We start from the raw sequence: 230,686 nt of genomic DNA, 5'->3' as shown, positions 1-230,686 counted from the left end.
CAAGTTTTGAAGACATCTCCCGGCCGATAAAGAGATTTTCCAACACGGTCATCTCAGGCCAAATATTCAGCTCCTGATAGATGAAGGCAATTCCGTTTTGTTCAGCTTCTTTCGGTCCGGAAAAATACATTTCCCGTCCGTCGATTTTTATGATTCCGCTGTCAAGTTTATAAAGGCCGGTTAATAGATTCATTAAGGTCGATTTACCAGCGCCGTTTTCTCCCATCAGGGCATGAACTTCGCCTTCTTTAAGCTCGAAAGAAACACCGGATAACACCCGATTTTGACCAAATGCCTTATAGATGTCTTTCATTTCAATATGCATAGGCTGCACCTTCTTTCCAGATGAACATTTAAAAAATCACCCCGGCATGCAATATACAGTTTGCAAAAGGCGTCGCTTCACCGGTGCGAATCACCGTTTTTGCCCGCTTTGCTGCTTCTTTAAATGCTTCGTGCGGGATATATTCAATGGGCTGTTTGGAAAATAGCTTCCTTAAAAACTCGGCTTGCTCCGGGTTGCCTGTATGAATTTCTGTGGCGGCGGTTACCTTTTCAACGACCATCTCTTCGGCGATCAGCTTTGTGATGTCTTTAAAGCCGGGCGTTCCCAATGTCAAAGCCAAATCGATTTTCGGAACCCCTGGCGGCACGGGCAGCCCGGCGTCTGCGATGACGATCGTGTCGGTATGCCCGAGGTCGGCCAGCACTTTAGCGATATGGCTGTTTAATATGCCGTGTTTTTTCATGAGAGCGCACGCTCCACTTCCGCCCGTTTCGGCATGCCGCCTTGTGCGCCGAATTTCAGCACTGAAAGTGAGGCTGCCCGGTTGGCAAAGCGCAGGGCCGATTCAATATCCCCGCCTTCTGAAAGAGCAACAGCCAATCCGGCATTAAAGGTGTCCCCGGCTCCTGTCGTGTCGACTGCTTTTACCGGAAAAGAAGGGATGAGCCTTTCTTCTGTCCCGTTATGGAAGCGGACGCCGTTTTTGCCTTCTGTGATAAACAGCTTTTCCGGGAACCGTTGTAACGCTTCTTCACGGGAAAGGCCTTGAAACAAAACGGAGGCTTCGTGTTCATTCGGCGTAATGTAAGCCGCGTTTTCGATTGTTGCTTTGCTAAGCGGCCGGGCTGGAGCCGGATTCAGCAGCAGGGGGGTGCCGAGCGTTTTGCACAGCCTGCTTACGTAATCGACTGTGTCTTCGGGAATTTCCTGTTGAATCATCACGATATCCGCCCGCTCAATGGCTGGCAGCGCCCGTTCGACATATTCAGGCGTTACATGGTCGTTTGCACCTTTGACGACGATGATACTGTTGTCTCCGTCGGCCAGCACGATGTGAGCTGTCCCGCTTTCTGTATCTGTAACCGGTTCCACATAGTCTGTCAAAACATCGTTCGCTTTCAAATTGGCGAGAATGGCTTTTCCGTAATGATCATCACCTACACAGCCGATCATGTGCACTTCCGCGCCAAGCCTTGCCGCCGCGACGGCTTGGTTTGCCCCCTTTCCGCCCGGCACGGTTTTAAAGGAATCTCCAAGCACCGTTTCTCCGGCTTTCGGCCGTTTTTGCGATGTGACGACCAAATCCATTGAAGAGCTGCCGATCACGCATATGTTACTCATTGTCATCAACCTTTCTTGTCGTTTGTCTTTCAATAAAGGTCACCGGCATTTGCACCGCCGATTGTTCAATATTTTCGTTTTTCATTAATGCCAGCAGCAATTTTGCCGCTTCTTTTCCCATTTCATAAGCGGGCTGCCTGATTGTCGACAGGGAAGGGAACAGCAATTCGCTTTGCGGAATATCGTCAAAACCGATAATTTGCAAATCGTCCGGAACGTTGATCTTCCGTTTTAACGCTTCATGCAAAACGGCTGTTGCCACAATATCATTGCTTGCGATAACGCCGTCAGTCTCTGGGTACAAAGAAAATAACTCCTCAGCCCGCTTTTGCGCCTCCCGAAAAGAAAACGTCTCGGTCGACATGACATGAAAGTCAACATCAGCTCCGCTTAAAATCTCAAGAGCCCCGTTAAACCGGTCTCTTGCCGTCTGCAAGTGGCCAGGTCCTTTCATAAGCGTGATTCTCTTTGAGTTTCTTTGGATGATTTCTAAAGCGGCAATCCGGCCGCCTTCTCTGCCGTCCGCAAAAACAGATGGCGCATGTTCTCCGGTTCTGTCAAGGAAGACAATCGGCATTGATAAATGTTTGTAATTCGCAGAACCTGGATCATTTGTGGCCGAAATCACTCCGACGACGTGATTTTGTTTAAATGTTTGCAGATAGTCAAGTTCTTTATCAAGATTTTCATCACTGTTGCCGAATATAAGACGAAAGCCGTTCTGATGGATTTCATCTTCGACGCCTCTGGCCAGCTGCGGGAAAAATGGGTTTGTAATATCAGGCAGCAGCAGTCCGATCAGCCGCGACTCTCTCTTATAGAGAGATCTGGCTACTTCATTCGGGTGGTAATTCAGCTGTTCCATCGCTTTTAGCACGCGGGTCTTCGTATCCTCATGTACATATCCCGTTTTGTTTAAAACGCGGGAAACCGTGGCGACGGATACTTTGGCAGCGAGCGCGACGTCCTTGATCGTGACCAACGAAGAATTCCCCCTCCTGTGTGTAACCGTTTACATAAAGAGTATCATGGCCCTGCATAATTGACAATAAAAAAATTTCTACATGTGCAGCTTTACCGGTAACAGATAAAAAAACGCAAGGGAACCTGCATGTCCGGGAAAATACATACGAAGGGTTATATAGAAGAAACAGATCACTAATAATCTCATGTAATTGGATATTATGAAGAAATGCTTATGCAATAATCAACATTTATTTGAACTTATAAACAAAATGAATAGTAAGAAAAATTAAAAATGTTAAAGTTTGATGAATTATAGATAATAAAATTTAATGCCCATTTAAATCTTAGGATTATAACCTAAAAACCGATAAAACGAGATGAATCGATCGCCTCAAAAATTGCTTGGATTTGTTAATGAATCCCGCTCATTGGAGAAAGGGATTTTGCGTTTTTGAGATATAGTCTCAATGTCATGGGACGACTTTATTTTTATTCTCCATAATGGATGACTTTTTAACCCGTCCGAACAATTTGAAAAACACCAATCATAAGCGCGAGCACCAGATATTTTCCCGTCTGTTGGGGAAATACCGGGGATATAAAGATTGATGACCGATGTATCTTTACACCTTTCATCAAATATAGGCAGAAAAGTACAAAATGAAATGTGCGTATTTTTGAAAACGGTTTCTTTAAAATGTGTTGAAAAATAAGTGAGAGATAAGAACTGTCGATTTCCAAAATTATCAACACGATGATAGGTATTAGTATCTTAGATGAGATGATCTTTGTCACAGAAAATAAAGTCGCTTTCTGTTACATAATGCCGATTGTGATTTCATATTGAACCTATATACTGATGAATGAATTTACATATCAGATTCCAAGAAGGAGATGTAGACAAACAATGTGGGTAATGCTATTAGCCTGTGTGGTCGTTGTTGGGATCGGCATTTATGAAAAGAGGCGCCATCAGCAAAACATCGATGCGCTTCCGGTCCGAGTGAACATCAACGGGATACGCGGAAAGTCCACGGTGACAAGACTGACAACAGGGATATTAATTGAAGCAGGGTACAAAACAGTAGGAAAGACCACCGGGACTGATGCAAGGATGATTTATTGGGACACACCGGAGGAAAAGCCGATTAAAAGAAAGCCTCAAGGGCCGAACATCGGAGAGCAAAAGGAAGTCATGAAAGAGACGGTGGAAAGAGGAGCCAATGCGATCGTCAGTGAGTGTATGGCCGTTAATCCTGATTACCAAATCATCTTTCAGGAAGAATTACTTCAGGCTAATATCGGCGTGATCGTAAATGTGCTTGAAGATCACATGGATGTCATGGGGCCGACTTTGGATGAAATCGCTGAAGCTTTCACGGCAACGATTCCTTATAACGGCCACCTGGTCATTACGGATAGCGAGTATACAGATTTCTTTAAACAAGTTGCCAAAGAACGGAACACCAAAGTCATTATTGCGGATAACTCCAAAATATCTGATGAATACCTCCGCCAGTTTGAGTATATGGTGTTTCCGGACAATGCGTCGCTCGCCCTCGGCGTTGCGCAGGCCTTGGGAATTGATGAAGAAACCGCTTTTAAAGGCATGCTGAATGCGCCGCCAGATCCAGGAGCAATGAGGGTTCTGCCGCTGATGAACGCCAAAAATCCGGGCCATTTTGTTAACGGTTTTGCGGCAAATGACGCAGCTTCTACGTTAAACATATGGAAACGCGTGAAAGAAATGGGCTATCCGACAGATCAGCCGATCATTATTATGAACTGCCGCGCCGACAGGGTGGACAGGACACAGCAGTTTGCAAACGATGTCCTTCCTTATATTGAAGCAAGTGAACTTGTGCTGATTGGAGAAACGACAGAGCCAATCGTCAAAGCATATGAAGCAGGCAAAATTCCTGCGGACAAGCTGTTTGATTTTGAGCACAAAACGACGGAAGAAATTATGTTCATGCTGAAAAACAAATTAGAGGGCCGTGTGGTATACGGAATCGGAAATATCCACGGAGCAGCGGAGCCTCTCATCGAAAAAATACAAGATTACAAGATTAAACAGCTCGTTAGCTAGGAGGAAGAAAACACAATGTTTGGATCAGATTTATATATCGCCCTCATTTTAGGTGTCTTACTCAGTTTGATTTTCGCGGAAAAAACGGGGATTGTACCGGCGGGACTTGTCGTACCGGGCTATTTGGGACTTGTATTTAACCAGCCGATTTTCATGCTGTTGGTCCTTTTTGTCAGCCTGTTGACTTATGTGATTGTAAAATACGGACTGTCAAAAATCATGATTCTTTACGGACGCAGAAAATTCGCAGCTATGCTGATCACGGGGATTCTCCTGAAAATCGGGTTCGATTTCATCTATCCGGTGATGCCGTTTGAGATTGCGGAATTCAGGGGAATCGGTATCATCGTACCGGGTCTGATCGCCAATACCATCCAACGTCAAGGATTAACCATTACGCTCGGAAGTACGCTTTTATTAAGCGGAGCAACATTCGTGATTATGTATGCTTACTATCTAATCTAAAGTTAGGTGTGTCTAAAACGATGAAAAAACAACTGAACTTTCAGGAAAAGCTGCTGAAACTGACAAAGCAGGAGAAAAAGAAAACGCATAAACATGTTCTCATCGCATTGCCTGTTATATTTTGTTTAATGTTTGTCTTTACTTGGTTCGGAAGCGCCAAGACTCCTTCACAAATCACAAAGCAAAAGGATGCCAAACTGACAGCCACCTTTGTCGGCGATATCATGATGGGCAGAAATGTAGAAAAAGTGACGAAACTGCATGGTCCGGAAAGTGTTTTCAAAAATGTGAAGCCATATTTTGATGTGTCAGATTTTATAACAGGGAACTTCGAAAACCCTGCAACAAAAGAAAAAGACTATCAGCCTGCAGAAAAGAATATTCATCTGCAAACCAATCTAGAGTCTGTCGAAACCTTGAAAAATATGAACTTCAGTGTGATGAACTTCGCCAACAACCATGCGATGGACTACGGCCAGGACGGTTTGAATGATACGCTTAACAAGTTTACAGAAGAGAATCTGGACATTGTGGGCGCAGGCAAAAATCTGGATGAAGCCAAGCAGCACGTATCTTATCAAAATGTTAACGGCGTAAAAATCGCCACGCTTGGATTTACAGATACCTACACGAAAAATTTCACAGCCAAAAAGAACAGGGGCGGGGTATTGCCGCTAAGCCCGAAAGTCTTTATTCCGATGATTGCGGAAGCCTCCAAAAAAGCGGATCTTGTCGTCGTACACGTTCACTGGGGACAGGAGTATGACAATGAACCGAACGACAGACAAAGAGATTTGGCAAAAGCGATCGCCGATGCGGGTGCAGACGTTATCCTCGGCGCACATCCCCATGTTCTTGAACCGATTGAAGTATATAATGGCACAGCGATTTTCTACAGCCTTGGAAACTTCGTATTTGACCAAGGATGGTCAAGAACCCGCGACAGCGCGCTTGTTCAGTATCATTTAATGAACGATGGTAAAGGCCGCTTTGAGGTGACGCCTCTTAATATTCGCGAAGCCACGCCATCGCCTTTGGGCAAGAGCGATTTCATTAAGCGGGAAGCGATTTTCCGCCAATTAACCAAAGGAACAGGCCTTGACTGGAAAGAGGAAAACGGAAAGCTAACATTTGAAGTTGATCATACGGACAAACTGAAAAATAATGAAAACGGAGTGACAAACAAATGAAAATTGTGAAAGCGATATGGCCGTTTGTTGGATTGATTCTGATCATGTCATTCATGTCCGCTTTTAAATACTCTGATGAACTGTCAAGCGATGAAAAAGCAAAAATTTCAGCAGAAATCGAAAAAGTGCATCAGCAAGATAATGCGACAGGCGGAAAGTAATAAAATAGAATCTGTAGAATCATGATTAGACTGCCCGGGACCTATCCCGGCAGTCTTTATTTTTTTGAGCAAGAAACGACTAATTCCTTAGCTAATCAGGGAAAAAAGTTTTATAAAAATTCAGGAGGATTTTGCTGTTGGTCAAAGAGGATGTTTATTGTATTCTTTTAAAGGGGTAAAAAACAAACATATATACATCCAAATCAAAGAAGAAAATGCGGCAGCAGCTTCATATCCAAATCCGGCTTTTTTGCGAGCACTCATGTTGTACAAATCGGGATGGAAACGAACACCTCATGTATATCACCTTCTGCAGCGAATGTCCCTCTGAATATGATTTTTCCTGAATGTTAATAAAAGCTGATGATTCGAGTGTCTGCATTTCTTCTCACTGCTTCGCATTGCATGCCGAAAAAGTCAGAACTTAAATATCCCAGTAAAACGCCGATGATAGAGAAAAAGAGGAGGAACAGGTCATTTGAAGAAAAAAACAGCACACAAACAGTTGCTCATGTTTATTGGAATGGCGGTGTTTTTGATGTTTTCATTTTTGCCTGGCGAAAAGGCCGCTAAGCCACAGACGAAAGGCGAATCAATTGCCGAAACGGCCAAGAAGCTGGAAGGCAAAAAATACACGTATGGCGGAGCCTCGCCAAAAGAGGGGTTTGATCCGTCAGGCTTTGTTCAGTACGTTTTTCAGGAGGCGCTTGACATCCCGCTTCCCAGAACGGTAAAGGAGCAGGCAAAGATCGGAACAAAGGTGAACCGCCAGGACCTTGAACAGGGCGATATTGTCTTTTTTAAAAACGGAGCGCTTGAATCAGACGGCCCGACACATGTTGCCATTTATTTAGGAGAGGATCAAATCATCCACAGCACGAAATCGAACGGGGTCGCCATTACAAAGCTTGAAGGCAGCGCTTATTGGAGTTCGTCCTATGATCAGGCGAGACGAATAACAGAAGAACCGGAAATTTCAAAAGATCCTGTTGTTCAAAAAGCGCTGAATTATGTTGGGGTTCCTTATGTGTTTGGAAGTGCTTCACCTGATGTCGGCTTTGATTGCTCAGGTCTGACCCAATATGTCTTTAGAGAGGCGCTCGGTGTATATTTGCCGAGGTCGGCGGAACAGCAATGGGCAGTCGGCAAAAAAGTTAAGTTGGAGGATATCCAGCCCGGAGATGTCATCTTCTTCAGCAACACCTATAAGCCGGGCATCTCGCATAACGGCATTTACGCCGGCGGAGGCAGGTTCATTCATGCGAGCCGCTCAGATAAAGTGACGATTTCCTACTTGTCGGCATCATACTGGCAAAAGAAATTCACGGGTATCCGCCGCTTTGACAATCTCTCGCTGCCGGACAATCCGATTGTTTCCGAAGCCATTCAATATATTGGCGAAGTCGGCTACAAAAAGGGCGGCACAACCCCTCAGGAAGGCTTTGACACATCAGGCTTTATCCAGTATGTGTACAAAACGGCGGCCGGCATCGAGCTGCCGCGCTACGCCGATAAGCAGTACAAAGCAGGCACAAAGATCACGAAGCAGGAGCTTGAACCGGGAGATCTCGTTTTCTTCCAAGGAACGACCGTCCTCCATCCCGCCATTTATATCGGCAACGGCCAGGTCGTTCTCGTCACCCTTTCCTCTGGTGTGACGACCGCCGACATGGAGACAAGCGCGTATTGGAAAGATAAATATGTCGGAAGCGTCAGAATTCAATAGCTTAAAAAAGGAAACCGCCCTGAGGTGATCAGGCGGTTTCTTTTTTATTGATACTCGTTTTCAAGCAGCTTGTTGATAAAATAAGCCACACCATTTTCATCATTGCTTTTCGTGATAAACGTGCTCATATGTTTTAGCTCATCGATCGCATTTCCCATCGCGATTCGATGGTCCGCTTCTTCAAACATTGATAAATCGTTCGGACTGTCGCCGATTGCGTAGATATCCTTTTTCTCAATTCCGTAATGTCTCGCAAATTCTCTCAAGGCCCTGCCTTTACCTGAGTCGGCAGGCAGAATTTCAATAATGTGCTTTCCGGACGAAGTGAGTCCGAGTTTTGTATATGCCGACAGATCGGTTTTTGCTTTTTTCAGCTTCTCCATATCAAATGAAAAGCAAAGCAGCTTATAAATATTTTCGTTTCCGTTAAACACTTCGCGAATATCGGGAACAGGCTTAATGCCGAATTGTTTAAACTGTGTCAGCGCCCCCTGCCAAAGCGTCTCCCTGTCTTCGTCCGGATTGGCGCTCGTGACGATATCAAGCTCGGCCTGGAGTTTTTGTTTTCCGTCATATGGCGATAAAAGGGCATCATCCGTATATACTTCAAAGTAAATATCATGCTCTGTCAAATATTGAGCTGCTTTTTGCCCGGCTTCCCGATCCATCAAGGTTCTGCTCAGCAGTTTATAGTTGAAATCGTGAACCGTTCCCCCGTTTGCGGCGATAATCGGAATGTCTAAATCATTGAGAAGCGCTTTTACGTCAAAGGTTGCCCTTCCCGTGCAAATCGCCACGATGCAGTCCGAGACAAGCGCCTTTTTGATGGCGGCCCGATTTTCTGCAGAAATTTTGCTTTCGGTATTTAAAAGGGTTCCATCCAAATCGATTGCAATTAATCTCATTATGTAAATATGACCTCCTATTAGAGCGGTTTTAAGTGTTCAGAGGCAAAAAACAGCTTTCCCAGAGTATTCCCTAAATGATATAAAACTGTTATGTAAAAGGCTAAACCTAAATTTAAATTTTTTCAATAGTAAATCGTGTTTAAATTAAACAGAAAAAAGGATGATCTAAGATCATCCTTATTCATATTACATGCCCAATTGCTGCTTTAATATTTGCTTTGTTTCAGCGAGATTTTCTTCATCAAGCTTGAAATAGTAGACATTGCTGGGCTGGTAATCGGTCCCTTTCAGCTGAAGGGTGTCGACCGAAGTGATTGAAGAAACGAATGGAAGCAGTCCGATCGCTTCGTTTAATGACAGATTCATCGAAACATTTTTTCCGAGGGTGTCAAGAATATCGTCATACGCCGGTATGGAGGTAACCGATTTGGATTTGTCGATGACCGCTTTCAGCACTTCCATCTGCCGCTGTCCGCGCATTAAGTCGGTATCGGCTTTTCTCGTCCTGACGTAAGCCAGTGCTTCTTCACCGTTCAGCGTCTGAGAACCGGTCTTTAGATTCACTTTTCCTTTTGTATCTTTTGTGATTTGCTTGACGACATAATCGTTCTTAATGGTAACCGGAACGCCGCCGAGTTCGTCGACGATTTCTCTGAAAGCCGTAAAGTTGGCATCAATTACATAATCGACCGGTATATCAAGCAGATTTTCGACGGCTTCAACGCTTAGATCCCGGCCGCCAAGGGAATGGGCATGGGTGATTTTATCAAATCCCCGCCCTGGGATGTTGACATAAGAATCCCGGGGAATGCTCAGAAGCTTTACGGATTTGTCCTTCCTGTTGAATGTGGCAAGGACCATTGCGTCGCTTCGTTCCTTGTTCATATCCTGTCCCGGACGTGCGTCAATCCCCATCATCAGGATCGAAAAGTTATCCTTGCTCGGATTGAATTCTTGAATCCGCTTGACGGACTGGCTTCCCCTTGCAAGGCTGATTTGCGCCTCTTTTGATGCGCTGGCGACTTTAAAGTAGGCATAGCCGCCTGCGGCCGCTGTAGCCGTTATAAGCAAAACAATCAAGAATAATGAGTATTTTACCCATTTTCTCAGCTTTCGTTTTTTCGTTCGTTGCGATCGTGACATCGTGTAAGCTCCTCTTCTATTTATTGAAACATATCATTTCTGTTGAATAAGTGCAAATTTATATAGATTTCAAGATTTTGAATTTACAAAACAGACAGCATTCAGCTATGTGGGGAGATGTAGGCTGGACTGCTATTTATTTTTCGCCACCTATAATAGGACGATAAAAACAAAAAAATGTTTCATTTATTCGGATTCCTTTTAATGGGAGTAACTTTGATGTTTGAAGAATGAGAGATGAGGTAAAAGATTCATAACAGATAACCGCATCCCTGTTTAATAGAGGAGGACGTATTAATGCAGAAAAAAAGATCGAATCTCTGGCTTTATTTTTTTGGAGCCTTAGGGGGGATGCTCTATGGTTATGACACCGGCGTCATCTCCGGAGCGATCCTGTTTATGAAAGAAGAGCTCGGTTTGAATGCTTTTACAGAAGGGCTTGTTGTCAGTGCGATTTTAATCGGGGCGATCTTCGGGTCCGGCTTTTCAGGAAAGCTGACAGACCGGTTCGGCAGGAGGAAGACGATCATGTCGGCGGCCGTGCTGTATTGCATCGGCGGACTTGGTACGGCGATGGCGCCGACTGCGGAATATATGGTGGCCTTTAGAATCGTGCTCGGTCTTGCGGTGGGCTGTTCAACAACGATCGTTCCCCTTTATCTCTCAGAGCTTGCGCCGAAGGAGTCGCGGGGCGCCCTTTCCTCATTAAATCAGCTGATGATTACGATCGGGATTCTTGTTTCTTATCTGATCAATTACGCTTTTAGCGATGCTGGTGCATGGCGCTGGATGCTCGGCTTGGCGATTGTGCCGTCAACCGCTCTTCTGATCGGTATCTTTTTTATGCCTGAGAGCCCGCGCTGGCTGTTGGCGAATGGAAGAGATGGAAAAGCGAGAGCGGTTTTGGCCAAGATGAGAGGCCGAAACAGAGTCGATCAGGAAGTACATGAGATCAAAGAAACGGAAAAGCGGGATAATGGAGGTTTGAAAGAGCTTTTTGAACCGTGGGTGCGCCCGGCATTGATTGCCGGACTTGGTCTAGCCTTTCTCCAGCAATTTATCGGAACAAATACCATCATTTATTATGCGCCGAAAACGTTTACGAATGTGGGATTTGAAAATTCAGCCGCCATCTTGGGCACAGTCGGCATCGGAACGGTAAACGTGCTCATGACGCTGGTGGCCATCCGGATGATCGACAGGCTCGGCCGAAAGCCGCTTCTGCTGTTCGGAAATGCGGGGATGGTCATCAGCCTGATCGTGCTTGCCCTGACCAATCTCTTTTTTGGCAATACCGCTGGTGCAGCATGGACGACGGTTATTTGCTTAGGCGTGTTTATCGTCGTATTTGCGGTCAGCTGGGGCCCGATCGTCTGGGTGATGCTTCCTGAGCTGTTTCCGCTTCACATCAGGGGGATTGGGACAGGAGTATCGACATTAATGCTTCACGCCGGAAATCTTATCGTGACAATCACCTTTCCCGCTTTGCTTGAGGCGATGGGAATCAGTTATTTGTTCCTTTGCTATGCGGGCATCGGGATCGCTGCATTCCTGTTTGTCTTTTTCAAAGTAAAGGAAACCAAGGGAAAGAGCCTTGAAGAAATTGAACACGAGTTAAAGAATGGCGGCGAACGGAAAGCCGGCGGCCGGGCGGCTGACCAGTAGAAAAAAACAGAGGATGGGTGTCAGCTTATCCTCTGTTTTGCCGGACAAATTTCTCCTTTATAATCGTTCATCTTTATGCTCTTTAGCGGCATCTTCATCACCTGCCTGGTCATGGCGGGGCAAATGGCCTGATTTAATCCCGCGGAAAATCAGAAAGAAAACAATGAAAACAAAAAGCCCTCCGACCAGTATTTGCAGCAGCATTACAACACCCCCCAGCAGGAACATCCGTTTATTTTATGTATGAACGAATCCTTTCGATGATTCAGCTTTTTTGAAGGAGGGGCCGATAAGCAAACGTTTGTTTAAAATCTGAATAAGATCACCGGTTTATCCAACACTAAAATGACATGAAAATAATGGGAGTGTGGACAAGTGAAAGCAGTAACGTTTCAAGGGCCTCAGCATATTGAGGTCAATCAAGTGGAGGACGCCAAGATCGAGAAAAAGGACGATATTGTCGTCAGGATCACCTCAACGGCGATTTGCGGCTCTGATCTTCATCTTTATCAAGGGAACTTCCCCCTTCCAAAAGGGTTTCAGCTTGGCCATGAGCCGATGGGAATCGTAGAAGAAACCGGTCCTGACGTGACAAAGGTGAAAAAAGGCGACAGGGTCGTCATCCCCTTCACTGTCGCCTGCGGACATTGCTACTATTGCGAAAACAAGCTGGAGAGCCAATGCGACAATTCGAATCCGCATTATGATTCAGGCGGATATTTCGGCTACTCGGAGAAGTTCGGCAACCATCCCGGCGGACAAGCTGAATATTTGAAAGTGCCGTTTGGCAACTTTACGCCGTTTGTCATTCCGGAATCATGCGAGCTTGAAGACGAATCTCTCTTATTTTTATCAGATGTGTTGCCCACCGCTTATTGGAGCGTGCTTCATGCGGGCGTCAAAAAGGGGGATACCGTGATCGTGCTCGGCTGCGGACCGGTCGGATTAATGGCGCAGAAATTCGCCTGGATGGAGGGGGCGAAACGGGTCATCGCTGTTGACTATTTGGACTATCGTTTAAAACAAGCGAAAGCACTGAACAAAGTGGAGGTGTTTGATTTTACGGAATATCCCGACATGGGAGAGCACTTAAAGGAAATAACGAAAGGCGGCGCAGATGTCGTCATCGACTGTGTCGGAATGGATGGGAAGAAATCGCCGCTTGAGTTTCTTGAGCAAAAATTAAAGCTTCAGGGCGGGACGCTCGGTCCGATTCAGATTTCAACGAAGGCGGTCAGAAAATGCGGTACTGTCCAAATCACCGGAGTCTATGGAAGCAATTATAATATGTTTCCGCTCGGAGCTTTTTTTGCCCGGAATGTGACGCTGAAAATGGGGCAGGCGCCCGTCATCCATTTGATGCCGGAGATTTTTCGGAAAATCGAACGGGGAGCGTTTGACCCGAAAGAAATCATTACGCACCGGCTTCCGCTTGAAGAAGCCGGCCGCGCCTATCAATTGTTCAACGATCATGAGGATGGTTGCATCAAGGTGATCTTAAAACCATCGTTTTGATCTGACGTGCCTGAAGGCTGCCAAAGTTCCGGCAGCCTTCATATATTCTCTTTATCTCGCGAGCCATCCGCCGTCGACAGCCAAAACATGTCCGTTCACATAATCTGAAGCAGGAGATGAAAGGAATACCGCCGCGCCGGCGATGTCGGCGGGCTCTCCCCAGCGCTCCGCCGGAATCCGTTTTAAAATCTCGGTATTCCGGTTCTTGTCCTCGCGGATTTGTTTTGTGTTGTTTGTCGTAATGTATCCCGGTGCGATGGCATTCACCTGGACATTGTATGCGGCCCATTCGTTGGCAAATGACTTGGTCAATCCGGCCACGGCATGCTTGCTCGCCGTATAAGCTGGAACGAGGATTCCGCCCTGAAACGACAGAAGGGAAGCGATATTGATAATTTTCCCATGCCTTCTCTCAATCATGTGTCTGCCGACCGCCTGTGTCAGGATGAAGAGGCTGTTCAAATTGACATTCATGACGGTCTCCCAGTTTTCGCGGGAAAACTCGGCCGCTTTTTCTCTGCGGATCGTACCGGCGTTGTTTACCAAAATATCGATTTGATGACGGTCAAGCACTTCTTTTGTGAAAGCCTCGACTTCATCGGGATTTCCCATGTCGAGTTGATAGGAAGTGAACGTTTTGCCTGTTCCTTCAATCAGCCGTTTTGTTTCATCAAGCCCGCTCGTGTGGGCGGTGCCGACAATATCGGCGCCCGCTTTTGCGAGGGCTTCGGCGATACCTTGGCCGATCCCTGTGCCGGGGCCTGTAACAAGAGCGGTTTTTCCTTCAAGAGAAAAATATGATTCCAGATATCCCATTTGATTCACGTCCTTACCGTATGACATTCATCGGGACGGCATCCATGTCTTTGAATGTATAATTTTCGCCGGCCATCGCCCATATAAAACAGTAATTGGATGTCCCGGAACCTGAATGAATCGACCAGGCAGGCGAAATCACAGCCTGTTCATTCCCGACAACGAGATGGCGCGTTTCAGTCGGTTCACCCATGAAATGGAACACTTTCTCTTCCTCGTGAAGGTCAAGATAGAGATAGACCTCCATCCGGCGGTCATGCACATGGGCCGGCATTGTATTCCACGTGTTGTTGGACTCAAGGAAAGTAATTCCCATCATGAGCTGGCAGCTTTTAATGCCGTCTTCATGGATCACTTTATAAAGGTTGCGGACATTAGAAGACGCTTCATCCCCCAAGTGGTCGTATGGAAGCTCGGAAAGCGCGGCTTTTTGCACAGGATAATGTTTATGGGCTGTCGCGGAAATAAAATAAAACTTGGCAGCGCCTTCATTCAAGCTTGAAAAATAAACGTCTTTGCTCCCCAGACCGATATACAGAAAATCCTTATGCCCTAAAACGTGCTCTTCACCGTCAACCTTTACGGTTCCCGCCTGTCCGACATTCACGATCCCGACCTCGCGCCGTTCAAGGAAATAATCGGTTTTTAAAAAGTCGCCCGCATCAAGCTTAATCGGCTCTTTCACCGGCACGGCTCCGCCGATTACCACCCTGTCCTCATGTGAATAAAACATGTTCAGCTGATTTTCAACAAACAATGAGTCTATTAAAAAATGTTCGCGAAGCTCTGCGGTCGTGAATCGTTTCGCTTGTTCAGGATGAACGGAATAGCGATTTTCCATACTTTCTCCTCCTTGGATTGGACGTTTTCGCTTTGACTTGAATGAAGCATGAAAATGCAAAGTTTTTGGTAACGGTTTCAAACATGAATTGTAAAGCAGATAATGGAAATCGTCAACAGCCTTTTCGATTTTTTCTGAAGATTGTCAATGTAAATCTTCAAATTTAAAAAAACCATTCCAAACTTTTGCGGATGTGGTATGCTGAATGTATAAAGTTTTTGAGATCGGTTTCAAATTTAAGGCGTATAGGAGTACTTGAATGAAGGATAAAAAAGTAACCATCAACGAAGTAGCAGCACATGCGGGCGTATCAAAATCAACGGTTTCCCGGTATATCAACGGGAAAATCGATGCCATATCGCCCAAAAAAGTCAAAAGCATCAAAAAAGCGATCGAGGCGCTAAATTATCGGCCCAGCCAGATGGCGCAGGGACTGAAAGTGAAAAAGAGCAAACTCATCGGTTTTTTAGTAGCCGATATTACAAACCCGTTTTCTGTAGCAACCTTGAGGGGAGTCGAAGAGGTTTGTGATCAGTACGGGTACAGCATCATGGTCTGCAACACGGATAACAGCCCTGAGAAGGAAAGGGAAATGCTGCACAAGCTGAACGCCCATTACATTGAGGGGCTGATTATCAATACAACCGGACAAAACAACGATGTGCTGATGGATCTGATCAGCCAGGACGTCTCCATTGTGCTCGTCGACCGGAAAGTGCCCGGATTGAAGCTTGATGCGGTCACGACAAATAACCGCGAAGTCACAAGCCAAATCGTCCATTACATGTATGACAAAGGCTACCGCCATGTCGGTCTGTTCACAGAGCCGATGGCTGGGATCAGCCCGAGGGAAGAAAGGGCTTCGGCTTACACCGAAATCGCTCTTGAACGCAATGCGGGCCGCATTCCCCAGATATATGAAGTCGATGTGAAAGATAAAGCGGCTCTCATGCAGGCTGTCAAAAGCTTTTTGGCATCCGGTGATGATCAAGGCAAAAAAGCCATACTTGGGAACAACGGGCTCCTGATGCTGAAAATCATCAGCTGCCTTTATGAGATGGGCGCAGCGATTCCGGAGGATGTCGGAATTGCGGGATTTGACGACACCGAATGGTATAAATTAATCGGTCCGGGGATTACAACCATTGCCCAGCCGTCGCACGAAATGGGCAGAGTTGCAATGGAAAGGATTATCAAACGCCTTGAAGGAGATGACAGCGCTCCGCAAACTATCCAGCTTGAGGCGGAATTGATCCTTAGGTCTTCACTATAGCTGAATCTCATCATCAAAAAGAGCACTCATGCCGCCCGTAATCTGGGGGAGAGTGTTTTTCTGGCAATATTTTTGAAACCGGTACCATTTTTCGAAGGAGGAGTGGAAGAATGACACTCGACATCATCACGTTCGGTGAATCCATGACGATGTTCTATGCAAACGAAGCGGGGGAGCTTCATGAAGCTTCTTCGTTTTCCAAGGCGCTTGCCGGAGCCGAGACAAATGTCGCCGTCGGGCTGGCCCGTTTAGGTTTTCGGGTGGGCTGGATGAGCAAGGTCGGCGATGATTCGCTCGGAACCTTTATCTTAAATGAACTGAAAAAAGAACGGGTGGATATTTCTGAAGTCAAACGCACGGCAGGAAGACAAACGGGAATATTGCTCAAATCAAAGGTGGAAAGCGGAGATCCTGATGTAACATATTATCGAAAAGGATCCGCCGCCAGCACAATGGGCGTACACGACTACCCGGGGGATTATTTCAAGCAGGCGAAGCATATGCACATGACAGGCATACCGCCCGCATTATCAAAAAACATGAAAGAATTTGTGCATCATGCCGTCGACCACATGAAAAAACAGGGGAAAACCATTTCGTTTGATCCGAATCTACGTTTCCAGCTTTGGCCTGACGAGCAGACAATGATACACACGATCAACGAGATCGCAGCCCGGGCTGATTGGTTTCTTCCGGGAATCAACGAGGGGAAGCTCTTGACCGGCCTGGACGCACCTGAAGACATTGCGGAATTTTATTTAAACAGGGGAGTCGGGCTAATCGTCGTCAAACTGGGAAAAGAAGGAGCCTACTTCCGGACGGCGGAAAAAACCGGCTATATACCGGGATATGCGGTTGATAGAGTGGTCGACACCGTTGGAGCGGGTGATGGCTTTGCTGTCGGCATCATCAGCGGGCTTTTGGACCGGCTGCCGCTGGAGGAAGCGGTGCAGAGAGCGAATGCCATCGGAGCACTGGCGGTCATGGCTCCGGGGGATATGGACGGCCTTCCGTCAAGAGAAAAATTAACAGAGTTTTTAAGAGTGATGGAAAATCAAAAAATAGGAGGTTCACTATGATGGAAATGTCCATGATCGAAAAAACACAGGAACAGCTTGCAAACGCCGGCCTGATCGCAGTCGTCCGCGCCAAAGGCATGGAGGCGGCGGATGATGCCATTCATCGTCTCATCGATAAAGGAATCACCGCGATTGAAATCACTTACACCACTCCTGGAGCGTCTGAGTTGATTGCAAAATTCGCGAAGATGGACGGTCTTCTTGTCGGCGCGGGTACGGTCACCGAGGGTCTGCAGGCGCGGGAAGCCGCCGATGCGGGGGCGAAATTTATCGTCAGCCCCGGGTTTTCAGGGGAGCTGGCTGATGAAGCCGCATCATTGGATGCATTTTTTATTCCGGGTGTCATAACGCCGAGCGAAATTATGGAAGCGGTGTCAAAGGGGTTTCGCATTCTTAAATTATTTCCAGGCGGAACATCAGGCATTTCCTATATGAAAAATTTGGCGGGTCCATTCCCGGACATCCGCTTTATTCCGACCGGGGGAATTCATCCCGGCGATGTGGAAAAATGGCTTGACGCCGGAGCGCTGGCCGTAGGAGTGGGAAGCCAGCTTGATAAAGTGTCGGCAGAAGACCTTCAGCGGATTTTCCAAAGACGGATATAAACAAAAATAAAGCATGCCGCAGCATCGTCACGATTTTAGGCTTTTCAGATCAATAGCTTTGTTTTGTCATTAACTGAGATGGGAGAAAAAATGATGAAAATTAAAGCAACGATTGAACGTGTGCCTGGGGGCATGATGATTATTCCGCTGTTTTTGGGAGCGGCGCTGAATACGTTTGCTCCCGGAACGGCCGACTTTTTTGGTGGATTTACAGGAGCCTTGATTACAGGAACGCTGCCGATTTTAGGGGTATTTATCTTTTGTGTTGGGGCCACCATCGATTTTCGCTCTTCAGGCTATATCGCCAGAAAAGGCTTGACACTGCTGATTGGAAAAGTAGGCTTTGCTGCTTTATTGGGCTTGATCGCTTCACAGTTTATTCCTGACGAAGGAATTCAATCGGGATTTTTTGCGGGCTTGTCCGTTCTTGCCATTGTAGCGGTCTTGAATGAAACGAACGGCGGACTCTATTTGGCATTGATGAACCATATGGGACGGAAGGAAGACGCAGGGGCTTTCGCTTTTATCAGTACGGAGTCCGGGCCGTTTATGACTATGGTGACGTTTGGTGTGACAGGATTGGCGGCATTTCCGTGGGAGACGCTCGCTGCAACCGTCATTCCGTTTTTGCTCGGCTGCATACTCGGAAATCTTGACCATGAACTGCGTGACTTATTCAGTAAAGTCGTCCCGGCGATCATTCCGTTTTTCGCATTTTCATTAGGGAATACGCTCGATTTTAGAATGCTCGTCAAATCCGGCCTTTTAGGGATTTTTGTCGGTGTGTCGGTCGTCATTCTGTCGGGAGCCTCTTTATACTTGCTCGATCGTCTGATTGCGAGGGGGGACGGTGTGGCCGGAGTGGCGGCATCATCTACGGCCGGCGCGGCGGTAGCCGTTCCATATGCACTGGCGGATGCAAACCCGGTGTTTGCCCCGGTGGCTGAGTCGGCTACGGCCATCATCGCAACTAGCGTCATCGTCACCTCGCTTCTGACGCCGCTTGCAACCATTTGGATAGAAAAACGGGTCAAACATAGGAAACCTCCAAAACAGATCACCATAGACTATAAATAAATGAAGGCTATAGGCGCCGCGGAATATTCCATTCTGCGGCGCTTTTTATGATGCCTTTTCCGAGAAAGTCACGAAATTGCTAAAATTATAGAATAAAAACTGTGCTAATATCAATATGTAGTGTTTTTTAAAAAATGAAAACACAATATATGCCATTGATAGGAGAGTTAAGGATGAAACCTGGCGTTAAAGAGCAGGGATTACTGCAATTAACAGAGACATTTCACGACATTGTAGGATATGGAAACCACGATATAATGCAGGAAAACGCAAATGTAGACGGACGTTCGCCGATGGGGCAAATGAGCCGGTTTGCATCTGAGAGCGCGAGACATTATGCGCTTCATTATTTAATGTCGCCGGAAATTAAAAAAGCGGTCGATGACAATTTTCTATACCCGCACGATCTGGATTTTATGGCCAGCGGTACAACAACCTGCTGTCAGATTCCTTTGGGGCAGCTGCTGCAGGATGGATTTCACACAGGACACGGGTCCCTCAGAGAACCGAAAGACATCATGAGCGCGCTGTCTTTAGCGTCGATTATTTTCCAGTCCAATCAAAACATGCAGCACGGGGGCCAGTCATTTCCGATGTTTGACTACGACCTTGCCCCTTACGTCCGCAAAACATTTGAAAAACACGTGAAGAGGATCAAAGAATATCCGACAACATTAACTGAAGAAGAAATAGCTGAAAAAGCTTGGCAAGAGACCGACAATACCACTTATCAAGCCTGTGAAGCATTCATACATAATGCCAACAGCATGCATTCCAGAGGAGGCGGACAAGTTCCCTTCGTCTCCATTAATTACGGAACTGACACATCAAGGGAAGGCCGGATGCTGATCAAAAACATTCTCAAGGCGACAAAAGCCGGTTTAGGCAAGGGAGAAACACCCATCTTTCCGATTCAAATTTTTAAGATGAAAGAAGGGGTCAATGTCCACAAGACGGATCAAAACTACGACTTATATCAGCTGGCATTAGAAACAAGCGCCGAAAGGCTGTTTCCCAACTTTAGCTTTATCGATTCACCCGTGAACAAGCCATTTTATGATGGAACGCCTGAAAGCGAAATTGCCTATATGGGATGCAGAACCCGCGTGATGTCCAACATAAATGGGAAAGAAAACAGCATCGGCAGGGGAAATTTATCTTTTACCTCAATCAACATTGTGAAAATCGCCCTGCTGAGCGAAAACACTGAACAGTTTTTCACATCGTTAAGCCATTATATTGATTTAACCATTCAGCAGCTGTTGGAAAGGTACGCTTTTCAATGCAAAAAAAGAGCGAAAGACTTTAAATTTTTATATTCCCAAGGAATCTGGCACGGAAGCGAGCAATTGGGTCCTGATGACACGCTTGAAGACGTGCTCAAGCACGGCACCTTGAGCATCGGCTTTATCGGATTGGCTGAAGCCTTGACCGCTTTGACGGGAAAACATCACGGAGAAAGCGATGAGGCCTTTGAATTGGGTAAACGAATCGTCCAATTTATGCGGGACAAGGCAGATGAAGCTACGGAAAAACACAAGCTCAATTTTTCATTGATCGCCACCCCTGCCGAAGGGTTGTCAGGAAAGTTCGTCAAAAAAGACAGAATCCAATTCGGCGCTATCAAAAATGTCACGGATCGGATTTATTATACGAACTCGTTTCATATTCCCGTCCATTATAAGCTGACGGCGATAGAAAAGATCAGAAAAGAAGCGCCCTTCCACATGATGTGCAACGGCGGACACATCAGCTATATCGAGCTTGACGGGGATCCGAAGAAAAACATACAAGCGATGGATACAATCGTTAATGCCATGCGCAGGGAAGGCATGGGCTACGCCTCTATCAATCATCCGGTCGATCATTGCAAAGCGTGCGGATTCACCGGCATTATTGATAACGAATGCCCGCAATGCAAAAACAGCGATGAAGCTTTAATTGAACGAATCAGACGGATTACCGGATATTTGGTCGGTGACATGTCGAAATGGAATTCCGCTAAAAGACAAGAAGAAAAGGACAGAGTGAAGCACCAATGAAAGTGATGAATATAATCCATGACAGCATAGTAGACGGAGAAGGTTTGAGAACCGTTGTTTTTTTGGCGGGCTGCCCGCATATGTGCGAAGGCTGCCACAACAAACAGAGCTGGAACATCAATAACGGCTTTGACATGAGCATTGATGAAGTCTATGAGGAAATCATGAAGAATCCCCTGACAAATGTAACCTATTCCGGAGGAGAGCCGCTCCTGCATACCGGTGAACTGATTGAACTCTCCAAGAGGATTAAGCAGGATTCTGAAAAGGATATATGGCTGTACAGCGGATATACGTATGAACAGATTTTAAACAATGACAAACACAGCGCCCTGCTGGAATATTGCGATGTATTGGTGGACGGTCCGTTTGAACTCAATAAAAGGGATCTGACATTGCTCTACAGGGGAAGCTCAAATCAAAGAATCATCAAACTGACATGAAGAAGAAGCCCGCGGGCTTCTTCTTGTTTTTGGTAAACACATAGGGCGCCCGGGATTGACTTCCTGCCATATAGCGTCATAATAAATATGAAAAGGTATAGAAGTAAAATGAAAAAGAAAGCGTTTTATTTCTGTGTTTTGCCTGGTTGTATAAGAGACGACAAAGGGAGGAGATGGCTGCATGACGCAATCACCGATATTTCTACAGCCTCAATTCAAAGAAAGAATATGGGGAGGGACCGCTTTAAGAGATCGATTCGGCTATGATATCCCCTCTGACCTGACAGGTGAGTGCTGGGCCATATCCGCCCACCCGAACGGACCGAATGTAGTGGCCGGAGGGCCTTATCGAGGAAAAACGCTTGCCCAGCTTTGGGACGAGCATCGCGAACTGTTCGGCGGGACGGAAGGGGACCGTTTTCCGCTGCTGACGAAAATTCTTGATGCCAACAAAGATTTATCTGTCCAGGTTCATCCGGACGACTATTATGCCGGTGAACATGAAAACGGTGAACTTGGCAAGACGGAATGCTGGTATATCATCGATTGCAAAGAGGATGCCGAAATTGTATACGGACACATGGCAAGGACGCGGACGGAGCTTGTCACGATGATCAACAGCGGGGATTGGGAAAACCTGTTGAGGCGGATCAAGATCAAACCGGGCGACTTTTATTATGTGCCAAGCGGTACAATCCACGCTCTTTGCGAAGGCACACTTGTGCTTGAAACCCAACAAAGCTCTGATACGACATACCGTGTATATGACTATGACCGGACAGATCAAAATGGCGAAAAGCGCGAGCTTCATCTCGAACAGGCCATCCATGTCACCACCGTCCCGCATGTTGACGGATATACTGATGAATCAACGGAAACGAATAAAGGGATCACGATTAAAACATTTGTGGAAGCAGAGTATTTTTCAGTATACAAGTGGGATGTCGACGGCCGCGCCGAAATGACCCAGGACCAGCCTTTCCTGCTCTGCAGCGTCATTAAAGGTGAAGCGGAACTGATGCAGGGAGGCGATGTATACCATATCCAAACAGGGACGAATTTGATCCTGCCGGCGGAAACCGGCGATTTTACCATTGACGGGACATGCGAGCTGATCGTTTCACATATATAAAAAAAGCCTGACGACCTAAAAAGGGGCCGTTAGGCTTTTTTTATTATGAAACATTATATGCAAGGTGACGATAAAAAGAGAAAGCGAGTTTCATAAGAAAAGAGACTCGGGTGGGGGGAAACAAAAACGTGAACAAGTACATCAGGAAAGCCACTTTTTTCGCTGCGGGCCTGCTTTTCATCCAGGCGGCTTTTACAGCGAGCCCTGCATTTGCAGCATATACGGATACGTCCGTATACAAGATTGAAACGACGAAAGAGTTCAGCAGCCAAACCGAAGCTGAAAAAGCAGCCGAACGCCTAAAAAAAGATACGGGGTGGAAAGCTGATGTTCAAACATCGGGAAGAAACGGCACGACATATGAACTGGCAACGGGCGGCATTGATGGGGAAAACAAAACCAAAAGCCTGCTTCTTCAATTCGGAAAAGAAACCGGCCTGAAAGGAACATACGCCCCCATTGGCAAGCGGGAGCCTTTAGCAAAAGCCGTCTCAAAAGAATTTCCGGGAGAAGCGAAAGCGAAAGAACTCGCTCTCCAATTCAAAAAAGAAACCGGTTTGCAAGCGTCCTACGTGAAAACGGGGAAACAGGAATCTTATGTTAAGGTCATCTCTGATCCAGTAAAAGGAGAACAACAAGCAAAAGCCCTGCTGGCGCGCTTTGAAAAAGAGACGGGCCTACAAGGAACCTACGGCCCATACGGAGCGGGACAGGGCACGGTAAAGCTGATCTCCGGGGAAATAGAGGGAGAAAGCAAAGCGAAACGCCTGCTCCCGCAATTCAAAAAAGAAACCGGTTTGAAAGGATCGCTTGAGCTTGTCAAAAAACAGGAAGCGCAATATCAAGTCATAACAGGCGCCATACAGGGGGAGACAAACGCCAAAAACCTGCTGAAACAGTTTGAAAATCAGGTGAAGATCAAAGGCGCCTATGAAGCGGCAGGTCGCCCTGAACAGCTGTACAATGCAGTATCAGGATACTTCAGCGATGAAAAAACCGCTCAAAACGCCGCCGCTCAGATTAAAAAAGCTGCGGGTGTTTCCTCAAGCGTTGAAAGAGTGAAAAAAACGCGGTACTGGGTCGTCAACATGAAGAATCTTGACAGTCAAAAATTGAGCAAAGTCAGCGCTTTTTTCAAAAAGAAAACATGGCGCTATACGTCCTCAAAGGCGGGGAAAAAGCAAACGGCCTTCCGGATTGTCTCTTCCCAGACTGCAAATCAAAATAAAGCGGCCGTAGGAGTCAATTTTTTTAAAAGCAAAAAGGTGAAGGCGTCGTCTGTGCAAAAGAAAGGAAGCACAACAAGCAGCCGCTACCGGATTGTCTCCGCTGAAACAGCAGCGCAAAGCCAGATCACAAAGGCGCTTCAGTTCTACAGCAAAAATGGGGCCCCGGGAACAGCGGCCCAAACGGGAAAGAAAATATACAGCCAATACAGACTGGCATCTGAAGCTGTTTTCAACCAGGGAAACATCACAAAAGCGCTCCGCTTCTTCCAAACAAACGGCATCAAAGCGGCCGCACAAAAAACAGGACAATTACACAGCCAATACAAACTGACGTCTGAAGCGGTGATCGGCCAGGAAAAGCTGGCCAAAGCCCTCAAGTTCTACAGCAAACAGAAGATCGCGGGTACAGTTCAGCCGACCGGGAAATACGGCTACAGGCAATACAAGATCACATCAGCCCCAGTTTCAAGCAAATCAAGTCTTGATAAGGGCGTGGCGTTTTTCGGGAAACACCATATCAGTGTTTCTTATCGCACAAAAACGACCAGCCTGTACACAGTGGTGATAAACGAACAATTCACAGGAAAAGACCGCGCCGAAGCGGCTGCCAATGTGATCAAAAAGAACTACGGATGGCCGGTCAATATCATGAAAATCAAAGACGGCCCGCAAATCATGACGACCGACTACGGGATCACGCTGAACCAGATGATTGACAAACAGATGAAGGCCAGCCCGCAAACCGATGCTGCGGCATATGTTTCTTTAACCTATATCAATACGGCAAATCAAACCGTAACAGCGGATGTCCTGAACGTCAGATCAAGCCCCCGTGCGGCGGGCGGAAATATCATCGGCCAGCTGAAAAAGGGCGATAAGGTCAACATCATCTCCCATGAGTCGGGCTGGGCGAAGATCAGAATGAACTGGAGAAATGCCAGCAGAGAAGAAGTCGAGAAATATGTCAACCCTGAAAAGTTCACACAAGACAGTTCATCATATTTTCAATTTTTAAAGCTATCAAAAACGGCCGGTTTGAATGCCGCGGAAGTCAATGCGAAAATCCTTTATAACAAAGGGATTTTGACCGGAAAGGGCCAGGCATTTATAGATGCCGCGAGAAAATACAGCATCAACGAACTCTATCTCATATCCCACTCCCTTCTCGAAACAGGGAACGGCACCTCGGCATTGGCAAGAGGAACGAGCTTCAACGGCAAAACGGTTTACAATATGTACGGAGTCGGAGCATATGACAGCAACCCGCTCTACTACGGTGCAAAATACGCCTATGAACAAGGCTGGTTCACACCAGAAGCCGCCATTGTGGGCGGAGCCAAATTTATCGGCGAAAAATACATTCACAACCAGACCTACAACCAAGACACGCTCTATAAAATGAGATGGTCGCCAAACGCCCTCCATCAGTATGCGACTGATGTCGGCTGGGCCGCCAAGCAAGTCGGAAGAATGTACAGTCTGTATACATTGCTTGATCAATATACGCTGTATTATGATGTGCCGGTGTATCGGTGACCTATAGGAAGAAGGGACTTGCTTCCTATTTATTTTTCGGTTTTGTACATCCATTTTCCTAAAAAAGCAAATGAGAATTATGTCGAAATTCGTAAAACCCCGTTGCAATTGTCGTTTTGTAAATATTATAATCTAGATAGACTTACAAAATTATATGAATCTGCTTCATTTGGTATGTCTACCATACATTTGTTATTTTTTAGGTGGTTGATAATCGATTTAAAAATAAAAATTTATATTTAATTTTTTGTGGAAGTGCGGGGAGTTTTATTTGAAAGTTAAAATTTTAATGATTACACAGAATTTTTATCCTGAAATCGGCAGTGCGGGTAACCGTATGAAGAACATGTTCCTCATGCTTAAACAAAAAGGATATCATGTAGAAGTTTTAACTACTGAGCCGACCTATCCTTCCAGAGAAATTTATTCTCAAGACTGTTTTTGGAATGAACAAGAGATCGATTCGGATCAAAACATTACTCGATTGTCGGTACAAAACAAACGATATTCTTCCAGCCTTTTCAGCCGTCTTTTCTATTATCTGGAGATTATGTTGAAGATGTTTTTTTATGTCACAAAGGATAAAAATAAATATGACATTGTGTTTGTTACTTCTCCGCCTATTTTTGTAGCTTTTGTCGGACTAGTGGCGAAATACCGTTATAAGGCGAAACTGCTGCTGGATATTAGGGATTTATGGCCAGAATCCTTAAAAGGTGTGGGTGTATTTCATCATTCTTGGGTCATTTGGCTTTTTGAAAAAATGGAGTCTGCTTTATATAGGAAGGCAGATCATATCATCATCAACAGTGAAGGATTTAGAAATCATTTTAAAAAAAAATCAGAGGATTTAATGAAAAAATTGATGTTTCTTCCGAATGCGGCTAGAAAAAATGAGATGGTGTTAAGGGAGGGGCGTCAAGACACTCTTAAATTTCACGTGGTGTATGCAGGCAATATCGGTCTAGCTCAAGATGTCACAATCTTGAAGCAGCTTGCTGAAAAACTTGATCTTCATAATATTTCTTTAACCGTTATCAGCTATGGGGTTCACAAGCAGAACTTTGCGGACTTTGTTCATCGCCATGATCTTAAAAATGTAAATCTTTTAAAACCGATGGGGAGGCAAGACTGTTTAAATCGGATGGCTCTCTGTGATGTCGGAATAGCCACATTAAATAATTCCAATGTGTTTGAAACCGTTTTGCCTGGAAAAATTATTGACTATTTAACATGCAGACTTCCTGTTGTGGCTTCATTATCAGGTTATCCTAAAAACATGATTGAGAATGAAAAAATCGGTTTTGTAACAAACAGTCAATCAGTAGATGAAATGGTAGATTATATTTTAAAGCTTCATCATAACCCTGAACTGTTGCGGGTGATGAAGTCGAATTGCGGGAAATTTATCGAAAAAAATTTCTTGTGGGAAAATAATATTAACAAGTTAACAAATTTGATAGATAAACTTGCCAAAGGTTGATTATGATGATGAGAACGAAAGTTTGTATGTTTGTCTGGAATCATTTCACAAATGACGCTAGGGTGATGAGAGAATGTACGGCTTTGTCTGAAGATATCTACGATGTAGACTTGATTTGTATAGACGATCCGAAAAACCCTGATCTTAAAACCTTTGAAGAATACAATCAACATTTTCGGGTTCACCGTGTAAAAAGATACCCTGATAGCATGATGTTTCTACAAAAAGTCTACAAAAGCTTAAGGCAATCCAAACCTCTGCTGCTCTTGGCTTGTCTTTTATGGTTGTTAGGGATTTATTTTCTGCCGATTCCTGTCATCCTTTGTACTTTTTTTGCTTTTGTTGTTCTCAAAACGAAACTTAACACAGCTATTGTTAGAGGAAGTATCATCTTAAGAATGATTTTAAAAGGTGTAAATAAAAAATATGATATATATCATTCAAATGATTTAAATACGCTTCCGCAAGGCTACATTTGTTCAAAGTTCCGCCTAAAGAAAAAAAAGCTGATTTATGATTCTCATGAAGTTCAGACAAGCAGAACAGGATATGACAGCAGCTTTTACGGAAAAATGGAAGCTTTTTTGATTAAAAAAATAGATGCCATGATTGTCGAAAACCATACAAGAGCGAAGTATAATGAGGAGCTTTACGGTTTTTATCCGTATGTCGTTCATAACTATCCATTTAAGCAAACAGAGTCTATTGAAAAAGTGGACCTCCGCAAATTATTGAACCTCTCCGAAAATGAAAAAATACTGTTGTATCAGGGAGGCATACAAACGGGGAGAGGGCTTGAAAACCTTGTTAAAGCGGCCCCGAAGTTTAATGAAGGAACCCTTGTGTTCATTGGAGACGGCCGAATAAAGCCTGATTTAGAAAAAATGGTTGGGGAATTGGGTATCGGAGACAGAGTGAAATTTCTGCCCAAAGTTCCATTGGCTGACCTTCCTAAATATACACGAAATGCATATTTAGGCTTTCAAGTTTTAAATAATGTTTGTTTTAATCACTATTCTGCATCTTCTAACAAGCTATTCGAGTATATGATGGCCGGAGTTCCGGTTGTCGCTTGTAACTTTCCTGAAATCAAGAGGGTGGTAGAGGGGGAGGGAACCGGTGTAATAGTAGATTCCCATGACTCGGATTCTATTGCTGAAGGGGTTAACAAGCTGTTGAGCGACCCTGGTTTAAGAGAAGAGTTAAGTAAAAACAGTCTAAGAGCAAGAGATTTATATAACTGGGAGCAAGAGAAAACCGCTTTTTTAACAGTTTATAGTAAATTTAATACGGATCATTTGATGTGCGAATAGGTATTATTCACTAGAGCCAATGAATTATTTGCGAAAAGGAGCGTATAAAATATGAAAATCTGCACCATAGGTCTTGGTTATATCGGACTGCCCACATCTATTATGTTCGCAAAGCACAATGTTGAAGTCGTAGGTGTTGATGTGAAGCAGGAAGTAATCGATTCTTTGAATGCTGGCATCATCCATATTGAAGAGCCGGGGCTTCAGGAAGCCTTGAATGAAGTGGTTCAAGCAGGCAATTTTAGGGCCTCTTTAGAGCCGGAAGAAGCCAACGCGTTTATTATCTCTGTGCCGACCCCCAATCGAAATGATGAACATAAATCCTGTGATTTAACATATGTGCTTGACGCGGTTAAGACGATTCTTCCTTTTATTAAAAAAGGAAATGTCATTATTGTTGAATCAACGATCGGACCGAGAAGCATGGATGACTATGTAAAACCTCTTGTGGAGGAAGCAGGCTTCGTCATCGGCGAAGATGTGTACTTAGTTCACTGTCCTGAAAGGGTACTTCCTGGTCAGATTCTTCACGAATTGGTATATAATAATCGTATTGTGGGTGGAATTACTCCGGCCTGCACGGAAGCGGGAGCAAGAGTTTACAGCGCATTTGTCAAAGGTGAAATGATTAAAACAAATGCTAAAACGGCGGAAATGTCAAAGTTGATGGAAAATACGTTTAGAGATGTAAATATCGCTTTGGCAAATGAACTTGCAAAAGTGTGCAATGAACTTGAAATCGATGCCCTTGATGTCATTGAAATGGCCAATAAACACCCCAGAGTCAATTTACATCAGCCTGGACCGGGTGTAGGCGGACATTGTTTAGCAGTCGATCCGTACTTTATCGTGGCCAAAGCGCCTGAAACTGCTAAGCTGATCGACCTTTCCCGTTCCATTAATACATCAATGCCGTATTATGTGGCGGACAACGTAAATGCGTTATTAGAGAAAACAAATGGAAAAACGATCACTGTATTTGGCCTTACATATAAAGGGAATGTGGATGATATAAGAGAAAGCCCTGCGATGGAAATCTATGAAATATTAAAAGAACAGGGAAGATATGAAGTAAGGGCATATGATCCACATGTAAAAAAAGACTTTGTAATAAACGATATTGAAGAAGCCGTGGAAGAGTCTGATTTAATTTTAATTTTAGCCGATCATAATGAATTTAAAGAATTAAACTGGGCTCAGCTATCAAACATGTCGACTAAGCAAATATTTGATACAAAGAACATCGTGAAAAACCGTTCAAACGATTTTAAATATATCAATTTTGGAAGTCTGCATGAATCCGTTCAAAAAGAAACGGTCTTGGCTTAATCGTTAATGCTCCTAATTCATTTTTCAGCCAGCTGCTGTGAGATTGAATAGCTCTTTAAGATACAATGACAAGCGGAGGTAAAGCATTGAAAAAAATAAAAGTTATGACCATATTCGGGACTCGTCCGGAGGCGATTAAAATGGCTCCTCTTGTCCTTGAACTTAAAAAATATCCTGATCATATCGAATCTTTGGTCACCGTTACGGCACAACATAGGCAGATGCTTGACCAGGTTCTGAATGCTTTTGGTATTCAGCCGGACTTTGATCTGAATATTATGAAGGACCGGCAGACATTAGCAGATATCACCACGCGGGCACTGTCAAAATTAAATGAATTATTAATTGAGGAAAAACCTGATATTGTTCTTGTACACGGAGATACAACAACTACTTTTGTCGGCAGCCTTGCTGCGTTTTATAATCAAATCTCTGTAGGACATGTAGAGGCAGGACTGAGAACCAGAAATAAGTACTCTCCTTTTCCTGAAGAAATCAACCGTCAGATTACGGGCGTCATTGCAGATTTGCATTTTGCGCCTACAGAAAAGTCTAAACAAAACCTTTTAGAGGAAAACAAAGATCCTGAACAAATCTATGTGACGGGAAACACTGCGATAGATGCCTTAAAAACGACTGTCCGGGATGATTATCATCATGAAGTACTTGATCAGCTAGGTGATGACCGGATGATCCTTTTGACCGCTCACCGAAGAGAAAACATAGGTAAACCTATGGAAAATATGTTTCGGGCTATCAAAAGAATTGTTGAAGAGCATGATGACGTTCAAGTTGTGTACCCCGTCCATTTAAATCCAGTTGTCAGGGAAACAGCAGAGCAAATCTTGGGAAGCCTTGATCGCGTTCATTTAATTGAACCTTTGGAAGTCATCGATTTCCACAACTTCGCTTCAAAATCATATTTGATTTTAACCGATTCAGGAGGAGTGCAGGAAGAAGCTCCTTCATTAGGAAAGCCCGTGCTTGTTTTGCGGGATACGACAGAAAGACCTGAAGGAATCGAAGCAGGGACATTAAAGCTTGCAGGTATAGAAGAAGAAGTCATTTACAAGTTGACTAAACAGCTATTAACAGATGAGGAAGAATATAAAAAAATGTCTAAGGCTTCTAATCCTTATGGAGATGGACATGCATCCAAGCGCATTGTCGAAGCTCTTCTCCAATATTTTTCATGAAATAATCGATAGTCTGCCGGATGGCAGACTATCATCAATTGTGTGGAATTTATTTTATATTCCCTCACTTATGCAGAAAGGGAGGAAGATGTTTTGAAACCTGTTTTCTCAGAAACAGCTCCGACAGAAGACGAAAAAACGATCGAGTTTTTACAATTGGACGATAACAATCCAATAAAATGGGAATATACATCAGCTGTGGGGGACCGCGTTTTAATTGCAGTGAGGTCAAGTAATCTTGGCGACGAATATTTGTCCGCTATTGGAAAAAAAGTGATGTATTTAAGAAATGACCTTGAAGAAGAGGAAGAAGCAGGTCTTGAAACATTCGACACCATTCTATTGGGAGATCTTCCAAAGATGGTATTTGATTCAGACAGATATATTGAACGGCTTACTCCATATTTATCACCGAACGGAAGCTTCGTGCTATGGACTTTTATAAAAGATCTAAATCTAGATCATCTCCTTAACTTAGTTATAAAATCCTACCATCTCGGGTTGCGCGTTAAAGTTCACAGGGGGAACAAATGGCTGGGATTGAAATTAGAGCATTCAAAAGATACGGCCGTTAACGATATATCAGAGGCAATCCGCTATGTAATCGATGCTCTTAATCTTCATGACAAGAAACAGATTCAGCCATACGAAAAACAAATATCTGCGCTTTTAAGCGAAGTAATGGCTCTGAAGAAAGAGCTTGTTGATTCATATAAAAAAGAAGAAAAATTGCTGCAGCAGCAAAAAAAGATGGACAAGCAAACAAAGTATCTTGAGAAGCGCTATCAAGCACTCTCTTCTTCAAAATTAGGACGCTTAACCCTTTTTTATTGGAAATTTAGAAAAAGAAGAGGTAATCGTTGATGTCGAATATTGACCAACGTCTTATGACCATAAAACAAAAAATAAATAGATTGACAAAAGAAATTGCGGTTGATAATGCTGCTCTAAAGGAGTTTAACAATAAAAAGAGCTTAGATGTATTAAATGCGAGAAAAAATAAGCTATCAAGCTTAAGAAACAGTCAAGCGGCAAAAAGCGCGCCGTCTTCTCCTCAAAACAGCATAATGACGCCGGCGGAAAAGGAAGCCTATTTGAAGTTTTTGAAGAAAAATCATAAAAAAGGATATTATGATGAAATTCAGGAACAAATCAAACAGCTGCCTGACAGCAATGGTTCAAGGTATTATAAAAAGCTCGATCTTCAAATCGGTATTATTGCAGACGAATTTTTGTTTAAAAGCTTGGAAGACGCTGCCGGTTTTCATTATATTACCTATGAAAACTACAAAAATTTCGGCGATAAAATTGACGTTTTTGTTCTGGCCACCGCCTGGAGAGGGCTGGACGGAACATGGAAGGGTTTGGGGAATCCAAAAATAAAAAAAATACGCGATCGAATTCGCAGTATTATTGAATTTTATAGAAGCAAGCATATTCCTATCGTCTTCTATTCAAAAGAAGACCCTGTTAACTATGAATTTTATATAGACCTGGCTCAGCAGGCGGATCATATTTTTACGACATGCCAAGAAGTCCTTGATGATTATCGAAGGGATTGTCCTTCTGCAAAAACATTTGATGTACTGGAGTTTGGCGTTAATCCAATCTACCATAACCCGATCGGAACAAGAATGTTCAGAAGGCAGGATATATTATTTGCAGGGTCGTGGTACCATAAATATCCGACCAGACAGCATGACAGCCGCATCCTTTTTGACGGAGTATTAAATGCGGGCCGTGAATTAACCATCATTGACCGCAATTTTTCATTGCAGCTCCCGGCTCATTTTTATCCGAAGGAATATGTTCCTTATGTAGTCCCGTCAACAGACCATAAAACACTGCAAAAAATTCATAAAATGTATGACTTTACATTAAATTTAAATTCTGTAAAAGACAGCAATACAATGTTTGCCAACCGGGTGTACGAACTGCAGGCAATGGGTACGGTTGTGCTGTCCAACTACAGCATCGGAATAAACAGTAAATATCCAAACGTTTTTCTTGCTCCTTCAAAAGAAGAATTGACGGATTACTTGAATTCATTATCTGCGAAGGAAGTATATGAACTGCAGATGCATGGCGTCAGAAAGGTATTGAATGGCGAAACGGCATTTGACAGAGTAAATCAAATAGCGGAAATCGCAGGGCTTGAAAAACATGACTTCGCGAAAAAGGTGCTGGTCGTAGCAAAAGAAGATACACCTGAAATGAGAGAGCAGTTTAATCGCCAGTCTTATAAATACAAGACATTTATATTGGAAAAAGATGTGACTGAACAGATTTATGCAGAACATGATATGGTTGCATTTTTCAGCGAAGATTATAATTATGGGGAATATTATCTCGAAGACATGGTCAACGGTTTTAAATACACGGCTTCGGATTATATTACAAAAGATGCTTACTATTGTTCTCCTGAGGAGTATGTATCTGGAGTTGAACACCACTACGTAAATGAAATGAAAGACCGTTACCGCACATTGTTCTGGAGAGATTCTTTTGATTGGCAAGTTTTAAAAAATATACAGCCGGGCGAGCTTTCTAACGGGTACAGCGTCGATCCTTTAGAGCTTTTGACTGCTCCGGAGCGTGGACAAAAGAAAAGCGGCAAGTCATATCAGCTTTCTGTTATTGTTCCAACTTATAATAATGGTGAGCATCTAAGATATAAATGTTTCCAGAGCCTTTCCAGAAGCAGCATTTTTGAGGATATGGAAATTATCATCGTTGATGACGGTTCAACAGACGACTATACCCCTTATGTCGTAAAACGGCTGGAAGAAAGATATCCTAATGTCAAAACGTATCTTTATCCGCAGGGGGGCAGCGGAAGTGCTTCAAGGCCGAGAAATAAAGGGCTCGAACTGTCAACGTCTGAATGGGTAACATATCTTGATCCTGATAATGAAGCCATAAATGACGGATATGCCGCCCTTCTAAAGGAAGCTGAAACATTTTCCTATGACATGGTCATCGGCGATATGATGCGGTTGTCAGATCAAGAGCAGCTGTTCTCTTACTATAAAACGATGATGGGCTTTAATAATGGCAAGGCATCCCGTAAAGCGCCCCATGACGATTTTCTTAAGAAAACCTACTTTAAGGCGATGAGCATTCAGGCGCTTGTAGCCAATAGAAAATGGCTGGAAGGCTCCGGAATTAAAATGGTAGAAGGAGCAATCGGCGAGGACACACTTGTTTTCCATGAAATGGTTCTTTCTTCAAAGGCGTTTAAAGTCATTGATCTGCCTATTCATATTTATTATGCAATGGTAGAAAATTCTTCAGTCAACAATATCAATAAGAGATTTTTTGAACGGTATATTCTCCTTGAAAAAGGACGGATCGCTTGGCTGAAGGAACAAGGTCTATTGGAAGACTACCAGGACATCAGATTGGAAAACTACGTTAAAAATTGGTATATGGCTAAATTATCTCTGGTAAGTGAAGAGGAAAAAGACGAAGCAAGAGATCTTTTGCTTCAAATACTGAAGCTATATGAGGGCATGAATTGGAAAGATGAAGAGATTTTAAATTTTCTGAAGTCAGAAGCTTAAGATAAGGGGGATTTCCCCCTTACCCTTCATTTGAAAAAATGCTCTAGTGCATTCTTCCGTTTAAAATAGCCAAGGTTTCTTCTTTGCCAAGAGGATTATGTCCTTGTACCTTGTCATAATAAAAGTGACATTCAATTTTTTTTATGAAAGGTTCTTGTTTGGTCAGCTCAAATAACTCATTGATAAAAGGATGAAAATGCCGCTCATAATCGTGCTCACAGGCTAAATTTTGATAGTAAATGATATTGGGAATGTAATTTATTTTTTTATAAAAATCTGGAATGCTCAATCTGTACATAAGATGCTGAGGAAACTCTTCCATTCCCTTTTTTTTATAAGATACTTCGAGCATTTTCTGAACATGGGTCTGATAGTAGTTGAAAACTACCGTTTGCGGATTATTGACCAAAGCAGTAGATCCTTTTATAAGTCCGCTGAGGAACAAAGAGGAGAATCCGCCGGCTGAGCTTCCATAAAAAGTGATGTTCTCCGGTTTTATATTTAATATTTCAGTCATTTTTTCAATAATTGCTGAAATCGACTCCAGATAAAAATGATTCTCATTTCCCTGACCCCAGCCGATATTGATATTTCCTAAATAAAGAGTCGGGTCATTATAAAATATAGTTGAACTCGCAATTTCATCTGCCCATGAATGCCGCTGAAAAACAGGGAGGGAATGCTTTTGGGGATCTATTGCCCCGGAACCGAGAATCAGCAATGCATTGTAAGATGATTTCAGGTTTAGAAAAAATTCAAAATTGACTTGTTTATGTTCAACGATTAATATGAATGTTTCATTGAAGGTAAAACATTCCTTTGATAAACTTTCTAATGAAGTGAATGTCTTTTTTATGTTCATAAAGTCCCCTTGTCATTGCTTTTAATTAAAGATATCCGTATTCTTTAATATTTGTCAAGATCGTTTTTTTGAACATTAGAATGCTTATTTCTGGGGCGATTGTCATGGCTTTCTTCCTGTTTTTTTAATTTTTCAAAAAAATAATAGTCTGTGATTAAAATTTTGATATACTCGTAAATGTCGGTTAAATAAATACTTTTTTGTTGCCGATAAAAGAAAGTGAGAGATTAGAATAATCAAAGAAGAAAGGGGGGGGAGTTAAGTGAGAAAAGTATCTTTGAAATTTGCTGTTGTTATACTTTTTATTGGGATGATCAGTACGATTTTTGTCAACAAGTCTTCAGGGTATACAGATACTTCTACATATAAAGTAGAAACGACGGCTGCGTTTCTTGGACTGGAAGATGCACAAAAAAATCTGCAAAAGCTTAAAACAAATACCGGTTGGGATGCAACATATCAAAAAACCAGTGATTATAAAAATGTTTATAACTTGTTTTCCGGCGGATTTCCGACTGAATCCCGAGTTAAGGACAGCCTGGCTGAGTTTGAAAAGGGAACAGGCTTAAATGCCGACTACGTTCCAATCGGAACGAAAGATTATTATTACTACGTATCAAGCGGCGGTTTTTCAAGCAAATCCAAAACGGAATCAGTCGCTCAGTCTTTTACAAAGGAGACCGGCATTTCTGCATCGGTTGAACCGGTAGACACGACCAAGGACTACTATTATCAATTGATCAGCGGCGGATTCGCCGGCAAGTCAAAGGTAAAGTCTATCTTAAGTGATTTCCAAAAAGAAACTGGAATCGCGGGAACATATAAACCGACAGGAGATCCCGAGAAGTATTACACTTTGACAAGCGGCGCGTTCAACGGCGAATCAAAAGTGAAGAACATTTTAAGCGATTTCCAAAAAGAAACTGGAATCGCGGGAACATATAAGCCTGTCGGCGATCCTGAAAAGTATTATATTTTGACAAGCGGTGGCTTCAACAGCGAGTCTGCCGCAAAAGCCAATCTTGAAAAATTCGAGAGTGAGACGGGTATAAAAGGAAACGTGCAGCCTGTCGGCGATCCTGTCGAATACTTCAATATCAGAACCGGCGGGTTTGGCAGCGAGTCTGTCGTGAAAAAATATATTCAAGAAATCAAGGACGCTACCAATCTAACTGCGAAATACGAACAAGTGCCGAATTCAACATCCTATAGAATTGTATTTAATGACCTTAAATCTACAGATGCGGAAAAGGCTGAGCAGTATTTGACAAAAAGAAACTGGTGGTTCTCAACGCAAAAAAGCGATAAACAGACATACGAGCGCTACAAAATTATTTCCGAGCCAGTACTGGGAATGGATGCCGTCAACAAAGGGCTGGAATTCTTTAAGAAGAACTCCTGGTATGTGTCATATAAAGAAAATGGAGAAGAGGCATATCAAAAATTTAAAATATACTCTGATCCGATTCTTGGAAAAGCACTGCTTGATAAAGGTTTAGCATTTTTTAAATCACATAATTGGTATGTGGGCTATCAAGATACAGGAAAAGAAGGCTACACCCGCTTTAAAATCTATTCCAATCCGGTTCTAGGCATGGATCAAGTCAATAAAGGGCTGGAGTACTTCAAAAAGAATTCTTGGTATGTAAGTTATCAAAAAACCGGTGAAACCGGATATTCTTCATATCGGGTAGTATCTCATCAGGTATTAGGAAAAACTCAAGCTCAAAAAGGTCTGGAATTCTTCCAGAAAAACGATTGGTGGGCTAAAATCGTTAACACCGGGAAAACAGGATATTCAAGCTATAGAATTGAAACCGGAATGACTTTGCTGTATGACGACCTGCTTAAAGCTCAGGCTTTCTTTAAGGAAAAAGGCTGGTGGAGCAGCTATACGAGCGAGCGCCAGCACCTTTATAAAATCGTGGTTGATGATATCCAGGGGTACAACAATGCTTCTGCAACAGCCGATAAAATCAAAAAAGATTTTGGATGGTCTGCGAGCATCGTCAAAACAAAAGAAGGTCCTCAAATCATGTATACGGATTACGGTCTCACGCTCAATGAAATGCTGAAAAAGCAAATGAGCGTCAACCCGCAGACAGACTCTCCGGGTTATGTATCACTTACTTATATCAATACTGCAAACAGTACTGTGACGGCAGACTTTCTAAATGTGCGATCTTCTCCAGAAGTGTCGGCAAACAACATTGTAGGGGTTCTTGAAAAAGGCGATAAAGTCAGTGTGCTCGGCACAGAAGGAAATTGGGCAAAAATCAACCTCGGCTGGAGAAATGCAAGTGAAGATGAGACCGCATATTATATTAATCCGAACAACTTTTCAATGGACAGCAAATATTACTTCCAGTTTTTGAAACTGTCGCAATATGCAGGTCTATCAGCCAGTGAAATCAACAGCAAGATTTTAAAAGGCAAGGGAATTCTTGAAGGAAAAGGAGCAGCATTTGTTGAGGCATCCAAAACATACAGCATTAATGAATTGTATTTGATCTCTCATGCCCTTTTGGAAACCGGAAATGGAACTTCCCAATTAGCTAAAGGCGTCAAATATAACGGAAAAACGGTTTACAATATGTACGGATATGGTGCATATGATTCTTGTCCGTTGGAATGCGGCTCGAAAACAGCCTATGAGCAGGGGTGGGATACTCCTGAAAAGGCGATCATCGGGGGAGCCGAATTGATCGGCAAAAACTATATCCACAGAAGCGGTTTTCAGCAGGATACACTCTTTAAAATGAGATGGGCTCCAACGGCCAGCCACCAATATGCAACAGATATCGGCTGGGCTTATAAACAAGTGAACCGGATGTACAGCCTGTACACTCTGCTGGATGATTATACGTTGTATTATGACATTCCTAAATATAAATAAGCCAAAAAGATCAGACACAGAAAAATGTGTGTCTGATCTTTTTTGTATATGTAAAAGCCATTGTGATTGATTCTGCTATCATCACAATGGCTCACATGGTCATTTTTTATCTTTTATCATTAACGAATGTTCTTCATTATCGACTACAAAAAGCTGTTTATCTGTTTTGAAAAAGAATCGTTTACGGCTTTTGTCAAAAGTGACTTTATCATCAGATAGAGATATGGAAGCCGGTTCAACAACTTGAATGTCATGAAATACGATTGCTGAAGTTTTTTGGTTTTCTATCACATAATCGACTTTTTCATAATCGAGGTGAATACCGGATCTTCCGTCATCGTATTTTACTTCTTTAGTTCCTCGCAGGCTTTGCTGTACATTCTGCTCGTCCTCTCCCAAAAATGAAAGGAAGTATTGATAAGATGTCTTTGCCTTTTCTGAAAAGTAAGGCGAAAAGGCATTTGCAGCCAATGAAACACTTGCCTGGTCTTCAGCCGGTGAAACACTGCCTTTTTTCACGAAATAACTTTTACCGTTAAATTTAATCTTTGCAACTTTAGAATTTTGGGATACAAGCGTAACTTCAGTTCCAAAAGTCAAAGAAACGGACATTTTTTGTTTTAATTCTTTATCACTGTAAGTTGAAAGCCGATTTGCTTTTATATATGCCGGCTGGTTCACCTTTTTCAAGACTTCGGATTTTGATTCAATATGGCGTTCCTCTGCTTTTTTGTCATTTCCAGGTATTGCTCCAAAGGATGCGATTGTCCGCAGAGGAGTGCTGATAAACATAGTTGCTGCAAATGCAATTAGCAGCATTGAAAGAAAAGCAATTTGAACGGCATTAGCAATTGTTTGTGATTTGTTACTTTTTTTCAAATAACGTCTTGTCCGTTCATCTTCTTTTTCTTTTTTACGCTGTTCGATGTGTTCCTGTTGATACTTTTTCTTTTCTTTTTTGGAGAGCTTATTGAACCAGTCAACAAACTCTTTATATTCCTTTACAACCTTTGGGGTTTCGTCAAACATGCGCATTTCGCCATAATGCATCCAGGCAACGCGGTCACATAGCTTTTCAATTTGACCGATGGAATGGCTGACAAAGAAAATGGTTTTCCCGCTTTTTTTAAATTCAGTAATCCGGTCAATACATTTTTTGTAGAACGTTTGATCCCCGACAGATAAAGCTTCATCAATAATTAAAATATCCGGATCAATGTGGGCGGATATGGCGAAGCCAAGACGGGATTTCATCCCGCTTGAATAGCTTTTGACAGGCTGATTGATGAAATCTCCTATATCGGCAAACTCAACGATCTTATCATAAAGCTCATCAATCTCATTATTGGTCAGCCCCATCATCAAGCATTTGAGCCGGATATTGTCTTTCCCGCTCAACTGGTTGTTCAACCCGGCCGAAATCGCGATCAGGGAAGGCTGTCCATTCATCTCGATTTCACCGGTTGTCGGAGGAATGACCTTTGCCAGCAGATTCGACATCGTCGATTTTCCGGAGCCGTTGATTCCGACAAACCCGATCGTCTCTCCTTCGTATACATCAAAGGAGACATCGCGTACGGCAAAAAAGCCTTTATCATTTTTGTTCGGTAAGAACAGCGCTTTTATCTTTTCAGACTGTTTCTCATACAGATGATACTGTTTTGAAACATTTCGAAACGAAACTTTTAGTTTCATCGTATAATCTCCTTACTTTATTAAAGAAAGTCAACAAACTTGTCCCTGAATTTCATATGCAGGATGGACCCTAACGTTAACAACAGCAATGTGAATGTCCAGAAATACAAGGTGTATTTTATATCTTCAAAAAACCAATTTCCGTTCAAAAAACTGTTCCGAAAGCCGTCAATAATATAAAACAGCGGATTTAGTTTAATAAGAGTCAAAAGATGCGGTCTGTTGGCGAGGCTGTGATGCACATTCCAAAAAATCGGCAACAGGAAAAACAGCAGCCTTGTCCCCGCTTGAAGCAAAAATTGATAATCTCTTACCAACACACTGATCGTCGAATTAAACAAACTGAATGAAAACATGAACGCAAGCATACAGAACAAATAATAAAAGTATTGCAGCCAATGCAGCGTCGGAAAATGTCCGCTTCCCATAAGTACCAAAACATAGATGATTGTCATCACAAAGTAGCTGAATAAATTGGAAACGATCACGACGGCTGGAAGCGAGCTGACCGGAAAATTCATTTTTGAAACTAAATTGATTCTTCTAAACACACTATTTGATCCATCAAGAATCGTCGGGCTAATAAAGAACCAAGGGATGATCCCGGCAAGCATCCAAATAATAAACGGGTAGTTGTCTATATCTCCTTTGGCGCCTTTAATTCCGGTTCCAAACACAAACCAATAGGCCAAAATCTGGATGAGCGGGTTTAGAAACTGCCAAACAATCCCCAAATAATTCATTTGATACTTTGACTTTGTTTCATAAACCGCAAGCCGCATAATCAGCGGAAGCGAAGAAAATACTTCTTTCAGAACTTTTACCATAGCATTCATTCGAATCTTCCTTAGAGTTAAAGTTTTTAGGTCTTTATTTTCAGAACGTTATTTAAAGCACCGCACTATATTGTATCAGATTTCGCTATTTTTTTCACTTTTAAACCGCTGTATGATTTTTACATATTGGAGCTGAATTATATTACTCTCATACGATATAGCAAAAGCCAATGCAACCAGTCAAAGGTATGCAATGGCTTTTGCTACAACTATTATTCAAATACCGTTTTCACAACTTTTTCAGACGAATGTCCCGTCTCCAGATAACAGAACTTCTCATAGAATGGCTCGAATATATCCGGCAGGCGGTAGTCCGGCGCTTCCGTTTCCCTGATTTTTCCGATGACGGCATCGGTCGTTTTGACGAGCGGGCCGGGCGCTTCTTTTTCAAAGTCAAAGTAGAAGCCGCGCAGCTTGTCGCGGTACGTTTCGATGTCGGGAACAAAGAAAATCATCGGACGTTTCAAATTCGCAAAGTCAAAGAAGACGGAAGAGTAGTCCGTGATCAGCAAGTCGGACACCATATACAGCTCGCGGATATCTTCATATGAAGAGAAATCGTATGCAAATCCTTGGTATGGCCCAAGATCAAAGTTTTCCGCCACCAAATAGTGCATTCGTAAGATGATCACGTATTCGTCGCCGATTTCCTCTCTCATCTTTGCCAAATCCAAATCAAGGTCAAATTTGTATTTCCCCTTTTTATAGAATTGATCATCCCGCCATGTCGGCGCATAAATGATCACTTTTTTGCCGGCCGGGAGCTGCATTTTTTCTTTTAATGCGCGAACCGTTTCGGGATTGTTGTCCGTATGAAGAAAATCATTTCTCGGATAGCCGGATTCGATCATCGTTTTATTAAATTGGAATGCACGGGCAAAGATCTCGGTTGAGTATGCGTTCGGGGAGATCAGATAATCCCATTTTGATGCTTCCATTGTGAAATTCTTTTTGTATTTTTCCGTGTTGGTGCCGGGCATGTGCACTTCATCCATATCGACGGCAAGCCTTTTTAACGGCGTTCCGTGCCATGTCTGAAGATATGTGGTGTGCTCCGGCTTTGGAATCCATAACGGCATTCGGCTGTTTACCACCCAATATTCGGCTCTTGCCATGGCGAACAGCCACTTCAGGGTAAACCTTTTAATATAAGGAATGCCTTTTTCCTCAAAGATATCCGTATATTCCGGATTTACGCTCCAGTACAGGCTGTACTCCGGATTGTTCTCTTTCATATATTCATAAATCGCCCGCGGATTACAGCTGTACTGCTTTCCGGCAAAGCTTTCAAAAATGACGGTCTTCTTTTTGACGGGCAGCTTTGCGGCAAGTCCAAAGGTGAAATAATATGCTTTTTTCACACCTCTGTCTATCTTTTTCTTCAGTTTATTTTTTCTCCTGCGGAAAAAGGAAACGGCCCGGTTTTTTTTGCCAACGACAAAATAAACAGCTCTTGTTTTAAATGTATAATCATTCATTCTTAAACGCATGTTTCTTTTTTTCTTTTGCGGATAGACATGAAAACGCGCAGGGCCTTTTTCTGTTTCAAGAACCGTAAACTGGTTTGTTTTCGGATTTGCTTTATTTTTTAGCATTAACGCCTTGCTGCGCTTGACGACTTCTTCGCCTGTTTCAGGGTCCTCGCCGCAAAATTCGATATGAAATTGGAACATCGCCGGCATGATGTTTTCTTCGTAAAGCTTTTTGAGATCAATCTGCACCTCAAAGCTTACAGCTTCATCATGTGCATCTTCCCTGAAACTTTTCTCAAGAGGAAATTGAAACAGCCTTTTTTCCTCGGCATCCGTGATTTCATTTAATACAAGCCTTCTCTGCTTCACAGGGAAGCTTTCTTCTCCTTGCAGCAAAAAAGCGAATCCTTTAAGCGTCAATTGAGCTTCAGGAGTTAATTCGACATGATTAACTTCCGCAACGGCTTTTTTTGCAAGAATCTTCAAAGAAAAGTTTCCTTTTTTCGTTGTATAAGGAAGGAAGAAAATGCCCTTTTGTTCATCTTTCTGCCAGGAAAGTTCAATCGGCTGAAACTCCGTTTTCATTCTTTTCTTCAGAAGCTCAGCTTCATCCATATCTTCCATTGTCCGGTATGTCGCATAGAAGTCGACACATCCTGTATCCCTGACATGGTTTGAAAGCTCATCCAAATGGATCACTGCCTTGTACAGCCGGGCTTCCGGTTCATCTGTTTTTTCGCAGGAGAACGACAGCTCTTCCTTTGATTTCCGATTGACTGCCAGCAGACCGATTTCTTCAGCAGGCAATGAGCTTTCAAAAGAGAAAACAAGATGAAGATGCCAATCTTTTATTTTTAGATCGATTAAATTGCAAGTTATTGCAGCTGCCTTAACCATAAAATAAGTCTACTCCTCTTTTATCAAATCCAAATCATAAAAAGCAGAACGATTTTTTATTTTATTTTTAAAGAAATGTTGCCTTTTACAGTCTTATAAAAGGTGTATGATTTTTGGTTGATGTCCTTTTCAGATTTAACGTCTGACTGCTTAATGATATTAATTCTTTCATAATCATTATACACAAGATACATGACATATCCACCTGAGCGCAGTTCCGCCAGCTCATCAAGGGTCAGCTTCAAGCGATAGGAACCGTCAGCCTCAGCAGTCACGTTAAAGTCATGAGTGATTTTGGCTGTTTCCCTGTGCTGAAACTGTATGCCGTTTATGTGTTCCCTCTGTTTTCCATAAGCCGCGAAATTCAGGACAAAAACATCATCGTGAAATTCATGGCTGTTCACCTCTGCATGCAGGGGAATTTCGATCAGTTTGTATTTTTCGTCTTTTAAAGGACCTTCATAGTAAGCTGTATCGCCTTTAATGACGATTTTTTTATCAGCCTGCTTTTTGGACCAGCGAAATAACTGCTCAACTTCTTCATAGCGCTTTTCTTTCAATAAATCAAATGCAATCTTGTGCAGCGGTTTGAAAAACGTTTCGGAAATATCATATTTCGTCTTCTTTAATATTCCTAGAATCTCTCGGAATTTTTCAAAATACTCTTCTTTGTTTTCGCTCTTTAAGAAATGGTGCCTGTCAAACAGACGGGTAATCGAATCAAACTCAATCAGGCGGTTGATCGCCATTTTCTCTATATTCTGATCAAGCTTTTTGCGCAGGACATATTTCATGACGGCTATGTTGGAATCTGTTTTTTCGATAATATTTGTCTGCTTCGTCAATGATTCGTTATTATCGTCCATCCGGTTCAGATAGTAGATCGGATCTGTTGTTGTTGAAATTTCTTCGCATTTAAACAACACATCCATGAAAAACTGCTTGTCTTCCGCAAACTTCATTTCAGGGAACCTGATCTTGTGATCCCTTATAAAATCAAGGCGCATCATTCTCGCACGCGGCCCCAAATGATAAAAAATATGCGGAATCGAAAGCGGAGATATATTCAGCCTTTTCCTCACAGATTCATATTTACCGATAATTTTCTGGCCGCCGGCTTCAACCTGTATCGTTTTTCCTACGGCATAGTTGACTTGACTCTCTTCGAGAATATTATATAGACTTAAAATTCCGTTCGGCGCAAACCAGTCATCTGCATCAAGGAACGTAATGTATTTCGCATTTGCCAGCTCGATTCCCAAGTTTCTCGGATGGGCGGGCGTTCCGGTATTGGTATCTAAAAGAACGACCGTAATATTTTCGTAAAGGCTGGCATATTCGTTCAGGATTTCCCTTGAGCTGTCTGTTGAACAATCATCAACCAAAATCAAAGATATCCGGTGAAAACCGAAGTTTTGTTTAATCACGGAATCTACCGTTATGTTCAGGTACTTCTCCGCATTATAGACAGGGACGACTACGGCTACTTCTTTTTGCTCTTCAAGAGAATGTTCATTTAATACTCGAAAACTATGTTTTTGAAGGATATTTTCCTCATTTTCATTTCGCTTCATCTTAAATAAACGACTGATATTCATTTATTTTCTCCTCTATCCATGGGAATTTGTGCAATACAAATATAGCTAAACGGGCTCTAAATTACAAGAAGTACTTTTCCTTTTTCAGGAAAAGTACTTCCAGAAAGAACTCTATTTCTTTTTCCATTACAGGCCGGCGATTTCCTCTTTGATTTTAGTTGTCGAAATTCCTTCTGTTCTAGGCAGATAGATGACTTCGCAATGTTCTTTTAAGAAATCAAATTTTCCTTCCCAGTCATCCCCCATGACAAAAACGTCAATATCATGGTCGATGACATCCTGGACTTTTTGATCCCAGCTTTTTTCCGGAATGACTTCATCGACGTAGCGGATGGTTTCCAGAATGAGCTTACGGTGCTCATAGCTGTGGTAGGCCTTTTTCTGTTTTTGAAGGTTGAACTCGTCAGTAGAGATCGCTACGATTAGATAATCGCCAAGCTGTTTGGCGCGTTCCAACAGCTTTATATGTCCCCAATGCAATAAATCAAACGTTCCGTATGTGATGACTTTCTTCATGTTAAATGTACGCTCCTTCCTAAACTATAACGTCACAAACAACTATAATTAACTTTCCGAAATTTGCGGATCCGAAAAACACGTATACTCTTCACTAAAAAAAGACAATTTTTCCGTATGTCTTCACTGATCATTTATTATAGCACATTGCCTAGTAAACGTTAAGTGTTGTAAACAGCAAATGAAATTCCAAATTTTGTTTTAAAATTCTCCTCTTTTCGCCCCTCTGTCTGAATCCGGCGTAAAAAATCTTAATCTGATGTAAAGATATTGTTAAGCTTTTATGAATCATCTATGTTAAAATATACGTTAGACCAAATGAATTTATGGGCTTGCCCCTTTCCTTTGACATGTTACTTTCGTTTAAACATATAATTGGACTTTTATGCTGGAAGGAGGAGATGTTTGTGCAAACGGAACGCATTCATAAACTGTCATATGTAAATGCCGATTTGCCCGGCTTTTTGCATCATCTTGAACATTCATACATTAATCGGCGGGTAGGGGCATACATTGCGACCGTCAACCCTGAAATCGGCTATGCAGCTGCTAAAGACAGCAGCTATTGCAATGTTTTGTCATCCGCTGATTTTATCCTGCCCGACGGCATCGGCGTCGTGATGATGTCAAAGCTGACGAATAGCCGGTTAAAATCAAGAATCGCAGGGTATGATGTTTTTATCAATCTGCTAAAGATCGCCAATGACAAAAAGAAAAGGGTCTTTTTATACGGCGCAAAAAAAGAGGTCAATCAAGCTGTCGTAGACCGCATTTCATCTGAATATCCGAATATCAGCGTAGTCGGATACTCGGACGGTTATGCAAAGGACAAAGAAGCGGTCGCCAAGCGGATTGCAAAAGCAAAACCGGACATGGTATTCGTGGCCCTCGGCTATCCGCATCAGGAACGATTTATTTATGAATATAAGCATTTATTCCCGCAGGCGATTGCCATCGGCCTCGGCGGAAGCTTTGATGTGTTCAGCGGAACCGTGAAACGGGCGCCGGGCTGGCTGATTCGCCTGAACCTTGAATGGCTGTACCGCCTTGTGACGAATCCTTCAAGATGGAAACGGATGATAAATATCCCTAAATACGCATTCACCGTTCTGAAGGAGGAAAGGGTTCAAAAACAGAGCTACTATCCTGAACAGGTGAAAGAACCTCAAAACAAATCGATGCATAGCTAGCCATTACATTTTAAAAGAGATTAGGTTGAATCATGAATATACGGTCATTACTCGCCACGTTTTATTCGGCCGCCCTTTCAGTCATCGGCTTCATGCTGAAATGGGTGCAGCCCCGAAACAGAGCCGTTCTTCTCGTTTCCTTCCAGGATAACGCAAGAGCGCTGTTAAATGAATACGAAAAATCAGACTGTCCGTTTGAAATCGAAGTGCTGTATACGAGGCATGCGGTTTCTCTTGCAAAGGAATATCCGTCTGTTGCATCAACCATGATCAATGAGAAAAATCCTGTTCATTTGATGAGGGCCGTTTACCGGATGTTCAGAAGCAAATGCGTGATCACAGACAATTATTTTTTGCTGACGAGCGTCCTTAACAAACGGCCTCAGACGAAGTGCATTCAAATTTGGCATGCAAACGGCGCGCTGAAGAAATTCGGCCTTGAGGATATCGGCAACCGGCACAGAACCGCTTCCGATATCAAGAGGTTTAAAAAAGTGTATGCTTCATTTGATTACATCACCGTCGGATCGGAAAAGATGGCGGATATTTTCAAACGGTCATTCGGAATAAAAGATGAGCAGCTGCTGCGGACAGGCGTTCCCTTGACTGATCAATATTTTCAGGATGATGTACAACATGTCGGGGATTCCGGCAAAAAGGTCATTCTTTATGCGCCGACATACAGAGACTATCATATGACAAGCGTGAAACTCCCTTTTTCAAAAGAACAGCTCTCTGAAGAGCTAAAGGGGGAATTTTTGCTTTTGGTCAAGCTGCACCCGGCCGTCCGCGGCCATGTCATGCTTGAAGAGCATGAAGGCATGATCAAGGACGTGTCAGAGCTTCCATTAAAAGATCTGTTGTACGAAAGCGACGTGCTGATATCAGATTATTCCTCGATTCCTTTCGAATACGCCCTGTTGGATAAACCGATGCTGTTTTATACGTATGATTTAAAAGAGTACGATGAAAAGCGGGGACTGATTGACGACTACGAAGCAGTGATCCCGGGGAAAGCTTGTGCCACCCGTGACATGCTTCTTGAGGAATTGCAAAACATTCAGCACGCCCGTGAAAAGATTCAATGGTTTGCAAATGAATGGAATCAATATTCAAAAGGAGATGCCAGCAGGCAGCTGCTGGATTTTGTTAGCAAACTTCAAGGCGGCAGTGTGAAAGATAAAAGCTTATAAAAAAAACTGGCAGGTGAGGATGCCAGTTTTTTGCGTTTTTATATTTCTTCTTTATTCAATAAGTTTTCCATAAAAGGAACAAGCTGTGTTTTCAGCTCAGGGTCCTGCATGGCAAATTCAAGAGTCGTTTGGATAAATCCGAGCTTTTCACCGACGTCGTATCGTTTGCCTTCAAAGTCGTATGCGAATACACGCTGAATTTCATTTAACTTTTGGATGGCGTCTGTCAATTGGATCTCACCGCCGGCGCCGACTTCCTGCTTTTCTAAATACATAAAAATTTCAGGCGTGAAGATATAGCGGCCGAGAATTGCCAAATTAGAAGGAGCAGTTCCAGGCTTCGGCTTTTCAACAAAGTTCTTCACTTGGTATCTGCGGCCTTCTTTTGTCAGAGGATCGATGATTCCGTAGCGGTGTGTTTGATCTTCAGGGACTTGCTGAACACCAATGATGGAAGAAAGCGTTTTTTCATATTCATCCATCAGCTGGCGGAGCCCAGGCGTTTCAGCCTGCACGATGTCATCCCCGAGCAAAACGGCAAAAGGCTCATTGCCGATAAAGTTCCGTGCACACCATACAGCGTGTCCAAGTCCTTTTGGCTCTTTTTGTCTAATATAATGAATGTCAGCCATATTAGATGCTTTTTGTACTTTTTCAAGCAGCTCTTTTTTTCCTTTTTCTTCAAGGTTGCGTTCCAGTTCAGGCGCATGGTCGAAATGGTCTTCGATGGCGCGTTTTCCTTTACCGGTAACGATAATAATATCTTCAATGCCGGATTCAATGGCTTCCTCGACTATGTATTGGATCGTCGGTTTGTCGACAATGGGAAGCATTTCTTTTGGCATCGCTTTCGTGGCCGGCAAAAAGCGGGTTCCAAGACCTGCCGCTGGAATAATGGCTTTTCTTACTTTTTTCATTAATAAAGCACCTTCCTTAAAGTGTATGTGGTCGATACCTTAAACTTTACCACAATTCTAACGTTTTCACACGTATAACCTTAGTATAAGGATGCTTTTCAAAAATATGATCAAATCGGCAACTTGAAAATGGATTATATATCCATAAACGAAAACAAAAAAACAGCTTGAGTAAGCTGTTTTTTTGTTAATTGTGTAGTGCAAGGCTTTCTTTTAATTCATTTGAGATGGATGCGCGGTCGCTCTCGTCGACTTTGTAGTAATAAATTCCGTTAATTTTGGTTCCTTCGCCTTTCAGCTGGTGCTGTACGACTTTATTACGCGCTGATTTGTAGTTTGACTGAATATCCCACATATCATCAAACGTCAGGTTTGTTTTTACATTGTTTTCAATGACCTCGAACATATCGCCGAATTTCGTAACGGATGAGATATTGGCGCCTTTTTTAATGATGCCTTCGATGACTTGGCGCTGCCGCTCTTGTCTTCCGAAGTCTCCCTTCGGATCTTGCTTTCTCATCCGGGTATATGCAAGGGCCTCTTCTCCGTTTAGGGTAATTTCCCCTTTGCTGAAAGAATGCCCGTCATAGCTGAAGGCAAACGTGCTGTTCACCGTAATTCCGCCTAGTGTGTCAACGATATCCTTGAAGCTTTCCATATTGACCTTCACGAAGTAATCAACAGGTACGTCCAAGAAGTTTTCCACTGTGTCTACGGTCATTTGGGTTCCACCGTAGGCATAGGAGTGGTTGATCTTGTCCATCTTCCCTTTGCCGACAATTTTAGTGTACGTGTCACGCGGAATGCTGACCATTTCCGTTGTGTTGGTTTTAGGGTTGACCGTCATATAAATAAGAGAATCGGCCCGTCCTTTATCGCCTTTCCTTTCATCAACACCCATAATTAGTACAGCGATTGGATCTTTGCTGTTCACGTCAACTTGCTTGTCCCGTTTACCAGACTTTCCAAGATCTTCATGAATGCTTGCGACAGTAGAGGCGGCTTTATTCCAAAGATAGTATGCATAGCCGCCCGTACATAAAACGAATAAGCCTATAATCGTTAAAATAATGAAAAGGACTTTCCTCTTCTTTTTTCTTTTTTCAGCTCTCATCATTTTCCCCGCTTTTTTAATTTTTTATCATCTTATATGATTATAAATTTTAAAAATACTAGAAACAACTTATTTTTTTCATATCGCTGGATTTAATATTACAAGTTGATTAAATAGCACTTAAGAATGTTACAATGCACTGCTTTCTTCTTTAAAATTATAGATGTTTGTCGATAAAAAACAAGAGGTGATGAAAAATGAAGAAATTTGCGGCGCTCATGTTCTTTATGCTGCTCCTGGCAGGCTGCGGCACTGCAGAACAGTCAAAGCAAGGCGAGCAAACCAACCAAACCGACCAAACAAATGAGGTTCAAACGGAGGACGGTACGTTTGTAGGACTGGCAGATTCCCATACGATTGAAGTGAAGATTAACAACGAGCCTGTCAGCTTAAACATTGTTGGCGATTATGATGGTGACATTGATCAATTAAAAGACGGCCAAAAAGTAAAAGTGACTTACAAGAAAACCGAAAAAGGACAACTTGAATTAAAAGAAATCAAAAGTGCGAAATAATTGAAGTTTGTCAGTGAAGGGAGACATTTGGAGTCTTGAAAAAAACAAAGCAAGTGATGTTTTTTGCACTGATCATCATGTTACTCTTCGCCCCTTCCGTCTCTCAAGCTGCGGGGTCCATATCGGTCAGGCTGAGCAATTATATCGGAAACAAGACGAGCCTGGATATTTCAACAGCCGGATATTATAAAGTGACCGGCAGCAATGTTGCGGAAACAAAGCGATTTGGCGGGGCAACCCGTTATAATACGGCAAATACCGTCGCTTCCAGTGCATGGAAAAACCCGTCTGCTGTCATTGTAATGAACAAGGATGAGGACCTATTCAGAGATTCGCTCTCTGTGATCCCGCTGGCTAAAAAGCTGGATGCGCCAATATTGCTTTCTCAGCCGAATAAGCTGACATCCGCTACCGAAAGCCAAATCAAAACATTAGATCCCGATAACATCTTGGTGATCGGCGGAGAGAAAAGCATTTCAAAAAGTGTGGAAAGCAAGCTGAAGAAATACGGCAAGATCAAAAGAATCAGCGGGAAAAACCGCTATGCACTCTCTGCCAATATAGCAAAAGAAATGGGAAGCTATAATGGTGCGATCGTCGTAACAGGAAGCGTTTATCAAGATGCACTTGCCATCGCTCCTTATGCGGCTCAAAATGGGTATCCTATATTTTTGGCGGGAAAAGATTATCTTCCTGATGTCAAACTTCCCAAAAAGGTGATTTTGGTGGGGGGCACATCAAGTGTCAGCAAAAATGTAGAAAGCAAGATCCAAAAACAAGCCTCTCAGGTTACGAGAATTCCGGGTACAAGCAGATATCAGCTCTCTGCGAACATTATAAAATATTTAAATTTAAACACTGATAAAGCGGTTGTTGCAAATGGCACAAAGTACGCAGATGTATTAATGGGTGCGTCTTTGGCAGCCAAACAAAACCGGCAGCTGCTGCTCATTAAGAAAGATGAAGTTCCTGCAGAGGGAAAATCCATTTTAAAAGAAAAAGGGACATATGCGCATCATCTGATCGGAAGTACGAATTCACTTTCGAGTAATCTCCAAACAAATTTGTCAAAGGAATTTTATCTGGTAAACGGAAAATCCTATAACCTAAATGTCAGCAGCGGAAACTTGAGTTTGAAAAACATCAAAACATTTGGAGCTGCTGTGAAAATCCAGCCTGAAAAATATTCGACTTCAAACCGGATCAGCTTGAATGGCAAAGAATATTTAGGGACGGTCAACTTTACCGTGGAGTCCGGAAAATATATCAGACCGATCAATTTGGATATTCCTTTCGAGGATTATTTAAAAGGGGTCGTTCCGAATGAAATGCCGGCAAGCTGGCCTTTAGAAGCGTTGAAAGCACAGGCTGTGGCCGCCCGTACATATTCGGTCAGCAAAATTGGACAGACTGTTGCGGATACAACGGCGTTCCAAGTTTACGGCGGATACAGCTGGTCTGCAAACTCCAGCAAGGCAGTGGATCAGACGAAAGGAAAAGTTCTCAAATACAATGGAAGCCTGATTACCGCGGTATATTCCTCAAGCAACGGAGGGTACACTGAAGCAAGCAATGAAGTCTGGAGCTCAAAAGTTCCTTATCTGATTGCCAAAAAGGATTCGATGGATCCGCAAAACAGCTGGTCATTAAAGCTATCCAAAACACAAATTCATACCGGTTCCCTCAATCTGAACAGCGCCGGTTCTTGGTGGTCGAAAACGACAGAAACCAATGAATCGCTGCTGAAAGGATTAAAGAACTGGATCACCAAAAACAAAGAAACAGGCGCGGATGGCGTCAAAATTGCAGGCATCAGTTCTATTGCCTTCAGCGGAAAGACACAAGGACAGCGTCCTAAAAGGGCGACAATCAAGGTCAATTACCTTGTGAAAAACAATTCGAAAGTGACGAGTAAATCCGCAACCATTGATGTGTTAACGACTGATTTAAGAACCATGATAGGAGCTTCCGTTTTTAAAAGCACCTATGTGAAGGTGAAGGAAGAATCCAATCGGTTTGTCATTGCTGGAAAAGGATACGGCCACGGCATCGGCATGAGTCAATACGGAGCCAAAGAAAGAGCCGCGGCAGGAAATTCATATAGTTCTATTTTGAAATTTTACTATCCGGGAACAACGTTAACGAACTATTAAGCTACATTTTAGCGAAAACAGGAGGCCATCCGTCTCTTGTTTTCCTTTTTCATGCGGCTGATTTCAAATATTTGGAGGGAAAGAAATTGCGATCATTATTAAAGGTCCTGACTTTAAGCTTTTTGGGGCTTGTTCTGTTTATACCTTCTGCACTGGCGGACAACTCAGCAAACAGAATTTCGGGTAATTCCCGCTATGCTACGGCTGTGGCGGCCTCAAAAAAAGGATGGACAAGCGCCAGTACGGCAGTGATTGTCGGTGGAGACGCATATGCGGATGCGATTACAGCAATCCCTTACGCTTATCAAAAAAATGCGCCTGTATTATTGACAAATAAATCCAGTCTTTCTTCGGCAACTAAAAATCGTTTGCTGGAGTTAAAAACGAAGAATGTCATTATCGTAGGAGGAACTCCGGCAGTATCAAATGATGTTGTCAATCAAATTAAAAAACTGGGAATATCAGTGAAACGAATCGCGGGAAGCACCAGGTATGAGACTGCGGCAAAAGTGGCAAACGCCATGTCAAGTACATCTAAAGCCGTTGTAGCAAACGGATTTGTTTACCAAGATCCAATCGCAATCATTCCATATGCGGCTCGAAATGGTTATCCTATTTTATTTACCAATGAAAAAACATTAAACAGCGCAACGGCCGGAGCCATCAAAAACAAAGGCATTACAAAGACGATCGTGGTGGGGGGAACAAACAGCATTAATAGCACACTGTATTCAAAGCTCCCTTCGCCTACACGAATCAGCGGCAAAAACAGATATGATCTTTCAGTGAATATTGCCAAGAAATATAATTTAAGTACAAGCAACACGTATGTCAGCAATGGCTTTAGACATCCCGACTCCGTAATAGGAGCGGCTCTTGCTGCAAAACAAAATAAAGCGATCATTCTGACGAATGGTGATAATTTATCAAAGGAACCGAGAGCATTCATCGGCGACAAAAATATTAAAACCTTCTCCGTAATGGGCGGCACCCCTTCTGTTGCTGACAAAGTCGTGACCCAGCTTAAAAATCCGGCTGTCGGCAAAACGATATTCATCGATCCGGGCCATGGAGATCAAGACCCGGGTGCGATCGGCAATGGACTGCAGGAAAAGGACGTAAACCTGGATATCGCAAAACGGCTGAACAGCAAGCTGAATAGCGCCGGCGCCATTCCGGTGATGTCAAGATCAAACGATACCTTCTATTCGCTTGAAGAACGGGTGAAAAAGGGTGCAAACGCGAATGCCGATCTGTTTATCAGCATACACGCCAATTCAGCAACGGCTTCAGCTTCCGGAACTGAAACCTATTATGATGAAACCTATCAAAGCGCCAACAGCAGACGGCTCGCTGAAGAAGTTCAGCCAAGGGTCGTCAGCGCGTTTGGAACAAGGGACAGGGGTGTTAAAACAGCCGGATTCTATGTAATCAAATACTCTAAAATGCCGAGCGTTTTAATAGAAACCGCCTTTATCACGAATTCGTCAGACGCCGGCAAATTAAAAAGCGCGACTTTAAAGGATAAAGCGGCAAAAGGAATCAATGCCGCCGTTTCCGCTTACTATAGATAGAAGGCGGTCTGATGTGCTGAAAGAAGCCGATATGTCGGCTTCTTTTTTTATGCATTGAAATATAGTATGATAATTCCATTGATTCAAGAAAAAGGAGGGATTTACTAAAAATAAAACGAATTTATCAAAAAATCACACAATTAATATTCTTTAACAGGCCCTTTACATTGAGTTTACGTTCGTATGCTACACTGACGCAGAGATCACAAGTACCAAACAAATCGTGAGGTGTATGTCAGTGAGTATGGACAAAAGCTTAAGAATGTATAATGAATATTCAAGCCAGCAAACCTATTCTTGTGCTCTATCTGAAAAAGCAGAACGCTATTTGAATGTTAAACGGGCAATGGATATCGTCCTTTCACTCATCGGACTCGCTCTTACACTGCCGGTGATCCTATTATTCTGTATCCTGATTTCTATAGAGACTCCAGGCTCTCCTTTTTACCGCCAGGAACGCGTCGGTAAAGACGGAAAGCATTTTAAGCTGATCAAACTGCGTTCAATGAGGATTGACGCTGAAAAATCAGGGGCGAGATGGGCGCAGAAGAATGATCCGCGTATTACTGCGGTCGGGGCGTTTATTAGAAGAACGAGAATCGACGAGCTTCCGCAGCTGATCAACGTGCTGGCCGGAGACATGAGCCTTGTCGGACCAAGGCCTGAAAGGCCGATGTTCACGGCGCAGTTTCATCATGAAATCCCGGGATTTAAAAACCGATTAATCGTAAAACCGGGGCTGACCGGTCTGGCGCAGGTAAACGGAGGCTATGATATCAGCCCGAGAGAAAAGCTGGTGCATGATCTGTATTATATTCGAAATTTGACGTTTCTTCTCGATTTGAAGGTCATGGCAAAAACAATTAAAGTAGTATTGACTGGTGAAGGAGCCAGATAATCCGGGAAAGTTAGGAAAAAGCTATGTCAACCATTACGAAACAAATTTTAAACGGTGCAAAGTGGACAAGTGCTTCAACTGTCATCATCACGGTCATCCAGATTGTGCAGTTTGCACTGCTTGGCAATATGATGACCATCGCCGAATTCGGATTGGTCGGAATGCTGACGACTGTTACGGTTTTTACGCAGATCGTGCTTGACATGGGATTTGGAGCCGCATTGATTCAAAAAGAACATATCAGCGAACGCCAACTATCGACTTTATATTGGCTTAATATCATAACAGGCATCCTGCTGTTTATCGGACTGTTTTTGCTGAGCCCGGTGATCGCAAACTTTTATCAGCGGGATGAACTTGTGTCGCTGATCAGAATTTTGGCGGTGATGTTTTTAATAGCCCCGGTCGGGCAGCAATATCAATATTTGCTTCAAAGGGAATTGAGATTTCAGGTGCTGAGTAAAATTGAAACCGGGGCAAACTTATTGTCTTTTGTGCTGCTCGTCGTATTGGTTTTCCTGATTGATCCGATACTGGCCTATGTTTTGTCACAAGTTTTTCTAAATTCGTTTAAGGGGATCATGTTCTTTGCTGTATATTTAAAAAAATGGCGTCCTACTTTTGTGTTTGCCGTTCGGGAAGTAAAAGGTTTTTTCTCCTTTGGCGCATTTCAGCTGGCTTCAAGGCTTGTCAACAGGCTTGGCGCCAATATCGATATGATTTTAATCGGCCGGTTTCTCGGTGCGGAGGCATTGGGGATCTATAATCTGGCCTACCAGATTATCACGATTCCTGTGATGAGGATCAATCCGATCATTACTAGAGTCGCCTTTCCCGTCTTTTCCAAAAATCAAAAAGACAACACGACCTTGCGGGAGGGCTTTCTCAACATGACAATGCTCCTCGCGCTGGTGTCTTTCCCGCTTTTGATCGGACTGACGACCGTTTCCGATCTGTTTATCGAAGTCGTATTCGGTGAAAGGTGGCTCCCGGCCGTCCCTGTTCTTAACATTCTGGCAATTGTCGGTCTGCTCAGGGTTCTCATGAATCCGAACGGATCGGTCCTGCTGGCGAAGGGGAGAGCCGACCTGGCGTTTTATTGGGACAGCGGCATCCTCATCCTTTACGGGCTGTCTCTTTACGCCGCTGTGTTGACAAAGGATTTGACGGTTACCGCCTGGACGTATGCGGCCATCAGCCTGATCAACTTTTTTATCGGCAGATGGCTCTTGAAATATGTCATCCAGCTGAAACTCGGAGATTATTTCAGAACGATCGGCAAACCGCTGGCCTTAACGGCTGCAATGGCTGCACTCGCTCTCTTGTTAAGTGCGGGAAGCAGACAGCTGCTTTCTGAAGCCGTACTTCAGCTGGCCGTCTCAGTCGGCATCAGCGCGGTTTTTTACGGCTTCTTGGTCAGCAAGGTTTATCAAAGGGCGGTAAGAGCCCAATTCAGCAGAAAGGGCGGTTAATGTTGAAGGTACTTTGGATGACAAGTGTTTACCCGAGCAGCAGAAAGCCGGGGGAAGGGGTCTTTCATGAAACACAGGTGCAGGCATTGCGCAGACTCGGCATCGATATAACGGTGGTATGCCCTCTGCCTGTGAATCCTGCGCCTCTCAGGCTGTTGAAAAAGAAATACCGGACGATACGGCAAGTGCCTGATTATGAGGAACGAAACGGGGTTCCCGTCTTCAGACCGCCTTATACGGCGCTGCCCGGACAGCTGAAATGGGCCCAGCCGCATCACAGAATAGCCAAATCCGTTTTGCGGACAATCGAAGCAAACGGTCTCCATCCGGATGTCATCCATGCCCATTTTGCGATGCCTTCCGGCGGAGCGGGGGCTGTTGTCTCAAAAAAGCTGCAAATTCCTTATGTACTGACGCTGCACGGGAGCGATGTCAACATTTATCCCCATTACAGCCGGAGCGCATTCCAGGCTTTTAAAACAGCGGTTCAGTCGGCTGCCGATGTATTGGCTGTCAGTGATGCGCTCAAGGAAAAAACAAAGGAAATATCAGGAATTGACAGTTCGGTGCTCCCGATCGGAGTCAGCCTTGAGCGGTTTCAAAAGCCCTCTGCTTCAAAAGAGGAATTGAGGGAGAAGCTCAAGCTGCCAAAAGATCAAACGCTTATCGTTTTTATCGGCCGCCTTGTCAGGGAAAAGGGAGTGATTGAGCTTGCGGAGGCTGTCCGGCAGCTTGACAAATACAAAGCGGTATTTATCGGCGATGGACCGGAAAAGCAGCTGATCCGGCAGAAAGCGGGTGAAAAAGCGATATTGACGGGGCAGGTTGTGAATCAGCAAATCGCCGAATACCTTGCAGCATCAGACATTTTCGCGCTTCCTTCATATTCGGAGGGAATGCCGACCGTTGTCATTGAAGCGCTGGCGCTGAAGGTTCCGGTCTTAAGCACCGCGGTCGGGGGTGTTCCAGGCTTGTTTGGGAAGCATCAGCGTCTTCTCGTGAGGCCGCGCTCTGTATCTGCTTTGAAAGAAGCTGTTCTTGGCTATACGGAGGGCGGCAAATGGCGGGAAGACATTGCTGAGGAGCTGTATCAAACGGTGCACGCCCAATACGATGCCGGACGAAACGCAGAAGCGCTGGCAAAGCGGTATGAAAACGTATGGCATGCTGCAACAAAACAACTCGGTTCATAAGCCTTTTGGCAAATAAAGACGCAGCCGTTTAAAGCGGCGGGTTTGCGTCCATGATGGAAATATAGAGAGAACATACACCTGATGTATAGAGATGGAAAGAGATAAAAAAATCATCGCCTAATAAAAAGCTATTGGATGGAAGGGTTAGCTTAAGAGAAGGGAATGATGATATTGAAAAGAATCGCTGTTATTGGAACAGGATATGTTGGGCTGGTATCTGGAACATGTTTTGCTGAGGTGGGGAATTCTGTCGTCTGCTGTGATATAGACGCTGAAAAAATCAGAAGTCTCTCAGCCGGTATCATGCCGATTTATGAAAACGGGCTTAAAGAACTTGTTGATAAAAACGTAGATGAAAACCGTTTGTTCTTTTCAACGGACATTCCCAAGGCGATAAGAGAAGCTGACATCATATATATAGCAGTCGGGACGCCGATGTCAGAGAGCGGAGAAGCCGATTTAACCTATGTCAAAGCGGTTGCCGAAACGATTGGAAGACACTTGAACGGCTATAAAATCATCGTCAACAAAAGCACGGTCCCTGTCGGAACAGGAAAGCTCGTCCAATCGATTATCGAGCAGGCTTCCCAAGGCCGTCATCTGTTTGATGTCGTGTCAAATCCTGAATTTTTACGTGAAGGAACAGCCATTTACGACACGATGAATATGGAAAGAGCCGTTATTGGGGCAACGAGTGAAAAAGCCGCGGCGATAATTGAAGAACTTCATGAACCATTTCAAACGACAATCGTCAAATCAAATCTAGAAAGCGCGGAAATGATTAAATACGCGGCAAACGCATTTTTGGCAACGAAAATTTCTTTTATTAACGATATTGCCAATATTTGCGAAAGAGTCGGGGCGGATGTGTCCAAAGTTTCTGAAGGAGTCGGGCTTGACAGCAGAATCGGCAAAAAGTTTTTAAAAGCCGGAATCGGCTTTGGCGGTTCATGCTTTCCGAAGGATACGATGGCCTTATTGCAAATCGCAAAATCAGTCGGCTATCCTTTCAAAATGATAGAAGCCGTCATTGAGACGAATCGAAAACAGCGCGCCCACATCGTTCAAAAACTGCTTGATGTGTTTGGCGATCTTGAGGGCAGGACGGTATCCGTCTTGGGGCTTGCGTTCAAACCGAATACAAATGATATGCGCTCATCTCCGGCTCTTGACGTCATCCCAATGCTTCACAGCCTTGGGGCGCGAGTCAAAGCCTACGACCCGATTGCCGCTCCTGAAGCAGAACGTCTGCTTGGCAGCCAGGCCGAATACAGCGAAGACTTGTATGAAACGGTAAAAGATACAGACGCATGCCTGATTTTGACAGAATGGCCAGAGGTTCAGCATATGAATATAACAAAATTAAAATCATGCTTAAACCAGCCTGTCCTGATTGACGGACGAAATTTATTTGAGCTTGAAGACATGAAAAGAGAAGGGTTCATCTATCATTCAATCGGCCGCCCTGAGGTACAGGGAGAGAAGATACTAACAAAAGTTTAAAACGCGGGGTGTTATTGATGGAAAAAGTTTTGGTGACAGGCGGATGCGGATTTATCGGATCACATATCACAGAACAGCTTTTAAAAGAAAATTATCACGTAACGATTCTCGACAATTTATCAACGGGCCATCTTGCAAATATTGACGGACTTCCGGTTGACCTCCATCAGGAGGATATTACCAAGCCCGAAGCGATGGAGCTGATCAAAAGCATTAATCCCGATTATATTATTCATTTGGCAGCACAGGTAAGCGTTGCGGAATCTGTCAGCGATTTTTTGAAGGACGAAAACATCAATATAAGAGGTTCATTGCACGTCATAAAAGCGGCCAGTGAATGCGGTGTGAAAAAAATCATTTTTGCCTCGTCCGCGGCCGTTTACGGAAATCCGAATTATTTGCCTGTCGACACCCGACATATAACAAATCCAGGTTCTCCATACGGTTTGACAAAACTGACGGTTGAAAACTATTTGAAACTGGCCTATGACTTGTATGGAGTCGAGTACTGCATTTTACGGTACAGCAATGTATATGGACCGCGCCAGGATGCAAAAGGAGAAGGCGGCGTCGTCTCGATTTTCTCCGATTTATTAACAAACGGCACCGCGCCGGTCATCTTTGGCGACGGAGAACAATCCCGGGATTTTATTTATGTGGGAGATGTGGCCGCTGCCAATGTGAATGCGCTCAAAGCTCAATCAAACGTTTGTTTAAATGTGTCAAACGGCTTTTCCATCACAGTCAACGAGCTGTTTGCAGAGATGAAAAAGGCCACGAACTCAACGCTTTCCCCGGTATACCGGGATGAAAGACCCGGAGACATCCGCCACAGCACGCTTTGTAATGAAGAAACAAAAAAAATATTAAACTGGGAACCGCAAATGCCGCTTGATAAAGGTCTTGAAAAAACCATTTCATATTATAGAAAAGAAATGAAAGCATAAAAAATCTGGCTGCTGGCTTTATACCGGCAGCCCTTTTCCTAGAAGAAGCGGAAGGAGGGGGACTAATGAGTTTGAAACGTTCGGCGGTCAATGTGCTGATTTGGCTCGCAGCTTTGACCGCAGGCTTTGCTCTCACTCATATATTGGCTCAAACAAGTTCAAAAAAAATCATATTTGTTTTTCTGCTATTGATCGCAATCGGCGCGCTGTTGCTCCTCAAGCCATACTTGTCATACGATCAGCTGAAGATGCCCGTCATCTATCTTCTCATTGCTGCCACATTTGCCAACAATGCATTTTTCACGATTAAACTGGGATTTTTCAGCCTGTTTCCATACAGAATTCTCCTGATCGTCGCGGCTGTCTGGTTTATTGCGGAAATGCTGAAAAGCCAAAGCCACCTTGAACAATGGAAGCAGGTTCATGTGAAAGGCATCCTTGCTTTTTTTGCCTTTTGGTTTTGCTATGGAATGATTTCACTGCTTTGGGTCAAGTCTGTTACAGACGGGTTGAAATATTTATCGCTGTTGGCGATGGGAATGTTTTTCGTTTTTCTGATTGTGATGTATTTTCAGAAATTGGAGCGGCTGCTCTTGTTTTATTACATATGGATGGCGATGACGGTTTTTCTGATGGCCATCGGGTTCTATAATCATTTTACCCTGCACCATCTGCCGAGTTCGACGCTTTACAACGGACCGTTGTATAAACAGCACTATCCGACATCTGTATTTTTCAACCAAAATGACTTTGCGACGTTCCTGGCGATCAGCTTTTTCTTTTACCTATCCTTTTTTAAAAATATAAAAAACAGCTATTTAAAAATTGCGGGCCTGCTGCTTGCGTGCTGTTCCGTTTACTTGATTTTTCTAACCGGTTCAAGGGCAAGCATTTTGGGGATCCTTGCCGGACTCGCGCTGTACGCCTTTATTCTGCTGCCCCGCTTGTTGAAAAGGTGGGTGCTGATCGCCGCGGCTGCCGGATTCATCGCTTTTGCTGCACTTTTCGCCGGCAAGATCACAAACGTGGTTTATACGCTGTTTTTTGCCCCGCAAACCGCACATGATTTCAGTGAGCCGCTGCCGTCAAATGTCGCAAGGGCGAATCTTTTGAAAAACGCGGGACACTATGTGCTGGATACATACGGATTTGGCGTCGGCGCGGGAAATGTTCCTTATTACTTAGAGCACCATGCTCTTTTTGATACAGATCAGGTTGTTGAGGTGCATAACTGGCTTGTCGAAATTATGGCGAACTTCGGTGTAATCATGATGCTCGGCTATATCACGATGTATCTGTATGTCATGCTGGCCCTTTACCGATTTTATAAAAAAAGACTTGCCAGCCGGTACAAACTTCTGTTGGAAGGTTTGCTCGCCGCCCTTCTCAGCTTTCTTGTTTCAAGCATAAGCCCAAGTTCGATTTCCAATTTATTTTTCCATTGGGTATTTCTCGCCCTGGTCATTGCGACCGTCAACACGTTCAGAATCAAAGAGACGGATGAGATCGAACGTTTCAGATGATGTTTTGCAAGAAAATTTAAAAACAGGGAGACATTCATGTGAAAGATTTAATGAAACGTATTGCAGGAAGAATCAAAAAGTATATCGTGACGATCGTCGCGCTTCCGCTTGTTCTCGGGCTGTTTGGGTATATGATGCCAAAAGGCCAGACTGCCCCGGCCGATTATACGGCAAGCGTCACCATTTCAACCGGGAATTACGGTGAATCGCTATACAACAACGCTAAAGAAGTTCCGTTATTGCTGAAGAACGAGCCGTTTTTAAAAGAGGTTTTTCCTGGTGCAGACGAGGAGGAACTTGCCGAAATGAAAGAGGAACTGGGAATCGACATCAGGTCTGATTCGCTTTTTAATCTCAGTTATACGGGGCCAGACAAAGAAGAAACGTTGAATGTGTTGCAAAAAATCAAGGATGCTTATTTGAAAGAAGATCAGAAACTGTTTTTGAAAAGAGACCAGGTCATTGACAAGAACATTAAAGCGCTTGAAGGTGAGACGGTCAGCGATGATTCAAAGGTGGATAAACAGCGGTTTTTGTATGAGCTGGAAACGAACAGGCTCGACCTGAAAGCGGCTGAGGAAATAGAACCGTTAACCGTTTTGGACAATGCAGCCGGAGGGATGTCTCCTAAAAAAAGAGCGGTATTGGGGATTCTGATCGGCTTGGCGCTGTCGTTTTTTATCATTGTTGTTCCCGAAGTTTTTAGAGAACGTTAAATTTTGATTGGGGATGTGGACAAGGACCATGACGAGCCAAAAACCTTTAATCTCTGTTATTACACCTTCCTATAACGCGGAGGAATTTATCGAAAAGACGATTCAGTCTGTCATCGGCCAGAGCTTTTCCGATTGGGAAATGATCATAGCCGATGACTGCTCGACAGACGGAACAAGAGACATTTTGAAGCGCTATGAAGCGGAAGACGGGCGGATTCATGCCGTTTATTTACAGGAGAATAAGGGGGCGGCTGCCGCGCGGAATGCGGCGCTCAACAAAGCGAAAGGGCGCTATGTGGCGTTTTTGGACAGCGACGATGTCTGGAAAAGGGAAAAGCTTGAAAAACAGCTCGCCTTTATGAGAAAACACCAGCATGCCTTCACATTCACGGCTTACGAGCTGATCAGCCAAAACGGTGAGGCGCTTCATAAAACGATTGAAGCGCCTGAAAGCCTCACATATGATGACGTCCTGAAAAACACGATCATCGGCTGTTTGACGGTCATGCTTGACAGGGAACAGACCGGCAGCATTCAGATGCCGAATATCAGAACAAGGCAGGATTTGGCGACATGGCTGTCCATTTTAAAACGGGGCTTTAAAGCGTACGGGCTGAACGAGCCATTGGCGGAATACCGGATTGTCGAAACATCGATTTCGAGAAACAAGTGGAAAGCGGCCCAGAAAACCTGGTATGTGTACAGGGAGATCGAGCGTCTGCACTTGATGAAAGCGACATGGTGCTTTATGCATTATGCGAAAAATGCGGTAAAAAAAAGATTATAGCGCGGGAAGTGATGGAACGTGGGAGATGAAAAAGTGATACACGTCATCGTGGCGACGGGCGAATGGGGACAAGACCAATTAAGGTACAGAAGGCATCGGCTGGCTGAATTTTTAGCAGAGCAACAAGAGACGAAGGAGGTCTTCTGGGTATGTCCGGCTGCAGAAGCTCCTCAAGAAGCGTTTACAAAGCTTCACAACGGAATTATACAATTTGCGGTAAAGGATTTTTTGAAAAAGAAAATGTTCAGGTTTGCCCGTTATCGGGACGTGTTTTATCAAAAAAAACTGAGACTGCTGCTTGAACGGCTGAAAACTGAGGTAGAAGCAGAAAAAGTGTGTTTATGGTATACATTCCCTGGTTTTCCGCTGTTGTCGTCGCTTTATGACTGGGACCATATCGTATACGATTGCAGCGACCTTTGGGCAGCCCCGATCAGCGGAAAACGAAATCTTGCATCTACATTCAGGCAAAAGGTTATTTTTGAGGCGGAAAGCAGAATTATCAAGGCGGCAAATACAATTTTCTGCACTTCTGAGCACTTGCGCCAAAATGTTGAAAACCGGCTGGGGGAAGAGGGAAAGCCGGTTTTTACAGTGGAAAACGGAGTGGAATATGACTTCTTTGCCTTGAATCATGAAAGGGCAGAGGTGCTGAGCGGAAGAAAGGGCACCGTTTTGGGCTTTATCGGCGGAATTAAACCAAAGCTTGATTTTAAGCTGGTTAAAAAAGCGGCGAGAGCAAAAAAAGACTGGATATTTTTATTTGTCGGCCCCGACGGAACGAATGGTGATGCCGATTTTAAAGAAATGCTTGAGGAGGATAATGTCGTATGGACGGGCCCGGCGGCGCCGGCGGAAGTTCCCGCCTACATGAATGTGATCGATATCGGAATCATGCCCTATAAGCCTTCGCCTTATAATGACGCGGTGTTTCCTTTAAAGCTGTTTGAATTTTTGGCGGCAGGAAAGCCTGTCGCAGGGATGAACTTGCCTTCGACGAAAAAGGTGGAGAAAGAGGATGTATACCGGCATATGACAGGAAGCGATCCAGGCGCTTTTACGGCTCTCTGTGAAGAACTCGAGCGCTCATATGATGATCCTTCGTCTATTGAACTCCGCAAGAAAATTGCGTGTGAAAAGGACTGGCACCGGCTGTTTTTAACAATGCTTGGAAAACTGAACCTCAATCAAGATGCGTAGTCTATAATTTATAATGTTTCTTTTAGTTGAAGCTTGTTATAATAAATAATGAAATTGTATAATGGAGAGGTATGTCCGACATTATAAACTATCCAGACTTCATTTAAAAAGGAGACTTCTTTATGTCTTATGAACGCACAATTTTTGCGTTTTTTGTCTCTCTGATTGTTGTTTTAATCATTACTCCGCTTATAAAACGTTTAGCAATCAAATTCGGTGTCGTTGACCAGCCGGATAATCGAAAAATACACAATAAAGTCATGCCGAGAATGGGCGGTTTAGCCATATTTATAGGAGTCTTGACCGGTTCGGTGGCCGGCGGCCTTTATGAAAACAGAATAACGGCGATTACGCTCGGCGCTTGTCTGATTGTGATTTTAGGAATTATCGATGACAAATACAATTTAAGTGCAAAAGTTAAATTTATCGTTCAAATATTAGTTGCGTGTCTCATCGTCAGTACTGGCTTGAAAATGGAATTTTTATCAATACCGTTTTGGGATGTCCGCTTTGATTTGGGCTTGTGGGCATACCCATTGACGATATTGTGGATCGTGGGAATCACCAATGCGATCAATTTAATTGACGGATTGGACGGATTGGCGGCCGGGATATCCGTGATCGGCTTATCCACAATCGCCGTCATGGCTTTTTCAGCCGACAAAATCTTAATTTTCTCATTATCCATCGTCGTCATCGGCAGCACGATCGGCTTTCTTTTTTACAATTTCCACCCTGCGAAAATCTTTATGGGAGACACAGGCTCGCTCTTTCTCGGCTATGTGATCTCCGTGCTGTCGCTATTGGGGCTGTACAAAAGCGTGACGCTCTTCAGCGTCGTCGTGCCGATCATTATTTTAGGGGTGCCGATATTTGACACAACGTTTGCGATCATCAGAAGGATTTTGAACAAGCAGCCGATTTCGGCCCCGGATAAATCGCATATACATCACAGGCTGATGGCATTCGGGCTGTCACACAGAAAGGCCGTCATTGTCATCTATTTAATCGGCATTGTCTTCAGCCTCTGCGCCATTCTCCTGAAAACGGCGACACTTTGGATGTCGATCTTCATCATCTTCTGCTTGATCCTGTTCATGCAGATCATCGCAGAAGTAACAGGACTGGTGAATGAAAAATATAAACCGTTCACGAAGTTTTACAGGCGTATGGTGAAAAAGAATTGAGACGGAATGGGAAAACTCTGATTTCTTAATGAGATCAGGGTTTTTTGCTATCGTCCTTTATCGGTCCTCACTGAGGTCAGTGACAAGGGCAAGGTGATCATAATAAAAAGCACCTCTTCATGATCAAGAGATGCTTTTCTTCCTAATAAGAAGACGCAGACGTATCGGTAGAACTTTCCGTTCCGTCAACGGTGGATGCGGGGCTTTCTGTCGATGTTCCGCTTGAATCAGCGGTTGCATTCGGATATAAATGATGATTCAACTCATTCTGAACATTGGTCAGGTTTTGTTCGTCCGGCTCAAAGTAATAGACGCCTGCGAGATTCAAATCCTTGCCGGTAATGCTTAACGTCTCAATATCGTTGCCTTTAAAGCCGTTGTATATTTGCTGAAGGGCCAATGCTTGTGTAATTCTAAAGTTCGTTTGTATATTCTTGCTTGCTTTTTGTGCGATCGTATCGATCTTAGCCAGGTTTTGCGGCTTGGAAATTTGGTCGAGCGCTGCCTTCAGAATTTGTTTTTGCCTGTCGTTTCTGCCAAAGTCGCCGCGTTTATCCTGCTTCCTCATCCTGGCATAGGCAAGAGCTTCTTCCCCGTTTAAATGCATGTTTCCTTTTTTGAAGTAAATTCGTTTCGTTTTGGAGACATCGCTTTTTTCATTAAAATCAAACGGTACATCTACATCGATTCCGCCGATTTCGTCAATGACATCTTTGAATCCGTCAAAATCGACCGTTGCATAGTAGTCGATCGGAATCCCTAAGAAATCCTCGACAGTTTCAATCGTTTCTTCTTTGCCGCCTTTGGAGTACGCTGCATTGATCTTTGTTTTTGCTCCTGTTGTGTCACCGGCGAGCTGAACTCTTGTATCCCTCGGGATGCTCAGCATTTTCATCGTTTTTTGTTTAGGGTCGAGCGTCACGACAATGAGGGAATCAGTCCGTCCTTTTTCCCCTTTCGTCGAGTAATCTTCGACACCCATAAATAAGATGGAGAACGGTTTTTTCTTGATGTCGACGACCTCATCGCGAAGCTTCGACTTTTCCCCCCGTTCCAATTGGTCATAGGTGCCGTCAGCCGCAGAGATCGTATTGTAAATCTTGTATATCCCCACTCCGCCAACCGCGAGCAGTGCGAGTAACATAAGGACAAAAAAACGTTTGATCAGCTTCCTTTTTTTATTCTTTTTTTTCCGCACTTTCACTCTTATACGCTCAGCCATATATATATATTCTCCTTTAATTATTAAAAGCTTCTTCCAAGTAAATCTGAATACCTTCCCTGTTTTCACTCTTGCCGTTTGTCAATTCGGTCATCCATTCTGTAAAGATCTGCTTGTCGCTTTCTTTTACATATGTTTCAAACTCAACTTCATCAGTATAGTGAACGTCCTTAATTTGATAAGGGGACTCGCGAAGCTCGTTTTCGAGCTTGCCGATCCATGTGTAGTCGACTTTGGTGTGCATGACGCGCATCAGTTTGCGTTCGACGACGCCGACATGGTTCAGCCCTTCTGATACGGATTTTCCATAAGCGCGTATCAACCCCCCGGCGCCGAGCTTGATGCCGCCGAAATACCGTGTCACAACTGCGCAAGTATCCTTCAAATTGCGTTTTTTTAAGACTTCAAGCATCGGGACCCCTGCCGTTCCGCTCGGTTCGCCGTCATCATTCGCTTTTTGAATTTGGTCGTTTTCCCCGATGACATAAGCGGAGCAATTATGGGTTGCATTCCAATGCTGTTTTTTTATGGTATGAATAAAATCCTGTGCTTCTTCCTCAGAACTGACACGGCTTAAATGACAAATAAACCGGGACTTCTCAATCACGATTTCATGGGTCCCATTACCGGAAACAGTGAGATAGCTTTGAAGCATGCCTGTTTACCCCCTGACAAAAGCCATGCGGCTGTTCATTAAATACGAACAGACTTAGAATTTTTACGCGTATTTTGTTATGATTAAAGTGATATGGATAGGAGATCAAAATAGAACCAAAAAACAGAATACGCATTCTTTCATTATAATTCGACACGAATTTCAGTTCAATGAAATTTATGATAAAACTACATGACAATGCTGTTACGGAGGGAAAATGGGTGAGTGTTTCCAAAATGGACTCCAAAGTCTTAGATTCAATTATTATGAAAATGTTAAAAACCGTGGACGGGAGCAAAGATGAAGTCTTTCAAATCGGCGAACAATCCCGCCAGCAATATGAAGGCTTGGTGGAAGAGCTGAAGCAGATAAAGCAGCAGGTCAACGAAGTCATTGATCTCGGAGACAGATTAGAGGTACATGCCAGGCATGCGAGGAACCGTTTGTCTGAGGTCAGCAGAAACTTTCATAAATTCAGTGAAGCGGAAATTCGCGAAGCTTATGAAAAGGCGCACAAACTTCAAGTAGAGCTGACGATGATTCAGCAGCGCGAAAAACAGCTTAGAGAGAAACGCGACGATCTGGAAAGGCGCCTCCTTGGCCTTCAGGAAATCATTGAACGTTCCGAAGGGCTTGTCAGTCAAATTACAGTTGTCTTAAACTATTTAAACCAAGACTTGCGCCAAGTTGGCGTTTTATTGGAAGATGCACAGGCAAAACAGGATTTCGGTCTTCGAATTATCGAAGCGCAGGAAGAAGAAAGAAAAAGAGTGTCGCGTGAGATTCACGACGGCCCAGCGCAAATGCTGGCAAATGTGATGATGAGATCGGAATTGATAGAACGGATATTCAGGGACAAGGGAACGGAAGAAGGCTTTCAGGAAATTAAAAACCTCCGGCAAAACGTTCGAAATGCCCTTTATGAAGTCAGACGGATCATATATGATTTAAGGCCGATGGCTTTAGATGACCTGGGGCTAATTCCGACGCTCAGAAAGTATTTGAACACAATCGAAGATTATCATGGGAAAGCGAAAATTCATTTCCATTGTATCGGGGAATCTGAAGAAAGACGAATTGCACCGCGCTTTGAGGTGGCGCTTTTCAGGCTTGCTCAAGAAGCGGTCACAAATGCCCTGAAACATTCCGAATCGACCGAAATTCATGTTAAAGTAGAAGTAACGAAAGATTTTGTTACTCTGATTATAAAGGATAACGGAAACGGCTTTGATTTAAAAGAAGCGAAAAGCAAGAAAAACAAATCTTTCGGTCTGCTCGGGATGAAGGAAAGAGTCGATTTGCTTGAAGGGACAATGACGATTGATTCAAAAATAGGTCTCGGGACATTTATTTTGATTAAAGTTCCGCTTTCATTGTAAATATAATTGTAAAATAGAGACAAAAGACATATTGACCATAAAAGCGGTGTGTAGAACAATGAGAATGGGGAGGCGTAGCTTGTGACTAAAGTAAATATTGTAATTATTGATGATCATCAGTTATTCCGAGAAGGTGTCAAACGGATTTTGGATTTTGAGCCTACTTTTGAGGTAGTGGCTGAAGGAGACGACGGTGATGAAGCGGCTCGCATCGTCGAGCACTATCATCCTGATGTTGTGATCATGGATATTAATATGCCGAATGTAAACGGAGTTGAAGCGACAAAACAGCTTGTCGATTTGTATCCTGAATCAAAGGTCATTATTCTATCGATCCATGATGACGAAAACTATGTGACACATGCGTTGAAAACCGGAGCGCGCGGCTATCTGCTGAAAGAAATGGACGCAGATACATTGATTGAAGCCGTTAAGGTAGTGGCAGAAGGCGGTTCTTATCTTCACCCTAAAGTAACGCACAATCTTGTCAATGAATTCCGCCGTCTGGCAACAAGCGGTGTGTCATCACACGCTCAGCACGAAGTATATCCGGAAATCCGCAGACCTTTGCACATTTTGACAAGACGGGAATGCGAAGTTTTACAGATGCTCGCGGACGGAAAAAGCAACCGCGGCATAGGAGAATCTTTATTTATCAGTGAAAAAACGGTTAAAAACCATGTCAGCAACATCCTGCAGAAAATGAATGTCAATGACAGAACTCAAGCTGTAGTTGTGGCCATTAAAAATGGCTGGGTAGAAATGAGATAAAAGTGGACTTGCCATCGGGCAGGTCTTTTCTTTTTTGAAAATCATATTTTATAGTGAAAAACGATTGTTTTTCTTTTAAAATAGGAAAAAAAGTATCTTTCATAAGGAAGGTTTATTTCATGAAAACAGCAGTAGTAACTGACAGTACAGCTTATATACCTAAAGAACTGCGGGATCGCCACCATATACATATGATACCGCTCAATGTCGTTTTCGGTGAAGCTTCATACAAAGAAGAAATTGACATGAGCTGGAAAGATTATTACAAAGAAGTCAAAGCTCATAACAACCTCCCGACGACTTCCCAGCCTGCTTACGGCGAATTGATCGCCCTGTATGAAAAGCTTGCCGAATCATACGATGCGGTGATCAGCATCCATCTTTCCAGCGGAATCAGCGGCACGTTTAACAGCGCTGTGTCAGCAGGCGGAATGCTGGAGAACATCAAGGTGTATCCATATGATTCGGAAATCAGCTGCATGGCCCAAGGTTTTTATGCGATCGAAGCGGCTGAAATGGCGGAAAAAGGAGCAGCGCCCGAAGAAATCCTCAGTCATTTGGATCATATGAAAACCTCGATGAGAGCTTATTTCATGGTTGACGATCTTTCCCATCTGCAAAGAGGGGGCAGGCTGAGCGGCGCACAGGCTTTTGTCGGCAGCCTTTTAAAAGTAAAGCCGATTCTACATTTTGAGAACAAGCTGATCGTTCCATTTGAAAAAATCAGGACGAGAAAAAAAGCCTTAAACCGTATATATGAACTTCTTGATGAGGACGCCGGAAAAGGCAAACCGCTGAGAGTTGTCGTCATCCATGCCAATCGCGAGGAGGAAGCCGAACAGATAATCGAAGAGCTGTCACAGCAATATCCTCATGCGGAATTTTACAAGAGCTATTTTGGCCCTGTAATCGGCACGCACCTTGGCGAAGGCGCAATGGGCATCGCCTGGTATCTAGTATAAATGTAAATCTCCGTTTGATAAAACGGGGATTTTTTGATTTTCTAAGACTCACAGTCCGCTATTTTTCGGTTTTGCCGGTTTTACAAAACAGCGGGCCTGAAAGATACTGATAACAGATTGGAGGTGATTCAAATCGCGTCAGCCGAAAATAGCCGGCATCCAGCATCCGAATACTCCCGCAGGTTTCATTCTATGCTTGAGTCCCGCCACCTTCTCAAAAGCGAGTTGCCTTTTCCCGATCATGTGATTGAATGGCATATCCAAAAAGGTTTGATAAAAACTGAAAAACCGATTGCAAAAACGGCAAAAGGCTTTATTTGCAAACGATGCGGACAGGATCAGCAGACGTTTTTTGCTAAATACCCTTGTTTTATTTGTGATAAAACCTGCGTTTACTGCCGTTCATGCGTGATGATGGGGAGAGTAAGCGAATGTACGCCGCTCTTAACTTGGAAAGACGCTGACCTGCCCAAATGGCCGGCTGTCCGGATGGAGTGGAGAGGCGTTCTTTCCGAGGGGCAGGAAAAAGCGGCAAGCTCGATTGTTGAAGCCATCCGCAAAAAAGAAGAGCTGTTAATTTGGGCGGTTTGCGGTGCCGGTAAAACAGAGATTCTTTTTCAGGGAATAGAATTTGCTTTGACTAAAGGCTTGAGAGTATGTATAGCCACTCCGAGAACAGATGTTGTTCTTGAGCTTGCCCCGAGATTAAAGAACGCTATTAAAGGAGTAGAAATTGCCGCTTTATACGGAGGGAGTCCAGACAGGGGGATGCTCTCGCCTCTCATGATTTCTACCACCCACCAGCTTCTGCGCTACAAAGAAGCGTTCGATGTGATCATTGTTGATGAGGTTGATGCATTTCCATATTGTTTGGATAAAAAGCTGCAATACGCCGTGAAAAAAGCGGGAAAGCAGCAATGCACCCGAATATATTTAACGGCTACACCTTCACGGGAAATGAAACGGCATGTTGGATCCGGGAGGCTTAAGGCCGTTCAGATTCCGGCAAGGTATCACAGAAGTCCATTGCCAGAACCGGAATTTGCATGGTGCGGCAACTGGAAAAAGAGACTTGAACGAAAAAACATTCCCTCCGCCGTGAAAAATTGGCTTTTCAAGCATAAAGAACTGGATCAGCCTGTCTTTTTATTTGTGCCCTCGATTCAGACGCTTCAATCTGCGGTCAGGCTGTTGAAAAAGGAACATTTCAATACAGCGGGCGTACATGCGGATGACCCGGATAGAAATGAAAAGGTAAAGCAGTTTAGAAGCGGAGCGTTTGATATTCTCGTCACAACAACCATATTGGAACGGGGGGTAACGGTCAAAAAAGCCCAGGTCGGAGTGCTCGGTGCGGAGTCAGCCGTTTTTACAGAAAGCGCTCTTGTTCAAATATCGGGAAGAGCGGGGAGGCATCCGCAGTTTCCGACCGGAGCCGTTTGTTTTTTTCATTTCGGCAAGACGGTCAATATGATAGCCGCCCGCCGTCATATTCAACAAATGAATAAAATGGCTAAACTGGAAAATTTGATTGACTAGTCCGATAATCATGGTACAGTATACTCAAAAGATGAAAAACGAGGAGCGGTGCCGGAATGCTAGTCAATGCAAAAGAAGCTGTCATGGAAGAACTGTTTAATCAATATATAGACCAGCTCAATATGAGCTGCTTATGCAGCAGGTGCAAAGAAGATGTGCTGGCTTTGGCTTTGAATGCGGTCAAGCCCAAATATGTCACAGATAAATCCAAGCTGGCGTACATAAAGGCTGAGCTTGTTGACAAGCAGAAAAATACATCAATGCTTGTCACTTTGGCTGAAGCCGCCAGAAGGGTCAATGAAAATCCGCATTGCGAACAACATAAGAAAGGAAGAGGATAAGCTGATTTGTTTAATTTGTGAAGCGCCTCTTTTACATTCTCTTTCATGGCGTTCTTTTTTCTTTTTCAAGACGGAAGAAAAAATATGCAGAGAATGTAAAGAGAGCTTTATCAAAATAAAAGGGAGTGTGTGCCGCAAATGCGGCCGGCCTCAAAGCAGCGAAAAGCTCTGCCCGGACTGTTTAAAATGGGAAGCAAATCCGAAAACCTGCGGCCTTCTCCAACAAAACCGCTCCGTATATGTCTATAATCCTTTCATGAAAGAAGTTCTCGCCCGTTTTAAGTTCAGGGGCGACGCAGAACTCGTCTACGCATTTGCTCCTTCATTTAGCCGCGCCTTTCAAACATACTGCTCCCATTCAGATATCGCACTGGTACCGATACCCCTCAGTGAAGAACGCAAAAAGGAAAGAGGCTTTAACCAGGCGGAAAGGCTTGCTTCCTTATTGAACAGGCCTATCATGCAGCCATTGATCAGAACGGAAAATGAGAAACAGTCGAAAAAAAGCAAGGCGGAGCGTCTTAAACAGAAAACGGTTTTCAAGACGGAGAAGGGTTCTGTAAAAGGTTTGAACGTCATGCTGATTGATGATTTGTATACGACTGGGGCCACTCTTCATCATGCGGCTGAATGTCTGAAAGCGGACGGGGAAGCAAATACAGTATCATCCTACACTTTAATTCGAAGCTAAATCATTTCTTTTCCCTGCCGATATAAATGATAGAATTTAAGGATAGGGGTCAAAATTATGAATCAATTGGCGAATTGTCCAAATTGTAATGCATTGTTTTTAAAAAACAGCTTTCAAACCGTCTGTAATTCTTGTCTCAAAGAAGAAGAGCGTTCATTTGAAAAAGTATACAAATTTCTAAAAAAACAGGAAAACCGGCAGTCTACGATGATTCATATTGTGGAAAAAACGGGTGTCGAGGAAGAGCTTATTTTGAAGTTTATCAGACAGAAACGCATCCAGCTTTCCAACTTTCCGAATCTCGGCTATCCGTGTGAAAGATGCGGCACCACTATCCGGGAAGGCCGGTATTGCCAGTCCTGTGATCAAGATTTAGCATCGCAAATAAGCCAATTAGACCAGCTGGAACAGCTTGAAAAAGAGAAGGGCAATAGTTCCAAAGGCACATACTATACCTTTCAGCCTAAAAACAACTGATTCCCTAAACTAACTCGCAGCTCAGACGATAAAATGAGTATGATCATAGATGACTATGACGGAAAGTGAGAGGAATCCCATGAAGATCAACCAATATGGAACACAATCTGTTAGTCCTTATCATAAATCTTTTGAAAAACAAACATTGCCAACTCAGACAGCAGCCCAGCAGGATAAAGTTGAAATTTCTGCAAAGGCAAAGGAGCTGCAAAAAGGACCTGATTTAATGAAGGAACGCCATGAAAAAATCGCCCGGCTGAAAGCGGCAGTTGAAAATGGCACATATCAAATCGACCGCGCAGGCATAGCAGAAAAAATGGTCAATTTCTATAAACAGCAATAAAGAAGGAGGAAGACATATCAGTGAAACGGGTGATAGAAGAGCTTGAGCGCCTTTGCGTCCTGCACGAGCATCTGCTGAAGCTGTCTGAACAAAAAACAGAGGCACTGAAGAATAATGAAATTAAAGATCTTTCTGACATCGTGACGAAGGAACAAAAATATGTGCAGGCGATTGAACAAACGGAGCAAGCACGGATTGAGGCTACACAAGATTGCATCGGCAAAGCCGATACAACCATCAGCACATGCATCAGCGAGGCGGAAGGCAGTGAAAAAACGGCGCTGGAACAGCTATTTGAAAGGCTTTCACAGCTTGTCGCCCGTTTGAAAGATGTGAACGACCTGAACAAACAGCTGACGATTCAGTCGCTTCAATTCATATCACTCACATTTGACATGCTTTTTCCGAACGAAGGAAACGCAAATTACGGAAAACCGCAGGAGCCGCCCAAGCAGGGGGCCTCAAGCAGGCTTTCTCTTTTTGATTCAAAGGCTTAGAACGGAGGGAAAGAAAGATGACGATACCAACTTTTATGGGGCTGGAAACAGCGAAAAGAGGGCTGGCCGCCCAGCAGGCTGCTTTAAGCGTCACAGCAAACAACATATCAAATGCCAATACGGAAGGATATTCAAGGCAGCGTGTCACTTTTAAAGCGACAACTCCTTATCCGTCGGTCTCAATGAATTCCGTCGGTCTTGCCGGACAAATGGGAACAGGTGTTGAGGTCGGTTCGGTTGAACGGGTGAGAGACAGTTTTCTCGATTATCAATATCGGTCCCACAGTACAAACGCAGGTTATTACAATTCAAAAGTCGATGCCTTTGCACAAATGGAAGGCATAATGAACGAACTGGATGACAGCGGGCTGAACAGCGTACTCAATTCTTTTTGGAATTCAATCCAGGAATTAACGAACAATGCGCATGAGCCGAGCGCGCGGTCGGTTGTGGCGCAAAAAGGGCAGACGGTCGCCCAGACGTTCAACCATTTGTATGAATCATTAACGACTGTCCAAAGAAATTTAGGCGATCAGCTGAATCAAGACGTCTTGACGATGAATTCGCTGCTTTCTCAGTTGAACAGCTTGAACGAGCAAATTGCACAAGTTGAACCAAACGGCTATCTTCCGAATGATTTATACGATAAACGCGACCAGCTGCTTGATCAGCTGTCCTCCATGGCCAGTATAAAAGTCAGCTACAATAAAACAGGCGGCAATTCGCTTCCTGCTGCAGAGGGAACCGTTTCCGTCGAAATTCTCGGCAGCAACGGCCAGTCTCTCGGCAAGGTGCTTGATGGTCAAACTTACACAACTGCGGATGTCAAAGTAAACTATGACAATGACACAGGGCTTGTGACAATCATCTCACTCGGCGGGACGGACATCGCAGCCGACGCTTTTACAAGCAAAGGCTCGCTTTTAGGTTTAATTGAATCCTTCGGTTATATGTCAAACGGCGAAGAAAAAGGGATTTATCCCGACATGCTCACCAATCTTGATGATATGGCGCTTGCTTTTGCAAAAGCGTTTAACGAGGTCCATCAAAACGGCTTCACCAATACAGGTGAAAAGGGAGGCGCGTTCTTCGAATTTACCGGCACAGAGGCTGAGCCTGCCAAAGGGGCGGCGGCGAAAATAAAAGTAGCCGATGATATCATGGCTTCCAGAGGTGAAAAGATCGCCGCATCGCTGAACGGCCAAACGAGTGATAACGCAAATGCGACAAACCTGGCAGCGGTCTTTACGAGCAAAATTACAATCGGCGAGAAAACGACGACTGTTTTAGACTACTACGCCGGCATCATCGGCGAAATGGGTGTTCAGGCGCAGGAGACGAACCGCCTGGCGAAAAATACGGAAACACAGCTCAATTCAGCAGAAATCAACCGGCAGTCGGTGAGCGCGGTTTCGCTGGATGAAGAAATGTCAAACATGATCCAATTCCAGCATGCTTATAATGCAGCCGCGAGAATGATCACACTGCAGGACGAAATTCTAGATAAGATAATTAACGGCATGGGTGTCGTGGGAAGGTAGGTAAAGAACTATGCGGGTAACCCAAGGCATGATCGCAAGAAACTCTTTGCGCTACATAAATTCCAGCTACGGGAAGCTGGATAAGCTTCAATCCCAGATTTCATCCGGGAAAAAAATCACGAGGGCGTCAGACGATCCGATCGTTGCGATGAAAAGCCTGAAATACAATACGCAATTATCCCAGGTGCAACAATATAAAAGCAATGCCTCACAGGCGTTTACATGGCTTGAAAACACGGAAACGAACATTACTGAGGGCATTGATGTTATGCAGAAAGTAAGAGAGCTTGTTGTTAAAGCTAAAAACAATACAAACGGTGACGATGAGCTGCAGGCGATTGGGGTTGAAATCGGCCAGTTGAAGGAACAGCTGACGCAGATCGCCAATACCCAGGTCAACGGACGCTACATTTTTAACGGGACGAACTCGGATGTCGCTCCGATCGTCAAAAATGCTGACGGATCTTATACGTATAATTTTGAAAACTATACAAGCACTTCTGACGTAACCATTAATGTTTCTCCTAATGCGACATTAAAGGTGAATGCAAATCCGATTACAGCCTTTGGCGGACAATCAGACAGCGGGCAAAACGTCTTTCAAATGCTCGATTCTCTTGAACAAGCCTTAAAATCAGGTTCATTGGACGGCATGGACGCCATTTTGTCAGATATTGATCAATTTTCCAGTCAGATGAGTGCTGAGCGGTCTGATATAGGCGCGCGCTACAATCGGCTTGAATTAATCAATACGAGGTTAAGCGCACAAGAAGAAACTTCGACTAAAGTGCTGTCAGACAACGAAGATGTTGAGCTTGAAGAAGTAATCACCGATTTTATTACACAGCAAAGCGTCCACAGAGCCGCACTTTCTGTAAACGCGAAAATCGTTCAGCCGACATTGATAGACTTTTTAAGATAAAAGCGACTCTCATTGAGTTGCTTTTTTTCAACAAAAGGAGGCAGACAGCATGCAGATGCCAAGGTTAATTATGCAAAATATCCCCGGCCGCATCGGTTTAACAACGATACCGCCGGACTTGAGAATGGAACAGCCCCAAGCAGATGTGGAGATCGAACAGCCGCCCGCTGAGCTGGAGATCACAACGACTCCTTCAAAGCTTACGATTGACCAGACGAAAGCCTGGGAAGACTTGGATAGGAAGAATATGTTCAAACGGATTGAAGAAGCTGCACAGCAAGGCTATCAGGATTGGCTTGCCGGGATGGCGAGAACGGCCGAAGAAGGGGACGAAATGATGAGGATCGAAATCGAAGGCGACCCGATTGCCGATCAGGCCAAAAGAAACAGCGAGCCTGAACCGATCCAGATCGGCGTCCACTTTACACCTTCTTTTGATCGAGTAAAAATCGCGTATGAACCATCTAAAGCGAATATTGAAGTGACACCGCATAAGCCTGTCATTGAAGTAAAGCCGAATAAGCCGATTGTGGATTATACGCCAGGCAGCGTGAAGGTTGACATGCTTCAATATCCGGAGTTAAAAATAGATGTGGAATATCCAAAACAAAAGTAAAACGAAAAGGATCGTGAACAATGATCATTCAAACAAAATACCATGGAGACACGCAAATCCAAGAAGAACAAATGATACTGTTTGCAAACGGCCTGCCGGGATTTTCGGATGAGAAAAAATTCGTCATCCTGCCGCTTTCAGAGGACTCCCCGTTTGTCGTCCTCCAGTCGGCGGAAACGGCAGAGCTTGCCTTCATCGTGGCCAGTCCGTTTGTTTTTTTCAAAGACTACGGTTTTGATCTTGATGAAACGACAGTTGAGCTGCTGGAAATCGAATCGGCCGAAGACGTTGAAGTGATGGCTATTTTAACAATTGAAGAGCCTTTTGAGAAATCGACGGCCAACTTGATGGCTCCGATCGTCGTAAATCGCAAAAAAATGCTCGCCAAACAAGTAATTTTGCACGACTCCCCTTATCAAACAAAGCATCCGATAGGAGGGGGAGCATGCTAGTCTTATCCCGCAAACTTAATGAATCGATTCAAATCGGCGATGATATTGAAGTGAAAATTATTGCGGTTGACGGAGATCAGGTGAAAATCGGCATCGATGCGCCGAAGCACATTGACATTCACCGCAAGGAAATCTATTTGTCAATCCAGGAAGAAAACAGCCGGGCCGCTTCTATTTCAAACGATTTGCTGGCGAAATTATCCTCACAAAAAAAGTGAGGATTTTTTTATTTTGGCTATAAACATTCCAATACCGGCTCCGATATAAAGGATGTAGCAGGAAGGGCAGCCTGAATGCTGCAAAAGCACATGGACGTGCGATCAAACATATTTCAAGGAGGAAACACAAAATGAGAATCAACCACAACATTGCGGCGCTAAACACGCTGAACCGCCTGTCTTCAAACAACAGCGCAAGCCAAAAGAACATGGAGAAGCTTTCTTCTGGTCTCCGCATCAACCGCGCAGGAGATGACGCTGCAGGTCTTGCAATCTCTGAAAAAATGAGAGGACAAATCCGCGGTCTTGAAATGGCTTCTAAAAACGCTCAAGACGGCATCTCTCTTATCCAAACGGCTGAAGGTGCATTGACTGAAACTCATGCGATCCTTCAACGTATGCGCGAACTTACTGTTCAAGCAAACAACCTGGGAACACAAGACAATACTGATCTTAGTGCAATCCAAGATGAAATTAGTGCATTAAAAGAAGAAATTGGTGGATCAACTGTTGCCGGAGCAAGTAAAGGTATTTCTGACCGTACTGAATTTAACGGTAAAAAACTTCTTGACGGTACTTTCGCAACAGAACAGCTTCAATTCCAAATCGGAGCAAACAGCGGACAAACATTATCTGTTAACATCGGCAATATGTCAATCACAGCCTTGGGAGATTCTGATGCTGCTGGATTAAGAATCGAAAATATCGATGTAACAAAATTAGATGGTAAAGATGATACTGGCACGGCTCTAGCAGATGCGGCAAATTACACATTTGATAAGCAGTTAAAAGCTATTGACGATGCAATCAAACAAGTATCAACTCAACGCTCTAAACTCGGTGCAGTCCAAAACCGTCTAGAGCACACAATCAACAACCTTGGTGCATCTTCTGAAAACTTGACTGCTGCTGAGTCCCGCATCCGTGACGTTGACATGGCGAAAGAAATGAGCGAGTTCACGAAGAACAACATTCTTTCCCAAGCTTCTCAAGCGATGCTTGCTCAAGCGAACCAACAGCCGCAAAACGTGCTTCAATTGCTGCGTTAATTACAATAAATATTTCAAAATTCAAGCTTGTCGAAAAAGCCGAAGATCGGTTTTTTTCGACAAGCTTTTTTTATTAAAAGTAGTTTTTAAAGGAGAAAGCCTATACCTCTTTTTATGTGAAAAATGCTAAGTCTTTATTTCAAGTCTTTTTCCATAGAAAAAATTCCTTTTTCGCCTAAACAATTCCTTATTCAGTCCGATATAAAGGATGAAGCAGAAAGGACGGCCGACCTAAATGCGTCTACAAAGCACATGGATGTGCAATCAATCATATCTCAAGGAGGAAACACAAAATGAGAATCAACCACAACATTGCGGCGCTAAACACGCTGAACCGCCTGTCTTCAAACAACAGCGCAAGCCAAAAGAACATGGAGAAGCTTTCTTCTGGTCTTCGCATCAACCGCGCAGGAGATGACGCTGCAGGTCTTGCAATCTCTGAAAAAATGAGAGGACAAATCCGCGGTCTTGAAATGGCTTCTAAAAACGCTCAGGACGGAATTTCTCTTATCCAAACGGCTGAAGGTGCATTGACCGAAACTCATGCGATCCTTCAGCGTATGCGTGAACTAGCTGTTCAAGCAAACAACTTGGGAACACAAGACAATACTGATCTTGGTGCAATCCAAGATGAAATTAGTGCATTAAAAGAAGAAATTGGTGGCTCAGCAACTGGAAGTAAAGGTATCTCTGACCGTACTGAGTTCAACGGAAAAAAATTGTTGAATGGCGACTTTGCAACTACCCAGCTTCAATTCCAAATCGGTGCAAACAGCGGACAAACATTGTCTGTTAATATCGGTGATATGTCAATCAATGCTCTAGGAACTAACAATGGAGGAACCGACGACTTCTTCATCAAAGACATTGATGTAACAAAATTTACAGGTAAACTTCAAGACGGATCTGCTGATCCTAATGCTGATAAAGTCAACTTTAACGTCCAATTAAAATCAATCGACGATGCAATCAAACAAGTATCAACTCAACGCTCTAAACTCGGTGCGGTCCAAAACCGTCTAGAGCACACAATCAACAACCTTGGTGCATCTTCTGAAAACTTGACAGCAGCTGAATCCCGCATCCGTGACGTTGACATGGCGAAAGAAATGAGCGAGTTCACGAAGAACAACATTCTTTCTCAAGCTTCTCAAGCGATGCTTGCTCAAGCGAACCAACAGCCGCAAAATGTGCTTCAATTGTTACGTTAATTGCATAAAAACTTTGGCCATTGCCAAAGTTTCAGCTTGTCGATAAAACCGCAACTCTGTTTTTCGGCAAGTTTTTTTGTTAATTGAACCGGTTTTGAAGAAGAAAAATTAGTTGAATCTATTTAGGGAAAATTAGCTTGATTTGTCTGGAAGTTTCTGATATAGAAAAATGTTCATTTTTATCTAAACAATTCCTTTTCAATTCCGATATTAAAAATGTAACAGGCTGGAAGGACAGCCGGCTTGTTTAAATCAAAAAGCACATAGACGTGCGATCAAACATATTTCAAGGAGGAAACACAAAATGAGAATCAACCACAACATTGCGGCGCTAAACACGCTGAACCGCCTGTCTTCAAACAACAGCGCAAGCCAAAAGAACATGGAGAAGCTTTCTTCAGGTCTTAAAATCAACCGTGCGGGAGATGACGCAGCAGGTCTTGCAATCTCTGAAAAAATGAGAGGTCAAATTCGCGGTTTAGAAATGGCTTCCAAAAACGCTCAAGATGGTATCTCTCTTATCCAAACTGCTGAGGGAGCATTGACTGAAACTCATGCGATTCTTCAACGTATGCGTGAGCTTGTTGTTCAAGCGAACAACACAGGTACACAAGATACTACTGATCTTGGTGCAATCCAAGATGAAATCAATGCACTGAAAGAAGAGATTGGTGGATCAACTAAGGCCGGTGCAAGTAAAGGTATCTCTGACCGTACACAATTCAATGGTAAAAACCTTCTTGATGGCACATTCAATTCTACTGACGGAGAAAAACTACAATTCCAAATCGGAGCAAACAGTGGCCAAACGATTTCAGTTAATATCGAAAGCATGGCCGTTGGTAAGATCGGAACAATCGTTGATCCAGCTGATGCTACAAAAAACTTCACTGTTGAGCAAATCGATGTTGTAGCACTAACTGGTAAAGTAGACGAAAAAGGAACTGATATTTCAGCTGATCCTTCAGGATTCACTTTTGACAAACAATTAGGTGCGATCGATAATGCAATCAAACAAGTATCAACTCAACGCTCTAAACTCGGTGCAGTCCAAAACCGTCTAGAGCACACAATCAACAACCTTGGTGCATCTTCTGAGAACTTGACAGCAGCTGAGTCTCGTATCCGTGACGTTGACATGGCGAAAGAAATGAGCGAGTTCACAAAGAACAACATTCTTTCTCAAGCTTCTCAAGCAATGCTTGCTCAAGCGAACCAACAGCCGCAAAACGTGCTTCAATTGTTACGTTAATTGCATAAAAAGATCTTGGCTTTGGCCAAGGTCTTTTTTTATTGAATGGCAAACAGGAATCCTCCAAGGTGGATTCCTGTTATTTTGATTTTAAAATAAGTTTTTTCCATAAATTTATTAAAATCTATCACTGGCTTAGCCGATATAAATTTTAGATCATAGCATAGGGGATGGTAAATAATGTCGATCGGGAGACTGACATCTTTGGAACCTATTATTGATGCTTACAAGACACAGATGACGAACAGGCAGCAAGAAGTTTCGGAAGAAGTGCAGGCGGCTGACATGGATGGTTTTTCATTTCCGCAGCTTGAAAAAACGGTCCAGGGAGCAAACAAGCTTTTGGAGCCTTCCCAAGTCCATCTCCAGTTTGAGCTTCATGAAAAACTGGGCGAGTATTATGTGAAGGTTGTGGACAATCAGACGGATGAAGTGATTCGGGAAATTCCGCCGAAAGAGTGGCTTGATTTTTATGCGGCCATGGCAGAGTTTATGGGTTTAATTGTCGATAAAACAACATAGAAGAGGAGTGTTTGGCATATGGTAATGAGAATTTCAGGTTTGGCTTCAGGAATGGATATAGACGATATCGTCAGTAAATTGATGAAAACAGAGCGCGCGCCGCTTGATAAGCTGAAACAAAAGAAACAGCTTCTTGAATGGCAGCGGGACAGCTACCGTGAAATCAATACGAAAATTAAAGACTTGCAGGAATCGATCAATAAAATGCTCCGCCCAAGTACATACGGCGCGAAAAAGGTGACAAGCTCTAACGAATCTGCAGTCACTGCGACAGCAACGACAAACTCGGCCTCTAGCACAATTCAAGTGAACAAGCTGGCAACTGCAGCAACCTATAAGTCTTCCGACATTTCAGGCTACACGGGAAGTGACCAGACGCTCACCTTTCAGGTGACAGCTCCTGGCGAAACTACAGCGAAGAAGGTTGAAATCAGTGTAAGCAGCACGGATACATTGGATAACATTGTTTCAAAATTAAACAGCTCCGGTCTAGGTGTTACTGCGATTAAAGATAAGATTTATAACGGATCCGAATATGTAGAGACGATCGCCTTAACATCCAAAGCGACAGGGGCGGGCGGCAGCATTCAAGCCGCTGATGCCGCGACGGCAAGTTTCATGACAGACCAGCTCGGCTTTGCGCTTGATGCCGACAACAAGCTGACGGCCAGCCAAGCGGGCCGAAACGCAGAAGTCGTCATCAACGGATTGCAAATGGAGAAAACGTCAAATAACTTCACTGTCAATAATGTAACCTATACGCTGAAAAATGAGACGGCCAGTCCTGTTTCACTAGATGTATCAACAGACGTTGACGGCATTTATGAATCGATCAAGGATTTTGTCACAAAGTACAATGAATTGATCGATATGGTCAACGGCAAGCTGACTGAGGAAAAATACCGCGATTATACACCGCTGACAGATGAACAGAAGGAAGATATGACAGATAAACAGGTCGAGCTTTGGGAAGAAAAAGCGAAAAGCGGGCTGTTAAGAAACGACACTATTTTAAGCGGCGCCACCAACCAAATGCGGACTGACTTCTATTCAAGTGTTTCCGTCAATGGAGAATCTTTGCAGCTTACCCAGTTCGGTATTACGACTTCAAGCTCTTACAGTCAGCGCGGTCATCTAGAAATCAATGAAGAAAAGCTGAAAGCGAAAATCAAGGAAGATCCCGACAGTGTGGCTAATTTGTTTATCGCAGGAACGAGCAGCACTGAGAATGATAGCGAAAAAGGCATCGTAAGACGGCTTCAGTCTGTTTTAACAAATACGAAGAAACAGATTGAAGAAAAAGCCGGAAACTCTAATATGTCGACAAACGATTATTCAATCGGGAAAAATTTAAACCGGGTCGCTTCCGATATTTCGACATGGACGGATCGTCTCACAAAAATTGAAGACCGCTACTATTCGAAATTCACAGCGATGGAAAAAGCGATTCAAAGAATGAACGAACAATCGACATATATATCGCAAATGCTAGGACAATAACCGTAATCTGGAGGATTAAGAATGGCTTTGAACAATCCGTATGCTGCTTATCAGCAAAATTCGATTAATATGAAAAGCCCGGGGGAACTGACGCTCATGCTGTATGACGGCTGCCTGAAATTCATGAAGCTGGCCAAACAGGCGATGGAGCAAGGGGATATGGAAATGAAAAATACGAACCTTGTCAAAGCGCAAAAGATCATCCAGGAGCTGAATTTGACCTTAAACCGGGAAGTGGAGCTGTCCCAATCAATGGGTGCGATGTATGAGTATATTCACCGCCGTTTAATCGAGGCGAATATCAACAATGACCAGGATATTGTGAGTGAAGTCGAAGGATATGTGAATGACTTCCGCGATGCCTGGAAGCAGGCGATTCAAATCGAACGGCAAGGCCGGTACGGAACAGGCGGACGAGCATAATGAATAGGACAGCGCTCTTGTACAGTGAAACCAAAAACATGCTGGCCAAGGTGAAGGATGCTCCTGAAAGCGATGAGCTGCTTCAGTCGATTGAAGAATTTCTCCAGAAACGCGAAGGCTTGATCAATGAGATCAAGCCGCCGCTTTCTGAGGAAGAAAAGCTGAAGCTGGAACAGGTGCTTGAATTGGAGCCGCTGGTGATGACCGAATTGAAAAGATTGCGGCAAGACGTCAAAAACGAGCTGCTTCTGGCGAAGAAAAAACGATCTCTGCATCAGACGTATAGAAATCCATATAATAATATGACGATCGACGGTACGTACTACGACAGGCGCAAATAGGTGATAGTTTTGACGAGCACCGGGGATTATATGCTTTTATCAACTTACTACCAACTTCTGTTTACTATCGAGGAGGGGCTGTGCTATTTAGTCGAGGCTGATCAGGATTTTGCCAAAACAGAAGGCGAACGGATCTTCCATGATCTCATCTATGCATTTTTTCAAATCGATTCATCGCATGCCCTTCTTCTTTCGATTATGAAGACGAGCTGTGCCGAGTCCTCCATCCGTTCTTTTGACAGAGTCTTCCGTGATTTCGACAGCCTGATCGATTGCTCTTTTCCTTCCGGCGAATTTCAAAACTACTTGCAAAACCGTTTTTTGCCTCTTTATCGAAGCTGGATGGATGCGATTCATCAATGTATGAAGCCGTTCGTCATTCATTAATTTTGGGAATCGAAAGAGTAGATGGAAAACAAGTCTGCCTTGCAGACGTCAGTTTGACCATTGGGGCATGATTGCCCCTTTTTTTTGATCAAGGAAGCCGAGGGATTTCAGGAAAGCGGCAGAACTGTTCTGATTTCTGCCGTCCCTGAATATACTTAGAATTCTATAAAGGGTTACCTCTTCACATCTTTGGGACAAACTTCGTCAAAATTCACGAATTTTTCACAAAATTTTTATGTTTGTGCAGGAATGACGAAGGGAAAAGGCGAAATATATTTACATATCCTTAATATAAAGGAGGCGTTCTTTTGATGGAGTTCAACGTCAGAGGAGAAAACATTGAGGTGACAGCAGCATTAAGGGAACACGTCGAGAAGAAAATTGGAAAGCTGGGACGTTATTTTGAAAATGATGTCGATGCGATTGTCCAAGTCAACTTGAAATTCTACAATGATCAGGAATCCAAAGTTGAAGTGACAATTCCAATGATAGACCTCTCTCTCCGTGCCGAGGTTCATCACGAAGATATGTACAATGCAATCGATCTCGCAGCAACCAAACTCGAACGTCAAATACGCAAACATAAAACAAAAGTGAACCGGAAATTCCGTGAAAAAGGTTCACCAAAGCACTTGTTTGCGGAAGGAAACGGCATCGGCACAGCTGTGCAGGAAGAAACCGATGAAGAACAGCCTCAGGTTGTCCGTCAAAAACGATTTAATTTAAAGCCGATGGATAATGAAGAAGCGATTTTGCAAATGAACATGCTTGGCCACGACTTCTTCGTATTCACGAACGCCGAAACCAATCTGACCAATGTGGTCTATCGAAGAAATGACGGAAAGTACGGTTTAATTGAACCGAATGAATAGAAGATAACCAAATCCCTCTCGGTCTTCCCGCAGAGGGGTTTTTTTCCGCATCCGCACGGTAAATTGTTTGGAAATGACAAAAGGTGTGATATGATATTGCATATATGAAAATCACTGTTTGCTGTTGACTAAACAAGGAAATTTACAGAGGAGCGTTATTCTATGCTTGGAATTTTAAATAAAGTGTTTGATCCGACTAAACGCACGCTCAGCCGTTATGAAAAGAAAGCGAATGAGATCGATGCGCTCAAGGCCGATATGGAAAAACTTTCAGATGAGGCATTGAAAGATAAAACCATCGAATTTAAAGAGCGTCTTGAAAAAGGTGAAACACTTGACGACCTGCTGACAGAAGCATTCGCCGTCGTCAGGGAAGCCTCCCGACGGGTAACCGGTATGTTCCCGTTCAAAGTTCAGCTGATGGGTGGTATCGCCCTGCATGAAGGAAACATCGCTGAAATGAAAACCGGGGAAGGTAAAACACTGACCTCCACGATGCCTGTGTATTTAAACGCGCTTTCCGGAAAAGGCGTTCACGTCGTGACTGTCAACGAATATTTGGCAAGCCGCGATGCTGAAGAAATGGGCCAGATCTTTCAGTTTCTCGGTCTGACTGTCGGCTTGAATCTGAACAGCTTATCAAAAGACGAGAAGCGTGACGCGTACGCTGCCGATATTACGTATTCAACGAATAATGAGCTTGGTTTTGACTATTTAAGGGACAACATGGTTCTTTATAAAGAGCAGATGGTGCAGCGTCCGCTTCATTTTGCGGTCATCGATGAGGTGGACTCCATCCTGATCGATGAAGCGAGAACACCGCTGATTATTTCCGGCCAAGCGGCGAAATCGACAAAGCTTTACGTCCAGGCGAACGCGTTTGTCCGTACGCTGAAAGTTGAGCAGGACTACACGTACGATATTAAAACAAAGAGCGTTCAGCTGACTGAAGAAGGAATGACAAAAGCCGAGAAAGCGTTTGGCATTGAAAACTTGTTCGATGTGCGCCATGTGGCGCTGAACCACCATATTGCGCAGGCGCTTAAAGCGCATGTGGCGATGCATAAAGATGTTGACTATGTTGTTGAAGAGGGACAGGTCATCATCGTCGATTCGTTTACGGGCCGTCTGATGAAGGGGCGCCGCTACAGCGACGGACTTCACCAGGCCATTGAAGCGAAGGAAGGGCTTGAAATTCAAAACGAGAGCATGACGCTTGCAACGATCACCTTCCAAAACTACTTCCGTATGTACGAAAAACTGGCCGGTATGACAGGTACGGCGAAAACGGAAGAAGAAGAATTCCGCAACATCTACAACATGCAGGTTGTGACGATTCCGACGAATAAGCCGGTGATCCGTGATGACCGTCCGGATTTGATCTACCGCACCATGGACGGCAAATTTAAAGCCGTGGCTGAGGATGTCGCCCAGCGCTACATGGTCGGTCAGCCGGTTCTTGTCGGGACGGTTGCGGTCGAAACGTCTGAATTGATATCCAAACTGCTGAAAAACAAGGGAATCCCGCATCAGGTTCTAAATGCGAAAAACCATGAGCGCGAAGCCCAGATTATTGAAGACGCCGGTCAAAAAGGCGCGGTGACGATCGCGACAAACATGGCGGGACGCGGTACGGACATCAAGCTTGGCGAAGGCGTTAAAGATCTTGGCGGATTGGCAGTTATCGGTACGGAGCGCCATGAATCACGCAGGATCGATAATCAGCTGCGCGGACGTTCAGGCCGTCAGGGTGATCCTGGTATTACCCAATTTTATCTTTCAATGGAAGATGAATTAATGAAACGGTTCGGGGCCGAGCGGACGATGGCTATGCTCGACCGCTTTGGAATGGACGATTCAACGCCGATTCAGAGCAAAATGGTGTCAAGAGCGGTGGAATCTTCACAGAAACGGGTGGAAGGAAACAACTTTGACGCCCGTAAACAGCTGCTTCAATATGACGACGTTCTTCGTCAGCAGCGGGAAGTCATTTATAAACAGCGCTTCGAAGTCATTGATTCGGATAACCTCCGTTCAATCGTGGAGAATATGATCAAATCTTCGCTTGAGCGCACTGTTGCATCATATACTCCAAAAGAAGAATTGCCTGAAGAATGGAATCTTGACGGTCTGGTCGAACAGATCAATTCGAATTTCCTCGATGAGGGCGCGCTTGAGAAGAGCGACATTTTCGGAAAAGAGTCTGAAGAAATTACAGAGCTTGTCTTTGACCGAATCAAAACGAAATATGATGAAAAAGAAGAGCGTTTCGGCTCTGAACAAATGCGCGAATTTGAGAAGGTCATCGTGCTCCGCGAAGTGGATACGAAATGGATGGACCACATCGACGCGATGGATCAGCTTCGCCAAGGTATCCATTTGCGTGCATATGCCCAGACGAACCCGCTCCGCGAATATCAGATGGAAGGCTTTACTATGTTTGAAAACATGATCGCCGCCATTGAAGATGATGTCGCAAAATTCGTCATGAAGGCTGAAATCGAAAACAACCTTGAGCGCGAAGAGGTTATTCAGGGACAAACGACGGCCCATCAGCCGAAAGAAGGCGATGAGGCGAAGCAGGCTAAGAAAAAACCGGTCCGTAAAGCGGTCGATATCGGACGAAACGACCCTTGCTACTGCGGAAGCGGAAAAAAATATAAAAATTGCTGCGGAAGAACAGAATAAAAAGAGGGATGCACCTCTTTTTATTTTGACCGTACTGAATTTCATGATGAGGTGAAGGAAATGGAATTAACTGAAATCAGACAGGAACTTGAAAATATGGCTTCTCGATTAGCGGACTTTAGGGGGTCTCTTTGACCTCGAAGCAAAGGAAGCAAAAATAGCCGAGCTGGAAGAAAAAATGGCTGACCCGGATTTTTGGGGAGACCAGCAAAAGGCGCAGACGATCATTAATGAAGCGAACGCTTTAAAGGAATATGTGAACACGTATAAGGAATTAAGCGAGTCGCATGAAGAGCTGCAGATGACACACGATCTTTTAAAAGAAGATCCTGATGAAGACCTGCAAAATGAGCTCGAAAACGAACTGAAAAGCTTGACGAAGAAGTTTAATGAGTTTGAACTTCAGCTCCTGTTAAGCGAGCCTTATGATAAAAACAACGCGATCCTTGAGCTTCATCCCGGAGCCGGCGGAACAGAGTCGCAGGATTGGGGCTCGATGCTTCTCAGAATGTATACGAGATGGGCTGAACGCCGCGGATTTAAAGTGGAAACCCTTGATTACCTTCCTGGGGATGAAGCGGGGATTAAGTCTGTCACACTTCTGATTAAAGGCCATAACGCCTACGGCTATTTAAAAGCCGAAAAGGGCGTTCACCGGCTTGTCAGAATTTCTCCATTTGATTCCTCGGGGCGCAGGCACACCTCGTTCGTGTCCTGCGATGTCATGCCTGAATTCAATGAGGAAATCGATATCGAGATCAGGACCGAGGACATCAAGGTTGATACGTACCGGGCGAGCGGAGCCGGCGGTCAGCACGTCAACACGACAGACTCTGCCGTCCGGATTACCCACTTGCCGACAGGCGTCATCGTGACATGCCAAACAGAACGTTCTCAAATTAAAAACCGCGAACGCGCCATGAAAATGCTGAAGTCGAAGCTGTATCAGCGGCGGATTGAAGAGCAGCAGGCGCAGCTCGATGAAATTCGCGGCGAGCAAAAAGAAATCGGCTGGGGAAGCCAAATCCGTTCCTATGTCTTCCACCCGTATTCTCTTGTCAAGGACCATAGAACCAATACGGAAATGGGGAACGTCCAGGCTGTTATGGACGGTGACATTGACTCCTTTATTGACGCGTATCTGCGTTCTAAACTTTCGTAAATATAAGAGCACATCCGATGGGATGTGTTCTTTTTTTGCGGGTAAACCTGCTGTCAGTTGTCCATCCTAAGGTCGAGGTCCATGTGGACGGCCTTTTTTCCTCTGCCGCTTTATCCGATTAATACGTTATTTGGCTGTTATTTACTTACAATAGGCTACATGCTATACTCTCGATGGTATTAGACTTGGCGGGGGATGACAGAAATGACATTTAATAAAACGAGACATCATTTTTTTTCGGTTATGCGCGATTATAGCTATATTCTGATCGGTTCGGCGATTGTCGGAGTGTCATTTAATATGTTTTTGCTCCCCAACCGGATTGCAGCGGGCGGGGTCAGCGGAATCAGTACGATTTTGCAGACGTTTGGCTTTGAAGCGGCTTATGTGCAGTGGGCTTTTAACATCCCTTTATTTATAGCCGGCGTCCTGATACTCGGAGGAAAATTCGGGCTGAAAACGCTTGTGGGTTCAGTTTTTCTCCCGCTTGTCGTTTATTTGACGCGGGACATCAGTCCGGCGACCCACAATGCCCTCTTGGCAGCCATATTCGGCGGGGTCGGGATCGGAACCGGAATCGGAATGGTTTTCCTTGGAAGAGGTTCGACTGGCGGTACGGCGCTGGCAGCACAAATCATTCATAAATTCACCGGGCTGTCCCACGGAACATGTCTGGCATTGATTGACGGAATGATCGTGCTGTCGGCAATGTTCGTCTTTACTATTGAGCAGGGGCTTTACGCGATGCTTGGCGTTTATATATCAAGCAAAACTATTGATGTTATTCAGGTCGGGCTGAACCGCTCAAAAATGGCGATGATTATTACAAACCGGGAAGAGGAAATTCGCAAAGCGGTGCTGGTGAAGATCGACAGGGGCATTACAAAGATCTCGGCAGTCGGAGGCTATACAGATGATGAACGTCCCATTCTGATGTGTGTCGTCGGGCAAACCGAGTTCACAAAGCTGAAACAACTGGTAAAACATATTGATGAATCTGCTTTTGTCATTGCCATGGACGCTTCAGAGGTGCTCGGTGAGGGTTTTAAACGCGCGTAATCAAGGTTATAATAGTGGTTGATCTGTTAAAGGAGCTGACCTCAAAATGAAAAAGAAGCTGTTTACTCTGTTTTTAGGTGTTTCTTTTGTTCTTGCCGCCTGCGGAGGAAATAACGAAAGCAAAGACAACAATACAGGCGGACAGACGACTGCAAAAGACGGCGAGGAAATTTATCAGCAAAACTGCACCGGCTGTCATGGAAAGGATTTGGCCGGCGGTTCCGCCCCAAGCCTGAAAGAAGTCGGAGGCAAGCTTAAAGAGAGTGAAATCAAGGATATCGTTGAAAACGGCCGCGGCGGTATGCCAGGCGGACTTGCAAAGGGAGAAGAGGCTGAAGCGGTGGCAAAGTGGCTGGCAAAGAAAAAATAGCGGCTGCCTAAATGACGTTCCCGCTGAGCCTGGGGAAGGCGAAGGGACCATGTTCACTTTAATGTGAATATGGTCCCTTTTTCATTTGTAAAGAGTCTTTTTGACTATTTAAAAATGAGGGATTATCACGATTCACACCTTAAAAAAGGCCTAAAGTCCAAAGTTTTTGTCTGATTTTGCGTTTTTCCTATAACTTATGTCGGCATTGAAACAAAACTGTAATATCATTTTGTCTAATCATGACGTATAATGGGTGTTGTTGAAAAAGACAAGCATTTGCATTGACGTACATAAAGACAGAAAGCGACATACTTTCTCGAAGAGTATGACCGTATAAACATAAAAGATTAGGTGATTACATGATCGAAATGAAAGATGTGTATAAGACTTATTCCAACGGGGTGTCTGCGCTGAACGGAATAAGCATCTCAATACATCCCGGTGAGTTTGTTTATGTCGTCGGACCGAGCGGAGCGGGAAAATCAACTTTTATCAAAATGATCTACCGCGAGGAAAAACCGACCAAAGGGAAGGTTGTCATAGGCAATAAAAACCTGGCGCAGTTAAAAGAAAGAGAAATACCTTTTATCAGAAGAAAAATCGGTGTTGTATTCCAGGACTTCAAACTGCTTCCGAAGCTGACGGTATTTGAAAATGTCGCTTTCGCATTGGAAGTCATCGGCGAGCGCCCTGATGTCATCAGGAAAAAAGTGCTTGAAGTGCTTGATCTCGTTCAGTTAAAGCATAAAGCGAGACAATTTCCGGATCAATTGTCAGGCGGGGAGCAGCAAAGGGTCTCAATCGCAAGATCGATCGTCAACAGCCCGGACGTTGTCATCGCTGACGAACCGACAGGAAACCTTGATCCTGAGACATCCTGGGAAATCATGAAGACGCTTGAAGAAATCAACAACCGCGGAACGACGGTCGTTATGGCGACTCATAACAAAGAAATTGTTAACACCATGAAGAAACGGGTCATCGCAATCGAAGACGGAGTCATTGTGCGTGATGAAGCTAGAGGGGAGTATGGTTCGTATGATTAGAACTCTCGGACGGCATTTGCGCGAGAGCTTAAAATCTCTCGGAAGAAACACGTGGATGACTTTCGCATCCATCAGTGCTGTAACAGTTACACTCATCTTGGTCGGCGTATTTTTGGTCATCATGTTCAACCTTCTGAATATGGCATCAAACGCCGAAAAACAAGTGGAAGTCAAAGTTTTAATCGATTTAACTGCTAAACAGGATCAGAAACACACGCTTGAACAAGAGATTAAAAAAATATCAGAAATCAGCAGTGTTAAATACTCTTCAAAAGAAGAAGAGCTTAAAAACCTGAAAGACAGTTTTGGCGAGGATGGGAAAGTCTTTTCTATGTTTGATCAGGAGAATCCGCTAAACGATGCATATATCGTCAAAACAACGGATCCCCAAGACGCTCCTAAAGCAGCCAAAAAAATCGAAAAATTAGATAATGTTTATAAGGTAACCTACGGGAAGGAGAATGTGGACCGCCTGTTCAACATCAGTAATGTCGCCAAATTCATTGGAGGCGTACTGGTCGTCGGATTGCTGTTTACGGCCATGTTCCTCATCTCAAATACTATTAAAATCACAATTTTCGCGAGACGCAAAGAAATTGAAATTATGAAGCTTGTAGGCGCCACAAACTGGTTTATCCGCTGGCCATTCTTTATTGAAGGCCTGCTGCTGGGAGTCTGCGGTGCAATTATTCCGGTCGCTTTGTTGCTCTCAACCTATGATTATGTTGTTCAATGGATCGCACCGAAAGTTCAGGGAACGATTATCGAACTGTTGCCATACAATCCGTTTGTTTTCCAGGTTTCCGCCGTGTTAGTGCTGATCGGAGCACTCATCGGCGTATGGGGCAGCTTGATGTCGATACGGAAATTCCTAAAAGTATAGCCGGCTTGTTCTTCAGCCGGCCCTATTTTTCATGCTGGGACCTGTAAAAGCTGGATCCCTTGATTCTGAAGGCAAGGAGGAACCAAGGTTGAAAAGAAAGTTTATGACGCTGGGCTTAACCGCTTTACTCGGAACGTCGGCTGTTTTGCTTCCGTTAAAAAGCAACCAGGCTTCAGCATATGAAGACCTGGAGAAAAAAAAGAACGACGTCCAGAGCAAGCAGTCAAAAAACCAGACAAAGCAGGAAAAGAAGAAGCAGGAGCTTTCAGAGCTTGAATCAAAGGAAGCAAGCCTGAAAAGCGAGATTGAGAAAATAGACGGTCAAATGACTGATACGAATGAAAAACTGGAAAAGAAGAACGAAGAAATCGACAAGACGAAAAAAGAGATTGAAGAGCTGAAAGCACAGATTCAAGAGCTGAAAGAAAAAATCGAAAAGCGGAATAACATATTGAAGGACAGGGTTCGTTCCATTCAGGAAAACGGCGGTTCCAACCAATACATAGATGTTCTGCTGGGGGCAGAAAGCTTTGGTGACTTCATCAGCCGGGCCGGGGCTGTTTCAACAATTGTTGAAGCGGACAATGTTTTAATAGAAGAGCAGAAAAAGGATCTTAAGCTTGTTGAGGAAAAGGAAACGAAACTGAATCAGGATCTTCAAAGCCTTGAAAAAGCGCTGAAAGATCTGGAAAAATTAAAAAAGACGCTTGATGATCAGCAAAAGAAAAAATCGAAAGTGATGAAAAAGGTGAAGCATGATAAAGATCATGCCCACGCGGAGCTTGGTTCCCTTGAGAATGAAGCTGAGATTCTAAAGCGCCAGGATGAAGCGATTAAAGCCGAAGAAGCGTATAGAAAGAAGCAGGAAGCCGAAGAGCGGCGCAAAGCCCAAGAGGCTGCATCACAAAATTCCGGTAATTCAGAGGCTTCTTCATCCAAGCCGTCCGCTCCGAGCAGTTCAGGGTTTATCCGTCCTGCTGCAGGCACATTTACATCAGGATTCGGAAACCGTTCTCTCGGAAACCATTTCGGTGTTGACATTGCCAAGCGCGGTTCTGGTGTACCGATCTATGCGGCTGCATCAGGAACGGTTTACAACGCCCATTATTCGTCAAGCTATGGAAATGTCGTGTTTATTACCCATAATATCAATGGACAGACATATCAAACAGTTTATGCCCACATGTCATCCATTAAAGTTCACACGGGTCAGCGTGTCGAACAGGGCCAAATCATCGGGACAATGGGCAATACAGGCCAGTCCTACGGCCAGCATTTGCATTTTGAAATTCATAAAGGCCTGTGGAACAACGCGAAATCCAACGCTGTTGATCCGGCAGACTATATACCGCTGTAAGGCACGAATTGCCGGCTCGGTCATATTGACCAGGCCGGCTTTTTATTTTTCCTCCAAAATTTCTTTTCTGAATGTCTTGTCAGTACGCAGGACGGGGTATAGAATGAAAATGAAACAGTCGACCGTCGACAAATTAAAAAGTGGGGGATGAACTGATGAAAGGGTTCAGTATTGCGAGTATACCGGGAGACGGTGTGGGGAAAGAAGTAGTTCCTGCTGCACAGCGTGTTTTGAAAGCGATTTCAGATGTTCATGGCGGCCTGTCATTTGAATTTACAGAGTTTCCATATAGCTGTGAATATTATTTGGAACACGGGAAAATGATGGCTGATGACGGATTGGAGCGGCTGAAGGAATTTGACGCGATATTCTTGGGAGCGGTCGGCAACAGTCTGCTTGTTCCAGACCACGTGTCTTTATGGGGGCTCCTGATTAAAATAAGACGCGAATTTGAACAGGTGATCAACATCAGGCCTGCGAAGCTTTTGCAGGGGATCAGGTCTCCTCTGGCGAATCCCAACGATTTTGATCTGCTTGTCGTACGGGAGAACAGTGAAGGCGAATACAGCACTGTCGGCGGAAAAATGTATCAAAACGAAGATCAGATCGCGATTCAAAATAATGTGTTTTCAAGAAGGGGAACGGAGAGAGCGATGCGTTTCGCTTTTGAGATGGCGGCCAAGCGGAAAAAGCATGTCACAAGTGCGACAAAATCAAATGGAATCGTCCATTCAATGCCTTTCTGGGACGAGGTATTTCAATGTACGGCAAACGATTATCCTGAGATCGCAGCAGATTCACAGCATATTGATGCACTGGCTGCTTTTTTTGTCACACAGCCTGAGAGATTTGACGTCATTGTTGCCAGCAACTTATTCGGAGATATTTTGACTGACATCGGAGCGGCGATCATGGGAAGCATTGGAATTGCGCCCGCAGCAAACATAAATGTCAACGGCAAATATCCTTCCATGTTTGAACCCGTTCACGGTTCCGCTCCGGATATTATCGGAAAAGGAATTGCCAATCCAATCGGCCAAATCTGGACGGCGAAGCTGATGCTCGACCACTTTGGCGAAGAAGAGCTTGGAAGCAAGCTGCTGGATGTAATTGAAGACGTTTTGAAAAGCGGGTTTTTAACACCGGACATCGGAGGGACAAGCACGACTAAGGAAGTGACAGATGAAATCATCAAGCGTCTGAAAAGCCTGTAAAGAAAACTAAGAAAGCTGCCGGAAATCATTTCGGCGGCTTTTTTAGTTTCTTTATTAGAAAATCAATTACATAACAAAGCATTTTTGACGCATACTACATCAAGCAACAAAAAAGTGGAGCCAGATGAGGAGGTATAGGATGAATCAGAAGTTGATGCGGCTCATCGTTGCCGTCAGTCTGCTATGCGGTTTAATAGCGGGAATCGACCTCAATACATGGCATGACGATATACCGAAAGCTGCAGCGGCTGCGGGTGGCAGAGACGCAGCCAAAAACGATGCGATGGAGAAGATTGAGAAAGCATACGATCTGATCTCGAATGAATACGTAGAGCAGGTAGACAAGGAAAAGCTGCTGGAAGGAGCCATTCAAGGCATGCTTTCCACATTAAACGATCCCTACTCCGTCTATATGGATAAACAGACCGCAAAACGGTTTTCCGATTCTCTTGATTCCTCCTTTGAAGGAATCGGGGCAGAAATAGGAATGGAAGACAGAAAGATCATTATCGTCTCTCCTTTCAAAAGATCTCCGGCGGAAAAAGCCGGACTTAAGCCGAACGATGAAATTATCAGTATTGACGGCGAATCGATGGCGGGAAGGGATCTGAATGATGCTGTATTAAAGATCAGAGGAAAAAAAGGCTCGACGGTTACGTTGAAGGTTCACCGTCCGGGAATGAGGGATCAGCTTACATTTACGATCAAACGCGATGAAATACCGCTTGAGACCGTTTTTGCCTCGATGAAAAGAGTGAAGGGCAAGCCTGTCGGCTATATCGCGATTTCTTCTTTTTCCGAACATACGGCCAAGGATTTTACGGCAGAGCTGAAAAAACTTGAGAAAAAGGGAATTGATGGTCTTGTGTTAGATGTCAGGGGCAATCCTGGCGGATATTTACAAAGTGTTGAAGACATTTTAAAACATTTTGTGACAAAAGATCAGCCGTATATTCAAATTGCTGAGAGAAACGGCAATAAAAAACAATACTTCTCCAAATTGAAAGAGAAAAAACCTTATCCTGTAAGCGTAATTACGGACAAAGGCAGCGCATCTGCGTCTGAAATTCTCGCCGGGGCTTTAAAAGAAGCATCCGGGTATCATGTCGTGGGTGACCCTTCCTTCGGAAAAGGCACCGTTCAGCAGGCTGTCCCGATGGGCGATGGAAGCAATATCAAATTGACGCTTTATAAATGGCTGACGCCAAAAGGAAATTGGATCCATAAGAAAGGCATTCAGCCGACGGTTCCGGTCAAACAGCCATCCTATTTTTCGGTAGGGCCGGTTCAGCTGAAAGAGCCCCTTAAAACTGATATGAACACTCGCGAAATCAAACGGGCGCAGCTGCTGTTAAAAGGCCTGGGCTTTGATTGCGGGCGGTATGACGGCTATTTCAATGAAGGAACAAAAAAGGCTGTTGCTGCGTTTCAGGCGCAAAACAAACTGAAAAAGTCTGGAGTTATTGACCAAAAAACGGCAAATACTTTAAATCTCCGAATTGAGGAAAAAAAGCTGGATGAGAAAAATGATCTGCAGCTTCAAACCGCATTAAACGTGTTGTTTACAAAAAAGTGAGGGCCAGGATATCCTCACTTTTTTTTATTCTCAGAAAATAAATTCTCAATCTTTTTACCTAAAATTTTTGTTTTTTCATAAAAAAAACATTCAGAATGAATAAGAAATACCCGATAACATTAATATATGGGAGACTTTATAAGCGTGTAAACATGCAGTGAAAATGTAACTTTTGCAAGTTGTATTAACAGACGAAAGTTTTTAAAATAAGAAATAAAGCTTTCTAAATTATAATGTGTGCATTTTTTTTGCGGAGAATGTTAGCGCTGTTTGCGTTCTTCGTCTCTGTTTGGTGGAGTCGTCTAGCGCTTGCGCTTTTCTTTTCTTATATATAAATAAAAAATGGGGGTACACGATTGAAAAGGGCAAGTATTGTGAGAGAGAAAAAATACTATGAATTAGTGGAGCAATTAAAAGTTCGATCACAAGACGTTACGTTTTCCGCTACAAAGGCAGTAGGATTGCTTATGCTGTTCAGCAGATACCTCGTTAACTACACTTCTGTTGAAAGTGTGGATGATATCAATGAGGACTGCGCGGAACTTTATTTCAACTATTTAATGGACAACCATAAGCGCTTGGGCATCAATTTAACAGATATTAAACGTTCCATGCAGCTGATTGGAGATATCTTGGATGTCGAGGTGAATCACTACTTAAAAGACTTTTCTTTGTCCAATGTGACGCTTTGGATGAGTCAGGAAAAATAAACCCGCGTTTACCATACCCAAGCATTTTATTATTTGTTAGAATAATAATAAAATGCACCAGCTTGTCTGAAGGCGCTTGCATGCGTCCGCGAATGCAAAAGACAATTCGCCCGGCGGCTGCAACATGACGAAAGGCTAAGCGGCCGCCGGCTCAGGCGCTCCTGTCTGAAAGCCGCACGTCATCTCCTTCCGCAGCCGCCAGGACAAGCTGGCTTTCTCAAAATATCCAACGTGTAAAAGCTGTCGTTTTACAGATGGTTTTTATATGTTTGGTTTTAGGCGGTGAACGTTTCCTTGTCAGTTGAAGATACTCTAATTGAACTTTTAAAAGGAGCAGGAATGTTCTTTTTGCATCCGCTCTTCTATTTTATGATGATCATGAGTCTTGCTTACGGATATGCCCGGATCAAACGTGAAAGAAAAACATTTCATACGCGCATTGAAGATATACATGATGAATTCAAGTTTACATATTCTAAAGGGCTGTTGGCGGGTATCCTCTTGTCGATTGTCTCTTTCGGCTTGGGGATTCTGCTCCCTTTCGGAATGGTCGTCTTGATAGCGGCGGTGACCGCGATATCAGCCTTGACATTCAGACAGAGCCTGCTGTCATCGGCATATACGCTTGGACTGAGCATGGTGATCGGCTTCTGTTTCGATTATTTCAATCCGGAAGCGGCTGATGCCGTTCTTCCGCAGCTGTCCCTTGCCAATTGGTCTGCGGCTGCCGTTTTGCTCGGCCTTCTTTTGATAACAGAAGGGATATTGGCTTATAAAACGGCTCATGTGAGGACCTCTCCGTCGATTGTGATGAGCAAGAGAGGGCTTCCGATCGGACAGCAAATTGCGGGACGCACCTGGCTGTTGCCATTGTTTATTCTGATCCCGGGCGATGCGATCCAATCATCTGTTCCGTGGTGGCCGGTTTTGACATTCAATGGAGACGCCTTTCAATTATTATGGATTCCGTATATTATCGGCTTTGGCCAGAGAGTGCAGGGATCGCTTCCGAGCGAAAGCATCAAAATTACGGCAAGGCGGATCAGCATTCTCGGCGTCATCGTTTTGCTGATAGCTGCCGGGAGCATATGGTGGGCGCCGCTTGCCGCAGCCGCGGCAGGAGCCGCTATAGCGGGGAGAGCCTTTTTAACATGGAAACAGCGGGTTAACGACAATTCCGCTCCGTTTTACTTTTCAAAAAGAGATCAGGGGCTGATGGTGCTGGGCATCATTCCGAACACGCCGGCTGCAGATCTCGGCCTTCAGATTGGCGAGATCATCACGAAGGTCAACGGTACGGAAGTGAAAAATGTTGCAGATTTTTATGAAGCTCTTCAAAAGAACCGCGCCTTTTTCAAGCTTGAAGTGGTCGGCTTGAACAATGAGGTTCGTTTTGAGCAGAGGGCTTCATATGAAGGAGAGCACCATGAGCTCGGAATTATTTTTGTGAAAGAGGAGGGCTTTCCGTCTGGTAGAATTGAAGCTGCCGCATCTGAGGAAACCTTATAGCATATACCTAGAAAAAGCGTCATAGCAGGGCGCTTTTTCTTTGCTTCAATAAACCTTTTGCTTGTCATGTTCCGATCCGTTTGACCAGGGAAATCGGTATATCTTAAAAAAAGGAGAATGATAAAGATGAAGATGGCTTTTCTGGCCGGTCTTGCTGTTTGTCTCGTTTCGATAACGGCCTCCCTTGCGACGGGGGATTTGATGCTTGTCTTCAGAATTTCAGGGACGGCCGGTCTTGGCGCCGGGCTTCTTTCTGCTTTATTTTCGGGTGTGTTTATCAGCGGAGACCGTTTGAGGGGAAACCATCATTCGGAAACGCAGGAGCACAGAAAGGCGAATCACAAGACATCGAATGCCCTCGCTTTTTTCGCAATCCCCAATCTGCTGGCGGCGGGAATCTCATTCTTTTTTGCCTTTTAATGGGGCACTATCGAATAGCGCCGCTTTAAGGTGGGTAATATAAAGAAGTGAGTGTCTTGGTTTGTCCGTTTCTTTGTTCTTTAATATAATCAAATAAGATCAAGAAACGTGAGGGGGGTTTTTGTGTTTACAAAAGCCGTTTTTGCACTAATTTTTCCGTTCTTGCTTGTTTTGTTTTTTACAAGGGTGACCTATAACCATTATGTCGGAATCGCTCTTACCGCCGCTTTATTGTTTGCTTCCTATTTGAAAGGCTACACAGAAACCTTTTTTATTGTAGGACTTGATGTTGTTTCTCTTGTTGCCGGAGCGTTGTATGCCGCCAAAAAGGCGGGCGAAAAGAAGGAAGAGTCATAGAACCTTGAATTGTTTGCCGCGAAGCCCTGCTTTTGATCATAAAAGGAGGGGTTTTTTGATAGGACCGGAAAGGCCGTTTTTGTAGAAAAAATACGAAAACCGAACTTTAGTTCGTATTTTTGGTTTGATTGTGTTAAAATAATGAACAGGAAGATTTCGTAAGGAAACGGAGGCTTTTTTGTGAAAGACCGCTTTGAATTAGTCTCAAATTATCAGCCCCAGGGAGATCAGCCGAAAGCGATTGAACAGCTCGTTAAAGGCATAGGGGAAGGCAAAAAGCATCAAACGCTTTTGGGCGCGACCGGTACGGGAAAAACGTTTACCATTTCAAACGTGATTAAAGAGGTCAATAAACCGACCCTTGTCATTGCCCACAACAAGACGCTTGCCGGGCAGCTGTACAGCGAATTTAAGGAGTTTTTCCCCAACAATGCCGTCGAGTATTTTGTAAGCTATTATGATTACTATCAGCCTGAGGCCTATGTTCCGCAGACTGATACGTTTATTGAAAAAGATGCCAGCATTAATGATGAAATAGATAAATTAAGGCACTCGGCCACATCGGCACTTTTTGAACGCAAAGATGTCATCATCGTGGCGAGTGTCTCTTGTATTTACGGTTTGGGTTCTCCTGAGGAGTACAGGGAACTGGTGCTCTCTCTGAGAACGGAAATGGAAATCGAACGAAACGAGCTTCTCAGAAAGCTCGTCGATATCCAATATGCGCGAAACGACATCGATTTTCAGCGCGGAACATTCAGGGTGCGCGGCGATGTCGTCGAAATTTTCCCGGCGTCAAGGGATGAACATTGCATCCGGGTCGAGTTTTTCGGGGATGAAATCGAGCGCATCAGGGAAGTGGACGCCCTCACTGGCGAAATTTTGGGAGAGCGCGAACATATCGCAATTTTTCCGGCTTCCCACTTCGTAACGCGCGAAGAAAAAATGAAAAAAGCGATCATAAACATTGAAGCGGAGCTTGAAGAGCGGCTCAAGGTGCTGCGCGACGAAGGCAAGCTTCTCGAGGCCCAGCGTCTGGAGCAGCGCACGAAATACGATCTGGAAATGATGCGGGAAATGGGCTTCTGTTCAGGGATCGAAAACTATTCGAGACACTTGACGCTACGTCCGGCGGGATCCACTCCTTACACGCTGCTCGATTATTTTCCGGATGACTTCCTGATGGTCATCGATGAGTCGCACGTCACCATTCCTCAGGTCAGAGGGATGTATAACGGCGACCAGGCGAGAAAGCAGGTTCTCGTCGACCACGGGTTCAGGCTTCCTTCGGCTTTGGACAACAGGCCGCTGAGGTTCGAGGAGTTTGAAAAACACATTCATAACATCGTGTATGTATCGGCGACGCCTGGTCCTTATGAGCTTGATCATACTCCTGAAATGGTTGAGCAGATCATCCGGCCGACCGGGCTGCTTGATCCGATCATTGATGTAAGGCCGATCGAGGGACAGATCGATGATCTGATCGGGGAAATCCGCCAGAGAATCGACCGGAATGAGCGCGTGCTTGTCACAACACTGACGAAAAAGATGTCCGAGGATTTGACGGATTATCTGAAGGAGATCGGAATAAAGGTTACATACCTGCATTCCGAGATCAAAACGCTTGAACGGATCGAAATCATCCGTGATCTCCGCCTTGGCAAGCATGATGTCCTCGTCGGCATCAACCTGTTAAGGGAAGGTTTGGACATTCCGGAGGTTTCGCTCGTGGCGATACTGGATGCCGATAAAGAAGGCTTCCTCCGTTCTGAGCGCTCCTTGATCCAAACGATCGGCCGGGCGGCAAGAAACGCCGACGGCCGGGTCATTATGTACGCGGATAAAATCACGAATTCCATGGAAATCGCGATCAATGAGACGAAGCGACGCCGCGAGCAGCAGGAGGCATTTAACAGGAAACACGGCATTACACCGAAAACGATCAACAAAAAGATTCGCGATGTCATCCGTGCGACCTATGCGGCTGAGGATCAGGAAGAATATAAAGTGAAAGAGGAACCGAAGCTTTCGAAAATGACGAAGAAAGAGCGGGAAAAAGTAATCGCCCAGATGGAGCACGATATGAAGGAAGCTGCAAAAGCGCTTGACTTTGAACGTGCCGCTGAGCTTCGGGACTTGCTTCTAGAGTTAAAATCGGAAGGGTGAATTGAATATGGCAATGGAACGAATAGAGGTGAAAGGAGCAAGGGCGCATAATCTGAAAAACATCGATGTCTCCATCCCCAGGGATAAGCTTGTCGTTTTGACTGGCCTTTCCGGGTCAGGGAAGTCCTCCCTTGCGTTTGACACTATATATGCTGAAGGACAGAGACGCTATGTCGAATCTCTTTCCGCATATGCCCGCCAGTTTTTAGGGCAGATGGACAAACCTGATGTAGACGCGATCGAAGGCCTTTCTCCCGCGATCAGCATCGATCAGAAAACGACAAGCCGGAATCCCCGCTCAACAGTCGGAACGGTAACGGAAATCTATGATTATCTGCGTCTTTTGTATGCCAGAATCGGAAAGCCGGTTTGTCCGGTGCACGGGATCGAAATCACATCGCAGACGATCGAACAGATGACAGACCGGATTTTGGAATATCCGGAGCGGACAAAGATTCAAGTGCTTGCGCCGGTCGTCTCGGGACGAAAAGGATCGCACGTCAAAGTCCTGGATCAAATCAGGAAGCAGGGCTATGTGAGGGTCCGCATCGACGGAGAAATGAACGATCTTTCTGAAGAAATCGAGCTTGAAAAAAACAAAAAGCATTCGATTGAAGTGGTCGTCGACCGCATCGTCGTCAAAGAAGGCGTGACTGCCCGTCTGACAGATTCACTCGAAACCGCGCTCCGCCTTGGCGAGGGCCGGGTCATTATCGATGTGATCGGCCAGGAAGAGCTGCTTTTCAGCGAGCATCATGCCTGCCCCCACTGCGGCTTTTCGATTGGAGAGCTGGAGCCGAGAATGTTTTCTTTTAACAGTCCGTTCGGCGCCTGTCCAAGCTGTGACGGCCTGGGATCAAAGCTTGAAGTCGATGTGGAGCTCGTTATTCCGAACGATGAGCTGACGCTGAAGCAGCACGCCATCGCGCCTTGGGAACCGCAGAGTTCTCAATACTATCCAAAGCTGCTGGAAGCGGTGTGCAGTCATTATGGAATTGATATGGACGTGCCTGTGAAAGAGCTGCCGAAACACCATCTTGACAAGATTCTCTACGGCAGTGACGGTGAACAGGTTTATTTTAAATATGAAAATGACTTTGGACAGGTCCGTGAAAATTATATTGAATTTGAAGGCGTCATCCGCAATATCGAAAGACGCTATAAAGAAACAAGCTCAGACTATATCCGCGAGCAGATGGAAAAATACATGGCCAATCAGCCTTGTCCTTCATGCAAAGGATACCGGCTGAAAAAAGAATCGCTGGCCGTCCTGGTTAACGGCCTTCATATCGGAAAGATCACAGATATGTCGGTGGCGGACGGACTTCAGTTTTTCCGCAGTCTGGAGCTGTCCGAAAAAGATATGAAGATCGCCAATCTGATTTTGCGGGAGATTGAGGAAAGGCTCGGATTTTTAAATAATGTCGGACTGGATTATTTGACGCTCAGCCGGGCGGCGGGTACCCTTTCCGGAGGGGAGGCGCAGCGGATCCGCCTCGCGACGCAGATCGGCTCAAGGCTGACCGGCGTCCTTTACATCCTTGATGAGCCGTCAATCGGGCTTCATCAGCGCGACAATGACCGCTTGATTGACACGCTGAAAAATATGAGGGACATTGGCAACACATTGATTGTCGTTGAACATGATGAGGATACGATGCTTGCCGCCGATTATTTAATCGACATCGGACCCGGAGCGGGTGTTCACGGAGGCGAAGTCATTTCGGCGGGAACTCCTGAAGAAGTCATGAACGATGAGAAATCATTGACAGGACAATATCTGTCAGGGGAAAAATTCATTCCTCTGCCGCTTGAACGGAGAAAGCCCGACGGACGCTATATCGAAGTAAAAGGGGCAAAGGAAAACAATCTGAAAAATGTTTCCGTTAAGTTTCCGCTTGGCGTGTTTGCCGCTGTCACCGGTGTTTCCGGTTCAGGCAAAAGCACCCTCGTCAATGAAATTCTGCACAAAACGCTTGCCCAAAAACTGCATCGTGCAAAGGCCAAGCCGGGGGAATTCAAGGAAATCAAGGGGATCGAGCATCTCGATAAGGTGATTGACATCGACCAGTCCCCGATCGGCCGGACGCCGAGGTCAAACCCTGCCACATACACGGGCGTGTTTGACGATATCCGGGATGTGTTTGCCCAGACAAACGAAGCAAAAGTCAGAGGCTATAAAAAAGGGCGCTTTAGCTTCAACGTCAAAGGCGGCCGTTGTGAAGCATGCAAAGGCGATGGAATCATCAAAATCGAAATGCATTTTCTCCCGGATGTATACGTGCCTTGCGAAGTCTGCCACGGCAAACGGTATAATCGGGAAACGCTGCAGGTGACATACAAAGGAAAAAATATTTCTGACGTGCTTGACATGACGGTTGAAAATGCGGTGCAGTTTTTTGAAAATATACCGAAGATCAAGAGGAAGCTTCAGACCCTTTATGACGTCGGTCTTGGCTATATTAAGCTCGGACAGCCTGCGACGACGCTTTCAGGCGGTGAAGCGCAGCGCGTCAAACTTGCGTCTGAACTGCACAGAAGGTCAACCGGCCGATCCCTCTACATTTTGGACGAGCCGACGACAGGTCTGCATGTAGATGACATCGCAAGGCTTTTGGCCGTTCTCCAGCGGCTGGTCGAAAACGGCGATACCGTGCTTGTCATTGAACATAATCTCGATATTATTAAAGCGGCCGATTATTTGATCGATTTAGGTCCTGAAGGCGGTGACGGCGGCGGGACCATTGTTGCCGCCGGCCCGCCGGAAGATGTCATCAAAGTCGAAACTTCCTATACAGGACGTTATTTAAAGCCGATCATCGAACGCGACAAAAACAGAATGAAAAAACGGCTTCAGGAGAAAGAAGCCGTCAGACCTTGATAAGCGAAGCTGTCGACGCAACGTCGGCAGCTTTTTCGAATCGCTTCAAATTGTTCAAGCGATTTTCATTGCGCTTTCAAGAAATAGCTGTTATAAATCTTAGGGAAGAAAGAAAAAGCTGTAATATATCATGCATGAGAAAGCATCAGGTTCCAAACTCCGGGGCAACCCACGACGCGGACCAGTCTGGCGATTCAAGCGGGCAGGCGCCGGACCGTTCATCTAGCCGGGCTGACAAATTGACATGTGCCGATTGAATCTTACTATTTATTCGGATCACTGAGTTGTTGTGCCGCTTCCGTCAGGCTGTTTGTGATATGTGTGCTGCTGCTGCTGAGCAGAACTTTCAGATAGCGGATTTCATTTGAAAGCGGAGGCGCCGAGTTGATCGCTTCCAACTGGTTAATGATCCCTTGATTGATCCGTTTTTGTTCCTGAATCAGTTCAAAAAGCTGCGGAGCAAATGACGCATGTTCCGCCTGTCTATGTTTCATGACGCCGCCTCCTTCTTATTACTGGGCTTTGCACATATTGTAAAGGGTTATAAAAAAAGAATCTATTCATAAAATCTAGAAAAATCAATTTGCGAAGATTGACGCATGCCCATCGAATGAAAATGAAACAAAACGGCTATGATACACGTAGACTTGAGTATAAGGTCATTGTACATTGGACTCAGGAAGAACTGTTTTAAAACCTCAGGAGAGTGATCAGAATGACGAGAAACAACGCACTGATTTCTGCAATTTGTTATTTTAGCGTTTTTTTTGCCCCGCTTATTTTGCCTATTGCCGCGTATTTTATAACAGATGATCAAGAAACGAAAAAGCATGCGCTGCGCTCGCTCATATCGCATATTATTCCGTTTATCAGCGTAGTCATACTGGCGGCGGGTGCGGTGAGCGGAATGTTTATATTTGATGACGGCGGCTATTTCGCGTTTTTTTCTGTTTTCGGCGGCTTTATTTTTTTCGTGATCATCAGCTTGATTATTGCGATTTGGAACGTTATCCAGGGAATTAAAATGCTGACTCGGGTATAAAAGAACGAGAACGGGGGATTTTCATGACAAATGAAAAAGAACGGATTTTAAAATTGGTTGAGGCAGGGAAGCTGTCAGCGAAAGAAGCGCTGATCCTGATTGAAAAACTGGAAGAAGACTACAAGCAGAAAGAAAGCAAGATCACGGCATTATCCGAGAATGTCATTGAATCAGAACAGTTTTACAGCGAAAAGAAGAGAGAGCCGAAACCTTCAATCGGTTCCAAGCTGTTTGAATGGATTGACACCGCGGTTAAAAAAGTGAAAGAAGTTGATCTGGATTTGAATTTTGGGCAGTCATTCGAAGTCCAGCACATTTTCCAATTTAAAGATATAGATTTTTCCACACTCGACATTCAGCTGGCCAATGGCAGCGTCAATCTCCTCCCGTGGAGCGATGCAGATATGCGGGTCGAGTGCCAGGCGAAAATATACCGGACCGAAACCCTTGATGAAGCGAGGCGGGCTTTTCTTGAGCATATTGAATGCGGAAGCGAAGGAGATAAATTTTTGATCCGCACCGAGAAAAAGACGATGAAGACCAATCTGACCGTCTATATTCCAGACAAGGAATACGGCAAAATCCGCTTCAAGCTGTTTAACGGCCCGGTCAGGGGGGAACATTTAAACGTAAAAGAGCTTTCGGCCAAAACGACAAACGGCATTTTATCGTTTTCGGGGCTGACCGCCGGCAAAGCTTCATTGGAAACGGCCAATGGGCAGATCAAACTGGCGGACCACGAGTGCGGGGAGATTGAAGCGGAAACGATCAATGGGCTAATTGATCTGAAGGGATCGTGTGAGACCCTTGATTTGCAAAGCTTCAACGGCAATATTGCCGCAACTGTCAAGAGTCCGCACTGCCGTTCGGCTTATGTGAAAACGACGACGGGCAGCATTGAATTGAATGTTCCCCGCGACTGCGCCGTCACCGCAGAGCTGAAAAGCAATCTGGGTTCCCTGTCTAATGAACTGTCCGACGCGGAAATCCTTAAAGAAAAAAATGAAACGATACAGAAAGAAATGTATATAAAAGCAAATCAACATCATGATCAAAACATGACGGTATTTTTAGAATCAAAGACTGGATCGATTCATTTAAACCATACACAGGAGTGATATAATGAAAAGGCTATTTCGATCCGAAACAGACAGAAAAATTGCCGGGGTCGTCGGCGGCCTGGCCGAATATTTCCATATCGACGCAGCACTGCTCAGAATCATAACCGTCTTGTTGTTTATTTTTTCGACGGGAATTCCCGTGCTGCTGATATATATCGTCTGGGTGTTTGTAGTTCCAAATGAAGGAGACGTCAAATAGATGATAAGATGGATCATAAGCGTTCTTGTCAACGCCTTGTTACTCATCGTTATTGCCGGATATTTTGATTCGGTTCATGTCGGAAGCATCGGAGCGGCCATTTTGGCCAGCTTGATTTTATCGATTTTGAATGCATTTGTGAAGCCGGTGCTGATCATTCTCACATTGCCTGTCACGGTTGTGACGCTCGGTTTATTTTTATTTGTAATCAATGCCGTCACACTGTATATGACAGCGGCGATTATGGGCGACAGTTTTAACCTGGACGGCTTTGGGACAGCCATATTCGCGTCCATTGTCCTGTCGGTCTTTCACCTGCTGATCCAAAAAGCAATCATCGAACCGATGACAAAAAAGTAAAAAGGAGCCTGAAGCCTCAGGCTTCTTTTTTTTGCCTCGGATAAGTTTTCATAAAAAAGATGCGACAAGGCAAAATACGAAAGGGAGGTAGACGATGAAAAAGAACAGAAACCGCCAAACCCTTTTGTTGATTGTCGCAGCATATCTTTCGGTTATATCGGTGTCTCCCGTTTATGCGGCTGACATACAGCCGATAAGCGCAGAGCATGTTCAGCCAGCAGCAGGCGCAGGCGAAAACTCGCCTGTCATAAGGCATACACCTGTAGAAAAAGGGGAGAAGGGCGAGGATTTGCTTTTTACGGCAAAGACGGATGCAGACACCGTGATCCTGTATTACAAACAAAATGAAGAGCTGCCGTTTCGTGCGGTTCCAATGGAAATTGTACCAGGCAAAAAGGAAAGCTACATTGCCAAAGTTGACAGCGGAGCATTCACTTCCGACAAGGTTGTTTATTATATTGAAGCCCGGCATGGCGATCATTCTGCCAAAACGGAGATGTACACCATCGATATAAACGGGTTTCAAGAAGATGTTCAGAAGCTGCCTGAGCTTTTGATTACTGAAATGGTTGTCGATTCAGCCAATGTCGGCGGAAAAGACGGATATGAATTTATTGAAGTTTATAATAATACGAATGAACCTGTTCATTTGAACAGCTACAATATGAGATACAGACATCCTGAAAAGGGAAAGGAATCTGATGTGCTCTGGCCTTTTGAACAGGACGGTATCACGATTCCTTCAGGAAAAACACATGTTTTTTGGCTGAAAAACGAGGCCAACGGACATTTAACGGCTGCTGATTTCAACCGTCATTACGGCGTTCATCTGGAAGAAGGCAAGACATTGTCCGGATTGAAAGGAGGCGGGATGGCCAACCTGGCATCAAGGGATCTGGTCATGACCACGGACAGCGGGGAAGAGATCGCCGTCGCACATTATGATCATCAGCCCGGATGGACCGACGCGGCCGAGGATAAAGCGATTCTTTATAAGTACCCGATTGACGGTACAAAGCATATGGCGAAAATATCGAGCGGGGAAATGAAACCGTCGCCAGGCTCGCTTTTAAGGGAACAGACACCATCAGAAATGGTGACGATTCTGCCGGATAGAGAAAGACCGCGAATCCGGGATCTCACTGCCCGTCAACCGGTTAAGCCTGGAGAGACGATTCAGCTTTTGGCAGATATAAAAGACAATAAACAGGTCAAAAAAGCACAGTTTTTTTACCGGATGAGCGATGATGAAGCATTTATCGGAGTCAGCGCCGAAAAAAGCGAAACGGACGGCCTCTACCGTCATACCATCGATTTCACCGAATGGATCGGTAAGGAAAAGTTTGAGTATTATATAAAAGCGAGTGACGGCTCTAATACGGTCGCTGGAGGAAAGAAAACGATCCCGTTTGAACAAAGCTTTCTAAAAGGACTCAGGCTTAATGTGCAAGAGGGAGACACCGTTTCCGGGAATATGATGCTGAAGGCCACTTCGGAAGGACCGCCTGAGGAGACGGTCATCCGGATTGACGGAAAAAAACAAAAGCCGGCCGGCACAGCCCTTGAAAAGACCGCCTATTTTGCTTTTGACGTCAATAAAACGAACCTTTATTTTAAAAATGCGGTGACCATCGGAAAGCGGGTTCAAAAAATATTTGATGACACATACCATCGGTACAAGACGATTACCGTACCGGTTCCGCCTGAAGAATTTTCAAAGGGCAAGCCCTTTTCCATCAAAGTCCGTTCAGGTACGAAAGCATCTCCATTTCAACAATCGGCTGCAGAAAACCGCGACGATTTTTTACTGAAAAACCCGCGCCTCATTTTGGCGGACGGAACGGTCATCCGTGATGATCGCTATACCGATCCGTCATCTGCTCTCCGCGTCGGGAACAACCGGGATGCGGAGAAGTGGTATGAATTTCGTTTTTCTGTGCACGATGCCAGTTTTAAGTCGCTGGCCTTTCATTGGAAAACAAAAGACTGGAAGGAAGGCTGGCATACGATTGAAGCGGAGAACCGTGAAGAAAGAGTAAAACGGAAGGTAATGGTTGATCACAGCGGTCCGCAAATCAAAACTTCCATAAAAGACGGAAAAGCCTATAAAGGGGTGTTTACCCTTGATGCGGCCGTCAAAGACAAACGGAGCGGAATCAAAGAAATCAAAGCGTCTCTTGACGGCAAAACGATTTCTTTGCCGCATGCCGCGGCATCCGCAGACCTGGCTGCCGGAAAACATGTCTTTAAAGTAAAAGCGGTCGACAGCGCGGGCAATGCCACGGTTGCGAAAAAAGTCTTTTACATCAAAAAGGAACAGCCTGAAAAACCCGAAAAAATCAAAACCCGCTCCGGCAGCACACAGGCTGAATTAGCCGTACGCGTCAAAGATCCTACAAAAGACAAACTGAAGGTTTCCTTTTATCGGGGCCATCAATATACGGTAAAGGATGAAGAGCATGTCAAAGTCTCGGTAAATGGAAGCGAGACAGAGCCGCCCAGGGGGTTTGCCGTTCATGGAGAGAAGCCGCTGTCCAAAGAAGAGCGCAGCAGCTTATCGGCAGCCGACGGACAAGGCTTTGAGACCGTTTCTACGACCCGGTTTCCGTATCACCGTTTTGATGTGAAAATCGCTGGAAATGTTGGTCGACATGATAAAGCGGAAGTGACATGGCGGGGAAGCTCCCTTCCGGGGAGAAAGGTATCCATGTTCGCCTGGAACTTCAAGAAAAATAAATGGGATGCGATTGTTTACCAAATTGCAAAAGATGAAAAGGCTTTTACACTTAAGGGAAACATCAAGACGGCAGACCATGTCCGCCATTCCCGGGCGAGCATCATCATTCAGGACCAAATCCGGCTTTCTCCTGATGATTATACCTTTATCTGGATGTCGGACACCCAATATTATGCCGAAAGCTATCCGCATATTTTTGAAAAGCAGGTCAAATGGATCGCAGAGCAGAAAGACAGGCTGAACATTCAATATGTTTTCCATACGGGAGATATTGTGGATGAAGCCGATCAGCCCGTTCAATGGAAGCGGGCTGATCAATATATGAAGGTGCTTGACAAGCATCAGGTGCCATACGGCGTACTGGCGGGAAACCACGATGTCAGCCATAAGGATCGTTCGTATGTGAGCTACGGCAAATACTTCGGCGAGAAGCGCTTCAAGCATAAACCATTTTACGGAGGCTCCTTTTTGAACAATAAGGGGCACTACGATTTGATTTCCAGCGGGGGCAACGACTATATCATGCTCTACATGGGCTGGGGAATCGGAACAAAAGAACTGCGGTGGCTGGATGAGGTGCTGAAAAAGTATCCTGACAGGAAAGCGATCCTGTCGTTCCACGAATTTTTGCTTGTGAGCGGTAGCAGGAGCCCGATCGGCGACAGGATATTTGAGCATGTCATCAAACCGAATCAAAATGTCATCGCTGTTTTAAGCGGCCATTATCACAGTTCCAATTTGAAAGTAGACAAGCTTGATGACGACGGCGACGGCCGTCCGGACAGGAACGTGTACCAAATGCTTGCCGATTATCAAGGCGGGCCTGAAGGCGGTCAAGGCTATTTGAGGATTTTTCAGGTCGATCCGAAGCGCGATACTATTCATGTCAAAACATATTCGCCATACCTTGATGATTATCATTTTTATGATCCGCATCAATATGGAGCAAAAGATGAATTCAGCATCAAAACCGATCTGAAACCGCGCCGGAAAAAAGTCAAAACCGACTACTTTGAACTGAATGTGTTTTCTCGCCAGCAAATCGGCGAAGCGAAAAAAGTCAAAAGCGGAAAAACGGCGTCTGTAACCTGGGACCGTTTAAAGCCGAACACAGACTATTTTTGGTATGCCGAAGCGGTTGACCAATATGGCGGCAAAAGCCGGTCTGACATTTGGAATTTCACGACGAAGCAAGAAGATGTGAAGCCGTTTTCAAGTAATAAAGGGCCAGAGTGGCCTGCTTCCGCACACCACAGGAACATGTCGGACAGTTCTGCGACAGGCTGTGGAAAGTCAACAGATCCACCCCTCTCAGCCGGACATGATGGGCCCGCCCGCATGGTATGCGAAGCGGGGCTCCCTTCCTTGATCAATGTCTTAAAAAACCGGCTTCCGCTTGCCGAGATTGGATTTTTGCTGGCCACATACACGATTCTCGATCGTAAAAAGCACTTGTTTTCCTAGCGGATGGCAAGTGTTTTTTTTACATGTCCCGGCGGGCCTGTTTGTTTCTATAGGCCGATAATATGGTGATTGCGCCAATCACAATAATGGACATGACGGCAGCGGCTAAGTAAAGCTTTCCAAACCCGGTTCCATTGCTCTCTTGAATCGCGTCTGTGATGATCTGTTTTATATTTGGATCCGGAATTTGGCTGAGCTTTTCTTTCAGCTGCAGCGCGTTTGCTTCGCCTCCTGCAAATGAATTCGCGGGGATGCCGTTGTCTTTTAGTTTTGCGGTGATACGGCTGGCGATATTTTCGTAGCCGGCCGTGATAAATCCGGCATAAAGCGCAGGCGCCAGTGTCAGCCCCATTTGCCTGACGAGCGACAATGTCCCGAGCGCGGTTCCGTAATGCTGTTTTGCTGACTCTGATACGAGCATGTTTAAAGGCGCACCTAACAGAAAGCCAAAACCGATCCCGGCGGTCACGCTCGCTAAAACAAATTCCCATTTTTCCGTCACCCAGACTGACAACAGCAAAAAGCCCAAAAATGAAACGGCTCCTGAGAGCAATGTTGTTTTAACCGGGCCTTTTTTGTCGGCCATCATTCCGCCCAGTCCGGCCCCCGCGCCTGAGGCAAGCGCAAGCGGCGTCATCCAGTAGCCCGCTTTTTCCGGAGCGACATGCAAATACTGTTCCGCATATGATGGAATAAAAATGACGGCTGCCAACAGTCCCCCGGATAAGAAACCGATAAAAAGCGTCCATTGAAACACCCTGTTTTTCAATAAGCTGTAGGCGAGGATCGGATCTCCGCCTTTTTGCTCCACCCGTTTTTCATAAAAAAACAGTCCTGCAAACAAAACGAGGCCGGCCGCGAGAAAAGAGAAAACATCGGGATCGGCCAAGCCGGCCAATATATCTTGGCCATTCAGATTGGTTATGCCGTACATGACGGACAAAATCGCCAAAGATAAAATGACGGTTCCCGTCAGATCGAGAGGTTTTATTTGATCGGCTTTTGTTTCGCTGATAAGCGGAAAGCTGAAGAGGACAAGCCCGGCGGCAATCGGCAAATTAATTAAAAACAGCCAATGCCAGCTTCCGGCGATATCAAGAATAAAGCTGCCGATATTCGGACCGAGCACGGCGGCGATGCCGTTCATCGCGCCCAACAGTCCAAGCGCAGTCCCTTGTTTTTCTTTCGGAAGCACCGTGAGAACATGGGAGCTTCCGATAATGAAAATGCCGCCCCCGCCAAGCGATTGAATGAGACGCGCCAATAAAAACATCGGAAAGCTTTGGCTGATGGCAACCAATAATGACCCTATGCCAAAAAGCGTGACCTCTGCAATAAAAAGCTTTTTTCTTCCATAACGGTCTGACAGCTTTCCGACAATCGGAACACTGACGGCCAAGCCGAGTGTATAAAGCGTAATTCCCCATGCCCCCCATGAAGGGGATACTTGAAAAGACTTATTGATTGTCGTAAGTGCTGCTGAAATAATGCCATTGTCCAAGGCTGCCATAAACACGCCGATCGTAAACAGAAAAATCGCCCATTTCTGGTTTGGTTCGGCTTTTGGAAGAGTGGCGGACATCATGATTCCCTCCTTATATGATTAACTTAAAATAAATAATTCACTTTAAATGAATTATTTTTATCATCCTTGAAAATCCTTATTTTGTCAAAAGGAATTTTTCATCAAAAAAAAAGCCGCGCCTGTACCGGCTGCGGCTTTTTTAGTCTGCTTCATTTGATTTCAGCGCTTTTTCAAGGATGCTGAGCCCCTCATTCACTTTTTTCTTTTCGTCTTCATTCAGCATCTGGAGGGCCTTTTTCAGCTTCTCATGCCCTTTTTTATACAAGCCCCGGAAAATGTCTTTTGCTCTTTCCGTCAATTCGACGACGATCGTTCTTCGATCTGTCTCAGAATGCGTTCTTTTAATAAAATCGGCCTGTTCAAGGCGGCCGAGCAGCCCGGTCATATTTGGCAGGGAGGCGCCCATTTTTTCGGCGATCTCCGAGACTTTCAGTTTTCCGTGGTTGTTCAAAAGCATTAATACTTTCATTTGCGGCATACTGATATCAAGCTTCATCCATTCAGAGACATCCCCAAGTCCCGCGGCTGTCAGGACTTTCATATATAGAACCCATGTTTCTTTTTCCTCAGGTGAAAGGATGTCCTCATTCAGCACGGTTGTATCATGAATATTGTATTCCACGCTCTGTTCACTTCCTTTAAACGTTCCTCTCTTCATACTACTGATTTTTCGGGATGAAAGAAAGCCTTTCACCGGGCGGCCGCCGGGAAATCGTCATAAGCTTTATTTATCAAAAATAGTTTTAGGTTCATTTTGAAAGTGATAGAATAAAGCTGAATGTCTAGTTTTTCTTCACCTGAGAAGAGGAGGGTGCATCAATCGTGCCGAAAGTTCGAACAAAAGATGTGATGGATAAATTTAAGCTGGAGCTGATCAGCGGAGAAGAAGGAATCAACCGACCGATTACGATGAGTGATTTGTCAAGGCCGGGGCTTGAAATGGCGGGATATTTTACATACTATCCGAAAGAACGGGTCCAGCTGCTTGGAAAAACCGAAATTACCTTTTTTGAGAAGCTTCCTGAAGAAGAAAAAAAACAGCGGATGCTTTCGTTGTGCACTGAAATTACGCCGGCGATCATTCTGTCGCGTGATTTGCCGATTCCGTCCGAACTGATTGAAGCTTCTGAAGAAAAAGGCGTACCTGTGCTGCGTTCGCCTTTGAAAACCACGCGCCTGTCCAGCCGCCTGACGAATTTTCTCGAAAGCCAGCTGGCTCCGACGACGGCAATTCACGGCGTGCTCGTGGATGTCTACGGCGTAGGGGTTTTGATTATTGGAAAGAGCGGCGTCGGAAAAAGTGAAACCGCTTTGGAGCTTGTCAAAAGGGGCCACCGTCTTGTTGCGGATGACTGCGTGGAGATCAGGCAGGAGGATCAGGACACACTGATCGGGAGCGCGCCTGAATTAATTGAGCATCTCCTTGAAATCAGAGGCCTCGGCATTATCAATGTTATGACATTATTCGGCGCGGGAGCCGTCAGAAGTTTTAAACGGATCACCCTTGTGATGAGCCTGGAGCTTTGGGAGCAGGGAAAACAATATGACCGTTTAGGGCTTGAAGAAGAAACAATGAAAATCATAGATACCGACATTCCAAAGCTGACCATTCCGGTCCGTCCGGGAAGAAACCTCGCTGTCATTATCGAAGTGGCCGCCATGAACTTCAGGCTGAAGCGGATGGGTCTGAATGCGGCGGAGCAATTCACCAATAAACTCGCGGATGTGATTGAAGATGGTGAGCTTGAAGAATAGGAGCTGACAATATGAATGAAACGATTGAACCTTTAAATCCGATTGCCTTTCACTTAGGGCCGATTGCCGTCCACTGGTACGGGATCATCATCGGTTTAGGCGCGCTGCTTGGATTGTGGCTGGCAGTCAGGGAAGGCGAACGGAGAGGGCTGCATAAAGACACGTTTGTAGATCTGGTGCTTTTTGCGATCCCGATTGCGATTATATGCGCGAGAACATACTATGTCATTTTTCAATGGGACTATTACAGCCAGCACCCTGATCAGATCATTCAGATATGGAACGGGGGCCTTGCGATCCACGGCGGTCTCATAGGGGCCGTGTTGACGGGGATCATTTATGCAAGGGTAAAGGGCCTTTCCTTTTGGAAGCTCGCCGATATCGCGGCTCCAAGCATTCTTTTGGGCCAGGCGATCGGCCGCTGGGGGAACTTTATGAATCAGGAAGCCCACGGCGGAGCTGTATCAAGGGCGTTTTTAGAAAACCTGCATTTGCCTGATTTCATCATCAACCAAATGTATATCAACGGGCAATATTATCATCCTACATTTTTATATGAATCATTATGGAGCTTTACGGGAGTCATTGTTTTACTTCTTTTGAGAAAAGCGAATTTAAAGAGGGGCGAATTGTTTTTACTCTATATCATCTGGTATTCGATCGGCCGCTACTATATCGAAGGCCTGCGCACGGACAGCCTGATGCTGACGGAATCGCTCCGCATCGCCCAGGTCATTTCCATTGCTCTGATCGTATGCGCCGTTGCGCTTCTTCTGTTCAGACGTTTAAAAGGTGATGAGATTAAACGATATCAAGAGATGTAGATTGCATAAAGGGGAGACAGCAATGAAGGGAACCTTAAAAGCCGGGGCGGAAGCGGGCCTGAAAACGACATGGACGCTCGGAAAGGTGATTTTTCCGGTTACGCTGATTGTCAGCCTGCTTCAGCATACTCCGGTGATGGACTGGATGATCAAGCTGATCACTCCGGCGATGGGAATTTTCGGTCTTTCAGGGGAAGCGGCAATCCCGCTTGTTTTGGGCAACATGCTCAATTTGTATGCCGGAATTGCGGGTATACTGACGCTCGATTTGTCTGTCAAAGAAGTCTTTATATTGGCTGTCATGCTGTCGTTTTGCCATAACCTGATTATTGAATCGACAGTCGCTTCAAGGGTCGGAATCAAGATATGGCTCATTCTGATTGTCCGCATCGGCCTTGCCGGCGTCTCCGCCATCCTGATCAATCTTGTGTGGCACGGAGGACAGGAGGCGGCCAAATACGGTTTGATATCGGCAAAGGCTGCGGCTCCATCCGGCTGGATTGACATCTCGCTTGAAGCCGTCACAAAGGCGGGGCTTGGGATTCTGCAGCTGGCAGCGATTGTCATACCGCTGATGATCATCATTCAGTATATGAGGGACCTCGGCTGGCTGAACATCTTTTCCAAGTGGTTCGCGCCGTTGACGAGAATGCTCGGAATGAAAGAAAACACATCGATGACAATGGTCGCCGGACTGACCATCGGGCTAGCCTATGGAGCAGGCGTCATGATCAAGGCTGTCGAGGAAGACGGCGTCAGCAACCGGGATGTGACGCTTGCATTCATTTTTCTTGTCGCCTGCCATGCCGTCGTTGAAGATACATTGGTATTTATTCCGCTCGGCATTCCGGTCTGGCCGCTGCTTATGATCAGGCTTGTGACAGCGGTCATCTTGACGATCGCAGTCTCGCGTCTGTGGAGGAAACCGGGTTATTCCGTTCGGAGAAAGGAAGCTTTGTATGAAAATTAATACGGTTTTATTTGATTTGGATGGAACGCTCATTAATACAAATGAGCTGATCATCGCATCGTTTTTGCATACCCTTGAGCATTATACCCCAGGCCGCTATACAAGGGAGGATGTGCTTGCATTTATTGGACCTTCCCTTTACGAAACCTTCAGCGGGATAGATCGGGATAATACTGAAGAAATGATCAGCATGTACCGCGAGTTCAACCATAAAATGCACGATCAGCTCGTGACGGAATATGATACGGTTTACGAGACGCTCGACCGCTTGGCCCAAGAAGGGTATAAGCTCGGCATTGTGACGACGAAGCTGCGCGATACCGTCAACATGGGTCTTGAGCTGACGGGTTTAGGCCGTTTCTTTGATACGGTCGTGACGCTTGATGATGTAAAGCGTGCCAAGCCCGATCCTGAGCCTGTTCTGCTTGCGCTTTCCAAGCTTGGCAGCCGCCCCGATGAAGCGATCATGGTCGGCGACAATTACCACGATATTTTAGCTGGGAAACATGCGGGCACAAAAACTGCGGGCGTCGCTTGGGCGATTAAAGGGGAAGCAAGCCTTGCCAAGCATCAGCCCGACTATATGCTCGGCAAAATGAGCGACCTTCTTGCGATTCTCGGAGTGGAGCAGGCTTGAGAAAAACGAAGCGTTATCCGGTGTCAGGCGCCAACTCCTTATGGCATGTCTATCAAACGGTTCCGTTTTTCAAAGTGGTCAAAAACTTTATCGTCATTCAGACGGCCCGCTATACACCGTTTCTCGGGGTGAAAAACTGGATGTACAGAACGTTTTTGCGGATGAAGATCGGAGAGCAAAGCTCATTTGCCTTGATGGTCATGCTTGATGTGATGTTTCCCGAAAAAATATCCGTCGGCCGTAATACCGTGATCGGCTACAATACAACGATTCTAGCCCATGAGTATTTAATTAAAGAGTATCGTCTCGGTGAGGTCGCAATCGGAGATGAGGTGATGATCGGAGCGAACACGACGATCCTTCCCGGCGTAACCATCGGAGACGGCGCCGTCGTTTCCGCCGGAACGCTCGTTCATAAGGACGTTCCGCCGGGTGCTTTTGTCGGCGGCAATCCGATGCGGCTCATTTATACAAAAGAAGAAATGGAGAAACGGATGGAAACCCCCTCTGAGTAGACAGAGGGGGTTTCATTGCTAGAATTCCTGATTGTTTTTTTCCGTCACATGCTTTACTCCGATCCACTTTTTGCCGACATTCGAGTATCTTGTGTTTGTCATCGTCACGGTGCTTGTCGAGCTGTCCGTTCTGAAAATGGCTTCCTTCATGTTGGTGATGGTGCAGCTGTCAATCACGACGGAAGTCTTAAAGGTTGAGCCGCCGAGCTGGCGAATGAACTTGCCCCCTTGATCAGCGGTGAAGTTTTTCACCGTAAACGTGCTTGCTTTGTTGATTTGAAAAATCTTATCTGAGGCCAGGCGCGCAGATCCGCCGTTGATCGTGACATTTCCCTTTTGTTTCACAGTCAGGGCGTCCTCTCCGACATCCTCCCAAACGACATTATTGATCGAAGCGTTTCCGTAAGTGTGAACGCCATCAGCAGCCGGTGCGCCAAGCACGACATTTTTCAGCGTCGCCCCATCCTCCACCTTGAAAATCGGTTTTTGGCCTTCTTTCTGACTGCCGTCGCCAAGCTCCGGACCAGCCGTAAAACGCTGTCCTTTTCCATCATAAGTCTTCCCTTTTTCAACGACAATCGTTTGATGGACGACCTCTGCGGCAGAGGCTTTTTCGGGAAAAGCCTGTCCGCACAAACCGGCAACCAAACCTGACAGCACGACCAAACCAGCTAATTTTTTCATGACTGAAACCCTCCTAAAGATTTAGTTTTGGCTGACATTCAGCCATGTCTCCTGCCTTCATCCCTGCCGTCATTTTCGTTCTGGTTCTTTTGCATCGAAAGTGAGACATCTAATTTCGCTATTATCATAAAAGGAAATCTCGCGATTGTAAACTAATCATTTCAAAATATGTAAAAATACAGTAAATTACACACGGAATGAGACATCGGTTTATTCATTTTTTTAAATCTGTCAATGAAAATTGAGCTATTTTCGAACAGGATAAAAGAATCGATAGAAAAAATTGCTAGTCATTTCACAATTTTTTCATTTGCTTTCATGTTAAAATTGGAAAAAATGAAAAGGGGAATATGACGATGAAAAAGAAATTGTGGGTATGCATGGCGCTTTCGGCTATTATTGTATTCTTTACATATGCGAAAGCAGATGCAGCTGAAAAGATGGTTCTCGGCTATACGACGTGGGATGCCGCTTCAGATCAATCGCTTGCGGCGCATCATGAATATATCAATTCCATCGCCACCGATACATTTGCCTTTAATGAAAACGGAAATATCATCGGCGACAGCCCTGACAACCAGCTGGCGCTCGCTAAAAAATACAATATCAAGACATGGGCCGTGATCTCGAATTACAGCGAAGCGATTCAAGATTTTGACGGCGATCTCGCGTCAAAAGTCATGAAAAACGCAACAATCAAAAAACGATTCGCCAGTCAGCTTGTAAAGCTGGCAAAAGAGCATGGCTATCATGGCGTCAATATCGATTTTGAAGCGGTTTTTCCGAATGAGCGGGCGGATTATTCAAGCTTCATCCAATATGTTGCAGACACTTTGAAGAAAGAGCAGATCCAAACGATGGTTTCTGTACCTGCCAAAAGTGCGGATGATCAGGAGGATGAATGGAGCTGGCCTTACGATTATGCAAAGATTGGACGGGCCGCCGACTATGTGCAAGTCATGACATATGACGAGCATGGCAGCTGGAGCGAGCCTGGTTCTGTAGCAAGTATGGGCTGGATCACAAGCTCTCTTGATTTTGCGGTTCAGGAAATAAGGGCCGATAAAGTGGTCATGGGTATTCCTGCATACGGGTATGATTGGGATGAAACAAATCAAGAAAACAATACGATGAAGCAGTGGAATGAGATTCAGTCGCTCATAAAAGAGACGGGGGCCAGACCCGTATATGATAAACAGACAGCTTCAATGACGTTTTCATATGTCGATCAGAAGGGGCATCAGCATGTTGTCTGGTATGAAAATGAAGACACCGTGGAAATGAAAAGCCGCCTTTCAGTCGAATATCAAATTGCAGGGGTTTCTGTCTATGCACTAGGCCATGAATCCGAGTCTTTTTGGCAGGCTGTTCAAAAAGGAACAAAATCGTAACGGAAACGCAGGCCTGCCGGCCAAACTCCTTTAAAGGAGCTTGGCCGGCGGTTTTTTTATTTATACGCATAAAGAAAGAGGCTGGTGATGAGTCCGGCCTCATTTTCTTTTTTAGGAAGCAATCACAATCGCTTGATTCCCCATTTGCTCCCATGACTGTTCGAAATTGTCTTTGTCGGTTTTTCTGTTTTTATAACCGTATGGATCGTTTACATACACGTGGTTCTGATCATAGCCTGTGACCACCACGCTGTGGACGCTGTATGTCACATCAACTTTGCCTGAGGGCGTTTCCCATGTTTCCATATCATTCACCGGGGTGAATTTTACGGTGGTAATCACCCAGACCGGCCTCCCGCGATTTAATTGCTCGTAGATGGCTTCAGGTTTGCTTCCCGTTAAGTCGATGACTTTATTTCCGGCATATGATTGGGCCAGCTCATAAACCGGTCCGTGGTAGACGCTGAGGCCGGGGCCGTTTTCCATATCGCCGACAAAGCCGTCGTTAGGGTTTCCTTTTAAGCCGTTTTTATAATGTAAAGGAACTTTTTGGACGTTTTTGGCAAGCTCATTTTTTGTCACATCATGGCCGCTGTAATTTAAAATCATCGCCAAGCTGGCTACTTCGCAGCCATTAAAAAGCTTGGGCGGGTCCATTTGCTTAATCAAAGGGACGTCGAGCGGCTTGATTTCATCCTTTATGTTTTGGCTGCCCAAAATCTGACCGCTTTTTAGCATGTCGGTTAACGGGCTGAATGCATCTTTGGAAAACAATATGAAAATGGCGAATATAACAGCTGCTAAGAAGAAAGTAAGGAAAAGTGTTTTGAAAAATTTCATATGAGTCTCCTGTTCCCGTTCATGATCTATATGAATAAATGAATTGCGTTCTTGATTAATTATATCATCAAGTGGTTCTTTAGATAAGTTATCATTTTACAGACCGTGGGCTGTCCGAATTTTCCGGCTGTTATTGATTTTGATTCTTTTATCTGTTAGCATATTATCATATTAGCGAACTAAAGGATTCGGAATTTTCCTTCTAACGTATATGGGGGTGCAAGTCAGATGTTTATGTTCGAAAAACCGCACGGCATGAGAGATACACTGCCGGGGCTCTATGAAACGAAGAAAAGGGTGCGCTCTTCATTGACAGAGGTCATGGGTCTGTGGGGATATGAATTCATGGAGACGCCGACGCTGGAGTTCTATGAGACGGTCGGCGTACAGTCGGCCATTTTGGAGCAGCAGCTTTTTAAGCTGCTTGATCAGGAAGGAAAGACCCTTGTGTTAAGGCCTGATATGACGGGGCCGATCGCAAGGGTGGCGGCTTCAAAGCTTCTTAAAGAGCATCATCCGATTCGTGTCGGATATGCGGCGAATGTATTCAGAGCGCAGGAACGGGAAGGCGGCCGACCCGCAGAATTTGAACAAGTCGGAGTCGAATTAATCGGGGATGGTTCGACAAGCGCTGATGCCGAGGTGATTGCGCTTGTGGTATGCTCGCTCAAAAAGGCGGGGCTTACATCTTTCAAAATTTCGATCGGCCATATCGGAATCGCAGACGCTTTATTTATGGAGGTTCTGGGTAATGAAGAAAGAGCCCATGTGCTGCGGCGTTTTTTATATGAAAAAAACTATGTCGGCTACCGCGAGCATGTGAAAGCTTTGAACCTATCATCAATCGATAAAAACCGGCTGCTCGAGCTCCTGGAGCTGAGGGGCGGTATTGAAACATGCGGCGCTGCTAAAGCCATCGTCGATTCTGAAAAAGGAAAGAATGCGATCTCAGAGCTGGAGACGCTTTGGCAGACGCTCGGCGACTATGAATGCGCAGATGATGTAAAGCTCGATTTGAGCATGGTCAGCCATATGAGCTATTATACGGGCATTTTATTTGAGATATACGCTGAAAACGTAGGATTCCCGATCGGAAATGGAGGGCGCTATGACCAGCTTCTCGGCCGATTCGAATCCCCCGCCCCGGCCACGGGTTTCGGGATTCGAATCGACAGGCTGCTTGAAGCGTTGAATCCGGAAGATGAAACGGAAAAAATAGATGTCGTCATTTTCAGCACAGAGCAAAGGGCAGAAGCGATCAAGTTTGCCGGAGAGGAGCGGCGGAAGGGCAAAAAAGTCGTTCTTCAGGATTTAGCGGGGATCGAAAACATTGACCAGATGACAAAGTACTTTCGAAACGTGGCCTACTTTATCGGTTCCAGAAAGGAAGAGCAGCATGGGTAAACAATTGACGATTGCGATGCCGAAAGGACGGATTTTTGATGAAGCTGCCGGTCTGCTTCGGCAAGCCGGCTACCGGCTTCCGGAAGAATTTGAGGATTCAAGAAAGCTGATCATCGATGTGCCTGAAGAAAGCCTTCGCTTTATCCTAGCAAAGCCGATGGATGTCACGACATATGTGGAACATGGCGTGGCAGACGTCGGAATCGCAGGCAAAGACGTCATGCTTGAAGAAGAGCGTGATGTCTACGAGGTCCTTGATTTGAACATCAGCAAATGCCGCCTTGCAGTAGCGGGATTACCGCAGACGGCCGCCGGCGGTGTTGCGCCGAGAGTGGCGACAAAATATCCGAATGTCGCATCAAGCTATTTCAGAGAACAGGGAGAGCAGGTCGAAATCATTAAGCTGAATGGTTCAATTGAGCTTGCTCCGCTCATCGGCCTTGCCGACCGGATCGTCGATATCGTCTCAACAGGACAGACGCTGAAAGAAAACGGCCTTGTCGAAATTGAGAAAATTTGCGACATCACTTCACGGTTTATCGTGAATCCGGTCAGCTACCGGATGAAAGATAGTGTCATTGATGAAATGGCTTCACGGCTTTCACTTATTGTGGAAGGGGAAAAGACAATATGAAGATTAAGTCTATTAGCGGGAATGCCGCTGTTTCGCTAAAAAGGTCGATCAGCTCCGGTACGGAAGAACAAAGAAAAACAGTGCTTGCGATTATTGATGAAGTAAAAAAGAGCGGGGATGCCGCTGTTGCCGCTTTTACAAAGCGGTTTGACGGCGCAGAAGTATCGGCTCCGCACATTTCCGAACAGGAAATCAAAGAAGCGTACGGCATGCTGAAGCAGGATGATATTGAAACATTGAAATCAGCGATTCATAACATTAAAGAATATCATGAACGGCAGCTGTCTTCTTCATGGTTTTACTACAGAAAGGACGGAACGATGCTCGGCCAAAAAATCACGCCGCTTGATTCGGCGGGCGTTTATGTACCTGGAGGGACGGCGGCTTACCCGTCATCCGTTCTGATGAATGTGATTCCGGCTCTTGTCGCAGGCGTCGGGCGAATCGTCATCGCTTCTCCCCCTGGCAAGGATGGCAGGCTGTCTCCCGGGGTGCTTGTAGCGGCGGCGGAGCTCGGTGTAGAAGAAATATACAAAATGGGAGGGGCCCAGGCGATTGCGGCTTTGGCATATGGAACGGAAACGATTGCCCCTGTCGATAAAATCACGGGGCCGGGCAACATTTATGTCGCCTTGGCTAAACGCGAAGTATTCGGCCAGGTTGACATCGATATGATCGCAGGGCCGAGCGAAATCGCCGTTCTCGCAGATCAGACGGCAAATCCGCGGGAAATCGCCGCAGACCTCCTTTCACAGGCCGAGCATGACGCGATGGCATCAAGCGTGCTTGTTACCGATTCCCGAATTCTTGCTGAAGCTGTAAGGAAAGAAGTGGATCAACAGCTTGAGCGCTTGCCGAGAAAAGAGATTGCCCGGCGGTCCATTGAGAATCACGGCTGTATTTATGTAGCGGAAACACTTGCTGATGCTGTCTCCGCAATCAATGAGCTAGCCCCTGAACACCTTGAAATCTTGACGGAACAGCCAGAAGCGCTGCTGGGGAAAATCAAGCATGCCGGCGCGATTTTCCTGGGGCGCTACAGCTCGGAGCCTGTCGGAGATTATTTTGCGGGTCCCAATCATGTGCTGCCGACCAATGGTACAGCCAAATTCTCAAGCCCGCTCGGCGTCAGCGATTTTCAAAAGCGGTCGAGCATTATTTCATACAGCAGGGAAGCGTTTGAAGCAAACGCCGGAAAAATAGCTGCGTTTGCCAGAATGGAAGGGCTTGAAGCCCATGCTAGAGCGATTGAATCCAGAAACCGGGAGGAAGACTGATGAGAAAAGCTGAACGGGCAAGAAAAACGAATGAAACGGATATTAAGCTGTCTTTCCATATTGATGGTGAAGGGGAGGCGGATATTCAAACTGATGTGCCGTTTATGACGCATATGCTTGATTTATTTACAAAGCACGGCCAATTCAACCTTTCCGTCGAGGCTAAAGGCGACGTGGAAATCGATGACCACCATACGACAGAGGACATCGGCATTTGTCTCGGTCAGGCGCTTTTGGAGGCGCTCGGCGACAAAAAAGGCATTAAACGCTACGGAGCAAGCCTGGTGCCGATGGATGAAGCGCTTGCCCAGGTTGCGGTTGATTTGAGCAACAGACCGCATCTTGAATATAGAGCGCAGTTTCCCAGTCAGAAAATCGGAACATTTGATACAGAGCTTGTACACGAATTTTTATGGAAGCTGGCCCTTGAAGCGAGAATGAACCTTCATGTCATCGTCCATTACGGGATGAATACCCATCATATGATTGAAGCGATTTTTAAAGCGTTGGGCCGCGCCCTTGACGAAGCGACGATGATCGATCCACGTGTCAAAGGAATTCCATCAACGAAAGGAATGCTGTAAATGATCGGTGTCATTGATTATGGGATGGGAAACCTGTACAGCGTCTCAAAAGCGCTGGAGCGGATCGGAGCGCCCTATATTGTATCAGAGCAGATGAGTGAGCTGCAGAAAGCGGACAGCTATATCCTTCCGGGAGTGGGCGCTTTCCGTGATGCGATGGAAATTTTAAATAAAACAGGCCTGAAAACCTTTATTCAAGATGCGGTCAGCGAAGGAAAGTTGCTTCTCGGCATTTGCCTCGGTATGCAGCTGTTGTTCGAAGAAAGCGAAGAACAGGGCAGCACGGAAGGTCTCGGCCTTTTGAAAGGAAAAGTGATCAGGCTTGAGGCGCGCGACGCGGCGGGAAATCGTCTGAAGGTGCCTCATATGGGCTGGAACCGCCTCGCGATACACCGGGAATCCCCGCTTTTGACGGGGGCTGATGAAGGGTACGCTTATTTTGTTCATTCCTATTATGTCAGCGGGATAGATGAGGAAGCGCTGCTGGCAAGCGCTGATTACGGCGTGCGCGTACCGGCCGTCGTCGGCCTCGATCATGTATACGGCGCCCAGTTTCACCCTGAAAAAAGCAGCACAGTCGGAATGTCGATGTTACAAAGATTCAAACAGCTGACAGAAGAACAGAAGGTGACAAAATGAGCGGATTTACATTATACCCGGCGATCGATATGAGAAATGGAAAATGTGTGAGGCTTGTACAAGGAGATTACGCTAAAGAAACAATATACGGAGATTCACCGCTTGAAATGGCGTCATTATTTGCTGATGAGGGTGCGGAATGGATTCATCTCGTTGATTTGGACGGCGCAAAAGAAGGAAAAAGAGTCAATCACCGTGATGTAAAAGCGATTGCTGAAAAACTGAATATCAAAGTTCAGGTCGGCGGGGGCATCAGAACCGAAAAAGATGTTGATGAATATTTGTCAAATGGTGTAGAACGAGTGATTTTAGGGAGCTCAGCTGTATCAGATCCGGCTTTTGTCAAAAAAATGCTGAAAACATACCGGCGCCATATTGCGATCGGGCTTGATGCAAGAAACGGTTTCGTTTCAACGGAAGGCTGGCTGGAAACGTCGGAAGTGAAAGCGGTAGAACTTGGCAGAGAGCTTGCGGAGGAAGGCGCTGACGTTTTTATTTTTACAGATATTGCGACAGACGGAATGCTGTCCGGACCGAACATTGACAGTACGGTTGAGCTGGCCAAAGCGACCGGAAAACAGGTGATTGCCTCAGGCGGTGTCAGCTCTTTGGCAGATCTTGAAGCCCTGGCGGCCCGGCGCTCGGAAGGAGTCGGCGGCGCAATTGTCGGAAAAGCTCTTTATACGAATCAATTCACCGTCTCTAAAGCGCTTGAAAGGGTGGGGACAACGTGATTACGAAACGCATTATACCGTGTCTGGATGTGAAGGACGGACGCGTCGTCAAAGGAATACAGTTTCTTGAGCTGAAGGACGCCGGCGATCCGGTTGAACTTGCCGAAGTGTACGACAAAGAAGGAGCCGACGAGCTCGTCTTTCTCGATATCTCCGCTTCCCATGAAGGGAGAAAAACGATGGTTGACGTTGTGGAAAGAGTGGCGGCGAAGCTCGCGATCCCTTTCACCGTCGGCGGAGGCATCAATCATCTGGAAGATATGAAAACGATTTTGCGGGCCGGAGCTGATAAAGTCTCCGTCAATACAGCAGCCGTTCTGCGCCCTGAGCTGATTGCGGAAGGCGCGGCCTTCTTCGGCTCCCAATGCATCGTTGTCGCGATTGACGCCAAATATGATCAGGATGAAGGCAAATATGTTGTGTACACACACGGCGGCCGGAAAAAGACGGATCTGGAGGTTGTCTCATGGGCGAAGGAAGCCGTTCAGCGGGGAGCCGGAGAGATTTTGCTGACAAGCATGGATTCCGACGGCGAAAAAAACGGGTTTGATCACAGGCTGACAAAGCTCGTGTCAGAAGCCGTCCCGGTTCCCGTCATTGCCTCGGGCGGCGCGGGAAATGCCGCACATATGCAAGCCGTGTTTGAAGAAGGCGAAGCTGATGCAGCACTCGCCGCTTCCATCTTTCACTATAAAGAAACATCGGTCAAAGAGGTCAAAGCTTATTTAAAAGAGCGCGGGGTGAATATCAGATGATAAAAGCAGATGAATTGACATTTAATGAAGCCGGTTTAATCCCGGCGATCGTCCAGGACGCAGCAAGCAAAGAGGTCCTGACATTGGCTTATATGAACAAGGAATCGTTTGAAAAAACGGTGGAAACAAAAGAAACGTGGTTTTTCAGCCGCTCCCGCGGAGAGCTGTGGCATAAAGGAGCGACATCAGGAAATGTTCAGCATGTGACAGACATCCGCCTTGATTGCGACAGTGATGCCCTGGTCGTCCTTGTTGAACCCAAAGGCCCCGCTTGCCATAAAGGAAGCTACAGCTGTTTCTCATCCGTGGAGAACAAAAAAGCGTCAGGCAGCGATCGGTTTGCCATTATCAATGAGCTTGAGACCGTCATCGCCAAACGGCAGGCAGAAATGCCTGAAGGGGCTTATACAACGTATTTGTTTCAAGAAGGCCTTGATAAAATATTAAAGAAAGTCGGCGAAGAAGCCGCCGAGGTGATCATCGCTTCGAAAAACCGCGATCATGAAGAATTGAAATGGGAAGCGGCTGACCTTATCTATCATCTGCTCGTGCTGTTAAGGGAACAGGCCCTTCCGCTTGATGATGTGTTGAACGTGCTGGAAAAACGCCATGAAGGATCAAGCTGACACAGACCAAAAAATCCAGGCCGTAAAGGTTTGGATTTTTTTGATTGAAAATCAAGGTGTTCTGCCGATATAAATCATCCATCAGAAAGGGAGTGATTCGATGTCAGGCCGCATGCCGTCAAAGCTTTCTGATGAGGCAGCGAACAGCATGGAAAAAACGATTTTAGTTTCATAATCCGCCGCCAAAAGTGGAAAATGCAGAGAATTCTCTCGGAACTTGTTTTTGATCTGTTAAGCGTGCCGGAAACTATGTTATACTACTCACGGTATACAGTTTGAAATGGAGGGTATCTGTGGGAAAGTACACTTCTGAAGATCATAAAAAGGCAAGAATTGTCGAGCTCTTTCAAGATGGACAGTATTTTTACCATAAAGGGCTCAAAGCATACAGAGAGCGAAATTTATCCCGCGCGAGCAAGCTCATTCAGAGAGCGATTTTTCTTGAACCGGAAAATACGGGCATGCTGTCACAGCTTGCCGTCATTTATACAGAGATGGGCTACTATCAGCAATCAAACGAACTATTGGACTTTATTTTAAAAAATATAAATGAAAAAATGACTGAATGCTATTATTTCAAAGCGAACAATTATGCACATCTTGGACTTTTCCAGGAAGCCTATAAGGCGGCGGAAACCTATTTAAAGGAAGATCCGAACGGCGAGTTCAGCGCGGAAAATGCGGAGCTCCTTGATTTATTGGATATGGGTGAAGAAGATTCAGGCTACTCGGAGTATGATCAGGACGATTTAATCCTGAAACAGGACCGGGCGAAATCGCTTTTGGAAAATGGACAGCTGCAGGAGTCGATCAGCATCCTTGAGGAGGTCATCGCCGATTATCCCGAGTTTTGGTCAGCCTATAATAATCTGGCGCTCGCTTATTTTTACACCGGTGATGTTCAGAAAGCGAAGACGACGATTTTCACCGTTTTGGAAAAAAGCCATGGGAACCTCCATGCGCTTTGCAATCTTCTTATTTTTTACCATTATGAAAGAAAAGATGAAAAGGTCAAATCGCTTTCTGATCAGCTGTCAAATATTTATCCAATGCTGATCGAGCAAAGATATAAGCTTGGGGCGACACTATCGCTTGTCGGCAGGTACGACCTCGGGTTTAAATGGCTGAAATCCCTTTACCGCATGGGTTTTGAAGGTGATGAAACTTTTTACTACTGGCTTGCCTGCTCCGCATATTTTACCGGGCGCACTCAGTTCGCCCGGAATGTGTGGAAAAAAATGCAGGAGGAGCATCCTTCAGACGGCCGGATAGAGCCGTGGAAAGAACGGATGGAAAAAAGCCCTGTTCAGCGCCCGGTTGAGGAGCGCCTTGCCGCATATTTTCTCAGCGGAAGAAAAGGGGAAAAAGAACAGCTGAAGGCAGTCCTTGATTCTCGAATCGCCAAAACGTCGTTTGAAGAGCAGTTTGTCAGGCTCGTTCTATACGGTGAAAGCGGAACGGCCGTCACTTCAAAAGACGCTCTTCTCGCTTACAGAACCGCGAAGGCGATCGAAGAAGCGGATCGTTCTGCGGTCGAGCAGGAGGCGATGTGTTTTTGGATCTTTCACGTTATTCAGCAGATCAGGGCTTTCGGGCTTCAGCTGAAAAACGCCGGCGGTTTGGCCGCGGCGATCTATTTCATCTGGAAAACAGAGCATCAGGAGCTCTTAACCAAAGCGGAAACGGCAAAGCTTTTCGGGATTTCGCCAGGAACGCTTTCAAAATACGAACGTACATTAAAAGAACATCTGTAAAAACAGGATGAACCAATGTTCAGCCTGTTTTCATTTTTGAGCAAAAAAATAGCGCTTATTCATGATATTTTATAGGATATGGGTAAGGAAGAAACAAGAAGGGAATCTTATAGAAATGGACTGCTTGCCAGCAAAAGCAGCAGAAGATTCATGAAGGAGTGAACATTGTGTCAGAAGAAAAAATTTATGACTGCATTATTATAGGGGCGGGTCCTGCGGGGATGACGGCGGCCGTTTATACCTCAAGAGCGAACCTGTCAACCTTGATGGTTGAAAGAGGAGTGCCGGGCGGACAGATGGCCAATACGGAAGATGTTGAAAACTATCCGGGATTTGAAAGCATTCTGGGGCCTGAACTTTCAAATAAAATGTTTGAGCATGCGAAAAAGTTCGGTGCGGAGTATGCATACGGAGATATTAAAGAAATCGTCGACGGCGAAGAATACAAAATTGTCAAAGCCGGATCAAAAGAGTTTAAAGGACGCGCCGTGATCATTGCGGCCGGCGCCGAATACAAGAAGCTCGGCGTTCAAGGCGAAAAAGAGCTCGGCGGACGCGGCGTCTCCTATTGTGCAGTATGCGACGGCGCTTTCTTTAAAAACAAAGAGCTCGTCGTTGTCGGCGGCGGAGATTCCGCCGTTGAAGAAGGCGTCTACTTAACCCGTTTCGCTTCAAAAGTAACGATTGTTCACCGCCGCGACAAATTAAGAGCGCAAAGCATCCTTCAGGCGCGCGCGTTTGACAATGAAAAGGTCGATTTCCTTTGGAACAAAACGGTCAAGGAAATCCATGAACAGGATGGAAAAGTCGGCAAAGTGACGCTTGTTGATACCGTCACAGGCGAGGAAGAAGAATTCCGTACGGATGGCGTCTTTATTTACATCGGCATGCTGCCGCTGTCAGAGCCGTTTAAAAATCTCGGCATCACTAATGACGAGGGCTATATTGTAACGAATGAGCAGATGGAAACAAAAGTAGCGGGAATTTTTGCGGCAGGTGACATTCGTGAAAAATCCCTCCGCCAGATTGTAACCGCAACAGGCGACGGAAGCATCGCCGCGCAGAGTGTACAGCATTATGTTGAAGAGCTCGCTGAAAAAGAAAAGGCTGTAAAATAAACGAAAGTTAATCGTCATCTTGATTTAACCGCCTTGTAACACCAGTGAAACAATTATTCGTTATGATGGAGACAGTAATTGACCCCCTTTTATAATGAATTTTTTGGCACGGATTTTCTTGATCCGTGTCCTTTTTTTGTACGGCTTAAGATCTATTTTTACATATTTTCACAATTTATTCATATTTACAACATGAATATGATGATTTTGCTGTAAAATAGAAGAAAGAAAGTTTTTCGCAAGCGCTTCCATTCGTTTGTTTATCTATGTTTGACCTGCCTGCGCCGCTTTCTTTCATATGAAGCGGGGGGCAGCCCCGAAAAGACGTTTTCCCGGGTTGGACTGCATGTTCATTGTGGGCGGCATCAGGAAACGGTATAATAATAAAAAGAATTGATGGAATTAAAGGATGGGTGACAGACTTGCAAAGAGTGACGAATTGTGTGCTGACTTCAGATGATAAAGTCCTTTTGCTGAAAAAGCCGCGCCGGGGCTGGTGGGTAGCTCCGGGTGGAAAAATGGAAAGCGGGGAAACGGTAAGGGATGCTGTCATCAGGGAATTTCGCGAAGAGACAGGCATCTATGTGCTTAACCCGAAATTAAAAGGAATATTCACCTTTATCATAAAGGAAAATGATCAGGTTGTTTCAGAATGGATGATGTTCACGTTCGTCGCCGATCATTATACAGGCAGTCATGTTGAGGAGTCTGAAGAAGGCATCATCAGGTGGCATCAGGCTGAAGACATGGAGAATTTGCCGATGGCGCCGGGTGATGTTCATATCCTGGATTTTATGCTGAAAGGCAGCGGATTGCTTCACGGCACCTTTACGTATACGCCGGACTTTGAACTCTTGTCCTACCGTCTCGATCCGCAAAGCGAATAAATATAAGGGGGGAAGAATCATGAGTTCGAATGGAAGCCAGGAAATTCAGCTTGTGATTATAACCGGAATGTCAGGAGCAGGAAAAACGGTTGCGATTCAAAGCTTTGAAGATCTCGGTTTTTTCTGCGTCGATAATCTGCCGCCGTCTCTGCTTCCGAAATTTTTGGAGCTGATGAAGGAATCAAGTTCAAAAATGAGCAAGGTAGCCCTTGTCATGGACTTGCGCGGACGGGAATTTTTCGACAGCCTTGTTGAGGCTCTTGATGAAATTGGGGAAACATCATGGATTACACCGCGTATTTTGTTTTTAGATGCAAAGGATTCGGTCCTTGTTTCACGGTATAAAGAGACAAGGCGTTCACACCCTCTTGCCACGACAGGGCTGCCGCTTGAGGGAATTGAAACCGAACGCGAGCTTTTGGAAGAACTGAAAGGCCGTTCACAGATCATTTATGACACATCTGATATGAAGCCGAAGGATCTTCGGGAAAAAATCGTCCAGCATTTTGCGGCGGATAGCGGCCATCATACTTTCACGGTCAATGTCATGTCGTTTGGATTTAAATACGGGATTCCGATTGATGCCGATCTTGTCTTCGATGTGAGATTTCTTCCGAATCCATACTATATCGACAGCATGAGGCCGCTGACCGGAAAGGATCAGGAGGTATCCTCCTATGTGATGAAATGGAGCGAAACGCAGAAGTTCCTGGAGAAGCTCACCGAACTTCTCGGCTTTATGCTTCCTTCTTACAAACGCGAAGGAAAAAGCCAGCTCGTGATTGCAATTGGATGCACGGGGGGACAGCATCGTTCGGTCACCCTTGCGGAGTACCTTGCCGATTACTTTAAGAAAGACTACTACACTCATGTCACTCACCGGGACATTGAGAAGAAAAGCAGAAAATAGGATGGCAGATCAGAAAAAAATCGCAATCTTTGGCGGGGGGACAGGTCTTTCCGTTTTGCTGAGGGGATTGAAGCATCAGCCTGTGGACATTACGGCTATTGTGACGGTTGCCGATGACGGGGGAAGCTCGGGAAGATTAAGAAATGAGCTGAAAATACCTCCGCCCGGTGATGTCCGGAACGTGCTGGCCGCGCTCTCTGATGTGGAGCCGCTCGTCGAAAACCTGTTTCAGCACCGCTTTAACAAAGGCGGCGATTTAATTGGCCATTCGCTGGGGAACTTAATTTTGGCGGCGATGACGAATATAACCGGTGACTTCTTTCACGCCATAACCGAAATGAGCAAGGTATTAAATGTTCGCGGAAAAGTTCTCCCAGCCGCAAATACAAGCGTTATCCTCCATGCGGAAATGGAAGACGGTCGGATTATATCCGGAGAGTCGGTGATTCCTTCCTATGGAAAGCGGATTAAACGGGTGTTTTTAACCCCGGAAAAAATCGAGCCGGTCCCGGAAACGATCGAAGTGATCCGGGAGGCAGATCTGATTATTCTCGGACCGGGCAGTCTTTATACGAGCATTTTGCCAAACCTGCTCGTCCCGAAGATCGGAGAAGAAATTTTAAAGGCATCAGCCAAAAAGGTCTACATTTGCAATGTGATGACCCAGCCGGGAGAAACTTTATACTACAGTGCCGCTGATCATGTAAATGCCTTGAATCAGCATATGGGCGGGCCTTTTATCGATACGATCCTTGTCAACAGTGAGGAAATTCCGGAGGATATCCGGGAAAGATATGCAAAAGAATCGGCCCAGCCAGTTCAGTTCAACATTGATGTACTCACTGCCATGGGGCTTGAAGTCATCAAAGATCAGATTGTGACGTATGAGAATGGCGTGATCCGCCATGATACACATAAAGTCGCTTCGCTTCTTGTTGATTTGTTAAAAGAATAGCAGGCCTTGGAATGGGGGTGTCTATAAAATGTCATTTGCATCGGAAACGAAAAAAGAACTCACAAACCTGGAGGTAAAGGATTGCTGCGCCAAAGCGGAACTCTCCGCCCTCATTCGGATGAATGGTTCACTGTCTTTTTCAAACAGAAAGGTGGTTCTCGATGTCCAAACCGAGAACGCGGCCATCGCAAGAAGAATATATACATTGCTCAAAAAACAATATGAGGTATCAGTCGAACTGCTGGTTCGGAAAAAGATGAGACTGAAAAAAAATAACGTCTACATCGTCCGTCTGATCGAAAATGCAAAATCCATTCTTGAAGATTTAAAAATTCTCGGCGAAAACTTTGTCATCGCGAGAAACATATCAGAGGAGCTTGTCAAGAAAAGGTGCTGCAAGCGGTCTTATATGAGAGGGGCTTTTTTAGCCGGAGGTTCTGTCAACAATCCTGAGACGTCTTCGTACCATCTTGAAATTTTCTCGATGTATAAAGAGCATAATGATTCATTATGCAGGCTGATGAACCAGTTTCATTTAAACAGCAAAACGCTGGAGCGAAAAAAGGGGTATATCACGTATCTGAAGGAAGCCGAGAAAATTACCGAATTTTTAAATGTGATCGGCGCTCATAACTCGCTGCTCCGTTTTGAAGATGTCCGGATCGTCCGCGACATGAGAAATTCGGTGAACCGTCTCGTCAATTGCGAAACGGCGAATTTAAACAAAACGATCGGCGCTTCCCTCAGACAGGTGGAAAACATTAAACTGATCGATGAGAAAATCGGTCTTGACGCTTTACCCGAAAAGCTGAGGGAAATCGCCCAGCTCCGCATTGATTATCAGGAAGTGACTTTAAAGGAGCTCGGGGAAATGGTCGCCAGCGGAAAAATCAGCAAATCGGGCATTAACCACCGTCTTCGAAAATTGGACGAAATTGCGGAACAGCTGCGTTTAGGACAGTCTGTCTCTTTAAAATAATTGCAGGGAACGGGGGAGATTACATGGTTCAACAAAAAGTGGAGATCCGTTTGAAAACAGGACTTCAAGCGCGTCCTGCGGCATTGTTTGTTCAGGAAGCCAACCGCTTTCAATCTGACATTTTTCTTGAAAAGGGAGATAAGAAAGTAAATGCCAAAAGCATTATGGGCCTGATGAGCCTGGCCGTCAGCTCCGGATCTGAGGTCACGCTTATCGCTGATGGAGCCGATGAACAAGATGCCCTTGAAGTATTGACTGCTTATGTCCAGGAAAAAAGCTAAACCCCTGGGGGGTTTGGCTTTTTATTTTCAATGTGAAAGGAGATTCATGATGACGAAGGCTCTGCTCGATTCTTTTTATAAAAGGATTGGATACCGGTCCGATAAAGGCGTCACATTCGCCGACTTGCCAAAAATTTTATCTCTGACAGCCTTGCAGTTTCCGTTCGAAAATGAGGCTGTTTTAAAAAATGAACGGATTCCGATGACAAAGCAAAGCCTGACAGAAGCCTTGCTGAACAATAAACGGGGCGGGATATGCTATGATTTGAACGCCTTTCTCTATTATGTGCTGAAAGAAATCGGTTTTTCCGTTCAGATGGTTCAGGGAACCGTCTTTCATCAAAAAGAAGGGGCCTGGGCGCAGACGGGAACGCATGTCTCCGTCATTCTTCAGGAAGAGAGCGAAATGTATCTGCTGGATACCGGGTTTGGTGCAAATCTTCCGCTGGCGCCCGTTCCGTTTTCAGGAGAGCCCGTTACGTCAAAAACGGGGATATACCGCGTCAGAAAAGCCAAAACAGATAAAGGCGACTACCTGCTTGAAATGGATAAAGGGGAAGGATGGCAGATCGGCTATGCGTTTACATTGAAACCAATCGATGAAAAGGTGCTGGCTGATATCCGTGATGCAATCTTCGATGAAGAGGAATCGCCGTTTAATAAAAACCCGCTTGCCTCAAAGCTGACAAAAGACGGGAAATTGATTTTATCGAAGGATCATTTCACAAAGGAGACGAATGGAGATCTCACAAAAGAAGCCATTACTTTAGAGGAATTCTCCAAAATATTTAAAAGTGTGTTCTTTGATTGAAAAACGGGCTGTCTGTTCCAATTCCAAGCCGGCGGTTGAAAGCTGGCTGCCGCTTCTCACCCGCCGCCGCTGCCTTGGAACAAATGGCTGAAGTGAGCCTGACATGATGGAAGGTTCATTTCAGAACAGTGATCTGTCTGTTTCCCAGCTTCGTTCTTATACCGGGTGTATAGTTGATATCTTCGACCATCCCGCTAATCTCCTCGCAATCAAGATTTGGCAGCGGAGCCCTGCTGCGAGGCTTTCCTCTTCTGCCTGATCGAGCTGCGTTTCATCATTTTCCATATATCGTCTATAATAATATTGAATCACTGCCAAAATCATCATATTTTGATATTTTTCCATAAAGGGTGACAAACATGTATAAGATATTTATTGCCGAGGATGACGAACGGATCGCCTCCATATTGAGCAGTCATTTGCATAAATACGGCTATGAAGTCAGCATGGCTGAGGCGTTTGACCGGATTAAACAGGAGTTTCTCGAAAAAAACGCCGATTTGGTTCTATTGGATATTAATCTCCCATATTTTGACGGCTTTTATTGGTGCAGACAAATCCGCGCCGTTTCAAATGTGCCGATCATTTTCATTTCAGCCAGGACGGATGAATTGAATCAGGTAATGGCAATTGAACACGGCGGTGATGATTATATTACAAAGCCGTTTCATCTTGAGGTCGTTCTCGCCAAAATCAAAAGCGTTCTGCGCCGTACATATGGCGAATACTCATCAGCCTTGCACCAAGAGACGCAGGTGGTGGAGCTCGGCGGTCTGTACATATATCCTGATAAATTTGAAGCGGAATGGGACAACAAGCGGATTTCTCTTTCGCAAAAAGAATTTCAGCTTTTATCCATCTTTGCGAAGGAGCATGATCGAATCGTCACAAGGGACGAGCTGCTTGAAGCGTTATGGGATGAGATCGAGTTTGTCGATGACAATACACTGACCGTTAATGTGAATCGTTTGCGAAAAAAGCTTGGCGAATTGGGGATTGAAAATGCCATCGCCACTGTTCGCGGACAGGGATATCGATTTTGCGTGAATTGGAAGGATGAATAGGATGGTAAAGACATATTTGCGGGATCGGGCCTGGCTGATGATCTTTTCGTTCTTGGGCACGGGCTTTGTGGTTGCGGCCGCATGGCTCGGCGTGTTTGAGAACGAAGGAGGCGTTTCAGGGGATAATATCTTGTATGTGTTTATATTGATGGCCGCTTTTCTGGTGGCAGGTTTTGCAATCGATTACGGCAGGCAGCGTTCCTTCCTTCTTCAATTAAAAAGGCATCAGCTTGACGTCTCATCCATGCAGACGGGTGAAGCGCTCAAAGCCTATCAGCCGCAAACGGGGGAACAGCGGATCTGGACTGCGCTTATTTCTGAAATCAACAAAGAATACCGGGAAAGGCTTGCCCGTTTTTCAAGACAGCGTAAGCAGCATGTCGATTTTACCAATCAGTGGATCCATCATATGAAAACGCCTGTTTCCGTCATTTCGCTTCTCATCCAGGAAGGAAAAAAACAGTCTGATATCACGTCTCTCCGTACTGTGCTGGGTGAAATTGAAGAGGAAAATGAACGGTTTCGCCGCGGGTTGGACATGATGCTTCATATGGCACGACTCGATCATTTTGCAATTGATCTGAAGCCTGAGAAAATAGACGTCATCCGCTTGCTTAGAGAGATCATTAATGAGGAGAAGCGGCAGTTTATCAAACGCCGTCTCTTTCCAAAGCTGCAGACAGCGGACGATTCGGTGATCATATACAGCGACAAAAAGTGGCTGACCGTCGTTTTTCAGCAGATCATCTACAATGCGTTGAAATACTCGCCCCAAAACAAGGGGGAAGAGATTGTATTTGCGGTTGAAAAAAAGGGGGATCAGACGGCTGTTTCGATCATTGACCGGGGCATTGGGATCCCCGCGCATGATCTGCCGCGGATTTTCAACCCTTTTTTCACCGGAGAAAACGGACGGACACAAAAAGAAGCGACAGGAATGGGACTCTATTTGTCAAAAGAAATCTGCGGCCATTTGGGGCATGAGCTGAGCGCTCTTTCAGAGCCGGGAAAAGGAACAGCCGTGACGGTCGCTTTTTCCAGCAGCACCCTTCATGGCAATGTGACAAAATTGTAAGGTTGGCCGTCCGGTTTGCAAGGTAATTCGATGGGAGTTGTTTTCGCTCCTTTTTATAATAAAAGAAAAAAAGGAGAAGGAAGCAATGACTGTATTAGAAACAAAGCATTTATCAAAAACGTATTTTTCGGCTAAAGGCGGCTTTTCGCATCAGGCGCTCGACAATTTTAATATATCGGTTGAACAGGGTGAATTTGTAGGCGTGATGGGGCCTTCCGGAAGCGGAAAGACGACGCTTCTCAACCTCCTGGCGACGATTGACCTGCCGACAAACGGCGATTTAATCATAAACGGAACAAATCCGGCAAAACTGAAAGACCATAAGCTCGCATTATTTCGCCGACGTGAGCTCGGCTTTATTTTTCAAGACTTCAACCTCCTTGAAACGTTAACGATCAGGGAAAACATCCTTCTGCCGCTTGCCCTTGATAAGGTGAGGGCGAAGGAAATGGAGTCAAAGCTGCTAGAATTAGCGAGAACATTGCAAATCGACCATATTCTCAATCACCGTACCTACGAGGTTTCCGGCGGACAGCAGCAAAGGGCGGCCTGCGCCAGAGCGATGATTCATGAGCCGGCCCTTATTTTGGCTGATGAACCGACAGGCAATCTTGATTCAAAATCGGCCAAACAAGTGATGGATTCATTGACAAAATTGAACCGGGAAAAAAGCGCGACGATTTTAATGGTTACTCACGACCCGACAGCGGCGAGTTTCTGCGAACGGATTATCTTTATTAAAGACGGCAAGTTTTTCTCTGAAATCCGCAAAGGGACAAACCGGCAGGATTTTTATCAAAGCATCCTTGACACTGTAAGCGTATTGGGAGGTGATTTCCATGAACATGAGAGTCATCGCCCGTAAAAATATTCAAGGAAATATCCAGCGCTACCTCGCTTATTTCCTAAGCTGTGTGTTCACGGTTTCCGTGTTTTTTATATTTTCTTCTTTTATTTATCATCCTGATGTAACGGAAGATAATATTTACGGAGGAGAAACTGTAAAGGCCTGCCTTTATGCGGCTGAAGTCATCATCATCGTATTTGCAATCTTTTTTATCATGTATTCCAATTCCGCCTTTTTGCAGGCTCGAAAAAAAGAATTTGGTTTATTAAGTTTGTTTGGTACGTCAAAACACCAATTGCGGAAAATGATTTATTACGAACAAACGATCATTTCTTTTGTTTCAATCGCGATGGGGATTGGTGTCGGGCTTTTATTTTCGAAGCTGTTTTTCATGGCGATGACGGCCTTGATGGATGTGAAGGCTCCGATTTCGTTTGCGATCGTTCCCAAGGCCTTGATCATTACGGCTGTCGGCTTTACCGTCCTGTTCCAGGCGCTGACGATCCTGTCGTTGGCGCGGATTCGCAAGCTTCAGATCATCGACCTGTTAAAGGCCAAACAGCAGCCGAAAGGAATGCCCGTATATTCAAAATGGCTCACCATTCTTTCTCTGCTTTGTCTTGCCGGATGTTATACGATTGCGGCAACGGCCGGGATGATTGATATCGTCTTTCGGGTGTTTCCGATTTTGATTCTTGTGCTGGTCGGGACCTATTTCTTTTTTACGCAAAGCAGTGTGGCGATTTTTCGCGGACTGTATAAGCATAAAACAAGCTTTTACAATGGAACAAACATCATCACCCGCTCCAATATTATGTTTCGCTTGAAGGATTATGCGCGGATGCTGTTTTTGACATCGATCATTACGGCAGTGATTTTAACGGCGACGGGTGTCATTTATATGTTCTACGCCGACCTGAAAAGTCAGGGGGAAACCGGAATTCCGCAGGCCGTGTCATGGGCCGAACAAGATGCTACGGGTTACCATGTCATCAAGCCTGATGAGGTTGAAGCGGCTCTTCAAGATGCGGGAGCTTCCATTCAGTACCGGATCGAGGTGACGGGGATTCCCGTTTCGCTCAAAACAGACAATATGAGATGGAAGCAGCTCAATAATCAAGCGCTGATGATCTCTGAGAATGATTTTAATAAGGCTGCTGAAAAAAAACACCTTCCGCCGGCACAGTTGAAAAAAGGGGAGGCGTTTATCAACCTTTCCTACAGCTACAACAATGAGCCGTTTTTTCATCCCGGTGAGAGCGCGGAGGTCAAAACATCAACTGGGAAACACCTTACGTTAAAAATGGGGAAAGAGCGGGACAAAGGGGTCCTTTTCAGCATGGGCCGGATCAGCAAATTAGTTGTCGTCGATCAGGACACATATGAGAAAACGGCGGAAGCGGTGCCGCTGAACAAACAGACAAAAGTCATCGGCTATGAGCTTGCTGATTGGGAGAATCAAGTCGCTGTTGCTGAAAAGCTGGAACAAATGGTGCCGAAGGAGCAAAAAGACTTTTTTCAAGTCCGGGCGCCGGGCTATCAAGTGATGAAGCAGGCGACGGCGCTTACGCTGTTTATCGGTCTGTTTATCAGCATCGTGTTTTTCGTGGTCCAGGGGAGCATGATGTATTTGCGCCTTTTCACGGAAATCGAAGATACGCGGATTCAAGTATTCGCTTTAAGAAGAATCGGCGTGACAAAAAAGGAAATCAGGGCGATTCTCGGAAAACAAATGGGCTTTCTGTTTTTTATTCCGTTTGTCGTGGGATCGATACATGCGGCTTTTGCCTATAAAGCCCTCAGCAATATGCTCAAGTCCAACCTGTTTTTCAGCGCGGCAATCGTCATCGGCATCTATTTTATCTTCCAGGCCGTGTACTACTTGGTTACGCGAAAGGTTTATGAACGGGCCGTTTTAAAGAATATGAATCTATGAAAAAAGAACTGATTCGATTCTGAATCAGTTCTTTTCTATGGAAATATGGAACACTCGTTCAAGCTCTTTTTCACCTTTTGGTGTGATGGTGACAGCTCTTGAGAGCGGACGGCGCTCAATCCAGCCCATGCGGATAAAGCCGTCCAGCAACGCGGCGCCTAAAGCGCCGGCGAGATGGTAGCGTCTTTCGCTCCAGTCCAGACATCTATGGCAAAAGGAGCGGCGCTTTCTTTTGACTTCCTCCAGGTCGATGCCAAGCTGCTTAAAACATGATGCGCCTTTGTCAGTAACAGTGAATGCTTCTTCATTCTCTTGCAAAAAGTCAAGGTGCACCAGCTGTTCGGCAAGTTTTACGCCAAGCGCACCTGCCAGATGATCATAGCATGTCCGCGCTTTCCTGATGGCTTTAGCCTCCGCGGATTGCCGGAAAGACCTGATGTCAGCAGGGGGCGCTACCAGAAGAAGGCTTTCCAGCGCCCGGGCGGTTTCCGCATCTTTAAGACGGTAATAATGGTGCCTTCCTTGCTTCTGACAGATGACCATGTCCGCATCCGCCAGTTTCGCAAGATGAAAGCTTGCGGTTTGCTGTTTGACGCCTGCAAAGCCGGCGAGCTCTGAGGCTGTATAAAACCGGTCATCGAGCAATGCTGTTAAAATGGCCGCTCGCGACGGCTCGCTGACAAGCTTGGCAACCTCTGCTATATTCGGGCTGACGTTCATAGCGATACCTCCAGTCTGTAATCCATATTTCGATCATAATCGATATATGGATAGATTACAATGAAAGGAGCAAGGAGGAAAAAGGATGAACCAACAAATCAAAGAAATTCACCCAAGCATTTTGTACTACGGAACACCCGTTATTTTGCTGAGCACGCAAAATGAAGACGGCTCCACGAACCTCAGCCCCCTTTCCTCTTCTTGGGCGCTCGGGGATTGCATCGTGATCGGAGCCGCAACAGAAGGAAAAGCTTTTGAAAACATGAGGAGGCAGCAGCAGTGCGTGATCAATCTGCCTGATCCGTCATTGTGGAACCATGTAGAAAAACTGGCTGCTTATACGGGGAAGAATCCCGTTCCAGCGGCAAAAAAACAGCTCGGCTTCACATATAACAAAGAGAAGTTCGCAGCGAGCGGATTAACGCCGGCACGTTCCCAATCGGTCAAGCCGGACAGAATCGCAGAATGCCCCATCCAAATTGAAGCCGAGGTCAAACACATTCGTATTCCCGATGATTCGCCGTTCTTCGCCGTTATTGAAACGAAGGCGGTGCATGTGCATGTTCATGAGTCCATCATGAAAGGGACGAACCATATCGATCCCCAAAAATGGAGCCCTTTGATTTATAATTTCAGGCACTATTTCGGATTGGGGAAGGAACTCGGCAAAACATTTCGAGCCTGAGCCTTCCTCAGGCTTCTTGTTTTAATTCCTTCACGACATCCCGCGGCTGTTTGCCTTGAAGACCGTCAATCAGGTTTTTGGCGGCGCATTTCAGCATGTTGGTGTGGGTGACGCTGGTGGATGAACCAATATGGGGAACGATTGTCACATTGGGGAGGCTTAAGAGCGGATTGTCTTTTTCAATCGGCTCTTTTTCAAATACATCTAGCCCCGCCCCTTTAATCCACCCTTCTGTCAGCGCTTTGATCAACGCTTTTTCGTCGACCGTTTTGCCGCGGGATATATTGATGAAGATGGCGGAATGCTTCATTTGTTTCAATTCGCGTTCTCCAATGAGGTGGAACGTTTCCTTTGTAAGCGGCGTGATCATGACGATGAAGTCTGAGCGCTCTAAAAGTTCGTTGAATTCGGCGTATACGGCGCCGGTTTTTTTCTCGGCTTCCGGTTTACGGCTCCGGCTGTAATAGAGGACATTCATGTCAAAGCCCAATGCGGCCCGTTTGGCTACCTGTTCGCCGATCCGGCCCATTCCGATGATGCCAAGCGTCTGATGATGGACATCGCTTCCAAACAGGCTTTCCTCATCCTCAGATTTTGTCCATTTCCCATCGCGTACATAGCGGTCAAGCTCTGCGATCCGGCGCGCTGAAGACAAAATCAGCCCAAAGGCGAGATCCGCCACCGTATCGTCGAGGACATACGGCGTATGGGTGCCGATCACAGATTTTTCTTTCATGGCTTCAAGATCAAAATTATCGTAGCCTACTGAAAAATTGCTGACGATTTTTAATTTCGGCGCACTGTATAATAATTCCCGGTCGATTTTCGTTCCGGAGGTCAGAAGGCCATCTGCCTCCTTGATTTTTTCCAACAAAACTTGTCTCGGAATGCGTTCGCGGGACGTCCAAACTTCATATGTACAATGCTCGGCAAGCAGTTCTTCCACTTCTTCCGGAATCGGCTTTGTGACGTATACAAACGGCTTCATCTGCATTCTCCTTTGTAAATATGATCTACTGCCATTATAGAGGAAAAATCAATTTTACAAAAACCAAGGCTGGCGAAGAAATGCGGGACTATCAGATCATTTGTGCAACATCCCCATTTTGGAAATCATTAATAAAATTTTTTAATTAATTTTAATGCATTATTTTGACTATAAATTCACTTGTGCGTCTTGTGAGTTGATTTCCAATAATGTTTTTATAGGTGAACAAAAGTGTAGTTTTTATTATTTTAGAAAGATATAAACATCGTTCATTTTTATTTTCAGTACATTTTGATCGAATTTTTTGAATCAAATCAAAATTCAAAAATCATGTGCTATAATTCGTTCATGCAACAAGTTGAGTTCATATGACTATGAAAAGGAGTGAGAGAAAAATGGCTAACTTATCTTCCATTTTGAAGCACAATCAGTCTTTTGTAGAGGAAAAGAAATACGAGTTTTACGAAACGACCAAATTTCCCGAAAAAAAACTTGTGATTTTGACATGTATGGATACCCGGTTATTAGAACTGCTCCATCATGCCATGGGTTTAAAAAATGGAGATGCAAAAATTATTAAGAATGCAGGAGCCGTTGTTTCTCATCCTTTTGGCAGCGTGATGCGGAGCATCCTTGTAGCCGTCTATGAGCTGCAGGCGGAAGAAGTCTGTATCATCGGACATCACGAATGCGGCATGGCGAGTCTGGAGGTTTCATCTATTCTTGAAAAAGCCAAACAGCGCGGAGTAAAACATGATTGTCTGGAGCTGTTGACGAACGCCGGCATTGATTTGGATTCGTGGATGACAGGCTTTGAAAGTGTTGAAGACAGTGTCACCCATAGTGTGAAAATGGTGCGAAGCCATCCGCTTATGCCGGAAGACGTTCCGGTCCATGGATTGGTCATCGATTCCAAGACCGGGCGTCTGGATGTAGTGGCAGATGGTTATTCCGGGATGAATGTTTCGCTTTCGGAAAATAAGGGATGATCATAATGGGGAGGATTGAATGAATGCTACGTTTTTCCGGCAGATTTGAAGGGTACAACTTAAAGCGGTTTCAAAAAGACATTGTAGCTGGAATGGTGGTGGGGGTCGTCGCGATTCCGCTCGGAATGGCTTTTGCCATCGCCTCGGGTGTAAAACCTGAGCACGGTCTTTACACTGTGATCGTGGCCGGTATATTGATTTCGCTGCTTGGCGGGTCAAAATACCAGATTGGCGGGCCTACGGGCGCATTTGTGCCAATTTTGTTCGCGATCGTTTTGCAGTATGGCTTTGAAAATTTGTTGATCGCCGGCTTTATGGCCGGAGCGATATTGGTCATATTGGGGCTGCTGAAGCTCGGAAAGATTATGAAGTTTATTCCCCGGCCGGTAATTATCGGTTTTACCGCCGGAATCGCGATGATTATTTTCACCGGGGAAATCGCAAAATTTTTAGGTTTGAGAAATGTTGAAAAGCATGAAAGCTTCTATATGAATATGAGAGAGATTGTCATCAATTTGGATACACTCAGCTTTTACAGTGTGTTGACGGCTGTCGTATCGCTCTTCTTTGTGCTGTTCACGCCGAAGGTATTGCCCAAAGTTCCCGGTGCGCTGGCCGGTCTATTGGTATCGACGCTGATGGCGACAACGTTTTTTCCGGAGCACATCGTCACGATCGGCTCAGCATACGGAGAAATACCGCACAATTTGCCGAGCTTTCAATTTCCGGAGCTTTCTTTGGAAAAGATCGTATACTTGCTGCCTCCGGCTTTGATGATCGCGATGTTAGGGGGAATCGAGTCTCTGCTTTCCGCGATGGTTGCGGATAACATGAAAGGGACAAGGCATGACAGCAATAAAGAGCTTGTCGGTCAGGGAATCGCCAACATGGCGGCTCCGCTTTTCGGCGGTATTCCGGCGACAGGAGCGATCGCCCGGACGGCGACAAATATTAGGACAGGTGCCGCTTCGCCGTTATCAGGAGTGGTTCACGGCGTATTCGTTCTGCTCGTCCTCCTGTTGTTTGCTCCATATGCATCCCTGATTCCGCTTGCAAGCATGGCGCCGATTTTGATGGTTGTCGCATGGAATATGAGTGAGCGGAAAGAGTTTGCCAACATTTTAAGGATTAAAAATTCGGATTCGGTTGTTCTCGTCGTCACGTTTTTACTGACAGTATGGCAAGATCTTGTTTTCGGGGTGGCCGCCGGCATTTTATTGGCGATTATCACCTTTATCGCAAGAATGAGCAAATCGTTTCGCATTCAGAATGATGCCTCAGAGGCGATCATTCAGGTTGCGGCTTCAGGGGAGGAAAAGAAGTTTCACAGATCAGTCAGCATCTATTCGGTTGAAGGGCCGCTGTTCTTCGGTTCGTCAAATTCGTTAGAGGATTCGATCCTGAATAAAAAGCACATGCCAAAACTGTTGATCCTTCTGATGAATAAAGTGGACTATATGGATTCTTCAGCAGAAGGAAGCCTGATGACGATCGTCAACAGAGTGCATCAGCAAAACGGAAAGGTGATGATTGTCGGACTTCAGCAGCAGCCGCGGGAGCTGCTTCATAAAACAGGGCTGTTTCATAAAATCGGCAAGCAGCACTTTGTAGACCGGCCTGAGCAAATATTTGATGTCACATAAACACAGCAAAGAAGCCTGTTCCGAAAAAGCGGAACAGGCTGTTGTTATTCCGTCACTTTGACAAAGGCTCCTTTTTTCATCTTATCGGCGGCTCTTTCCTTCATTCGGCGGACGTTTTCCGAAAGGGCGGAGGCCGGCGTTTTGTCTCCCTGGTGGATGACGCTTGGATCAATGTTCCTTGTTTTTAATGTTTTATGAAATGTGAAATCATCCGGATTCCCTTGTTTGACGTGCTGTTTTGCCGTGGTCAGCCTGTCCAATTGGCTATGCAGGCGGGAGTCTTGCTTTAACACAGCAAGCAGTTCATCATCTGTTTTGAGGACATCCTGTACGCTGATCAATTCCATCTCCAGCGCTTGCTTTAATACACTGCTTACGGTATCCAGCCCGTACAGATTTAATGGATTCATAAAAAAACCGATCACTTCTTTATAATAAAGGTCGGTAAACCATTCCGCAGCTTCAATGGATGTGCAGCATATTTCCCCTGCAAAAACCGTCAGCCCCGTCTGCAAAAATGTTGCGATTTCGTCTTTGTTTGCAAAGCCGTAGGCAAAGGAATCGCGCAGTGTATAATCGATGCGGTCCGCACACAAGGCGGGAGCGGGCCGCTCAAGAAGCGTCCATTTTCGATCGTCGTCAAGCAGCTCCTCATGATTGAATCCATATGTATGCAGAATCTCCGGTATAGCGGAATGACTGACCCATGTTGCAAAGATTTGCTCGTGGTAATCTTCATTCTCTATGTTGAATACATCGTCAACTACATGGGAAAAGGCAGTATGTGAGACATCATGAAGCAGGCCGGCTATTTGTTCCTCAAGGCTTCCGCCAAGCTGTCGAATCAATAGCATGACACCCAGGCTGTGTTCGAAGCGAGTGATATTCCATCCGGGATGTACGAGAAAGCTCGCCCCTCCCTGATGAACCCCCTTTAGCCGCTGAACGGCTTCTGAGCGGATCAAATCGCTTAGCACAGGCTCCACATCAGCTTCACCGTAGAGACGGTCATCAATCAGCATACCGTTTTTCCTCAAATCGTTCCGTCAGCTTTTTTCGGTGCGCTTCCATCATTTCTTCAAGAGAGACATCATATAGTCCCGCAAGCATGATCAGGTTTCCCATCACATCACCCATTTCCTCGATGAGTTCCCGTTTTAATTCAGCAGCGGGACGCTTGATTTCATCAGGGCGGTCTCTGCCGATTTCATAGGCTCTGACGGCTCTGGCCAGCTCGCCTGCTTCCTCCACTAAAAATCCGATTCTGATGAAAGGGCCGTACTCGCTCCAGCCCCTTTTCTGATAAAATTCTTTTGTCCATCGTTCAGCTTCTGTGATCATATGAAGTCACTCCCATTCTAAACATTCCATTATATTATCGCACACGAAACAAACAATATATAGTACAATGTTAGTTGTTTCGATCAATATATTGAGTTGGAGTGAACAGGATGAAAACGGTATACGTATATTCGGGATCAAATATGGGAGAAAATCCGGAATACAAAAGAAAAGCGGCAGAGCTAGGCGCTTTTATGGCTGAAAAAGGGCTCCGTCTCGTATACGGCGGTTCCAGGATGGGCCTGATGGGGGTGATTGCAGATACCGTGCTGGAAAACGGCGGTGAAGTGATCGGCGTGATGCCGAAAGGCCTTTTTAAAGGGGAGGTGGTCCATCAACAGTTGACAGAACTAATTGAAGTCAGCGGTATGCATGAACGCAAAGCGAAAATGATGGAACTCTCCGACGGGTTTATCGCCATGCCTGGCGGGTTCGGCACTTTTGAAGAGTTGTTTGAAGTGCTTTGCTGGGCGCAAATCGGCATTCATCAGAAGCCGATCGGACTCTATAATATAAGCGGGTATTTTGAACCGCTGCTTGAGATGCTCAAACACAGCGTGCAAGAAGGCTTTTCAAACGAGTCCCACCTGCAGCTGATTTACGCTTCATCAAAAGCGGAGGAACTGATTGGAAAGATGAGTGATTATCATTATCCGGTATTGGAGAAAAAGTGGAAGGATTTATAATAGAAAGAAGAAAAGGGAGATGGTGCGGATGAAAAAGAGATGGAAGGCCGGCTTGCTGCTGTTTGATGAAGTAGAGGTGCTGGATTTTGCGGGGCCGTTTGAAGTGTTTTCAGTGACGGCGGCTGAAGATGGAGGGAAAGAGCGGCCGTTCGAGGTCAAAACGATCTCTGAAACAGGTGAAGCTGTGACGGCAAGAAACGGCTTGACGGTCGTGCCTGATTTTTCAATCGAGAATGCGCCGCGTTTTGATATATTGATCATTCCGGGCGGACCGGGCGCCAGAAACCGAGAAGTACATAATGACCGGCTCATCGGCTGGATCAAAAAAGAAGCCGAACATACAGAGCTTTTGCTGTCCGTATGCACAGGAGCGCTCCTTTTGGCAAAAGCGGGATTATTACACGGAAAAAGCGCGACAACGCATTGGGCGAGCTATGACAGGCTCGAGCAGGAGTTTCCGGAAGTGAACGTGGTTCGGGGCGTGAAATTCGTTGATGAAGGAAATATCGTCACATCAGGCGGCATATCGGCAGGGATCAACATGTCTTTTCATATCGTCAAACGGCTTCTCGGTGAAGAAACGGCAAGGCAAACGGCAAAACGGATGGAGTATGACAGTCCGTTTGGTCCGTAAAAAAGAAAGAGCCGCCGGATCGCTCCGGCAGCTCTTGTTGCTGCTTACTTTTGCGCATCGATGTTGCGCGTCAGCACTTTATCGATTAAGCCATATTCTTTGGCTTCTTCAGCTGTTTTGAAGTTGTCGCGGTCCGTATCGCGCTCGATGATTTCGAGCGGCTGGCCGGTGCGTTCAGAAAGGATTTTGTTCAGTTTGTCGCGCAATGAAAGAATACGTTTTGCCGCGATTTCGATTTCAGTCGCCTGGCCTTGCGCTCCGCCCAGCGGCTGGTGAATCATCACTTCACTGTTTGGAAGGGCATAGCGTTTTCCTTTCTCACCGGCAGCAAGAAGGAATGCACCCATGGACGCCGCCATTCCCGTGCAAATTGTGGAAACTTGCGGTTTAATAAATTGCATCGTGTCATAGATCGCCATACCGGCAGTAATAGAACCGCCCGGGCTGTTAATGTAAATGCTGATATCTTTTTCAGGATCTTCAGCTTCAAGGAATAAAAGCTGTGATACAATGGAGTTCGCAACATTGTCATCGATAGCTGACCCCAGCATGATGATACGGTCTTTCAGCAGGCGTGAGTAGATGTCATAAGCTCTTTCCCCGCGATTCGTCTGTTCAATGACTGTAGGTATTAAATTCATAATGCTCCTCCTTCACCTTAAAAGGTAAGTATGTAGTTTAATCATACATTTTTGGTCAATAAAGGTCAAACAAAAAGCAGCCTTCATGAAAAAGACATACTGAGCATTATGTTTCCCACTTTTGAAGAAATTCAAACAGGCAGGGCAGACCGGTACTGTCATAAATATAAAGGCGATTTTAAATGATATTGTGATTGACTTCTTGTAGATAAGCCCTTATAATATAAATTGCTGACGTTAAAGAATATTATGCGCTCGTAGCTCAGCTGGATAGAGCGGTGGTTTCCGGTACCACGTCTGCCGGGGGTTCGAATCCCTCCGAGCGCGTCATATACAATCGAAAAAAGACAAGGATTAGGCGAAGTGCCGTCCTTGTCTTTTTTTTTAGCAATGAAGGCATCTCATATGTCAAACCAGTCATTGTCGATCGCGTTTTCAATTTCTTCCAGGATAAATTCGTAAAAATGATCGGCTGTATGGTAGATTCCTTCTTCATACGCGCTCCAATTGACAACGGGACACTCGCCATCCTTCATCTTTTCGGTATCAAGACAATAACAGTATTCGTCAACATCCTGGATGACGACGTACCCTTTTGGAATGTGAAAAGACTTAAAGGATTGGTGATCTGCCAATATGTCACTGCACCCGTTCAAGTCAATTCCATCGCCCCCGCCGCCGAATTCTTTTAAAAACCATTTGAAGCTCTGGGGAAATGTCACCTGAAGCTTTTTTTCCGTTTCTTGAATCACTTCTTCGCTTTGCTTCTCAAACGTGTGCTCACGCTGATGTTCTTTTAACAGCTGTTTGATTTTACTTTTGTACGTTTCCAATTGAATTCCCCTCCCAGGACCATTTTAACAGCTTTAATCATTCACACCCAATTCAAGCGCATACATTGAATCGGACCCAACGAAGACAAAGTTGGTGCAATACATAAAAAACACACCGCACTCGGATTCTAATTCATATATTTGCACATCATCGCTTAGAAATTGAAACAGGTGCTGAACGAATGCTTGAGTTTGATCGTCTTCGTCAATGGATTTTTCGCCTTTTGTTTCATTTTCTTTTTCAAAAAACCAGTAATTGATTGCTTTTATTAATGTTTCTTTTGAACAGGGTTTATACCCTAATACATCTGTCACACCTTGAAAGGTGAAAGCGTCTATAATGGAAGCGTGCAAATCGTGTTTGTCTTCCATTTTTCTCATTTCAAACGTGTACCCATGGTTTGTTCTATGATTTACTTCTTCCATTGCCTTCAAATATCCGTTTAAAAAATCAATTGTCATGTTTTAGGGCCCTTTCTAAACATATCATTTACTATTTACATCTCACGAGGTGCAAATTTGCATATTTCATCATATCATAGCCGGGCCCCTCTTTTTACTTGAATTGCCTGTGAAATCAAAACCGCTCTGGTCACCGGCGCCTCTTCAGGGATCGGTGAAGCCTTTGCCTGTGAGCTTGCCAAAAAAGGGAGTCATCTCATTGTAGCAGCCCGTTCGCACGATAAACTGGAGAAGCTTGCCGTCGAACTGGAAACAGCGCACAATATAAAAGCTGTGCCCATTCCGATTGATCTTTCGGCAGGCGACGCCCCTGGAAAACTCGAGGAGGAAGTAAAACGCCGGGGGCCTGCAGGTTGATATTTTGATTAATAATGCGGCTTCTGCATGCAAGGGGTGGTTGAACACAATTCACGCGCGCGTTTATTACAAGAAATCCAGCTGAATGTTGCGTCACTCACGGATTTGACGCATCAGCTGATCAGAGGCATGAGCGAGAGAAAAAACGGCATCATTGTGAATGTTGCTTCTCTTACCGCTTTTCAGCCTGCGCCTTATATGGCCGTCTATGCGGCAACAAAAGCGTATGTGCTGTCTTTTGCTGAAGCTTTATGGGCAGTAAACCAGTAAACCGAGGTAACGGCGTAAAAGTGCTGGCCTTATGTCCGGGGGAGACGGACACTGCGTTTTTCAGCGCATCTGGAGCAGATGAATCATTTACCCGCAAACGGATGTCGCCGATTGAGGTCGTCCATGCCGCGTTTAAAGGAATGGAACACGGAAAGAGTTCGGTAATTGCAGGCAGGGTGAACTACCGTCAGCACAGGGGCCCCGTTTGTTAACCCGTCCATGCGGTGCTGAATATTTCTGAACGTGTTTTTCGCGCGCCACTACTCATGCGGTGCAAAAAAACAGGTGCCTGTCTAAGCAGCACCTGTTTTTGTCATTCAAAATGTTTAACTGTTAAATGTTCAAAGACAGCCGTCCCGTTTTCGGTAAAAAGCGTGATCCCTTTATCATGTAACTTGGGAAAAGCCTGATTTGACTGAGTGATCCGGCCGTCGTCTATAAACAGTTCTACCGTCGTTTTATCAACGATGACCGTTATATGGGCCTTCTTTTTGCTTGCATCAAAGGGCGCTCTGCTTTCTAGATAAGTTCGGGTGCTGTCGGGCTGTCCTGTGAAACCTCTGTTGACATAAGAATATCCGCCTTGGACAAAAATGCCCGCATCAATGTGTCGTTTTTGATTTTCCGATTCCCTCAGTCTGATGCCAACGTTTTTGATATCAGACCATGAGATATCAGCATCGAGCCGGTAAGTATCGCCTTTGACGGGAAGCGTTTTTGATCCATTGACCTTAATTTTTTCATCATATTCGGTTGAAACGGTTAATTTGTCTAATTGGCTGATGGGCTGTGACGCCAGGCTGTATATATTATCTTCATAATGTTTTAATTGAAGCTGCCGCACGATCGAATCAGTTCCGTTAAACCCTTCTTGCTCTGTCGGCGTATCATTTGAATAATCCCAATTATTCATCCAGGCCAGTGCGTACCGTTTCGCATATTTATCGCTTGACTCACCGTCTTCAAACGTCACGCCTGCATACCAGTCGAATCCGTAATCAAGCCATTGCGGTTCTTCGTGATCTGCAGCAAAATCCTTTCCGTTATAGCTTCCGGTCCAATATGCAAATGTATTCGGTTTTCCGGAAGGCTTGGCATTGGCACTCGCGCCGAGCACCCACTTGTATGTCCCGTCATTTGCCCGCATCTTGAAGAGATCAGGACATTCCACAATGCCGATGTTGTTCGTCTGAAATCCGCCTGTGTAGCGCCATTCCTTTAAATTCCGAGATTCATAAAAACCGATTTTCGTTCCTTCCGCGAGCGCCATGACCCATTTTTGCTCCTGCTCGTCCCAGATCACTTTCGGATCTCTGAAATCAACCGAACCAGGGTTTGCCAATACCGGTTTTTCCCCGTAAGGAGCAAACGTTTTTCCTCCGTTTGTGCTGTACCATAAAAATTGTTCTTCTTTGCCGCTGTCCGCAGATGGCTGCGTCATAATGGCCACGATCGCTCCTTTTCCAAAACCGGCTGTGTTGTTCGAATCAACAACGACAGATCCGGACCATGGGTCACCATTTTTATTTGTATATTTAGGAATGGCAACCCCCTCATCCTCCCAGTGCACCAAATCGCTTGATGACGCATGGCGCCACTCCGTTCCATTTCCTTTCGGATAATCGCGGTTATAGAGATAATAGTAGTGGTACTTTCCATTAAAATAAACAGGCTTCTGGGGATCATTTTTCCATTTGTCGGGAGTGGTTAAATGAAATGCGGCACGATACGTAGATCCTGATTGAGTTTTTTGTGTTTTTTCCGTTTTTTCCGTTTGGCTGGCCGGCAACAGCATGGCCATGAAGATGCCGGCACAAATGCTTAAAACAAACATTTTTTGATTCAAACTCATTCCCCGCTTTAATTCTGAGATGACATACGAAAGAAAATGCCGGTCATAATCGGCATTTTCTTTTTTTGGTTATTCATTTATTGTTAATTGTCCTTGTTCAAGAATGCTGTTTTGAACAACGGATGTTTTTGATCCTTTGATATTCAGCAAGAAGCTTGGCGCAAACGTCGCGTGATGCTCGTTCGAAATTCCTCTGTTTGTGATATAGCTTGTGATCACGACCTGGTTGCCTTTGGCTTGCGGCACCGCAAAGTGTGAATAAGTGAATGTGATGTCATTGTAATCCTGATCCATGTGTAAAACGAGTCCAGATTTGTTTAACGGCTTGAACGGTCCGGTTAGTGAATCTGATACATATCCGAGCATATAGATGTCCTTTGAACCGATGCCGTCGATCGTCATTTTTGAGCCTCTTGAATCTGTGAACAGATACCATTTGCCATTCATTTTAAATAGGTTGGCGCGTTCGATCTCATCTGTTACCGTATTGGAAGCAATCAATGGCTTTTTGACTTTTTTCAATGTGTAATCATCATTTAATTCAATGAATCCGAGTGCGCCATTGGCTAAGGAAGCATTCTTTTTATTCGCCCCTTGCAGGAGTTTGCTGCTTTCTTTTTTGAAGAAGGATTTACCTCCGCCGTAGTAAGCTCTGTTAAAAAGAGAATCCTCGCCTTGATACCCTGTTTTTGTTCCTGTATTGGCTTCAAACACAAGATATTTGTGGCCGCGGTCTTCCACATAATGAGGGTCTCTCAGCGTGTGGTTGTCGCCGGAGCTGTAGTTTCCTTCATCAATGAATTGTTGAACGTTTTGGTAGACTGTACCGTCAGCACCGTCAAATACTGATTTGTAATCTTCCACACCTTCAATTTTGAGAGTGTCGGAATCCGGCTGAGAAAAATTAACTTGCGCCGTTGTCAATGTTTGTTTGCCGTATTGCGTGCCTGAGAAAGCTGTGTAGAACAAGCGGACTTTTCCGTCTTTTGTTAATGTTGCAGAACCTGACCATTCTTGTGTTTGATGTTTAAGGTACGGATCGTCAGGAACGAATTTATCGCTGTCCTTAAACACTCTGCCGGCGTTTTTCCAGCTGTTGATGGATGTATCGCCTTTCTTTTGGTAGAATAGGTAGATAGACGTGTCATCGACGTCTTTCGGGTCTCCCGCCAAGGCGAAAACAAGGTGATAGCCATGGTAGGTTGCAACCGTTCCATCGGCATTTTGCAGCGGCCAGCTGTCCCACACGTCTAAATCAATTAAATTTCCCGAGCGGTCATACCCTTTTGCAGAAGGGATGTTTTTGATAGATTCCGGATCAAATTGAGGGACTTTAAATTGTTCGCTCTTTTGCTGCTCGGGAATTTTCAACATGTCATGTCTTGTAATATGAGAAAATCCGTAGCTTTTCTTGTAATCTTTTGTTCCGCTTTCTTTGGCAAAAGCTTGTGACGCGCCTCCTGTCAGCAGTGCGGTTGCAAAGGTTAAGGCTGCGGCTTGTTTTGCAATCTTTTTGATGTTCATCGAAATTCCTCCCTTTTTTTCATTTTCATGATGGTGTGCATGTCTAAAACATAACGTTGGCCCATTATCACCCCTATCCGCAGGATTGCTGCCGGTTTCTCCAAACCCTTAAGAGAACAGAAAAAAGACCTAAAATGTGTAAGGCTATGTACGGCAAAAAGATGGACTTTGCCCTTCACACATTTTAGGTCTTGCCTGTTTAAACAGTAACAATCCCGACGTTATTGAATTACCATCATTCTAATATAATCGGGTCATGGACTCAACTGGTCTAAGCTCCTCTTTTCCCATACATATTTTTGCAATTGACATTGGTTGTAAGCAAAAAGACTCTATTTTCATATGAATCTATAGTCTATATAAGGGGTCAAATCGTTAATCATTGAAATCAATGTACATCGGGATATTTTCCCAAAAGGCGTCTGGAATCACGAGCTTTCGCTGATCATGTCTTGACAGAGTTGTTTGAATATCGGCCTCTTTCCCGGCTTGGACTTTTTGAAGCCACTCCGGATCCATCAGGAGACCCCGTCCGATTCCGATGAGATCGGCTCCTGTTTTCAGCGCTTGAACTGCATCTTCCGGTATGCGTACTTGCCCGGCTCCGATCAGGGGAATGCGGTCTTGGACGGTTTCTTTGATCAGTTCCATCCGCGTGCGGGATCTGTCTGCACCCCGGCGCGGCAAAGACCGGAAATCAACAAGAGATACGTGCAGGTAATCCAATGCTTGTTTTTGCAGTACATTGACGAAAGACAGCGTTTGATCCATCGTGATTCCGGGCGTTTCCGGCTCTTCGGGCGAAAATTTGTAGCCGATGATAAAGGATGGCTGATGACAGCTTTCCGCTACGCGTCTGATTTCTTCTATAATCTGAAGCGGGAATCTCATCCGTTTCTCTAAAGTGCCGCCCCAGCTGTCATTGCGCCGGTTGTAATAAGGAGAGAAGAACTGATGGACGAGAAACCCGTTTGCGCCGTGAATTTCGACTCCGTCAAACCCGGCTTCGATCGCTCTTCGCGCCGCCTGGCCGAAGGCATGGATAAGTTCTTGAATCTCTTGCTCAGATAGTGCCCTTGGCACCGGTGCATCCGGATTTGGAGCGACGGCGCTGGCGCTGACTGTCCGCTCTATACCTTTGGCTCCGGGATGGAAGAGCTGCAGGATCGCTTTTGCTCCATGTTTCTTTAAAGTGGCTGCAAGCCTGGTTAATCCCGGGATTTGATCATCGTGTTCAGCTCCGGGGATGCCGGGGAATCCGGTTCCGGGCTGTATCGTTGTCGCTGACGTGATGGCCATCCCGACATCTGTTGTCCGCGCGGCGTAATAGACCAGTTCGTCATCGGAAATCAATCCTCCCGGCAATGAGGATGAATGCCCCATTGGCGGCATGATGATTCTATTTTTCAATTGGATTCCGTTTTTGAAAGTAAACGGGGTAAATAAGGAAGCGTATTGTTTTTTCATGTTTTTTTCTCCTTTTTGATATAACAATAGCAACCACCGGGAGGCTTCACAAGAACGCAATTTTTTTATATATGCTTTATAAAAATAAACCGTAAGATCGTTCTCTTGAATGCTCTGGTGTCCATATGGTAGGATCAAGTCAAAATTGGCGAATGAAGCAATGGAGGAATTGCTATGAATTCAGCTGTTCAGCATAAAGAATGCTCTGCTTTAATTCATGATGTATTGAAAATTCTCTCGGGTAAATGGTCATTTTTGGTTCTCGCCGAACTCATCCGGGGCAAGCGGCGATTCAACGAGCTCAGAAGAAACTTGGGAAACGTCAACACCAAAGGCTTAACCGACACATTGAGACACCTTGAAGAAAACGGAATGATTTCCCGGCAGGTGTTCCCGACCGTTCCTGTTACTGTCGAATATGCCTTAACGGAAAAAGGTAAGGCTTTCCACAGCATTTTTAAGGAGATGGCCATGTGGGGGGAAAAGTGGATGGATGAACGTGAATGATAGCCGAAGAAATAACAAAACCCGACTTTCCAGAGTCGGGCTTTTTTCGATTTAAAATGACTTCAAAATATGTTCTCTGTACGTTTTTGCGCTTTCAGCCAGCGCGCTTTCACCGATTGAACCGGCCCCGTAAAAAACGTGCGGCGGAAGATAGGTTGCGCCGACAAAATTGCTTGTCGCCTGAAAAGGGCGTAACAGTTCACTAATGGAGTAATGGTTCGATCCTCCTGCCTGATAGGCTTCTTCAGGAGCTCCCGCGGAAACTGCGACCATGAATTCCTTGCCGCGAAGCGCAGTGCCGTTTGTTCCATAAGCCCAGCCGTAAAGCAGGACATGATCCAGCCATTTTTTCAAAAGCGGCGGTGAACTGTACCAATAAAGAGGAAATTGAAACACGATCCGGTCGTGTTCTTCCAGGAGCCGCTGCTCTTTTTCCACATCAATAACCTCATCAGGATATTCTTGATATAGTTCACGGACCGTGATATCGGGTTCGCCTTTCAGTTCTTCCACAAACGTCTTATTCACCACGGACTGTTCCATGTTTGGGTGAACCGCCAGTACTAATACTTTCATTTATTCATCACCTGCTTTCCATTTTATTCAGATTAATTCAAATATCGGGTTTGGTACAACAATTATGCTCAAGGCCTGTCCTTCATCCGGTTGCCGGTGACTAACATCACCCCGTTTAACGGGAATATCGGTTTTTGCTGTGTAAGGAGGATGCCCGAGTCGAGTTTCTTCATTTATAAATAAACATGAGTCAAAAGTCTTTTCACCATAATTGGCTAAAAGACCGTCATGAATAGCTGATTGTACATAAGGCAAACAGGTAAAAACAGAGCAAAAGACGCATGTCATTTTTGCTATTCCAATATTTCACTATTGCGAATTTTTGGTAGTTTCGAATTGGATGTTCACCGTCCAATGCTCTTCGTTATATAAAATCGGAATGAGTGCTGTACAGACTAATGGTTTCTCGTTCTCACCAAGAAGGCCTCTACCTCCTGAACCGTCAATCCCAATTCCTTCGCCTCCGCCATAAGCGCTCTCCATTCTTCGATGTTGGCCTGTGTAAGCTCTCTGCTTCGGAAAAAGGTCCGTTCTTTCTTTTTCTGCTTGAGGCGGTGCGTAAATTGAAACAGTTCTTCCTGATTCATCCCCGCCTGAACGGCCTCTACCAAATGGGTTCTCCATTCATCTTCATGTTCGGCCCGCCGGTAAAGCATTACTTCTGTATCAAACAGCTCTTTTAGTTCCACTTTCAGTGCACGCGAGACTTTTTTGAGAAATTCGACAGAAGGATTTCTGTGAACTCCGCGTTCGATTTTGCTTAAATACGATTTTGAGACGCCTGCAATATCTGCAAGTTGATTAATGGAATAGCCTTTTCTTTTACGGTACATCCGGATGACCTTCCCGATCATATTCATCCTCCCCTTTCCCGTGACCATTCAGTTAAAAACGCTTTCTTGTTCATTATAAGAAATAATTTGTTCTTTATAAAATTCAAAAATTTAAGATATCGACAGAAAACAAAAGAAAACGAACGAATTTGTTCTCTAAAGAGAACTATATAGCTAAATTCAGCATTTTTCAATTCAAATTTTTTCTTTTATAATCCAATCATTAACAAACGGTGTTCCTGAGGAGGCAGTCAAGCATGAAGGAAAACATGGATTTTAAAGAATTGATTGCAATATTGCGGAAAAGAACTGTTCTTATTCTTGTTTTGACAATCGGCGTAACACTGATCAGCGGCATCTTTCAATTCTTTGTGCTGACACCTGTCTATCAGGCTTCGACACAGGTTTTGGTTCATCAAGTCGGTGAGAAAAAAGGGAGTGCCACTTTCAGCGATATTCAAATCAACCTTCAATATACACGGACATTTCAAGCGCTTTTGAAAAATCCGGTGATTCTGGGGCAAGTAAAGGAAGAGCTTCATTTACAGGATTCTGTCGGCAGCTTGAAAGAAAAAATCGCGACGAGCAGTGAAAGTGAATCAGAGATTATCAACATCACGGTTCAGGACAAAAGCCAGGAAAGAGCGGCTAATATAGCGAACACGCTAACGGCTGTTCTCAAGAAAGAAATTAAAAAGATTATGAACACCGATCGTGTAACCGTTCTCTCAAAAGCGGACATCGTCGATTCGCCGACACCGGTCAAGCCGAACTACAAAATGAATATTTTGCTTTCATTTGGCGCGGCCTTAATGGCCGGAATCGCTTTAGCGTTTTTCCTTGATTTTCTCGATGATACGGTAACGCGGCCGTCACAGGTTGAGAAAGAGGCGGGATTCATTTACTTGGGAAGCATTGAACAAATGAAAAACAAAAAAATCAGCTACAGGGGAGACCACAATATGAACATTCGTGTGAAAACGGGAAGGAGTGAGCCGCTTGGGTATTAGAAAAAAACGCTCGAGAAAATACGAGTCGGCGCTAGTCGCTTTGCATCAGCCAAATACACCCATTGTCGAACAATATCGGACGATCCGGACGAACATCGAGTTTTCTTCTTTTGAAAAGCCGTTCAGATCATTATTGATCACGTCGGGTCTCCCGGGAGAAGGCAAGTCGTTCTCCGCCGCTAACCTGGCGGTCGTTTTTTCACAGCAGGAAAAAAAGGTTCTTCTCATAGACGCGGACATAAGAAAGCCGACGATCCACAAAATTTTTGAGCTTGATAACCATTGCGGCGTTACGAACGTGCTGATGAGAAAATCGTATCTGGAAAACGTTGTTCAGCAAAGCCAGGCGGAAAATCTCCATGTGCTGACAAGCGGACCGATCCCGCCGAACCCGGCTGAACTATTATCATCACAGGCGATGGAGGACCTGCTTGAAGAAGCGTACAAGCAATATGATCTTGTGATTCTCGATTCTCCTCCGCTTTTACCGGTTGCCGATGCGCAAATCCTGGCGAATCAGGTGGATGGGAGCATCCTTGTCATCTTGAGCGGAAAAACAAAGCTTGATAATGCGATTAAGGCAAGAGATGCGCTCAATTCCTCCAAAAGCGAGCTGCTTGGCGCCGTCTTAAACGGAAGGAAAGTAAAAAAAGCGCGTCAATATAACTATTAACGGTTCAGACCCGCCGCATATGGCCGGGAAAAGGTGATGTCTTCCTTACCTTTATCAATGGGGGCACTCGGCTCTACCGTGGGCAGCTTCTGCAGCTGCCTTAGATGCAAGTCATCGATGGCTGGGCGTGAGGGCGGGTTAAATGCCCATTTTATTGTATGTACTTTTGATTTCGATTCATTCGTTCGTATCTTTTTAGCTGATGGGATTTTGCCTGGAAAAATCCCGGCAGCTAGTAAGATACATGAGGAGGTAGGAAATTGACATACCGGAGAAGGCTTTCCATCATCACCGCACTAGATTCATACCTGGTTTTGCTGTCCATTTTTATCGGGTATCAGCTGATTTTGCCATCATATGAACTATACCCTTCAGAAATGCTGCTGATGACCTCGCTGATTCTGCTCGGCGCCCAGCATTTATTTGCCCATTGCTTTCATCTTTATAAAAAAGTTTGGGAATATGCGAGCGTTGGGGAGTTATGCGTCTTATTAAAATCAATTACACTATCCCATTTGGCGGCGGTGTTCATTGAATTGCTGTTCTTTCAAAACGTTCCGGTCCGTCTGCTGTGTTTAAGCTGGCTTTTTCAATTGCTTTTGATCGGCGGATCGCGAATGATGTGGCGGATTATCAGGGAGCAGGTGAACAAAGGAAGCAAGGAATCTGCCAGAGCCCTTATCATCGGCGCCGGCTCAGCCGGCAGTTTAATCGCGAAACAGCTTTTCCAGAAACACGAATTGAATATCGAACCCGTCGCTTTTATTGATGATGACAAAACGAAGCACAGGCTTGAAATCATGGGCCTCCCCGTTTTGGGAGGAAAAGATGAGATTGTTCACGCGGTCCGGCAAATGAATATTGACATGATCATCATCGCCATTCCGTCCTTAACGGTCTCCCAAATGCAGGAGATGTATAAAGCGTGCGCACAAACGGGCGTGAAAACGCAAATCATGCCGAAGATCGATGAGATTTTGCTTGGCAGACACCCTGTTGATCAGCTCCGTGAAGTCAAGGCAGAGGATCTCCTCGGAAGGGAGCCTGTTCAGCTTGATACGAGCGAAATCTCCAATACGGTGAAAGACCGCGTCGTTCTTGTCACAGGTGCGGGAGGATCGATCGGCTCGGAAATCTGCCGGCAGATCAGCAAATTTAAACCGAAATCGATTATTTTGGTCGGCCATGGAGAAAACAGCATCCACTCTATATTGCTTGAGTTAACAGAGAAATTCGGAACCAATGTCAGCTATTATCCCGAGATCGCCGACATTCAGGACAGAGAGAAAATGTTTTTGCTGATGGAGCGCTATAAGCCGAATGTCATTTACCATGCCGCTGCACACAAGCATGTCCCGCTGATGGAAAAATGTCCGAAAGAAGCGGTTAAAAACAATATTCTCGGCACTAAAAACGTTGCTGAAGCGGCTGATCAGGCAGGGGTGGAAACATTTGTCCTCATTTCGTCCGACAAAGCGGTCAATCCCGCCAATATCATGGGCGCGACAAAGCGGTTTGCGGAAATGCTGATTATGAATCTCGGCAAAACGAGCAAAACCAAATTCGTCGCCGTCCGCTTCGGCAATGTGCTCGGCAGCAGGGGAAGCGTCATCCCGATTTTCAAAAAGCAAATCGCGAAAGGCGGACCGGTAACCGTTACACACCAGGATATGACCCGGTATTTTATGACGATCCCGGAGGCTTCAAGGCTTGTCATTCAAGCGGGGGCGCTTGCCAAAGGAAGACAGATATTCGTGCTTGATATGGGAGATCCGGTGAAAATCGTCGATCTTGCCAAAAATCTGATTCAGCTGTCAGGCTACACGACAGACCAGATCAAAATCGAATTTACCGGCATACGCCCGGGCGAAAAAATGTATGAAGAGCTGCTCAACCAAAATGAAGTGCTGGCTGAACAGGTGTTTCCGAAAATTCATGTCGGCAAGGCGGTCGATGCTGAATGGACAGTACTTAAAACATTTATGGAAGAGTTCATGTATCTGTCGGACTGCGAGCTGAGAGACCGGTTGTTCAGCGCTATCGGACAGCATGAGAAAAAACTGGTGACAGCGCATTAGGAGGTTGGAGCATGACAGGAACGGTTTTGTTTTGCGCGACGGTAGATTATCACTTCAAAGCATTTCACCTTCCGTATTTTAAATGGTTCAAAGAACAGGGCTGGAATGTTCATACAGCGGCGAAAGGGAGCATGCAGCTTCCTTTTGCCGATCAACAATTCGATATCGGGATTGAGCGGTCGCCTTTTCGCTCGGGTAATTTGAAAGCCTGCCGGGAGCTTGGGCGCATCATCGATGAAAACGAATACAATATCATCCATTGCCACACTCCGATGGGCGGGGTTCTGGCCCGTCTGGCCGCCCGAAAGTGGAGAAAAAAAGGAACCGCAGTGATATATACCGCTCACGGTTTCCATTTTTGCCAAGGAGCGCCCCTTAAAAATTGGCTTTTATACTATCCGATTGAAAAGGGGCTTTCTTTTTTGACGGATTGCCTGATCACGATCAATCAGGAAGATTTTGAGCTTGCAAAAGGGTTCAGAAGGATGATGCGGACGGAAAAGATCCACGGAATCGGGGTGGACACCGGACGATTTCATCCCGTTGATGAAGAGGAAAAAAGGCGGCTCAGAACAAAATACGATCTGAATCAAGACGACTTTGTCCTCATTTATCCGGCCGAGCTGAACATCAATAAAAACCAGGCGCTGTTAATCGAAGCGGCTGCTCTCCTAAAGGACAGAATGCCAAACATGCGCCTTGTTTTTGCAGGGAAGGGGCAGATGGAAGAAGAGTACCGCCGCTTGGCCGAACAAAAAAGGGCCGCTTCCCATATTACGTTTGCGGGATTTCAAAAGGACATTCACGAATGGATCAAGCTTGCCGATGTATCTGTCGCTTCGAGCAGAAGGGAAGGACTCGGCATGAATCTGCTTGAAGGAATGGCAGCCGGTAAGCCGGCCGTTGCCACAGACAACCGCGGCCATCGCGAAGTCATCAAAGACGGGGTGAACGGTTTTCTGATTCCGCAGGGAGACGCCCAAACCTTCAGCGAGCGCCTTTTGCAGCTTTACCATTCTGACCGCTTGCAAAAACAGATGGGGGAAGAGGGAAGAAAAACGGCTGCCGTTTATTCTCAGCAGCGCACGGTAAAGGAGATGGCCGGGATTTATTCTTCCTTTATGAAAAAACAAGCAGCTGAAAGGAGGCTGGAAGGATGACAAGCCGACAAAAGCCGAAAGTATCTGTCATTATGGGAGTCTACAATTGCGAAGACACGCTTGCTGAAAGCATTGAGTCAATTTTGAGCCAAACCTATAAAAATTGGGAGCTGATCATCTGCGATGATGCTTCATCAGATCGGACGTATGAGATCGCCAGACAGTATGCCGACCATTACAGCGATAAAATCAGGCTGATCAGAAATAAGAAAAACAAGCGGCTTGCCGCTTCATTAAACCACTGCCTCCAATATGCCGGGGGGAAATATATCGCGCGCCAGGACGGGGATGACATTTCTTTGCCGCGCCGCTTTGAAAAACAGGTCGCATTTTTAGAAACGCAGTCCCATTATCAGGTCGTCGGAAGCGGGATGATCGCTTTTGATGAAAACGGCGTCAGAGGCGTCAGAATGATGCCCCCTTCACCTGCCCCGAGAATCATGGCAAAAGGAACGCCGTTTTGCCATGCGACGATCATGATGAGGGCGGAAGCTTATCAGGCCTTGAAAGGCTACCGCGTCGGAAGACGGACGAGACGAATGGAAGACATCGATTTATGGCTCCGGTTTTTTGAAGCCGGATATAGAGGCTACAATCTTCAGGAGGCTTTGTACAAAGTCAGGGAAGACGAATCGGCGTTCAAAAGGAGAAAGCTCAGCTATTCCATCGATAATGCGTTTATCGTCTATGATGCGTGCAGACGGCTGAAGCTGCCGCTCTCCGATTATGCCTACATTTTGAAACCGATCATCAGGGGGCTCATGCCTCCGTTTATCATGAACAAATACCATAAAAAAAGATTGATGAATGAAGGCGGAGGGGTCGTAAAACATGAATGACAGAAGCGAGAGACCAAAACGGGTGCTTCACATCGTAAGCGGAATGAACCGCGGGGGTGCGGAGACGATGATTATGAACATGTACCGCCATACTGACAGGCGCCGCGTTCAATTTGATTTTATTTCCCACCGGGAGGAAACATGTGACTATGATCCGGAGATCATATCGCTTGGCGGGCGCGTGTTTTATGTGCCGAGCATCGGCAGCGCCGGCCTTCTTTCCTATCTCAAAAACATCAGGGAGATTTTGATCGAGAATGGACCGTTTGCAGCTGTTCACGCCCACACTGATTTTCAGACGGGTTTCGCCGCTCTGGCGGCTAAGCTTGCCGGTGTCCCGGTCCGCATCTGCCATTCTCACAATACGGCCTGGAAGCCGAATCCGCGCCTGTTGGACACATTGCAGCTTCATTTGTTCCGGTGGTTCATGTTCTCGTGCTCCACCGCTCTTTGTGCATGCGGCAAAGATGCCGGACGCTTTTTGTTCGGCGGAAATAAGATGCGCAAAAACGCGGTTCATCTTCTGCAAAACGGCATTGACCTTGACCGTTTTCAAGAGGCGAACAGCCGCTCAAAAGCCGTCATGAAACAAAGGTTCGGCATTCGGGAAAACGTGCTTGTGATCGGACATGTCGGACGGTTCTTCGAGCAAAAAAACCACCCTTTTTTGCTTGAGCTCGCCGTTCGGTTTAAAAAAGCGGAGACGCCCTTTCAGGCGGTGCTCGCGGGCGACGGGCCGCTGCGCAGACAAATGGAAGAACAGGCGGCTGAGCTGGGGTTGGAAAACGATATCTTATTTCTCGGCGTCGTTGAGGATATCCCTGCTCTGATGCGGACGTTTGACGTATTCGTAATGCCGTCCTTGTTTGAAGGACTGCCGCTCGTTCTAGTGGAAGCACAGGCTTCAGGCCTGCCCTGCGTCGTCTCGGACAGAATCACAGAGGAAACCGATATGGGGATCGGCTTATTGAAGCGGCTCAGTCTTGAAGCGGGGTTTGAACGGTGGACGGAGGAGATCAGCCGGGCGGCGCAGACGGAAAAGCCGTCATGGTCTGAGATTCAAAGCGGTCTGGCCGAAAGAGGGTATGATGCGAAGGCGAACCTGGCGAGATTAATGGATCTCTATTCGATTTCTGCTGCAGAAGGGCAATAACAATGGATATTTACTTGCTGAATGTGGGAATCGTTTTTGTCTGGTCATGGTTTGCGAAAATGTACGGCAAAGAAGATCATTCATTGCCGACCGGCTATCGTCCGAATGCGATTATTGCCATCGTCCCGCTTGTTTCGCTGGTCATCGTAGCCGGATTGAGATACAAGGTCGGAACAGATTACCAAACGTATATGCTGCTTTATGAGCTGGCAGGAAAGTATGACAGCCTAGCGGAGATTTTCGGTTTCGGCGGGGCAAAAGCTTCGACAGATCCCGGATTTACCGCGCTGTTATGGCTGCTGAACCATATTACAAGCGATCCGCAAATCATGTTTGTCACTGTGGCCGCCGTCACGTATCTATTCATCGTCAAGACGCTTTATATATATGGACGGCCGTTTGAATTAAGCATGTTTCTGTTTCTCGGCATGTTTTACTACTATGCGTCATTCAACGGGATTCGCCAGTATATGGTGGCGGGCATCCTGTTTTGGGCGGTCAAGTATGTGATCGGCGGAAACTGGGTCCGCTATGTGATTACCGTGCTGATCTGCTCGCTTTTTCATTCATCCGCTTTGATCATGATTCCCGTCTATTTCATTGTCAGACGAAAAGCGTGGTCGCCTCTGATGGGCTGTCTCACCCTTTTGTTTCTGGCGGGAACGTTCATGTATCAAAAGTTTCTTTCCGTATTTATCGTCATGCTTGAGAACAGCTCTTACGGACATTATGAAGAATGGCTGATGAAAAATTCAAACGGGATGAACTCGATTAAAATCATCGTTCTTCTTATTCCGCTCGTGCTTGCTTTTTGCTTCAGGGAGCAGCTCCGAAAGCGGTGGCCCGAGATCGATTATATCGTCAATTTTTGCCTGATTGGTTTTTTATTTGGCGTTTTGGCGACAAAGGATGTCATCTTTGCAAGATTTAACATCTATTTTGGACTTTATCAGCTGATTCTCGTTCCTTATTTTGTGCGGATTTTCGAACCGAAGTCGAATGCGCTTTTTTATATCATGATTTTGATCTGTTATTTTTTATACAGCTTTATGCTTATGCCGTTCGATTCCTCAGTGCTGCCGTACAGAACGATTTTTGAACGATAATCCATCTGAACAGGCAGGGCCGGCAGATCATCCCTGTCTTGTGAAAAATGTCGACAAAGGAGTAATCATATTGGAAAATCCAGCGGTGAGCTTACTGGTCGCAGTTTACAATACAGAAGCTTTTTTGCCGAATTGTTTACAATCGCTGCTCAGCCAGACCTTAAAAAATATTGAAATCATCATCGTCAATGACGGGTCGACGGATGGGAGCCAGAAAATCATTGATCATTTCGCCAGAAAAGACGGGCGGATCAAAGTAATCAAACAGGAGAATCAGGGACTCGGCGCCGTCCGCAATAAAGGAATAGATGAGGCGTCGGGAGAGTACCTGGCTTTCATCGATTCCGATGACTGGATTGAAGCGGACTATTGCCAGGCGATGTATGAAAAAGCAAAGGCCGAAGAAGCTGAACTCGTCATATGCGATTATGCCGTGGAGATGCAGGGCACCGGCAAAACGATCTGTCCGGAAATAGGCAAAAACTATGCCGGAAAGCCGAAGAACGCCTATATCGCCGATCTGCTCAAAGGCAAGGTGAGCGGTTTTTCCTGGAATAAGCTTTATAAGCGGAGCCTGATCGAACAGCATCAGCTTACATTTCCGCTCAGGGGTGAATTGGAGAATATTGAAGATCAATATTTTAGTTTCAGGTGTCTGCTTTTTGCTGAAGCCGCGGCATTTGTGACAAAACCTCTTTACCACTACAGGGTCCACCTCGCCTCGATTGTGCAAAAATATCAGGCCGGGCTGTTCGAAGACGGACTGACCCTTTACGGGGCAAACCTGGACTGTTTGGCAAAGCACGGGAAGCTTCAGACGTTAGAAGATGCGCTTGATGTCTTTATCGTCAACCACGGCTTGAGCAGCATTTTGAATGAGTGCAAGAGCTTAAACAAAAAATCTGCGGCACAAAAATATAAAAATATCAGGCGGATTTGCGCGTCCCCCGAGTTTCGGAAGAACATCCCCGCCGTCGACCCGGAGGTTTTCGATTCGAAGCAAAAGCTATTGCTTTTATTGATTCGCTGCCGGCTCATGCCGGCCGTATACGGATTCGCAGCTCTATACCAGAAAATGATCGAGTACAGAATGAAGAAATAGGCGGTGAAGAAATGACCTTTCAGGAATGGAAAATCAATCTTGCGGAATGGCTGCTGCTGAAGGTGAAATATCCCTCAGAATACATAATGGGGACACCGGGTTTAAAGAGATTTGATCAATATAAAGAGAAGAAAAAGATCATTTTGACATTAATTCCTTCCCACGATAATTTGGGAGATCATGCGATTGCCCTGGCAAGCAAGACATTCATAGAAAATGAGTTTGCCGATTTTGAAGTGATCGAGATCGGCATCAATGATATTTATAAACACGCAAAAGCGCTGCGGCGCGCCCGCCATCCGGAGGATATGGTGTTTATCATCGGCGGCGGCAATATGGGGGATTTATACAGAAATGAAGAATGGACGAGACGCTTTATCATCAAGACATTTAAACAGTATAAAATCGTACAGCTTCCGGCCACTGCCCATTTTTCCAAGACGCCTTACGGCCAAAAAGAATTAACACGGGCAAAAAAAATCTACAATGCCCATCCCCGCCTGCTGATGATGGCGCGTGATGAGACAACCTACCAATTTATGAAACAGCATTTCCCAAACAAAACGATTATGAAACAGCCGGATATGGTGCTCTATTTAAAGAAAGAGCAGCAGGCTGAAAGAGACGGAATCCTGGTTTGTTTACGGAATGATAAAGAAAGCTTCCTCAAAACAGAAGAGCGGCAAGCGCTGCTGCAAGCAGTCCGGGATGAATACGGAGAGGTGAAAACCTTTACGACGACGATCGGCAAGAGAGTCAGCCGCACATCCCGCGAACAGGAGCTGAATAAGCTGTGGGATCAGCTGAGGGGGGCGGAGGTTGTCGTCACAGACAGGCTGCACGGCATGATCTTTTGCGCAATTACGGGAACGCCTTGTGTCGTGATTCGCTCCTTTGACCATAAGGTTGTTGAAGGGTTTCACTGGCTGAAAGACGTTCCGTCCATGAAGCTTGTAGAGAATCCGGAAATGAAAGAAGTGCTGCGTGCGATTGAAGAATTGATCAAGAGCGGTTCATCTTACAAAAACATGCCGCCAAGGGAGCATTATTTCACAGATTTAAGGCGGAAAATCAACGGTGATGCCTTATGAAGCCGTTCGTCAGCATCATTGTTCCCATGTACAATGTCGAGAATTATATTGAAGAATGTGTCAGCTCTTTGCTCAGCCAGACATTGAGAAATATCGAAATTATTCTTGTCGATGATGGGTCTCCGGACAGATCGGCAGACATCGCCAGACGGTACTGTGACCGGGATGCGAGGGTGAAAGTGATCCACAAAAAGAACGGGGGCCTGAGCTCGGCCAGAAACGCGGGGCTTCATGCGGCGACAGGGGAGTATGTCGGCTTTGTCGACGGGGACGACTTTGTTTCGCCTTCAATGTTTGAAAATATGTATGCCGCCGCAAAAGAAGACGATCTTGATATCGTGATGTGCGGCTATTACAAGCATTCTGAAAAGGGGAACCAGTATGTCCCGCCATCTCTGCCGGCAGGGCGCCTGCTGTTGAGCTGGGATATGAAGCATGAGCTGAGAAGGGCGCATGAAACGCGGCTTATCTGGTATGTATGGCGGAACTTGTACAGGCGCGAACTGTTGAAACAAAACGAGCTTTATTTTTACGAAGATATCCGGTTTGCGGAAGATTCGCCGTTTAACTTGTACGCTTTTTATGCGGCCAAGCGCGTGAAAGCGCTCGATGAAGGCTATTACATGTACAGATGGAACCCGCAAAGCCTGACAGAGCTGCCCTTTAAACCGTATATGGATGACAGTCTGATCAGGCAGTATCGTGCGAAAAAGAGGTTTTATGAGACGTTTCAGATGTTTGAGGATTGTGCAGAGGATCTGCAAACATATATGTGCAAACATCAAATACCGATGCTTCTGGCCAATGCTTGTGCCGAACGGAAGCCTTCAAAACAGGTGAGGCGGCACATTAGAGACATTTTGTCTTACCGGATGGTGCGGTCATCTGTGAAAAAAACGTCGATTCGCAATGAAAAGCTGTTAATCGGCCAGCGGCTGGTGCTATTGCTATGCAAATTAAATGTTCCGATCCTGCTTGAATTGTTTTTTAAACGAAATCTGCCCAGTAAGGGATGAGCCTTTTGAATAAGACATTTATTCTGAATCTGGGCGCCAATATGGCGTCCTTTTTATTATCCGTGCTGTTTTCGATGTGGCTGACTCCGTTTGTCATACAAACGCTCGGAGTTGAGGCCTTCGGCTTCGTTCATTTAACGCAAAATATGATTAATTATTTCTCGATCATTACAGTTGCTTTGAGCGCGGTCGTTGTCAGGTTTTTTTCCGTTTCCGCCCATAGAGGGGCGCTTGATGAGGCGAGAGGTTATATGAATACGTACATTGTTTCATCTATTATCCTTTCGTTCATTTTGTTTTTTCCGCTGGCTGGAACGTCGTTTTTTATCGATCGGATCATCCGCGTGCCCGCAGCACTCTTGAGCGATGTGCAAATGGCGCTGTTCATCGGCGGCCTGCTTTTTTTATTAACCTTTTTTATGTCGGGATTTGCAGCAGGTCCGTTTTATGCCAATAAAATCTATATCACAAGCACGATTCAGGCGGTGCAGATGCTGATTCGCGTGTTATCGGTCCTATGCATTTTTTCCTGGTTTGCACCGAAGATTTGGCACATTCAGCTTGCAGCTTTCATTGCCACTGCCGCGGCCTGTATGCTGTCGATCATATTCTTTAAAAAATTGATTCCATGGTTTGCGTTTCGCATCAGGGATATGTCGCTTCAAAAGTGCAAAAAACTGCTTCAGTCAGGGGGATGGAGCTCAGTCAGCCAGATCGGCGTGCTTTTGTTTCTGCAAATCGATTTGATGGTGGCCAATATCATGCTGGGGGTTTCCGAATCCGGAATGTATGCGGCGATTATCCAGTTTCCGCTTTTGCTGCGGACGCTGTCGGGTACGCTTGCCGCCGTCTTCTCACCGACGATTACACTTTACTATTCAAAAGGGGACAAAGAAGGGCTTGTCCGCTATGCCAATCGGGCCGTCCGGTTCAACGGCATGATTCTTGCGCTGCCGGCGGCATTGCTCGGCGGCCTGGCCGGCCCGTTTTTGACGCTTTGGCTCGGCCCTTCTTTCGAACACTTAAAATGGCTGCTATTGATACATGCCGGATATTTGGTTGTTTCGTTAAGTCCGGCGCCGCTGTTTTATATTTTTACAGCCTACAACAAGCTGAGAACACCGGCGCTGACGACGGTGGCCTTCGGGGCCGTCAACTTGCTGCTCGCTGTCGTATTGAGCGGTCCGGCGGGACTCGGCCTTTATGGTATCGCGCTTTCGGGGGCTGTCGCATTAATGCTGAAAAACGTCGTTTTTACCCCGATCTATGCGTCAAAGATTACGGGGGAAACAAAACGGGTCTTTTATAAAGGCGTGTATGCTCCGCTAGCCGGCGCTTCGTTCACTTTGACCGTCTGCTGCGCGATTCAGCTCCTGTTTGCGGTCGACAGTCTGCCGTCCCTCATCATGACGGCGCTGACAGCGTCAGGCGCCTATACGTTGTTTGCGTATTTCGTGATGTGCACAAAGGAAGAGCGGCTTGCCGTCCACGCTTGGCTGCATAAGTTTCGGACTTCAGCATTACTTCCTTTTCAAAAGGGATTTTTCAAATAGAAAGGGTGCGGTTTTTGTGAAAGTGAAACGGGTTTTTGATCTTGTGTCAGCGATTGTTTTGCTTCTCGTTCTCAGTCCTGCCATGATCGTAACGGCTTGTGTTATCAGGTGGAAAATCGGCTCCCCTGTACTATTCCGCCAGACCCGCCCAGGTCTGAATGGCAAGCCGTTCACATTGTACAAGTTCAGAACGATGACAGATGAAAGGGATGGGGCCGGAAACCTGCTCAGCGACGAAAAACGGCTGACAAAGACGGGCAGGCTGATCAGAAAAACGAGTCTTGATGAATTACCGCAGCTGATCAATGTCATCAAAGGCGACCTCAGCCTCGTCGGTCCGCGGCCGCTTTTGATGGAATATGTGCCCCTTTACACAAAACGGCAGTGGAGACGGCATGAAGTCAGACCCGGTATAACGGGCTGGGCGCAAATCAACGGCAGGAATAAAGTGAAGTGGGAAGAGAAATTCGAACTTGATGTCTGGTATGTCGATCACAGATCTTTCTTGCTTGATCTGAAAATCATTTTGCTGACGGTCGGCAAGGTGCTGAAGTCAGAGGGCGTCAGCCAGGATCACCATGTCACAGCCGAAAAATTCACAGGGAGAAGGAATGCGTGATGCAGAGCGTGATCATCATCGGCGCCGGCGGCCACGGCAAAGTCATTCGGGAGATCATCGAGGAGCTGCCGGATCAAGTGCTGGCCGGGATTCTTGATGACCGGTTTTCTGAGCTTCATGTTGAAAACGGCCTTTATAAAGGTCCCTCACATGCGGTGAAAGAGCTTGTCAAGCTGATTCCTGGCGTGACATTTATCCTCGGCGTCGGAAAAAACGCCGTCAGAAAACGGCTGTTTGAGAGTCTCGGTCTCCCTCTTGAATGTTATGCAGTGCTCATCCACCCGTCGGCCGTGGTCAGCAAAACGGCGCAGATACTAAACGGGACGGTTGTGATGGCGGGGAGCATCATTCAGGCCGATGCTTATATCGGCGCTCACAGCATCGTCAACACAGGTGCGATCGTTGAGCATGACAACACGATCGGCGACTATGTCCATCTGTCGCCAGGAACGATTTTGACAGGAGGCGTGACTGTCAAAGAAGAGGCGCATGTCGGTGCGGGAACCGCTGTCATCCCGGGGAAAACGATCGGAAAGAGAAGCGTGACCGGCGCCGGTTCGGTGGTGATTGAAGACATCCCGGACGATTCGACCGCTGTCGGAATACCTGCAAGAACAATCAAATAATCGCATAAAAAGGGTGAAAACAATGAGTCAGAAAAAGCGAATTTATTTATCGCCGCCGCACATGAGCGGCGAGGAGGAACGCTATGTAGCCGAAGCTTTCCGAACCAACTGGATCGCTCCCCTCGGCCCGCTTGTCGACGCGTTTGAAGAAAAGCTTGCCGCCTATGTAGGAGCGGCCGGCGGGGCGGCCGTCAGCTCGGGAACCGCGGCGATTCACCTCGCACTTAAATTGCTCGGAGTCGGAAAGGGCGATACGGTATTTTGCTCTTCCTTTACATTTGTCGCCAGCGCCAATCCCGTATTGTACGAGCAGGCTGAACCTGTTTTTATCGATTCGGAAAGGGATACATGGAACATGTCTCCCCGGGCGCTTGAGCGGGCGCTGGATGAAGCGGAGCGCGCCAGGAACCTTCCGAAAGCCGTCATCGTCGTCAATTTGTACGGACAAAGCGCCAAAATGGACGAGATCACTGAAATCTGCGACAAATACGCGGTTCCCGTCATTGAAGATGCGGCGGAATCGCTCGGATCTGAATACAAAGGGAGAAAAAGCGGAACCTTTGGCCGCTTTGGCATTTATTCATTTAACGGCAATAAAATCATCACCACCTCAGGCGGAGGTATGCTTGTCAGCGATGATGAGGAGGCCTTGAAAAAAGCGAGGTTTCTAGCCTCCCAGGCGCGGGAGCCGGCCGTTCACTACCAGCATCAGAAAGCGGGCTTCAATTACCGGATGAGCAATGTGCTGGCCGGAATCGGCATCGCCCAGCTCGCCGTTTTGGATGACAGGGTCAAAGCGCGCCGCACCGTTTTTAAGCGGTATCAAGAGGCGCTTTCCGACATCGGCGGCATCAGCTTCATGCCTGAACTCGGCATGTCAAACAGATGGCTGACGACGTTGACGTTTGACCATGAAAAGATACAAACATCACCCCGGGACATCATTGAACAGCTCGCGCGCGAAAATATTGAAGCGCGCCCGCTATGGAAACCCCTTCACAGGCAGCCGCTCTTCGAAGGCGCCGCCTTTTATCCGCACGATGAAAGCGGCCCGGTTGCCGATGACCTTTTTCAGCGGGGGCTATGCCTGCCGTCCGGATCAAGCTTGACGCGCGAGGAACAAGACCGGATCATTCAGGTGATTGCCGACCGGATCAACTATAAATGAGGTGTAATACAATGACCAAAACCTATTCCATGGACAGCTTGAAAGAAAAGCTGGCGGAATTATCGGATGTCATTCCAACGCATTCGTCAGTCGTTTACTTGGATTATCCCCTTTATGGGAATGTGGGCGATTTATTGATTATGAAAGGAACAGAGGCCTTTTTTAACGCCTACGGGATTCATGTCCGTGAAAGGTGGAATGCGGAAAATTTCATACCGGGCCGCAAAATGCCGAAAGATGCGATTTTCGTCTGCCAGGGAGGCGGCAATTTCGGAGATTTATACCCTCACTTTCAGCAATTCAGGGAGCGGGTGATCGAGCATTATCCGAATAACCGGATCGTGATCCTTCCCCAGTCCATCTACTATGAAAATGAAGAAAACATCAAGCGGACGAAAGATATATTGACAGCACACCCCGATCTGCACTTGTTTACGAGGGAAAAAGCATCCTTTCAATTTGCAAAACGCCATTTTCAAGGAATGAAAAACATCAGGATGATGCCGGACATGGCTCATCAGCTCTGGCCGCTCGAGCCGGCAGAGAAGCCATCGGAGCCGGTGCTGCGCTTCATCAGAACGGATAAAGAAGCCAACGAAAGCCTCCAGGAAGCGGGAGAACCGGATACATACGATTGGCCGGTGATGTTGTCTGACAGCGACAAACGCGGAATTAAACGGCTTCAAACATTAAACGCTCTTAATAAAAAAGCGGGGAATCTCCTGCCGATCGCCCATTATTGGAAGCGATATTCAGATCGCCTTGTCAACAAGTCGGTCCGTTTTTTCAGCCGGTATGAATCGGTCGTCACCTCAAGGCTCCACGGCCATATTTTATCGTGCCTGCTGCAAAAGGAAAACGTTGTGATCGACAACTCCTACGGGAAAAACGCGAACTATTACAATACATGGATGAAAGATATTCCGAACACAAAGCTCATTCAGGAAAACGGAGCGAAAACAGAAGAGCCGCCTGTTCTTGTGTAACAGCCGGCTTTTTTCCTTCTATCATTGTCCTCGTTTTACTTGGTTATAAGCCTCATCCAAATGCTGAATCCGCTTTAAGACAACGGCGTTCTTTGTCAGCTGATCCTGTACAAGCGTTGACACGACAGAACGGTAATAGCTGTTCATTGCATGAATTTTCTCCTCGTTTGGATTCATGTCAATATGGGTTTTAAAATTTTCTATGAAATATGGCACTGAAAATAACTCTGTCATATAGAAAACACTCCTTTTTATGTCTATACGGTAAACAACCGATCGTGTAAACTAATAATGGGAGGGGAGAAATGATGAAATTGCATGTGCAACAGCAGCAAACGGTAAAACTTCACTTGACGCAGGGGCTTACACAAGCAATCAGCATGCTTCAGTACACCTCGGCCGAGCTCAACAGCCGGATTGATGAGCTCTCAATGGAAAACCCTCTTATCGAACGGAAAGAACCCGACGTCCCCCGATCATTTTACCATAAAACAAAGCATCATTCGCACAGAGAACAAACGATTGTTCCAGAGGCCGCGGATCACCGCGAAACCTTAAAAAGCGCGCTGAAGCGGCAGGCGCTTGACCTGCATTTGTCAAGCCGCGAAAAGAGAATTTTCAGCTACTTGACTGAATCGCTTGATTCGAACGGCTATGTGACCGAAAAGCTGTCCTTTATCGCTTCCGAACTGTCTGTATCTTGTAAGGAGATAGAAGAAGTCCTGGCTAAGCTTCAGTCTCTTGAACCGGCCGGCGTCGGTGCGCGCTCTCTTCAGGAGTGCATTCTCATCCAGCTGCGGCGGCTGCCGGCACAGACGGATCAGGCGGAATTAGTCATTTCGCGCTATTTTGAGCTATTCGCAAAAAAGGCGTGGAAAGAACTTTCTGCGATAACGGACCTGTCTCTTGCAGAGCTTCAGAATGTTCAGGATATTGTCGCCGGATTGTCGCCGAGACCGGGGGCAGCGTATGACCATGATGAGCGTGATGTTTATGCCGAGCCTGATTTGATCATAGCCGCTGAGAACGGAAAATTGACCTTGGAGCTTAACACCCGTTCGTTTCCGGACATTCAGCTCAATGCGTACTACGAACCGTTTCTCTACAGGCGGACGAAGGATGAGGCGTCATCGTTTTTATCCGAGAAATACAGGCAGTGGAAATGGCTCGATCAAGCCCTCAGACAGAGAAGGGAAACGATGACAAGAGTGATGAACGAGATCATGATTCGCCAAAAGGACTATTTTCTCAACGGACGAAACGATATTCAGCCGCTGACATTAAAAGAGGTGGCCGAGGCCCTCGGCATCCATGAATCCACGGTAAGCCGGGCGGTGAAGGGAAAAATGGTGCAAACCCCTTATGAACTATGCGAACTAAAACGATTTTTTTCGGCAAAAGTAAAGGATGAAAGCGCCGGCCATACGTCAAGCCATACAGTGAAAGCCCATCTTCGCCGGATGATAGAAGAAGAAAATAAAATGAAACCGCTTTCAGACCAAAAGCTTGCTGATTTATTGAAAGAAGCACACGGCATCGTCATTTCCAGACGAACCGTCGCCAAATACCGCGATCAAATGAACATATTGCCGTCTTCCGTCAGGAAACGGTATGAATAAAAGCCTGCGGCACAGCCGCAGGCCCTTTTTTACGGAATCATCCATGACAAAGCGTGATGCTGTAAAAATGTGATGATACATACGAGGAACAAAAGGAATAAACTGTGCTTCAGTGTAAAGCGGAGCAGATCAGATTCTTTCCCAGCGAGTCCAACTGCCGCGCAGGCGACAGCGATCGATTGCGGCGAGATCATTTTTCCTGTGACACCGCCTGAAGAATTGGCTGCGACCGCAAGCACAGGCTCCATCCCAACCGATCCCGCCGTCACTTTTTGCAGGCTGCCAAACAGCAGGTTGGCTGAGGTATCAGACCCTGTAATAAAGACGCCGAGCCAGCCGAGCACAGGAGAAAAAAATGAAAACATCGCACCTGTCATGGCCAGCGACATGCCGAGTGTCGTGCTCATGCCGGAAGAGTTGGTCACATACGCAAAGCCGACGACGAAAGCGATCGTCAACACGGGCTTTCTCAGTTCCTGCAGCGTTTCGATAAAAACGGCGCCCCACTCTTTCCATGAAACAGCCGTGACAAACTTTGTCAGGACAGCGGCAAGCAAAATCGCCGTTCCCGCTGACCCGAGCAGATCTAATTTATAAAGGGCTTCGAGCGGCTTTCCTGACCCATCAAGGATCTCGTTGTTCAAAAAAGGCACACCTGGAGCAAATGACAGGCGGCCGCCGATTTCGCTGATGAAAAGCAAGAACGGGTTTGCCCCTTGATAATGGCCTGTCAGCGCTTCTTTCACAGCGGGAATTCCCCATATGGAGACCATTGCGGTCAGCAATAAAAACGGGGTCCATGCTTTAAAAATCCGGCCCGCCGAATGCGCGCGCTCTTGTGTTTCCGGCTGCCCCGCTTGCACGGCTGCCGCCGCTTCCTTTTCGCCGGGAAATCTGAATGTCGTTTTCGGCTTCCAGAATTTCAAGAATACGGCGAGCGCAACAAGCGAAACGATGGCCGACAAAATATCGGGAAGCTCAGGCCCCAGGAAATTTGAGCTTACATATTGTGTGGCGGCAAAGGAAACACCCGATACCAAAATGGCCGGCAGCACTTCCAAAGACCTTTTGAAGCCGCTCATGATCACGACCAAATAAAACGGAATAAATACGGATAAAAACGGGAGCTGACGGCCGACCATTTTCGAAATGTCCATCGCGGGTATCCCTGTCGGACCTTCGACCGCGATAATCGGTATTCCGATCGCGCCGAAGGCGACAGGCGCCGTATTGGCAATTAAACAAATGCCGGCCGCATATAAAGGATTGAATCCGAGTCCGGCAAGCAATGCGGCGGATATAGCGACCGGAGCTCCAAATCCGGCCGCCCCCTCTAAAAACGCCCCGAATGAAAACGCTATCAAAAGTGCCTGCAGGCGGCGGTCATCAGTGATCGACAGCACAGAGCTGCGAATGATTTCAAACTGGCCGGTTTTAACCGTAAGCTTGTACAAAAAAACCGATGTCACGATGATCCAGCCGATCGGCAAAAGACCGTACACCGCGCCTTGCGAGGCGGACATGACGGCTTTTTCGGCAGGCATGCCGTAAACGAAAACAGCCAGAACAAGCGCGATCAGCAAGGTTGTCAAACCGGCTGTATGCCCTTTCATTCGTTTGATGGCCAAAGCCCAGAAAAAATACAAAATCGGTATGAGCGCTGCAATTGAAGAGAGCAGCAAATTGTTCCCCAGCGGAGTGTAATCTTGAGTCCATCCCATCTCCTAAAATCCCCCTTTGTTCTTCAAACAGGCCTGTCCAAATCCAGAATAAGACATCTGATGACATGATGACAGGACCAATTATTTAGCATTATATTTCTGAATGTTACAAATTACAATCATTTTTTTGCATGACGTCCCGGCTATATGTTCAATCTGAAAAGAACGGTATAATAAGAAAAATAAGCACCATGCCCAGTCTGTTGATGAGGTGAAAAAATTGAAATATAAGCAAATCAAAACGAAAAAAATATATGAAGAAGTAGCTGAAGCACTGCTTGAAACCATCAAAAACGGAGAGCTTCAGCCGGGGGATAAACTGGATTCCGTCCAAGCGCTGGCCGACAGCTTTCAAGTCAGCCGCTCCGCAGTCAGAGAAGCCCTTTCCGCCTTAAAAGCGATGGGAATTGTCGAGATGAAGCAGGGGGAAGGCACTTATGTGAAAACATTCGAGCCTGAACAAATCTCAGTTCCTCTTTCCGCCGCCCTGCTGATGAAAAAGCAGGATGTCGCTGAGCTGCTCGAAGTACGCAAGATTCTCGAGATCGGCGCAGTAGCGGGGGCTGCGCAAAAACGGACAGAAGATGACTTGGAGCACATGCGAGCGGCGCTTGAAGACATGAATCTCGCCGACGGGAACGGCGAGCTCGGCGAAAAAGCCGATCTTGCGTTTCATTTGGCGCTGGCCGGGGCTTCTCAAAACGATTTGTTAAAAGGCCTGATGAACCATGTCTCATCCCTCCTGATCGAAACGATGAGAGAAACGCGGAAAATCTGGCTGTTTTCTAAAAAAACCACAGTAAAGCGGCTTTACGAAGAGCATGAAGCGATCTACCGGGCCGTGAAAGAGCAAAACGGGAAAAAAGCCGAACAGGCGATGCTTGAGCACCTGACAAACGTGGAAACGGTGCTGGCTTCATATTTTGAAGAAACAGGCGTTGACTGAGGGAATATCGATTGAAAAGCAGACGATTGTCTGCTTTTTTACATAGGACTCAGGCTGAAAACTGAGGAGAAACCCCTTTCAAAAAATGTTCACAAGGTGTAAGATGAAAAAAGAGATTTTTTTACATCCAAGTCATCAGATGACCTGACTATTCAGGTTGGGGAGAGGGGATCAAGATGAAAGTTTCATTGTTTATCACGTGTTTGGTTGACATGTTTCAGACAAATGTCGGAAAAGCAACCGTTGAGCTGCTGGAACGGCTGGGATGTGAAGTGGATTTTCCCGAAGGCCAGGTTTGCTGCGGCCAGCCGGCATACAACAGCGGGTATGTCAAAGACTCCAAAAAAGCGATGAGACGGATGATTGAAACGTTTGAATCGGCTGAATACGTCGTCAGCCCTTCCGGATCATGCGCTTTTATGTTTAAAGAGTATCCGCACGTATTTCAGGATGAGCCTGCATGGGCGGAAAAGGCGCAGCGTCTTGCCGACAAAACGTATGAATTGACGGACTTCATCGTCAATGTCCTGAAAGTGGAGGACGTGGGGGCAAGACTTGAGAAAAAGGCGACTTATCATACTTCCTGCCATATGACAAGGCTTCTGGGCGTAACCGACGCGCCGATGAAGCTGCTGCAGAATGTGAAGGGGCTTGAATTCACACCGCTGCCGCGCAAGCATGACTGCTGCGGATTCGGAGGAACGTTTTCGGTGAAAATGTCGCAAATCTCGGAGCAGATGGTCGATGAAAAAGTGGCTTGTGTTGAAGAAACGGCCGCAGATGTGCTAATCGGGGCTGACTGCGGCTGCTTGATGAATATCGGGGGGCGGATCGGCAGAAAGGAAAAACCGATCCAGGTCATGCACATTGCTGAGGTTTTAAACAGCAGATAACACATCCGGTCATTTCACAGATAGAGGGGGACGATGGTCATGGCAATGAAGATCGGAACACAAAATTTTAAAGATCGCGTGTCAAAAGGGCTTGAAAATGATTTTATGAGGGGGGCCGTTTCAGGCGCCCAAGAACGGTTGAGAGCCCGGCGGCTTGAGGCGGCGGAGGAGCTTGGCAACTGGGAAGAATGGCGCTCGCTCGCCGAAGAAATCAGGCAGCACGTTTTGGAAAACCTTGATTATTACCTTGAGCAGCTTGCCGAAAATGTCGCCAAAAGAGGCGGACACGTATTCTTCGCGGAAACCGCCGAGGAAGCGTCAAGTTACATACGCGATGTCGTCAAAAAGAAAAACGGCAAAAAGATCGTCAAATCAAAATCAATGGTAACGGAAGAAATCAATATGAACGAAGTGCTCGAACAAGAAGGCTGCGAGGTCGTTGAAACTGATTTGGGGGAATACATCCTGCAAATCGATGACCATGATCCGCCGTCACATATCGTGGCGCCGGCGCTTCATAAAAACAAAGAACAAATCCGCGACGTTTTTAAAGAACGGCTTGATTATCGCCGCACGGAAAAGCCGGAGGAGCTTGTCATGCACGCCAGAGCCGTGCTCAGGAAGAAGTTTTTGGAGGCGGATATCGGCATTACAGGCTGTAATTTCGCGATTGCTGATACAGGCTCCGTCAGCCTTGTCACAAACGAAGGGAACGGGCGCCTTGTCACGACGATTCCGAACACGCAGATTACCGTCATGGGGATGGAGCGGATCGTCCCGTCCCTCGACGAATTTGAAGTGCTTGTCGGAATGCTGACCAGAAGCGCCGTCGGCCAGCGGCTGACAAGCTATATTACGGCGTTGACAGGGCCGAGGCTGCCTGATGAAGCGGACGGGCCGGAAGAATTTCATCTCGTAATCGTGGATAACGGCCGTTCGAAGATTCTCGGAACAGAATTTCAATCCGTCCTTCAATGCATCAGATGTGCGGCCTGCATCAACGTCTGTCCGGTTTACCGCCATGTCGGCGGTCATTCCTACGGTTCGATCTATTCGGGTCCGATCGGGGCGGTACTATCTCCGCTGCTCGGCGGATATGACGACTACAAAGAGCTGCCTTACGCATCATCATTATGCGGGGCTTGCACGGAAGCCTGTCCGGTGAAAATTCCTCTTCATGAACTGCTCTTAAAGCACCGCCAGCGCATCGTTGAACAAGAAGGCCGCGCTCCGGTTTCCGAAAAGCTGGCGATGAAAGCCTTCGGTCTGGGAGCATCGACACCGGCGCTTTATAAAATGGGCTCAAAATGGGCGCCTGCGGCTATGAAGCCGTTTCAGCAGGGCGAAAAAATTACGAAGGGTCCGGGGCCGCTCAAACAGTGGACGCAAATCCGTGATTTTCCGGCACCAAACCGCTCCAGATTCCGCGACTGGTTCCATGACAGACAAAAGGGGGAAGACAGATGACAAACGGAACGATCCAAAACAAGGAGAGCTTTTTAAACCGGATTGCAGAAAGACTCGGCCGTTCGAGAAGAACATCGGGCGTCACCGCTCCCGATTACACATATCAGCCGCAGCACAGGGTGTACCAGGGATATACGCCCGATCAGCTGCTTGCCGTATTGAAAGAGCACTGCCTGAAGATTCACACGGAATTGATTGAAACGGAAGCAGTCGGCCTGCACGAAGCCCTTGCTGCTCAAGTAGCGCGATTTGGAGGAGGTCCTGTCATCATTCCGAAAGATAAGCGTTTTAAAGAATTCGGACTGTCCGGCCTTTTGACAGATGCATGGGCGAAAGAGGGCACACAAGTATGGGAATGGGATGCAGTTCGCGGAGAGGACAATATCAGACGGGCCGAACAGGCGAACGTCGGCATTACATTCAGTGACATCACCCTTGCGGAATCCGGCACTGTCGTCCTATTCAGCTCAAAAGATAGAGGGCGCTCCGTCAGCCTGCTGCCGACGACATATATTGCCATTGTGCCAAAAAGCTCAATCGTTCCGAGAATGACGCAGGCCAGCCGGATCATTAAGCAAAAAACAGCGGAAGGCAGTGTCATTCCGTCCTGCATCAACTATGTGACGGGTCCGAGCAATTCGGCGGATATTGAAATGGATCTGGTTGTCGGCGTGCATGGACCGGTAAAAGCGGCTTACATTGTCGTAACCGACCGGTAGAAAAATACCTTCAGCGCGGATTGGAACGCTGAAGGTCATATAGGCGCAGTCAGTTTCTAGGTATGATCGGCAGAATGACCGAAGATGGATGCTCCCGGTCATGAAGGATGGTCTGCCGCGCCTTTACGGCATCTTCCGTTTGGCCGCTGCCAATCTCAAGTCCGTTATTGAGATTGCGGTCCCAGCGCGGGAAATTGCTGCTGGTGATATCCAGGCGGATGCGGTGCCCTTTTTTGAATACGATGCTCGTTGACCAGAGGTCGATGTCATAGAGATACGCTTTTCCCGGTTCGATCAGACTTGGCTTTCCTTCTTTGGGGCTGTTCCTGAACCGGGCCCGGATGATTCCGTCGGTTACATTGTATGCCGAACCGCCGGGATGCACATCGATAAGACGGGCGACAAAATCCGTATCAGGCGCACTGGAAACAGCCCACAGCCTGACTTTCACCGGGCCTGTCACTTCCGTGTCTTCTTCAAGAATCGGGGTGGTGTACACCAATACATCATCCCGTTCTTCAATTTCCCTGTGGTCAAAAGCGCCGCTTGCGAAATCAGGCGGCATCATAATCGCTCCGCCTTTTGTCGGAACGGGATCCAGAGGATCATAGACAAAATGATCGGGTTCTTCCGCTTCAGGCGGTATCATGCTGAGCGTTCCGTCTCCATGCCATGTATTCGCACGGCCGCCGCTATGCAAATAATACGCCGTAAACCGGGTGCGGGCCAGCGGCCATTCATATTCATCGCGCCATACATTTTCACCCATCACGAACAGTTTGATGGGTGCTTCATTTACCATTCCGGTATCGATTCCTTTTAAGAAATGATCAAACCACCGCAAATGGATGCCGTTCAAGTCTATCGAAGCCGAATGAGCGGCCAGACTGAAGTTTTTTTCACCTGATTGATGGCTGTGATCCAAATGCTGCCACGGTCCGATGATCAATTTGCTTTGACGGGCTTCCGCCGTTCCGCCAATTTCCGCCATGTGCAAAAAGTTTTCAATTGTTCCCTGCAAAAAGATATCGTACCAGCCGGCGATATTCAAAGCAGGCACTGTGAATCCGCCATATTTCCCTTCTAAAGATAAATGCCCGCTGAATTCCCGATCCATCCCCCGCCTGATTTGCTCAAGGATTTGCGACATTATTTCGCTGAAATGGCGCAAAATCTTTCAAAGGGAGTGAGTAAATTTTGAGTTTGAGCTGATCAATGTCTGAGATGATTTGTTTTCTCGCAGCCATGAGTTCGCCCTCATCAGAATAAAGCCTTGGCAGAGTATCGAGATACATGCCCATTTGCCAATAAGCTAAAAAACCTAATTCCAATGCGCCTCCCCTGAATATCAGACCATCAAAGGGATGGCTCCAGGAAAATGCCGGAGCCGCCGCCTTGAATGGTTTGGGTGCCTTCACCATCCCTGCCCATTGGGTAAAAGCGTAGTAAGATACGCCGAACATTCCGACCTGCCCGGTGCTATAAGGAAGTTTTGCCGCCCAATCAATGGTTTCATGCGTATCACTTTCTTCATAGGCGCTTGTTGCAATAGGGTCCCATTGTCCTTCAGATGAAAAACGTCCTCTTGTATCTTGAACAATGACGACATATCCTCTTTGAACCGCCCGAAACACATCATGAAAGCCTAACAGTACTTGGGGAATGTCTTTTCCGTAGGGGAGCCGCGCCAATAGAACCGGCCATGGTCCCGCGCCTTTCGGACGATAGATGTTGGCGCGAAGGGCTGTTCCGTCACTCATGGTCACCGGGATGTTCAATTCTGTTATGATTTGCTTCGATAAATCGGTCATGTTTGTCCGCCTTTCTTGATTCCACTCAATGTTTCGTGCACTTTTTCGATCGGAATTTGAATCTCCGCAATATAATCACTTGAATGATTATGTTCAGGATGTAAAAATACTTCGCGGCGCGGTTCATTTTCCTTCATACGATACCCTTTTTGTTCAAGCCACAGGCCCAGATGAGCACTTGCTGTGCACGGGCTTGTCGGTCGGCAGCGGTGCAGAAGCGTCGCCATCATCGGAACTTCCGGCAGCCGGCGCACGACGGCGTCCGAGCCCTCCGGAGGAAATGGCCGCTGGACGAGATAACCCGCCTCTAAATCGACTTCGTCTTCACACTCTTCACAGCCATGCCAAAGAACCATTTTGGGAAGCGAAGCCGTTAATGATTTCCCGAATCGCGCATCGAGCTCCCCAAAAAGAGCGGGGATTTGTTGAATTGAAGTCTTTCGCCGCACGGAAAGCAGCTGCCGGCTTTCTATTTTTTTCAACACAATATCGTTCTCCGGTTCAAAACAATCTTCTTTTTCGACCTGTTCCAGCCGTTCTTCAATTTTTTGCAGGCGTGCCCCTTCTTCCGCCAGCAGTGTCTCAATCTCCGCTTTTTTCAGCCGGAACATTCCGCGGATCTGTTCGCCGGACACATTCTCTTCCATAAGCTCTATTATCTGCTGGAGTGTGAAACCAAGTTCCTTAAAAGCCAAAATGCGATTCAGCGGAAAGAGCTGGTTTGCCGTATAGTAGCGGTAGCCTGTTTCTGCATCTATATGAGCCGGCTTCAGTAAACCGATTTGATCATAATACCGCAGGGCTTTCACCGAAACTTGGCTCAGGTTGGAAAACTCACTGATTTTAAACAAAAAAATCCTCCTTTTACATCCTTCTAAAATGAATATAAACCCTCCAGTTTAGGGGAAAGTCAAGCAGCCCGATTTGCGATTTAAGGTAATGTTAAGGATAAAATTATTTCTGGATAATCTTCAGTCACTATAATAAAGGGATGAAGGAGTGACTGAAGATGCAAGCTATCTGCCTGAATGAATTTAAACGCCTTTTTAAAAGCATCAAATCGATGATTGTCATCGCCATGATTTTTTTCGTGAGCTTTAAGGTTGCGGAGGTCATCGAGCATGCGCCGGCCGATATGGTTCGGGAATTGGATTTGGGGGTTGATTCCACCGCAATCGGGACAACCCTTATCGTTTTTATGCTCGGTTTTTTAATCATCACGGGGCTGTCCCATGATATGATCAACCGGGAAGTCAACGAGCGGACGATGAGGTTTCTGGTGACCAAAACCTCGCGCCATCAAATTATATTGGGGAAATATTTAGGGGTCTGGCTGTTTTGGCTCGTCTGTATGTTGGCATCATACATATTGGTAATGATCGTTTCTAAAACATTTTTATGGCAGAGCGCCGCTGACAGCATGGCGTTTCTTACAGCGGCAATCGCTTTAAATCTCTTATTCTCCATTATCTTTCCCAAGCCCGCCATGTCAATGTTTTTCGGAATCGTGTTTGCCTTGTTCTTTCCCGCGGTCAGTTTGTGGGCCATCTACTCGGACAATATCATGATCAGCTGGTTTAAATATTTGACTCCCTACTATTATTCTTCTCTTGGGAACTATTTTGTCCTGATCAACATTGTTTACGCGGCCGTGGTGCTCGCCGGGGCAATCGCTTTATTTAACAGGAGGGATTTATAATGAATGCTGTGATCGAGGCTAAGGGCTTGATGAAGATATACGGATCAAGAACGGTTGTAAACCAAGTCGATCTCCAGGTGAAAAAAGGGGAGATTTACGGTTTCCTGGGCCGCAATGGCGCCGGAAAATCGACGTTCATCAATATGCTCACCGGAATTGTTCAGCCGTCTGCCGGAAGCTTTCAACTATTGAACGAACCCTCCATTGAAAAAATAAAGCACCGCATCGGCGTGTTGCCCGATTATTCAACCTTTTATAATTCGATGACGGCGGCCGGTCATTTAAAATATTTCGCGGCATTACAGGGCCGAAACGTGTCAAGAGAGCAGTGCGAAGCCGTTTTGGCAAGGGTCGGTCTGCTTGAACACGCCGACAAAAAGGCCGGGACATTCTCATTCGGCATGAAGAAAAAGCTTGGCATCGCCCAAGCGATCATTCATGATCCGGAGCTGCTCTTCTTGGACGAGCCGACGTCCGGGGTCGATGCGGAATCAGGCTTGAATATACAAAAGCTGATCACGGAGCTGCAAACAGAAGGGAAAACCATATTTATGACGTCCCACAATCTACATGAAATTGAAAAGATTTGTACAAGGATCGCAATCATGAAGGACGGCAGCATTTTACGAGAAGGGACGCTGGATGAATTAAGAAGGCATTTCATGTCCGCCATGACGGTTTCCATCAGGCATTCGCAAATTCCTGAACAGCATCGCGGCCTGATCGGCAATTTTCTCGAATCAGCCGGCGATGACATCGAATACCGGGGAAATGAGCTCTCGCTTGTGGTCAATTCGGAAGAAAAAATCCCCGCCATTATCAGGGTTTTGACCAACTGCAAAGTGAACATTTACCGGGTTCATGTCGATGAACCATCATTGGAAGACATCTTTTTGGAGAATGAAGAGAAAAGCACCGCATCATAAGGAGGGCGGAAAAAGACATCTGCGCAAACAGTTGCTGTCTTTGATTCCCGTAATCGTTTTGCGGATCAAGCGTTACGATCAATGTACGGAAAGGGACAGGATAAAAAATAATAGTTTCTATTACCTTGATTGGCTATTTGCTTTTCAAGGTTTTTTGTTCGGAAGAACATGCGGGCCCAAAACTTTTGCATCCTGGTATTGTGAAGGTGATTGTCGGGCGGCTATTGATTGCAAGTAATTTGATGGGCAGTATGTACGGTCCGCTCCCGATACATCGAAAAGGGCAAGAGCCACCCAATATATGGATCCATTGTCGTATTGATCAAATCCGCTCTGCCGCGAGTATAGCGGACGCTGGAAAGGAAATCGCCAATCGATTTTTGCAGGAACGGGATAGAAGGCGTTCGAAACCAAAAAACGCCCTGTTAAAGGGCGTTATAAAAGGGGGCAGGTATTCACGAATCTAGTATTTCCACAAAATCGAAATGTCTCCGCTTGTTTTCTCATCGATGACATTTCCTTCTTTATCAAGTTTGACAACATACTTGCCGCCGGTTGTTACATTTTGGTATTCACTTTCTGATGTGCCGTCAGCATTCTGTTTAAACTCAAATCGTATCTCTGCAATGAGTGTATCGCTGTTGAGGTCGACATAGTATGAATTGAAACTGACATGGCTCCAGTCGTCTCTTTTGTCAGGGATGTCCGAAATGATGCCGACTTTTTCGGAAGGTTCATTTACGATCACCCCGTAATCCTTTTGCAGGTTGTCGGTCTGAATGCCGGTGTCTTTTAAGATTTGTTGAATCTGGCTAAATTCGGCGTCTGTCGGCGTCGTATACTTATCCTCAGGTGCGTCTTTCGCAAAGCTGGCCGGCGATGCACTGAATACGAGAGTCAATGCGGACAAAATCACCATCAACGACAGTTTTTTCATGTTTCTTCCTCCTTTAGCTGATCAAATGATTCGGGTCCCACTCTATCATCGTTTAAATATTTTGTAAAGTTCGAATAATATATCAATTCAACTAATTTTTTCGGGGGATTTCAGACGATTTTTTGCAGGCGCGTTTTAATTGAAAAGGCCGGCCATTTGAAAACTCGTGCACTAAACCTATTGAATTTGCAAAAAGAAAAGCCGATTTTCCTTGAAAATAGGGGAATATTCTGTTTTTTAAAATTTGCCACTCTATTTGTTATTGACAAAGGGGTCAGAAGAACGTATATTATATGAATATATTTTCAGGTTGAAAACACGATGAATGGGAGCAGTAGAAGATCCATCATTAGCTAAGAGAGCTGCGGGTCGGTGTGACGTAGCCTAATGAATCTTTGAACTCGCCCGGGAGTGGACTCGCTAAAAGGAAAAGACATCAATTCCTGAAGGCTATTACGATTAACCCCCGTTATTGGGTTTTGCACAGCAGATCTGTTGCATATTAAGCTGGATTCTATTTATGGAATCAAAAAGAGTGGTACCGCGGTTGGCTTCAAAGGCTCGTCGTCTCTTTATCTTCAAAAGGAAGAAAAAGAGACGACGGGCTTTTTTATTTTATATAGAGGAAGTGAATAAGATGGAGAAAAAAACGCAGACACTTGAGAGAACGATGACATCACGGCACATTATGATGATGGCCTTGGGCGGTGCGATCGGCGCCGGATTATTTAAAGGAAGCAGCAATGCGATTGATTTAGCGGGGCCATCGGTTCTGATCGCTTATTTGATCGGCGGGATCATCCTGCTGTTCATTATGCAGGGTCTCGCTGAGATGGCCGTCAAAAACAGTGAAGCCCGAACATTCAGGGATCTTGTTCAATCTATTTTAGGTCCCTATGCGGCATATTTTTTAGACTGGATTTATTGGAAAATGTGGGTGCTGAATATTGCGGCCGAAGCTGTAGTGGCGGCGACCTTTTTGCAGTATTGGCTTCCCGGACTGCCGGTTTGGGTGCTGGCGCTGTTTGTTGCCCTCGCCGTTACAAGCGTCAATTTGCTTTCCGTCAAGAGTTTTGCAGAGACAGAGTATTGGCTTGCTTTGATTAAAATCACCGTGATTGTCGTTTTTATTATAGCTGGATTTATTTTATTATTTTTCTCATTCGGCGGTCATTCAGCAGCTGGCGTTTCTCATCTGACTGATCATGGCGGGTTTTTTCCGAACGGAGCCGGCGGGCTGATCACGGCGATGCTTGTTGTGATTTATTCTTACGGGGGAACTGAAATCATCGGCGTGACATTGGCGGAGACAAAAAATCCGGAGAAAGTTGTGCCAAAAGCCGTCCGGGGGACGCTGACGCGGATCATTGCTTTTTACATCATGCCGTTTTTCATTATTGTCAGTCTGATTCCGTGGAATCAGGTGAATGAAGTGTCGGAAAGCCCGTTTGTCATGGTCTTTCAAATGATCGGAATTCCCGGAGCGGATCATGTGATGAATGCCGTGATCTTATTAGCGGTCATCTCATCGATGAACTCGGGTCTTTACGGATCTTCGCGGATTTTATATACGCAGGCCGCCGACGGCCGGGTGCCGAAGATCTTTTCAAAGCTGTCGCGCAAAAAAGTGCCGGTATATGCCATTCTTTTGTGCACTTCTTTCTTATATTTAGGTGTATTATTTTCGATATTTGCGGGCAGTCAAACATTCGAGTATTTGATGGGATCTCTCGGCTACACGGTGCTGATGATTTGGCTTGTCATCGCAACCGCCCATCTGAAATCGAGAAAACGGAATGAGACTGCAGATGGCGGCTACTATGTCAAATGGTTTCCTTATACGACCTGGCTGGCGATTCTGTCGCTTTTGGCGATATTAATCGGCGTTATTCTGACAACTTCGATTGTCATTACTTTGGTAACGGCGGGTATATACATGCTGATTACCATCGCTTATGTGTTGAAGGGACGGCATCAGGTAACCGGCCAAGGCGCGAATTCCTAGGGTGTAACCGCCTCCTGTATAAGGAGGCGGTTTTTTTAAAACCAACAGTTCGAAATTGATCGAACTAATTTCTTTAAATGTACGCCTCCATTATGGTATCGTTCTAATGACAATAACCATCAGGAAGAAGGAGAAAAAATGGCAAAGCATTTAAAAGACACCAAATACTCCGTATTGAATTTGTCTCCCGTCGTCCAAGGCGGCACGGTTGAAGAATCATTCCGCAATTCCATAGATTTGGCCCGCCATGCCGAAAAATGGGGGTACAACAGATTCTGGCTGGCAGAGCATCATAATATTGAAGGCGTGGCGAGCTCGGCCACGGCCGTTTTGATCGGCTATATCGCCGGGGGAACAAAAACGATTCGCGTCGGGTCAGGCGGCATTATGCTGCCGAACCACTCCTCTCTTGTGATTGCGGAACAATTTGGAACGCTGGAGTCTCTCTACCCGGGGAGAATCGATTTGGGGCTTGGCCGCGCTCCGGGCACTGATCAATTGACAGCAAGGGCATTGAGAAGAAACATCAGCAGCGGCGAGGATTTCCCTGAGCAATTGGCAGAACTGCGCAACTACTTCAAGCCTTCCGGAAATGTCCGGAATCATGTGCGCGCCATCCCGGGAGAGGGGCTGGACGTGCCGATATGGCTTCTTGGTTCGAGCGGTTTCAGCGCCCGCCTCGCTGGAGAGCTTGGCTTGCCGTTTGCGTTTGCTGCGCATTTTTCGCCTGCGAATACGATCCCGGCTTTAGAGCTGTACCGCAGCTCTTTCAAACCCGGCGTGCTTGATGAACCTTATGCGATGGTCGGGGTGACGGTGATCGCGGCTGACACCGATCAAAAAGCGCAGCGCCTTGCGACATCACACTATCAGAAATTTTTGGACCTTGTCCGCGGAGCTCCGACGAAGCTTAAGCCTCCTGTCGATGATATGGAGCAGATCTGGACGCCGCGCGAAAAGGCGATGGTCAATGAACAGCTCAGCTCAACCATCATCGGCGGGCCGGCCGAAGTCAAGGCAAAGCTTGAAGACTTTGTCAAAACCACTCAGGCGGACGAAATAATGGTGAACGGTGAAACATTTGAGCATGCAGACAGACTGCGTTCTTTCGAAATAATCGCCGACATATGGAACAATTGAAAAACAACAAAGTAAGCAATGGAAGGGGAGACCCTATCCATTGCTTTTTAGTTGCCCCGCAATCACAGCCGATCAATTCCGGCAAATGGCGTCCGCACAAAATATTCGTTTGCAGCTGCAGGCAGGCGGACATTGCCTTGTTTTGCGCCGGTTCATATGAGCGTATTTTGCTAATATATCAATTTGTTCACAAATATGCAGATGAATTTCACATTGGGTCCAATCAAATATTGACAGAAAATACAATTATTAAAATCTCGAGAGGACGGACGAATGAAGAATAACCCAGCTCAGTTAGAACCAAATGTAGCAGTTGCCAGACGCCATTCAATGGGATTTGTGATTTTGATTTCATGCGCGGCAGGGCTCGGCGGCCTATTGTACGGCTGCGATACGGCAGTCATATTCGGCGCAATCGGTTTTCTGAAAAATCTGTATCGACTGAGTCCATTTATGGAAGGGCTTTTTCTAATGGTTCACCTTTTGGCGAGATTTGTATATGATAGATATTAATAGGAAACAATCATAAGGATCGAACAGAATGTGTCAAAACGGTTCGAATATTGTCGAGGAATTGGTTCCTAAACAGTTGAATAAACATTTTAACCCTGTTACAATATTAGATGAAAGCAGGAGTAATTTTTTTTGGCTGAGGTGGGACGTTTTCAGTCATAGCGGGACATTATTTGTCCAGGACGAGATGAAAGGAACGTTTTGGCATGAATCAATTAATACAGGCTCAAAAAAAATTATTGCCGGATCTTCTCGATGTCATGCAAAAAAGGTATGAAATTTTGCAGTACATAAGGCTGACTGAACCGATCGGCAGAAGAAGCCTTGCCGCGAGTCTCGGATTAAGCGAACGCATTTTAAGGGCGGAGGTTCAGTTTTTAAAAGAGCAAAATCTTCTGGAGATCAAGACGACCGGCATGACATTGACATCTGAAGGATCTGACCTGCTGAAAATTCTCGAAGATACGATGAAGGACGTTTTAGGTTTAACCCATTTGGAAAATACATTAAAAGAGCGGTTGAATCTTGAACAGGTCATCATTGTGTCCGGAGACAGCGATCATTCCCCATGGGTCAAAAAAGAAATGGGGAGAGCGGCCGTCGCATGCATGAAAAGCAGGTTTCAAGGGGAAAATATCGTCGCCGTAACCGGAGGTACGACCCTCGAAGCCGTGGCTGAAATGATGACGCCCGACTCGAAAAATCGCAAACTGCTTTTTGTGCCCGCAAGAGGCGGACTCGGCGAAAACGTCAGGAACCAGGCGAATACGATTTGTGCCCATATGGCTGAAAAAGCTTCCGGTACATACAGATTGTTATTCGTGCCGGGTCAGTTAAGCAAAGAAGCCTATTCTTCTATTATCGAAGAGCCTTCCATAAAGGAAGTGCTGCAGACGATTCAATCATCGAGTATGGTCATTCACGGTATCGGAGATGCTAAAACAATGGCTGAACGAAGAAACACACCAGAGAAAGATTTGAAGAAGATAGAAGAAAATGAAGCTGTAGCAGAGGCGTTCGGCTATTATTTCGACCGCCATGGAGAAGTTATTCACAAGGTGCACAGCGTAGGCATACAGCTTGAGGACCTTGAATCGATTCCGAACATCATTGCGGTGGCGGGAGGCTCATCAAAGGCTGAAGCCATTGAGGCGTATTTTAAAAAGCCGCGCAATACGGTTCTGATTACTGATGAAGGAGCCGCAAAACAGTTATTAAGGGAAGTTTCTTCCCTCAATATAAATTAAATATCTCTTATTTACTTAAAGGAGGAAATCATCATGGCAGTAAAAGTCGGTATTAATGGTTTTGGTCGTATTGGACGCGTAGTATTCCGTGCAGCGTTAAATAATCCTGAAGTTGAGGTTGTGGCAGTTAACGATTTGACAGACGCTAACATGCTTGCTCACCTATTACAATATGATTCAGTACACGGCAAACTAGACGCAGAAGTTTCTGTTGACGGAAACAACCTTGTTGTCAACGGTCATACAATCAAAGTGACAGCTGAACGCGATCCTGCTAAATTAAACTGGGGAGAACAAGGCGTTGAAATCGTTGTTGAATCAACCGGCTTCTTCACAAAACGCGCAGATGCGGCTAAACACTTGGAAGCTGGCGCGAAAAAAGTTATCATCTCAGCTCCTGCAAGTGAAGAAGATATCACAATCGTTATGGGTGTTAACGAAGATAAATATGATGCGGCTAACCACCATGTCATCTCTAACGCATCTTGTACAACAAACTGCCTTGCACCGTTTGCAAAAGTGCTTAACGACAAATTCGGCATCAAACGCGGTATGATGACAACTGTTCACTCTTACACAAACGATCAGCAAATCCTTGATCTTCCGCACAAAGACTACCGTCGTGCGCGTGCGGCAGCAGAAAGCATCATTCCGACAACAACTGGTGCAGCGAAAGCCGTTTCCCTTGTACTGCCTGAACTGAAAGGCAAACTGAACGGCGGAGCAATGCGTGTTCCGACACCAAACGTATCACTAGTTGACCTTGTTGCTGAACTTGATAAAGAAGTAACAGTAGAAGAAGTAAACGCAGCGCTTAAAGAAGCAGCAGAAGGCGAACTGAACGGCGTTCTTGGCTACAGCGAAGAGCCGCTTGTTTCTAGAGACTACAACGGAAACACAAACTCTTCTACAATCGATGCCCTTTCTACAATGGTTATGGAAGGCAACATGGTGAAAGTCATTTCTTGGTATGACAACGAAAGCGGATATTCTAACCGCGTTGTAGATCTTGCAGCTTACATCGCAAAACAAGGTCTTTAATTCGGAAGGTTTCAAAAAAGAATCAGACTTGGTTCTTTAAGAGAGAAGCGCTATAATGAAAGCGGACAAGGGAAGGGGACACACTCCCTTTCCCTTTTTCCATATGCGGCGCCCTGCAGTTGAACTGCCGCGCTTGGGGATTTCCGTTTTCAGGCTTGCAAATCAATTAAAGGAGGATCTCCTAGAAGCCATGAACAAAAAATCAGTAAAAGACATTGATGTAAAAGGCCGTGTTGTTTTTTGCCGCGTTGATTTCAACGTTCCGATGAAAGACGGAAAAGTTACGGATGATACAAGAATCCGCGCTGCACTTCCGACGATCCAATACTTGACAGAGCAAGGAGCGAAAGTTCTTCTTGCAAGCCACCTTGGACGTCCAAAAGGACAAGTTTCTGAAGAGCTTCGTTTAACTCCAGTGGCTGCGCGCCTCGGAGAGCTGCTTGGCAAAGAAGTGAAAAAAGCGGATGAAGCATATGGCGACGCCGTTAAAGCGCAAATTTCCGAAATGAAAGACGGAGACATTCTTGTTTTGGAAAATGTACGCTTCTACCCAGGCGAAGAAAAAAATGATCCTGAGCTTGCAAAAGCGTTTGCCGACCTTGCGGATGTATATGTCAATGACGCATTCGGAGCGGCTCACCGCGCTCATGCTTCAACTGCAGGCATCGCCGAACACCTTCCGGCTGTCGCAGGCTTCCTGATGGAAAAAGAGCTTGAAGTGCTCGGCAAAGCCCTTTCCAATCCTGAACGTCCGTTTACAGCGATTATCGGCGGAGCGAAAGTAAAAGACAAAATCGGCGTGATCGAAAGTCTTCTTGAGAAAGTCGACAATCTGATCATCGGCGGAGGTCTTGCTTATACGTTTGTCAAAGCGCTCGGCTATGAAGTCGGAAAGTCTCTTCTTGAAGAAGACAAAATTGAACTGGCCAAGTCTTTCATGGACCGCGCCAAAGAAAAAGGCGTGAATTTCTACATGCCTACAGATGTGCTTGTGGCCGATGACTTCTCTAATGACGCCAATAAGAAAATCGTTCCGGTGAGCGAAATCCCAAGCGACTGGGAAGCGCTTGACATCGGTACGGAAACACAAAAAACGTATGCCGACGTCATTAAAAACAGCAAGCTTGTCGTTTGGAACGGACCAATGGGTGTCTTCGAACTCGACGCGTTCGCTAAAGGAACAAAAGCTGTCGCTGAAGCCTTAGCAGAGGCAAAAGATACATACTCTGTCATCGGCGGCGGAGACTCTGCGGCTGCTGTTGAAAAGTTCGGCCTGGCCGACAAAATGAGCCATATTTCAACAGGCGGCGGAGCTTCTCTTGAATTCATGGAAGGCAAAGTACTTCCTGGCGTAAAAGCATTGAACGATAAGTAAGCACTATACACAGCATAAGGAGTGGAGCACATGAGAAAACCAATTATTGCCGGTAACTGGAAGATGAACAAAGTGCTTTCAGAAGCTGTAAGCTTCGTTGAAGAAGTGAAATCTTCCATTCCAGCAGCAGATAAAGCAGAAGCTGTTGTCTGCGCGCCAGCGCTGTTCCTTGAAAAGCTGACTTCAGCTGTCAAAGGCACTGATCTTAAAGTCGGCGCGCAAAACATGCACTTCGAAGAAAGCGGCGCTTTCACTGGAGAAATCAGCCCTGCCGCTCTGAAAGATCTAGGGGTTGAATATTGCGTGATTGGCCACTCTGAGCGCCGCGAAATGTTTGCCGAAACGGACGAGACCGTAAACAAAAAAGCGCATGCCGCTTTCAAATACGGGATTGTGCCGATCATCTGCGTAGGTGAAACGCTTGAAGAACGTGAAGCAAACAAAACAAATGAGCTTGTAGCCGATCAGGTGAAAAAAGCTCTTGCAGGCCTGACAGCAGAGCAAGTATCTGCTTCTGTCATCGCCTATGAGCCAATCTGGGCGATCGGAACAGGCAAATCTTCAACAGCTCAAGATGCAAATGAAGTGTGCGCACACATCCGCCAAACTGTCTCCGCTGAATTCGGACAAGCGGCTGCGGACAGCATCCGCATCCAGTACGGCGGCAGCGTAAAACCTGCGAACATTAAAGAATACATGGCTGAGTCTGATATCGACGGCGCCCTCGTAGGCGGCGCAAGCCTTGAGCCACAGTCTTTCGTACAATTATTGGAGGCAGGTCAATATGAGTAAAAAGTTAGCCGCACTCATCATTTTAGATGGGTTTGGACTAAGAGACGAAACAGTCGGTAACGCAGTAGCCCAAGCGAACAAACCGAATTTTGACCGCTATTGGAACAAGTATCCGCATCAGACGCTGACGGCTTCAGGCGAGGCAGTCGGACTTCCCGAAGGACAGATGGGAAACTCTGAAGTCGGACACTTGAATATCGGCGCCGGACGGATCGTCTATCAAAGCTTGACTCGCGTCAATGTTGCGATTCGCGAAGGCGAATTTGAACGCAATGAAACATTTCTTGACGCGATGAAGCATGTGAAAGAAAAAGGCACTAACCTTCACCTGTTCGGACTGCTGTCTGACGGCGGGGTTCACAGCCATATCAATCATTTATACGCGCTATTGAAGCTCGCGAAAAAAGAGGGCGTTCAAAACGTCTATATTCACGGCTTCCTTGACGGACGCGATGTAGGTCCGCAAACGGCCGAGAAGTATCTCAAAGAGCTTGAAGAACAAATCGCGGAAATCGGAGTCGGTGAAATCGCAACATTGTCCGGCCGCTACTACTCAATGGACCGCGACAAACGCTGGGACCGCGTCGAAAAAGCGTATCGCGCCATGGTATACGGCGAAGGCCCTGCCTACAAAAATCCGTTTGATGTCGTGAAGGATTCCTATGAAAAAGGAATTTATGATGAATTTGTCATCCCTTCCGTCATCACAAAGGAAAATGGCGAGCCTGTTGCGACCATTAAAGACAATGACGCAGTGATTTTCTATAATTTCAGACCTGACCGTGCGATCCAAATTTCCAACACGTTCACAAATGACGATTTCCGCGACTTTGATCGCGGAGACAAGCATCCGAAAAACCTTCATTTCGTCTGCTTGACTCATTTCAGTGAAACGGTTGACGGATACGTGGCATTCAAACCGATCAATCTCGACAATACGGTCGGTGAAGTTTTATCCCAAAAAGGACTGAAACAGCTCCGTATTGCCGAAACTGAAAAATATCCGCACGTCACATTCTTTATGAGCGGCGGACGTGAAGAGAAATTCCCTGGCGAAGAACGGATTCTCATCAATTCGCCGAAAGTCGCGACATATGACTTGAAACCTGAAATGAGCGCTTATGAAGTGAAAGATGCTCTCCTCAAAGAAATCGAGGCTGACAAGCATAACGCGATCATCCTCAATTTCGCCAACCCGGATATGGTTGGACATTCAGGGAAAGTCGAGCCGACGATCAAAGCAATTGAAGCGGTTGATGAATGTCTTGGTGAAATCGTTGACGCGATTCTTGCAAAAGGCGGGCATGCGATCATTACGGCGGACCACGGCAACGCGGACGTGCTGATTACCGAAGAAGGCAAACCGCACACCGCCCATACGACAAATCCGGTTCCTGTGATCGTCACAAAAGAAGGCGTGACACTCCGGGAAGGCGGAATTCTCGGCGATCTTGCACCAACCCTTCTGGACTTGCTTGATGTCGAACTGCCGAAAGAAATGAAAGGAACGTCGTTAATTCAAAAATAAGATTTAAAGGAGAGAAACAAACATGCCATACATTGTTGATGTTTATGCACGTGAAGTATTAGACTCCCGCGGTAATCCGACGGTTGAAGTTGAAGTATATACAGAATCAGGAGCTTTTGGACGCGCACTTGTCCCAAGCGGCGCTTCCACTGGTGAATATGAAGCTGTCGAGCTTCGTGACGGCGACAAAGACCGCTACCTTGGAAAAGGCGTTTTAACTGCGGTAAACAACGTAAATGAAATCATTGCTCCGGAGCTTCTCGGCTTCGATGTGACAGAACAAGTGGCGATTGACAAATTGCTGATTGAACTTGACGGAACTGAAAACAAAGGCAAGCTTGGCGCAAACGCGATCCTTGGCGTATCAATGGCCGTTGCCCGCGCTGCCGCTGATTTCTTGCAAATTCCTCTATATCAATACCTTGGAGGATTCAACTCTAAAACGCTTCCTGTACCGATGATGAACATCGTAAACGGCGGGGAGCATGCAGACAACAACGTTGACATTCAAGAATTCATGATCATGCCTGTCGGTGCGGAAAACTTCCGCGAAGCGCTTCGCATGGGAGCTCAAATTTTCCACAGCCTGAAATCAGTCCTGAAAGAAAAAGGCCTGAACACTGCTGTTGGTGATGAAGGCGGATTTGCTCCAAACCTTGGATCAAACGAAGAAGCATTGCAAACGATCGTTGAAGCGATCGAAAAAGCCGGCTTTAAACCTGGCGAACAAGTAAAACTTGCAATGGATGCTGCATCTTCTGAGTTCTATAACAAAGAAGACGGCAAATACCATCTTGCAGGCGAAGGCGTCGTCAAAACGTCTGCTGAAATGGTTGACTGGTATGAAGAGCTTGTTTCTAAATACCCAATCATCTCTATCGAAGACGGACTTGACGAAAACGACTGGGAAGGCCACAAGCTTCTTACTGAGCGCCTTGGCAAAAAAGTTCAGCTTGTCGGTGACGACCTCTTCGTTACAAACACGAAAAAACTTGCTGAAGGCATCAAAAACGGCGTAGGCAACTCCATCCTGATCAAAGTTAACCAAATCGGTACATTGACTGAAACATTCGATGCGATCGAAATGGCAAAACGCGCAGGCTACACTGCTGTTATCTCTCACCGCTCCGGTGAAACAGAAGACAGCACAATCGCTGACATCGCCGTTGCAACAAACGCAGGACAAATCAAAACCGGTGCTCCGTCCCGTACGGACCGTGTTGCGAAATACAACCAGCTTCTTCGCATCGAAGATCAATTGGCTGAAACTGCGCAGTACCACGGGATTCAGTCTTTCTACAACTTAAGCAAGTAAGCATAAAAAGAGCTTGGCCGCATGACGCGGCCAAGCTTTGTTTGTTGTTCGATGGTTTTAGCAAATAGGCGGGGAGGAATCCGGTAAGGCCAATTACAATTATGATGAAGCCTATAATAGATAATATCGCTATCATCATTGAGGAGAGAAAATCATGAAGGCTATATGCTGTGCTGGATAACATTATTCCCAATCCTAAGCTAATCAGAATTACTTTTTTATTTTTAAAAAGTAAATGTTCTGATTTCCTGAACTTGTTATAAATCAAAGGAAGACCAACATAGCACCCGATCATAAGTGCAAATAGCATTGCTAACATAAATTGCGGTAAAGTTGAAAAATCATTTGTTCCAATTATTTCACCAAATGAAACCGACCAACTGCTTAAGATAACAAATCCGAAAAGGTACAAAACCGACAGCACCAGTTTGAACATTTGCAAAGCCCCCAATCTTTCTTTCTTACCATCAAATATGAAAGGTCTGCAGGATTTCATATTGACAATTCACATACACATTATATAATCTAATTGATAATGAAAATCATTTGAAAAAGGGGATACTTACATATGCCGATGAAACGAATAAAATGGGTTGCGCTTTTTGCGGCGCTTTTCCTGATCCTTTCGGCCTGCGGGAATCAGAAATCTGCAGGTTCGAATAAAGGCTCGGAAAAAACAAAAAGCTCATACGAGGTAAAGCATGCAATGGGAACGGCGACCATTAAAGGAACGCCGAAAAGGGTTGTCGTGTTAACGAATGAAGCGACAGAGGCCGTGCTTGCCCTCGGTGTCAAACCCGTCGGAGCCGTTCAGTCATGGCTCGGTGATCCGTGGTATAAGCATATCAAATCGAAAATGGACGGCGTTGAAAACGTCGGTACGGAAGTGCAGCCGAATATCGAAAAGATCGCCAGCCTAAAGCCTGATTTGATTATCGGGAACAAAGTGCGCCAGGAAGAAGTGTACGATAAATTAAGCGCCATCGCGCCGACCGTCTTTGCCGAAACGCTGTCAGCGGATTGGAAGGGCAACTTTAAGCTGGCGGCTGAAGCGCTGAATCAAAAAGAAAAAGGCGATCAAGTCATCGCCGATTTTGATAAGCGGGTTGCAGATCTTCGCAAAAAGCTCGGCGACAAGGTGAAGCAAAAAGTCTCACTCGTCCGCTTTACAGATGCCGATGCCCGCATTTATCATAAAGCCTCATTTGCCGGAACGATTCTTGACCAGCTCGGCTTTGCAAGGCCAAAAGGACAGGAAGCCAACGATTTGGGGCAACTGAAGGTGACAAAAGAACAAATTCCCGATATGGATGGGGACGTGCTCTTCTATTACACGTATGAGACTGGAGATGACAAAGCAAGCGCGATCGAGAAAGACTACGTCAATGATCAGCTTTTCAAAAACTTGAGCGTTTATAAAAAAGGAAACGTCCATAAAGTAGACGACGCCGTCTGGAATACGGCAGGGGGCGTTCTTGCCGCGAATCTGATGCTGGATGATATTGAAAAGTACTTTCTGAAGTGATCGTGCACCGCCAACCAAACGGATGATTTACCATTCGTTTGGTTTTTTTATTTATGAAACACTCCTCCTTTTCGTGAATATAGTATAAAATAACTATTATAGAAACAGAATAATAGGAGGAAAGACATGAATTTTTGTAAAGAATGCGGGCGCGAGCTGTCAGAGCAAGCGCAATTTTGCAAACATTGCGGGACTCCTGTGAATGGCGGACAAGCAGCCGCGGAAGAACCCGTCAATCAAGATCCGGTACATAAACGAAAAATCTCAAAGAAAAGCGTGATCATCTGGGCAGCGATTGCCGCGGGCTGCGTCCTCCTGTTTGCGGGCTATAAGACCGGAGAAGCACTAACCTCAAAGGAAAAATTGATCGGCGACTTTGAAAGCGCGCTTAAGCAAAACGATGAAAAGAAAGTCGCCTCACTGCTTCATTCATCAGACGTAGACTTGACGATTACGAAACAGAACGTCAAACCGCTGATGACGTATTTAGACGAGCACCCCGATGAGAAAAAAGACCTGATCAGCTCTTTGAAGGATCAGAGCGGGGACGGGCTTGTTTCCATCGAAAAAGCGGGAAAACAATTTTTGATTTATGACCGCTATGTGCTGAATGTGGAACCGGTCTATTTGACGGTTAAGACAAGCGAGAAAGGCGCCGGCCTTTACATAAACGACAAAAAGGTGCTGACAACGGAAAAGGAAAACTTCGAGAAAAAATTCGGCCCGTTCGTTCCCGGTTCGTACGATGTGGAAGCAAAGCTGAACTCCGATATCGGCGAACTGAAAAAATCAAAGCATATCAATGCGCTGGACGAGGACGCAAGCGCTGATGCGTCCCTTGATGCGCAAAAAGCGAAGCTCGTCTTTGACGACGGTTATGATAAGCTGAAAGGAACGTTATGGATCAACGGTCAAAAAGTAAAGATCAATCCTTTTCAAGGAACGTCCTTCGGTCCCGTACTGACAGACGGTTCAATGTCTGCTGCCGTTGAGGCCGAATTTCCCTGGGGGAAACTCAAAAGCGAAAAAACGCCGATTGACAGCACAGAAATACATGTCAACCTTGCTTCAGATCAAAAATTCATGAACGAGATGATGCAAAGGATCGCAAAGCATACGAAGGAAGAGGCAAAAGCTTTTGCAAGCGGAAACGCCGGAGAAATGACCGCTGCCGCCCCGGCTTATAAAAGCGATGTAAAAGATATGATTGAAGGCTTTAAAAGCAGTAATACCTATTTTAAAGACGCTTATTTATCGACCGAATTTGACTTGGATTCCTTCCATCTGTATAACGAAGACGGCAAATGGAAAACGGATGTCAATGGAATTGAAAAGCACAAATCGGCCTACTATGACGATTACAGCACGCCTGATTTGGAAGAAAACAAAAATGGATATACGTATACGCTGGTCTACTCTGATAACCAAAAGAAATGGCTTGTCGAAAAAAAGGACCCTGCAGGCTTGGCGTCCTTTAAAAACAAAAAAGAAATCAGAAATGACAAGCCGGAGGAATATACATCAGCATGGGCGTCATCAAAAGGGTCATCCAAAAACGCTTCAGCAGGCGAAGAACTGACAGATCATAAAGTCTATTCAGCAGTTGAAGACTATTTATACAATCTTCAAGATGCGATTAATCTAAATGATTTTGAACTCGTCGCCGACAGCCTGAAAAAAGGAAGTTCGCTTTATGCTGATCAAAAAGAGCTGGTCGCAAAGTTAAACCGCAGCAATATCGAAGAGGAAGTCGCCGATTTCAGCATCGAGAGCTGGGATCAAAACGGTTCAGACGCTACCATCAAAACAATTGAGAAGATCAATGTGATCAAAAACGGCAAAGAGCAGCTGAAAACGTATCATTGGACATATCATGCCGTTGTCGAAGACGGAAAGGTGCTCCTGACATCAATTGAATAGCAAAAAGGCTTTTTTCCACCTGGAAAAAAGCCTTTTTTTACTTAAAATATCCGGCCCAAAATCGAGCCGCCGAGCTTGCCCAAGTATTCAAAAAACAGGTCTCCCATCACCCGGACGGAAATAAATGTCATCAAATAAACAAGCAGTGTCGCGTACACGATGTCAACAGCGCCCTTTGCCCGCTCATGGTAGCTGTAAAGTACGGCCGGCGGGATTAAAAAGACGATGGCGCAAAGTCCGAATAATAAAACATGCATAAACAATGATGTCTGCATCAGCGATAAAAGCAAAGCAACAAGGATAATGACCGTAAAAGGAATCAGCACCGTCCCAAAACGGCCCATGACTTCTTTAAATGAAGCCTGAACCCTTTGAATTCTCACGCCGGCGTATGTAAAAACAAATAATAAGAAAATATAAATAGCAAAGGTAAATGCCGGCTTCAGCACGATATCAAAGAACGACGGCATAGCATAGGAGCGGCTGAATATTCCCGAATAGTGCCCCAGAGAATCAAAAAATCCTTTCAGGCCGAAATAAAAGATCGACGGAACGGCAAGGGCAAATACCGCCATCGTTATGATGCTGTGCAGAAAATGCTGTTCTCCCGCGCTTTTCATCTCTGTGTACGGGTTTTTCAGCACCCTTATGCAGAACGAAAAGTACATGGACGAAGCCTTTTTCGTCGCTTCCACATACTTTTGAGCCTGCAATCTGTCAGCGGCATTCTGAACGCTTTCATCAGCTGCGGCATGATGGACGTTTTCGCTGTCCGCGCTCAGATTGGCACCGCAGTTTTCGCAAAATTTTCCGCCATCTGTTTGACGGCCGCATTTCGAACATGTCATAAAAGTAGATTCTCCTTCTTGAAATAGTTATTTTGTCCTATCTGAGAACTCATTATAAATGAAAATACAGTTGAATGTAATCACTTTATGAAAGTTTAATAAAGCGTCTCCCGAGGTAATAAATCGAATATCCGCTGATGTTTTATATCCAGAAAGGAGAGAACTTATGGTTTCTTTTATCATTCATGTTTTTGTTTCTTTGTTCGCCGTCACAAATCCAATCGGCAATGTTCCGCTCTTTTTGGCCCTGACTGAGGGCTATCAAGCGGAAGAGCGCACCGCTTTGGCGAGAAAGGCTGCCATTTTGTCATTTCTTATTTTAATTGCGTTTCTCATCTTCGGTGAATTCATCTTCAGGCTGTTTGCTATTAACATCCATGCGCTCAGGATCGCAGGCGGGATCTTTATTTTCGGAATCGCCTACAATCTGCTGAATGCCAAGCAATCGCACGTTCAGTCGCTCCATCATAACGAACACCGGGAAAGCAAAGAAAAGGAGGATATTTCCGTGACGCCGCTCAGCATTCCGATTATTTCCGGTCCGGGAACGATCGCCACTGTGATGAGCCTTTCAGCGGGGAGCCGCGGCCTGGTTCAGTTTGGCGGAATGATCATCGGGATTGCCGCTGTGCTGTTATTGACATTTGCGGCCTTCCATTATTCAACACTGATCACCAAAAGGCTTGGCCAGACGGAGATGAACGTCATCACCCGGTTGATGGGTTTGATTTTGGCGGTAGTAGCGGTCGGCATGATCGGAACGGGGCTGAAAGGAATGTTTCCGATTTTGGCGGGATAAAAAGCCGCGCGTTGAATTAAGCTGTGCGGCGCCGCCAAATGAAAAAGCTGCACGGTCTGCAGCTTTTTTTAAGGCTTTGGCACATATTTGAATATGTCATCGCTTTCAAGAAACTCAATCAGGCTGTCGAGCCATTGATAGTAATCAAGCCATTTTTTTGTTTCTTCCAGCAGGTCGTTGATCTTTTCTTCGGCTTCAGGCGAAAGGTTGTCCTCTTCCAGCGCCTCCAAAAGCTCATTTCTAATCTTTTTTCCGATCATCCGGTTTTTTTTGACGACTTTGCTCCAATTGGCGGTAAACAATGAAATAAACGTCTGGTAATAATCCTGTTCGACATCGTACAAGTCTTTGCGGACGCCTTTTTCAAAGACTTTTTCCGCTATATTTAAGTCGAGCATTTCACGCACGACCTGGCTCATTCTTGTTTTGCTCATACCCGTTTCTTCGGACAGCTCATTTAAGGTCAGCGGTTTTCTGTTCATGTAGATAATACCCAGCACGCGGCCGACAGTTGATGATATACCGTACGTATTCATATTTTCAGCGATTTTTTCGATAAAGTGTTCTTCCGCTTGTTTAATCGTTTGTAAAGCCTTTTCTTCCAAAGTATATCATCCCTTCCGACAGCCGATTTTACTGTCAACAATATACCATAAATTTGTTATCTGTTGAAAACGATAAAACGGGAGAAAATAAAAGGAAACGGTTGTTATTTTAAGCATAAACGATCTCATAAAGAGTAAACATATTTTTTTATGTCTTATTCAAATCATTTGAACATATTGTAAACTTTTTATTTTACAAAGTTTATCCTATAATAAATGAGATGTTGGATTTTTCAAAAAATTATTCGGAGGTGTGCTGATGCTGAAGTTAGACAATGTATCAAAGGTTTATAAAGGCGGCAAAAAGGCCGTCAGCAATATCAACCTTGATATAGAAAAAGGTGAATTTATCGTCTTTATCGGGCCCAGCGGATGCGGGAAGACGACGACGATGAAAATGATCAACCGGCTGATTGAGCCGACTTCAGGAAGCATTTACATCAATGGAGAAAACATCTTGGATCAGGACCCCGTAGAGCTTCGCCGAAAAATCGGCTATGTCATTCAGCAAATCGGGCTGTTTCCCCATATGACGATCCAGCAAAATATCGCTCTTGTGCCAAAGCTGTTAAAATGGCCGGAAGAAAAAAGAAAAGAACGGGCAGAAGAATTGCTTCAGCTCGTCGATATGGGCCCGGAGTATTTGAACCGATACCCGCACGAATTAAGCGGCGGACAGCAGCAGAGAATCGGGGTGCTGAGGGCGCTTGCGGCCGAGCCGCCGTTGATTTTAATGGATGAGCCGTTCGGGGCTCTGGACCCGATCACCCGTGACTCGCTTCAGGAAGAGTTTAAAAAATTGCAGAAATCATTAAACAAAACGATCGTATTCGTCACTCATGATATGGATGAAGCGATTAAACTCGCCGACCGGATCGTGATTCTGCGAGCGGGTGAAATCGTTCAGGTCGGAACGCCTGATGAGATTTTGCGCAATCCCGCGGATGAATTTGTCGAGGAATTTATCGGAAAGGACCGCCTTCTACAGTCACGGCCCGATATTGAGCGCGTCGAGCAGGTCATGAACCTGAATCCGGTCACCATCACAAGTGAAAAAACCTTGTCTGAAGCCATCCAGATGATGAGGCGCCACCGTGTCGACTCACTGCTTGTCGTTGATGAAAAACATGTTTTACAAGGCTATATCGATGTCGAAATCATTGACCAAAACCGGAAAAAGGCCGTCACGGTAGGCGAAGTCCTCAATACAGACGTCTATACCGTTCAGCAAGACGCGCTGATCCGCGATACCGTCCGAAAGATTCTGAAAAGGGGCTTTAAATACGTACCTGTTCTCAATGAAAATAAGCGCCTTGTCGGCATTGTTACAAGGGCGAGCCTCGTTGATATCGTCTATGACTCCATTTGGGGCGAAGAAGAGGAACATGCCGTCATCAATTAAGTGAGGAGGTGGAATGATGGATCAGGTGATTGATTTTTTGCAGAAAAACGGCGGGGAGATGCTTTATAAAACATGGGAGCACTTATATATTTCCCTTTTAGCAGTGCTGCTCGGCATCATTGTGGCCGTTCCGCTCGGTGTCCTGCTGACGAGAATGAAAAAGGGGGCAGGTGTCGTGCTCGGCGTCGTTAATATCGTACAGACTTTGCCGAGTTTGGCGATCTTAGCGTTTTTTATTCCTCTTCTCGGAGTGGGAAAGATTCCGGCGATTGTTGCGTTATTTTTCTATTCAGTCCTACCGATTCTAAGGAATACCTACACCGGTGTAAAAGGTGTCAATCGGAATTTGCTGGAGTCTGGAAAGGGAATCGGTATGACTGCATGGGAACAAATCCGCCTTGTCGAACTGCCTCTGTCGGTTCCGGTGATCATGGCGGGAATCCGTACGTCGACCGTCTATTTGATCGGCTGGGCGACACTCGCTTCATTTATCGGCGGGGGCGGTCTTGGCGACTATATTTTTATCGGACTCAACCTTTACCAGCCTGAATATATTATCGCCGGAGCCGTTCCGGTCACCATTTTGGCCGTGCTGATCGATTACATCCTCCTGAAAACCGAAAGCAAAGTCACGCCTGAAGGATTGAAAGGGATGAAGGAAGTTTCATAAGGAGTTGGCTGATATGCAGAAGACAACATTAAGATTGCTTGGAGCCATTATGCTGGTGTTTGCGCTTTTCAGCAGCGGCTGTGCGCTTCCCGGACTTGGCGGGGCATCTGATCAAACGATTAAAATCGGCGCGCAAAACCTGACGGAATCCGAAATTCTCGCCAATATGATCTCACTGCTGATCGAACATGATACAGACTTAAATACCGTACTGGTGAAAAACCTCGGCTCAAACTATGTGCAGCACCAGGCGATGCTTGGCGGGGACATCGACATTTCCGCCACGCGCTATTCGGGAACAGACCTGACGAGCACACTCGGCCTCGAAGCGGAAAAAGACCCGCAAAAAGCGCTCAACATCGTCCAGAAAGAATTTAAAAAGAGGTTTGATTATAAATGGTTTGATTCCTATGGATTCGATAATACGTATGCTTTTACGGTCAAGCAGGAACTGGCGGAAAAAGGGAACTACCAAACCATTTCTGATTTGAAAAAAGACGCGAAAACGCTGAAGCTTGGCGTTGACAATGCCTGGCTGAAAAGAAAAGGCGACGGATATCAGGGATTTAAACAGACTTACGGTTTGGAATTTGGTTCAACCTTTCCGATGCAGATCGGGCTCGTCTATGATGCCGTCAAAAACGGCAAGATGGATATCGTCCTCGCTTATTCGACAGACGGCCGGATCAAAGCCTACAACTTAAAAATATTAAAGGATGACAAGCGATTCTTCCCTCCGTACGACTGTTCCCCTGTCGTACCGGAGAAAGTGCTGAAGGAGCATCCTGAACTTGAAGGCGTCATCAATAAATTGATCGGAAAGATTGACACCGGGACGATGCAGGAGCTGAATTACGAGGTTGATGGAAAATTGAAAGAACCATCTGTTGTCGCAGAGGAATTTTTGAAGAAACATAATTATTTTCAGTGAACAGGAGGGAGCAGGAACATGGACGTTCTTCAACAGCTTTGGACGTATTACGCGCAAAACGGAGGCTACGTTCTCCAGGAATTTTTCCGCCACTTTTTAATGTCTGCCTACGGCGTCTTATTCGCAGCAATCGCCGGCGTTCCGGCCGGGATTTTGATCGCGAGATACCGAAAAATAAGCGGCTGGGTCTTTTCGGTCACGAACGTGATTCAAACGATTCCGGCCCTCGCGATGCTGGCCGTGCTCATGCTTGTCATGGGACTCGGCGCCAACACGGTCATCCTTTCCCTGTTTTTGTACTCGCTCCTGCCGATCATCAGAAATACGTATACGGGAATCGTCAGCATTGAGCAAGCCTACCTGGAATCAGGGAAGGCGATGGGGATGACGAAGCTTCAAGTGCTGAGGATGGTGGAGCTTCCCCTTGCATTGTCCGTCATCATGGCAGGTCTGAGAACCGCCTTGGTGATCGCGATCGGCATCACCGCCATCGGTACGTTTGTCGGCGCCGGCGGCCTCGGCGACATTATCGTCAGAGGGTCAAACGCCACAAACGGAACAGCGATCATCCTCGCCGGCGCAATCCCGACAGCGCTGATGGCCGTCATCGCCGACCTTTTGATGGGCTGGCTGGAGCGCGTCTTGAGCCCGGTTAAAAACAGCAAAGGGCGTACGCCCGATGCGAATGCTGTATAAGCTGAAAAAAAGCCGAATTTCTTCAAAAAAGAAATTCGGCTTTTTAAGGTTTCCGCTTTTGTGCTTCATTGACCAAAAAATGAAAATACTGTTCCAAATTCAGAATATCCTCGCGGGAAAGCAAGTCCCACTTTTCAGTCTCAAACAGCCACAAATCCTTTATATCCCGCTCTGCCGCTACATCATAAATGGTGCGGTATTCAGGCGGCTGTTCGCGGATTTCGCCCGCGGTCATGTAGCCGGCAATGTCCATTAACTGTTCATACGGAATTTTCAGGGCATCCGCCAATTTTTTGATCGTCGCCGGCTTCGGGACTCCACGGTGCCCGTTTTCAATCCGGGAGATCGCCGCAGCGCTGACTCCGGCATACATCGCAAGCTGATTGACCGATAATTTTCTTTGTTCCCGCAGCTTTTTCAGCTGCTCTCCAAACGTTGTCACCGCCATCACCTCGGGAATCTCATGATATGTAACATTTTAATGCAATTATTGACTAAAGGAAACAGTTCAGAGGAAAAAATATTGACAAAAGTTAACGGCAGGGATAAAATAACAGAAGGAAATGCCGGAGGGCGAAAAATATCAGCGGAGGATCAGGATATGCCGTTCCGGCCGCTTGCTTCCTTGACGAGAAAGTTAAAATATTTATCAAGGTTCTCTATGTCCTTCTTTGAAAGGAGCTTCCATTTTTCGCTGTCGAACAGGGACAGATCTTCCAAGCCATGCCGGGAAACGATATCATAGATGGAATCATAGCCGCTTCTCGATTCCTGCACCGTGGTGGCGCTGATATAGCCCGCTGATGCCATCAATTCCTCATAGGGAATTTTCAGGGCGTTCGCAAGCTTCCGGATCGTCGCCGGTTTGGGAACCCCGCGCTTCCCGTTTTCGATTCTCGAAATGCCGGCAGAGCTGACGCCGGAATACATCGCAAGCTGGTTGACCGTCAGTTTTTTCCGCTCCCTTAATTGCCTTAAATGATCTCCAAAGTGTGTCATGGCAAAAACCTCACAATCTCTTATTATCAAATATTTTAGTATGAATATTGACTATAGGAAACATCTGGATGATAAAAGTATTGACAAAAGTTAACAAAGCGTTTATGGTTGATATAGATAAAAAGAAATATAAGAGTGGGTTAGGGGGAGATAAAATGGTAAAAAAGATTCATATCAGAAGAGATTTCGTCCTTCAATATATGATTGAGCATAATCTCTCTTTAAATCAGCTTGCCATCGAAATCGGCGTATCCCCGGCAACACTGAGCAGAGTTTTAAATGGAGAAAGGAGGCCGGGGCAGCTTGTCATCGGCAAGATGATTCAGTACTTCAATAAAAAGTTCGAGGATCTCTTTTACTACAAAGATGTTGACAAAAGTCAATAAGAAGGAGGAAAAAGGAGGCTTTTCAGACAATGAAGAATACCGGAATTGTAAGAAGAATCGATGAGCTTGGCCGGGTGGTCCTGCCGGTGGAACTGAGAAGGGTGCTGAATATCAAGGAAAAAGATCCGCTTGAAATTTACAGCGACGGCGACAATATCATTCTTGCCAAATATGCAGCAAACATGGCCTGTCTGATGACCGGTGAAATCACGACACAGAACAAAACGTACGCAGGCGGCAAAATCATCCTCAGCCCGCGCGGCGCCGAAATGCTTTTGGAAGATTTGCTGGAGGCCTTGTCCAACAGGAAATAATGTTTACATATAGTGAAGCGGTGTTCTCCCGCTTCTTTTTTGTATACGGCATTCTGCGCTGGAAAAAATAAAAAAGAACAGCAGAACAGCTCGTGACATGCGCTTGCTTTTCATGTAAAATAAAACTATTGTCAGCCAGTTTGTCTGGAGGTGTAGGGAATGGCCACATTTTTAACTGTATTATTAGTGATTGTCAGTATCGCACTCATCGTTGTCGTTTTACTGCAATCCGGTAAAAGCGCCGGATTATCAGGTGCAATTTCCGGGGGAGCCGAGCAGCTTTTTGGAAAGCAGAAAGCGAGAGGGCTTGATTTAATTCTTCACCGCATCACGGTAGTATTGACCGTGCTTTTCTTTTTCCTAACGATTGCACTTGCTTACTTTGTATAAGGCAATGAAGCATGAGGTCTGATATAGAAGTCAGGCCTTTTTCATATTCACCGGATTTTGCTATGCCGGTATGAAAGTTTGTTTCATGATCAAACGTGGAAGAATAGAATTGAAAAGGAGACTGCTAATCATGAAAATCGTCAAACCACAACCTTTCACATTTAAAGGCGGAAATAAAGCCGTCCTTCTTTTGCACGGATTTACCGGGAACACGGCGGATGTGCGGATGCTCGGAAGGTATTTGAATGAAAGGGGCTATACATGTCATGCGCCTCAATATAAAGGACACGGCGTGCCGCCGGAAGAGCTTCTTCACACAGGGCCGGAAGACTGGTGGAAAGACGTCATGGACGGCTATGACTATTTAAAATCAGAAGGCTATGAACAAATTGCGGCTTGCGGACTGTCGCTCGGGGGAGTTTTTTCCCTGAAATTGGGTTACACTGTACCCGTGAAGGGAATTGTTCCAATGTGCGCCCCGATGTACATCAAAAGCGAAGAGACGATGTATCAAGGTGTGCTTGATTACGCCCGGAATTATAAAAAGTTTGAAGGGAAATCCTCGGAACAGATTGACGCGGAGATGGAAGATTTCAAAAAAACGCCGATGAACACGTTAAAAGCTTTGCAAGAGCTGATCGCAGACGTCAGAGAGCATGTGGACATGATTTACTCGCCGACGTTTGTGGTGCAGGCCCGCCATGATCATATGATTAATACAGACAGCGCGAACATCATCTACAATGAAGTCGAAACAGATGATAAGCACATTAAATGGTATGAAGAATCAGGACATGCCATTACGTTGGATAAAGAGCGGGAGACGTTGCATGAGGATGTGCACCGGTTTTTAGAAACGCTGGATTGGCAGACATAAGGAGGTCTGATTAGTGGAAAAAGAAGAATTTATGGATAAGCTTCTTGCCTTTATGAAGGAAGAAGCGTATAAACCTCTGACAGTTCAGGAACTGGAGGAGATGCTTGAGATCACAGATGCAGATGAATATAAAGAGCTTGTCAAGGCTTTGGTGAGTCTTGAGGAAAAAGGGCTCGTCGTCAGAACGAGAAGCAACCGGTACGGATTGCCGGAAAAAATGAATTTAATCAAAGGGAAGATTTCGGCGCACGCAAAAGGCTTTGCGTTTCTTCTTCCTGAAGATTCCTCTCTTGATGATATCTTCATTCCGCCGTCCGAGCTGAATACGGCAATGAACGGGGACACGGTGCTCGTCCGTCTGAGCACGCAGACCGGCGGCACAAAAAAAGAAGGAACGGTCATCAGGATCATCGAACGGAATGTCGAGAAAATCGTCGGAACGTATACTGAGACGAAAAGCTTCGGCTTTGTCATTCCGGACGACAAGAAAATCACGAATGACATCTTTATCCCGAAACACGCCAAAAACGGGGCTGTCGAGGGCCATAAAGTCGTCGTCCGCCTGACAAGCTATCCTGAAGGACGGATGAGTGCGGAAGGAGAGGTCATCGAGATTCTCGGCCACAAAAACGACCCGGGCATCGACATCCTTTCGATCATTCACAAGCACGGACTGCCGGGAGAATTTCCCGCCGAAGCGATGGAGCAGGCCAACGCCACTCCGGAAACCATCGATGAGCAGGATCTCAGCGGCAGACGGGATTTGCGCGATCAAACGATTGTGACGATCGATGGCGCGGATGCGAAAGATTTGGATGATGCCGTCACCGTCACAAAGCTGAAAAACGGCCACTATAAACTCGGCGTCCACATTGCCGACGTCAGCCACTATGTAACAGAAGGCTCACCGATCGATAAAGAGGCGTATGAACGGGGAACGAGCGTTTATTTGGTGGACCGGGTGATTCCGATGATTCCCCACAGGCTGTCCAACGGAATCTGTTCTTTGAACCCGAAGGTCGACCGGCTGACCATGTCCTGTGAAATGACCATCAATAGACAGGGACAGGTTATCGAGCATGAGATTTTTCAAAGCGTCATCAAAACGACTGAGCGGATGACATATTCGGATGTCAACAAAATCCTCGTCGATGATGATGAAGAGTTGAAAGAGAAGTATGAAGCGCTAGTGCCGATGTTTCAAGATATGGAAGAGCTTGCGGCCATCTTGCGGGAAAAGCGGATGGAGCGCGGAGCGGTCGATTTTGATTTTAAGGAAGCGAAAGTGCTTGTCGATGAAGAAGGAGCGGCCAAAGACATCGTGCTGAGGGAGCGTTCGACAGCGGAAAAGCTGATTGAAGAATTCATGCTTGTCGCCAACGAAACGGTTGCCGAGCATTTCCATTGGATGGATGTTCCGTTTATTTACCGGATCCACGAAGACCCGGACCAGGAAAAACTGCAGAAATTTTTGGAGTTTGTCACGACATTCGGCTATGTCGTCAAAGGAGCGGCCGGAAGCATCCACCCGAAGGCGCTGCAAAAAGTGTTGGATGATGTCAGGGACACCCCTGAAGAAGCCGTGATTTCAACGGTGATGCTCAGATCGATGAAACAGGCGAAATACGACCCGCAAAGTTTGGGCCATTTCGGTTTGTCGACTGAATTTTACACGCATTTCACATCGCCGATCCGCCGCTATCCGGATTTAATCGTCCACAGGCTGATCAGGACGTATTTGATTCAGGGAAAAACGGATGAAGTGACGAAAGGGAAATGGGCCGGGCTGTTGCCGGAAATCGCGGAGCACACTTCCAATATGGAGCGCAATGCCGTAGACGCCGAACGGGAAACGGATGACCTGAAAAAAGCGGAATATATGATGGATAAGATCGGTGAAGAATTTGACGGCGTCATCAGCTCGGTGACGAACTTCGGGATGTTCGTTGAACTGCCGAATACGATTGAAGGGCTCGTGCATGTCAGCTTCATGACCGATGATTTTTACCGCTTTGATGAACAGCATTATGCCATGATCGGCGAAAGAACGGGCAATATCTACAGGATCGGCGACGAAATCACGGTCCGCGTCGTTGACGTCAATAAAGATGAACGAAACATCGATTTTGAAATTGTCGGCATGAAAGGTTCGCGCCGCAGGGAAAAACCGAATGCCAATAACAAGAAGAAGAAAGCGTCATCTGAAGAAAAAGGCGATTGGTTCACACGTCCGAAAAAGAAAAAAGTGAAGAAAAAACGCGGTTTTCAAAACGCACCAAAGCAAAAAAGAAAGAAAAAGAAGAAATAAGCGGCATGCTTCAACTAAAAGGCGGCGAATTGTAAGACAGGCGCTGATTTGATAGAATAAAACGTATTCGCTGCCTTTTGGAAAGCAAGAGCAAGCGGGAGGAGGTTGCCGTATGCCAAAGGGAGAAGGGAAGGTCGTTTCCCAAAACAAAAAAGCAAACCACGACTATTTTATAGAAGAAACATATGAAACAGGAATTGTTCTGCAAGGAACCGAGATTAAATCCATCCGCGCCGGACGGGTGAACTTAAAGGACTCATTCGCCAAAATCGAGAGGGGAGAAGTATTCCTGCACAATATGCACATCAGTCCGTACGAGCAGGGAAACCGGTATAACCACGATCCGCTGCGGACAAGAAAGCTTTTGATGCACCGCAAGCAGATCAACAAGCTGATCGGCTTGACGAAAGAGCAGGGATATTCGCTTGTACCGCTCAAGCTGTATTTGAAAAACGGCTTTGCCAAAGTGCTTCTCGGCCTTGGAAAAGGGAAAAAGAGATATGACAAGCGCGAAGATTTGAAGCGGAAAGACGCGAAGCGCGAAATTGAAAGAGCATTCCGCGACAGGCAAAAAGGCTTGATCTAAAGCCAGAACTCATGTTATCCTATATGAACGTGATCACAGACATTACCATTTGGAATTGACGCGTGATCTTGTTATAATAGTGATGCAGCCAGTTATCCGGCTTCCTTTTCATCCAAGGGGACGTTACGGATTCGACAGGGACGGATCGAGCTTGAGCTGCGAGCCGAGAGGCGATCTCGTAAAAACGCACCTAAATATAACTGGCAAATCTAATAACCAGAACTTAGCACTAGCTGCCTAATTAGCGCAGCGAGCTCTTGCCCGCATCGCCTATGTGCCGGTTAAGAGCCCATAACCAAGTAGGCTACGCTTGCGCTTCCGTCTGAGAGCGCAGGAAGAGACTCATCAGACTGGCTCTCTGAAGGCCCGCCCGCAGGCACGACGATGAGCGAATCCAAATATGCAGGGCTACGCTCGTAGACGCTGAAGTATCGACGTTTCTGGACGTGGGTTCGACTCCCACCGTCTCCACCATACATATGATGGTGGTTTTTTTTGTTTTTTGGGGGATTTTGTGTTTTTGTTCAGGAACAGTGAACCGCTTAAATAAACCCATTAGTACAAATTGGCTGCTTTTTTTGCAGGTCAGCCAAAACAGTATTATTGGCAGCAATAATACTGAAGTCCAGATGAATCTTCACAACTCCAAGATCACCAGCAGATTGGTTTTGCTAATGATTCATTCCAAAAATGAAACCAATGACAATCAAGTCTATACCTATGATTCCTTTACAGGTTGTTTCTTTCTATGAGATAAAATCATGTCAGAATTCGGCCCCATCAGGTGTGATGGACCATTTTTTGGCCTTAATGACCTTATAAGTGATGGGACTTATTACATATATTAAGAAGCAAAACAATTGCAGGCTGAAAATATGCCATATAAAAAAGAGGGGGAGACCCCTCTTTTTAAGATTGCCATTTTACTTTTTTGGCCTGTCCATATTCAGTCACAAGCTGTCTGAACGAATGAAGCTCATTTTCAAATGTGAAATAACGTTTCGGTATCAAGATCAACTGGCTGCTGGACGTTTTCATGAGGAATAGGCGTTTATATTCTGTTACTGCCGTCACTTCATGCCATTGAAACAACGTATCGGAATTCTTAGATTGAATCTGAATCCCCTGTGGATTGATGGTATATGTTCGTTTGCGTTTTAACCGTTCATTTTTTCGAAATCCAATTTGCATCCGGATATAAAAAAAACCAATCAAAAGTAGCGTTAAAATCATTGAAAGTACAATAATGAGAAGGCCATTCAACAGCAATTCGAGTGTTTCACTATGATAAACGGTAATCGGCAGCCTCTCATCGACGGAAAACACCCAGACAAACAATAGAAAAATAAAAATAAAATAAAGGAGTGCGTATTTCTGAAGCCAATAAAAAAAGAAAGATCTCATATCTTGTAATGTAAATTTTCCCTGAAGAAAGACGCTGTGCTGGATCATACGTTTACTGCATCTCAAACATGTTTTCCTTTAATCTTAGCATAAAATCTCATTTATTCATAGAAATGGATTCCGGATTGGTTTTGTCTTTCTGAGCAAACTGTCATTGCTGCCAAGTACGCCATCGAAAATAAGCTGACGGCGACCCGGGGACTGCTGACTTGATTAAAAAGAGCTTTCCCGGCATTTTTTGCTGAAACAGTATGATAAAAAGACAGTAGAGTTAACAATATTTCGAACATTCTCATGATGCTGGTCTTATATATAACGAATCGGCTGTTTGATGAGTTTCAAAAGCTTCCTTGGGTTTCATGTAAGTGAAAAAACCGCTGGATGACCCAGCGGCTGCAGCATATAAATGTTTAAAAGCAGATCGTAGCAAGCTAGTTCTCCTTTATCTGTTTAACGGCAGCGACAATCAGGCCCCTTTCTGTGTCTTCCAAAGTGTAAATCTGAGGGGCATGAGGCACATCAAACCCGGCATGGGAGTGATAGAAGTCAAAAAGCATCGTGCCGACCGGGTGTTTTTGCTGATCGGCGATGACAACCCAAAACACTCGTGAGCGGCAGTTGTCAGCTCCCCATTTTTCCATGGACTGTCTAAAGTTCAAGCCTTGTCCGATGAAAAAATCGCCTTTTTTCACATCTTGAATCGTTATATAGCCGGATTGTTCGAGGCTCTCAAATACAGGAGGGAGCAGTTTATCCAAGTAAAGCCCGTAAGTCGCGTCCTCTAATTCGGGAAACGCTTTTAAAAATTCCTCCCGATGGTTGTCGAGCGTCTTTTTCCAATAAACGTTCACATAGCTTTGCACCTGTCCGCCGATTTCTTTGATCGACATGTCCTGCCTGAAACTTATTGTGTTCATGGACGAAAACCTCCTTTTAATCGCTGCATATCCAGTTTATAACATTCATGCAAATGATAAAGTTTGTGAGAACGTTGAGTCCTGCAATGAAGAAAACTTTATCATCCGATTTAGAATTGTAAGAGCGAACCGGACCTTTGGCGCGGATAAAGGATTTTATCGATTGTAAAAAACGAAACGGCGATCATCATTTCCGCCGAAGTCGTCAGCAGAATGTCGTCCAGCAATTCGTCCGCTGTGAAAATGGCGGCCCATAAACATCCGATTGTGATGATTTCGGCGGCGAAAACCGTGATCCGCCGATTGATGCGCAACAGCTTAATGCTGTGGATGAGCAGCTTTTCAGCCGGTTCCATGACAAAGGTCAGTCCAATATAAAAAAGCGTGAACAGAAGCAGGGACCCGACCGTTTGGTAAAATGCGCCCGGCAGATGAAAAAGGATCGAAATGCCGAGAAAGTGGGCGGAAAAAACGAATACAACCGATAAGCAGCAAATAGCGAAATGTTTCATGACACAACTCCTTTAAAATATGTATACACAGCCGAAGGCCTGCAGGATATGTCTCCTGCAAGCCTGGCTGGTTATTTTTTATCAAATTTAACGACCGGATGCTTTTCTTTGCAGAGCATGTTTGTAAACTCGCTGCCAACGTCAAGGTGCTGGCGGACAAGTTCTTCCGGAACGAGCGCGAGCCACTGGTTTAAAGAAATGTCAGCATAGTGGTCGTCTTTGAAAATTTCGAGGAAGCGAAGCGGTTCGTCTCCAGTATTTTGGACGTAGTGTCCCATCGCAAACGGCACATAGCCGACATCTCCGGCCCGGTAATTAAATGTTCTGGCATGTCCGTCAGCCGCGAAAACCGTCATTTTCGCTTCTCCGGAAATGTAATATTGCCACTCGTCTGTATTCGGATGCCAGTGCAGCTCCCGGATGCCTCCAGGTTCGACTTCCACAAGCGCAGATGCGATCGTTTTCGATGCTTTGAAATTAGTGGAATCTGCAATCCATACTTTACCGCCGCTTGCCACGATCGGTTCCTGATCAAGCAAATTGTAGCTGAAGGATTGAGGAACCGTTCCGTTCGGGCTTTCGACTTTGTCCTTCTCAAGCAATCCAGGGATCGCTTTTTGGAAAATATATTTTTCTTCAGCTGGAAGAGAAGCGACGACTTCTTTTGAAATGCCGAAGTTTGCGGCAATGACATCATCAGGCGTATGGGCCAGCCAATCCGTCACCTGGAAGGTGCTGTTTTCAGAGAAGGAGCCGTCATCGAAGACGAGCAGGAATTCGCAGCCGTCTTCAAGGCCTTGAAGCGAATGGGGAATCCCAGACGGAAAATACCATAAATCGCCCGCCTTCACATCTTCAATAAAGTTTCTGCCGTCCTGGTCGACAGCCGTAATCCTTGCTGATCCATAAATCACATAAGCCCATTCTGCTTCCTTATGCCAGTGCAGTTCTCTGATGGCTCCCGGTTTCAGCCTCATGTTGACAGACGCGATATTGTCGGAGACCGGCAGCTCGCGAACCGTGACTTCCCGTGCGTATCCGCCGTTTTCGAGACGGTTGTGGACATCGGAAAATGAAAATTTCATGTTTGAAACCGTTCCGTGATCTGTTTCAGGCGGCACGAGCATGTCCGGATTTTGCCGGTCGCGCTCAATGTTATGCGGAATTTTCGTTTCCGCTCCTTTTTCTCCTCTGATCGGCTGCGGAATTTGTTTGTTTTTTTCCATGTGATATCCCCTCTTTCTAAAAATGTAAAGGAGTGCTGAAAGGCCTTTCGTTTTCCCCTTCTGTCATGTTAAGTGAAAAAAACGGGGCCGAAGTCAATCACCGGAATCATTTTTTTCTTTGATCAATTCGATCAGTTCATCGATTTTCTTTTCAAAACGTATAAGCAGGTAAATCGCCAATACAGCGGGAAAGCCGACATTGCCGATTTGTTTTGCTGCTTCCTCAATAAATGCACTGTCCATTTTTACCACCTCCTATGTTATGAAGTGACGAAAGTTTGAAAAATGTAAGCAAAAACTATTTTCTCTGAATGGGAACTTATGTTTGCATGTTAATAGAAGAGATGAGTTTACTTTTTTTTCATTTCTTTCATCTAAATAAATAGGAGGCGGTTTATATGATTGATCAAACGTTACTGCGTTCGAAAATCAAGGAGGTCACAAAGCATCCGCTTGTGAAGAATTTTTTGAGTAATCCCGGGTATGAGCGGCTTTTCAATCACGTATTGGAACATCCGGATTCTGAAGAGGCAGAGTGTCTCGATCGTGAATTTAAGCGGTTTTACAAAAACATCCGCATGATCAAATACATCAACTCGATGATCCGGATATTCTCCGTCGACTTTGATAAAAGAGTCCGGAAAAACCGAGAGCGCTTTCCACTGATGATCGACGACAGTCCAAACCTGTCTGAGCCGCCCCGCGGGGACCTGTTAGATGATGTTTTGGATCGAGAAGAGGATTTAAGCGAACATTTGCAGGACCAAATGCTCTATGAGGCGTTTTTGCAATTGACGGACAAGCAGAAAAAAGTGCTGGCGCAAATTTATCTTCACGGGGTATCCATGCAGGAAATTGCTGACTCTTTAGGAGAGTCGAGGCAAAATATTTCAAGAATTCATAAAAGGGCCATCGAAAAAATAAGAGTGCTGCTGAATTCTCAAGCAGAGGGGAATGATAACAGTGAGTCTGCACGATGAAAAAGACATTGAAAAATTGCTGGAAAACTTCACGCCGATGATCAAAAGCAAATTAAACAACACATCCTATCAAGAGAGGGAAGACCTTGAACAGGAGCTGAAGATGAAGATTTGCGAAAAAGCGGAGATGCTTTTATGTCAAGAGGTGCCTGGTTTTTGGGAGTTTATAACAGAATTGCTGAGGGCCCTTTAACCTGAGCTGTTTCGCTTGCGTAAAACTGCAAGAAGTGATAAAATTTTTAGCATTTGATTAATGGAATGTCCAAACTGATTTCATTGAATTCATGGTGATGATTTGTTTTAATATGACTGAAGGTTTTTAAATCTAAATGGATGAGGATTCCATTTTTATCTTATAAAAATATGCATCAGATAGGTGGTTAAGATAACATGAAAAATCAATACCGAGTATTGTTGTACTATAAATATGTTCATATTGACAATTCCGAGCAATTTGCCGCAGATCATCTCAAATTCTGCAAAGAGCTGGGGCTCAAAGGCCGCATCCTGGTGGCAAGTGAAGGGATAAACGGAACTGTATCAGGAACGGTCGAACAGACAGAGCGCTATATGAACGAAATGAAAAATGATCCCCGTTTTGAAGATATGGTGTTCAAAATTGATGAAGCCGAAGGGCACGCGTTCAAAAAAATGCATGTCCGTCACCGCGATGAATTGGTAACGCTCCGTCTCGAAGACGATATCGACCCGAATGAACTGACGGGAAGATATCTTGAGCCGAAGGAATTTTATGAAGCCATGCAGCAGGAAGATACAATCGTCGTCGATGCCCGGAATGATTATGAGTATGATCTGGGGCATTTTCGGGGAGCGATCAGACCTGACATTAAAGCGTTCCGCGAATTGCCGGAATGGATCCAAAACAACAAAGAGAAGCTGGAAGGAAAGAAAATTTTGACCTACTGTACCGGCGGAATTCGCTGTGAGAAGTTTTCAGGCTGGCTGAAAAAAGAAGGGTTTGAAGATGTGTCCCAGCTTCACGGCGGCATCGTCACCTACGGGAAAGATCCTGAGGTCCAGGGCGAGCTGTGGGACGGCCAATGCTATGTCTTTGATGAAAGAATCAGCGTTCCCGTGAACCAAAAAGAGCATGTCATCGTCGGAAAAGATTACTTTACAGGCGAGCCTTGCGAGCGCTATGTCAACTGCGCCAATCCGGAATGCAACAAGCAGATTCTGTGTTCTGAAGAAAATGAGCACCGCTATTTGCGGGGCTGTACGCACGAATGCCGGGTTCATCCTCGGAATCTGTATGTCAAAGAGCATGGCCTGACAGAAGAGGAAGTGCGCGAGAGGCTTGAAAAACTGAATGAAGAAGAACAGGTTGCAAAGGGATAAAAGAAGCGTTCTTTTATCCCTTTTTTTTCTGAATATTTGCCGGCTGTTTTCTTATACTAACAAACAATAAAAGAAAAGGCAGGTTTCAGACATGACGAAAACTCTTTATATTACGGCGCATCCCCATGATGAAAAAACATCATACAGTATGGCGGCGGGGAAAGCGTTTATCGAATCGTACAAAGAAGCTCATCCTGATGATGAAGTGATCCACCTTGACCTTTATCGCGAAAACATTCCGCAGATCGATGCGGATGTATTCAGCGGATGGGGGAAGCTTCAATCGGGAAAGGGCTTTGAAGAGCTTTCAGAAAGCGAAAAAGCCAAAGTCGGCCGCCTGAATGAGCTGAGCGAGCAATTCGTGGAAGCTGATCAATATGTATTTGTCACACCTCTGTGGAATTTCTCTTTTCCTCCTGTGATGAAAGCTTATTTTGATTCGGTCGCTGTTGCGGGCAAGACCTTTAAATACACGGAACAGGGCCCAATCGGCCTGTTGACCGATAAAAAAGCGCTTCATATTCAGGCGCGGGGCGGCTATTATTCGGAAGGGCCCGCTGCCGAGCTGGAAATGGGCCACCGCTATATCAGCATCATGATGCAGTTTTTCGGTGTTCCGTCGTTTGAAGGCCTGTTTATTGAAGGCCATAATGCAGAGCCTGATAAAGCAGAAGAAATCAAAAAGAATGCGATCGCCCGCGCGAAAGAATTGGGCCGGACATTTTAAAAGAGCCGCGGGAAGGCGCCCGCGGCTTTGATTATTTATTGAGCAAAACGGTCTTTTTCAATTCGCTGCTTTCCCTGGCCGCTTCGATAATCCGGATGACGGCAAGGCCTTCCTCGGCTGTGACGGGCAGTTTGCCGCCTTTGAGGATACTTGCAGCGAGCTCTTGGTAATACGTTACATAAGAACCTGGCAGCGTTTTCACGGTTTCTGTTTTGACCTCTTCCCCTTCGACAACGGTCAACTCCCCGTAGTGCTCCGGAAGATCGGCTCCCCACGATTCGCCGCTTGGTTTTTGCCCCGCTCTGAGCGCATCTTCCTGGCTGTCAATGCCGTATTTGATAAAGCTTCCTTTTTGGCCGTGAACCTGGTAGCGCGGTCCGTTTGCCGGGACGATCGAACCCGAATGGAGAATCGCCTGCAGTTTGCCGTAGTGGAGTACGATGTGGAAATAATCATCTGTTTCTGCACCGTCCCTTTGAGCTGCCACTTGAGCGGTAACGGCTTCAGGCATGCCGAATAGATGGAGAACCTGATCAATCAGGTGTGACCCCAAATCATATAGCGCTCCGGACCCCGGTCCTTTTTGCTCTCTCCAGCGCTGTCTGACATTTGGCCGATAGCGGTCATAGGAGGCGTGGAATGTATTGATGTCTCCGAGCCGGCCTTCGCTGATCAGCTGTTTGATCGTCAAAAAGTCGTTATCCCATCGCCTGTTGTGATATACACTGAGAAGTACGCCTTTTTCTGTGGCCAAATGAATCAGCTCTTCCGCTTCTTCAGCCGTCGCTGTCATCGGTTTTTCCAAGACGACGTGCTTTCCGGCGAGAAGGCATTCTTTAGCCGCTTCAAAATGAAGGCCGCTCGGCATCGTGACAATCACCAGATCAATGTTCGGGTCGCCTGTGATGTCTTCAATTGAGCTGACCGCTTCCGCTTCCGGAATTTCACTATTTACCTGCTCTTTTCTCGAAGTCATCACTTTTTTGATGTCGAATTCTTCTAAGACCGATAATAAAGGGGCATGAAAAACTGAACCTGACAGCCCGTAGCCCAATAACCCCGTGCGAATTCTGTCCAACTTCATTCTCCTCCCGTATGTTTTCTATGTATTGCTGTACGTATTTATTGTACCCTGTTTACCTTGATGAACAAACCTTAAGGCTTTCAATTCCTGCTAAATTCCCCCATGAGTTCAGACTTTAGTTAGTGGACTTTTACCGTTTTTTACATGTAGAATTTTTAGAATAAAGGAGTGTGAAATGATGGCGAATATTTTGATGATCAATGTTCCGGCCGAAGGCCATGTCAATCCTACCCTTGGTATCGCGAAGGCTTTCGCTGAAAGAGGGGACAATGTTCACTACGTTACGACCGAGAAGTTTAAAGAAAGGCTTGAAGCGCTCGGCGTCCATGTCCATCTTCAGCCCGATTTCATGAAGCAGCTTAAAGGCGTGGATTCGGTGCTGAAAATCATGATTCAGATTGCTAAAGATACGTTGTCGATCGTCAAAGAATTGGCTGAACAGATCGAATTTGATTTTGTTTATTATGATACGTTCGGCGCTGGAAAGCTTGCGCGGGATTATTTAGGGATTCCGGGAATCTCCTCATCCTCGTCATTTTTGTTTTCTGAAGAGTTTATGAAAAAACACGGTCCGATCAAAGCGGCTCAAGGAAATCCGGAGGTTGAACGTCTGATACGCGAGATTGAGGACCAATTTGGCGTAGTAGTGGACAGCCCGGCGCAATTTATGAGAAATGACGGCGAATTGAATATCGTGTATACAAGCCGTTATTTTCAGCCTGACAGCGGTCAGTACGGTGATGAGTATGTTTTTATCGGTCCGAGCTTTCCGGAGCGGAAAGATTCGCGCCGCGGCTTTCAGGTGGAAACTCTCCGCGGAGAACGGGTCCTTTATATTTCAATGGGGACTGTTCTCGACAACAAAGAAGCCTTTTTCAATACGTGTATTGATGCATTCTCCGATTTTCAAGGGAAGGTTGTCATCGCCGCCGGAGAAAGGGCTGATCAAAGCCGGCTGAAAGAGGCGCCCGGCCATTTTATCATTTCTTCTTATGTACCCCAATTAGAGGTACTGCAGCAAGCCGACGTCTTTATCACTCATGGCGGAATGAACAGTGTGAATGAAGCGATTCATTACGAAGTCCCGCTTGTCGTGATTCCGCATGATAAAGATCAGCCTGTTGTCGCCGCACGTCTAGCCGAGCTTGGGGCAGGCTACACACTATCAGAGGACGATGTGAACGCTGATACATTGAAGGAAGCTGTAAATGAAGCTGTGGAAAATGCAGCCTATTTGCAAGGTATTCGGAAGATTAAGGACAGTTTTCAACACTCAGGCGGAGTGCGGCGTGCTTTAGAAGCCGTTGACCGATTCGTGGAAGAGAAGAAGCAGAGCCTGGGAAATCGGTAATCATTCCGGCCGTCCTTGCGGAACATGGAAGAGAGAGGAGCCTGTACAATGCGGCTCACATGTATATAGCGGGGCTTGCCTTTGGCAAACCATTGGGCTATCACTAACAGGATCTCAAACCGCTTTCCGGGTGGAAAAACAGTTTTATCATTAAATCTCTAAAAGCATATTTTGCGGTCATCATCCCGTGGAATATGCTTTTTTCCTTGCTAATATTATTGTTAACTGGTAAACTATATTTTAGTTAACTGGTTAACAAAAATAGAAAGGGATGAATAAAGTGGAAAACAGCATTTATGAACAGGCATTTCAAGCCGTTCAGGATTTTATCCTCAATCGGGAAAAGCGGACGCAGCATGTACAGCAGGAACTCGCGAAGGAAGCTTTAAAAGGCGAAGAAAACCTGCCTCAGCATTGGACGATCACACAACTGCACATCGTTTCTTTAATCAATGACGGCCAATCCTTGGTCAACAACGCTTATCTTGCCGAAAAGCTGCACGTTTCCAAAGCGGCGATCACAAAAGCGACAACCGTTTTGCTGAAGCACGGTATGATCGAGTCCCGCAAAAAGCCGAACAACAACAAAGAATTGTATTATACGCTGACAGAGGAAGGCGAAAAACTGGCAGCGGTCCATGACCGCATGCATGAGATTGCAAAAAAACGCTATATCGCATTGTTTGAACAATTTTCAGAAGCGGAGCTGGAGACCGTTATCCGGTTTTTAGGCGAATGGTCTAAGCATATGTGATGGTTGGACATCGACCGGACGATGGCGGCGTTTCAGAGCGGGCCATGCGTCACGCCGCCGCGGATTTTTTCAGCCCGCAGATTCAATCAAATAAAGGCAGGCGTTTTTAAATTGAAGCCCTTGAAATCAAGTTCTTCATTCATTTTGTACTTAGTGTGTATCAGTGCATTTTTTGCATCGTTAAATCAAAATGTTTATTCACCGATTATTCCTTTAATCAGAGATTCGTTTCATGTTTCGGTTTCGATGGTGAATCTGTCAGTTTCCATCTTTATTTTTATTACGGCGGTGATGCAGATTATTTTGGGCTCGATTGTTGATGTTAAAGGCGCGAGGTTTGTGATGCTGGCAAGCATCGGCTTAACCGTCATCGCCAGCATCGGCTGCGCCGCCTCTCAGGATTTCACGCTGTTTCTGATGTTCAGAGTGCTTCAAGCGGTGGGAACAGCAGCGCTGCCTCTTATTGCAGCAACGACAATCGGCGGCTTATTTGAAGGAACGAAGCGGGGCAGTGCGATGGGGACTTATCAAATGCTGCTTTCCGTAGCTCCGGCAGCGGCGCCGATACTTGGCGGTTTTATCGGTGAACGCTACAATTACCCGGGCATTTTTTGGCTTCTGACCGGGCTTTCCGTCATATTGCTTTTGGCAAATGCGCTCTACTTTCCCCGCGAAGAAAGAAGGGAGAAAGCAAATTTGAACGCAGGGAAACTAGTAGCCCACTACAAGGCCATCTTTACAAACAGGTCGGGAAACGCAGTGTTAATACTAGGCTTTCTCATTTTTCTCGTTTATTTTTCCGTTGTCGTTTATTTGCCGATTTTATTAACGGACAGCTATCATCTTGATTTGAACATTGTCGGTTTGCTTTATTTGCCGATCGCGGTCAGTACGATTGCCGGGAGCATTGTGTTTAAATGGATACAAAAGAAGGTAGCGCTCAGACACCTGTTTTTGTGGGGCAACCTCACGTCAGCCGGCAGCATTGTCTTTTTTAGCTTCACCCATTCAACATCGCTGTTTTTTATGTCGATCGCTTTGATCCTGTTCGGCATGACGATGGGGCTTATCCCGCCTCTGTTCTCCACGATGATGGCAAACGAATTTGAGGAGAGCAGGGGCAGTGCGTTAGGGATGTTTAACTTTATCAGATATACTGGAATGGCCTGCGGCCCGATGATATCGGCATTTTTCCTGGAAAGGCTGCCTTCGGTTTTCGTTTTTTGCTGTTTTGGAGTGCTGTATGGGGCCGTTGTCCTGGTGATGCAGATGGTGATCGGGAAAAAAAGCGGCTCAAAAGGTATACACAAACAAAGCAAAAAAACTGTCCGTTCGTCATAAGCTGGTGAAATGAGGTGGTATTATGCGGAAATTGTTTCTTTCCGGAGGCGGAGATAGGGAACAGACTCGTACAATAGATCAGCGTTTTGCAGAGGAAATCGATAAAGAGAAGCCTTTACTGTATATTCCCGCTGCGATGGATGCCTCCCGTTTTCCAGATTGTTTTCGGTGGATACAGGGCGTCTTCCAGCCGTTAGGCTTACACGACATCATCATGTGGACGAATCTTAAAGGCAAGAGCATCCGGGATTTGAAGGAGTTTTCGGCTGTATACATCGGCGGCGGAAATACATTTCGTCTGTTGAAACACGTGACTGACACCCGTTTTATCGATATTTTAAAAGACTATGTGGAACAAGGGGGAATCATCTACGGCGGAAGTGCGGGCGCTATCATATTCGGGAAAAATATCATGACCTGTTCGCATATGGATGATAACGATGCGGGAATAAGAGATGTTAACGGTTTGGGCCTTACGGACGAGTATTCGATTTGGTGCCACTACCATCATGAAGATGACCCGCTGATCAAAGCATTTATGAAACAATATGACACGCCGGTGATATCATTGCCTGAAGAAACAGCCATTTTGGTTGAAGACACCGGGATACAGGTCATCGGAACAAAGCCTGCCTATGTTTTTAGAGGAGAGGACAGGACCGTTATCCATGAAAATGATGTGATAAAAAAAAGCTCCACATGATCCGAATGTGGAGCTTTTTGATTTGAACGCTATTCCCAAACTTCTTTCACTTGCCGTTTCTCTGATGCATAAGCGAACATCGTCAGCATCAGTCCGAGGGTGGTCATCAGCGCGCCGCCTGTGGCGAGATAGGTGTACGATTTGGACGCATTGAGAATAATGCCTCCGATCCAAGCGCCAAGCGCGTTGGCCAGGTTGAAAGCGGCAATGCTGACCGAAGTCGCAATCGTTGTTCCGTGCTCAGATCCGGCGACGACTTTGGTTTGTAAGAGCGGGACTGTTCCGAACGCGCCCGCTCCGAATAAAAAGGTCATCATAATGGCGCCTGCCGGATGTCCGGCTGCAAGCGGAAAGACGGCAAGAATGCACATCAACGTGATCATCACCCCGATCATTGAGCGGGTCAGCAGATGGAACGGCACTTTTCCTGCATAAAAATTGCCGACGACACCGCCGAAGCCATATGCGAAAAGAGCAGCTGTAATGCCGAGGCTCCCGAAACCGGCTGAGTGCCTCAGCATCGGTTCAATGAAGGTATAGGCGATAAACACGCCGGAGTAGCCGAATATCGTGATGGCAAAGGAATAGAGAACTTGTTTATTTTTAAACACACTCCATTCATGGATCAGTTTCGGAACGACTTTTGGTTTTTTATGCGGCACGGTCAGGGCGATTCCGGTGAAGCCGATGAGACCGAGAATCGCGATTATTAAAAAGACAGTCCGCCAGCTGAAAAGGTCTCCTAAATAAGAGCCGAACGGAACACTGAGCATCAAAGCGATGGTTAATCCGCCATTCATTGAGGCTGCAGCGGCGGCCCTTTTTTCAGGCGGCACCATTTCACTGACGAATACCATTGTCGTCGCAAAAAATGCTCCATGAACGGATGCGGATAAAATTCTGGATATCAATAAAACCGTAAAGTTTGGCGCGAATATACTGAGCGTATTGGCCAAAACAAAGATCCCCATCAACCCGAGCAATACCGGCTTCCGCGGCAGCTTTACCGAGAGGATCGTCACAATCGGCCCTGTCAGACAGACGCTTCCTGCGTAAGCCGTAACCAGCAGTCCGGTGGATGAAATCGGTACAGAGAGATCCTTTGAAATAGAAGTTAAAATGCCCATGACGACGTATTCCGTAAAGCCGATGGAAAACGTGCAAATCATAAACATTATAATGATCAGCTTGACTGGTACATTGTGTTTTCTGTTCATTGAATCATCCCTCCTTAAAAAAACATGAATTTATATATTAAAAGATGAAGAGGGGAATTTCAACCTTTTTTTGGCTGTGGAATATGTTTCTCAGGCAGATTTAAAAATGATATTTGCAAAAAAGCGCTTACAAAAAACAAGATATGCTACTCTATAAACAAGCATATTCAAAAATAAACAAAAGCAAACGGAGTGGTTCGTATGGTGAAATATTTGTGGTCTGATGAGCAAGCGGCAGCATTGACGCCTGGGTTAGATGAGCTCGTATACCGTTCCAACCTGATCGGTTCCGACCGTTCGGTATGCAACTGGATGTGCAGACATACTATGCCAAAGCGCTCCTCATCAATTATGAGGACGTCAAAAAAGCGCAGGAGCGTCAAGATGTGCTCGCTTGTGAGGCGGCCGTGCGTGAAGCATTTGAAATCGACGTAAGACCGCTTCTATATGCCGTACGCGAAGAGATGAACGTTCCGGCTGAACCCCTGAAAGCTTATCAAGAAAGCGGATATGCCGAAAAAATCCTGTCGCGCGGCAAAGGCGGTGCAAGCTGGTGACGATCCTGGCTTTCGATTTGGGGGCGGGAAGCGGCAGAGCCTTTAGCGGGCATGTTGACGGCGGCCTGATCAAAGCGAAGGAAATCCACCGCTTTCCAAACCAGCCCGTACAGGCGGGACAGCATCTATGTTGGGATATTCTCCGCCTCTTTCATGAAATCAAGCAAGGCATCTTGAAGGCGAAAAACGATTGCGGCCGAATCAGCTGCATCGGGATTGATTCCTGGGCGGTCGATTTCGGCCTCCTCGATCGAAACGGAGAGCTCTTGGGCAATCCTTATCATTACCGGGACCCTCATACCGACGGAATGATGGAAGAAGTATTGAGTGATCTCGGCAAGGAAAAGATATTTTCACATACGGGCATTCAGCTCCTGCCTTTCAATACCATTTATCAGCTTTATGCGCTGAAAAAAGCAAATTCGCCTCTTTTGGAACGGGCTGAGACGCTGTTAATGATTCCCGATTTGCTGCGCTACTTTTTGACAGGCGAGAAAAAAAGCGAATTTACGAATGCCACGACAACCCAGCTGTTCAACCCGAAAACCTCCGGCTGGGATTGGGAGCTTATCAGCAGCCTTGGCCTGCCGGACGCGATTTTCGCAAAAGACATTCTAACACCCGGAAGTGAAGCGGGGCGCCTGTCGCCGTCCGTATGTGAAGAATTGGGTGTTCCGGCGGCGCCTGTCATCGCAGTCGGAGAGCATGATACGGCATCGGCTGTTGTCGGTGTTCCCGCTGAGTCAAAAGAATTCGCTTACTTGATTTGCGGAACTTGGTCTTTGATCGGGACTGAGCTTGAAGCGCCTCTTATGACCAAACAGGCGCTTGCTTGGAATTTTACAAATGAAGGCGGTGTCGGGGGTACCTTCCGTTTTCTGAAAAACATTATGGGACTGTGGATTTTCCAGCGCTGCCAGGCTGATTGGGAGAAAGACGGAAAACGGTATACGAGCGGGGAGCTTGTGAAGCAGGCCGCGCGGGCGGACGCGTTTGCATCATTGATCGACCCGGATGATGGCATGTTTCTCAATCCCGTCAATATGCCAGAGGCGATCCAGGGCTACTGCCGAAAGACCAATCAAAACGTCCCGGAAACGCCTGGAGAGATCATCCGCTGTGTGCTGGAAAGTCTCGCGCTGACATACCGCTTTGCGCTTGAACGGATGGAAGCTATGACAGGAAAGGAATATGAAGGTCTTCATATGGTTGGGGGAGGCATTCATAATGAACTGCTTTGCCAATATACAGCGAATGTGTTGGCGAGAAAGGTATGGGCGGGCCCCTCTGAAGCGAGCGCAATCGGCAATATAGCGGTTCAGGCTCTCGCGCTCGATTTGTTTTGGGATGTTCAGGAAGCGCGGCATGCCATTCGCAGATCCTTTTCTCAACAAACATACGAGCCTGAAGATGCGCCGGCCTGGGATAAAGCGTACAAACATTTTAAGGCGCATATTTTGGGCGCTCTTTCCGGCCGGACACATTAAAAACATTTCCCGGTTTAGCGCTTATGCGCTATGATGGAAGAAACAGTGATTTTTACGTAGAGGAAGGAAGTAAACGGATGCTTGTAGCTGAAAGACACCAAAAAATCGTCGAACTAGTCAATCTGCGCTCGAGCGTACGCGTCACAGAGTTAAGCGAGCTATTTTCTGTCACAGAGGAAACGATCAGGCGCGATTTGGAAAAGCTTGAAAAGGAAAACAAGCTGAAAAGAAGCCACGGAGGAGCAGTCAGCGTGCAAACGGAAGAAGCGGAAGTGCACTTTCGGGAGCGCGAAATTACGAATGTCCTCGAAAAAAAGATGATTGCCTATGAAGCGGTCAAGCTTGTCGAAAGCGGAGAACGCATCATTCTCGATGCCAGCACGACGGCGTGGTATATGGCAAAAACGCTTGAAAACATTCCCCTCACCGTCATTACGAATTCGGTCAGAGTGGCGATGGAGCTTAGCAAAAAGGATAAAATCACGGTCATCTCCACCGGAGGAATGCTGCTTCCGCAATCCATGTCATTTGTCGGCCCGTTGGCGGAGCGTTCCCTTGAGATGTACCATGTGAACAAAACTTTCCTTTCCTGCAAAGGGGTTGATCCTGCAAAGGGGTTGAGCGATTCAAATGAATGGCAGGCCCTTCTGAAAAAGCGGATGATCGATATCGCCGATCAGACGGTTATTATGGCGGACAGCAGCAAATTTGGAAAACGGGCGTTTTCGCAAATCGATCAGCTTCATGACGGGCACGTGGTGATTACCGATTCAGGCATTGATGAAGAATCGCTGGCCGCATTGAAGGAAAAAACGGAGGCGGTGACGATTGTCGGCTAAAAGAGCTCCGAGCGCTTGGTTTTAAAAGAAGGCCTGAATCGGATACAATAAAAGGGTAGACTAAAAAAAGGGAGATGTTTTGGATGGCGAAAAAGGTACTGATTGTAACGGGTGACGCAGTTGAAGCGCTTGAAGTGTATTACCCTTATTACCGTTGTCTGGAAGAAGGCTTTGAGGTGACGATTGCGGCGCCGAAAAAGAAAAAGCTCCATACGGTCGTTCATGACTTCTTAGATTGGGATACATACACCGAAAAACCGGGCTATTTAATCGAGGCGCACGCATCATTTGATGAGGTTGATCCATCAGAATACGACGGCCTTATCATCCCGGGCGGACGCGCTCCCGAATTCATTCGGATGTATGACTCATTATTAAAGATCGTCGCCCATTTCTTTGAGGAAAATAAACCGGTCGGCGCCATTTGTCATGCGAGCCTGATTTTCACCAGTCTGAGAGAACATCTGAAAGGACGCGAGCTGACCGCTTACATTGCGTGCAAGCCTGAAGTTGAAGCGTCAGGCGCTACCTATATTGAAGAAAAGCTGCATGTTGACGGAAACCTTGTCTCAGGGCATGACTGGTCCAACCTTCCGGAATTCATGAGAGAATTTTTCAAAGCGCTGAAATAATACAGAAGATGACCCCATCTGCTCGGGGTTATCTTTTTTAGACATCATTCTGTTTACATTTTATAATGATATTACCGCCATGTAAGAAAGAGAGGTGTTCCAATGACAGCACATCATGAAGAACATATGCTGAACCCCAAAAGCTCAAAGGAAAAGGAGCAAATTACAAACCGGTTAAAAAGAATTGAAGGACAGGTCAGGGGCATTCAGAACATGATTGAAAACGACCGTTACTGCGTCGATATACTCGTTCAAATTTCCGCAGTTCAAGCCGCCATGCAAAAGGTGGCGTTCAGTCTGCTGGAAAATCATACCCATCATTGCGTGGCCGACGCCATTCAAAGCGGCAAAGGCGAAGAAGCGATTGAAGAGCTGCTGGGCGTGTTTAAACGCTTTTCAAAATCATAAAAGAACTAATGAGAAGAATGTTTTCTTGAAATACCCTACAGGGGTATGGTAATATGAAATTGATCAATATCATCAAACCTTGGGAGGCTTTCAATATGGAACAAAAAACGCTTGATGTGAAAGGAATGTCCTGCAACCATTGCGTTCAGGCCGTTGAAGGGAACGTCGGGAAATTGAGCGGCGTTGAATCCGTCAAAGTGGATTTGGGAAGCGGAAAGGTTGACGTTTCATTTGATGCAGACAAAGTATCACTGAAAGAGATCGTCGATGTCATCGAGGATCAAGGGTATGATGTCGCTCACTAGGGAAAAATACGCGCTGTAAGGGCGCGGTTTTTTCTGCGAGAATATATACCTATGGGGGGTATATAAGGAGTGAAGGATATGGGTGAACAAAAAGAAGCCACTCTTCAAATATCAGGCATGACATGCGCCGCATGTGCGGCCCGGATTGAAAAAGGCTTAAAACGTCTTGACGGGGTTGAAGATGCCAATGTGAATCTGGCGCTGGAAAAATCGAAAGTCACCTACGATCCGGTGCGCGTTGATGTCGGGCAGCTGGCTGATAAGGTGGAGTCGCTCGGTTACCGCGTGGCGGCCGAAAAAGCGGAATTTGCGATTTTAGGGATGACATGCGCGGCTTGTGCAAACCGGATCGAAAAGCGGCTCAATAAACTGCCCGGTGTCAAAAGCGCACCTGTCAATTTTGCCCTTGAGACGGTGACAGCCGAGTATTTTCCAGGCGCCGCATCTGTGGACGACATGCAAGAAGCTGTTGAAAAGCTCGGCTACAAGCTGACATTAAAAGAA

223 protein-coding genes, 1 tRNA gene, 1 other RNA gene, 3 pseudogenes and 1 other annotated feature (2 of these 229 running past the window's edge) are annotated in these 230,686 nt (G+C 45.7%); of the genes and pseudogenes, 175 read left to right on the top strand and 53 right to left on the bottom strand.

Annotated features, from left to right (window positions below; genetic code table 11):
• The 4 genes in view from R5H20_RS20865 to R5H20_RS20850 are tightly spaced (at most 28 nt apart) and all read right to left on the bottom strand, a layout consistent with a single transcriptional unit that may run on beyond the window.
• Positions 1 to 325: the 5' portion of a sugar ABC transporter ATP-binding protein gene (locus R5H20_RS20865; RefSeq protein ID WP_006639322.1), read on the bottom strand. Its footprint begins 1,157 nt before the window's first position; only the first 325 of its 1,482 coding nucleotides appear in the window; it begins with the start codon at positions 323 to 325; the stop codon falls past the left edge of the window.
• Between the two features lie 28 nt (positions 326 to 353).
• Complete coding sequence (rbsD, locus tag R5H20_RS20860) at positions 354 to 749, bottom strand: D-ribose pyranase (protein ID WP_006639321.1); 396 nt, start codon at positions 747 to 749, stop codon at positions 354 to 356.
• The gene (gene rbsK / locus R5H20_RS20855) at positions 746 to 1,627 is read right to left on the bottom strand and encodes a ribokinase (protein ID WP_006639320.1); all 882 of its coding nucleotides are present in this window, start codon (positions 1,625 to 1,627) and stop codon (positions 746 to 748) included. Before rbsK ends, rbsD begins: the two co-directional genes overlap by 4 nt.
• Entirely contained in the window at positions 1,620 to 2,609 is a 990-nt protein-coding gene (locus R5H20_RS20850) for a LacI family DNA-binding transcriptional regulator (RefSeq protein ID WP_006639319.1), read from the bottom strand. The genes rbsK and R5H20_RS20850 overlap by 8 nt, the downstream gene beginning before the upstream one ends.
• A gap of 891 nt (positions 2,610 to 3,500) precedes the next feature.
• Between R5H20_RS20850 and pgsB the strand changes: the two genes are divergently transcribed.
• From pgsB to R5H20_RS20825, 5 genes are all read left to right on the top strand, one after another.
• Positions 3,501 to 4,682 (top strand): poly-gamma-glutamate synthase PgsB, encoded by a 1,182-nt coding sequence (pgsB, locus tag R5H20_RS20845; RefSeq protein ID WP_006639318.1) that lies wholly within the window; start codon positions 3,501 to 3,503, stop codon positions 4,680 to 4,682.
• 15 nt (positions 4,683 to 4,697) lie between these two features.
• The gene (pgsC, locus tag R5H20_RS20840; RefSeq protein ID WP_006639317.1) at positions 4,698 to 5,147 is read left to right on the top strand and encodes a poly-gamma-glutamate biosynthesis protein PgsC; all 450 of its coding nucleotides are present in this window, start codon (positions 4,698 to 4,700) and stop codon (positions 5,145 to 5,147) included.
• Positions 5,148 to 5,167: 20 nt separating this feature from the next.
• Entirely contained in the window at positions 5,168 to 6,337 is a 1,170-nt protein-coding gene (locus tag R5H20_RS20835; protein WP_006639316.1) for a CapA family protein, read from the top strand.
• A complete protein-coding gene (locus tag R5H20_RS20830; RefSeq protein WP_006639315.1) occupies positions 6,334 to 6,498 on the top strand; it encodes a hypothetical protein in 165 nt (54 codons plus the stop codon). Before R5H20_RS20835 ends, R5H20_RS20830 begins: the two co-directional genes overlap by 4 nt.
• Positions 6,499 to 6,976: 478 nt before the next feature.
• Positions 6,977 to 8,224, top strand: coding sequence for a C40 family peptidase (locus R5H20_RS20825; protein ID WP_006639314.1), 1,248 nt, complete (start codon positions 6,977 to 6,979; stop codon positions 8,222 to 8,224).
• 44 nt (positions 8,225 to 8,268) lie between these two features.
• Here the strand turns inward: R5H20_RS20825 and R5H20_RS20820 are convergent, their stop codons facing one another.
• Together R5H20_RS20820 and R5H20_RS20815 are read right to left on the bottom strand one after the other, a co-directional pair.
• Entirely contained in the window at positions 8,269 to 9,129 is an 861-nt protein-coding gene (locus tag R5H20_RS20820) for a Cof-type HAD-IIB family hydrolase (protein ID WP_006639313.1), read from the bottom strand.
• 189 nt (positions 9,130 to 9,318) lie between these two features.
• Positions 9,319 to 10,275, bottom strand: a complete 957-nt coding sequence (locus tag R5H20_RS20815) for an LCP family protein (RefSeq protein WP_006639312.1) — start codon at positions 10,273 to 10,275, stop codon at positions 9,319 to 9,321.
• 297 nt (positions 10,276 to 10,572) lie between these two features.
• Between R5H20_RS20815 and R5H20_RS20810 the strand changes: the two genes are divergently transcribed.
• The gene (locus R5H20_RS20810; protein WP_006639311.1) at positions 10,573 to 11,940 is read left to right on the top strand and encodes a sugar porter family MFS transporter; all 1,368 of its coding nucleotides are present in this window, start codon (positions 10,573 to 10,575) and stop codon (positions 11,938 to 11,940) included.
• A 57-nt stretch (positions 11,941 to 11,997) separates the two neighbouring features.
• Here R5H20_RS20810 and R5H20_RS20805 read toward each other — a convergent pair whose 3' ends face one another.
• Complete coding sequence (locus tag R5H20_RS20805) at positions 11,998 to 12,144, bottom strand: hypothetical protein (protein WP_155910198.1); 147 nt, start codon at positions 12,142 to 12,144, stop codon at positions 11,998 to 12,000.
• Between the two features lie 171 nt (positions 12,145 to 12,315).
• Between R5H20_RS20805 and R5H20_RS20800 the strand changes: the two genes are divergently transcribed.
• Positions 12,316 to 13,455, top strand: coding sequence for a zinc-dependent alcohol dehydrogenase (locus R5H20_RS20800; protein WP_006639310.1), 1,140 nt, complete (start codon positions 12,316 to 12,318; stop codon positions 13,453 to 13,455).
• Between the two features lie 51 nt (positions 13,456 to 13,506).
• Here R5H20_RS20800 and kduD read toward each other — a convergent pair whose 3' ends face one another.
• Positions 13,507 to 14,271, bottom strand: a complete 765-nt coding sequence (kduD, locus tag R5H20_RS20795) for a 2-dehydro-3-deoxy-D-gluconate 5-dehydrogenase KduD (protein ID WP_006639309.1) — start codon at positions 14,269 to 14,271, stop codon at positions 13,507 to 13,509.
• A gap of 13 nt (positions 14,272 to 14,284) precedes the next feature.
• The gene (kduI, locus tag R5H20_RS20790; protein ID WP_006639308.1) at positions 14,285 to 15,112 is read right to left on the bottom strand and encodes a 5-dehydro-4-deoxy-D-glucuronate isomerase; all 828 of its coding nucleotides are present in this window, start codon (positions 15,110 to 15,112) and stop codon (positions 14,285 to 14,287) included.
• A gap of 259 nt (positions 15,113 to 15,371) precedes the next feature.
• On the opposite strand from kduI, the gene R5H20_RS20785 reads away from it, so the two are divergent.
• The 14 genes from R5H20_RS20785 to R5H20_RS20720 all read left to right on the top strand — a co-directional run bounded on the left by R5H20_RS20785 (position 15,372) and on the right by R5H20_RS20720 (position 34,412).
• Positions 15,372 to 16,385, top strand: coding sequence for a LacI family DNA-binding transcriptional regulator (locus R5H20_RS20785; protein ID WP_006639307.1), 1,014 nt, complete (start codon positions 15,372 to 15,374; stop codon positions 16,383 to 16,385).
• 110 nt (positions 16,386 to 16,495) lie between these two features.
• On the top strand, positions 16,496 to 17,464 hold the full coding sequence (locus tag R5H20_RS20780) for a sugar kinase (RefSeq protein WP_006639306.1): 969 nt from the start codon (positions 16,496 to 16,498) through the stop codon (positions 17,462 to 17,464).
• On the top strand, positions 17,464 to 18,069 hold the full coding sequence (locus R5H20_RS20775; RefSeq protein WP_006639305.1) for a bifunctional 4-hydroxy-2-oxoglutarate aldolase/2-dehydro-3-deoxy-phosphogluconate aldolase: 606 nt from the start codon (positions 17,464 to 17,466) through the stop codon (positions 18,067 to 18,069). Before R5H20_RS20780 ends, R5H20_RS20775 begins: the two co-directional genes overlap by 1 nt.
• A gap of 93 nt (positions 18,070 to 18,162) precedes the next feature.
• Complete coding sequence (gene kdgT / locus R5H20_RS20770; RefSeq protein WP_006639304.1) at positions 18,163 to 19,146, top strand: 2-keto-3-deoxygluconate transporter; 984 nt, start codon at positions 18,163 to 18,165, stop codon at positions 19,144 to 19,146.
• A gap of 173 nt (positions 19,147 to 19,319) precedes the next feature.
• Complete coding sequence (locus R5H20_RS20765; RefSeq protein ID WP_006639303.1) at positions 19,320 to 21,188, top strand: anaerobic ribonucleoside triphosphate reductase; 1,869 nt, start codon at positions 19,320 to 19,322, stop codon at positions 21,186 to 21,188.
• The gene (gene nrdG / locus R5H20_RS20760; RefSeq protein ID WP_006639302.1) at positions 21,185 to 21,631 is read left to right on the top strand and encodes an anaerobic ribonucleoside-triphosphate reductase activating protein; all 447 of its coding nucleotides are present in this window, start codon (positions 21,185 to 21,187) and stop codon (positions 21,629 to 21,631) included. Before R5H20_RS20765 ends, nrdG begins: the two co-directional genes overlap by 4 nt.
• 181 nt (positions 21,632 to 21,812) lie before the next feature.
• Positions 21,813 to 22,763, top strand: a complete 951-nt coding sequence (manA, locus tag R5H20_RS20755) for a mannose-6-phosphate isomerase, class I (protein ID WP_006639301.1) — start codon at positions 21,813 to 21,815, stop codon at positions 22,761 to 22,763.
• A gap of 128 nt (positions 22,764 to 22,891) precedes the next feature.
• On the top strand, positions 22,892 to 25,528 hold the full coding sequence (locus R5H20_RS20750; protein WP_006639300.1) for an N-acetylglucosaminidase: 2,637 nt from the start codon (positions 22,892 to 22,894) through the stop codon (positions 25,526 to 25,528).
• A 271-nt stretch (positions 25,529 to 25,799) separates the two neighbouring features.
• Positions 25,800 to 27,011: a glycosyltransferase family 4 protein gene (locus R5H20_RS20745; protein ID WP_006639299.1), complete on the top strand. Its 1,212-nt coding sequence runs from the start codon at positions 25,800 to 25,802 to the stop codon at positions 27,009 to 27,011.
• Positions 27,012 to 27,016: 5 nt separating this feature from the next.
• Positions 27,017 to 28,324, top strand: a complete 1,308-nt coding sequence (locus R5H20_RS20740; protein WP_029419596.1) for a glycosyltransferase family 4 protein — start codon at positions 27,017 to 27,019, stop codon at positions 28,322 to 28,324.
• Positions 28,325 to 28,375: 51 nt separating this feature from the next.
• Positions 28,376 to 29,653 (top strand): nucleotide sugar dehydrogenase, encoded by a 1,278-nt coding sequence (locus R5H20_RS20735; RefSeq protein ID WP_006639297.1) that lies wholly within the window; start codon positions 28,376 to 28,378, stop codon positions 29,651 to 29,653.
• Positions 29,654 to 29,739: 86 nt separating this feature from the next.
• Positions 29,740 to 30,849 (top strand): non-hydrolyzing UDP-N-acetylglucosamine 2-epimerase, encoded by a 1,110-nt coding sequence (gene wecB, locus R5H20_RS20730; RefSeq protein ID WP_006639296.1) that lies wholly within the window; start codon positions 29,740 to 29,742, stop codon positions 30,847 to 30,849.
• A gap of 42 nt (positions 30,850 to 30,891) precedes the next feature.
• Entirely contained in the window at positions 30,892 to 31,713 is an 822-nt protein-coding gene (locus R5H20_RS20725; protein WP_141231090.1) for a hypothetical protein, read from the top strand.
• Complete coding sequence (locus tag R5H20_RS20720; RefSeq protein WP_006639294.1) at positions 31,713 to 34,412, top strand: glycosyltransferase; 2,700 nt, start codon at positions 31,713 to 31,715, stop codon at positions 34,410 to 34,412. The genes R5H20_RS20725 and R5H20_RS20720 overlap by 1 nt, the downstream gene beginning before the upstream one ends.
• 43 nt (positions 34,413 to 34,455) lie before the next feature.
• Here R5H20_RS20720 and R5H20_RS20715 read toward each other — a convergent pair whose 3' ends face one another.
• Positions 34,456 to 35,274 carry a hypothetical protein gene (locus R5H20_RS20715; RefSeq protein ID WP_006639293.1) on the bottom strand — a complete coding sequence of 273 codons (819 nt, stop codon included), beginning with the start codon at positions 35,272 to 35,274 and terminating at the stop codon, positions 34,456 to 34,458.
• A gap of 262 nt (positions 35,275 to 35,536) precedes the next feature.
• Here R5H20_RS20715 and R5H20_RS20710 point away from each other — a divergent pair, with 262 nt between their 5' ends.
• Positions 35,537 to 38,170: a glucosaminidase domain-containing protein gene (locus R5H20_RS20710; RefSeq protein ID WP_006639292.1), complete on the top strand. Its 2,634-nt coding sequence runs from the start codon at positions 35,537 to 35,539 to the stop codon at positions 38,168 to 38,170.
• A gap of 99 nt (positions 38,171 to 38,269) precedes the next feature.
• On the opposite strand, the gene tagH is transcribed toward R5H20_RS20710, so the two are convergent.
• From tagH to tagD, 5 genes are all read right to left on the bottom strand, one after another.
• Positions 38,270 to 39,865: a teichoic acids export ABC transporter ATP-binding subunit TagH gene (gene tagH, locus R5H20_RS20705; protein WP_006639291.1), complete on the bottom strand. Its 1,596-nt coding sequence runs from the start codon at positions 39,863 to 39,865 to the stop codon at positions 38,270 to 38,272.
• A 20-nt stretch (positions 39,866 to 39,885) separates the two neighbouring features.
• On the bottom strand, positions 39,886 to 40,701 hold the full coding sequence (locus R5H20_RS20700; RefSeq protein ID WP_006639290.1) for an ABC transporter permease: 816 nt from the start codon (positions 40,699 to 40,701) through the stop codon (positions 39,886 to 39,888).
• Positions 40,702 to 40,913: 212 nt separating this feature from the next.
• Positions 40,914 to 43,070, bottom strand: a complete 2,157-nt coding sequence (locus tag R5H20_RS20695; RefSeq protein ID WP_006639289.1) for a CDP-glycerol glycerophosphotransferase family protein — start codon at positions 43,068 to 43,070, stop codon at positions 40,914 to 40,916.
• A gap of 56 nt (positions 43,071 to 43,126) precedes the next feature.
• A complete protein-coding gene (locus R5H20_RS20690; RefSeq protein WP_006639288.1) occupies positions 43,127 to 44,668 on the bottom strand; it encodes a glycosyltransferase family 2 protein in 1,542 nt (513 codons plus the stop codon).
• Between the two features lie 126 nt (positions 44,669 to 44,794).
• Positions 44,795 to 45,184, bottom strand: coding sequence for a glycerol-3-phosphate cytidylyltransferase (gene tagD, locus R5H20_RS20685; protein WP_006639287.1), 390 nt, complete (start codon positions 45,182 to 45,184; stop codon positions 44,795 to 44,797).
• A 407-nt stretch (positions 45,185 to 45,591) separates the two neighbouring features.
• Here tagD and R5H20_RS20680 point away from each other — a divergent pair, with 407 nt between their 5' ends.
• Both R5H20_RS20680 and R5H20_RS20675 read left to right on the top strand, forming a co-directional pair.
• A complete protein-coding gene (locus R5H20_RS20680; protein WP_006639286.1) occupies positions 45,592 to 46,374 on the top strand; it encodes a WecB/TagA/CpsF family glycosyltransferase in 783 nt (260 codons plus the stop codon).
• Positions 46,375 to 46,406: 32 nt separating this feature from the next.
• Entirely contained in the window at positions 46,407 to 47,567 is a 1,161-nt protein-coding gene (locus R5H20_RS20675) for a CDP-glycerol--poly(glycerophosphate) glycerophosphotransferase (protein WP_006639285.1), read from the top strand.
• Between the two features lie 38 nt (positions 47,568 to 47,605).
• Here R5H20_RS20675 and galU read toward each other — a convergent pair whose 3' ends face one another.
• Both galU and R5H20_RS20665 read right to left on the bottom strand, forming a co-directional pair.
• Positions 47,606 to 48,484, bottom strand: a complete 879-nt coding sequence (galU, locus tag R5H20_RS20670) for a UTP--glucose-1-phosphate uridylyltransferase GalU (RefSeq protein WP_006639284.1) — start codon at positions 48,482 to 48,484, stop codon at positions 47,606 to 47,608.
• A 187-nt stretch (positions 48,485 to 48,671) separates the two neighbouring features.
• Positions 48,672 to 49,598, bottom strand: coding sequence for a polyisoprenyl-teichoic acid--peptidoglycan teichoic acid transferase TagU (locus R5H20_RS20665; protein WP_006639283.1), 927 nt, complete (start codon positions 49,596 to 49,598; stop codon positions 48,672 to 48,674).
• 197 nt (positions 49,599 to 49,795) lie between these two features.
• Between R5H20_RS20665 and R5H20_RS20660 the strand changes: the two genes are divergently transcribed.
• The 13 genes from R5H20_RS20660 to R5H20_RS20600 all read left to right on the top strand — a co-directional run bounded on the left by R5H20_RS20660 (position 49,796) and on the right by R5H20_RS20600 (position 65,266).
• Positions 49,796 to 50,113 (top strand): hypothetical protein, encoded by a 318-nt coding sequence (locus tag R5H20_RS20660; protein WP_006639282.1) that lies wholly within the window; start codon positions 49,796 to 49,798, stop codon positions 50,111 to 50,113.
• A gap of 35 nt (positions 50,114 to 50,148) precedes the next feature.
• On the top strand, positions 50,149 to 52,266 hold the full coding sequence (locus R5H20_RS20655) for a SpoIID/LytB domain-containing protein (protein ID WP_006639281.1): 2,118 nt from the start codon (positions 50,149 to 50,151) through the stop codon (positions 52,264 to 52,266).
• 86 nt (positions 52,267 to 52,352) lie between these two features.
• Entirely contained in the window at positions 52,353 to 53,840 is a 1,488-nt protein-coding gene (locus tag R5H20_RS20650; RefSeq protein WP_006639280.1) for an N-acetylmuramoyl-L-alanine amidase, read from the top strand.
• Between the two features lie 244 nt (positions 53,841 to 54,084).
• Positions 54,085 to 54,738 carry a sugar transferase gene (locus tag R5H20_RS20645; protein ID WP_006639279.1) on the top strand — a complete coding sequence of 218 codons (654 nt, stop codon included), beginning with the start codon at positions 54,085 to 54,087 and terminating at the stop codon, positions 54,736 to 54,738.
• A 23-nt stretch (positions 54,739 to 54,761) separates the two neighbouring features.
• Positions 54,762 to 56,210, top strand: coding sequence for a teichuronic acid biosynthesis protein TuaB (gene tuaB / locus R5H20_RS20640; protein WP_006639278.1), 1,449 nt, complete (start codon positions 54,762 to 54,764; stop codon positions 56,208 to 56,210).
• Positions 56,211 to 56,212: 2 nt separating this feature from the next.
• A complete protein-coding gene (tuaC, locus tag R5H20_RS20635; RefSeq protein ID WP_040348636.1) occupies positions 56,213 to 57,403 on the top strand; it encodes a teichuronic acid biosynthesis protein TuaC in 1,191 nt (396 codons plus the stop codon).
• 171 nt (positions 57,404 to 57,574) lie between these two features.
• Complete coding sequence (gene tuaD / locus R5H20_RS20630) at positions 57,575 to 58,906, top strand: UDP-glucose 6-dehydrogenase TuaD (protein WP_087962540.1); 1,332 nt, start codon at positions 57,575 to 57,577, stop codon at positions 58,904 to 58,906.
• Positions 58,907 to 58,923: 17 nt separating this feature from the next.
• Positions 58,924 to 59,853: an NAD-dependent epimerase/dehydratase family protein gene (locus tag R5H20_RS20625; RefSeq protein ID WP_006639275.1), complete on the top strand. Its 930-nt coding sequence runs from the start codon at positions 58,924 to 58,926 to the stop codon at positions 59,851 to 59,853.
• 65 nt (positions 59,854 to 59,918) lie between these two features.
• Positions 59,919 to 61,376, top strand: coding sequence for a teichuronic acid biosynthesis protein TuaE (gene tuaE / locus R5H20_RS20620; protein ID WP_006639274.1), 1,458 nt, complete (start codon positions 59,919 to 59,921; stop codon positions 61,374 to 61,376).
• A 38-nt stretch (positions 61,377 to 61,414) separates the two neighbouring features.
• Complete coding sequence (gene tuaF / locus R5H20_RS20615) at positions 61,415 to 62,092, top strand: teichuronic acid biosynthesis protein TuaF (protein WP_006639273.1); 678 nt, start codon at positions 61,415 to 61,417, stop codon at positions 62,090 to 62,092.
• Positions 62,093 to 62,120: 28 nt separating this feature from the next.
• Positions 62,121 to 62,879 carry a teichuronic acid biosynthesis protein TuaG gene (gene tuaG / locus R5H20_RS20610; protein ID WP_006639272.1) on the top strand — a complete coding sequence of 253 codons (759 nt, stop codon included), beginning with the start codon at positions 62,121 to 62,123 and terminating at the stop codon, positions 62,877 to 62,879.
• Between the two features lie 18 nt (positions 62,880 to 62,897).
• Positions 62,898 to 64,079 carry a teichuronic acid biosynthesis protein TuaH gene (tuaH, locus tag R5H20_RS20605; protein ID WP_006639271.1) on the top strand — a complete coding sequence of 394 codons (1,182 nt, stop codon included), beginning with the start codon at positions 62,898 to 62,900 and terminating at the stop codon, positions 64,077 to 64,079.
• A 122-nt stretch (positions 64,080 to 64,201) separates the two neighbouring features.
• Positions 64,202 to 65,266 carry a glycosyltransferase family 4 protein gene (locus R5H20_RS20600; protein ID WP_006639270.1) on the top strand — a complete coding sequence of 355 codons (1,065 nt, stop codon included), beginning with the start codon at positions 64,202 to 64,204 and terminating at the stop codon, positions 65,264 to 65,266.
• 142 nt (positions 65,267 to 65,408) lie between these two features.
• Here R5H20_RS20600 and R5H20_RS20595 read toward each other — a convergent pair whose 3' ends face one another.
• The gene (locus R5H20_RS20595; RefSeq protein ID WP_006639269.1) at positions 65,409 to 66,488 is read right to left on the bottom strand and encodes an LCP family protein; all 1,080 of its coding nucleotides are present in this window, start codon (positions 66,486 to 66,488) and stop codon (positions 65,409 to 65,411) included.
• A gap of 16 nt (positions 66,489 to 66,504) precedes the next feature.
• Positions 66,505 to 67,143 (bottom strand): YigZ family protein, encoded by a 639-nt coding sequence (locus R5H20_RS20590; RefSeq protein ID WP_006639268.1) that lies wholly within the window; start codon positions 67,141 to 67,143, stop codon positions 66,505 to 66,507.
• A gap of 221 nt (positions 67,144 to 67,364) precedes the next feature.
• Between R5H20_RS20590 and R5H20_RS20585 the strand changes: the two genes are divergently transcribed.
• The 38 genes from R5H20_RS20585 to uvrA all read left to right on the top strand — a co-directional run bounded on the left by R5H20_RS20585 (position 67,365) and on the right by uvrA (position 104,847).
• Positions 67,365 to 68,522, top strand: coding sequence for a two-component sensor histidine kinase DegS (locus R5H20_RS20585; RefSeq protein ID WP_006639267.1), 1,158 nt, complete (start codon positions 67,365 to 67,367; stop codon positions 68,520 to 68,522).
• 81 nt (positions 68,523 to 68,603) lie between these two features.
• Positions 68,604 to 69,293: a two-component system response regulator DegU gene (degU, locus tag R5H20_RS20580; protein WP_003185730.1), complete on the top strand. Its 690-nt coding sequence runs from the start codon at positions 68,604 to 68,606 to the stop codon at positions 69,291 to 69,293.
• Positions 69,294 to 69,412: 119 nt separating this feature from the next.
• Positions 69,413 to 70,255 (top strand): DegV family protein, encoded by an 843-nt coding sequence (locus tag R5H20_RS20575; protein WP_006639266.1) that lies wholly within the window; start codon positions 69,413 to 69,415, stop codon positions 70,253 to 70,255.
• Positions 70,256 to 70,447: 192 nt separating this feature from the next.
• On the top strand, positions 70,448 to 71,794 hold the full coding sequence (locus tag R5H20_RS20570) for an ATP-dependent helicase ComFA (RefSeq protein WP_006639265.1): 1,347 nt from the start codon (positions 70,448 to 70,450) through the stop codon (positions 71,792 to 71,794).
• 56 nt (positions 71,795 to 71,850) lie between these two features.
• Positions 71,851 to 72,135, top strand: a complete 285-nt coding sequence (locus tag R5H20_RS20565; protein ID WP_006639264.1) for a late competence protein ComFB — start codon at positions 71,851 to 71,853, stop codon at positions 72,133 to 72,135.
• On the top strand, positions 72,092 to 72,826 hold the full coding sequence (locus R5H20_RS20560) for a ComFC family protein (protein ID WP_006639263.1): 735 nt from the start codon (positions 72,092 to 72,094) through the stop codon (positions 72,824 to 72,826). Before R5H20_RS20565 ends, R5H20_RS20560 begins: the two co-directional genes overlap by 44 nt.
• Before the next feature lie 57 nt (positions 72,827 to 72,883).
• Positions 72,884 to 73,303 carry a TIGR03826 family flagellar region protein gene (locus R5H20_RS20555; RefSeq protein WP_006639262.1) on the top strand — a complete coding sequence of 140 codons (420 nt, stop codon included), beginning with the start codon at positions 72,884 to 72,886 and terminating at the stop codon, positions 73,301 to 73,303.
• Positions 73,304 to 73,382: 79 nt separating this feature from the next.
• Positions 73,383 to 73,646, top strand: a complete 264-nt coding sequence (gene flgM / locus R5H20_RS20550) for a flagellar biosynthesis anti-sigma factor FlgM (protein WP_006639261.1) — start codon at positions 73,383 to 73,385, stop codon at positions 73,644 to 73,646.
• A 14-nt stretch (positions 73,647 to 73,660) separates the two neighbouring features.
• On the top strand, positions 73,661 to 74,143 hold the full coding sequence (locus R5H20_RS20545; RefSeq protein WP_029419581.1) for a flagellar protein FlgN: 483 nt from the start codon (positions 73,661 to 73,663) through the stop codon (positions 74,141 to 74,143).
• Positions 74,144 to 74,160: 17 nt separating this feature from the next.
• The gene (flgK, locus tag R5H20_RS20540) at positions 74,161 to 75,684 is read left to right on the top strand and encodes a flagellar hook-associated protein FlgK (protein ID WP_006639259.1); all 1,524 of its coding nucleotides are present in this window, start codon (positions 74,161 to 74,163) and stop codon (positions 75,682 to 75,684) included.
• 10 nt (positions 75,685 to 75,694) lie between these two features.
• Positions 75,695 to 76,606 carry a flagellar hook-associated protein FlgL gene (gene flgL / locus R5H20_RS20535; protein WP_006639258.1) on the top strand — a complete coding sequence of 304 codons (912 nt, stop codon included), beginning with the start codon at positions 75,695 to 75,697 and terminating at the stop codon, positions 76,604 to 76,606.
• Positions 76,607 to 76,655: 49 nt separating this feature from the next.
• Entirely contained in the window at positions 76,656 to 77,222 is a 567-nt protein-coding gene (locus R5H20_RS20530) for a DUF6470 family protein (protein ID WP_006639257.1), read from the top strand.
• A gap of 20 nt (positions 77,223 to 77,242) precedes the next feature.
• Positions 77,243 to 77,674: a flagellar assembly protein FliW gene (gene fliW / locus R5H20_RS20525; protein WP_006639256.1), complete on the top strand. Its 432-nt coding sequence runs from the start codon at positions 77,243 to 77,245 to the stop codon at positions 77,672 to 77,674.
• Entirely contained in the window at positions 77,668 to 77,892 is a 225-nt protein-coding gene (gene csrA, locus R5H20_RS20520; protein ID WP_006639255.1) for a carbon storage regulator CsrA, read from the top strand. Before fliW ends, csrA begins: the two co-directional genes overlap by 7 nt.
• Before the next feature lie 131 nt (positions 77,893 to 78,023).
• Entirely contained in the window at positions 78,024 to 78,941 is a 918-nt protein-coding gene (gene hag, locus R5H20_RS20515; protein WP_006639254.1) for a flagellin Hag, read from the top strand.
• 293 nt (positions 78,942 to 79,234) lie between these two features.
• The gene (gene hag, locus R5H20_RS20510; protein WP_006639253.1) at positions 79,235 to 80,152 is read left to right on the top strand and encodes a flagellin Hag; all 918 of its coding nucleotides are present in this window, start codon (positions 79,235 to 79,237) and stop codon (positions 80,150 to 80,152) included.
• 304 nt (positions 80,153 to 80,456) lie between these two features.
• Positions 80,457 to 81,404, top strand: a complete 948-nt coding sequence (gene hag, locus R5H20_RS20505) for a flagellin Hag (RefSeq protein WP_006639252.1) — start codon at positions 80,457 to 80,459, stop codon at positions 81,402 to 81,404.
• 180 nt (positions 81,405 to 81,584) lie between these two features.
• A complete protein-coding gene (flaG, locus tag R5H20_RS20500) occupies positions 81,585 to 81,926 on the top strand; it encodes a flagellar protein FlaG (RefSeq protein ID WP_006639251.1) in 342 nt (113 codons plus the stop codon).
• Between the two features lie 18 nt (positions 81,927 to 81,944).
• Positions 81,945 to 83,426, top strand: coding sequence for a flagellar hook-associated protein 2 (locus tag R5H20_RS20495; RefSeq protein WP_006639250.1), 1,482 nt, complete (start codon positions 81,945 to 81,947; stop codon positions 83,424 to 83,426).
• A gap of 21 nt (positions 83,427 to 83,447) precedes the next feature.
• Positions 83,448 to 83,849, top strand: a complete 402-nt coding sequence (gene fliS / locus R5H20_RS20490; RefSeq protein ID WP_006639249.1) for a flagellar export chaperone FliS — start codon at positions 83,448 to 83,450, stop codon at positions 83,847 to 83,849.
• Positions 83,849 to 84,190 carry a flagellar protein FliT gene (locus R5H20_RS20485; protein ID WP_006639248.1) on the top strand — a complete coding sequence of 114 codons (342 nt, stop codon included), beginning with the start codon at positions 83,849 to 83,851 and terminating at the stop codon, positions 84,188 to 84,190. Before fliS ends, R5H20_RS20485 begins: the two co-directional genes overlap by 1 nt.
• A 9-nt stretch (positions 84,191 to 84,199) precedes the next feature.
• The gene (locus R5H20_RS20480; RefSeq protein WP_006639247.1) at positions 84,200 to 84,577 is read left to right on the top strand and encodes a DUF8042 domain-containing protein; all 378 of its coding nucleotides are present in this window, start codon (positions 84,200 to 84,202) and stop codon (positions 84,575 to 84,577) included.
• A 311-nt stretch (positions 84,578 to 84,888) separates the two neighbouring features.
• Complete coding sequence (gene hpf / locus R5H20_RS20475; protein ID WP_006639246.1) at positions 84,889 to 85,449, top strand: ribosome hibernation-promoting factor, HPF/YfiA family; 561 nt, start codon at positions 84,889 to 84,891, stop codon at positions 85,447 to 85,449.
• A 162-nt stretch (positions 85,450 to 85,611) separates the two neighbouring features.
• Positions 85,612 to 88,137 (top strand): preprotein translocase subunit SecA, encoded by a 2,526-nt coding sequence (gene secA, locus R5H20_RS20470; protein WP_006639245.1) that lies wholly within the window; start codon positions 85,612 to 85,614, stop codon positions 88,135 to 88,137.
• Between the two features lie 60 nt (positions 88,138 to 88,197).
• A protein-coding gene (gene prfB, locus R5H20_RS20465; protein WP_100244896.1) for a peptide chain release factor 2 occupies positions 88,198 to 89,299 on the top strand; the annotation gives its coding sequence in 2 pieces (ribosomal slippage) (positions 88,198 to 88,269 and positions 88,271 to 89,299; 1,101 coding nt in all).
• Between the two features lie 204 nt (positions 89,300 to 89,503).
• A complete protein-coding gene (locus R5H20_RS20460; protein WP_006639243.1) occupies positions 89,504 to 90,358 on the top strand; it encodes a YitT family protein in 855 nt (284 codons plus the stop codon).
• A gap of 46 nt (positions 90,359 to 90,404) precedes the next feature.
• Positions 90,405 to 90,728 carry a cytochrome c551 gene (gene cccB, locus R5H20_RS20455; protein ID WP_006639242.1) on the top strand — a complete coding sequence of 108 codons (324 nt, stop codon included), beginning with the start codon at positions 90,405 to 90,407 and terminating at the stop codon, positions 90,726 to 90,728.
• Between the two features lie 359 nt (positions 90,729 to 91,087).
• On the top strand, positions 91,088 to 91,774 hold the full coding sequence (gene ftsE / locus R5H20_RS20450; protein WP_006639241.1) for a cell division ATP-binding protein FtsE: 687 nt from the start codon (positions 91,088 to 91,090) through the stop codon (positions 91,772 to 91,774).
• Complete coding sequence (ftsX, locus tag R5H20_RS20445; RefSeq protein WP_006639240.1) at positions 91,767 to 92,657, top strand: permease-like cell division protein FtsX; 891 nt, start codon at positions 91,767 to 91,769, stop codon at positions 92,655 to 92,657. The genes ftsE and ftsX overlap by 8 nt, the downstream gene beginning before the upstream one ends.
• 88 nt (positions 92,658 to 92,745) lie before the next feature.
• Entirely contained in the window at positions 92,746 to 94,014 is a 1,269-nt protein-coding gene (locus R5H20_RS20440) for a murein hydrolase activator EnvC family protein (RefSeq protein WP_006639239.1), read from the top strand.
• A gap of 155 nt (positions 94,015 to 94,169) precedes the next feature.
• A complete protein-coding gene (locus R5H20_RS20435) occupies positions 94,170 to 95,228 on the top strand; it encodes a tartrate dehydrogenase (protein WP_006639238.1) in 1,059 nt (352 codons plus the stop codon).
• Between the two features lie 139 nt (positions 95,229 to 95,367).
• Complete coding sequence (locus R5H20_RS20430) at positions 95,368 to 96,804, top strand: carboxy-terminal processing protease CtpB (RefSeq protein WP_006639237.1); 1,437 nt, start codon at positions 95,368 to 95,370, stop codon at positions 96,802 to 96,804.
• 356 nt (positions 96,805 to 97,160) lie between these two features.
• Positions 97,161 to 97,514 (top strand): swarming motility protein SwrAA, encoded by a 354-nt coding sequence (swrA, locus tag R5H20_RS20425; RefSeq protein ID WP_034326694.1) that lies wholly within the window; start codon positions 97,161 to 97,163, stop codon positions 97,512 to 97,514.
• Positions 97,515 to 97,853: 339 nt separating this feature from the next.
• Positions 97,854 to 99,023, top strand: a complete 1,170-nt coding sequence (locus tag R5H20_RS20420; protein ID WP_087962539.1) for a PDZ domain-containing protein — start codon at positions 97,854 to 97,856, stop codon at positions 99,021 to 99,023.
• A 126-nt stretch (positions 99,024 to 99,149) separates the two neighbouring features.
• Complete coding sequence (locus R5H20_RS20415) at positions 99,150 to 99,443, top strand: DUF5316 domain-containing protein (protein ID WP_006639234.1); 294 nt, start codon at positions 99,150 to 99,152, stop codon at positions 99,441 to 99,443.
• 123 nt (positions 99,444 to 99,566) lie between these two features.
• Complete coding sequence (locus R5H20_RS20410; RefSeq protein ID WP_006639233.1) at positions 99,567 to 99,800, top strand: CsbA family protein; 234 nt, start codon at positions 99,567 to 99,569, stop codon at positions 99,798 to 99,800.
• Between the two features lie 180 nt (positions 99,801 to 99,980).
• The gene (gene uvrB, locus R5H20_RS20405; protein WP_006639232.1) at positions 99,981 to 101,966 is read left to right on the top strand and encodes an excinuclease ABC subunit UvrB; all 1,986 of its coding nucleotides are present in this window, start codon (positions 99,981 to 99,983) and stop codon (positions 101,964 to 101,966) included.
• 7 nt (positions 101,967 to 101,973) lie between these two features.
• Positions 101,974 to 104,847 carry an excinuclease ABC subunit UvrA gene (gene uvrA / locus R5H20_RS20400; protein WP_006639231.1) on the top strand — a complete coding sequence of 958 codons (2,874 nt, stop codon included), beginning with the start codon at positions 101,974 to 101,976 and terminating at the stop codon, positions 104,845 to 104,847.
• Positions 104,848 to 105,110: 263 nt separating this feature from the next.
• Here uvrA and R5H20_RS20395 read toward each other — a convergent pair whose 3' ends face one another.
• The gene (locus tag R5H20_RS20395; protein ID WP_006639229.1) at positions 105,111 to 105,341 is read right to left on the bottom strand and encodes a hypothetical protein; all 231 of its coding nucleotides are present in this window, start codon (positions 105,339 to 105,341) and stop codon (positions 105,111 to 105,113) included.
• Between the two features lie 221 nt (positions 105,342 to 105,562).
• Here R5H20_RS20395 and R5H20_RS20390 point away from each other — a divergent pair, with 221 nt between their 5' ends.
• The 5 genes from R5H20_RS20390 (at position 105,563) to R5H20_RS20370 (ending at position 111,770) form a co-directional block, all read left to right on the top strand.
• A complete protein-coding gene (locus R5H20_RS20390) occupies positions 105,563 to 105,889 on the top strand; it encodes a hypothetical protein (protein ID WP_006639228.1) in 327 nt (108 codons plus the stop codon).
• A 23-nt stretch (positions 105,890 to 105,912) separates the two neighbouring features.
• Complete coding sequence (locus R5H20_RS20385; protein ID WP_006639227.1) at positions 105,913 to 107,007, top strand: DUF4097 family beta strand repeat-containing protein; 1,095 nt, start codon at positions 105,913 to 105,915, stop codon at positions 107,005 to 107,007.
• Between the two features lie 4 nt (positions 107,008 to 107,011).
• Positions 107,012 to 107,209, top strand: a complete 198-nt coding sequence (locus R5H20_RS20380) for a PspC domain-containing protein (RefSeq protein ID WP_006639226.1) — start codon at positions 107,012 to 107,014, stop codon at positions 107,207 to 107,209.
• Positions 107,210 to 107,569, top strand: coding sequence for a phage holin family protein (locus R5H20_RS20375; RefSeq protein WP_006639225.1), 360 nt, complete (start codon positions 107,210 to 107,212; stop codon positions 107,567 to 107,569).
• A 94-nt stretch (positions 107,570 to 107,663) separates the two neighbouring features.
• The gene (locus R5H20_RS20370; protein ID WP_006639224.1) at positions 107,664 to 111,770 is read left to right on the top strand and encodes a metallophosphoesterase; all 4,107 of its coding nucleotides are present in this window, start codon (positions 107,664 to 107,666) and stop codon (positions 111,768 to 111,770) included.
• Between the two features lie 19 nt (positions 111,771 to 111,789).
• Here R5H20_RS20370 and R5H20_RS20365 read toward each other — a convergent pair whose 3' ends face one another.
• Together R5H20_RS20365 and R5H20_RS20360 are read right to left on the bottom strand one after the other, a co-directional pair.
• Complete coding sequence (locus tag R5H20_RS20365) at positions 111,790 to 113,352, bottom strand: MFS transporter (RefSeq protein WP_006639223.1); 1,563 nt, start codon at positions 113,350 to 113,352, stop codon at positions 111,790 to 111,792.
• Between the two features lie 142 nt (positions 113,353 to 113,494).
• Positions 113,495 to 113,977, bottom strand: a complete 483-nt coding sequence (locus R5H20_RS20360) for a MarR family transcriptional regulator (RefSeq protein WP_006639222.1) — start codon at positions 113,975 to 113,977, stop codon at positions 113,495 to 113,497.
• A 200-nt stretch (positions 113,978 to 114,177) separates the two neighbouring features.
• Between R5H20_RS20360 and hprK the strand changes: the two genes are divergently transcribed.
• From hprK to R5H20_RS20335, 5 genes are read left to right on the top strand one after another with little or no spacing between them, the layout of a single operon-like run.
• Positions 114,178 to 115,110 (top strand): HPr(Ser) kinase/phosphatase, encoded by a 933-nt coding sequence (gene hprK / locus R5H20_RS20355; protein ID WP_006639221.1) that lies wholly within the window; start codon positions 114,178 to 114,180, stop codon positions 115,108 to 115,110.
• Between the two features lie 11 nt (positions 115,111 to 115,121).
• Positions 115,122 to 115,934: a prolipoprotein diacylglyceryl transferase gene (gene lgt / locus R5H20_RS20350; RefSeq protein WP_006639220.1), complete on the top strand. Its 813-nt coding sequence runs from the start codon at positions 115,122 to 115,124 to the stop codon at positions 115,932 to 115,934.
• Between the two features lie 22 nt (positions 115,935 to 115,956).
• Positions 115,957 to 116,904 (top strand): nucleoside recognition domain-containing protein, encoded by a 948-nt coding sequence (locus R5H20_RS20345; RefSeq protein WP_006639219.1) that lies wholly within the window; start codon positions 115,957 to 115,959, stop codon positions 116,902 to 116,904.
• A complete protein-coding gene (gene ppaX, locus R5H20_RS20340) occupies positions 116,894 to 117,541 on the top strand; it encodes a pyrophosphatase PpaX (protein ID WP_006639218.1) in 648 nt (215 codons plus the stop codon). The genes R5H20_RS20345 and ppaX overlap by 11 nt, the downstream gene beginning before the upstream one ends.
• Positions 117,538 to 118,056, top strand: coding sequence for an acyltransferase (locus R5H20_RS20335; protein WP_006639217.1), 519 nt, complete (start codon positions 117,538 to 117,540; stop codon positions 118,054 to 118,056). Before ppaX ends, R5H20_RS20335 begins: the two co-directional genes overlap by 4 nt.
• Positions 118,057 to 118,074: 18 nt before the next feature.
• Here the strand turns inward: R5H20_RS20335 and R5H20_RS20330 are convergent, their stop codons facing one another.
• A complete protein-coding gene (locus R5H20_RS20330) occupies positions 118,075 to 118,740 on the bottom strand; it encodes a pectate lyase (protein ID WP_006639216.1) in 666 nt (221 codons plus the stop codon).
• A gap of 356 nt (positions 118,741 to 119,096) precedes the next feature.
• Here R5H20_RS20330 and R5H20_RS20325 point away from each other — a divergent pair, with 356 nt between their 5' ends.
• Positions 119,097 to 120,131, top strand: a complete 1,035-nt coding sequence (locus R5H20_RS20325; protein WP_006639215.1) for a glycosyl hydrolase family 18 protein — start codon at positions 119,097 to 119,099, stop codon at positions 120,129 to 120,131.
• Between the two features lie 111 nt (positions 120,132 to 120,242).
• Here R5H20_RS20325 and R5H20_RS20320 read toward each other — a convergent pair whose 3' ends face one another.
• Entirely contained in the window at positions 120,243 to 120,971 is a 729-nt protein-coding gene (locus tag R5H20_RS20320) for a C39 family peptidase (RefSeq protein WP_006639214.1), read from the bottom strand.
• A gap of 228 nt (positions 120,972 to 121,199) precedes the next feature.
• Here R5H20_RS20320 and R5H20_RS20315 point away from each other — a divergent pair, with 228 nt between their 5' ends.
• The 20 genes from R5H20_RS20315 to R5H20_RS20220 all read left to right on the top strand — a co-directional run bounded on the left by R5H20_RS20315 (position 121,200) and on the right by R5H20_RS20220 (position 140,241).
• Positions 121,200 to 122,375: an ATP phosphoribosyltransferase regulatory subunit gene (locus tag R5H20_RS20315; RefSeq protein WP_006639213.1), complete on the top strand. Its 1,176-nt coding sequence runs from the start codon at positions 121,200 to 121,202 to the stop codon at positions 122,373 to 122,375.
• Positions 122,368 to 123,009: an ATP phosphoribosyltransferase gene (gene hisG, locus R5H20_RS20310; protein ID WP_006639212.1), complete on the top strand. Its 642-nt coding sequence runs from the start codon at positions 122,368 to 122,370 to the stop codon at positions 123,007 to 123,009. Before R5H20_RS20315 ends, hisG begins: the two co-directional genes overlap by 8 nt.
• Positions 123,006 to 124,286 (top strand): histidinol dehydrogenase, encoded by a 1,281-nt coding sequence (gene hisD / locus R5H20_RS20305; RefSeq protein ID WP_006639211.1) that lies wholly within the window; start codon positions 123,006 to 123,008, stop codon positions 124,284 to 124,286. The genes hisG and hisD overlap by 4 nt, the downstream gene beginning before the upstream one ends.
• Positions 124,286 to 124,870 carry an imidazoleglycerol-phosphate dehydratase HisB gene (gene hisB, locus R5H20_RS20300; protein ID WP_006639210.1) on the top strand — a complete coding sequence of 195 codons (585 nt, stop codon included), beginning with the start codon at positions 124,286 to 124,288 and terminating at the stop codon, positions 124,868 to 124,870. The genes hisD and hisB overlap by 1 nt, the downstream gene beginning before the upstream one ends.
• Positions 124,871 to 125,509: an imidazole glycerol phosphate synthase subunit HisH gene (hisH, locus tag R5H20_RS20295; protein WP_006639209.1), complete on the top strand. Its 639-nt coding sequence runs from the start codon at positions 124,871 to 124,873 to the stop codon at positions 125,507 to 125,509.
• Positions 125,506 to 126,243, top strand: coding sequence for a 1-(5-phosphoribosyl)-5-[(5-phosphoribosylamino)methylideneamino]imidazole-4-carboxamide isomerase (gene hisA / locus R5H20_RS20290; RefSeq protein ID WP_006639208.1), 738 nt, complete (start codon positions 125,506 to 125,508; stop codon positions 126,241 to 126,243). The genes hisH and hisA overlap by 4 nt, the downstream gene beginning before the upstream one ends.
• Positions 126,240 to 126,998: an imidazole glycerol phosphate synthase subunit HisF gene (gene hisF / locus R5H20_RS20285; RefSeq protein ID WP_006639207.1), complete on the top strand. Its 759-nt coding sequence runs from the start codon at positions 126,240 to 126,242 to the stop codon at positions 126,996 to 126,998. Before hisA ends, hisF begins: the two co-directional genes overlap by 4 nt.
• Positions 126,995 to 127,624 carry a bifunctional phosphoribosyl-AMP cyclohydrolase/phosphoribosyl-ATP diphosphatase HisIE gene (gene hisIE, locus R5H20_RS20280; RefSeq protein WP_006639206.1) on the top strand — a complete coding sequence of 210 codons (630 nt, stop codon included), beginning with the start codon at positions 126,995 to 126,997 and terminating at the stop codon, positions 127,622 to 127,624. Before hisF ends, hisIE begins: the two co-directional genes overlap by 4 nt.
• A 293-nt stretch (positions 127,625 to 127,917) precedes the next feature.
• The gene (locus R5H20_RS20275; protein ID WP_006639205.1) at positions 127,918 to 129,378 is read left to right on the top strand and encodes a tetratricopeptide repeat protein; all 1,461 of its coding nucleotides are present in this window, start codon (positions 127,918 to 127,920) and stop codon (positions 129,376 to 129,378) included.
• Positions 129,379 to 129,545: 167 nt separating this feature from the next.
• A complete protein-coding gene (gene trxB / locus R5H20_RS20270; protein ID WP_006639204.1) occupies positions 129,546 to 130,496 on the top strand; it encodes a thioredoxin-disulfide reductase in 951 nt (316 codons plus the stop codon).
• A gap of 413 nt (positions 130,497 to 130,909) precedes the next feature.
• Positions 130,910 to 131,383 (top strand): 8-oxo-dGTP diphosphatase, encoded by a 474-nt coding sequence (locus tag R5H20_RS20265; protein ID WP_087962538.1) that lies wholly within the window; start codon positions 130,910 to 130,912, stop codon positions 131,381 to 131,383.
• A gap of 19 nt (positions 131,384 to 131,402) precedes the next feature.
• Positions 131,403 to 132,293: an RNase adapter RapZ gene (gene rapZ, locus R5H20_RS20260; protein ID WP_006639202.1), complete on the top strand. Its 891-nt coding sequence runs from the start codon at positions 131,403 to 131,405 to the stop codon at positions 132,291 to 132,293.
• A 1-nt stretch (position 132,294) separates the two neighbouring features.
• The gene (locus R5H20_RS20255) at positions 132,295 to 133,248 is read left to right on the top strand and encodes a gluconeogenesis factor YvcK family protein (RefSeq protein ID WP_006639201.1); all 954 of its coding nucleotides are present in this window, start codon (positions 132,295 to 132,297) and stop codon (positions 133,246 to 133,248) included.
• 28 nt (positions 133,249 to 133,276) lie between these two features.
• Positions 133,277 to 134,227, top strand: a complete 951-nt coding sequence (whiA, locus tag R5H20_RS20250; protein WP_006639200.1) for a DNA-binding protein WhiA — start codon at positions 133,277 to 133,279, stop codon at positions 134,225 to 134,227.
• 23 nt (positions 134,228 to 134,250) lie between these two features.
• A complete protein-coding gene (locus R5H20_RS20245) occupies positions 134,251 to 134,508 on the top strand; it encodes an HPr family phosphocarrier protein (protein WP_006639199.1) in 258 nt (85 codons plus the stop codon).
• A 46-nt stretch (positions 134,509 to 134,554) separates the two neighbouring features.
• A complete protein-coding gene (locus R5H20_RS20240; RefSeq protein ID WP_254726418.1) occupies positions 134,555 to 135,319 on the top strand; it encodes an arylamine N-acetyltransferase in 765 nt (254 codons plus the stop codon).
• A 359-nt stretch (positions 135,320 to 135,678) separates the two neighbouring features.
• Positions 135,679 to 136,383, top strand: a complete 705-nt coding sequence (locus tag R5H20_RS20235; protein ID WP_006639197.1) for a response regulator transcription factor — start codon at positions 135,679 to 135,681, stop codon at positions 136,381 to 136,383.
• A gap of 1 nt (position 136,384) precedes the next feature.
• Positions 136,385 to 137,458, top strand: a complete 1,074-nt coding sequence (locus R5H20_RS20230; protein WP_006639196.1) for a sensor histidine kinase — start codon at positions 136,385 to 136,387, stop codon at positions 137,456 to 137,458.
• A gap of 85 nt (positions 137,459 to 137,543) precedes the next feature.
• Positions 137,544 to 138,323: an ABC transporter ATP-binding protein gene (locus R5H20_RS20225; protein WP_006639195.1), complete on the top strand. Its 780-nt coding sequence runs from the start codon at positions 137,544 to 137,546 to the stop codon at positions 138,321 to 138,323.
• Positions 138,298 to 140,241, top strand: coding sequence for an ABC transporter permease (locus R5H20_RS20220; protein WP_006639194.1), 1,944 nt, complete (start codon positions 138,298 to 138,300; stop codon positions 140,239 to 140,241). The genes R5H20_RS20225 and R5H20_RS20220 overlap by 26 nt, the downstream gene beginning before the upstream one ends.
• Positions 140,242 to 140,265: 24 nt before the next feature.
• Here R5H20_RS20220 and R5H20_RS20215 read toward each other — a convergent pair whose 3' ends face one another.
• Complete coding sequence (locus tag R5H20_RS20215) at positions 140,266 to 140,961, bottom strand: ArsR/SmtB family transcription factor (protein WP_006639193.1); 696 nt, start codon at positions 140,959 to 140,961, stop codon at positions 140,266 to 140,268.
• A gap of 85 nt (positions 140,962 to 141,046) precedes the next feature.
• Here R5H20_RS20215 and R5H20_RS20210 point away from each other — a divergent pair, with 85 nt between their 5' ends.
• Positions 141,047 to 141,646, top strand: a complete 600-nt coding sequence (locus R5H20_RS20210) for a flavin reductase family protein (RefSeq protein WP_006639192.1) — start codon at positions 141,047 to 141,049, stop codon at positions 141,644 to 141,646.
• 7 nt (positions 141,647 to 141,653) lie between these two features.
• Here R5H20_RS20210 and R5H20_RS20205 read toward each other — a convergent pair whose 3' ends face one another.
• The gene (locus R5H20_RS20205) at positions 141,654 to 142,634 is read right to left on the bottom strand and encodes a 2-hydroxyacid dehydrogenase (RefSeq protein WP_006639191.1); all 981 of its coding nucleotides are present in this window, start codon (positions 142,632 to 142,634) and stop codon (positions 141,654 to 141,656) included.
• A gap of 395 nt (positions 142,635 to 143,029) precedes the next feature.
• Between R5H20_RS20205 and R5H20_RS20200 the strand changes: the two genes are divergently transcribed.
• Positions 143,030 to 143,623 (top strand): beta-class carbonic anhydrase, encoded by a 594-nt coding sequence (locus tag R5H20_RS20200; RefSeq protein ID WP_006639190.1) that lies wholly within the window; start codon positions 143,030 to 143,032, stop codon positions 143,621 to 143,623.
• A 23-nt stretch (positions 143,624 to 143,646) separates the two neighbouring features.
• Positions 143,647 to 145,266, top strand: coding sequence for a SulP family inorganic anion transporter (locus tag R5H20_RS20195; protein WP_006639189.1), 1,620 nt, complete (start codon positions 143,647 to 143,649; stop codon positions 145,264 to 145,266).
• 44 nt (positions 145,267 to 145,310) lie between these two features.
• On the opposite strand, the gene R5H20_RS20190 is transcribed toward R5H20_RS20195, so the two are convergent.
• Positions 145,311 to 146,288 carry an HD domain-containing protein gene (locus tag R5H20_RS20190; RefSeq protein WP_006639188.1) on the bottom strand — a complete coding sequence of 326 codons (978 nt, stop codon included), beginning with the start codon at positions 146,286 to 146,288 and terminating at the stop codon, positions 145,311 to 145,313.
• Entirely contained in the window at positions 146,278 to 146,607 is a 330-nt protein-coding gene (locus R5H20_RS20185) for a MazG nucleotide pyrophosphohydrolase domain-containing protein (protein WP_006639187.1), read from the bottom strand. The genes R5H20_RS20190 and R5H20_RS20185 overlap by 11 nt, the downstream gene beginning before the upstream one ends.
• A gap of 110 nt (positions 146,608 to 146,717) precedes the next feature.
• Here R5H20_RS20185 and R5H20_RS20180 point away from each other — a divergent pair, with 110 nt between their 5' ends.
• Positions 146,718 to 147,293, top strand: a complete 576-nt coding sequence (locus R5H20_RS20180) for an LOG family protein (RefSeq protein ID WP_224254441.1) — start codon at positions 146,718 to 146,720, stop codon at positions 147,291 to 147,293.
• 28 nt (positions 147,294 to 147,321) lie between these two features.
• Positions 147,322 to 147,927 carry a DJ-1/PfpI family protein gene (locus tag R5H20_RS20175; RefSeq protein ID WP_006639185.1) on the top strand — a complete coding sequence of 202 codons (606 nt, stop codon included), beginning with the start codon at positions 147,322 to 147,324 and terminating at the stop codon, positions 147,925 to 147,927.
• Between the two features lie 44 nt (positions 147,928 to 147,971).
• Here R5H20_RS20175 and clpP read toward each other — a convergent pair whose 3' ends face one another.
• Positions 147,972 to 148,568: an ATP-dependent Clp endopeptidase proteolytic subunit ClpP gene (gene clpP, locus R5H20_RS20170; RefSeq protein WP_006639184.1), complete on the bottom strand. Its 597-nt coding sequence runs from the start codon at positions 148,566 to 148,568 to the stop codon at positions 147,972 to 147,974.
• Positions 148,569 to 148,819: 251 nt separating this feature from the next.
• Here clpP and R5H20_RS20165 point away from each other — a divergent pair.
• Positions 148,820 to 148,895: transfer RNA gene (locus R5H20_RS20165), tRNA-Arg, on the top strand.
• Between the two features lie 74 nt (positions 148,896 to 148,969).
• Here the strand turns inward: R5H20_RS20165 and R5H20_RS20160 are convergent.
• Together R5H20_RS20160 and R5H20_RS20155 are read right to left on the bottom strand one after the other, a co-directional pair.
• The gene (locus R5H20_RS20160) at positions 148,970 to 149,401 is read right to left on the bottom strand and encodes an SMI1/KNR4 family protein (protein WP_006639183.1); all 432 of its coding nucleotides are present in this window, start codon (positions 149,399 to 149,401) and stop codon (positions 148,970 to 148,972) included.
• 33 nt (positions 149,402 to 149,434) lie between these two features.
• Positions 149,435 to 149,863, bottom strand: coding sequence for a hypothetical protein (locus R5H20_RS20155; RefSeq protein WP_006639182.1), 429 nt, complete (start codon positions 149,861 to 149,863; stop codon positions 149,435 to 149,437).
• A gap of 102 nt (positions 149,864 to 149,965) precedes the next feature.
• Here R5H20_RS20155 and R5H20_RS20150 point away from each other — a divergent pair.
• Together R5H20_RS20150 and R5H20_RS20145 are read left to right on the top strand one after the other, a co-directional pair.
• Positions 149,966 to 150,490, top strand: a pseudogene (locus tag R5H20_RS20150) (SDR family NAD(P)-dependent oxidoreductase).
• Positions 150,472 to 150,702 carry an SDR family oxidoreductase gene (locus R5H20_RS20145; RefSeq protein ID WP_006639180.1) on the top strand — a complete coding sequence of 77 codons (231 nt, stop codon included), beginning with the start codon at positions 150,472 to 150,474 and terminating at the stop codon, positions 150,700 to 150,702. The pseudogene R5H20_RS20150 and the gene R5H20_RS20145 overlap by 19 nt, the downstream one beginning before the upstream one ends.
• A 101-nt stretch (positions 150,703 to 150,803) precedes the next feature.
• Here R5H20_RS20145 and R5H20_RS20140 read toward each other — a convergent pair whose 3' ends face one another.
• The 3 genes from R5H20_RS20140 to R5H20_RS20130 form a co-directional block, all read right to left on the bottom strand.
• Positions 150,804 to 152,342 (bottom strand): glycoside hydrolase family 32 protein, encoded by a 1,539-nt coding sequence (locus R5H20_RS20140; RefSeq protein ID WP_051056695.1) that lies wholly within the window; start codon positions 152,340 to 152,342, stop codon positions 150,804 to 150,806.
• 69 nt (positions 152,343 to 152,411) lie between these two features.
• Positions 152,412 to 153,866: a glycoside hydrolase family 68 protein gene (locus tag R5H20_RS20135; RefSeq protein WP_006639178.1), complete on the bottom strand. Its 1,455-nt coding sequence runs from the start codon at positions 153,864 to 153,866 to the stop codon at positions 152,412 to 152,414.
• Positions 153,867 to 154,241: 375 nt separating this feature from the next.
• On the bottom strand, positions 154,242 to 155,333 hold the full coding sequence (locus R5H20_RS20130) for an NADH-dependent flavin oxidoreductase (RefSeq protein WP_040348630.1): 1,092 nt from the start codon (positions 155,331 to 155,333) through the stop codon (positions 154,242 to 154,244).
• Positions 155,334 to 155,507: 174 nt separating this feature from the next.
• Here R5H20_RS20130 and R5H20_RS20125 point away from each other — a divergent pair, with 174 nt between their 5' ends.
• Positions 155,508 to 155,840 (top strand): winged helix-turn-helix transcriptional regulator, encoded by a 333-nt coding sequence (locus R5H20_RS20125; RefSeq protein WP_006639176.1) that lies wholly within the window; start codon positions 155,508 to 155,510, stop codon positions 155,838 to 155,840.
• Positions 155,841 to 155,891: 51 nt separating this feature from the next.
• Here R5H20_RS20125 and R5H20_RS20120 read toward each other — a convergent pair whose 3' ends face one another.
• The gene (locus R5H20_RS20120) at positions 155,892 to 156,416 is read right to left on the bottom strand and encodes an NAD(P)H-dependent oxidoreductase (protein ID WP_006639175.1); all 525 of its coding nucleotides are present in this window, start codon (positions 156,414 to 156,416) and stop codon (positions 155,892 to 155,894) included.
• 395 nt (positions 156,417 to 156,811) lie between these two features.
• A complete protein-coding gene (slrR, locus tag R5H20_RS20115) occupies positions 156,812 to 157,270 on the bottom strand; it encodes an HTH-type transcriptional regulator SlrR (RefSeq protein ID WP_006639174.1) in 459 nt (152 codons plus the stop codon).
• A gap of 236 nt (positions 157,271 to 157,506) precedes the next feature.
• Here slrR and R5H20_RS20110 point away from each other — a divergent pair, with 236 nt between their 5' ends.
• The 15 genes from R5H20_RS20110 (at position 157,507) to R5H20_RS20040 (ending at position 173,429) form a co-directional block, all read left to right on the top strand.
• Complete coding sequence (locus R5H20_RS20110; RefSeq protein WP_006639173.1) at positions 157,507 to 158,259, top strand: YveK family protein; 753 nt, start codon at positions 157,507 to 157,509, stop codon at positions 158,257 to 158,259.
• Positions 158,249 to 158,932 carry a CpsD/CapB family tyrosine-protein kinase gene (locus R5H20_RS20105; protein WP_006639172.1) on the top strand — a complete coding sequence of 228 codons (684 nt, stop codon included), beginning with the start codon at positions 158,249 to 158,251 and terminating at the stop codon, positions 158,930 to 158,932. The genes R5H20_RS20110 and R5H20_RS20105 overlap by 11 nt, the downstream gene beginning before the upstream one ends.
• Before the next feature lie 260 nt (positions 158,933 to 159,192).
• Positions 159,193 to 161,010 (top strand): polysaccharide biosynthesis protein, encoded by a 1,818-nt coding sequence (locus R5H20_RS20100; protein ID WP_006639171.1) that lies wholly within the window; start codon positions 159,193 to 159,195, stop codon positions 161,008 to 161,010.
• 11 nt (positions 161,011 to 161,021) lie between these two features.
• Positions 161,022 to 162,170 (top strand): glycosyltransferase family 4 protein, encoded by a 1,149-nt coding sequence (locus tag R5H20_RS20095; protein WP_006639170.1) that lies wholly within the window; start codon positions 161,022 to 161,024, stop codon positions 162,168 to 162,170.
• Positions 162,167 to 163,009, top strand: a complete 843-nt coding sequence (locus R5H20_RS20090) for a glycosyltransferase EpsE (RefSeq protein ID WP_006639169.1) — start codon at positions 162,167 to 162,169, stop codon at positions 163,007 to 163,009. The genes R5H20_RS20095 and R5H20_RS20090 overlap by 4 nt, the downstream gene beginning before the upstream one ends.
• The gene (locus tag R5H20_RS20085; RefSeq protein ID WP_006639168.1) at positions 163,002 to 164,162 is read left to right on the top strand and encodes a glycosyltransferase family 1 protein; all 1,161 of its coding nucleotides are present in this window, start codon (positions 163,002 to 163,004) and stop codon (positions 164,160 to 164,162) included. The genes R5H20_RS20090 and R5H20_RS20085 overlap by 8 nt, the downstream gene beginning before the upstream one ends.
• A gap of 2 nt (positions 164,163 to 164,164) precedes the next feature.
• Positions 164,165 to 165,268 (top strand): biofilm exopolysaccharide biosynthesis protein EpsG, encoded by a 1,104-nt coding sequence (locus R5H20_RS20080; protein WP_006639167.1) that lies wholly within the window; start codon positions 164,165 to 164,167, stop codon positions 165,266 to 165,268.
• A 70-nt stretch (positions 165,269 to 165,338) separates the two neighbouring features.
• A complete protein-coding gene (locus tag R5H20_RS20075; protein ID WP_006639166.1) occupies positions 165,339 to 166,370 on the top strand; it encodes a glycosyltransferase family 2 protein in 1,032 nt (343 codons plus the stop codon).
• 11 nt (positions 166,371 to 166,381) lie between these two features.
• On the top strand, positions 166,382 to 167,461 hold the full coding sequence (locus tag R5H20_RS20070) for a polysaccharide pyruvyl transferase family protein (RefSeq protein WP_006639165.1): 1,080 nt from the start codon (positions 166,382 to 166,384) through the stop codon (positions 167,459 to 167,461).
• Positions 167,458 to 168,477 (top strand): glycosyltransferase, encoded by a 1,020-nt coding sequence (locus R5H20_RS20065; RefSeq protein WP_006639164.1) that lies wholly within the window; start codon positions 167,458 to 167,460, stop codon positions 168,475 to 168,477. The genes R5H20_RS20070 and R5H20_RS20065 overlap by 4 nt, the downstream gene beginning before the upstream one ends.
• Positions 168,474 to 170,030 (top strand): MATE family efflux transporter, encoded by a 1,557-nt coding sequence (locus R5H20_RS20060; RefSeq protein ID WP_224254440.1) that lies wholly within the window; start codon positions 168,474 to 168,476, stop codon positions 170,028 to 170,030. Before R5H20_RS20065 ends, R5H20_RS20060 begins: the two co-directional genes overlap by 4 nt.
• 16 nt (positions 170,031 to 170,046) lie before the next feature.
• On the top strand, positions 170,047 to 170,649 hold the full coding sequence (locus R5H20_RS20055) for a sugar transferase (RefSeq protein WP_006639162.1): 603 nt from the start codon (positions 170,047 to 170,049) through the stop codon (positions 170,647 to 170,649).
• Positions 170,649 to 171,275, top strand: a complete 627-nt coding sequence (locus R5H20_RS20050) for an acetyltransferase (RefSeq protein WP_006639161.1) — start codon at positions 170,649 to 170,651, stop codon at positions 171,273 to 171,275. Before R5H20_RS20055 ends, R5H20_RS20050 begins: the two co-directional genes overlap by 1 nt.
• 22 nt (positions 171,276 to 171,297) lie before the next feature.
• Positions 171,298 to 172,443 carry a DegT/DnrJ/EryC1/StrS family aminotransferase gene (locus R5H20_RS20045; RefSeq protein WP_006639160.1) on the top strand — a complete coding sequence of 382 codons (1,146 nt, stop codon included), beginning with the start codon at positions 171,298 to 171,300 and terminating at the stop codon, positions 172,441 to 172,443.
• Positions 172,444 to 172,454: 11 nt separating this feature from the next.
• Positions 172,455 to 173,429 carry a polysaccharide pyruvyl transferase family protein gene (locus R5H20_RS20040; protein ID WP_006639159.1) on the top strand — a complete coding sequence of 325 codons (975 nt, stop codon included), beginning with the start codon at positions 172,455 to 172,457 and terminating at the stop codon, positions 173,427 to 173,429.
• 21 nt (positions 173,430 to 173,450) lie between these two features.
• Here R5H20_RS20040 and yvfG read toward each other — a convergent pair whose 3' ends face one another.
• Positions 173,451 to 173,663: a protein YvfG gene (gene yvfG, locus R5H20_RS20035; RefSeq protein ID WP_006639158.1), complete on the bottom strand. Its 213-nt coding sequence runs from the start codon at positions 173,661 to 173,663 to the stop codon at positions 173,451 to 173,453.
• Between the two features lie 74 nt (positions 173,664 to 173,737).
• On the opposite strand from yvfG, the gene rpoN reads away from it, so the two are divergent.
• The gene (gene rpoN / locus R5H20_RS20030; RefSeq protein WP_006639157.1) at positions 173,738 to 175,048 is read left to right on the top strand and encodes an RNA polymerase factor sigma-54; all 1,311 of its coding nucleotides are present in this window, start codon (positions 173,738 to 173,740) and stop codon (positions 175,046 to 175,048) included.
• Positions 175,049 to 175,077: 29 nt separating this feature from the next.
• On the opposite strand, the gene R5H20_RS20025 is transcribed toward rpoN, so the two are convergent.
• On the bottom strand, positions 175,078 to 176,769 hold the full coding sequence (locus R5H20_RS20025; protein ID WP_006639156.1) for an L-lactate permease: 1,692 nt from the start codon (positions 176,767 to 176,769) through the stop codon (positions 175,078 to 175,080).
• A 220-nt stretch (positions 176,770 to 176,989) separates the two neighbouring features.
• Between R5H20_RS20025 and R5H20_RS20020 the strand changes: the two genes are divergently transcribed.
• The 4 genes from R5H20_RS20020 to R5H20_RS20005 all read left to right on the top strand — a co-directional run bounded on the left by R5H20_RS20020 (position 176,990) and on the right by R5H20_RS20005 (position 180,794).
• Positions 176,990 to 177,715, top strand: coding sequence for an L-lactate utilization/bacilysin biosynthesis transcriptional regulator LutR (locus R5H20_RS20020; RefSeq protein ID WP_006639155.1), 726 nt, complete (start codon positions 176,990 to 176,992; stop codon positions 177,713 to 177,715).
• 176 nt (positions 177,716 to 177,891) lie between these two features.
• Positions 177,892 to 178,608, top strand: coding sequence for a (Fe-S)-binding protein (locus R5H20_RS20015; protein ID WP_006639154.1), 717 nt, complete (start codon positions 177,892 to 177,894; stop codon positions 178,606 to 178,608).
• Between the two features lie 39 nt (positions 178,609 to 178,647).
• The gene (locus R5H20_RS20010; protein WP_006639153.1) at positions 178,648 to 180,075 is read left to right on the top strand and encodes a LutB/LldF family L-lactate oxidation iron-sulfur protein; all 1,428 of its coding nucleotides are present in this window, start codon (positions 178,648 to 178,650) and stop codon (positions 180,073 to 180,075) included.
• On the top strand, positions 180,072 to 180,794 hold the full coding sequence (locus tag R5H20_RS20005) for a LutC/YkgG family protein (RefSeq protein WP_006639152.1): 723 nt from the start codon (positions 180,072 to 180,074) through the stop codon (positions 180,792 to 180,794). The genes R5H20_RS20010 and R5H20_RS20005 overlap by 4 nt, the downstream gene beginning before the upstream one ends.
• 49 nt (positions 180,795 to 180,843) lie before the next feature.
• On the opposite strand, the gene R5H20_RS20000 is transcribed toward R5H20_RS20005, so the two are convergent.
• Genes R5H20_RS20000 through R5H20_RS19990 form a run of 3 tightly spaced genes read right to left on the bottom strand, consistent with a single transcriptional unit; the run spans position 180,844 to position 183,456 of the window.
• Positions 180,844 to 181,911 carry a CocE/NonD family hydrolase gene (locus R5H20_RS20000; protein WP_006639151.1) on the bottom strand — a complete coding sequence of 356 codons (1,068 nt, stop codon included), beginning with the start codon at positions 181,909 to 181,911 and terminating at the stop codon, positions 180,844 to 180,846.
• 16 nt (positions 181,912 to 181,927) lie between these two features.
• Positions 181,928 to 182,605 carry a CocE/NonD family hydrolase gene (locus tag R5H20_RS19995; RefSeq protein ID WP_006639150.1) on the bottom strand — a complete coding sequence of 226 codons (678 nt, stop codon included), beginning with the start codon at positions 182,603 to 182,605 and terminating at the stop codon, positions 181,928 to 181,930.
• Positions 182,602 to 183,456 carry a MerR family transcriptional regulator gene (locus R5H20_RS19990; protein ID WP_006639149.1) on the bottom strand — a complete coding sequence of 285 codons (855 nt, stop codon included), beginning with the start codon at positions 183,454 to 183,456 and terminating at the stop codon, positions 182,602 to 182,604. The genes R5H20_RS19995 and R5H20_RS19990 overlap by 4 nt, the downstream gene beginning before the upstream one ends.
• 158 nt (positions 183,457 to 183,614) lie before the next feature.
• On the opposite strand from R5H20_RS19990, the gene R5H20_RS19985 reads away from it, so the two are divergent.
• On the top strand, positions 183,615 to 184,304 hold the full coding sequence (locus tag R5H20_RS19985) for an ABC transporter permease (RefSeq protein WP_006639148.1): 690 nt from the start codon (positions 183,615 to 183,617) through the stop codon (positions 184,302 to 184,304).
• The gene (locus R5H20_RS19980; RefSeq protein ID WP_029419548.1) at positions 184,304 to 185,230 is read left to right on the top strand and encodes an ABC transporter ATP-binding protein; all 927 of its coding nucleotides are present in this window, start codon (positions 184,304 to 184,306) and stop codon (positions 185,228 to 185,230) included. Before R5H20_RS19985 ends, R5H20_RS19980 begins: the two co-directional genes overlap by 1 nt.
• Positions 185,231 to 185,693: 463 nt before the next feature.
• Here the strand turns inward: R5H20_RS19980 and R5H20_RS19975 are convergent, their stop codons facing one another.
• The gene (locus R5H20_RS19975; RefSeq protein WP_006639145.1) at positions 185,694 to 186,167 is read right to left on the bottom strand and encodes a hypothetical protein; all 474 of its coding nucleotides are present in this window, start codon (positions 186,165 to 186,167) and stop codon (positions 185,694 to 185,696) included.
• Positions 186,168 to 186,479: 312 nt separating this feature from the next.
• Positions 186,480 to 186,742 (top strand) — a binding site (T-box leader).
• Positions 186,743 to 186,804: 62 nt separating this feature from the next.
• Between R5H20_RS19975 and R5H20_RS19970 the strand changes: the two genes are divergently transcribed.
• The 11 genes and pseudogenes from R5H20_RS19970 to R5H20_RS19920 all read left to right on the top strand — a co-directional run bounded on the left by R5H20_RS19970 (position 186,805) and on the right by R5H20_RS19920 (position 200,568).
• Positions 186,805 to 188,172, top strand: a complete 1,368-nt coding sequence (locus tag R5H20_RS19970; protein ID WP_006639144.1) for an amino acid permease — start codon at positions 186,805 to 186,807, stop codon at positions 188,170 to 188,172.
• Between the two features lie 138 nt (positions 188,173 to 188,310).
• The gene (locus R5H20_RS19965) at positions 188,311 to 189,312 is read left to right on the top strand and encodes an LLM class flavin-dependent oxidoreductase (protein ID WP_006639143.1); all 1,002 of its coding nucleotides are present in this window, start codon (positions 188,311 to 188,313) and stop codon (positions 189,310 to 189,312) included.
• Positions 189,313 to 189,585: 273 nt separating this feature from the next.
• A pseudogene (locus R5H20_RS19960) lies at positions 189,586 to 189,783 on the top strand (arabinose-proton symporter); the annotation flags it as partial.
• Between the two features lie 248 nt (positions 189,784 to 190,031).
• Positions 190,032 to 191,072 (top strand): sugar-binding transcriptional regulator, encoded by a 1,041-nt coding sequence (locus tag R5H20_RS19955; RefSeq protein ID WP_006639140.1) that lies wholly within the window; start codon positions 190,032 to 190,034, stop codon positions 191,070 to 191,072.
• Between the two features lie 33 nt (positions 191,073 to 191,105).
• Complete coding sequence (gap, locus tag R5H20_RS19950; RefSeq protein WP_006639139.1) at positions 191,106 to 192,113, top strand: type I glyceraldehyde-3-phosphate dehydrogenase; 1,008 nt, start codon at positions 191,106 to 191,108, stop codon at positions 192,111 to 192,113.
• A gap of 190 nt (positions 192,114 to 192,303) precedes the next feature.
• On the top strand, positions 192,304 to 193,488 hold the full coding sequence (locus R5H20_RS19945) for a phosphoglycerate kinase (protein WP_006639138.1): 1,185 nt from the start codon (positions 192,304 to 192,306) through the stop codon (positions 193,486 to 193,488).
• Between the two features lie 30 nt (positions 193,489 to 193,518).
• Positions 193,519 to 194,280 carry a triose-phosphate isomerase gene (gene tpiA, locus R5H20_RS19940; RefSeq protein WP_006639137.1) on the top strand — a complete coding sequence of 254 codons (762 nt, stop codon included), beginning with the start codon at positions 193,519 to 193,521 and terminating at the stop codon, positions 194,278 to 194,280.
• On the top strand, positions 194,273 to 195,808 hold the full coding sequence (gene gpmI, locus R5H20_RS19935; protein ID WP_155011478.1) for a 2,3-bisphosphoglycerate-independent phosphoglycerate mutase: 1,536 nt from the start codon (positions 194,273 to 194,275) through the stop codon (positions 195,806 to 195,808). The genes tpiA and gpmI overlap by 8 nt, the downstream gene beginning before the upstream one ends.
• A gap of 22 nt (positions 195,809 to 195,830) precedes the next feature.
• Positions 195,831 to 197,123, top strand: a complete 1,293-nt coding sequence (eno, locus tag R5H20_RS19930) for a phosphopyruvate hydratase (RefSeq protein ID WP_006639135.1) — start codon at positions 195,831 to 195,833, stop codon at positions 197,121 to 197,123.
• Between the two features lie 574 nt (positions 197,124 to 197,697).
• The gene (locus tag R5H20_RS19925; RefSeq protein WP_029419544.1) at positions 197,698 to 198,648 is read left to right on the top strand and encodes an ABC transporter substrate-binding protein; all 951 of its coding nucleotides are present in this window, start codon (positions 197,698 to 197,700) and stop codon (positions 198,646 to 198,648) included.
• A gap of 126 nt (positions 198,649 to 198,774) precedes the next feature.
• The gene (locus R5H20_RS19920; protein ID WP_006639133.1) at positions 198,775 to 200,568 is read left to right on the top strand and encodes a zinc ribbon domain-containing protein; all 1,794 of its coding nucleotides are present in this window, start codon (positions 198,775 to 198,777) and stop codon (positions 200,566 to 200,568) included.
• A 41-nt stretch (positions 200,569 to 200,609) separates the two neighbouring features.
• On the opposite strand, the gene R5H20_RS19915 is transcribed toward R5H20_RS19920, so the two are convergent.
• A complete protein-coding gene (locus R5H20_RS19915) occupies positions 200,610 to 201,416 on the bottom strand; it encodes a DUF6574 domain-containing protein (protein ID WP_006639132.1) in 807 nt (268 codons plus the stop codon).
• Positions 201,417 to 201,582: 166 nt separating this feature from the next.
• On the opposite strand from R5H20_RS19915, the gene R5H20_RS19910 reads away from it, so the two are divergent.
• The gene (locus tag R5H20_RS19910; RefSeq protein ID WP_006639131.1) at positions 201,583 to 202,215 is read left to right on the top strand and encodes an NAAT family transporter; all 633 of its coding nucleotides are present in this window, start codon (positions 201,583 to 201,585) and stop codon (positions 202,213 to 202,215) included.
• Positions 202,216 to 202,283: 68 nt separating this feature from the next.
• On the opposite strand, the gene R5H20_RS19905 is transcribed toward R5H20_RS19910, so the two are convergent.
• Positions 202,284 to 202,820 (bottom strand): GbsR/MarR family transcriptional regulator, encoded by a 537-nt coding sequence (locus R5H20_RS19905; RefSeq protein WP_006639130.1) that lies wholly within the window; start codon positions 202,818 to 202,820, stop codon positions 202,284 to 202,286.
• Positions 202,821 to 203,079: 259 nt separating this feature from the next.
• Here R5H20_RS19905 and R5H20_RS19900 point away from each other — a divergent pair, with 259 nt between their 5' ends.
• Genes R5H20_RS19900 through R5H20_RS19885 form a run of 4 tightly spaced genes read left to right on the top strand, consistent with a single transcriptional unit; the run spans position 203,080 to position 206,519 of the window.
• On the top strand, positions 203,080 to 204,222 hold the full coding sequence (locus R5H20_RS19900; RefSeq protein WP_006639129.1) for a betaine/proline/choline family ABC transporter ATP-binding protein: 1,143 nt from the start codon (positions 203,080 to 203,082) through the stop codon (positions 204,220 to 204,222).
• 16 nt (positions 204,223 to 204,238) lie between these two features.
• Positions 204,239 to 204,892, top strand: coding sequence for an ABC transporter permease (locus R5H20_RS19895; RefSeq protein ID WP_006639128.1), 654 nt, complete (start codon positions 204,239 to 204,241; stop codon positions 204,890 to 204,892).
• Between the two features lie 13 nt (positions 204,893 to 204,905).
• Complete coding sequence (gene opuCC / locus R5H20_RS19890) at positions 204,906 to 205,823, top strand: osmoprotectant ABC transporter substrate-binding lipoprotein OpuCC (RefSeq protein WP_006639127.1); 918 nt, start codon at positions 204,906 to 204,908, stop codon at positions 205,821 to 205,823.
• Positions 205,824 to 205,841: 18 nt separating this feature from the next.
• Positions 205,842 to 206,519 (top strand): ABC transporter permease, encoded by a 678-nt coding sequence (locus R5H20_RS19885; RefSeq protein ID WP_006639126.1) that lies wholly within the window; start codon positions 205,842 to 205,844, stop codon positions 206,517 to 206,519.
• Positions 206,520 to 206,562: 43 nt separating this feature from the next.
• On the opposite strand, the gene R5H20_RS19880 is transcribed toward R5H20_RS19885, so the two are convergent.
• Both R5H20_RS19880 and R5H20_RS19875 read right to left on the bottom strand, forming a co-directional pair.
• Positions 206,563 to 206,961 (bottom strand): helix-turn-helix domain-containing protein, encoded by a 399-nt coding sequence (locus tag R5H20_RS19880; RefSeq protein WP_029419541.1) that lies wholly within the window; start codon positions 206,959 to 206,961, stop codon positions 206,563 to 206,565.
• 152 nt (positions 206,962 to 207,113) lie between these two features.
• Positions 207,114 to 207,518: a helix-turn-helix domain-containing protein gene (locus R5H20_RS19875; protein ID WP_006639124.1), complete on the bottom strand. Its 405-nt coding sequence runs from the start codon at positions 207,516 to 207,518 to the stop codon at positions 207,114 to 207,116.
• A gap of 155 nt (positions 207,519 to 207,673) precedes the next feature.
• On the opposite strand from R5H20_RS19875, the gene R5H20_RS19870 reads away from it, so the two are divergent.
• From R5H20_RS19870 to ssrA, 7 genes are all read left to right on the top strand, one after another.
• Positions 207,674 to 207,904, top strand: a complete 231-nt coding sequence (locus tag R5H20_RS19870; protein ID WP_006639123.1) for a helix-turn-helix domain-containing protein — start codon at positions 207,674 to 207,676, stop codon at positions 207,902 to 207,904.
• Between the two features lie 29 nt (positions 207,905 to 207,933).
• Positions 207,934 to 208,218 carry an AbrB/MazE/SpoVT family DNA-binding domain-containing protein gene (locus R5H20_RS19865; protein ID WP_006639122.1) on the top strand — a complete coding sequence of 95 codons (285 nt, stop codon included), beginning with the start codon at positions 207,934 to 207,936 and terminating at the stop codon, positions 208,216 to 208,218.
• 159 nt (positions 208,219 to 208,377) lie between these two features.
• Complete coding sequence (gene secG, locus R5H20_RS19860; protein ID WP_006639121.1) at positions 208,378 to 208,608, top strand: preprotein translocase subunit SecG; 231 nt, start codon at positions 208,378 to 208,380, stop codon at positions 208,606 to 208,608.
• A gap of 130 nt (positions 208,609 to 208,738) precedes the next feature.
• Positions 208,739 to 209,485, top strand: coding sequence for an alpha/beta hydrolase (locus R5H20_RS19855; RefSeq protein ID WP_006639120.1), 747 nt, complete (start codon positions 208,739 to 208,741; stop codon positions 209,483 to 209,485).
• A 13-nt stretch (positions 209,486 to 209,498) separates the two neighbouring features.
• Entirely contained in the window at positions 209,499 to 211,793 is a 2,295-nt protein-coding gene (gene rnr, locus R5H20_RS19850; protein WP_006639119.1) for a ribonuclease R, read from the top strand.
• A 112-nt stretch (positions 211,794 to 211,905) separates the two neighbouring features.
• Positions 211,906 to 212,379 carry an SsrA-binding protein gene (gene smpB, locus R5H20_RS19845; RefSeq protein WP_006639118.1) on the top strand — a complete coding sequence of 158 codons (474 nt, stop codon included), beginning with the start codon at positions 211,906 to 211,908 and terminating at the stop codon, positions 212,377 to 212,379.
• Positions 212,380 to 212,495: 116 nt separating this feature from the next.
• Positions 212,496 to 212,853: a transfer-messenger RNA gene (ssrA, locus tag R5H20_RS19840) on the top strand.
• 435 nt (positions 212,854 to 213,288) lie between these two features.
• Here ssrA and R5H20_RS19835 read toward each other — a convergent pair.
• From R5H20_RS19835 to R5H20_RS19815, 5 genes are all read right to left on the bottom strand, one after another.
• Positions 213,289 to 213,849, bottom strand: coding sequence for a YcxB family protein (locus R5H20_RS19835; protein WP_224254439.1), 561 nt, complete (start codon positions 213,847 to 213,849; stop codon positions 213,289 to 213,291).
• A 365-nt stretch (positions 213,850 to 214,214) separates the two neighbouring features.
• Entirely contained in the window at positions 214,215 to 214,700 is a 486-nt protein-coding gene (locus R5H20_RS19830) for a DUF6022 family protein (protein ID WP_006639115.1), read from the bottom strand.
• Positions 214,701 to 214,810: 110 nt separating this feature from the next.
• Positions 214,811 to 215,212, bottom strand: coding sequence for a YrvL family regulatory protein (locus R5H20_RS19825; protein ID WP_006639114.1), 402 nt, complete (start codon positions 215,210 to 215,212; stop codon positions 214,811 to 214,813).
• A 71-nt stretch (positions 215,213 to 215,283) separates the two neighbouring features.
• On the bottom strand, positions 215,284 to 216,438 hold the full coding sequence (locus R5H20_RS19820) for an oxalate decarboxylase family bicupin (RefSeq protein WP_006639113.1): 1,155 nt from the start codon (positions 216,436 to 216,438) through the stop codon (positions 215,284 to 215,286).
• A 93-nt stretch (positions 216,439 to 216,531) separates the two neighbouring features.
• Positions 216,532 to 216,681: a YvrJ family protein gene (locus R5H20_RS19815; RefSeq protein ID WP_006639112.1), complete on the bottom strand. Its 150-nt coding sequence runs from the start codon at positions 216,679 to 216,681 to the stop codon at positions 216,532 to 216,534.
• Positions 216,682 to 216,836: 155 nt separating this feature from the next.
• On the opposite strand from R5H20_RS19815, the gene R5H20_RS19810 reads away from it, so the two are divergent.
• From R5H20_RS19810 to R5H20_RS19795, 4 genes are all read left to right on the top strand, one after another.
• Complete coding sequence (locus R5H20_RS19810) at positions 216,837 to 217,418, top strand: sigma-70 family RNA polymerase sigma factor (RefSeq protein ID WP_006639111.1); 582 nt, start codon at positions 216,837 to 216,839, stop codon at positions 217,416 to 217,418.
• A gap of 37 nt (positions 217,419 to 217,455) precedes the next feature.
• The gene (locus R5H20_RS19805; RefSeq protein ID WP_238548712.1) at positions 217,456 to 217,611 is read left to right on the top strand and encodes a hypothetical protein; all 156 of its coding nucleotides are present in this window, start codon (positions 217,456 to 217,458) and stop codon (positions 217,609 to 217,611) included.
• A gap of 197 nt (positions 217,612 to 217,808) precedes the next feature.
• The gene (locus tag R5H20_RS19800) at positions 217,809 to 218,777 is read left to right on the top strand and encodes an oxygen-dependent tRNA uridine(34) hydroxylase TrhO (protein ID WP_006639109.1); all 969 of its coding nucleotides are present in this window, start codon (positions 217,809 to 217,811) and stop codon (positions 218,775 to 218,777) included.
• 91 nt (positions 218,778 to 218,868) lie between these two features.
• Positions 218,869 to 219,504, top strand: a complete 636-nt coding sequence (locus tag R5H20_RS19795; RefSeq protein WP_006639108.1) for an FMN-dependent NADH-azoreductase — start codon at positions 218,869 to 218,871, stop codon at positions 219,502 to 219,504.
• Between the two features lie 31 nt (positions 219,505 to 219,535).
• On the opposite strand, the gene R5H20_RS19790 is transcribed toward R5H20_RS19795, so the two are convergent.
• The gene (locus tag R5H20_RS19790; RefSeq protein WP_034326662.1) at positions 219,536 to 220,588 is read right to left on the bottom strand and encodes an oxidoreductase; all 1,053 of its coding nucleotides are present in this window, start codon (positions 220,586 to 220,588) and stop codon (positions 219,536 to 219,538) included.
• A 175-nt stretch (positions 220,589 to 220,763) separates the two neighbouring features.
• Here R5H20_RS19790 and R5H20_RS19785 point away from each other — a divergent pair, with 175 nt between their 5' ends.
• The 4 genes from R5H20_RS19785 (at position 220,764) to R5H20_RS19770 (ending at position 224,737) form a co-directional block, all read left to right on the top strand.
• Positions 220,764 to 221,939: a macrolide family glycosyltransferase gene (locus R5H20_RS19785; protein ID WP_029419536.1), complete on the top strand. Its 1,176-nt coding sequence runs from the start codon at positions 220,764 to 220,766 to the stop codon at positions 221,937 to 221,939.
• A 280-nt stretch (positions 221,940 to 222,219) separates the two neighbouring features.
• On the top strand, positions 222,220 to 222,693 hold the full coding sequence (locus tag R5H20_RS19780) for a MarR family transcriptional regulator (RefSeq protein ID WP_006639105.1): 474 nt from the start codon (positions 222,220 to 222,222) through the stop codon (positions 222,691 to 222,693).
• A gap of 111 nt (positions 222,694 to 222,804) precedes the next feature.
• On the top strand, positions 222,805 to 224,034 hold the full coding sequence (locus tag R5H20_RS19775; RefSeq protein ID WP_040348628.1) for an MFS transporter: 1,230 nt from the start codon (positions 222,805 to 222,807) through the stop codon (positions 224,032 to 224,034).
• A gap of 22 nt (positions 224,035 to 224,056) precedes the next feature.
• Positions 224,057 to 224,737 carry a peptidase E gene (locus tag R5H20_RS19770; RefSeq protein WP_006639103.1) on the top strand — a complete coding sequence of 227 codons (681 nt, stop codon included), beginning with the start codon at positions 224,057 to 224,059 and terminating at the stop codon, positions 224,735 to 224,737.
• Positions 224,738 to 224,766: 29 nt separating this feature from the next.
• Here R5H20_RS19770 and R5H20_RS19765 read toward each other — a convergent pair whose 3' ends face one another.
• Positions 224,767 to 225,954, bottom strand: a complete 1,188-nt coding sequence (locus tag R5H20_RS19765; RefSeq protein WP_006639102.1) for an MFS transporter — start codon at positions 225,952 to 225,954, stop codon at positions 224,767 to 224,769.
• A 308-nt stretch (positions 225,955 to 226,262) separates the two neighbouring features.
• Between R5H20_RS19765 and R5H20_RS19755 the strand changes: the two are divergent.
• The 7 genes and pseudogenes from R5H20_RS19755 to R5H20_RS19725 all read left to right on the top strand — a co-directional run.
• A pseudogene (locus R5H20_RS19755) lies at positions 226,263 to 226,511 on the top strand (sugar isomerase); the annotation flags it as partial.
• Positions 226,508 to 227,998, top strand: coding sequence for a rhamnulokinase (locus R5H20_RS19750; RefSeq protein ID WP_006639100.1), 1,491 nt, complete (start codon positions 226,508 to 226,510; stop codon positions 227,996 to 227,998). The pseudogene R5H20_RS19755 and the gene R5H20_RS19750, both read left to right, overlap by 4 nt.
• Before the next feature lie 77 nt (positions 227,999 to 228,075).
• Positions 228,076 to 228,837, top strand: a complete 762-nt coding sequence (locus tag R5H20_RS19745; RefSeq protein ID WP_006639099.1) for a DeoR/GlpR family DNA-binding transcription regulator — start codon at positions 228,076 to 228,078, stop codon at positions 228,835 to 228,837.
• An 83-nt stretch (positions 228,838 to 228,920) separates the two neighbouring features.
• Entirely contained in the window at positions 228,921 to 229,469 is a 549-nt protein-coding gene (locus R5H20_RS19740; protein WP_006639098.1) for a DJ-1/PfpI family protein, read from the top strand.
• A 102-nt stretch (positions 229,470 to 229,571) separates the two neighbouring features.
• Complete coding sequence (gene csoR, locus R5H20_RS19735; RefSeq protein WP_006639097.1) at positions 229,572 to 229,877, top strand: copper-sensing transcriptional repressor CsoR; 306 nt, start codon at positions 229,572 to 229,574, stop codon at positions 229,875 to 229,877.
• 95 nt (positions 229,878 to 229,972) lie between these two features.
• Positions 229,973 to 230,182 carry a copper chaperone CopZ gene (gene copZ, locus R5H20_RS19730; RefSeq protein WP_006639096.1) on the top strand — a complete coding sequence of 70 codons (210 nt, stop codon included), beginning with the start codon at positions 229,973 to 229,975 and terminating at the stop codon, positions 230,180 to 230,182.
• A 78-nt stretch (positions 230,183 to 230,260) separates the two neighbouring features.
• On the top strand, positions 230,261 to 230,686 hold the start of the coding sequence (locus R5H20_RS19725) for a heavy metal translocating P-type ATPase (protein ID WP_006639095.1). The gene runs 2,010 nt beyond the window's last position; 426 of the gene's 2,436 nt are visible here — the first part of the coding sequence; the start codon lies at positions 230,261 to 230,263; its stop codon lies beyond the right edge, outside the window.

The organism is Bacillus sp. KICET-3 (assembly GCF_033261025.1).
Classification (GTDB): domain Bacteria; phylum Bacillota; class Bacilli; order Bacillales; family Bacillaceae; genus Bacillus; species Bacillus sonorensis.
Note: the sequence above shows the minus strand (reverse complement) of the source record. Positions and strands in the feature narration are given on the sequence as shown.

Bases quoted from the DNA above. Each gene is read 5' to 3' on its own strand.
- R5H20_RS20665 (WP_006639283.1), bottom strand. From the start codon at position 49,598: ATGAGAGCTGAAAAAAGAAAAAAGAAGAGGAAAGTCCTTTTCATTATT.
- flgK (WP_006639259.1), top strand. From the start codon at position 74,161: ATGACGATACCAACTTTTATGGGGCTGGAAACAGCGAAAAGAGGGCTG.
- R5H20_RS20235 (WP_006639197.1), top strand. From the start codon at position 135,679: ATGTATAAGATATTTATTGCCGAGGATGACGAACGGATCGCCTCCATA.
- R5H20_RS20420 (WP_087962539.1), top strand. From the start codon at position 97,854: ATGTTCTTTTTGCATCCGCTCTTCTATTTTATGATGATCATGAGTCTT.
- R5H20_RS20180 (WP_224254441.1), top strand. From the start codon at position 146,718: ATGAAAACGGTATACGTATATTCGGGATCAAATATGGGAGAAAATCCG.
- R5H20_RS20015 (WP_006639154.1), top strand. From the start codon at position 177,892: ATGAAAGTTTCATTGTTTATCACGTGTTTGGTTGACATGTTTCAGACA.
- R5H20_RS19910 (WP_006639131.1), top strand. From the start codon at position 201,583: ATGGTTTCTTTTATCATTCATGTTTTTGTTTCTTTGTTCGCCGTCACA.
- R5H20_RS19795 (WP_006639108.1), top strand. From the start codon at position 218,869: ATGACGAAAACTCTTTATATTACGGCGCATCCCCATGATGAAAAAACA.
- R5H20_RS19985 (WP_006639148.1), top strand. From the start codon at position 183,615: ATGCAAGCTATCTGCCTGAATGAATTTAAACGCCTTTTTAAAAGCATC.
- R5H20_RS20090 (WP_006639169.1), top strand. From the start codon at position 162,167: ATGACAAGCCGACAAAAGCCGAAAGTATCTGTCATTATGGGAGTCTAC.
- R5H20_RS20805 (WP_155910198.1), bottom strand. From the start codon at position 12,144: ATGCTGCTGCAAATACTGGTCGGAGGGCTTTTTGTTTTCATTGTTTTC.
- R5H20_RS20530 (WP_006639257.1), top strand. From the start codon at position 76,656: ATGCAGATGCCAAGGTTAATTATGCAAAATATCCCCGGCCGCATCGGT.
- kdgT (WP_006639304.1), top strand. From the start codon at position 18,163: ATGAAAATTAAAGCAACGATTGAACGTGTGCCTGGGGGCATGATGATT.
- hpf (WP_006639246.1), top strand. From the start codon at position 84,889: ATGGAGTTCAACGTCAGAGGAGAAAACATTGAGGTGACAGCAGCATTA.
- R5H20_RS20560 (WP_006639263.1), top strand. From the start codon at position 72,092: ATGAAAATCCGCATTGCGAACAACATAAGAAAGGAAGAGGATAAGCTG.
- R5H20_RS20010 (WP_006639153.1), top strand. From the start codon at position 178,648: ATGGCAATGAAGATCGGAACACAAAATTTTAAAGATCGCGTGTCAAAA.
- R5H20_RS20485 (WP_006639248.1), top strand. From the start codon at position 83,849: ATGAATAGGACAGCGCTCTTGTACAGTGAAACCAAAAACATGCTGGCC.
- R5H20_RS20390 (WP_006639228.1), top strand. From the start codon at position 105,563: ATGACGAGAAACAACGCACTGATTTCTGCAATTTGTTATTTTAGCGTT.
- R5H20_RS20065 (WP_006639164.1), top strand. From the start codon at position 167,458: ATGAAGCCGTTCGTCAGCATCATTGTTCCCATGTACAATGTCGAGAAT.
- R5H20_RS20255 (WP_006639201.1), top strand. From the start codon at position 132,295: ATGGCAGATCAGAAAAAAATCGCAATCTTTGGCGGGGGGACAGGTCTT.
- R5H20_RS19785 (WP_029419536.1), top strand. From the start codon at position 220,764: ATGATGGCGAATATTTTGATGATCAATGTTCCGGCCGAAGGCCATGTC.
- R5H20_RS20135 (WP_006639178.1), bottom strand. From the start codon at position 153,866: ATGAACATCAAAAAGATTGCAAAACAAGCCGCAGCCTTAACCTTTGCA.
- R5H20_RS20370 (WP_006639224.1), top strand. From the start codon at position 107,664: ATGAAAAAGAACAGAAACCGCCAAACCCTTTTGTTGATTGTCGCAGCA.
- R5H20_RS20565 (WP_006639264.1), top strand. From the start codon at position 71,851: ATGCTAGTCAATGCAAAAGAAGCTGTCATGGAAGAACTGTTTAATCAA.
- slrR (WP_006639174.1), bottom strand. From the start codon at position 157,270: ATGATCGGGAAGGTCATCCGGATGTACCGTAAAAGAAAAGGCTATTCC.
- R5H20_RS19805 (WP_238548712.1), top strand. From the start codon at position 217,456: ATGATCAAAAGCAAATTAAACAACACATCCTATCAAGAGAGGGAAGAC.
- R5H20_RS19820 (WP_006639113.1), bottom strand. From the start codon at position 216,438: ATGGAAAAAAACAAACAAATTCCGCAGCCGATCAGAGGAGAAAAAGGA.
- csrA (WP_006639255.1), top strand. From the start codon at position 77,668: ATGCTAGTCTTATCCCGCAAACTTAATGAATCGATTCAAATCGGCGAT.
- fliS (WP_006639249.1), top strand. From the start codon at position 83,448: ATGGCTTTGAACAATCCGTATGCTGCTTATCAGCAAAATTCGATTAAT.
- R5H20_RS20190 (WP_006639188.1), bottom strand. From the start codon at position 146,288: ATGCTGATTGATGACCGTCTCTACGGTGAAGCTGATGTGGAGCCTGTG.
- R5H20_RS20330 (WP_006639216.1), bottom strand. From the start codon at position 118,740: ATGAAAAAATTAGCTGGTTTGGTCGTGCTGTCAGGTTTGGTTGCCGGT.
- R5H20_RS19900 (WP_006639129.1), top strand. From the start codon at position 203,080: ATGCTGAAGTTAGACAATGTATCAAAGGTTTATAAAGGCGGCAAAAAG.
- R5H20_RS20700 (WP_006639290.1), bottom strand. From the start codon at position 40,701: ATGAATGCTATGGTAAAAGTTCTGAAAGAAGTATTTTCTTCGCTTCCG.
- pgsB (WP_006639318.1), top strand. From the start codon at position 3,501: ATGTGGGTAATGCTATTAGCCTGTGTGGTCGTTGTTGGGATCGGCATT.
- R5H20_RS20785 (WP_006639307.1), top strand. From the start codon at position 15,372: ATGAAGGATAAAAAAGTAACCATCAACGAAGTAGCAGCACATGCGGGC.
- R5H20_RS20225 (WP_006639195.1), top strand. From the start codon at position 137,544: ATGACTGTATTAGAAACAAAGCATTTATCAAAAACGTATTTTTCGGCT.
- R5H20_RS19925 (WP_029419544.1), top strand. From the start codon at position 197,698: ATGAAACGAATAAAATGGGTTGCGCTTTTTGCGGCGCTTTTCCTGATC.
- R5H20_RS19815 (WP_006639112.1), bottom strand. From the start codon at position 216,681: ATGGACAGTGCATTTATTGAGGAAGCAGCAAAACAAATCGGCAATGTC.
- rbsD (WP_006639321.1), bottom strand. From the start codon at position 749: ATGAAAAAACACGGCATATTAAACAGCCATATCGCTAAAGTGCTGGCC.
- ftsX (WP_006639240.1), top strand. From the start codon at position 91,767: ATGATTAGAACTCTCGGACGGCATTTGCGCGAGAGCTTAAAATCTCTC.
- nrdG (WP_006639302.1), top strand. From the start codon at position 21,185: ATGAAAGTGATGAATATAATCCATGACAGCATAGTAGACGGAGAAGGT.
- R5H20_RS20365 (WP_006639223.1), bottom strand. From the start codon at position 113,352: ATGTCCGCCACTCTTCCAAAAGCCGAACCAAACCAGAAATGGGCGATT.
- ftsE (WP_006639241.1), top strand. From the start codon at position 91,088: ATGATCGAAATGAAAGATGTGTATAAGACTTATTCCAACGGGGTGTCT.
- R5H20_RS20345 (WP_006639219.1), top strand. From the start codon at position 115,957: ATGAAGGGAACCTTAAAAGCCGGGGCGGAAGCGGGCCTGAAAACGACA.
- R5H20_RS20025 (WP_006639156.1), bottom strand. From the start codon at position 176,769: ATGGGATGGACTCAAGATTACACTCCGCTGGGGAACAATTTGCTGCTC.
- csoR (WP_006639097.1), top strand. From the start codon at position 229,572: ATGACAGCACATCATGAAGAACATATGCTGAACCCCAAAAGCTCAAAG.
- rpoN (WP_006639157.1), top strand. From the start codon at position 173,738: ATGAAATTGCATGTGCAACAGCAGCAAACGGTAAAACTTCACTTGACG.
- tpiA (WP_006639137.1), top strand. From the start codon at position 193,519: ATGAGAAAACCAATTATTGCCGGTAACTGGAAGATGAACAAAGTGCTT.
- R5H20_RS19915 (WP_006639132.1), bottom strand. From the start codon at position 201,416: ATGACATGTTCGAAATGCGGCCGTCAAACAGATGGCGGAAAATTTTGC.
- R5H20_RS19800 (WP_006639109.1), top strand. From the start codon at position 217,809: ATGAAAAATCAATACCGAGTATTGTTGTACTATAAATATGTTCATATT.
- R5H20_RS20200 (WP_006639190.1), top strand. From the start codon at position 143,030: ATGGCTAACTTATCTTCCATTTTGAAGCACAATCAGTCTTTTGTAGAG.
- R5H20_RS20600 (WP_006639270.1), top strand. From the start codon at position 64,202: ATGTCTTATGAACGCACAATTTTTGCGTTTTTTGTCTCTCTGATTGTT.
- R5H20_RS20125 (WP_006639176.1), top strand. From the start codon at position 155,508: ATGAATTCAGCTGTTCAGCATAAAGAATGCTCTGCTTTAATTCATGAT.
- manA (WP_006639301.1), top strand. From the start codon at position 21,813: ATGACGCAATCACCGATATTTCTACAGCCTCAATTCAAAGAAAGAATA.
- R5H20_RS20720 (WP_006639294.1), top strand. From the start codon at position 31,713: ATGTCGAATATTGACCAACGTCTTATGACCATAAAACAAAAAATAAAT.
- hisH (WP_006639209.1), top strand. From the start codon at position 124,871: ATGATCGGTGTCATTGATTATGGGATGGGAAACCTGTACAGCGTCTCA.
- R5H20_RS20495 (WP_006639250.1), top strand. From the start codon at position 81,945: ATGGTAATGAGAATTTCAGGTTTGGCTTCAGGAATGGATATAGACGAT.
- hag (WP_006639252.1), top strand. From the start codon at position 80,457: ATGAGAATCAACCACAACATTGCGGCGCTAAACACGCTGAACCGCCTG.
- hisA (WP_006639208.1), top strand. From the start codon at position 125,506: ATGAGCGGATTTACATTATACCCGGCGATCGATATGAGAAATGGAAAA.
- R5H20_RS19920 (WP_006639133.1), top strand. From the start codon at position 198,775: ATGAATTTTTGTAAAGAATGCGGGCGCGAGCTGTCAGAGCAAGCGCAA.
- rapZ (WP_006639202.1), top strand. From the start codon at position 131,403: ATGAGTTCGAATGGAAGCCAGGAAATTCAGCTTGTGATTATAACCGGA.
- R5H20_RS19790 (WP_034326662.1), bottom strand. From the start codon at position 220,588: ATGAAGTTGGACAGAATTCGCACGGGGTTATTGGGCTACGGGCTGTCA.
- R5H20_RS20210 (WP_006639192.1), top strand. From the start codon at position 141,047: ATGAACCAACAAATCAAAGAAATTCACCCAAGCATTTTGTACTACGGA.
- tagD (WP_006639287.1), bottom strand. From the start codon at position 45,184: ATGAAGAAAGTCATCACATACGGAACGTTTGATTTATTGCATTGGGGA.
- uvrA (WP_006639231.1), top strand. From the start codon at position 101,974: ATGGCAATGGAACGAATAGAGGTGAAAGGAGCAAGGGCGCATAATCTG.
- R5H20_RS19945 (WP_006639138.1), top strand. From the start codon at position 192,304: ATGAACAAAAAATCAGTAAAAGACATTGATGTAAAAGGCCGTGTTGTT.
- R5H20_RS20435 (WP_006639238.1), top strand. From the start codon at position 94,170: ATGAAAGGGTTCAGTATTGCGAGTATACCGGGAGACGGTGTGGGGAAA.
- ppaX (WP_006639218.1), top strand. From the start codon at position 116,894: ATGAAAATTAATACGGTTTTATTTGATTTGGATGGAACGCTCATTAAT.
- clpP (WP_006639184.1), bottom strand. From the start codon at position 148,568: ATGAATTTAATACCTACAGTCATTGAACAGACGAATCGCGGGGAAAGA.
- fliW (WP_006639256.1), top strand. From the start codon at position 77,243: ATGATCATTCAAACAAAATACCATGGAGACACGCAAATCCAAGAAGAA.
- R5H20_RS20315 (WP_006639213.1), top strand. From the start codon at position 121,200: ATGTTTATGTTCGAAAAACCGCACGGCATGAGAGATACACTGCCGGGG.
- R5H20_RS20395 (WP_006639229.1), bottom strand. From the start codon at position 105,341: ATGAAACATAGACAGGCGGAACATGCGTCATTTGCTCCGCAGCTTTTT.
- R5H20_RS20220 (WP_006639194.1), top strand. From the start codon at position 138,298: ATGAACATGAGAGTCATCGCCCGTAAAAATATTCAAGGAAATATCCAG.
- tuaB (WP_006639278.1), top strand. From the start codon at position 54,762: ATGTCAACCATTACGAAACAAATTTTAAACGGTGCAAAGTGGACAAGT.
- galU (WP_006639284.1), bottom strand. From the start codon at position 48,484: ATGAAAAAAGTAAGAAAAGCCATTATTCCAGCGGCAGGTCTTGGAACC.
- secA (WP_006639245.1), top strand. From the start codon at position 85,612: ATGCTTGGAATTTTAAATAAAGTGTTTGATCCGACTAAACGCACGCTC.
- smpB (WP_006639118.1), top strand. From the start codon at position 211,906: ATGCCAAAGGGAGAAGGGAAGGTCGTTTCCCAAAACAAAAAAGCAAAC.
- tuaE (WP_006639274.1), top strand. From the start codon at position 59,919: ATGAGTTTGAAACGTTCGGCGGTCAATGTGCTGATTTGGCTCGCAGCT.
- R5H20_RS20085 (WP_006639168.1), top strand. From the start codon at position 163,002: ATGAATGACAGAAGCGAGAGACCAAAACGGGTGCTTCACATCGTAAGC.
- R5H20_RS19830 (WP_006639115.1), bottom strand. From the start codon at position 214,700: ATGAACACAATAAGTTTCAGGCAGGACATGTCGATCAAAGAAATCGGC.
- R5H20_RS20415 (WP_006639234.1), top strand. From the start codon at position 99,150: ATGAAGATGGCTTTTCTGGCCGGTCTTGCTGTTTGTCTCGTTTCGATA.
- R5H20_RS20675 (WP_006639285.1), top strand. From the start codon at position 46,407: ATGAATATACGGTCATTACTCGCCACGTTTTATTCGGCCGCCCTTTCA.
- opuCC (WP_006639127.1), top strand. From the start codon at position 204,906: ATGCAGAAGACAACATTAAGATTGCTTGGAGCCATTATGCTGGTGTTT.
- R5H20_RS20060 (WP_224254440.1), top strand. From the start codon at position 168,474: ATGAGCCTTTTGAATAAGACATTTATTCTGAATCTGGGCGCCAATATG.
- hisD (WP_006639211.1), top strand. From the start codon at position 123,006: ATGAAGATTAAGTCTATTAGCGGGAATGCCGCTGTTTCGCTAAAAAGG.
- R5H20_RS20645 (WP_006639279.1), top strand. From the start codon at position 54,085: ATGGACAAAAGCTTAAGAATGTATAATGAATATTCAAGCCAGCAAACC.
- R5H20_RS20835 (WP_006639316.1), top strand. From the start codon at position 5,168: ATGAAAAAACAACTGAACTTTCAGGAAAAGCTGCTGAAACTGACAAAG.
- R5H20_RS20590 (WP_006639268.1), bottom strand. From the start codon at position 67,143: ATGCTTCAAAGCTATCTCACTGTTTCCGGTAATGGGACCCATGAAATC.
- R5H20_RS20830 (WP_006639315.1), top strand. From the start codon at position 6,334: ATGAAAATTGTGAAAGCGATATGGCCGTTTGTTGGATTGATTCTGATC.
- R5H20_RS19740 (WP_006639098.1), top strand. From the start codon at position 228,921: ATGGCGAAAAAGGTACTGATTGTAACGGGTGACGCAGTTGAAGCGCTT.
- kduD (WP_006639309.1), bottom strand. From the start codon at position 14,271: ATGGGATATCTGGAATCATATTTTTCTCTTGAAGGAAAAACCGCTCTT.
- R5H20_RS20690 (WP_006639288.1), bottom strand. From the start codon at position 44,668: ATGAATATCAGTCGTTTATTTAAGATGAAGCGAAATGAAAATGAGGAA.
- R5H20_RS20175 (WP_006639185.1), top strand. From the start codon at position 147,322: ATGAAAAAGAGATGGAAGGCCGGCTTGCTGCTGTTTGATGAAGTAGAG.
- R5H20_RS19885 (WP_006639126.1), top strand. From the start codon at position 205,842: ATGGACGTTCTTCAACAGCTTTGGACGTATTACGCGCAAAACGGAGGC.
- R5H20_RS20715 (WP_006639293.1), bottom strand. From the start codon at position 35,274: ATGAACATAAAAAAGACATTCACTTCATTAGAAAGTTTATCAAAGGAA.
- R5H20_RS20080 (WP_006639167.1), top strand. From the start codon at position 164,165: ATGGATATTTACTTGCTGAATGTGGGAATCGTTTTTGTCTGGTCATGG.
- R5H20_RS20005 (WP_006639152.1), top strand. From the start codon at position 180,072: ATGACAAACGGAACGATCCAAAACAAGGAGAGCTTTTTAAACCGGATT.
- kduI (WP_006639308.1), bottom strand. From the start codon at position 15,112: ATGGAAAATCGCTATTCCGTTCATCCTGAACAAGCGAAACGATTCACG.
- R5H20_RS20145 (WP_006639180.1), top strand. From the start codon at position 150,472: ATGGGCAGTAAACCAGTAAACCGAGGTAACGGCGTAAAAGTGCTGGCC.
- R5H20_RS20040 (WP_006639159.1), top strand. From the start codon at position 172,455: ATGACCAAAACCTATTCCATGGACAGCTTGAAAGAAAAGCTGGCGGAA.
- R5H20_RS20595 (WP_006639269.1), bottom strand. From the start codon at position 66,488: ATGGCTGAGCGTATAAGAGTGAAAGTGCGGAAAAAAAAGAATAAAAAA.
- whiA (WP_006639200.1), top strand. From the start codon at position 133,277: ATGTCATTTGCATCGGAAACGAAAAAAGAACTCACAAACCTGGAGGTA.
- R5H20_RS19995 (WP_006639150.1), bottom strand. From the start codon at position 182,605: ATGACCGATTTATCGAAGCAAATCATAACAGAATTGAACATCCCGGTG.
- R5H20_RS20240 (WP_254726418.1), top strand. From the start codon at position 134,555: ATGATGACGAAGGCTCTGCTCGATTCTTTTTATAAAAGGATTGGATAC.
- R5H20_RS19970 (WP_006639144.1), top strand. From the start codon at position 186,805: ATGGAGAAAAAAACGCAGACACTTGAGAGAACGATGACATCACGGCAC.
- R5H20_RS20385 (WP_006639227.1), top strand. From the start codon at position 105,913: ATGACAAATGAAAAAGAACGGATTTTAAAATTGGTTGAGGCAGGGAAG.
- R5H20_RS20430 (WP_006639237.1), top strand. From the start codon at position 95,368: ATGAATCAGAAGTTGATGCGGCTCATCGTTGCCGTCAGTCTGCTATGC.
- R5H20_RS20460 (WP_006639243.1), top strand. From the start codon at position 89,504: ATGACATTTAATAAAACGAGACATCATTTTTTTTCGGTTATGCGCGAT.
- R5H20_RS19825 (WP_006639114.1), bottom strand. From the start codon at position 215,212: ATGAAACATTTCGCTATTTGCTGCTTATCGGTTGTATTCGTTTTTTCC.
- R5H20_RS20660 (WP_006639282.1), top strand. From the start codon at position 49,796: ATGAAGAAATTTGCGGCGCTCATGTTCTTTATGCTGCTCCTGGCAGGC.
- R5H20_RS19810 (WP_006639111.1), top strand. From the start codon at position 216,837: ATGATTGATCAAACGTTACTGCGTTCGAAAATCAAGGAGGTCACAAAG.
- R5H20_RS20780 (WP_006639306.1), top strand. From the start codon at position 16,496: ATGACACTCGACATCATCACGTTCGGTGAATCCATGACGATGTTCTAT.
- tagH (WP_006639291.1), bottom strand. From the start codon at position 39,865: ATGAAACTAAAAGTTTCGTTTCGAAATGTTTCAAAACAGTATCATCTG.
- secG (WP_006639121.1), top strand. From the start codon at position 208,378: ATGGCCACATTTTTAACTGTATTATTAGTGATTGTCAGTATCGCACTC.
- tuaG (WP_006639272.1), top strand. From the start codon at position 62,121: ATGACGAGCCAAAAACCTTTAATCTCTGTTATTACACCTTCCTATAAC.
- pgsC (WP_006639317.1), top strand. From the start codon at position 4,698: ATGTTTGGATCAGATTTATATATCGCCCTCATTTTAGGTGTCTTACTC.
- R5H20_RS20765 (WP_006639303.1), top strand. From the start codon at position 19,320: ATGAAACCTGGCGTTAAAGAGCAGGGATTACTGCAATTAACAGAGACA.
- R5H20_RS20815 (WP_006639312.1), bottom strand. From the start codon at position 10,275: ATGTCACGATCGCAACGAACGAAAAAACGAAAGCTGAGAAAATGGGTA.
- gpmI (WP_155011478.1), top strand. From the start codon at position 194,273: ATGAGTAAAAAGTTAGCCGCACTCATCATTTTAGATGGGTTTGGACTA.
- copZ (WP_006639096.1), top strand. From the start codon at position 229,973: ATGGAACAAAAAACGCTTGATGTGAAAGGAATGTCCTGCAACCATTGC.
- flgM (WP_006639261.1), top strand. From the start codon at position 73,383: ATGAAGATCAACCAATATGGAACACAATCTGTTAGTCCTTATCATAAA.
- R5H20_RS20375 (WP_006639225.1), top strand. From the start codon at position 107,210: ATGATAAGATGGATCATAAGCGTTCTTGTCAACGCCTTGTTACTCATC.
- R5H20_RS19975 (WP_006639145.1), bottom strand. From the start codon at position 186,167: ATGAAAAAACTGTCGTTGATGGTGATTTTGTCCGCATTGACTCTCGTA.
- hag (WP_006639254.1), top strand. From the start codon at position 78,024: ATGAGAATCAACCACAACATTGCGGCGCTAAACACGCTGAACCGCCTG.
- cccB (WP_006639242.1), top strand. From the start codon at position 90,405: ATGAAAAAGAAGCTGTTTACTCTGTTTTTAGGTGTTTCTTTTGTTCTT.
- R5H20_RS20110 (WP_006639173.1), top strand. From the start codon at position 157,507: ATGAAGGAAAACATGGATTTTAAAGAATTGATTGCAATATTGCGGAAA.
- R5H20_RS19855 (WP_006639120.1), top strand. From the start codon at position 208,739: ATGAAAATCGTCAAACCACAACCTTTCACATTTAAAGGCGGAAATAAA.
- R5H20_RS20570 (WP_006639265.1), top strand. From the start codon at position 70,448: ATGCTTGAGTCCCGCCACCTTCTCAAAAGCGAGTTGCCTTTTCCCGAT.
- R5H20_RS20820 (WP_006639313.1), bottom strand. From the start codon at position 9,129: ATGAGATTAATTGCAATCGATTTGGATGGAACCCTTTTAAATACCGAA.
- flgL (WP_006639258.1), top strand. From the start codon at position 75,695: ATGCGGGTAACCCAAGGCATGATCGCAAGAAACTCTTTGCGCTACATA.
- R5H20_RS20625 (WP_006639275.1), top strand. From the start codon at position 58,924: ATGGAAAAAGTTTTGGTGACAGGCGGATGCGGATTTATCGGATCACAT.
- R5H20_RS20130 (WP_040348630.1), bottom strand. From the start codon at position 155,333: ATGAAAAAACAATACGCTTCCTTATTTACCCCGTTTACTTTCAAAAAC.
- R5H20_RS19965 (WP_006639143.1), top strand. From the start codon at position 188,311: ATGGCAAAGCATTTAAAAGACACCAAATACTCCGTATTGAATTTGTCT.
- gap (WP_006639139.1), top strand. From the start codon at position 191,106: ATGGCAGTAAAAGTCGGTATTAATGGTTTTGGTCGTATTGGACGCGTA.
- R5H20_RS20740 (WP_029419596.1), top strand. From the start codon at position 27,017: ATGATGAGAACGAAAGTTTGTATGTTTGTCTGGAATCATTTCACAAAT.
- R5H20_RS19765 (WP_006639102.1), bottom strand. From the start codon at position 225,954: ATGAACAGAAAACACAATGTACCAGTCAAGCTGATCATTATAATGTTT.
- R5H20_RS20070 (WP_006639165.1), top strand. From the start codon at position 166,382: ATGACCTTTCAGGAATGGAAAATCAATCTTGCGGAATGGCTGCTGCTG.
- R5H20_RS20155 (WP_006639182.1), bottom strand. From the start codon at position 149,863: ATGACAATTGATTTTTTAAACGGATATTTGAAGGCAATGGAAGAAGTA.
- flaG (WP_006639251.1), top strand. From the start codon at position 81,585: ATGTCGATCGGGAGACTGACATCTTTGGAACCTATTATTGATGCTTAC.
- R5H20_RS20230 (WP_006639196.1), top strand. From the start codon at position 136,385: ATGGTAAAGACATATTTGCGGGATCGGGCCTGGCTGATGATCTTTTCG.
- hisIE (WP_006639206.1), top strand. From the start codon at position 126,995: ATGATAAAAGCAGATGAATTGACATTTAATGAAGCCGGTTTAATCCCG.
- R5H20_RS20575 (WP_006639266.1), top strand. From the start codon at position 69,413: ATGAAAACAGCAGTAGTAACTGACAGTACAGCTTATATACCTAAAGAA.
- R5H20_RS20245 (WP_006639199.1), top strand. From the start codon at position 134,251: ATGGTTCAACAAAAAGTGGAGATCCGTTTGAAAACAGGACTTCAAGCG.
- R5H20_RS20320 (WP_006639214.1), bottom strand. From the start codon at position 120,971: ATGAAATTTTTCAAAACACTTTTCCTTACTTTCTTCTTAGCAGCTGTT.
- rbsK (WP_006639320.1), bottom strand. From the start codon at position 1,627: ATGAGTAACATATGCGTGATCGGCAGCTCTTCAATGGATTTGGTCGTC.
- yvfG (WP_006639158.1), bottom strand. From the start codon at position 173,663: ATGACAGAGTTATTTTCAGTGCCATATTTCATAGAAAATTTTAAAACC.
- R5H20_RS19745 (WP_006639099.1), top strand. From the start codon at position 228,076: ATGCTTGTAGCTGAAAGACACCAAAAAATCGTCGAACTAGTCAATCTG.
- R5H20_RS19875 (WP_006639124.1), bottom strand. From the start codon at position 207,518: ATGACACACTTTGGAGATCATTTAAGGCAATTAAGGGAGCGGAAAAAA.
- R5H20_RS19895 (WP_006639128.1), top strand. From the start codon at position 204,239: ATGGATCAGGTGATTGATTTTTTGCAGAAAAACGGCGGGGAGATGCTT.
- eno (WP_006639135.1), top strand. From the start codon at position 195,831: ATGCCATACATTGTTGATGTTTATGCACGTGAAGTATTAGACTCCCGC.
- R5H20_RS20380 (WP_006639226.1), top strand. From the start codon at position 107,012: ATGAAAAGGCTATTTCGATCCGAAACAGACAGAAAAATTGCCGGGGTC.
- R5H20_RS20775 (WP_006639305.1), top strand. From the start codon at position 17,464: ATGGAAATGTCCATGATCGAAAAAACACAGGAACAGCTTGCAAACGCC.
- R5H20_RS20205 (WP_006639191.1), bottom strand. From the start codon at position 142,634: ATGAAGCCGTTTGTATACGTCACAAAGCCGATTCCGGAAGAAGTGGAA.
- R5H20_RS20095 (WP_006639170.1), top strand. From the start codon at position 161,022: ATGACAGGAACGGTTTTGTTTTGCGCGACGGTAGATTATCACTTCAAA.
- R5H20_RS20810 (WP_006639311.1), top strand. From the start codon at position 10,573: ATGCAGAAAAAAAGATCGAATCTCTGGCTTTATTTTTTTGGAGCCTTA.
- R5H20_RS20555 (WP_006639262.1), top strand. From the start codon at position 72,884: ATGAATCAATTGGCGAATTGTCCAAATTGTAATGCATTGTTTTTAAAA.
- R5H20_RS20215 (WP_006639193.1), bottom strand. From the start codon at position 140,961: ATGAACGTCAGCCCGAATATAGCAGAGGTTGCCAAGCTTGTCAGCGAG.
- R5H20_RS20120 (WP_006639175.1), bottom strand. From the start codon at position 156,416: ATGAAAGTATTAGTACTGGCGGTTCACCCAAACATGGAACAGTCCGTG.
- R5H20_RS20045 (WP_006639160.1), top strand. From the start codon at position 171,298: ATGAGTCAGAAAAAGCGAATTTATTTATCGCCGCCGCACATGAGCGGC.
- R5H20_RS20000 (WP_006639151.1), bottom strand. From the start codon at position 181,911: ATGGATCGGGAATTCAGCGGGCATTTATCTTTAGAAGGGAAATATGGC.
- R5H20_RS20185 (WP_006639187.1), bottom strand. From the start codon at position 146,607: ATGATCACAGAAGCTGAACGATGGACAAAAGAATTTTATCAGAAAAGG.
- R5H20_RS20050 (WP_006639161.1), top strand. From the start codon at position 170,649: ATGCAGAGCGTGATCATCATCGGCGCCGGCGGCCACGGCAAAGTCATT.
- R5H20_RS19870 (WP_006639123.1), top strand. From the start codon at position 207,674: ATGGTAAAAAAGATTCATATCAGAAGAGATTTCGTCCTTCAATATATG.
- R5H20_RS20325 (WP_006639215.1), top strand. From the start codon at position 119,097: ATGAAAAAGAAATTGTGGGTATGCATGGCGCTTTCGGCTATTATTGTA.
- R5H20_RS20735 (WP_006639297.1), top strand. From the start codon at position 28,376: ATGAAAATCTGCACCATAGGTCTTGGTTATATCGGACTGCCCACATCT.
- lgt (WP_006639220.1), top strand. From the start codon at position 115,122: ATGAATGAAACGATTGAACCTTTAAATCCGATTGCCTTTCACTTAGGG.
- R5H20_RS20195 (WP_006639189.1), top strand. From the start codon at position 143,647: ATGCTACGTTTTTCCGGCAGATTTGAAGGGTACAACTTAAAGCGGTTT.
- R5H20_RS19980 (WP_029419548.1), top strand. From the start codon at position 184,304: ATGAATGCTGTGATCGAGGCTAAGGGCTTGATGAAGATATACGGATCA.
- R5H20_RS19955 (WP_006639140.1), top strand. From the start codon at position 190,032: ATGAATCAATTAATACAGGCTCAAAAAAAATTATTGCCGGATCTTCTC.
- hag (WP_006639253.1), top strand. From the start codon at position 79,235: ATGAGAATCAACCACAACATTGCGGCGCTAAACACGCTGAACCGCCTG.
- R5H20_RS20140 (WP_051056695.1), bottom strand. From the start codon at position 152,342: ATGAGTTTGAATCAAAAAATGTTTGTTTTAAGCATTTGTGCCGGCATC.
- R5H20_RS20695 (WP_006639289.1), bottom strand. From the start codon at position 43,070: ATGGTTAAGGCAGCTGCAATAACTTGCAATTTAATCGATCTAAAAATA.
- R5H20_RS19865 (WP_006639122.1), top strand. From the start codon at position 207,934: ATGAAGAATACCGGAATTGTAAGAAGAATCGATGAGCTTGGCCGGGTG.
- hisB (WP_006639210.1), top strand. From the start codon at position 124,286: ATGAGAAAAGCTGAACGGGCAAGAAAAACGAATGAAACGGATATTAAG.
- hisG (WP_006639212.1), top strand. From the start codon at position 122,368: ATGGGTAAACAATTGACGATTGCGATGCCGAAAGGACGGATTTTTGAT.
- R5H20_RS19770 (WP_006639103.1), top strand. From the start codon at position 224,057: ATGCGGAAATTGTTTCTTTCCGGAGGCGGAGATAGGGAACAGACTCGT.